General features: G+C 55.3%; 213 protein-coding genes, 2 tRNA genes, 4 rRNA genes, 1 pseudogene and 1 riboswitch (2 of these 221 cut by a window edge). Of the genes and pseudogenes, 80 read left to right on the top strand and 140 right to left on the bottom strand.

Annotation, left to right across the window (positions count from 1 at the left end):
- A protein-coding gene (cybC, locus tag ACMGG1_RS01810; RefSeq protein ID WP_020831899.1) for a cytochrome b562 crosses the window boundary here: on the bottom strand, nt 1-3 show its beginning. Its footprint begins 384 nt before the window's first position; only the first 3 of its 387 coding nucleotides appear in the window; its start codon is at nt 1-3; its stop codon lies beyond the left edge, outside the window.
- A 192-nt stretch (nt 4-195) separates the two neighbouring features.
- Nucleotides 196-1,536: a metalloprotease PmbA gene (gene pmbA / locus ACMGG1_RS01805; RefSeq protein ID WP_414161119.1), complete on the bottom strand. Its 1,341-nt coding sequence runs from the start codon at nt 1,534-1,536 to the stop codon at nt 196-198.
- A 177-nt stretch (nt 1,537-1,713) separates the two neighbouring features.
- Between pmbA and yjgA the strand changes: the two genes are divergently transcribed.
- Nucleotides 1,714-2,262, top strand: coding sequence for a ribosome biogenesis factor YjgA (yjgA, locus tag ACMGG1_RS01800; protein ID WP_020831901.1), 549 nt, complete (start codon nt 1,714-1,716; stop codon nt 2,260-2,262).
- A 30-nt stretch (nt 2,263-2,292) separates the two neighbouring features.
- Here the strand turns inward: yjgA and ACMGG1_RS01795 are convergent, their stop codons facing one another.
- The 5 genes from ACMGG1_RS01795 to aaeX all read right to left on the bottom strand — a co-directional run bounded on the left by ACMGG1_RS01795 (nt 2,293) and on the right by aaeX (nt 6,404).
- On the bottom strand, nt 2,293-2,592 hold the full coding sequence (locus ACMGG1_RS01795; RefSeq protein ID WP_122080306.1) for a barstar family protein: 300 nt from the start codon (nt 2,590-2,592) through the stop codon (nt 2,293-2,295).
- Nucleotides 2,593-2,597: 5 nt separating this feature from the next.
- On the bottom strand, nt 2,598-3,047 hold the full coding sequence (locus tag ACMGG1_RS01790) for a ribonuclease (RefSeq protein ID WP_020831903.1): 450 nt from the start codon (nt 3,045-3,047) through the stop codon (nt 2,598-2,600).
- Between the two features lie 243 nt (nt 3,048-3,290).
- Nucleotides 3,291-5,258, bottom strand: coding sequence for a p-hydroxybenzoic acid efflux pump subunit AaeB (aaeB, locus tag ACMGG1_RS01785; RefSeq protein WP_020831904.1), 1,968 nt, complete (start codon nt 5,256-5,258; stop codon nt 3,291-3,293).
- Nucleotides 5,258-6,193, bottom strand: a complete 936-nt coding sequence (aaeA, locus tag ACMGG1_RS01780; RefSeq protein ID WP_020831905.1) for a p-hydroxybenzoic acid efflux pump subunit AaeA — start codon at nt 6,191-6,193, stop codon at nt 5,258-5,260. Before aaeA ends, aaeB begins: the two co-directional genes overlap by 1 nt.
- Before the next feature lie 7 nt (nt 6,194-6,200).
- Nucleotides 6,201-6,404 (bottom strand): p-hydroxybenzoic acid efflux pump operon protein AaeX, encoded by a 204-nt coding sequence (gene aaeX / locus ACMGG1_RS01775; RefSeq protein WP_004936952.1) that lies wholly within the window; start codon nt 6,402-6,404, stop codon nt 6,201-6,203.
- Between the two features lie 440 nt (nt 6,405-6,844).
- On the opposite strand from aaeX, the gene aaeR reads away from it, so the two are divergent.
- Nucleotides 6,845-7,756 carry an HTH-type transcriptional activator AaeR gene (gene aaeR / locus ACMGG1_RS01770; RefSeq protein ID WP_041415021.1) on the top strand — a complete coding sequence of 304 codons (912 nt, stop codon included), beginning with the start codon at nt 6,845-6,847 and terminating at the stop codon, nt 7,754-7,756.
- Here the strand turns inward: aaeR and ACMGG1_RS01765 are convergent.
- Together ACMGG1_RS01765 and ACMGG1_RS01760 are read right to left on the bottom strand one after the other, a co-directional pair.
- Nucleotides 7,719-8,096, bottom strand: coding sequence for a hypothetical protein (locus ACMGG1_RS01765; RefSeq protein WP_413510503.1), 378 nt, complete (start codon nt 8,094-8,096; stop codon nt 7,719-7,721). The genes aaeR and ACMGG1_RS01765 overlap by 38 nt on opposite strands.
- Nucleotides 8,093-8,374, bottom strand: a complete 282-nt coding sequence (locus tag ACMGG1_RS01760) for a zinc ribbon domain-containing protein (RefSeq protein ID WP_236591391.1) — start codon at nt 8,372-8,374, stop codon at nt 8,093-8,095. Before ACMGG1_RS01760 ends, ACMGG1_RS01765 begins: the two co-directional genes overlap by 4 nt.
- 214 nt (nt 8,375-8,588) lie before the next feature.
- Between ACMGG1_RS01760 and ACMGG1_RS01755 the strand changes: the two genes are divergently transcribed.
- Nucleotides 8,589-9,533: a nucleoside hydrolase gene (locus ACMGG1_RS01755; RefSeq protein WP_116691080.1), complete on the top strand. Its 945-nt coding sequence runs from the start codon at nt 8,589-8,591 to the stop codon at nt 9,531-9,533.
- Between the two features lie 141 nt (nt 9,534-9,674).
- On the opposite strand, the gene ACMGG1_RS01750 is transcribed toward ACMGG1_RS01755, so the two are convergent.
- The 12 genes from ACMGG1_RS01750 to csrD all read right to left on the bottom strand — a co-directional run bounded on the left by ACMGG1_RS01750 (nt 9,675) and on the right by csrD (nt 34,947).
- Nucleotides 9,675-10,070: a DUF6911 family protein gene (locus ACMGG1_RS01750; RefSeq protein ID WP_130017025.1), complete on the bottom strand. Its 396-nt coding sequence runs from the start codon at nt 10,068-10,070 to the stop codon at nt 9,675-9,677.
- Nucleotides 10,067-19,654: a hemagglutinin repeat-containing protein gene (locus ACMGG1_RS01745; RefSeq protein ID WP_414161118.1), complete on the bottom strand. Its 9,588-nt coding sequence runs from the start codon at nt 19,652-19,654 to the stop codon at nt 10,067-10,069. Before ACMGG1_RS01745 ends, ACMGG1_RS01750 begins: the two co-directional genes overlap by 4 nt.
- 26 nt (nt 19,655-19,680) lie before the next feature.
- On the bottom strand, nt 19,681-21,354 hold the full coding sequence (locus ACMGG1_RS01740; RefSeq protein WP_414161117.1) for a ShlB/FhaC/HecB family hemolysin secretion/activation protein: 1,674 nt from the start codon (nt 21,352-21,354) through the stop codon (nt 19,681-19,683).
- Nucleotides 21,355-21,641: 287 nt separating this feature from the next.
- Entirely contained in the window at nt 21,642-23,087 is a 1,446-nt protein-coding gene (gene tldD / locus ACMGG1_RS01735) for a metalloprotease TldD (RefSeq protein ID WP_414161116.1), read from the bottom strand.
- Nucleotides 23,088-23,094: 7 nt separating this feature from the next.
- Nucleotides 23,095-23,955 carry a deaminated glutathione amidase gene (nit1, locus tag ACMGG1_RS01730; RefSeq protein WP_020832065.1) on the bottom strand — a complete coding sequence of 287 codons (861 nt, stop codon included), beginning with the start codon at nt 23,953-23,955 and terminating at the stop codon, nt 23,095-23,097.
- Nucleotides 23,952-27,767 carry an AsmA2 domain-containing protein YhdP gene (yhdP, locus tag ACMGG1_RS01725; RefSeq protein WP_414161115.1) on the bottom strand — a complete coding sequence of 1,272 codons (3,816 nt, stop codon included), beginning with the start codon at nt 27,765-27,767 and terminating at the stop codon, nt 23,952-23,954. Before yhdP ends, nit1 begins: the two co-directional genes overlap by 4 nt.
- A gap of 105 nt (nt 27,768-27,872) precedes the next feature.
- Nucleotides 27,873-29,342 carry a ribonuclease G gene (rng, locus tag ACMGG1_RS01720; RefSeq protein WP_020832068.1) on the bottom strand — a complete coding sequence of 490 codons (1,470 nt, stop codon included), beginning with the start codon at nt 29,340-29,342 and terminating at the stop codon, nt 27,873-27,875.
- 38 nt (nt 29,343-29,380) lie between these two features.
- Nucleotides 29,381-29,965, bottom strand: coding sequence for a Maf family protein (locus ACMGG1_RS01715; protein WP_020832069.1), 585 nt, complete (start codon nt 29,963-29,965; stop codon nt 29,381-29,383).
- A 10-nt stretch (nt 29,966-29,975) separates the two neighbouring features.
- Nucleotides 29,976-30,464, bottom strand: a complete 489-nt coding sequence (gene mreD, locus ACMGG1_RS01710) for a rod shape-determining protein MreD (RefSeq protein WP_012147104.1) — start codon at nt 30,462-30,464, stop codon at nt 29,976-29,978.
- On the bottom strand, nt 30,461-31,462 hold the full coding sequence (gene mreC, locus ACMGG1_RS01705) for a rod shape-determining protein MreC (RefSeq protein ID WP_041415027.1): 1,002 nt from the start codon (nt 31,460-31,462) through the stop codon (nt 30,461-30,463). Before mreC ends, mreD begins: the two co-directional genes overlap by 4 nt.
- A gap of 94 nt (nt 31,463-31,556) precedes the next feature.
- Nucleotides 31,557-32,600: a rod shape-determining protein MreB gene (gene mreB / locus ACMGG1_RS01700; protein ID WP_012147106.1), complete on the bottom strand. Its 1,044-nt coding sequence runs from the start codon at nt 32,598-32,600 to the stop codon at nt 31,557-31,559.
- A 412-nt stretch (nt 32,601-33,012) separates the two neighbouring features.
- Complete coding sequence (gene csrD, locus ACMGG1_RS01695; protein ID WP_128864519.1) at nt 33,013-34,947, bottom strand: RNase E specificity factor CsrD; 1,935 nt, start codon at nt 34,945-34,947, stop codon at nt 33,013-33,015.
- A gap of 296 nt (nt 34,948-35,243) precedes the next feature.
- On the opposite strand from csrD, the gene ACMGG1_RS01690 reads away from it, so the two are divergent.
- From ACMGG1_RS01690 to fis, 11 genes are all read left to right on the top strand, one after another.
- Complete coding sequence (locus ACMGG1_RS01690; protein ID WP_201895968.1) at nt 35,244-36,221, top strand: oxidoreductase; 978 nt, start codon at nt 35,244-35,246, stop codon at nt 36,219-36,221.
- A gap of 251 nt (nt 36,222-36,472) precedes the next feature.
- Complete coding sequence (gene msrP, locus ACMGG1_RS01685) at nt 36,473-37,474, top strand: protein-methionine-sulfoxide reductase catalytic subunit MsrP (protein ID WP_129984027.1); 1,002 nt, start codon at nt 36,473-36,475, stop codon at nt 37,472-37,474.
- On the top strand, nt 37,475-38,074 hold the full coding sequence (gene msrQ, locus ACMGG1_RS01680; protein WP_020832077.1) for a protein-methionine-sulfoxide reductase heme-binding subunit MsrQ: 600 nt from the start codon (nt 37,475-37,477) through the stop codon (nt 38,072-38,074).
- Nucleotides 38,075-38,315: 241 nt separating this feature from the next.
- Entirely contained in the window at nt 38,316-38,768 is a 453-nt protein-coding gene (gene aroQ, locus ACMGG1_RS01675) for a type II 3-dehydroquinate dehydratase (protein ID WP_020832079.1), read from the top strand.
- 31 nt (nt 38,769-38,799) lie between these two features.
- Nucleotides 38,800-39,264 (top strand): acetyl-CoA carboxylase biotin carboxyl carrier protein, encoded by a 465-nt coding sequence (accB, locus tag ACMGG1_RS01670; protein ID WP_020832085.1) that lies wholly within the window; start codon nt 38,800-38,802, stop codon nt 39,262-39,264.
- 10 nt (nt 39,265-39,274) lie between these two features.
- Nucleotides 39,275-40,624 (top strand): acetyl-CoA carboxylase biotin carboxylase subunit, encoded by a 1,350-nt coding sequence (gene accC / locus ACMGG1_RS01665; protein WP_020832086.1) that lies wholly within the window; start codon nt 39,275-39,277, stop codon nt 40,622-40,624.
- Between the two features lie 240 nt (nt 40,625-40,864).
- Nucleotides 40,865-41,107 (top strand): YhdT family protein, encoded by a 243-nt coding sequence (locus ACMGG1_RS01660; protein WP_020832087.1) that lies wholly within the window; start codon nt 40,865-40,867, stop codon nt 41,105-41,107.
- On the top strand, nt 41,097-42,542 hold the full coding sequence (panF, locus tag ACMGG1_RS01655; protein ID WP_122080321.1) for a sodium/pantothenate symporter: 1,446 nt from the start codon (nt 41,097-41,099) through the stop codon (nt 42,540-42,542). The genes ACMGG1_RS01660 and panF overlap by 11 nt, the downstream gene beginning before the upstream one ends.
- An 11-nt stretch (nt 42,543-42,553) precedes the next feature.
- Nucleotides 42,554-43,435, top strand: coding sequence for a 50S ribosomal protein L11 methyltransferase (gene prmA, locus ACMGG1_RS01650; protein ID WP_046372537.1), 882 nt, complete (start codon nt 42,554-42,556; stop codon nt 43,433-43,435).
- A 462-nt stretch (nt 43,436-43,897) separates the two neighbouring features.
- Nucleotides 43,898-44,863 carry a tRNA dihydrouridine synthase DusB gene (gene dusB, locus ACMGG1_RS01645; RefSeq protein WP_046374956.1) on the top strand — a complete coding sequence of 322 codons (966 nt, stop codon included), beginning with the start codon at nt 43,898-43,900 and terminating at the stop codon, nt 44,861-44,863.
- Nucleotides 44,864-44,884: 21 nt separating this feature from the next.
- A complete protein-coding gene (gene fis / locus ACMGG1_RS01640; RefSeq protein ID WP_000462905.1) occupies nt 44,885-45,181 on the top strand; it encodes a DNA-binding transcriptional regulator Fis in 297 nt (98 codons plus the stop codon).
- Nucleotides 45,182-45,314: 133 nt separating this feature from the next.
- On the opposite strand, the gene ACMGG1_RS01635 is transcribed toward fis, so the two are convergent.
- The 4 genes from ACMGG1_RS01635 to ACMGG1_RS01620 all read right to left on the bottom strand — a co-directional run bounded on the left by ACMGG1_RS01635 (nt 45,315) and on the right by ACMGG1_RS01620 (nt 50,482).
- Nucleotides 45,315-46,712 carry an APC family permease gene (locus tag ACMGG1_RS01635; RefSeq protein ID WP_122080322.1) on the bottom strand — a complete coding sequence of 466 codons (1,398 nt, stop codon included), beginning with the start codon at nt 46,710-46,712 and terminating at the stop codon, nt 45,315-45,317.
- A gap of 194 nt (nt 46,713-46,906) precedes the next feature.
- Nucleotides 46,907-48,238, bottom strand: coding sequence for a glutamate decarboxylase (locus ACMGG1_RS01630; protein WP_236591420.1), 1,332 nt, complete (start codon nt 48,236-48,238; stop codon nt 46,907-46,909).
- Nucleotides 48,239-48,420: 182 nt separating this feature from the next.
- Nucleotides 48,421-49,821 (bottom strand): glutamate--tRNA ligase, encoded by a 1,401-nt coding sequence (gltX, locus tag ACMGG1_RS01625; RefSeq protein ID WP_414161114.1) that lies wholly within the window; start codon nt 49,819-49,821, stop codon nt 48,421-48,423.
- A 169-nt stretch (nt 49,822-49,990) separates the two neighbouring features.
- Nucleotides 49,991-50,482, bottom strand: coding sequence for a transcription termination/antitermination NusG family protein (locus ACMGG1_RS01620; RefSeq protein WP_122080325.1), 492 nt, complete (start codon nt 50,480-50,482; stop codon nt 49,991-49,993).
- A 953-nt stretch (nt 50,483-51,435) separates the two neighbouring features.
- Here ACMGG1_RS01620 and lpxP point away from each other — a divergent pair.
- The 3 genes from lpxP to ACMGG1_RS01605 all read left to right on the top strand — a co-directional run bounded on the left by lpxP (nt 51,436) and on the right by ACMGG1_RS01605 (nt 57,982).
- Nucleotides 51,436-52,356: a kdo(2)-lipid IV(A) palmitoleoyltransferase gene (lpxP, locus tag ACMGG1_RS01615; RefSeq protein ID WP_122080326.1), complete on the top strand. Its 921-nt coding sequence runs from the start codon at nt 51,436-51,438 to the stop codon at nt 52,354-52,356.
- A gap of 273 nt (nt 52,357-52,629) precedes the next feature.
- Nucleotides 52,630-53,325, top strand: a complete 696-nt coding sequence (locus ACMGG1_RS01610; protein WP_259218597.1) for a CTP synthase — start codon at nt 52,630-52,632, stop codon at nt 53,323-53,325.
- A 712-nt stretch (nt 53,326-54,037) separates the two neighbouring features.
- Complete coding sequence (locus ACMGG1_RS01605; protein WP_414161113.1) at nt 54,038-57,982, top strand: non-ribosomal peptide synthetase; 3,945 nt, start codon at nt 54,038-54,040, stop codon at nt 57,980-57,982.
- A gap of 33 nt (nt 57,983-58,015) precedes the next feature.
- On the opposite strand, the gene ACMGG1_RS01600 is transcribed toward ACMGG1_RS01605, so the two are convergent.
- A complete protein-coding gene (locus tag ACMGG1_RS01600) occupies nt 58,016-58,705 on the bottom strand; it encodes an LrgB family protein (protein ID WP_020837140.1) in 690 nt (229 codons plus the stop codon).
- Nucleotides 58,698-59,120, bottom strand: coding sequence for a CidA/LrgA family protein (locus ACMGG1_RS01595; protein ID WP_115060649.1), 423 nt, complete (start codon nt 59,118-59,120; stop codon nt 58,698-58,700). Before ACMGG1_RS01595 ends, ACMGG1_RS01600 begins: the two co-directional genes overlap by 8 nt.
- 138 nt (nt 59,121-59,258) lie before the next feature.
- Between ACMGG1_RS01595 and ACMGG1_RS01590 the strand changes: the two genes are divergently transcribed.
- Entirely contained in the window at nt 59,259-60,161 is a 903-nt protein-coding gene (locus ACMGG1_RS01590) for a LysR family transcriptional regulator (RefSeq protein ID WP_020837142.1), read from the top strand.
- Nucleotides 60,162-60,336: 175 nt separating this feature from the next.
- On the opposite strand, the gene ACMGG1_RS01585 is transcribed toward ACMGG1_RS01590, so the two are convergent.
- The 4 genes from ACMGG1_RS01585 to ACMGG1_RS01570 all read right to left on the bottom strand — a co-directional run bounded on the left by ACMGG1_RS01585 (nt 60,337) and on the right by ACMGG1_RS01570 (nt 64,993).
- Entirely contained in the window at nt 60,337-61,986 is a 1,650-nt protein-coding gene (locus tag ACMGG1_RS01585; RefSeq protein ID WP_020837143.1) for a Na+/H+ antiporter, read from the bottom strand.
- Between the two features lie 185 nt (nt 61,987-62,171).
- Nucleotides 62,172-63,533, bottom strand: coding sequence for an NCS2 family permease (locus tag ACMGG1_RS01580; RefSeq protein WP_020837144.1), 1,362 nt, complete (start codon nt 63,531-63,533; stop codon nt 62,172-62,174).
- Nucleotides 63,534-63,869: 336 nt separating this feature from the next.
- On the bottom strand, nt 63,870-64,277 hold the full coding sequence (locus tag ACMGG1_RS01575) for a VOC family protein (protein ID WP_020837145.1): 408 nt from the start codon (nt 64,275-64,277) through the stop codon (nt 63,870-63,872).
- 47 nt (nt 64,278-64,324) lie between these two features.
- Nucleotides 64,325-64,993, bottom strand: a complete 669-nt coding sequence (locus tag ACMGG1_RS01570) for a glutathione S-transferase family protein (protein WP_128864510.1) — start codon at nt 64,991-64,993, stop codon at nt 64,325-64,327.
- A gap of 231 nt (nt 64,994-65,224) precedes the next feature.
- Here ACMGG1_RS01570 and bhsA point away from each other — a divergent pair, with 231 nt between their 5' ends.
- Nucleotides 65,225-65,485: a multiple stress resistance protein BhsA gene (bhsA, locus tag ACMGG1_RS01565; RefSeq protein ID WP_020837147.1), complete on the top strand. Its 261-nt coding sequence runs from the start codon at nt 65,225-65,227 to the stop codon at nt 65,483-65,485.
- A gap of 56 nt (nt 65,486-65,541) precedes the next feature.
- Here the strand turns inward: bhsA and ACMGG1_RS01560 are convergent, their stop codons facing one another.
- Nucleotides 65,542-66,459 carry a LysR family transcriptional regulator gene (locus tag ACMGG1_RS01560; RefSeq protein ID WP_409325640.1) on the bottom strand — a complete coding sequence of 306 codons (918 nt, stop codon included), beginning with the start codon at nt 66,457-66,459 and terminating at the stop codon, nt 65,542-65,544.
- Between the two features lie 128 nt (nt 66,460-66,587).
- Here ACMGG1_RS01560 and ACMGG1_RS01555 point away from each other — a divergent pair.
- Nucleotides 66,588-67,337 (top strand): annotated as a pseudogene (locus ACMGG1_RS01555) (3-oxoacyl-ACP reductase family protein).
- A 67-nt stretch (nt 67,338-67,404) separates the two neighbouring features.
- Here ACMGG1_RS01555 and ssb1 read toward each other — a convergent pair.
- Entirely contained in the window at nt 67,405-67,941 is a 537-nt protein-coding gene (gene ssb1 / locus ACMGG1_RS01550; protein ID WP_020837150.1) for a single-stranded DNA-binding protein SSB1, read from the bottom strand.
- Nucleotides 67,942-68,218: 277 nt separating this feature from the next.
- Between ssb1 and uvrA the strand changes: the two genes are divergently transcribed.
- Nucleotides 68,219-71,050, top strand: coding sequence for an excinuclease ABC subunit UvrA (uvrA, locus tag ACMGG1_RS01545; RefSeq protein ID WP_142816294.1), 2,832 nt, complete (start codon nt 68,219-68,221; stop codon nt 71,048-71,050).
- A gap of 224 nt (nt 71,051-71,274) precedes the next feature.
- Nucleotides 71,275-72,327, top strand: coding sequence for an NAD(P)-dependent alcohol dehydrogenase (locus ACMGG1_RS01540; RefSeq protein WP_020837152.1), 1,053 nt, complete (start codon nt 71,275-71,277; stop codon nt 72,325-72,327).
- 34 nt (nt 72,328-72,361) lie between these two features.
- Here the strand turns inward: ACMGG1_RS01540 and maa are convergent, their stop codons facing one another.
- From maa to ACMGG1_RS01515, 5 genes are all read right to left on the bottom strand, one after another.
- Entirely contained in the window at nt 72,362-72,919 is a 558-nt protein-coding gene (gene maa, locus ACMGG1_RS01535) for a maltose O-acetyltransferase (protein WP_142816292.1), read from the bottom strand.
- Between the two features lie 169 nt (nt 72,920-73,088).
- A complete protein-coding gene (locus ACMGG1_RS01530; protein WP_020837154.1) occupies nt 73,089-73,442 on the bottom strand; it encodes an MmcQ/YjbR family DNA-binding protein in 354 nt (117 codons plus the stop codon).
- 4 nt (nt 73,443-73,446) lie between these two features.
- On the bottom strand, nt 73,447-73,863 hold the full coding sequence (locus ACMGG1_RS01525; RefSeq protein ID WP_017894193.1) for a secondary thiamine-phosphate synthase enzyme YjbQ: 417 nt from the start codon (nt 73,861-73,863) through the stop codon (nt 73,447-73,449).
- Nucleotides 73,864-73,990: 127 nt separating this feature from the next.
- On the bottom strand, nt 73,991-75,184 hold the full coding sequence (locus ACMGG1_RS01520; RefSeq protein ID WP_261287010.1) for an amino acid aminotransferase: 1,194 nt from the start codon (nt 75,182-75,184) through the stop codon (nt 73,991-73,993).
- Between the two features lie 80 nt (nt 75,185-75,264).
- The gene (locus ACMGG1_RS01515) at nt 75,265-75,732 is read right to left on the bottom strand and encodes an Lrp/AsnC family transcriptional regulator (protein ID WP_020837156.1); all 468 of its coding nucleotides are present in this window, start codon (nt 75,730-75,732) and stop codon (nt 75,265-75,267) included.
- A gap of 214 nt (nt 75,733-75,946) precedes the next feature.
- Here ACMGG1_RS01515 and ACMGG1_RS01510 point away from each other — a divergent pair, with 214 nt between their 5' ends.
- A complete protein-coding gene (locus ACMGG1_RS01510; RefSeq protein ID WP_414161112.1) occupies nt 75,947-76,714 on the top strand; it encodes a transporter substrate-binding domain-containing protein in 768 nt (255 codons plus the stop codon).
- Nucleotides 76,715-76,756: 42 nt separating this feature from the next.
- On the opposite strand, the gene alr is transcribed toward ACMGG1_RS01510, so the two are convergent.
- The gene (alr, locus tag ACMGG1_RS01505; protein ID WP_048759934.1) at nt 76,757-77,836 is read right to left on the bottom strand and encodes an alanine racemase; all 1,080 of its coding nucleotides are present in this window, start codon (nt 77,834-77,836) and stop codon (nt 76,757-76,759) included.
- A gap of 17 nt (nt 77,837-77,853) precedes the next feature.
- A complete protein-coding gene (gene dnaB, locus ACMGG1_RS01500; protein ID WP_020837159.1) occupies nt 77,854-79,278 on the bottom strand; it encodes a replicative DNA helicase in 1,425 nt (474 codons plus the stop codon).
- A gap of 180 nt (nt 79,279-79,458) precedes the next feature.
- On the opposite strand from dnaB, the gene ACMGG1_RS01495 reads away from it, so the two are divergent.
- Both ACMGG1_RS01495 and ACMGG1_RS01490 read left to right on the top strand, forming a co-directional pair.
- On the top strand, nt 79,459-80,448 hold the full coding sequence (locus ACMGG1_RS01495) for a quinone oxidoreductase (protein ID WP_020837160.1): 990 nt from the start codon (nt 79,459-79,461) through the stop codon (nt 80,446-80,448).
- Between the two features lie 117 nt (nt 80,449-80,565).
- Nucleotides 80,566-80,997 (top strand): lysozyme inhibitor LprI family protein, encoded by a 432-nt coding sequence (locus ACMGG1_RS01490; RefSeq protein ID WP_262244658.1) that lies wholly within the window; start codon nt 80,566-80,568, stop codon nt 80,995-80,997.
- Between the two features lie 309 nt (nt 80,998-81,306).
- On the opposite strand, the gene pspG is transcribed toward ACMGG1_RS01490, so the two are convergent.
- Complete coding sequence (gene pspG, locus ACMGG1_RS01485; RefSeq protein WP_258090750.1) at nt 81,307-81,525, bottom strand: envelope stress response protein PspG; 219 nt, start codon at nt 81,523-81,525, stop codon at nt 81,307-81,309.
- A gap of 159 nt (nt 81,526-81,684) precedes the next feature.
- Nucleotides 81,685-82,695 (bottom strand): tRNA dihydrouridine(20/20a) synthase DusA, encoded by a 1,011-nt coding sequence (dusA, locus tag ACMGG1_RS01480; RefSeq protein ID WP_261287007.1) that lies wholly within the window; start codon nt 82,693-82,695, stop codon nt 81,685-81,687.
- 204 nt (nt 82,696-82,899) lie between these two features.
- Between dusA and ACMGG1_RS01475 the strand changes: the two genes are divergently transcribed.
- The 4 genes from ACMGG1_RS01475 (at nt 82,900) to zur (ending at nt 85,417) form a co-directional block, all read left to right on the top strand.
- Nucleotides 82,900-83,433, top strand: a complete 534-nt coding sequence (locus ACMGG1_RS01475; RefSeq protein ID WP_115060659.1) for a tetratricopeptide repeat protein — start codon at nt 82,900-82,902, stop codon at nt 83,431-83,433.
- Between the two features lie 42 nt (nt 83,434-83,475).
- Entirely contained in the window at nt 83,476-83,964 is a 489-nt protein-coding gene (locus ACMGG1_RS01470) for an RNA polymerase sigma factor (protein WP_071827058.1), read from the top strand.
- Entirely contained in the window at nt 83,961-84,719 is a 759-nt protein-coding gene (locus tag ACMGG1_RS01465) for an anti-sigma factor family protein (RefSeq protein WP_414161111.1), read from the top strand. Before ACMGG1_RS01470 ends, ACMGG1_RS01465 begins: the two co-directional genes overlap by 4 nt.
- 185 nt (nt 84,720-84,904) lie before the next feature.
- Complete coding sequence (zur, locus tag ACMGG1_RS01460) at nt 84,905-85,417, top strand: zinc uptake transcriptional repressor Zur (RefSeq protein WP_041415728.1); 513 nt, start codon at nt 84,905-84,907, stop codon at nt 85,415-85,417.
- A 105-nt stretch (nt 85,418-85,522) separates the two neighbouring features.
- Here zur and ACMGG1_RS01455 read toward each other — a convergent pair whose 3' ends face one another.
- The 4 genes from ACMGG1_RS01455 to ACMGG1_RS01440 form a co-directional block, all read right to left on the bottom strand.
- A complete protein-coding gene (locus tag ACMGG1_RS01455; protein ID WP_017894203.1) occupies nt 85,523-85,732 on the bottom strand; it encodes a CsbD family protein in 210 nt (69 codons plus the stop codon).
- Between the two features lie 286 nt (nt 85,733-86,018).
- Nucleotides 86,019-87,383, bottom strand: a complete 1,365-nt coding sequence (gene dinF / locus ACMGG1_RS01450; protein WP_414161110.1) for an MATE family efflux transporter DinF — start codon at nt 87,381-87,383, stop codon at nt 86,019-86,021.
- Between the two features lie 101 nt (nt 87,384-87,484).
- Nucleotides 87,485-88,093, bottom strand: a complete 609-nt coding sequence (lexA, locus tag ACMGG1_RS01445) for a transcriptional repressor LexA (protein WP_037416119.1) — start codon at nt 88,091-88,093, stop codon at nt 87,485-87,487.
- 121 nt (nt 88,094-88,214) lie between these two features.
- Nucleotides 88,215-88,583, bottom strand: a complete 369-nt coding sequence (locus tag ACMGG1_RS01440) for a diacylglycerol kinase (RefSeq protein ID WP_128864499.1) — start codon at nt 88,581-88,583, stop codon at nt 88,215-88,217.
- 148 nt (nt 88,584-88,731) lie between these two features.
- Here ACMGG1_RS01440 and plsB point away from each other — a divergent pair, with 148 nt between their 5' ends.
- Nucleotides 88,732-91,197 carry a glycerol-3-phosphate 1-O-acyltransferase PlsB gene (gene plsB / locus ACMGG1_RS01435; protein WP_115060665.1) on the top strand — a complete coding sequence of 822 codons (2,466 nt, stop codon included), beginning with the start codon at nt 88,732-88,734 and terminating at the stop codon, nt 91,195-91,197.
- Nucleotides 91,198-91,257: 60 nt separating this feature from the next.
- Here plsB and ubiA read toward each other — a convergent pair whose 3' ends face one another.
- Together ubiA and ubiC are read right to left on the bottom strand one after the other, a co-directional pair.
- On the bottom strand, nt 91,258-92,151 hold the full coding sequence (ubiA, locus tag ACMGG1_RS01430; protein WP_128864498.1) for a 4-hydroxybenzoate octaprenyltransferase: 894 nt from the start codon (nt 92,149-92,151) through the stop codon (nt 91,258-91,260).
- The gene (ubiC, locus tag ACMGG1_RS01425; protein WP_020837172.1) at nt 92,148-92,672 is read right to left on the bottom strand and encodes a chorismate lyase; all 525 of its coding nucleotides are present in this window, start codon (nt 92,670-92,672) and stop codon (nt 92,148-92,150) included. Before ubiC ends, ubiA begins: the two co-directional genes overlap by 4 nt.
- 391 nt (nt 92,673-93,063) lie before the next feature.
- On the opposite strand from ubiC, the gene ACMGG1_RS01420 reads away from it, so the two are divergent.
- The 3 genes from ACMGG1_RS01420 to ACMGG1_RS01410 are packed head-to-tail and all read left to right on the top strand — an operon-like array spanning nt 93,064 to nt 96,476.
- Nucleotides 93,064-94,446 carry an MFS transporter gene (locus ACMGG1_RS01420; RefSeq protein ID WP_044553806.1) on the top strand — a complete coding sequence of 461 codons (1,383 nt, stop codon included), beginning with the start codon at nt 93,064-93,066 and terminating at the stop codon, nt 94,444-94,446.
- A 22-nt stretch (nt 94,447-94,468) separates the two neighbouring features.
- Entirely contained in the window at nt 94,469-95,470 is a 1,002-nt protein-coding gene (locus ACMGG1_RS01415; RefSeq protein ID WP_122080339.1) for a LacI family DNA-binding transcriptional regulator, read from the top strand.
- A 22-nt stretch (nt 95,471-95,492) separates the two neighbouring features.
- Nucleotides 95,493-96,476, top strand: a complete 984-nt coding sequence (locus tag ACMGG1_RS01410) for a nucleoside hydrolase (RefSeq protein ID WP_122080340.1) — start codon at nt 95,493-95,495, stop codon at nt 96,474-96,476.
- Nucleotides 96,477-96,531: 55 nt separating this feature from the next.
- Here the strand turns inward: ACMGG1_RS01410 and malM are convergent, their stop codons facing one another.
- The 4 genes from malM to ACMGG1_RS01390 all read right to left on the bottom strand — a co-directional run bounded on the left by malM (nt 96,532) and on the right by ACMGG1_RS01390 (nt 100,928).
- A complete protein-coding gene (malM, locus tag ACMGG1_RS01405) occupies nt 96,532-97,434 on the bottom strand; it encodes a maltose operon protein MalM (RefSeq protein ID WP_122080341.1) in 903 nt (300 codons plus the stop codon).
- 95 nt (nt 97,435-97,529) lie between these two features.
- Nucleotides 97,530-98,822 carry a maltoporin gene (locus tag ACMGG1_RS01400; protein WP_046372520.1) on the bottom strand — a complete coding sequence of 431 codons (1,293 nt, stop codon included), beginning with the start codon at nt 98,820-98,822 and terminating at the stop codon, nt 97,530-97,532.
- 32 nt (nt 98,823-98,854) lie between these two features.
- On the bottom strand, nt 98,855-99,964 hold the full coding sequence (malK, locus tag ACMGG1_RS01395; protein ID WP_122080342.1) for a maltose/maltodextrin ABC transporter ATP-binding protein MalK: 1,110 nt from the start codon (nt 99,962-99,964) through the stop codon (nt 98,855-98,857).
- The gene (locus ACMGG1_RS01390) at nt 99,957-100,928 is read right to left on the bottom strand and encodes an alpha-amylase family glycosyl hydrolase (protein ID WP_020837179.1); all 972 of its coding nucleotides are present in this window, start codon (nt 100,926-100,928) and stop codon (nt 99,957-99,959) included. Before ACMGG1_RS01390 ends, malK begins: the two co-directional genes overlap by 8 nt.
- A gap of 358 nt (nt 100,929-101,286) precedes the next feature.
- Here ACMGG1_RS01390 and malE point away from each other — a divergent pair, with 358 nt between their 5' ends.
- The 3 genes from malE to malG all read left to right on the top strand — a co-directional run bounded on the left by malE (nt 101,287) and on the right by malG (nt 105,146).
- Nucleotides 101,287-102,480, top strand: a complete 1,194-nt coding sequence (gene malE, locus ACMGG1_RS01385; protein WP_020837180.1) for a maltose/maltodextrin ABC transporter substrate-binding protein MalE — start codon at nt 101,287-101,289, stop codon at nt 102,478-102,480.
- Nucleotides 102,481-102,666: 186 nt separating this feature from the next.
- Nucleotides 102,667-104,244 carry a maltose ABC transporter permease MalF gene (malF, locus tag ACMGG1_RS01380; protein WP_262244656.1) on the top strand — a complete coding sequence of 526 codons (1,578 nt, stop codon included), beginning with the start codon at nt 102,667-102,669 and terminating at the stop codon, nt 104,242-104,244.
- Nucleotides 104,245-104,255: 11 nt separating this feature from the next.
- Nucleotides 104,256-105,146: a maltose ABC transporter permease MalG gene (gene malG, locus ACMGG1_RS01375; RefSeq protein WP_020837182.1), complete on the top strand. Its 891-nt coding sequence runs from the start codon at nt 104,256-104,258 to the stop codon at nt 105,144-105,146.
- 114 nt (nt 105,147-105,260) lie between these two features.
- On the opposite strand, the gene psiE is transcribed toward malG, so the two are convergent.
- Entirely contained in the window at nt 105,261-105,668 is a 408-nt protein-coding gene (gene psiE / locus ACMGG1_RS01370) for a phosphate-starvation-inducible protein PsiE (RefSeq protein ID WP_020837183.1), read from the bottom strand.
- A gap of 221 nt (nt 105,669-105,889) precedes the next feature.
- On the opposite strand from psiE, the gene ACMGG1_RS01365 reads away from it, so the two are divergent.
- A complete protein-coding gene (locus ACMGG1_RS01365; protein ID WP_400827836.1) occupies nt 105,890-107,326 on the top strand; it encodes a capsule assembly Wzi family protein in 1,437 nt (478 codons plus the stop codon).
- A gap of 62 nt (nt 107,327-107,388) precedes the next feature.
- On the opposite strand, the gene pgi is transcribed toward ACMGG1_RS01365, so the two are convergent.
- The gene (gene pgi, locus ACMGG1_RS01360; protein ID WP_122080346.1) at nt 107,389-109,035 is read right to left on the bottom strand and encodes a glucose-6-phosphate isomerase; all 1,647 of its coding nucleotides are present in this window, start codon (nt 109,033-109,035) and stop codon (nt 107,389-107,391) included.
- Between the two features lie 273 nt (nt 109,036-109,308).
- Between pgi and ACMGG1_RS01355 the strand changes: the two genes are divergently transcribed.
- The 5 genes from ACMGG1_RS01355 (at nt 109,309) to ACMGG1_RS01335 (ending at nt 120,886) form a co-directional block, all read left to right on the top strand.
- Nucleotides 109,309-111,117, top strand: a complete 1,809-nt coding sequence (locus ACMGG1_RS01355; RefSeq protein ID WP_020837186.1) for a cation:proton antiporter — start codon at nt 109,309-109,311, stop codon at nt 111,115-111,117.
- Between the two features lie 52 nt (nt 111,118-111,169).
- Nucleotides 111,170-111,362, top strand: a riboswitch (Lysine riboswitch).
- A 108-nt stretch (nt 111,363-111,470) separates the two neighbouring features.
- Nucleotides 111,471-112,838, top strand: coding sequence for a lysine-sensitive aspartokinase 3 (lysC, locus tag ACMGG1_RS01350; protein WP_020837187.1), 1,368 nt, complete (start codon nt 111,471-111,473; stop codon nt 112,836-112,838).
- Nucleotides 112,839-112,982: 144 nt separating this feature from the next.
- Nucleotides 112,983-113,900, top strand: a complete 918-nt coding sequence (gene panS, locus ACMGG1_RS01345) for a ketopantoate/pantoate/pantothenate transporter PanS (RefSeq protein ID WP_020837188.1) — start codon at nt 112,983-112,985, stop codon at nt 113,898-113,900.
- Between the two features lie 416 nt (nt 113,901-114,316).
- Complete coding sequence (locus ACMGG1_RS01340; protein ID WP_414161109.1) at nt 114,317-115,993, top strand: ShlB/FhaC/HecB family hemolysin secretion/activation protein; 1,677 nt, start codon at nt 114,317-114,319, stop codon at nt 115,991-115,993.
- 45 nt (nt 115,994-116,038) lie between these two features.
- The gene (locus tag ACMGG1_RS01335; RefSeq protein ID WP_414161108.1) at nt 116,039-120,886 is read left to right on the top strand and encodes a hemagglutinin repeat-containing protein; all 4,848 of its coding nucleotides are present in this window, start codon (nt 116,039-116,041) and stop codon (nt 120,884-120,886) included.
- A gap of 36 nt (nt 120,887-120,922) precedes the next feature.
- Here the strand turns inward: ACMGG1_RS01335 and ACMGG1_RS01330 are convergent, their stop codons facing one another.
- The 6 genes from ACMGG1_RS01330 to ACMGG1_RS01305 form a co-directional block, all read right to left on the bottom strand.
- On the bottom strand, nt 120,923-122,572 hold the full coding sequence (locus ACMGG1_RS01330; protein ID WP_041415041.1) for a Na/Pi cotransporter family protein: 1,650 nt from the start codon (nt 122,570-122,572) through the stop codon (nt 120,923-120,925).
- 161 nt (nt 122,573-122,733) lie between these two features.
- A complete protein-coding gene (locus ACMGG1_RS01325) occupies nt 122,734-123,726 on the bottom strand; it encodes an ABC transporter ATP-binding protein (protein ID WP_122080351.1) in 993 nt (330 codons plus the stop codon).
- 4 nt (nt 123,727-123,730) lie between these two features.
- Nucleotides 123,731-124,516: an ABC transporter permease gene (locus ACMGG1_RS01320; RefSeq protein ID WP_020837193.1), complete on the bottom strand. Its 786-nt coding sequence runs from the start codon at nt 124,514-124,516 to the stop codon at nt 123,731-123,733.
- Nucleotides 124,517-124,533: 17 nt separating this feature from the next.
- Nucleotides 124,534-125,373: an ABC transporter permease gene (locus ACMGG1_RS01315; protein WP_020837194.1), complete on the bottom strand. Its 840-nt coding sequence runs from the start codon at nt 125,371-125,373 to the stop codon at nt 124,534-124,536.
- Nucleotides 125,374-125,382: 9 nt separating this feature from the next.
- On the bottom strand, nt 125,383-126,180 hold the full coding sequence (locus ACMGG1_RS01310) for an alkaline phosphatase family protein (protein ID WP_262244652.1): 798 nt from the start codon (nt 126,178-126,180) through the stop codon (nt 125,383-125,385).
- 11 nt (nt 126,181-126,191) lie between these two features.
- On the bottom strand, nt 126,192-127,253 hold the full coding sequence (locus ACMGG1_RS01305) for an ABC transporter substrate-binding protein (protein WP_414161107.1): 1,062 nt from the start codon (nt 127,251-127,253) through the stop codon (nt 126,192-126,194).
- A gap of 193 nt (nt 127,254-127,446) precedes the next feature.
- Between ACMGG1_RS01305 and ACMGG1_RS01300 the strand changes: the two genes are divergently transcribed.
- The gene (locus ACMGG1_RS01300; protein ID WP_020837197.1) at nt 127,447-128,157 is read left to right on the top strand and encodes a UTRA domain-containing protein; all 711 of its coding nucleotides are present in this window, start codon (nt 127,447-127,449) and stop codon (nt 128,155-128,157) included.
- 36 nt (nt 128,158-128,193) lie between these two features.
- On the opposite strand, the gene metH is transcribed toward ACMGG1_RS01300, so the two are convergent.
- Entirely contained in the window at nt 128,194-131,874 is a 3,681-nt protein-coding gene (gene metH, locus ACMGG1_RS01295; RefSeq protein ID WP_414161106.1) for a methionine synthase, read from the bottom strand.
- Between the two features lie 363 nt (nt 131,875-132,237).
- On the opposite strand from metH, the gene iclR reads away from it, so the two are divergent.
- The 14 genes from iclR to ACMGG1_RS01225 all read left to right on the top strand — a co-directional run bounded on the left by iclR (nt 132,238) and on the right by ACMGG1_RS01225 (nt 146,371).
- The gene (iclR, locus tag ACMGG1_RS01290; RefSeq protein WP_020837199.1) at nt 132,238-133,068 is read left to right on the top strand and encodes a glyoxylate bypass operon transcriptional repressor IclR; all 831 of its coding nucleotides are present in this window, start codon (nt 132,238-132,240) and stop codon (nt 133,066-133,068) included.
- A gap of 75 nt (nt 133,069-133,143) precedes the next feature.
- Entirely contained in the window at nt 133,144-134,043 is a 900-nt protein-coding gene (gene yhfZ, locus ACMGG1_RS01285; RefSeq protein ID WP_020837200.1) for a GntR family transcriptional regulator YhfZ, read from the top strand.
- A 160-nt stretch (nt 134,044-134,203) separates the two neighbouring features.
- The gene (locus ACMGG1_RS01280) at nt 134,204-135,088 is read left to right on the top strand and encodes a hypothetical protein (protein WP_128864484.1); all 885 of its coding nucleotides are present in this window, start codon (nt 134,204-134,206) and stop codon (nt 135,086-135,088) included.
- A gap of 144 nt (nt 135,089-135,232) precedes the next feature.
- Nucleotides 135,233-135,583, top strand: a complete 351-nt coding sequence (locus tag ACMGG1_RS01275) for a hypothetical protein (RefSeq protein WP_020837202.1) — start codon at nt 135,233-135,235, stop codon at nt 135,581-135,583.
- A gap of 80 nt (nt 135,584-135,663) precedes the next feature.
- Entirely contained in the window at nt 135,664-136,839 is a 1,176-nt protein-coding gene (locus ACMGG1_RS01270; RefSeq protein ID WP_142816275.1) for a YhfX family PLP-dependent enzyme, read from the top strand.
- The gene (locus tag ACMGG1_RS01265) at nt 136,836-138,065 is read left to right on the top strand and encodes a phosphopentomutase (RefSeq protein WP_409325597.1); all 1,230 of its coding nucleotides are present in this window, start codon (nt 136,836-136,838) and stop codon (nt 138,063-138,065) included. The genes ACMGG1_RS01270 and ACMGG1_RS01265 overlap by 4 nt, the downstream gene beginning before the upstream one ends.
- The gene (locus tag ACMGG1_RS01260) at nt 138,062-138,961 is read left to right on the top strand and encodes a phosphotriesterase-related protein (RefSeq protein ID WP_128864482.1); all 900 of its coding nucleotides are present in this window, start codon (nt 138,062-138,064) and stop codon (nt 138,959-138,961) included. Before ACMGG1_RS01265 ends, ACMGG1_RS01260 begins: the two co-directional genes overlap by 4 nt.
- Nucleotides 138,961-139,314, top strand: a complete 354-nt coding sequence (locus tag ACMGG1_RS01255) for a DUF2620 domain-containing protein (RefSeq protein WP_020837206.1) — start codon at nt 138,961-138,963, stop codon at nt 139,312-139,314. Before ACMGG1_RS01260 ends, ACMGG1_RS01255 begins: the two co-directional genes overlap by 1 nt.
- A 10-nt stretch (nt 139,315-139,324) precedes the next feature.
- Nucleotides 139,325-140,626: a YhfT family protein gene (locus ACMGG1_RS01250; protein ID WP_128864481.1), complete on the top strand. Its 1,302-nt coding sequence runs from the start codon at nt 139,325-139,327 to the stop codon at nt 140,624-140,626.
- A gap of 59 nt (nt 140,627-140,685) precedes the next feature.
- Entirely contained in the window at nt 140,686-141,558 is an 873-nt protein-coding gene (locus ACMGG1_RS01245) for an acid phosphatase (protein ID WP_414161105.1), read from the top strand.
- A 315-nt stretch (nt 141,559-141,873) separates the two neighbouring features.
- Nucleotides 141,874-142,413: a gluconokinase gene (gene gntK, locus ACMGG1_RS01240; RefSeq protein ID WP_020837209.1), complete on the top strand. Its 540-nt coding sequence runs from the start codon at nt 141,874-141,876 to the stop codon at nt 142,411-142,413.
- Nucleotides 142,410-143,747, top strand: a complete 1,338-nt coding sequence (gntU, locus tag ACMGG1_RS01235) for a gluconate transporter (RefSeq protein WP_020837210.1) — start codon at nt 142,410-142,412, stop codon at nt 143,745-143,747. The genes gntK and gntU overlap by 4 nt, the downstream gene beginning before the upstream one ends.
- A gap of 111 nt (nt 143,748-143,858) precedes the next feature.
- Entirely contained in the window at nt 143,859-145,673 is a 1,815-nt protein-coding gene (gene edd / locus ACMGG1_RS01230; RefSeq protein WP_020837211.1) for a phosphogluconate dehydratase, read from the top strand.
- Between the two features lie 56 nt (nt 145,674-145,729).
- Nucleotides 145,730-146,371: a bifunctional 4-hydroxy-2-oxoglutarate aldolase/2-dehydro-3-deoxy-phosphogluconate aldolase gene (locus tag ACMGG1_RS01225; RefSeq protein ID WP_046372506.1), complete on the top strand. Its 642-nt coding sequence runs from the start codon at nt 145,730-145,732 to the stop codon at nt 146,369-146,371.
- Between the two features lie 27 nt (nt 146,372-146,398).
- Here ACMGG1_RS01225 and aceK read toward each other — a convergent pair whose 3' ends face one another.
- From aceK to ACMGG1_RS01175, 10 genes are all read right to left on the bottom strand, one after another.
- A complete protein-coding gene (gene aceK, locus ACMGG1_RS01220; RefSeq protein ID WP_020837213.1) occupies nt 146,399-148,153 on the bottom strand; it encodes a bifunctional isocitrate dehydrogenase kinase/phosphatase in 1,755 nt (584 codons plus the stop codon).
- A gap of 70 nt (nt 148,154-148,223) precedes the next feature.
- The gene (aceA, locus tag ACMGG1_RS01215; protein WP_020837214.1) at nt 148,224-149,531 is read right to left on the bottom strand and encodes an isocitrate lyase; all 1,308 of its coding nucleotides are present in this window, start codon (nt 149,529-149,531) and stop codon (nt 148,224-148,226) included.
- 47 nt (nt 149,532-149,578) lie between these two features.
- A complete protein-coding gene (gene aceB / locus ACMGG1_RS01210; RefSeq protein WP_129941604.1) occupies nt 149,579-151,177 on the bottom strand; it encodes a malate synthase A in 1,599 nt (532 codons plus the stop codon).
- A 387-nt stretch (nt 151,178-151,564) separates the two neighbouring features.
- Complete coding sequence (gene metA, locus ACMGG1_RS01205; RefSeq protein WP_041415044.1) at nt 151,565-152,494, bottom strand: homoserine O-acetyltransferase MetA; 930 nt, start codon at nt 152,492-152,494, stop codon at nt 151,565-151,567.
- A 375-nt stretch (nt 152,495-152,869) separates the two neighbouring features.
- A 5S ribosomal RNA gene (gene rrf, locus ACMGG1_RS01200) occupies nt 152,870-152,985 on the bottom strand.
- A 51-nt stretch (nt 152,986-153,036) separates the two neighbouring features.
- Nucleotides 153,037-153,112: transfer RNA gene (locus ACMGG1_RS01195), tRNA-Thr, on the bottom strand.
- Nucleotides 153,113-153,125: 13 nt separating this feature from the next.
- Nucleotides 153,126-153,241: ribosomal RNA gene (rrf, locus tag ACMGG1_RS01190) — 5S ribosomal RNA — on the bottom strand.
- A gap of 102 nt (nt 153,242-153,343) precedes the next feature.
- Nucleotides 153,344-156,251: ribosomal RNA gene (locus tag ACMGG1_RS01185) — 23S ribosomal RNA — on the bottom strand.
- Nucleotides 156,252-156,483: 232 nt separating this feature from the next.
- Nucleotides 156,484-156,559, bottom strand: a tRNA-Glu gene (locus tag ACMGG1_RS01180).
- Nucleotides 156,560-156,704: 145 nt separating this feature from the next.
- Nucleotides 156,705-158,245: ribosomal RNA gene (locus ACMGG1_RS01175) — 16S ribosomal RNA — on the bottom strand.
- Together the 16S, 23S and 5S rRNA genes with 2 tRNA genes alongside form the textbook arrangement of a ribosomal RNA operon.
- Nucleotides 158,246-158,767: 522 nt before the next feature.
- Here ACMGG1_RS01175 and ACMGG1_RS01170 point away from each other — a divergent pair.
- On the top strand, nt 158,768-159,310 hold the full coding sequence (locus tag ACMGG1_RS01170; RefSeq protein WP_020837217.1) for a gamma carbonic anhydrase family protein: 543 nt from the start codon (nt 158,768-158,770) through the stop codon (nt 159,308-159,310).
- Nucleotides 159,311-159,347: 37 nt separating this feature from the next.
- Here the strand turns inward: ACMGG1_RS01170 and aroE are convergent, their stop codons facing one another.
- The 5 genes from aroE to dprA are packed head-to-tail and all read right to left on the bottom strand — an operon-like array spanning nt 159,348 to nt 162,892.
- A complete protein-coding gene (gene aroE, locus ACMGG1_RS01165; protein ID WP_129983964.1) occupies nt 159,348-160,166 on the bottom strand; it encodes a shikimate dehydrogenase in 819 nt (272 codons plus the stop codon).
- 11 nt (nt 160,167-160,177) lie between these two features.
- Nucleotides 160,178-160,747, bottom strand: a complete 570-nt coding sequence (tsaC, locus tag ACMGG1_RS01160) for an L-threonylcarbamoyladenylate synthase type 1 TsaC (protein WP_128865726.1) — start codon at nt 160,745-160,747, stop codon at nt 160,178-160,180.
- A gap of 7 nt (nt 160,748-160,754) precedes the next feature.
- Nucleotides 160,755-161,300, bottom strand: coding sequence for a type I DNA topoisomerase (locus tag ACMGG1_RS01155; protein ID WP_020837220.1), 546 nt, complete (start codon nt 161,298-161,300; stop codon nt 160,755-160,757).
- Nucleotides 161,301-161,325: 25 nt separating this feature from the next.
- Nucleotides 161,326-161,799, bottom strand: a complete 474-nt coding sequence (gene smg / locus ACMGG1_RS01150; RefSeq protein ID WP_046372501.1) for a DUF494 family protein Smg — start codon at nt 161,797-161,799, stop codon at nt 161,326-161,328.
- The gene (dprA, locus tag ACMGG1_RS01145) at nt 161,771-162,892 is read right to left on the bottom strand and encodes a DNA-protecting protein DprA (RefSeq protein WP_128865724.1); all 1,122 of its coding nucleotides are present in this window, start codon (nt 162,890-162,892) and stop codon (nt 161,771-161,773) included. The genes smg and dprA overlap by 29 nt, the downstream gene beginning before the upstream one ends.
- A gap of 133 nt (nt 162,893-163,025) precedes the next feature.
- Here dprA and def point away from each other — a divergent pair, with 133 nt between their 5' ends.
- The 5 genes from def to mscL all read left to right on the top strand — a co-directional run bounded on the left by def (nt 163,026) and on the right by mscL (nt 167,876).
- Nucleotides 163,026-163,535, top strand: coding sequence for a peptide deformylase (def, locus tag ACMGG1_RS01140; RefSeq protein ID WP_020837223.1), 510 nt, complete (start codon nt 163,026-163,028; stop codon nt 163,533-163,535).
- Nucleotides 163,536-163,552: 17 nt separating this feature from the next.
- The gene (gene fmt / locus ACMGG1_RS01135) at nt 163,553-164,497 is read left to right on the top strand and encodes a methionyl-tRNA formyltransferase (protein WP_048761140.1); all 945 of its coding nucleotides are present in this window, start codon (nt 163,553-163,555) and stop codon (nt 164,495-164,497) included.
- 73 nt (nt 164,498-164,570) lie between these two features.
- Nucleotides 164,571-165,860: a 16S rRNA (cytosine(967)-C(5))-methyltransferase RsmB gene (gene rsmB, locus ACMGG1_RS01130; RefSeq protein WP_414161104.1), complete on the top strand. Its 1,290-nt coding sequence runs from the start codon at nt 164,571-164,573 to the stop codon at nt 165,858-165,860.
- A 77-nt stretch (nt 165,861-165,937) separates the two neighbouring features.
- Nucleotides 165,938-167,314, top strand: coding sequence for a Trk system potassium transporter TrkA (gene trkA, locus ACMGG1_RS01125; RefSeq protein ID WP_020837226.1), 1,377 nt, complete (start codon nt 165,938-165,940; stop codon nt 167,312-167,314).
- A gap of 145 nt (nt 167,315-167,459) precedes the next feature.
- Entirely contained in the window at nt 167,460-167,876 is a 417-nt protein-coding gene (mscL, locus tag ACMGG1_RS01120) for a large-conductance mechanosensitive channel protein MscL (protein ID WP_020837227.1), read from the top strand.
- A gap of 57 nt (nt 167,877-167,933) precedes the next feature.
- Here mscL and ACMGG1_RS01115 read toward each other — a convergent pair whose 3' ends face one another.
- The 42 genes from ACMGG1_RS01115 to fkpA all read right to left on the bottom strand — a co-directional run bounded on the left by ACMGG1_RS01115 (nt 167,934) and on the right by fkpA (nt 191,637).
- Nucleotides 167,934-168,140, bottom strand: a complete 207-nt coding sequence (locus tag ACMGG1_RS01115; RefSeq protein WP_020837228.1) for an alternative ribosome-rescue factor A — start codon at nt 168,138-168,140, stop codon at nt 167,934-167,936.
- A gap of 84 nt (nt 168,141-168,224) precedes the next feature.
- Nucleotides 168,225-168,656 (bottom strand): Zn(2+)-responsive transcriptional regulator, encoded by a 432-nt coding sequence (zntR, locus tag ACMGG1_RS01110; RefSeq protein ID WP_020837229.1) that lies wholly within the window; start codon nt 168,654-168,656, stop codon nt 168,225-168,227.
- Nucleotides 168,656-169,030 (bottom strand): DUF1992 domain-containing protein, encoded by a 375-nt coding sequence (locus tag ACMGG1_RS01105; RefSeq protein WP_041415730.1) that lies wholly within the window; start codon nt 169,028-169,030, stop codon nt 168,656-168,658. The genes zntR and ACMGG1_RS01105 overlap by 1 nt, the downstream gene beginning before the upstream one ends.
- Nucleotides 169,031-169,176: 146 nt before the next feature.
- Nucleotides 169,177-169,566, bottom strand: coding sequence for a 50S ribosomal protein L17 (gene rplQ, locus ACMGG1_RS01100; protein ID WP_004929726.1), 390 nt, complete (start codon nt 169,564-169,566; stop codon nt 169,177-169,179).
- A 40-nt stretch (nt 169,567-169,606) separates the two neighbouring features.
- A complete protein-coding gene (locus ACMGG1_RS01095) occupies nt 169,607-170,596 on the bottom strand; it encodes a DNA-directed RNA polymerase subunit alpha (RefSeq protein WP_002919219.1) in 990 nt (329 codons plus the stop codon).
- A 25-nt stretch (nt 170,597-170,621) separates the two neighbouring features.
- Entirely contained in the window at nt 170,622-171,242 is a 621-nt protein-coding gene (gene rpsD / locus ACMGG1_RS01090; RefSeq protein WP_004951125.1) for a 30S ribosomal protein S4, read from the bottom strand.
- A gap of 30 nt (nt 171,243-171,272) precedes the next feature.
- Entirely contained in the window at nt 171,273-171,662 is a 390-nt protein-coding gene (gene rpsK, locus ACMGG1_RS01085) for a 30S ribosomal protein S11 (protein ID WP_004951128.1), read from the bottom strand.
- Between the two features lie 16 nt (nt 171,663-171,678).
- Nucleotides 171,679-172,035: a 30S ribosomal protein S13 gene (rpsM, locus tag ACMGG1_RS01080; RefSeq protein WP_020837231.1), complete on the bottom strand. Its 357-nt coding sequence runs from the start codon at nt 172,033-172,035 to the stop codon at nt 171,679-171,681.
- Nucleotides 172,036-172,181: 146 nt separating this feature from the next.
- On the bottom strand, nt 172,182-172,298 hold the full coding sequence (rpmJ, locus tag ACMGG1_RS01075) for a 50S ribosomal protein L36 (protein ID WP_002227352.1): 117 nt from the start codon (nt 172,296-172,298) through the stop codon (nt 172,182-172,184).
- A 33-nt stretch (nt 172,299-172,331) separates the two neighbouring features.
- Entirely contained in the window at nt 172,332-173,663 is a 1,332-nt protein-coding gene (secY, locus tag ACMGG1_RS01070) for a preprotein translocase subunit SecY (protein ID WP_004929740.1), read from the bottom strand.
- Between the two features lie 7 nt (nt 173,664-173,670).
- Nucleotides 173,671-174,105, bottom strand: a complete 435-nt coding sequence (gene rplO, locus ACMGG1_RS01065) for a 50S ribosomal protein L15 (RefSeq protein WP_020837232.1) — start codon at nt 174,103-174,105, stop codon at nt 173,671-173,673.
- Nucleotides 174,106-174,108: 3 nt separating this feature from the next.
- On the bottom strand, nt 174,109-174,288 hold the full coding sequence (rpmD, locus tag ACMGG1_RS01060; RefSeq protein ID WP_004956161.1) for a 50S ribosomal protein L30: 180 nt from the start codon (nt 174,286-174,288) through the stop codon (nt 174,109-174,111).
- 6 nt (nt 174,289-174,294) lie between these two features.
- Nucleotides 174,295-174,795 carry a 30S ribosomal protein S5 gene (gene rpsE, locus ACMGG1_RS01055; protein WP_004956164.1) on the bottom strand — a complete coding sequence of 167 codons (501 nt, stop codon included), beginning with the start codon at nt 174,793-174,795 and terminating at the stop codon, nt 174,295-174,297.
- Between the two features lie 14 nt (nt 174,796-174,809).
- The gene (rplR, locus tag ACMGG1_RS01050; RefSeq protein ID WP_020837234.1) at nt 174,810-175,163 is read right to left on the bottom strand and encodes a 50S ribosomal protein L18; all 354 of its coding nucleotides are present in this window, start codon (nt 175,161-175,163) and stop codon (nt 174,810-174,812) included.
- A 9-nt stretch (nt 175,164-175,172) separates the two neighbouring features.
- Nucleotides 175,173-175,706, bottom strand: coding sequence for a 50S ribosomal protein L6 (gene rplF / locus ACMGG1_RS01045; protein ID WP_020837235.1), 534 nt, complete (start codon nt 175,704-175,706; stop codon nt 175,173-175,175).
- A gap of 14 nt (nt 175,707-175,720) precedes the next feature.
- The gene (gene rpsH / locus ACMGG1_RS01040) at nt 175,721-176,113 is read right to left on the bottom strand and encodes a 30S ribosomal protein S8 (protein WP_020837236.1); all 393 of its coding nucleotides are present in this window, start codon (nt 176,111-176,113) and stop codon (nt 175,721-175,723) included.
- A gap of 30 nt (nt 176,114-176,143) precedes the next feature.
- Nucleotides 176,144-176,449, bottom strand: a complete 306-nt coding sequence (rpsN, locus tag ACMGG1_RS01035) for a 30S ribosomal protein S14 (protein ID WP_041415050.1) — start codon at nt 176,447-176,449, stop codon at nt 176,144-176,146.
- 13 nt (nt 176,450-176,462) lie between these two features.
- On the bottom strand, nt 176,463-177,002 hold the full coding sequence (rplE, locus tag ACMGG1_RS01030; RefSeq protein ID WP_020837238.1) for a 50S ribosomal protein L5: 540 nt from the start codon (nt 177,000-177,002) through the stop codon (nt 176,463-176,465).
- Between the two features lie 14 nt (nt 177,003-177,016).
- A complete protein-coding gene (rplX, locus tag ACMGG1_RS01025) occupies nt 177,017-177,331 on the bottom strand; it encodes a 50S ribosomal protein L24 (RefSeq protein WP_020837239.1) in 315 nt (104 codons plus the stop codon).
- Between the two features lie 10 nt (nt 177,332-177,341).
- Nucleotides 177,342-177,713 carry a 50S ribosomal protein L14 gene (gene rplN, locus ACMGG1_RS01020; protein WP_020837240.1) on the bottom strand — a complete coding sequence of 124 codons (372 nt, stop codon included), beginning with the start codon at nt 177,711-177,713 and terminating at the stop codon, nt 177,342-177,344.
- Nucleotides 177,714-177,879: 166 nt separating this feature from the next.
- Nucleotides 177,880-178,134 (bottom strand): 30S ribosomal protein S17, encoded by a 255-nt coding sequence (gene rpsQ / locus ACMGG1_RS01015; RefSeq protein WP_020837241.1) that lies wholly within the window; start codon nt 178,132-178,134, stop codon nt 177,880-177,882.
- Entirely contained in the window at nt 178,135-178,326 is a 192-nt protein-coding gene (gene rpmC, locus ACMGG1_RS01010; protein ID WP_004951169.1) for a 50S ribosomal protein L29, read from the bottom strand. It lies immediately after the preceding gene.
- Nucleotides 178,326-178,736: a 50S ribosomal protein L16 gene (gene rplP, locus ACMGG1_RS01005; RefSeq protein ID WP_004951171.1), complete on the bottom strand. Its 411-nt coding sequence runs from the start codon at nt 178,734-178,736 to the stop codon at nt 178,326-178,328. Before rplP ends, rpmC begins: the two co-directional genes overlap by 1 nt.
- A gap of 12 nt (nt 178,737-178,748) precedes the next feature.
- Complete coding sequence (gene rpsC, locus ACMGG1_RS01000) at nt 178,749-179,447, bottom strand: 30S ribosomal protein S3 (RefSeq protein ID WP_004951172.1); 699 nt, start codon at nt 179,445-179,447, stop codon at nt 178,749-178,751.
- A gap of 17 nt (nt 179,448-179,464) precedes the next feature.
- On the bottom strand, nt 179,465-179,797 hold the full coding sequence (gene rplV / locus ACMGG1_RS00995) for a 50S ribosomal protein L22 (protein ID WP_002223844.1): 333 nt from the start codon (nt 179,795-179,797) through the stop codon (nt 179,465-179,467).
- 14 nt (nt 179,798-179,811) lie between these two features.
- Nucleotides 179,812-180,090 (bottom strand): 30S ribosomal protein S19, encoded by a 279-nt coding sequence (rpsS, locus tag ACMGG1_RS00990; RefSeq protein WP_004929772.1) that lies wholly within the window; start codon nt 180,088-180,090, stop codon nt 179,812-179,814.
- A gap of 14 nt (nt 180,091-180,104) precedes the next feature.
- The gene (gene rplB / locus ACMGG1_RS00985) at nt 180,105-180,929 is read right to left on the bottom strand and encodes a 50S ribosomal protein L2 (protein WP_020837243.1); all 825 of its coding nucleotides are present in this window, start codon (nt 180,927-180,929) and stop codon (nt 180,105-180,107) included.
- 18 nt (nt 180,930-180,947) lie between these two features.
- Nucleotides 180,948-181,250, bottom strand: coding sequence for a 50S ribosomal protein L23 (rplW, locus tag ACMGG1_RS00980; RefSeq protein WP_004951179.1), 303 nt, complete (start codon nt 181,248-181,250; stop codon nt 180,948-180,950).
- Entirely contained in the window at nt 181,247-181,852 is a 606-nt protein-coding gene (gene rplD, locus ACMGG1_RS00975) for a 50S ribosomal protein L4 (RefSeq protein WP_004929779.1), read from the bottom strand. The genes rplW and rplD overlap by 4 nt, the downstream gene beginning before the upstream one ends.
- 10 nt (nt 181,853-181,862) lie before the next feature.
- Nucleotides 181,863-182,492, bottom strand: a complete 630-nt coding sequence (gene rplC / locus ACMGG1_RS00970) for a 50S ribosomal protein L3 (protein WP_020837245.1) — start codon at nt 182,490-182,492, stop codon at nt 181,863-181,865.
- A gap of 32 nt (nt 182,493-182,524) precedes the next feature.
- The gene (gene rpsJ, locus ACMGG1_RS00965) at nt 182,525-182,836 is read right to left on the bottom strand and encodes a 30S ribosomal protein S10 (RefSeq protein ID WP_001181005.1); all 312 of its coding nucleotides are present in this window, start codon (nt 182,834-182,836) and stop codon (nt 182,525-182,527) included.
- Nucleotides 182,837-183,221: 385 nt separating this feature from the next.
- Nucleotides 183,222-183,686 (bottom strand): bacterioferritin, encoded by a 465-nt coding sequence (gene bfr / locus ACMGG1_RS00960; RefSeq protein WP_044554945.1) that lies wholly within the window; start codon nt 183,684-183,686, stop codon nt 183,222-183,224.
- A 74-nt stretch (nt 183,687-183,760) separates the two neighbouring features.
- Nucleotides 183,761-183,955, bottom strand: a complete 195-nt coding sequence (bfd, locus tag ACMGG1_RS00955; RefSeq protein ID WP_013814795.1) for a bacterioferritin-associated ferredoxin — start codon at nt 183,953-183,955, stop codon at nt 183,761-183,763.
- A gap of 130 nt (nt 183,956-184,085) precedes the next feature.
- The gene (gene tuf / locus ACMGG1_RS00950; RefSeq protein ID WP_020828747.1) at nt 184,086-185,270 is read right to left on the bottom strand and encodes an elongation factor Tu; all 1,185 of its coding nucleotides are present in this window, start codon (nt 185,268-185,270) and stop codon (nt 184,086-184,088) included.
- Nucleotides 185,271-185,340: 70 nt separating this feature from the next.
- On the bottom strand, nt 185,341-187,455 hold the full coding sequence (gene fusA / locus ACMGG1_RS00945; RefSeq protein WP_020837250.1) for an elongation factor G: 2,115 nt from the start codon (nt 187,453-187,455) through the stop codon (nt 185,341-185,343).
- A gap of 97 nt (nt 187,456-187,552) precedes the next feature.
- On the bottom strand, nt 187,553-188,023 hold the full coding sequence (gene rpsG, locus ACMGG1_RS00940; RefSeq protein WP_020837252.1) for a 30S ribosomal protein S7: 471 nt from the start codon (nt 188,021-188,023) through the stop codon (nt 187,553-187,555).
- A gap of 96 nt (nt 188,024-188,119) precedes the next feature.
- Nucleotides 188,120-188,494, bottom strand: a complete 375-nt coding sequence (gene rpsL, locus ACMGG1_RS00935; protein WP_004930426.1) for a 30S ribosomal protein S12 — start codon at nt 188,492-188,494, stop codon at nt 188,120-188,122.
- A gap of 131 nt (nt 188,495-188,625) precedes the next feature.
- Nucleotides 188,626-188,913 (bottom strand): sulfurtransferase complex subunit TusB, encoded by a 288-nt coding sequence (gene tusB, locus ACMGG1_RS00930; RefSeq protein ID WP_142816271.1) that lies wholly within the window; start codon nt 188,911-188,913, stop codon nt 188,626-188,628.
- A gap of 9 nt (nt 188,914-188,922) precedes the next feature.
- The gene (tusC, locus tag ACMGG1_RS00925) at nt 188,923-189,282 is read right to left on the bottom strand and encodes a sulfurtransferase complex subunit TusC (protein ID WP_020837255.1); all 360 of its coding nucleotides are present in this window, start codon (nt 189,280-189,282) and stop codon (nt 188,923-188,925) included.
- Nucleotides 189,283-189,290: 8 nt separating this feature from the next.
- Nucleotides 189,291-189,680, bottom strand: coding sequence for a sulfurtransferase complex subunit TusD (tusD, locus tag ACMGG1_RS00920; RefSeq protein ID WP_414161103.1), 390 nt, complete (start codon nt 189,678-189,680; stop codon nt 189,291-189,293).
- Entirely contained in the window at nt 189,674-190,402 is a 729-nt protein-coding gene (locus ACMGG1_RS00915) for a transcriptional regulator (RefSeq protein WP_020837257.1), read from the bottom strand. Before ACMGG1_RS00915 ends, tusD begins: the two co-directional genes overlap by 7 nt.
- 401 nt (nt 190,403-190,803) lie before the next feature.
- Complete coding sequence (fkpA, locus tag ACMGG1_RS00910) at nt 190,804-191,637, bottom strand: FKBP-type peptidyl-prolyl cis-trans isomerase (protein WP_020837258.1); 834 nt, start codon at nt 191,635-191,637, stop codon at nt 190,804-190,806.
- 370 nt (nt 191,638-192,007) lie between these two features.
- Between fkpA and ACMGG1_RS00905 the strand changes: the two genes are divergently transcribed.
- Nucleotides 192,008-192,235: a SlyX family protein gene (locus ACMGG1_RS00905; RefSeq protein ID WP_020837259.1), complete on the top strand. Its 228-nt coding sequence runs from the start codon at nt 192,008-192,010 to the stop codon at nt 192,233-192,235.
- Nucleotides 192,236-192,295: 60 nt separating this feature from the next.
- Here ACMGG1_RS00905 and slyD read toward each other — a convergent pair whose 3' ends face one another.
- From slyD to kefG, 4 genes are all read right to left on the bottom strand, one after another.
- Nucleotides 192,296-192,892, bottom strand: a complete 597-nt coding sequence (gene slyD / locus ACMGG1_RS00900) for a peptidylprolyl isomerase (protein ID WP_020837261.1) — start codon at nt 192,890-192,892, stop codon at nt 192,296-192,298.
- A gap of 121 nt (nt 192,893-193,013) precedes the next feature.
- Nucleotides 193,014-193,217, bottom strand: coding sequence for a YheV family putative zinc ribbon protein (locus tag ACMGG1_RS00895; RefSeq protein ID WP_004951224.1), 204 nt, complete (start codon nt 193,215-193,217; stop codon nt 193,014-193,016).
- A 14-nt stretch (nt 193,218-193,231) separates the two neighbouring features.
- On the bottom strand, nt 193,232-195,040 hold the full coding sequence (gene kefB, locus ACMGG1_RS00890; RefSeq protein WP_048760541.1) for a glutathione-regulated potassium-efflux system protein KefB: 1,809 nt from the start codon (nt 195,038-195,040) through the stop codon (nt 193,232-193,234).
- A gap of 2 nt (nt 195,041-195,042) precedes the next feature.
- Complete coding sequence (gene kefG / locus ACMGG1_RS00885) at nt 195,043-195,594, bottom strand: glutathione-regulated potassium-efflux system ancillary protein KefG (RefSeq protein ID WP_041415731.1); 552 nt, start codon at nt 195,592-195,594, stop codon at nt 195,043-195,045.
- A gap of 133 nt (nt 195,595-195,727) precedes the next feature.
- Between kefG and ACMGG1_RS00880 the strand changes: the two genes are divergently transcribed.
- Entirely contained in the window at nt 195,728-197,641 is a 1,914-nt protein-coding gene (locus ACMGG1_RS00880) for an ABC transporter ATP-binding protein (RefSeq protein ID WP_020837266.1), read from the top strand.
- 31 nt (nt 197,642-197,672) lie between these two features.
- Here ACMGG1_RS00880 and tauD read toward each other — a convergent pair whose 3' ends face one another.
- The 6 genes from tauD to ACMGG1_RS00850 all read right to left on the bottom strand — a co-directional run bounded on the left by tauD (nt 197,673) and on the right by ACMGG1_RS00850 (nt 202,745).
- Entirely contained in the window at nt 197,673-198,521 is an 849-nt protein-coding gene (tauD, locus tag ACMGG1_RS00875) for a taurine dioxygenase (protein WP_260629821.1), read from the bottom strand.
- Nucleotides 198,518-199,354, bottom strand: a complete 837-nt coding sequence (gene tauC, locus ACMGG1_RS00870; protein ID WP_020837272.1) for a taurine ABC transporter permease TauC — start codon at nt 199,352-199,354, stop codon at nt 198,518-198,520. Before tauC ends, tauD begins: the two co-directional genes overlap by 4 nt.
- Complete coding sequence (gene tauB / locus ACMGG1_RS00865) at nt 199,351-200,118, bottom strand: taurine ABC transporter ATP-binding subunit (protein WP_020837273.1); 768 nt, start codon at nt 200,116-200,118, stop codon at nt 199,351-199,353. The genes tauC and tauB overlap by 4 nt, the downstream gene beginning before the upstream one ends.
- A 9-nt stretch (nt 200,119-200,127) precedes the next feature.
- Nucleotides 200,128-201,123, bottom strand: a complete 996-nt coding sequence (gene tauA / locus ACMGG1_RS00860) for a taurine ABC transporter substrate-binding protein (protein WP_020837275.1) — start codon at nt 201,121-201,123, stop codon at nt 200,128-200,130.
- Nucleotides 201,124-201,349: 226 nt separating this feature from the next.
- Nucleotides 201,350-202,132: a PhzF family phenazine biosynthesis protein gene (locus tag ACMGG1_RS00855; protein ID WP_020837277.1), complete on the bottom strand. Its 783-nt coding sequence runs from the start codon at nt 202,130-202,132 to the stop codon at nt 201,350-201,352.
- Between the two features lie 10 nt (nt 202,133-202,142).
- On the bottom strand, nt 202,143-202,745 hold the full coding sequence (locus ACMGG1_RS00850; protein ID WP_414161102.1) for a LysE family translocator: 603 nt from the start codon (nt 202,743-202,745) through the stop codon (nt 202,143-202,145).
- A 119-nt stretch (nt 202,746-202,864) separates the two neighbouring features.
- Here ACMGG1_RS00850 and ACMGG1_RS00845 point away from each other — a divergent pair, with 119 nt between their 5' ends.
- From ACMGG1_RS00845 to ACMGG1_RS00835, 3 genes are all read left to right on the top strand, one after another.
- Complete coding sequence (locus ACMGG1_RS00845; protein ID WP_020837284.1) at nt 202,865-203,845, top strand: hydrolase; 981 nt, start codon at nt 202,865-202,867, stop codon at nt 203,843-203,845.
- Entirely contained in the window at nt 203,842-204,075 is a 234-nt protein-coding gene (locus ACMGG1_RS00840) for a YheU family protein (protein ID WP_020837285.1), read from the top strand. Before ACMGG1_RS00845 ends, ACMGG1_RS00840 begins: the two co-directional genes overlap by 4 nt.
- A 151-nt stretch (nt 204,076-204,226) precedes the next feature.
- Nucleotides 204,227-205,096, top strand: a complete 870-nt coding sequence (locus ACMGG1_RS00835) for a phosphoribulokinase (RefSeq protein ID WP_020837286.1) — start codon at nt 204,227-204,229, stop codon at nt 205,094-205,096.
- Nucleotides 205,097-205,132: 36 nt separating this feature from the next.
- Here the strand turns inward: ACMGG1_RS00835 and ACMGG1_RS00830 are convergent, their stop codons facing one another.
- Entirely contained in the window at nt 205,133-205,540 is a 408-nt protein-coding gene (locus tag ACMGG1_RS00830; RefSeq protein WP_020837287.1) for an OsmC family protein, read from the bottom strand.
- A gap of 379 nt (nt 205,541-205,919) precedes the next feature.
- Between ACMGG1_RS00830 and crp the strand changes: the two genes are divergently transcribed.
- Both crp and ACMGG1_RS00820 read left to right on the top strand, forming a co-directional pair.
- A complete protein-coding gene (crp, locus tag ACMGG1_RS00825) occupies nt 205,920-206,552 on the top strand; it encodes a cAMP-activated global transcriptional regulator CRP (protein ID WP_004718520.1) in 633 nt (210 codons plus the stop codon).
- A gap of 52 nt (nt 206,553-206,604) precedes the next feature.
- Nucleotides 206,605-208,680, top strand: a complete 2,076-nt coding sequence (locus ACMGG1_RS00820) for a YccS/YhfK family putative transporter (RefSeq protein ID WP_041415732.1) — start codon at nt 206,605-206,607, stop codon at nt 208,678-208,680.
- 73 nt (nt 208,681-208,753) lie between these two features.
- On the opposite strand, the gene argD is transcribed toward ACMGG1_RS00820, so the two are convergent.
- The 3 genes from argD to ACMGG1_RS00805 form a co-directional block, all read right to left on the bottom strand.
- Entirely contained in the window at nt 208,754-209,971 is a 1,218-nt protein-coding gene (gene argD, locus ACMGG1_RS00815) for a bifunctional acetylornithine/succinyldiaminopimelate transaminase (protein ID WP_414161101.1), read from the bottom strand.
- Nucleotides 209,972-210,102: 131 nt separating this feature from the next.
- Entirely contained in the window at nt 210,103-210,678 is a 576-nt protein-coding gene (locus tag ACMGG1_RS00810; RefSeq protein WP_142816263.1) for an aminodeoxychorismate synthase component II, read from the bottom strand.
- Nucleotides 210,679-210,788: 110 nt separating this feature from the next.
- Nucleotides 210,789-212,315 carry a DUF853 domain-containing protein gene (locus ACMGG1_RS00805; protein WP_259219725.1) on the bottom strand — a complete coding sequence of 509 codons (1,527 nt, stop codon included), beginning with the start codon at nt 212,313-212,315 and terminating at the stop codon, nt 210,789-210,791.
- Between the two features lie 225 nt (nt 212,316-212,540).
- Between ACMGG1_RS00805 and ACMGG1_RS00800 the strand changes: the two genes are divergently transcribed.
- Both ACMGG1_RS00800 and ACMGG1_RS00795 read left to right on the top strand, forming a co-directional pair.
- Nucleotides 212,541-212,810: a hypothetical protein gene (locus ACMGG1_RS00800; protein ID WP_020837302.1), complete on the top strand. Its 270-nt coding sequence runs from the start codon at nt 212,541-212,543 to the stop codon at nt 212,808-212,810.
- Nucleotides 212,811-212,827: 17 nt separating this feature from the next.
- Nucleotides 212,828-213,106 carry a type II toxin-antitoxin system RelE/ParE family toxin gene (locus ACMGG1_RS00795; protein ID WP_337048008.1) on the top strand — a complete coding sequence of 93 codons (279 nt, stop codon included), beginning with the start codon at nt 212,828-212,830 and terminating at the stop codon, nt 213,104-213,106.
- Here ACMGG1_RS00795 and btsR read toward each other — a convergent pair whose 3' ends face one another.
- The 3 genes from btsR to ppiA form a co-directional block, all read right to left on the bottom strand.
- Complete coding sequence (gene btsR / locus ACMGG1_RS00790) at nt 213,107-213,832, bottom strand: two-component system response regulator BtsR (protein WP_020837306.1); 726 nt, start codon at nt 213,830-213,832, stop codon at nt 213,107-213,109.
- Nucleotides 213,832-215,517, bottom strand: coding sequence for a sensor histidine kinase (locus tag ACMGG1_RS00785; protein WP_046372487.1), 1,686 nt, complete (start codon nt 215,515-215,517; stop codon nt 213,832-213,834). The genes btsR and ACMGG1_RS00785 overlap by 1 nt, the downstream gene beginning before the upstream one ends.
- Nucleotides 215,518-215,677: 160 nt before the next feature.
- On the bottom strand, nt 215,678-216,247 hold the full coding sequence (ppiA, locus tag ACMGG1_RS00780) for a peptidylprolyl isomerase A (protein WP_020837308.1): 570 nt from the start codon (nt 216,245-216,247) through the stop codon (nt 215,678-215,680).
- Between the two features lie 357 nt (nt 216,248-216,604).
- On the opposite strand from ppiA, the gene ACMGG1_RS00775 reads away from it, so the two are divergent.
- From ACMGG1_RS00775 to tsgA, 4 genes are all read left to right on the top strand, one after another.
- Nucleotides 216,605-216,943 carry a PTS lactose/cellobiose transporter subunit IIA gene (locus tag ACMGG1_RS00775; RefSeq protein ID WP_041415733.1) on the top strand — a complete coding sequence of 113 codons (339 nt, stop codon included), beginning with the start codon at nt 216,605-216,607 and terminating at the stop codon, nt 216,941-216,943.
- Nucleotides 216,940-218,247, top strand: a complete 1,308-nt coding sequence (locus ACMGG1_RS00770; protein ID WP_046372486.1) for a 6-phospho-beta-glucosidase — start codon at nt 216,940-216,942, stop codon at nt 218,245-218,247. Before ACMGG1_RS00775 ends, ACMGG1_RS00770 begins: the two co-directional genes overlap by 4 nt.
- A 96-nt stretch (nt 218,248-218,343) precedes the next feature.
- Nucleotides 218,344-219,321 carry a LacI family DNA-binding transcriptional regulator gene (locus tag ACMGG1_RS00765; protein WP_115061143.1) on the top strand — a complete coding sequence of 326 codons (978 nt, stop codon included), beginning with the start codon at nt 218,344-218,346 and terminating at the stop codon, nt 219,319-219,321.
- Between the two features lie 316 nt (nt 219,322-219,637).
- The gene (tsgA, locus tag ACMGG1_RS00760) at nt 219,638-220,822 is read left to right on the top strand and encodes an MFS transporter TsgA (RefSeq protein WP_020837315.1); all 1,185 of its coding nucleotides are present in this window, start codon (nt 219,638-219,640) and stop codon (nt 220,820-220,822) included.
- Nucleotides 220,823-220,882: 60 nt separating this feature from the next.
- Here the strand turns inward: tsgA and ACMGG1_RS00755 are convergent, their stop codons facing one another.
- The gene (locus ACMGG1_RS00755) at nt 220,883-222,151 is read right to left on the bottom strand and encodes a cytosine deaminase (protein ID WP_414161440.1); all 1,269 of its coding nucleotides are present in this window, start codon (nt 222,149-222,151) and stop codon (nt 220,883-220,885) included.
- Between the two features lie 303 nt (nt 222,152-222,454).
- Here ACMGG1_RS00755 and nirB point away from each other — a divergent pair, with 303 nt between their 5' ends.
- From nirB to cysG, 4 genes are read left to right on the top strand one after another with little or no spacing between them, the layout of a single operon-like run.
- Nucleotides 222,455-225,004, top strand: a complete 2,550-nt coding sequence (nirB, locus tag ACMGG1_RS00750) for a nitrite reductase large subunit NirB (protein WP_020837319.1) — start codon at nt 222,455-222,457, stop codon at nt 225,002-225,004.
- A complete protein-coding gene (nirD, locus tag ACMGG1_RS00745; protein WP_020837321.1) occupies nt 225,001-225,327 on the top strand; it encodes a nitrite reductase small subunit NirD in 327 nt (108 codons plus the stop codon). The genes nirB and nirD overlap by 4 nt, the downstream gene beginning before the upstream one ends.
- Nucleotides 225,328-225,357: 30 nt before the next feature.
- Nucleotides 225,358-226,158, top strand: coding sequence for a nitrite transporter NirC (gene nirC, locus ACMGG1_RS00740; RefSeq protein WP_046372484.1), 801 nt, complete (start codon nt 225,358-225,360; stop codon nt 226,156-226,158).
- A gap of 49 nt (nt 226,159-226,207) precedes the next feature.
- The gene (gene cysG, locus ACMGG1_RS00735) at nt 226,208-227,611 is read left to right on the top strand and encodes a siroheme synthase CysG (protein WP_130016884.1); all 1,404 of its coding nucleotides are present in this window, start codon (nt 226,208-226,210) and stop codon (nt 227,609-227,611) included.
- A gap of 50 nt (nt 227,612-227,661) precedes the next feature.
- Here cysG and trpS read toward each other — a convergent pair whose 3' ends face one another.
- The 4 genes in view from trpS to dam are tightly spaced (at most 56 nt apart) and all read right to left on the bottom strand, a layout consistent with a single transcriptional unit that may run on beyond the window.
- On the bottom strand, nt 227,662-228,666 hold the full coding sequence (gene trpS, locus ACMGG1_RS00730; RefSeq protein WP_020837324.1) for a tryptophan--tRNA ligase: 1,005 nt from the start codon (nt 228,664-228,666) through the stop codon (nt 227,662-227,664).
- Between the two features lie 2 nt (nt 228,667-228,668).
- Nucleotides 228,669-229,367 carry a phosphoglycolate phosphatase gene (locus ACMGG1_RS00725; RefSeq protein ID WP_046372482.1) on the bottom strand — a complete coding sequence of 233 codons (699 nt, stop codon included), beginning with the start codon at nt 229,365-229,367 and terminating at the stop codon, nt 228,669-228,671.
- On the bottom strand, nt 229,360-230,037 hold the full coding sequence (gene rpe / locus ACMGG1_RS00720; protein WP_020837326.1) for a ribulose-phosphate 3-epimerase: 678 nt from the start codon (nt 230,035-230,037) through the stop codon (nt 229,360-229,362). The genes ACMGG1_RS00725 and rpe overlap by 8 nt, the downstream gene beginning before the upstream one ends.
- A gap of 56 nt (nt 230,038-230,093) precedes the next feature.
- Nucleotides 230,094-230,686: the 3' portion of an adenine-specific DNA-methyltransferase gene (dam, locus tag ACMGG1_RS00715; RefSeq protein ID WP_128865271.1), read on the bottom strand. The gene runs 220 nt beyond the window's last position; 593 of the gene's 813 nt are visible here — the last part of the coding sequence; its start codon lies beyond the right edge, outside the window — the gene reads right to left on this strand; its stop codon occupies nt 230,094-230,096.

The following is a 230,686-nucleotide window of genomic DNA, read 5'->3' as shown; positions in this document are numbered from 1 at the left end:
CATGCTTGCTCACCTTCCAGTTATTGTTTTAGTGGTCCCCTTTTAGGGCCGTGCGCCGCCATTGACCACGCCATGACGCAGCACAGCCTAAACATAGGCAAGGGAGCAGAAAACCGAAACCGGAGATTTGTAAGCAAGGTTAAAACAGAGGAAGGGGAAACGGCTGGCAACCGGAGCGGCCAGCCGTGGCGAACATTATTGACCGGCGATTTTCATGCCCGGCAGTAAAACGGAGCCGCACTGAATATTGCTGCGGGTTTCGATGTCGCTGCCCACGCTGACAATATTGCGCAGCATATCCTTGAGGTTGCCGGCGATGGTGATCTCGCTGACCGGATACTGGATCTCGCCGTTTTCCACCCAGAAACCGGCGGCGCCACGCGAATAGTCACCGGTAATACCGCTAACGCCCTGGCCCATCAGTTCGGTCACCACCAGGCCCGTGCCCAGTTGCTTCAGCATGCCGGCAAAGTCATTACCCTGCCCGGCAATGCGCCAGTTGTGAATACCGCCTGCGTGTCCGGTGCTGTGCATACCGAGCTTGCGGGCCGCATAGCTGGTCAGCAGCCAGGTTTGCAGTACGCCATCTTTAACGATGTCGCGCCGTTGGGTGCGTACACCTTCGCTGTCGAACGGCGTGGAAGCCAGGCCTTTCAGCAGGTGCGGGTGTTCTTCAATGGTCAGCCAGTCCGGCAAGATCTGCTTGCCCAAAGAATCCAGCAGGAAGGTGGATTTACGGTAAACGCTGCTGCCGCTGATGGCGCCAACCAAATGCCCGAACAGGCCGGTCGCCACTTCGGAAGCGAACAGCACCGGGGCGGTCATGGTAGACAGCTTGCGCGGTGCCAGACGCGACAGCGTGCGGCGGGCACATTCCTGACCCACCCATTCAGGGCTTTCCAGATCGCCCATCGCACGGCCGATGGTATAGGCGTAGTCGCGCTCCATATCGCCATCCTGCTCGGCAATCACGCAGCTCGACAGCGAGTGCCGGCTGGAACAGTAGCTTTGCAGCATGCCATGACTGTTGCCGAACACCTTGATGCCGTAGTGGCTGTTAAAACTGCCGCCTTCGGTATTGGTGATGCGCTTGTCAGCCGCCAGCGAAGCCTGCTCTGCGCGAGCAGCCAATTCGATACCGCGTTCGGCGTCCAATTCTGCCGGGTGGAACAGATCCAAGTCCGGTGCATCAAACGCCAACAGGTCCTTTTCCGCCGGGCCGGCGTTCGGATCTACCGAGGTGTAACGGGCAATATCCAGCGCCGCCTGCACGGTGCGGGCAATGGCATCCGGGCTGAGATCGGTGGAAGAAGCGCTGCCTTTGCGTTGCTGGTGATAGACGGTAATGCCCAACGCGCCATCGCTGTTGAACTCAACGTTCTCCACTTCGCCAAAGCGAGTGCTGACGCTGATACCGGTAGATTTGGTCACGGCAACTTCTGCCGCATCAGAACCGGCGCGCGCCAGTTCCAAAGCCTGTGAAACGGCCTGTTCCAGCGCCTTGCGCTGTTCTGCAACTTGAGTGACTACTTTCATCAATCTGCCATACTTAATCAGAAAATCGTTGAGAAAAGTGCCGTGGTGGCGTGGTTGCGCGCGGAGTCACGCGCAAAAATCATGTGATTTATACTTTTGAGTCTAACAGGAACCGCGTGGAATTTCGCATAAAGCCGGCAACCTGTTAGGATTAGCCTCTTTTTAACGGAGCCTACCATGAACAAACAGCCTGAAGACTGGCTCGACGATGTCCCGGAGAACACGGACGAGGACGATGACGAGATTATCTGGGTCAGTAAAAGTGAAATTAAACGTGATGCCGAAGCCCTGAAAGACCTGGGGACCGAACTGGTCGAACTAGGTAAAAACGCGCTGGAACGCATCCCGCTGGACGAAGATTTGCGCGCCGCAGTTGAGCTGGCGCAGAAGATCAAGAAAGAAGGCCGCCGCCGTCAGCTGCAGCTGATTGGCAAAATGCTGCGCGCCCGCGATGTAGAGCCGATCCAAACCGCACTCGACAAGCTGAAGAACCGCCATAACCAACAGGTTTCGCTGTTCCACAAGCTGGAAGCGCTGCGTGACCGTCTGGTGGAAGAAGGTGATGACGCGATCCCGTCGATTCTGGCGCTGTATCCGGAAGCCGACCGCCAGCAGCTGCGCTCACTGGTGCGTAACGCACAGAAAGAGAAAGCCGCTAACAAGCCGCCGAAAGCTTACCGTCAAATTTTCCAATACCTGCGCGATCTGGCCGAAACCGCCGAATAATCGCCGCCGTCACCACGGGATGAACCCGATTCATCCCCGGTGATGTGCAGGTTCACCGCTGCTTTCACGGATATTGAAACGCAGGCTGCCTTCCAGTTCTTCTTCCGCCTCTTCAAACAACAGGATAATCGCACCAAAGCGACGTTTGCTGCGGGCGTTGAGATGGGTAAACTCAATCTCGACCGGCAGGCCGATATCCGCCGTGACCACGTCCCACAGCGCGTCAAGATTGGCACCAAAAGCCTCATCCAGTGCAAACTTATGCGCAAAAACGCGGTAAAACGCCGGCAGATCGCTAATCTGATTAAAATCGAACTCTACTTTTGCCATCAAGCTCACTCCACCCGAATGAAGTTTTTATAATGGTCACGCGTGACAAAAATCAGGCCATCACTGGAATACAGCAGGCGATCGGCACCACGCCGGCCGCATTGGTAATTGATATCCGCCTCGCGCCATACCCGGCTGCGGGCCGCAGGCAGTTGTCCTTCACGGTTTGAGAAACGGTCGCCACCAATTGCCTTGCCCGGCAGCACCGAACACAGGTTGCCGTTACGTGCATCCCATCCCTGCTCGCGCGCCTGTTTTTTGGTGATGTAATAGTCCGGCAGCCGCTGATGCTGCTGCAGGTAGCTCACCACCCTTTTCTGCTGCGTCAGTTGGTCAATACTCTGGCCTTCGGCCACCGCCGGTACGTTGGTAATCGCCCGATCGTTACCACGCAGTGCGCTAAAACCGGCTATCACAATGGCGATAACTACCGCCACGAGGATCCGCTTATTCATTGCTGTCCCTGAATTATGGCCGACAAGGGTGCACCGGCACCCATGCTAGTTGGATTTATAGATGAAGAGGATGAAGCAGAGATGACTGGTATGTAACGTTTTCACTTCAGGGAAACCACGCCCCACAACCTGCAACACCCATTCAAGCTAATCATGCCATTGTGCAGCGCGTCTGGCACTCAGTGCAACTCTGAAACAGGCCTCTATCAGGCAAGTATAGCCCCGGCAGGGGCGTTTGGCGTATCAGTCGATCAACGCGTGGCGGTAGCGATGCAGCATGCCGGCCAGGCGTTTTACCGGATCGGTAACGCTGAGCGGTGCGTGATAATCCACCAGCTTTTGCTGATAGTCATTCATTTCGTCCAGCAGCCGATCGTAATAGTAAGCGCGCTTCACGTCGTTCTTGGCCGAAACCACATGATCGGCAGTGTTGCGAATCTGCTTGTGGAACGCCGAAAGTTCCTCGCTAACCGGGATCTCCGCCCGCTGCATGCGCTGATGAGCAATGATCAGGTTCAACGCCAGCCGGTATTTGGCAATGTCGTTCGGGAACATCATCAGCAGTTGGTTAAGCTGCTGATACAGCGCCGGCAGATGGTTTTGCCGACGGCGCGACGCCTTGGTGGTCAGTGCCGATACTGCGCTGCTGACAAACTGGTTCAGCAGCGTGCGGCCGGTGCGCTCACGTGAATTATCGCGGATCAGCAACAGCACCATCAACCCCACGCAGCTACCGAGGAACTGGCCAAGCGCACCGTCGAGAAACTGAGTGACGTTGAATTCCATCGGGTTACTCAACACCAAAATGTTGATGGTCCCCGCCAGCAGACCAAGCGAACCCAGCCGCCTTTTCTGCACTTCGATACCGATGAAAAACGCCAGCAGCCCCAGGCTGAGACACAGCAGCAAAATGCTTTGCTGGGTCGCCGGCAGGATCACCATAAAGAACAGCGAACCGACCGGGATTGCCGCCAGCATGCCCAGCACAAAATCCATTGCGACCATACGCGGCGCGGGGGTACGCATCGCCAGCGAGGTGATCACCGCAATGATCACCATAAAACCGCTGCCGGAGGTCCAACCGGTCCACAGCCACAACAGGCTGCCGAAGGTCGTCGCCACAAAGGTACGCAGACCGTTGATCATCGCGTGATGACCTTCCGCCGACGTCGGTTTGATCACCACCTCACTGCTCAGCACACTTTCTTCCACCGCACTGATGCTGCTGTTGGTGTGCACGCCTTTAGCCAATAACAGATAACGCGTGGCCGCCCCGACCCAACTGCTGATGGTCAGCAAGGTTTCGTCGGTGCGGTTGGTGGTCAGCACCTGGCGCAACAGCTTCATGCGCTTGTGAATTTCCTGCGGGGTATCCGCCGGCACCATCAGCAGTTCGCGAATATTCTCTTTCACCGCATCCGGATGATTCAGCAGGATTAAATACGTCTCGCAGGCCTGGGTAATCAGCGTCAGCGACAGCGTATGCAACGCCTGAACACGACGGTTCACCTTTTGCCAGCGTGAAGACTCCATCATCAGGTTGCTGCGCATGCCGTTCAGCGCAGTGGTGCTTTTCACCAGGTTGCTCCAGGCGCGGTCAATGTCTTCTTTCTCGGCATCGCTGATGCACATCTGCATCAAGCGGTACTGATCCACCAACAGTTGATCCACCGCGCGATCGATATCCTGCTTGATCGATCGCGGCGAGAACAACAGATCCGCCAGCACTGCGCTGACGATCCCCAGCACGATCTCGCTGCAGCGCTCAATGGCGAACTGCGGCGCTTCCAGCAGGTGGGATTCGCTGGTGGCGACCGTCACGATAATGATCAGCGCGGTATAACCGGCCAACCCCCAGGCGTAAGAATTCTCGACTTTAATCAGCGAGGACAACCAGGTACAAAAACCGGCCCAGATACAGCACAACAACAGCATCACAACGGGCGCACGCGCCGTAGTGACGATAATCGCCAGACCGACGAAACACCCGATAAAGGTACCGATGATACGCAGCCAGCCGCGGTGGCGGATAGCGCCGGAGAAGGGTTCGCCACCGGCGGCAAAGGCCGGGCCGGCGGCCACGATGGCGGCGGTCATCGCCGACCAACGTGGCGTTTCCAGATTGAGGTGGAAGCCGACAAACAGGGCAAACACAATGGCAAAGCTGAGCTTGAAGGCAAATCTCAGCCTGATAAAGGTTGGGTTATTCATTAACCGAACTCACGCAGCCGATGCATCAAACGCACAAAAGGCGAGCCGCTGTCGGTAGCGCGATCGTTCTTGCCGGTGATCACCACGGTAGCCGTGGTACCTGCCGGGTACGGATGCAATTGGTCTTTGTCATCCAGCAGAATTTTCACCGGCACGCGCTGTGCCAGGCGCACCCACTCCAGGTTGCTGTCGATCGACGCCAGCCCTTTGCTGTTCACGGTGCTGCTGCTGTTATTGACGGCGGCAGCCACGCTGTCGACGGTGCCATGCATGATACGGTTACTGCCCAACGGGGTAATTTCCGCACGATCGCCTTTGTTCAGACCATGCAGCTTGGTTTCTTCCAGATAGGCCAAAATATAGAAACTGTTTTTCTTCACCAGCGCCACAGCGACTGAACCGCGGGTAATGTACTCACCGGCATGCACGTTCAGGTTTGTGATCCAGCCATCGGCCGGTGCGCGCACCGTGGTACGTTCCAGGTCCAGCTTCGCCAGTTCACGCGTCGCTACAGCCTTCGCCAACTGATGTTCTACGGTTTGCAGAACGTTATTCGCCTGGTCTATTTCTTCCTGCGACATCGCCTGCACGCCCAAGCGAACACGACGGCCCGCCTCCCTTCTTTTTTCCGCTGCCAAGGTCTGGTAGTAGGCCACGTCGGCGTTAGCTTCCGCCAGAGCCTGCTGGTAGCGCGGCTGGTCGATCACCAACAGCACCTGCCCTTTCTTGACCAACTGGTTATCCACCAGCGGCACGTCGGTCAGCAGCCCGGTAACGTCCGGCGCTATCGCCACCACGTCGGCAGTAAACTTGGCATCACGCGTCCAGGGGGACTCGGTGTAAAACACCCAGGCTTTGAATACGGCGACGATCCCCAGCAGGACCAGAATCAGAGTGATCGCGATTCGGGTTATTTTTATTGAAAAATTTTTCACAGCGACCTCAAACGAAAAGACATGAAATCAGATAGAACAAACAGCAGTACAGCGCGGTATTGAACAGCGCTGGATGCCAGACAAAATCGTAGATCCCGGTAGGCTGCAGCAGGCGGCGCAGCAAGAAAAACAGCGCCAGCGAGACCAGCAACTCAAAAAATACCGGGGGGAACGACAGTCCGAAAATGACCATAACCGGAAGCAAACTCATCAATTTTTCCTTATTACTCACTGCACCGGGCGTAACCCTTTATACCCGTCATCTTTCAAGTTGCAGCGCTGTTATCTGCACTCGCTCACCCCAGTTACTTACAAAAGTAAGCGCCTGGGGTGAGCGAGCTGGTCGCCTAGCTGCAACTTGAAAGCTATAGGGTATATTTCATTCACATTCTCTTTACATTTTAGCCGACACGCACCACAAATTCCGCCCCAGACAGGTTGTCCAGGCCACGAACCTGAAAAAAAGGTAAACTCTGGAACGTACATCCGCGATAGGGAATGCGAGGATACCGGAGGGATCGGCCACGACGTCGGCGCCGATCGCACTCGCGCGTTGATAAGGTCTTTCCACCCGACCCCGTTATATTAGCGTGCTTACTATCAACTCATCAACAATCTGTGATCTAAATCACTTTTAAGCCAGAGTGAATAATGGAACGATTAAAACGGATGTCGGTATTCGCCAAAGTGGTTGAATGCGGGTCATTTACTGCGGCGGCGCGCCAACTCGATATGAGCGTTTCGTCTATCAGCCAGACCGTCTCCAAACTGGAGAATGAGCTGCAGGTTAAACTGCTTAACCGCAGCACCCGCAGCATTGGCCTGACGGAAGCCGGAAAAATCTATTACCAGGGTTGTCGTCGCATGTTGTTGGAAGTGAGCGAGGTGCACGAACAGCTGTACGCGTTTAACAATACCCCGACCGGCACGCTGCGCATTGGCAGCTCGTCCACCATGGCGCAAAACGTGCTGGCGACCATGACTGCCGATATGTTGAAGGAATATCCTGGCCTGACGGTGAACCTGGTGACCGGTATTCCGGCGCCGGACCTGATTGCTGACGGGCTGGACGTGGTGATCCGTACCGGTGCGCTTCAGGACTCCAGCCTGTTCTCCAAACGTCTGGGATCCATGCCGATGGTGGTCTGCGCCGCCAAAAGCTATCTCAGCCAGCACGGTACGCCGCAGAAGCCCAGCGACATGGTCAACTTTTCCTGGCTGGAATACAGCGTGCGGCCGGATAGCGAATTCGAACTGATCGCCCCCGAAGGCATCAGCACGCGTATTGCGCCGCAGGGACGTTTTATCACCAATGATTCACAGACCATGATCCGCTGGCTGAAAGCCGGGGCCGGCATCGCCTATGCGCCGCTGATGTGGGTGATCGAAGAGATCAAACGTGGTGAGATCGAGATCCTGTTTAAAAGCTATCATGCGGATCCTCGCCCGGTGTACGCGGTGTACACCGAGAAAGATAAGCTGCCGCTCAAGGTGCAGGTGTGCATCAACTACCTGAGCGATTACTTCAAGCGCGTGGCGGAAGTTTATCAGGAGTATCGCTGAGCAAAATACGGCGTGCCAACGCGGCAAGCAACAGCATGGCCAGCATGCCCAGCCCCCAAACCAGCCAGACAAGATACCCAGCCCAGGTGATCAACTGCGGGAAATAACTCGCCAGCCAATCCCCCAGTTGCTGCAACAACGGTAACCAGCTTTCCAACAGCGCCTGCGGCACCAGGCTAAGCAACCCCGCCAACGGGGGCGCCAGCTCCGCAGAACCCCTTTGTGCCAGCCCCGTCAACGACGGCAGCCAAGCCAACACGCCGGAAGCTCCCCAGGCCAGCAGCGTCCATAACGTCATGGCCGCCAACAGGACGACCAGACTCCATCCTGATTTGGTCATGGTTGCCCTCCGCTGACCGCCGTACCACACTGCTGGCAGAAACGGCTCCCCGGCGGCAGCGGCGCCGAACACCCGCGGCAGGACGCTGACTCCGTTTCGAAAGGTTGGCCGCAGCGGTGGCAGTAACGGGCACCGGGCCGGTTAGGCGCCTGACATTGCAGGCACTGCTGGCCCTGATCGCCATGCTGGTTATAACGGTTACCATGGTGTCCGCCCCCGTGCCGCGAACGTGAGTGGCCACCACCAAAGCCACCTTGTCCCAAAAGCTTTTTCAACATGCTCATCGCTCTTCACCTCTCTGCTGTACGCCAGGACTCAATGTAAACCCTGGAGTAAACTCCAGGGTAAAGCGCTGCGAGAAGGATTTACGTTTAATTACATCCTAAGATCAGCAACGCTTTGATGTGGCTAGCAAAAAGCATCATCTGTCATTACCTGGCCTGCTGCCGGTGCGCTATGCTGCGGAGACCTCTCCCTGCATCAGGAATAAAAATGAAAAAAATCATACTGGACTGCGATCCGGGGCATGACGATGCTATCGCCATGCTGCTGGCCTGGGGCAATCCGCAGATCGAGCTGCTGGCCGTCACCACCGTGGTGGGCAACCAAACGCTGGATAAGGTGACCCGCAACGCGCTGGCTGTTGCACGTATCGCCAATATCACCGGCGTGCCCTTCGCCGCCGGCTGCCCACGGCCGCTGGTGCGGCAAATCGAGGTTGCGCCCGATATTCACGGCGAGTCAGGCCTGGACGGCCCGGTTTTACCTGAGCCAACGCTGACGCTGGAAACGCGACACGCGGTAGATTTGATTATCGACACCATCATGGCCCATCCGCCAGGCAGCGTGACGCTGGTCCCCACCGGCGGCCTGACCAATATCGCCATGGCAGTTCGTAAAGAACCACGGATTGCCGAACGGGTGAAGGAAGTGGTGCTGATGGGGGGTGGCTACCACGTGGGTAACTGGAGTGCGGTAGCGGAATTCAATATCAAGATTGATCCGGAAGCCGCGCACATCGTTTTTAATGAGAAATGGCCGCTGACCATGGTCGGGCTGGATCTGACCCATCAGGCGCTCGCCACCCCAGAGGTGTGTGCACGGATTGCCGCCATCCACACCGGACCAGCCAGGTTTGTCGGCGAATTGCTCGAGTTCTTTGGCAAAATGTACCAGCAGGCGCAGGGGTTCAGTGCACCGCCGGTGCACGATCCCTGTGCGGTGGCTTACGTTATTGCCCCCGATGTGATGACGGTGCGAAAAGTCCCGGTAGATATCGAACTCACCGGCACCCTGACACTGGGCATGACGGTAGCCGATTTCCGCACAGCACCACCGCCCGACTGCCATACGCAGGTAGCAGTAACGCTGGATCAGGATAAATTCTGGGGTTTGGTGGTGGATGCTCTAGAGAGGATTGGGGACGTGAAGATTTAATGAACGGTTAACGAGCCGGACATTACCGATGCCGAACAACTGGAGCTCACCGCCGCACCCGGTGTTATTCGATTACGGCGGCGAGAAGATGAGGTTTTTAGGGCTTGATAACACTCCCCCGGCCAAGGCTGGGGGAGTAGATTAGTTCAGAAGATCCGTTGATACATTGCCAGTATCGAAGAACTCCTTAAAGATCCTGACAACAAGATCGAAGTCTTTTGTAAGCTGACGCTCAGGCCAGTGATTACCAAGGATAATGATACTATCTCTTGATGATGACGTATTATCCCAAATGGATCTTACATCACCTCCAGACTCATCATATTCCAGCAAAGTAACTAGATAAAAACCATTCTCTGCCTCAACACTGAGTCTCTCTGGCCCGGTATCTGGAGCATTAATAATCCTGATATTTACGCTACCGCTGCTATTCTTCAGAACATTTAAAAAATCGAGCACATCAGACCACAAAGGGGATTCATTTCTGACATATTCCTCACCAGAACATAAACGAGAAAGCTCATATTTTATTATCATTTTGCAGGCCCCTTATTTTCTATTTTTTTCATACCCTGCTGCCAGAACAGAACGTTACCTGTTGACTCTTCATAAATTGTCAGTGATTTAAGCCCTGCTTTTTCTGCCATGACCTTTACATCACTCAAGCAATAGTTGCAGACTTCTTTCCCTGCTACGCTCATTGCCATTTCGCGCCCTTGAGTCATTCCCTTATCATAAGCCTGCTGGATCACTCCCACTTCCGCATGGGCTGTTCCCATGTTTCCATTAGGGTAATTTTTATCCGGGCGCTTATCTATCTTAGCCTGCACAACATCATTGATGAGAGTCGGTTTATTAAAATCGGCTAACTGTGAAGGCCTTGCTCCCTGGTTAGTATCACTGAACTTATTACCATCAACATTTCCTTTCGCAACGACCTTCACATTCGCATCTACAATCTTGCCAAGTTGTTTCGCCGCTGCCGCGCCAAGTACCGGAGTGACCGAAGCAACAATAATATCGGCTCCTTGCTTCAACTCGGCGTAATCTTTGGCTGTTGCGTAATCAACCCCTTTCGTGGTCATAAAGAAGTTGATCAGTGCGTCTTGGATCTGCTGCTGATTCTGCGCATCAACACTGGTGATATTCAGCAGGTTCACTATCTGGCCGTAAGCATCCGCGTATTGCTGGCTCACCTTCGAGTTATACGGCCCGGTTTCATACTCACCCTTGGCCGCGATAACCTCCAGTCTCGCCGCACCACAGGCCGCACTGGCTGCCGCACCATTTCCGCAGGCCTCGATCACCTTCTTGTCGCTGGCGATATCCTTTTCACGCAGTTCATTAACTTTCTGCTGGGCCTGCTCACGCTCTGCCGGGTCTTTACTGTTCTGGAGCTTCTGCTTCGCCAGCTCGAGCTCTGTCTTTTCAGACACGCTCAGGAAGTTATTCTCGATCGCATTCTTACCGGCCTGCGAAGCCGCTACCGCCCCTGCCGTACTGTCTGAAGCTATCCCCCCTGCCAGTCCTGCGGCCAGTTGGCTCAAAGCACTGACCTCCTGCTTCTCACCTTCTGTCAGGCTGCTTATGTCACGGCCCGGGAACCTTATCTCTACTATCACCCGCGCGGCCAGCTCGCCACCGCCCGCACCCACCGCACCGGCTACCGCAGACTGGTTGTTCAGTTGCGCAGTTATCGCCCCCAATAACGCATGCGCCATTGCGTTCGCTGCCACGTTATTTTCACCGACCCGCGCCTTGATTTCTTTCGCCAGATACGGTGCCGCTCCGCTCGCCAAAGCGCCGGCCAAATTGTTCCCCGCCAACGCCTGCAGCGCGCCCGTTACCGCCTGTGCGGCCCGTTGCATATCGCTGCCGGTGCCGTATTTCTGCATCTCGGCCTGATATTCCGGCGTTTTACGCAACGCTTTCGCATCCAGCCCCGGATGCTTGTCCTTTGCCTTCTGCAATCCATTGATATCACCCTGGGTGCGGACAATATCCATCGTTTGCCCGGCGATTTCGCCGATCAGCTGCGCCTGCTTCAGCCGGTTCTGCTCTTTCTCCTTGTCGAAGATCGCCCCGATACTGCCATTGGCGTTATCCGTATCCCGGCTCAACGCATTCACATCTTGCTGCTGGTTGGCCCGATCGCGAATAACCACGCTACCGCCCGACACCGCAGCCTTGGTCGTGCCTTCTGCATGCCCTCTATTGCCCGCGCCGGAAAGGGCCGCGCCCGCCAGATTGGTCAGCAGATCTGACCCCACCGGGCCGCCGCTGCTGATGCTGCCCCCTTGATGCTCGGCCTTGAAATCCGCCTGATTATGGATATCACTGAAGCCCAGGGTGCCGGTATCAAGACGGTTTTTCTCTGGCGCGGCAGTACTGGCGATGACCGCACCGTCCAACTGCGTATGCTGGTTAACCTTAATATCATAGCCGCCCTTGCCGGCAAATATACCGGTTTGCTCCTGCACGCTGTTATAATTGCTGTGCAATTTGTCATGGCTCATACTCAGACTCCCCGAGCCGCCAGCACCGATGATAGCCACACTGACACCACCACTGACGCTGCTTTGTTTGGCGTCATAGTTGTCGCTATCCTGCTGGCTTTGCATTATCAGGTTACCGCCGGTATCCACCTCCACCCTTTCGCCACTGATTTGTGCCCCTGACAAAAGAGTATTCCGGGTACTGCGCAGTGACAGCACGCCAACGGTGTCTATCTTCGCCTGAGTCCAAAACGTTCCATCACCATGCTCACTGCCCTGGCTTTTGTTGGCATTGGCGAAGACGCTCAATCCCGTCTGTTTTCCCACGCCAATGCTGACGCCGATATTGCCGCCGCTGCTCTTGTTACTTCCTTCGGTCTTCTGAGTATTGGCTGCGCCCAACAGCAAGATGTCACGCTCGGCGACCACGGTGGTGTTGCCCGCCACTTTAAACTGACCGCCGACAACGACAATGTCACCGCTGTCAGCAGTATTGCCCTTGCCGGTTGCAGTCACCTGCATATTATTACCGGCACTGAATGTTGAACCGGCGATGCTCGTTTGTTCCTGATGCTGTTTCGACGACGATTTCTGGCCGCCAAGAGAAATACTGATCCCCACCATGCTGCCTTCTTCAGTATCGGTATCGCCGACTTTTGCCAGTCGACCCGCCTGAGCGGCCTGCACGCCGAATAATGCCGCTTTGACCCCCTGTAAGGCAGCCAGTCGACCATCGGTCTCCTGCTTTGCCTGTTGGGCCGTTGTCACCGCACTATTAATCGCACTGCCCACCGTACCGGACAGCGCCAGACTCAGGCCACTCTGTTTCTGTTCGAAGGCTTCGTCACGACGACGAATATCCTTACCCGGGTCGATATGGACGCTATCCCCCGTCACCGACAGATTCTTATCCGCAATCACATCTGCGCCACTGATATGCACCTTGCCGCGCGCTTCGATATCCACGCTGCCGCCGGTCGAACCTATGGTGCTGACGCTCTGGCTTTGGGTAGTACCATCTTCGTTCAATTGATGACGAGAAGATTTACTGCCGATGGTCACGCCGATGCCGCCACCGCTGAACACGCCGCTGGTTTTTTTCTCGTTCAGCCGGTAAAGGGATTGCTCCTCGGTGGCGGCAAAAATATCGATGGTATTATCGGCCTTTAATGTGACCTGGCCGTCACCCACTATCGTCGAACCCCGTACTGTCAGGTCGTTACCGGCGTTGAGTAAAACGTTGTCGCCACTTAGTACCGCTCCTTTCTCATGGGTCGCGTAGTCCTCCTCCACCGTATGGGTGGTGGTTTTGGACATAAACCCTTTCTTGACCTTAGTCTCTTCGAAGAAGCTGTAGTCACTTTCAGTTACGCTGTCCACCACGATATTACGGTCGGCGTTAACCACCAAATCTCCACTTACCTGTGCCTGAGTACCCTCGAAGATGGCATCCTGGCCAGCATCAACGCGCAAACTGCCGCCGGCGATTTCGGTGACCTGTTGGCGTATGGACTCCTTCACCCGCAGCTGGCCGCCGCCGTGGCTTGCCTGATACTCCCGGTTTTCCACGCTGTTAAGATTTACGTCTCGCTTGCCACTCAGAAGGATGTCGCCGTCACCCACCAACACCGCCGCCTGCGAGTTCAAATCATGCTCGGCATGTAGCGTCATATTCCCACTACTGGTGATGATGCTGCGATCGGCACCGCTGCTGATGCGCTCGCTATTACTGGTTTTATCAATGGATTCCGTGTGATTGACAAGCAGGTTGATATCACCCGTCGCCTGCAGATTCATCGTGCCATCAGAGGCGATCCTCGCGCCGATAACATCGATATTTTTGTCGGCACGCATGATCAACGCATCTTCTGCGCTAATGACAGCAGTATCGCCAACTTCGGTACGCGACAGCGACAACGTCTGGCCGCCCTGAGTCCCTGTGGCATCCCACTGGCGAGCCTGAGTTTTATTGATAATGCTGCCATCCAGACTTTCAATCACGACCCGCTTGCCGCTGATGGTCGAGCCGATATTGCTGATATCGCCAATGGCGCTGAGCTGCAAATTGCCGTCGGCGTCGAACAGCCCCTGGTTAAGGTTGCTGATACCCGTTTTACTATTAACGTTGAGCCGTTCACCACCTTGTAGCGAGCTGCCGTCATTACGAATACTGCCGCCGTTCAGGTTAACGATATTGCCGGTGATCACGCTGCCATTGAGCTGGGCTGCGTCACCTTTGGCCAAATAGAGTTTTGGCGCCAACACCGTCTGGCCGTTAATCGTTACCTTCTCCCACCAGACGATGCTTTTATCCAACTGCGCAACCTGGCCCGGCGTCAGGCTAACGCCAAACTGCAAGTTCAGGCCGCTCTGCACTTGTGCGGCGTTGTCGATCAACTGCTGCATCTGCGCCAAATCGGAGCCGATACCGTTGAGATAGCGCTTGCCGGTCTGGCTGAGCATGGCGTTGCTGATATAGCGGGTATCGAACGCCGCATCCCCCAGGAACCGATAGTCGTAGTCCGGATTAAGTCGCAGTCGATCGAGGAAGTAGGCCGAACCGATAAACTGTTTTTCATCGGTAAAACGGCGGTCGTTTTCACGCGGAGCGGCACCCGGCTGTTGGCCCAGCATGGCGTAGAGATCGTTGAACAGGCTGTTATCCAACTGCCCCAGGCCGTCCAGTTTCGGGTTGGTGGTGATCAGGTATGGGCTATTGGGATCCGCGCTGACGACAAAACGGCCGCTATCCCCGCCCGGCAGTGGGTAGTCCGCCAAGGCTACGGCGTTATTCCCCAGCGAGCCCAGGGCCGCCTGCAGGTTGTCTTTCCACTCCGCTGAACCGAAGGCAACGCTCTGATCCGCCGCCAGATCCTGCTGTTGAACACCGCTGATAGCCTCCGGCTGCTGCAGGCTGTCCAATGTTGGTCTAGCCAGGGTATGGCTCAGGCTGCCGGCGTTCGGTGTCACCATGCTGTTGCTGATATCGTCGGTAAAATGGACGTTAACGGCACCACCGGCCTGGATCACGCTGCGATAAACAGCGGTGTTTTCGTTCTGGTACTCTGGCTGTCCGGTTAAGCGGTACTGAATGGGGGTATTGACGTTATCACGGATGTAATGGCCGCTCTTTTTGAAGTCAGCCAACGAGCGGTGCTTGTCGAAATCATACTGTGCGATTTCGCCGTCATAACGGTAATTCAGGTATTTATTCTGACTTCCTGCCTGGGTGCTCTCATTATTCAGCGAGCCGCCACTCAGCGAAATATCACCATTGGCCAGCATGTCGCTGGCAATATTGTCAAAACGCGTAATGGTGCCGACAATGTCCTTTCCTGCGGCAATTCGCCCAGCGCCCCCGTTCGCAGTGACGGTTACGCTGGATGATTCAACCAGGATCTTTTTATCAATGGCAGGCGCTTTAGGCGCTAAATAATAGTAATCATCAACGGAACCGTTGCCATGCCCCATGCTGCCGCCGGTGCGCACCGTTTTGATGTAATAACCGAGCTCGCTTTCAGCCAAATCCCCCAGTTTCATATTGACCAGCGTCTGGCCGTTCCACAGCGGATCTTTCGCCGTCGTCTGCTTTTCGGTGCTCACCGACCAGCCATCACGCTGATTGAGCAAATGCGCGGTGTTGATCTGAATATTGCCATTTTCGGTCTCGATGGTGCCGGAGGTGTTGACGATCTCACTGCTGGCATTGCCGGCCGCGTCTTTTTGCATCCACAGGTTGTTGCCCGCCAGGACGTCGCCATGCTGGTTAGTGATACGTTCCGCCAACAGTTGCACATCGCCACCGCCGTACAACATGCCGGTGTTGAGCAGATGGTTAGCCGCGCTCAGCAGCAAATTGCCGGCGGTACCGATAAACCCGTTATTGTTGATATCGCCACGGCTCAGCAACTGTACCCAGCCCCCCGACTGCAGACTGGCGGTGCTGTTTTGCGTGATGCCGGCGGCTTCGATCCGCACGTCGCCGCTTCCGCCGCGCAGGGTACCGGCATGGGTCAGTTGGCCAGCGCTACGCACATCGATGCTCTGCCCCTGGAGGGTACCCAGCAGCACAACATCGTCGTCGCTGCTCAGGGTCAGCTTTTTACCTGCCGCCAAGGTGCCATTCTGGGTGAAGGCTTCCTTTAACGTCAGCGTAATATTGCCCAGCGCCACCAGTTGACCGTACTGATTCAGCAGGCTGCTCACCAATGTCGCATCGCCACCGCTGAACAGCTTGCCGTTCTGGTGGTTATCAATCTGCCGCGCGTTAACGCTCATCTGGCTTGTCGCCAATAGCGTGCCGGTATTATCCAGGCTGCCTGTCTGTAGCGTTAAATTGCCGCCCTGCAGGGTTCCCATATTATTCAGAACATCGAGCGTAAACCGGGTATCGCCGATACCGCTCAATGTGCCGCTGTTATCCAACCGGGTGCCCCTGAACGTCAGGCTATTAGCCTGCAGCCAGCCAAGGTTATTCAGCGAAGGCGCTTGAAGATCCAGTGCGCCGCCGACGATCATTTTGCCTGAGTTGATCAACTGGCGATCCAACCGCAATACGCTGCCGCCATCTCCCTGCAGATCCCCAGCGTTGTTTAGCTCTGCCGCCTCTACCCGCAGGGTTTCCAGGCTGCGTACCGTGCCACCAGCCAGGTTATGGAATATGCCACTCAGCTTGGCCTCCAGATTTTTCTGCCCCTGCAGCCTGCCGGTGTTGGTCAGTTCAGCGGCTTTTAACGTCAACTCGCCCGCCTGTACATGACCCTGATTGTTCAAGGTCTGCGCCGTCAGATCCGTTTTCCCACTGGAGAAGATCTTGCTGCTGGTTTCCGTCTTGAGGCTGTCACTGAGATCCAAATGGATCCCTCCCGTGCCCGCCTGCAACACGCCTTTATGATCCAACTGCTGAGCCGCCAGCCTGATGCTGTCGCCCTGCCATACTCCGTCGTTTTCGACTGTCGCCGCCCCTACCGTCAGTTCCCCTTCGCTGAGCAACTTGCCGCTTACTGTGTTGTTCAGATCCTTTTGCAACTGCAACGCCAACTGCCGTAGACCAATCAGATTGCCGCTGTTGTTCACCGTGTTGGCCGTGACGGTGGTCGCCGCACCCTGCGCTTCCCCCTGATTGCTGATGCTGTCGGCCGAAAGCTGTAATGCGCCTTCGCTCAATACCTTGCCGTCGTTTTTCAGCGTGGCAGCCGTCAGTTTCAGTGGCCCCTGGCTCAACACTTGCCCACTGTTGTGCAATGTCTGTTCAACCGTTGCCGTCAGCCCATTTTCCCCCAGGGTACTGCCAGTGTTGGCCCAACCTTGTACGCCGATATCAATGTTCTGTCCCTGTAACTTACCGGCGTTATTCAACCGTTCCCCCTGCAGCGCCAACGCCCCCCCGGCCAGCACTCGCCCTGCCACGCGGTTTTGCAGATCTTTCGCTGTAATCTCCGCCAGCCCCTTGGCCTGTATCAGCCCACTGTTCTCCACGTCTTGCGCCGTGAGCTTCATGCTGTTTGCCGCGAGGGTGCCGGTATTGTTTAACGTTGGAGCCTTTAACGTCAGCGTATTGTCCGCCACCAGCTTGCCCTGGTTGTCCACCTTTTCACTAAAGTTCAGCTCCACCCCGGAGGCGCCGATCTGCCCGCTGTTGATCAGGGTTGTGCCATTCACCGTCAGCCGTTTGCCGGCCAGCAGTTCGCCTTGTTGATCGAGCCGATTTACCTTCAGCGTGAAGCCATTATCGGCCTGCAGATGCCCTCGCTGGCGCAGTGAACCACCGCGCCAGTCAATGTTAAGTGCGTTGATTTGGCCGCTGTTATCGGCAGTCGCAGCGGAAAAGTTCAAATCCCCCAAGGTGTTAAACACGCCCGCCAACTGCGCATCCTGCGTAATTTTTAACGCCATGCCCTGTTTGGCCTGGGTGCGGGCGCCTGCGGTGGTCGACAAATTCTGGCTGTCCATCGTCAGGGCGAGTTCGCTGGAAAGCAGCCCACCCAACCGCACGTCATTAGCCTGAATGACAATATCGCTATCACTCAGCAGCGATGAGCCTGCAACTGTGCTCAGTATGCCGCCGTTGAGGGTGATGCCCTGCTTGCCGCTGGCGCTGCCCACCAGCAAGAATTCCCCGGCCTGTACGGTTAAGAGGCCATCTGCAGACAGGGAACCTGCCACGTTAAGCTTGTCGCGCACGCGCAGCTCAAGCTGCTGCCTGGCCCCGATGGCCCCTTGGTTACCGACGCTTTTAGCCGTAATCCGCTGAACACCGCCCGCTTGCAACTGCCCTCGGTTCTCAAGCCGTTCGCCGATCAGCGTCTGCGTGCCCTGTGCCTGTATCCGCCCGCTGTTGTCCAGGCCCTGTGTCTGAATGTGGCTGTCGCGGTTGGCGGCCAGCTGGCCGCTGCTGCTGAGGTTATTGGCTTGCAGGTGCAGATCGCGCCCGGCGGTCAGAACGCCCTGCCAGTCGCCGTCACCGTTAAGCGTCATATTGATGTCGCCTTCGGCAGTCAGGCTGCTGTCTTTAGCGCTGCTCAGGGTGTCTGCGGTCAACTGCAGTTTGCCGTCAGTACTGGCTTTGCCCGCCTGCAATTTGCCTGCGGCGGTAAGCTGCATATCGCCTTTGGCGTTCAACGCGGCCTTGTCCAGAGCCAGTTCACCCCGGCTGTTCAGGCTCATCGCCTGGCCAGTCTTATGGTTGCCGCTCAGCGTCATTCCTGCCGCCGTAGCATTCAGGCTCCCCTCTGCCAGCGTATTATTCAGCCGCAGTTGCCCATTGGCATCCAATTGAATATCGCCCTCACGCGCGTTGAGGTTGCCGAGGTTGACCCCAACGCCTTTTTCACTGGAGACCAGGTGGATACGGTTGGCGTAAATGCCACCAAGCGCACCAGTATCAATCGCCACCTTGGGCGCGTCGCCGCTGCCTGCAATCGCCGTGGCCTTGCCGGTAGCATCTACCCGGTTGGCCCCGAGCGTGATGCTGAGGTCCTTGGCGTGCAGTTGCGCGTTAATCTCGGTTGCGCGGGCGATCAAGGCAAATTTTTCGCTCTTGCCGGCGTCCAGCCCTTTACCCTGAATGGTGATTGCCCCCTGGGTGACTTCCAGCGCCTGCAGCTTGCCGTCAGCACCCAGCACCGGCTTGCCGGTCGTCAGCGTCGCGTTGGGGGTATTGATAAAGCCGCAGCCGTCGCAGGTGATGCCATAGGGGTTGGCAACCATCACGCTGGCCTGCTTGCCCGCGACCTCCAGGTAACCGCGCAGCTGTGAGGGGTTCGGTGCCACCACCTCATTGATGATGCCCTGCGCTTCCCCGCCGGCCTGCAGGTTGGGGTTGTTCTGGATCAGCCCGCCAAGCTGGCTCTGATTGAGCTGGCCAGTGGCGTTGTTGAGGATCGTCCCCTCTTTGCCAACGTTGAAATCGTTGTATTTGTTATGCGAAATACCGGCCTGGTTCGGCGTGGCAATATTGATCACCGGCACACCATTGGCGGCCTGATCCACTCGGGTATTGCCTTCGGCTACGTTAATGCCCTCGGCCAGTACAGGCAGCAACGGTTGCCCCGCCAGCAATGTGCACAGGGTATAACTCAGCAGGCGCTGCGTGGTATTAAGGTTTTGATTATCATTATGTTTCATCCTTGAAACCTTCCTGTGCGTTAGCGTTAAATTACGATATTGACCCGGTAATAGACCGAAACACGATCCGGCTTCATTCCATCCGGGTAAGCCAGTGGCCAGCCGACGGTCAGTTGACTGCTGAAATAGCGGCTACGGCTCCCCAGGCCCAGGGCGCCGCCCCACAGCGTCCCCGAGGCATTGGCATCCAGCGCGTCACGGTGCAGATAGCCGCCGTCCACCGCCACCAGGGCGTTAATACTGCCGACATACGGCAAGGTCACCAGCGCCCGGTTAACTTCATTACGCCAGTAGCCGCCCTTGTCACCGGAAAGATACTGCTCCTTGAAACCACGTACCGAGCTCTCACCACCGATGGTCAGACGTTCGCTGCCGTATAAGCGGTGATTGCTCCACTGGCTGTACAGGCTGGTGAGATAAGTCCAATCTTGCGCCAGCGGCAGGTAGTAGCTGCCGGAAAGCGAAAGTTTATGAAATTCGGCGCGGGGGGCTTCCTTGATTTTTCCGCTGTCGTTCTCTGCCCCTAGCCACGGCACCCCGCGGCTGTAAGCCGGGTTCAGGGTGGCGAAACCGCCCAACAGCTTTTGGCTGTGGCTAACACCCAGCGTCACGCTGGTCAGTTTGCGGCTGCTGCTTTCCAGCCGGGTGTCATTGAGATAATTGCGATTGATGCGGTGCGTGACCCCCAGCGACAGGCCGGTTTTCATTTCGCCGTCACGGAACAACACCCGCGAAACGCCCAGCCGATGGATCTGGCTGTCACCGCTGGAACGCCAGTCAAAGCCCTGGTTGTTGAGGGTAGCCAGGTAGTCGCTGTAGGAATAGTTGTAATCCAGCGTCCAGTAGCCGTAAGGCAAGCTGAGGCCGGCCTGCACGCTGCGCGCATTGCGATCGTTGGCGAAATCGCTGCTACGGGCACCGGCGACAAACCATTGATCCGCCAGCCCCAGCAGGTTATTGCCGGTCAGCGATCCGTTGATCTGACCGGCACCGGTACTTTTTTGCCCGCTGTTGTCGAACCCTGCTCCCAGCGTCAGAGGAAATTCAGGTTTGGCGCTCAGATTGACCACCGAGTAACCCGGCCGGCTACCCGGCAGAATTTCTATCTGTACCGGCTGCTGACGCAGTCGGTTGATCTGTTCCATGCCCTGTTCGATATCACGCAGATTAAGAATATTGCCCTGCAGGCCCGGGAAGGCCATTTTCAGCATGCGATCGTCTCGTTGCTCCAGCAGAACGTTCTCCAGCTTGCCCTCCAGCACCAGCAACCGCAGCTCGCCGCGCGACAGATCCTGTTCGGTCAGGAATGCGCGGCTGGTGATATAGCCACGGTTGATATACCAATCGGAGATCTGCTGCACCAGCGTCTGGACTTGGCCCAGATTCAGACATTGCTGCAGATAAGGCTGCGTGAGTTTACGTTGTGCACTGGCGGGCAGATGATCCGCGCCTTCCAGCCGGATATGGGTGATGCTAAAACAAGGTCCGCCAGCGTTGGCGTTGGGTGATGCAGGGGGCGGCAAGGCCGGCGTCAGGCTACGTTGCAGCTCCTGCCGCTGCTGCTGGTTTTGCTCAAGCAATTCACGCTGCTGTTGTTGAATGGTGTCACGATCTGCCGGGCTAAGCAGGTTAGCGCCCGCCGCGGAGGAAAAGAAAATGCACAGCAAAGCTGTCGAAAGTCGTTGAGTCACTGAATCCATTCAGAAGATCATCCGTGTGTTTTTTCAGCATTTTAACGACGGAAGGAAGAATGTAACAAGCTGTGAATCATTAGCTGGAGAGGCAATTAGGGCAATCGATACAGAAAGCTCTTAGGGAAAACCGCAGAAAATAGCTTCAAATAGTTAAATCTAATTTATTGATTTACTGAGGCTGGGAAAAACAGTGAATCGCTCTTAATTTAAGCAAAGCCAACTCATTGCCGTTAATGCGATGCAGGCCGCAAAATGGCGTTTGATAGGGGCCGGGATCCGGCCCCAGGAGACGGTTACGCGGTACCGCCAACGGTCAGGGTGTCCAGCTTCAGGGTCGGTTGGCCGACGCCCACCGGCAGGCTTTGCCCCTCTTTGCCACATACACCAACGCCTTTATCCAGCGCCAGATCGTTGCCGACCATTGAAATCTGCTGCATCGCCTCGATACCGGAGCCAATCAGCGTAGCGCCTTTCACCGGTTTGGTGATGCGGCCATTTTCAATCAAATAGGCTTCGGTGGTGGAGAACACGAACTTGCCCGAAGTGATGTCCACCTGACCGCCGCCGAAGTTAGGCGCATACAGGCCGTACTCGACGCTGGCGATGATCTCTTCCGGCGTCGACTTACCCGCCAGCATGTAGGTATTGGTCATGCGCGGCATTGGCAGGTGCGCATAAGACTCGCGGCGGCCGTTACCGGTCGGTGCAACGCCCATCAGGCGCGCATTGAGCTTGTCCTGCATGTAGCCTTTCAGGATGCCGTTCTCAATCAGCACGTTGTACTGACCCGGTACGCCTTCGTCATCGATAGCCAGTGACCCACGACGCCCTTGCAGAGTACCGTCATCCACTACGGTGCAAAGCTCGGAAGCCACCAGTTGGCCCATCTGACCGCTGAACACCGACGTACCGCGACGGTTGAAGTCACCTTCCAGGCCGTGGCCTACCGCCTCATGCAGCAGTACGCCTGGCCAGCCTGCGCCCAACACCACCGGCATATTGCCCGCCGGCGCCGCAACGGCAGACAGGTTGATCAACGCCATGCGCACCGCCTCTTTGGCGTAGGCATCGGCGCGAACGTCACCCTCGACGATTTCCAGGAAATAATCATAGCCAAAACGACCGCCGCCGCCGCTGGAGCCGCGCTCACGCTTGCCGTCTTGTTCCACCAGCACGCTGACGGACAAACGCACCAAGGGGCGCACGTCCGCCGCCAGGGTGCCGTCAGTAGCCGCGACCAGGATCTGCTCATATACGCCGGTGATACTGGCGCTGACTTCCTGTACGCGCTTATCGGTAGCGCGGGCCACCTTATCAACGCGATGCAGCAAGGCGATTTTTTCTTCACGCGGCAGGCTTTGCAGCGGATCAAGCAGCGGGTACAGCGCCTTATGGCTGATTTCGCCCAGGGTATGTACCTGGCCGTTGCCCTTGTCACGTACGATGCTGCGCGCCGCCTGAGCGCTCTGCTGCAAAGCGCTCAGGGTGATCTGATCGGCATAGGCGAAGCCGGTTTTTTCGCCGCTGACGGCGCGTACCCCGACCCCTTGGTCGATATTGTAAGAACCATCCTTGATAATGCCGTCTTCAATCACCCAGGCTTCATGGTAGCTCGACTGGAAATAGAGATCGGCATAATCGAGGCGGCGTTCTGCCAGTTGCCCCAGGACGGAAAACAGGTCTTGGTGGCTCAACTTATTCGCAGCAAGTAACTGCTCACTGACAAACGTCAGGCTCATAATTTTTTCACTCTTTAATGGAGGAGTTTTTTTCAAACGGCGCCGTCAGCGACATCTGGAATCTGTTGTGTTGCAACACCGGCATCTGCTCACGAATCGTTTTGAGGCCGGTAGTGTCAACCCGCACTTTCAACGCCGAGACCGCATCCGCGTTTTCGGCCAGCACCTTGCCCCAACCGTCTACCGCCAGCGAGTGGCCCCAGGTGCGGCGAGTCGGGCCATGGCTGCCGACCTGCGCCGGCGCCAGGATCACACACTGGTTTTCAATCGCCCTTGCGCGCAGCAGTATTTCCCAGTGCGCTTCACCGGTCACACGGGTAAAGGCTGCAGGCACGGAAATCAGTTCAGCGCCCTGCGCTCGCAACGCCTGGAACAGCGCCGGGAAGCGCAAATCGTAGCAGATGGTCATGCCAAGCCGACCGACCGGGGTATCCACTACCGTGAGCTGTTGGCCATGTTGATAGGTGTCCGACTCACGATAATGGCCGTGGGAGTCGTTAATGTCCACGTCGAACATGTGCAGTTTGTCGTAACGCGCTCGGATCTCGCCCTGATCGTCAAACAGCAGGCTGCTGGTAGTGATAAGCGCAGGATTTTCGCGGCTGACCAGCGGCATGGAACCGACCAGCAACCACACGCCATAGCGTCGCGCCATTTCACGCACCGCGTTTTGCAACGGCCCGTCGCCCTGTTGCTCCGCATGCTCACGATAGGCCGCAGAGTTGGCGAACAGCAGCGCATTCTCCGGCGTCATTACCAGTTTTACCCCGGCATTGAGCTGCTTAATCTGCTGTTCAATCTGGGCCAGGTTGTCACGCACCCGATCGCCACTGCACAACTGTAACAACGCAACGTTAGCATTTCTCATGACGCCTTATCCTCCTTTGGCTTACGCAACACCTCATTGATCTTCGGCTGATCCAGGCTGCCGCCGATATGGTAACGAATCAGCGAAATCTTGTTCCACAGCGGCCCCAGCACTTTGGACGCGGCAAACACCGCAGCACCGACAATCGGGTTAATCACGAATGCCGTCGCCACGCCGACGGTGGCTGAAATTTCCGGCGCCACCACCGCTTCCATATCAATCTGCCGACGCGCCAGGTCAATTTGCCCGCTCATGGCGATATCCGCTGCCAGCCCGTCAACCAAAAGGTTATCGGTATGCATTATGCCATCTTTCAACCACGAGGTGCTGCGGATGGAGTCAAAGTAGAAGCCTTTGCCGAAGGTATCGCTGAAATCGAACTGTAGCTTGCGTAACAGGGCATCGAAGCTCACCAGACGCAACAGCTGGCCGGCACGACCGCCGCCCATGCTGTCGATTTCGCCCTTGCCCATATTGATTTTCAGCGCGCCACTCAGGGTATTCAACTGCGGTTTCCACGGCTGGCCGCGCCAGTAGAGATCGAAATCGACGTCATAAGGTGCGCCTTTCAGCGGCGTGGTGATGCCGAAGAAAGCCGCGGTTTCATCAATTTTGGCACCCAGCAGTTTACCTTTCAGCGAGCTGCGCTCTTCCTGGGCATTCTGTTTCCACAAACCGCTGGCGGTCATGCGCCCTTTGCCGGTATCGACTAACCCGTGCGTCAGCAGGAGGGTATCCCCCTGATTGGTCAAATCAGCCTCAACCTTGCCGAGGTTCTGCCCCATCACCCAGCACGACTTACAGCGCAGCATCAGCGACGGCCAGTCGCGGAAGGAAACCTTGTCTGCGGCCACCTGCGCAGCTGCGGTCGCCGTCGGAGTGCTCTTAGCGGCGTCAAACTGCGGGTTGTAATAGAGATAATTGATATCGGCGCGCCACGGCCCCCGGTCCGCCACCCGCAAACTGCCGTCAACCTCATCGCCCTTGGCGCTGACCAGCGTGGCCCCCAGTTGCTTCTCTGCCGACAGCGTCAGCTTATGCCACGCCTGACCGCCTAGCAGCAGCTGTGGCGTTTTTAGTGCGACGGTGGTCGGGAAGTTAAATCCGCCCACCTTGCCCATACCGCCACTTTGTTTCAGCGCCGGTGCCATCAGGCCCAGCCATTTCTCACCGTCCAGCGGCGGCAGGTTAAGCGTCAGCGATTTTCCGTTCGGTAGCGGTGGAGTCCCACTACCAGCGGTCTGCCAGGCCGCCCGTGCCAGCGTGACTTGCTGTTTGGCGAAGGTCCATTCGCTGTTGAATTTATTTTGTTTGCCAGCACTGCCGGTCAGCATGAATCCATTCAGACCGCCTTTCACTTTTACGCTCAGCGGCAATGGCTCACCCGCCGGTTTATCTAATGGCGAAGGTAAGTGACTACTTACTTTCTTAAGGTCCGCATCAACGCCAATGTCATAGCTGGCCGCGCCCTGATGAGGCAATACGATGGCCACCTGACCCTGCCAAGGGGCGCTGCCGCTCAGTGCATCGCTCACTTCCTGCGGGATGCCAGGGAATTTGCCCGGTTGCCAGTCAGCTTTCAGGCCAACGTTGACCTTGTAATCGTTTTTCCCTTCCTGAGTGTTGAAATCCACCGCCACCGGCTGTCCAAACCAATTGGCGGACAGGGTATCGCTGCTCAGGTTGCCGTTATCAAAACGGAACTTGCCGCTGACCTTTTGCAGCTCACTGTCGATAGGCTTCACCAACAGTGAGTTATTGTTCAGTGCAACTTCACCGGTGGCGCGCACCAGCTCGCCGTTCAAGGGAATATCGAGGTGTAAGCGCCCACTGACATTACCACCAATCTGCAGTTCGTCCAGAGCAGAGCCCAATGAATCGTGCAGCGGAGTCTGTTTGAAATAGTCATGGATTTCCCCCCCCTGGCCCGCGACCTCGGCATCCACCAACAAACGCTCTTTCAGGTAGTCCGGAATGACGGCGCTAACATTTTTACCATCGACTTTACCCAATTTGGTTTGCGGAGCGTTCATCCACAGCCCTTCATTGGCGAAGTCGAGATCGATAGCCAGATCGGTCAACGCCGGCCAATCCGGTTGGAACTGGAAGGTGGAATGACGCAGCGGGACAAACACCTCAAACTGACCTTCGTTTTTGCGGTACGGGAAATGCTGCGGGTCACCGTTGTAGATCAGCGTGGCGTTATCCACCTGCCCACCCTGGATGGCGCCGCTGAGGTAATCCACCAGATGCTTGCCCATCAGGGGCTCAGGGAAGTAGCGCCAGGCGTCCGCGCCGTCGTACAGACGGATACCTGCCAGAATATTCAGCCACGGGTCGCCTTTGGCCGGCTGCTGATAGCGGAAGTCACCGTTAACCCACAGCGATTTGGCTTTCACATCCAGGTTTTGGCTCGCCAGTTCCCAGCCCTGATCGTTGTTCTGCCAGGTCAGAACCCCCCGCGCGCTGCTGATTTCCAGAGGTGCCCGGAACATATCGCCATACGGCAAGGTGCTGTTTTTGAGATCAAGCTGCAGACGACCATTTTCCACACCGCCACTCAGTGCGCCGGAGAAGTGATTCACGCCGGGCAACAGTTTCCAGTGCTGCCAGCTGACATCCTGCCAAAGGGCCTGGAAACGCGTTTTTTCCGGTTGTTTCAGCGGGATATCCAACGCCAGCGCGTTGACCTTGCCTTGCGGCTGCAGATCGTTCCAGCGATCCAACACGTCCGGGCTGAGGAAAGAGAAGGTCGGCAGTAGCGCGGCCAGGCGCTCAAGCTGAATGTCAGTGGCGCGCACGCGCAGCTCTTCGGTTTGCCCTGGGCCCAGGAACTCGGTGTTTTCCGGCAACCACAGCGCAGACAGTTTACCCTGTGGCCAGGCCTGACCGTCGGTGGCCAGGTTCAACTGCGGAACGTCCACCTGCCAGCCGGTACCCTGACGGCTGAGCGTCAGCGCCAGATTGTCCACGTCGAGCCGATGAGCTTGAGTCCCCACGTTCCAGTTGGCCGCCCCCTGTTTCAGTAATGCACTGCCGGTGGCGATTTCACCATTTTGGATCTGCAGCCAGGCCGCCAGACTGAAGTCTGCGCTTTCCAGCCCGGTATTGGCGCGCAGCCAACGGGTGAACCAGGGCTTCATATCGATATTGTCGGCCTGCATATAGACAGTGCCGGTATTCAATAGCCCTTGGTTATCACGCAGATCCATGCGCAGTTGCACCACACCATGCTGACCGTTCAGCGTCGACAGGCTGATCTGCCCTTCTGCCCGGTGACGATCGCGGCCGTTCAGCCAGGTCAACTGCGGGATTTCGAATTCGGCACGCGCGCCGGCGGGCGTCAGGAATGAGATGCGGCTGTCGCGCAGGTCGAAATGATCCAGCTGATGCAGCAGCAAATCGGTGATTTTACCCGGTTCGATGGTGCTACCCTGGTGCTCATCGCCGCCCAGCGTGGTGTTAAGATCGAACTGGAGTTGGTAAAAGGTAAGATCGCGGAACTGCCAGCGCAAATGCAGCAGCGATTGCCACACGTCCAGCGCCAAGGTCACGCGTTCAATCTTCAGATTGCTTTTGGGCAGCGTGGCGCGCACGTTGCGCATTTCAAGCTGTGGGCCAAAAGTTTCCCAACTGCCCTGGATGAAATCGACCTGTACGGGCACGCCGGAGAGGCTTTCAACCTTTGCCAGCAATTGAGGGCGATAGTTGTTCAGTTCAGGCAGCGCCAGACGCAGCCCGCTGATCAGCAACGCCACGATGACAATCAGAGTGGCGCCTGTAGCTAACAAAATCCCAGGCAGTCGCCTCACGCAGTTCTCCTTGCTTCCGCTGCCTGGCAACGGGAATATCTATGCACGATGGGGCTCAGTATGCTGAGCCCCACTCATGTCTGACTTTAGCCACCAACGGGCGAACTACATCATGACAACGTCAAATTGTTCCTGGCTGTATAAAGGTTCGATTTGTACCTTCACCTGCTTGCCCACAAAGATTTCCACTTCGGCCAGCGCATGGGACTCTTCGCTTTTCAGCGCCTCACCCACCGCCGCAGAGGCGTAAACCAGGAAACGATCTGAATCATAAGCATGGTGCACGCGCACAATTTCACGCAAAATTTCGTAGCACACGGTTTCCACTGTTTTCACCGTGCCGCGTCCCTGACAGGTAGGACAATCGTTACACAGCACATGTTCAATGCTTTCCCGTGTACGTTTACGCGTCATTTCCACTAAGCCTAGCTGAGAGAAACCATTGATCGTGGTTTTTACCCGATCTTTACTCAGCGCCAGCTCCAGCGAATGCAATACTCGACGGCGATGTTCTTCATTATTCATATCAATGAAGTCAATGATGATAATGCCGCCCAAGTTGCGCAGCCGCAGTTGGCGGGCAATGGCCTGGGTCGCTTCGATATTGGTATTGAAGATGGTTTCGTCGAGATTGCGGTGGCCGACAAAGGCGCCGGTATTGATATCCACGGTCGTCATCGCCTCGGTCTGATCGATGATCAGATAACCGCCGGACTTCAGCTCGACCTTGCGCTCCAGCGCACGCTGTATCTCGTTTTCGACGTCGTACAGATCGAAGATTGGCTGGCTGCCGGTGTACAGCTCCAGCTTGGCGGTGATATCCGGGATGTACTCACCGGTAAACTCCACCAGCAGATCGTGGGTCAGGCGGGAATCCACGCGGATCCGGTCCAGCGCCGCGCCGGCGAAGTCACGCAAAATGCGCTGCGCCAACGCCAACTCACCGTATAATTTGTATTTGGTCTGGTTGCGTTTTTTACGCTCCATCACCTTGGTCCACAGGCGTTTGAGGAAAGCGGCGTCCTGCGCCAACTCTTCTTCGCCAATGCCTTCAGCCGCGGTGCGGATGATAAAGCCGCCCAGCTCATCACAGTAACCGGCCACCGCTTTTTTCAGGCGATCGCGCTCGGCTTCACTTTCTATACGCTGCGAAACGCCAACGTGCGCCGCCCCCGGCATAAACACCAGGTAACGCGAAGGCAAAGTGATGTCGGTGGTCAGGCGTGCGCCCTTGGTACCGAGCGGATCTTTCACCACCTGGACCATCAGATCCTGTCCCTGGCGCACCAGTTCGGCAATGTCACGCACGTGGAAATTTTTCTGCTCATCGCCGGCGACACATTCCGTGTGCGGCATGATATCGGAAGCGTGCAGGAAGGCCGCTTTATCCAGGCCGATATCGACGAATGCCGCCTGCATGCCCGGCAACACGCGGCTTACGCGCCCTTTATAAATATTGCCGACGATGCCGCGCTTGGATTCGCGTTCGATATGGATCTCTTGCAGGATGCCGCCATCAATATAGGCAACCCGCGTTTCAGACGGTGTGATATTAACCAGTAGCTCAGCTGTCATGCCTTCTCCTCAGAGCCGGTCGATAATGGCAGCGCCCATCAACCGGTTCTTACATCACGTAATGCGACAAAATTACTGAGCAGCTCATGTGTTTCGACTAACGGCAGGCCCATCACCGCATGATAACTCCCGGTTATCGTTCTGACGAAACAACCACCCTTTCCTTGAATTCCGTAGGCGCCCGCTTTATCCATCGGCTCGCCCGTAGCAATATAGTCGCAGATATCCTGCTGTGACAGGTTGCGGAATGTCACGTCCGTCACCACCAGTTGGCACAGAACGTCATGGCGATCGGCGATCGCCACCGCAGTCATCACCTGATGCTGTTTACCCGACAGCGCCGCCAGCATTTGCGCCGCGTGCGTCTCGTCCTGAGGTTTTTCCAACACCCGGCCATTGAGCACCACAATGGTATCGGCACCCAGCACCGGCCACGCCTGCGGTGCCAGCGCCACGCCGGCTTTGGCCTTATCCTGCGCCAAACGGCGCACATAGGCTTCCGCGGATTCCCCTTCCTGCCGCTGCTCTTCGGTATCCGTCAGGATAACTTCAAAGGGGACGCCCAACAGGGTCAGTAATTCATGTCGACGGGGAGAGCCGGAGGCCAGATAAAGCGAAGTCATTGTTATACCCTTACTGTACGGCGAACTGACGGCGAATTTTTCGCATCAACAGGAACAACCATGGCCACAGGATGCCGTTTACCACACTACTCCAGAACACCTCTGGGCGGAAAGAAACGTTGATCACTAAAAACTCGGCCCAGAACACCACAACGTCCATCGCCAGTGACAGCAGCACGACGATCAGCGCCTGTTGCCAGAGCGCCATATTGCGGAACAGTTGGAATTTGAACGCCACCAGATAGGCAATAATACCTAACGCCAGTGCGCGTACGCCCAGCGTGGAACCGAGGATCAGATCCATAATCAGCCCCAGCACGAAGCCGGTGCCGACGTTAACCCGATGAGGCAACGCCATCACCCAGTAGATCAGGATCAAAGCCAGCCAGGAGGGACGGAACATGTAGATCTGTTCCGGCCACGGCATGATTTGCAGCACCAGCGCCACCAGGAATGACAGCCAGATTATCCAGCGCCCGTTGCTGCGGTAACGATTCATTGCGTGACTCCCGCGGCAGGAGCAGCGGTTTGTACCGCGGCCCCGGTTGCCGGAGCAGGCAGAGGCAGTTGCGGCCCCACCGCATCAGCTGGCGGCAGAACCTGCGGCATCATCTGCATCAGACGCTCATTGGCGACGCGATGAACTTCATCGGGCGGCAACGGCATGTCGCCGTTACGATCGGCCCCCCACAGTAACAGCAGATAGCGCAAGCGCTGTAGCCCTGCGGTTGGTCGAGCCTGAATCACGGTATAGGCGCGCTGATTATCCACTTTGACCGAGGACACCACCGCCACCGGATAGCCTTCAGGGAAGCGACCACCAAGGCCGGATGTGACCAGCACATCACCCACGCGGATATCGGTATTGTTCGGCAGATGTTCGAGCTGTAAATCGTCGGCACAGCCGCTGCCTGCAGCAATCACCCGGATATCGTTGCGCAGCACCTGAATTGGCAGCGCATGTGAAGCATCGCAGATCAGCAACACGCGGCTGGTGACTTTAGCCACCGCCACCACCTGGCCCACTACGCCTTTATCACTGATGACCGGCTGGCCTTCATAAACGCCGTTATCCGATCCTTTGTCGATCACTACCTGATCGCTGTAAGGATCCGAGCCGGTCGAGATCACCTGAGTGACCATTTTGTGTTCGTCCTGGCGCAGCGGCGAGCCTAACAGCTCACGCAAGCGGGCGTTTTCCTGCTTGAATTGGCCAAGAAGAAGAATATCGCTGTTTTTCAGCAGCAGTTCCTGCCGCAGAGCCCGGTTTTCCAGCTCCAGCTGTTGGCGGGTAGCCAGCGTTTCTGAAACGCTGTCCAAAACTTTACGTGGCCCATTGGCCAAAAAATAGAAAGGGCTGACGGCCGTGTCCATGTAGTTACGTATTTTCACGAACGTACCGAGACGGCTATCGGCAACGATCAGGCCAATGGCCACGATCACCGCCAAAAAAAGTCGTAGTTGCAGGGAAGGCCCCCTGCTAAAAATCGGCTTCATAAATTATGCGTGTTCCTCGACAACAGAAAGAGGAACCGTACCTGATTTTCGCTTTGCGCATTCACCCGATACGATTCCTCCTTCTTGGGGCTGACTATTCTTCGCTGAACAAATCGCCGCCATGCATGTCGATCATTTCCAACGCCTTGCCACCGCCGCGGGCTACGCAGGTCAGCGGATCTTCTGCCACGACCACCGGAATACCGGTTTCTTCCATCAGCAGGCGATCCAGGTTGCGCAGCAATGCGCCACCGCCGGTCAACACCATGCCGCGTTCGGAAATGTCGGAAGCCAGCTCTGGTGGACACTGCTCCAGCGCCACCATCACCGCACTGACGATGCCGGTCAACGGCTCCTGCAGCGCTTCAAGGATTTCATTGGAATTCAGGGTAAAGCCACGTGGCACGCCCTCAGCCAGGTTACGGCCGCGAACTTCGATTTCATGCACTTCATCGCCCGGATAAGCGGAACCGATGCCATGCTTGATACGTTCGGCAGTTGCTTCACCGATCAGTGAGCCGTAGTTACGACGCACGTAATTAATGATAGCTTCGTCGAAACGGTCACCACCGATACGTACAGAAGAAGAGTAGACCACACCGTTCAGTGAGATCACCGCCACTTCAGTGGTACCGCCACCGATATCCACCACCATGGAACCTGTCGCTTCAGAAACCGGCAGGCCGGCACCGATTGCGGCAGCCATAGGTTCTTCAATCAGAAACACCTCACGCGCACCGGCCCCTTGGGCAGATTCGCGGATGGCGCGGCGCTCAACTTGAGTTGCGCCAACCGGCACACACACCAGCACGCGCGGGCTTGGCCGCATGAAGCTGTTGCTGTGAACCTGTTTAATAAAGTGCTGCAGCATTTTTTCGGTCACGAAGAAATCGGCGATCACGCCGTCTTTCATCGGACGAATAGCCGCGATGTTGCCGGGCGTACGCCCCAGCATTTGTTTAGCCTCATGACCCACGGCCGCAACGCTCTTGGGTGAACCGGCACGATCCTGGCGAATGGCAACCACCGACGGTTCGTTCAGTACAATGCCTTGCCCTTTAACATAAATCAGGGTATTGGCGGTACCCAAGTCGATGGACAAGTCATTGGAAAACATGCCACGAAATTTCTTAAACATAACTAAAGGATAATCCTGCAAGCTGGGGGCGGAAAATAAAATCCGCCTACTTTACCAACCACACGAAGCAGCGACAAGGCGCAAAAACGTTCTACTTCGGTGAAAAATAGTCTGTATTGTTTCTGCTCGAATGCACGGAAAATGGATGAGGCCTGAATTCCCTGAACAAAGGCTCAGTTTACCACCCTGTCAGCGCACGAAACGGCGTAACACAGCTCATAAAATCTAACATATTCCCTGATTGCCGCTGGTGGTAAGCACCTACCAACGTTCAACAGAAAAGGACTGACAAGAGCCTATATCAAATAGGCGTCATTGTCGCAGGCAGTTTGGGGGTTATCCCAAAATGACAGAGAAAAAAGCCCAGATGAATTGGCGCTCATTCTACGTTAATTTTTGTTCGGTATTCAGGTTAAACACGATAACGACGCGAATATTTTTTACGCCCGACGTCTATCGGTTCCGGCGACGCGAAAAAGTCGCCCTGTCCACCGAGGATCCCCCGCTCTTTCAGCGTCTGCCACTCATTACGCGTCCGCACGCTGGCGGCGAAAACCTGAGTGCTGGTGCCTTCACAGGCGCCGGTCAGGCTTTGAACGAACAGCTGATTTTCATCACGCTTATCAATACTCCGCACCAGACCCGGATGGAGCTTAACCAATTCCACCGGTAAGGACTTGATATAGGAGGTACTTACCACGGTTAACCCGGCCTGGGACACCGCCAGACGACAGCCCAGCCCTGACAGTAACTTCAGTACCGGACGTAAACGGTCGATATGTTGACACACGTCTGCCTCTGCAAGTTCAATCAGAATTCGCCGACGATGACTTTTTTCACACTGTAACAGGCTATCACGCAGCCAACGCTGGAAACTACGCTGCAACAGTGAGTCTACGCTCAGCGTAAAAGCCAATGTTTCTTCGGGCCACAGCGTCAGTAAAGGAAGAATACGGCTCAGATGTTGACGATCGTAGCTTTCCGCCAGCCCTAACTGCCGTACCAGAGGCATATACTCCGATGGCAGCAGTTCCTGGGTGCCATCGTAGATCCGGCTCATGATCTCACGGTGATGCACTTCCCCTTCTACCGTCACCGCCGGTTTCTGATACAAACGCGGGCCTCCCCGCGCCAGCACCTGCTCCAGCAGGGTGCGCCACTTGACGCTGCCGCGCCCTTTTTCCGGCACCTGGCTGTCATAAACATACCAGCCGTTTTCGCCTTGCAACGTAGCATGGCGCGTTGCCTGCTCCGCGTAATCGATCACCTGCTCGGTGGTTTGTCCGCTGCGGTACGCCACGATGCCAATGTGCAGGAATGCTTCACGATCGATAAGCGCCGTTGAAGGCAAGGCGTCAATCGCGTGGACCAGCTGTGAAGCAATGCCGTCCGCCTCTTTCAGCGTACGGTGCGGCAGCAGGACGGTGAAGTCGCTGTGGAAATAACGCGCCAGCAGCGCCGCCGGATAGCGCATCACGAAGGTCGACAGCAGATTGACCAGCGAGTACATCAGTTCCTGCACCGCGCCGTTGCCGTGAATTTCCCGCAGCGTGTCAAAATCGGGCAGTCGCACCATCATCACAATACCGTGCGAGCCCTCTTCTTCCAGTTGGGTGGTTAGCTGGTTGTCGAAGAACAGTCGGTTATTCAGGCCGGTTTTGGCATCCTGGGCGGCAAAGGCGCGGATCAAGGTATCGACCCGATTGCGTTCCTCGCGCGCTTCCGCCAAATCTGCCAGCAAGCGATCGAGCGCGCCACTGACGTTCGCCGGCCATTCGCGCATATCGCCCTGCATCACGCTCTCTCTTTCGCCGTTGAGAATGCGTCGTGCACGGCGTTCCAGCCGATCCTCTCCGTCGGCCTGATCGCGAAGCCAGCGCAGGCTAAACAGCAAGATCACCACCATCACAACGATCGAAAGCGTCACGGCGGCAGTAGATTGCAACGAGCGTACGTCGCTGGCGAAAGGATCGATATAAGTAATTTGCAGTGCCGCGCCGGGATGCTGCATCAGCGGCAAAGTCACCTGCCTGTAACCGTTGAGCGGATCCCAGGGCTGTTTGTTGAGCGTCGGCAATTTATAGGAAAGGAGGTTACTGTGGCTGGTATCCACGCTGACCGCCACAATACCCAGTGGACGCATCACCAACGGCAACCAGCGTTTCTGTTCCTCTGGGGATTCGCGCAGCATCGCTTGGTCGAGTGAGGTCATCAGCGACTCGAAGCGGCGATCCAGACGCTCCTGAGTGACGTAAAAGAAGCTGTATGAGCAGCCCATCAGCATCAAAAACATCGCCAAAGCAACAAGCAAGGTGATCAATGCAGAGAGTTTGGTGGTGAATCGCATCCCTGTGCCTTGTCCGGTATGGTTACGTGAGTTTTCACCTTTGGAAGTATAAAGGCCCCGAATCCGCTCAAATGAATCCAACACAATATCCTGATTTTTTTAATGAATAGCGGGTACCGCTCCGGCGATACCCGTTGTCGGTTCACGCCACCCAAGCTACCAAGCCTCGACAACGAAGAAAACCTTCAATCACCCTTTTTTGTCTTTTATCAGGACATAAATTTCTTATATGCATATAGTCAATTAAATCTGGTTCAGCCATCCATGGCAAAAATGCAAACAAGAGGAAGAGTGACATGCGTGCACTGTTATTGGAACAACAAGGCGATCAAACTCTGGCTCACATCAAGGATATCAGCAGCGATCTGCTGCCCGACGGCGATGTCCTGGTGGACGTCAACTGGTCCAGCCTTAACTATAAAGATGCGTTGGCGATCACCGGCAAAGGCAAGATCGTGCGTAACTTCCCGATGGTGCCAGGCATCGATTTCGCCGGTACGGTACGCGAAAGCCGCGACGATCGTTTTAAAGAAGGCCAAAGCGTGGTGCTCACCGGTTGGGGCGTGGGTGAAAACCACTGGGGTGGCCTGGCCGAACAGGCACGAGTCTCAGGCGAATGGCTGGTGCCGCTGCCGAACGGGCTGGATGAACGCAAAGCGATGATCCTGGGTACCGCCGGCTTTACCGCCATGCTGTGCGTGATGGCGCTGGAAGAAGGCGGCGTACACCCGGATGACGGCGATATTCTGGTTACCGGTGCCAGCGGCGGCGTGGGCAGCACGGCCATCGCGATTCTGGCGGCATTGGGCTATCACGTCACCGCCATCAGCGGCCGCGAGAGCAATACCGAGTATCTGAAAGCGCTGGGCGCCAAAGAAGTCCTGTCGCGCGACGGCTACCTGGAAGCCCCGCGTCCGCTGGAAAAGCAACTGTGGGCCGGGGCGGTCGATACCGTTGGCGACACGCTGCTGGCGCGAGTCCTGTCACAGATGAATTATAACGGCACGGTCGCCGCCTGTGGCCTGGCCGGTGGCTATCACCTGCCCACCACGGTGATGCCGTTTATCCTGCGCAACGTTCGCCTGCAGGGCGTGGACTCGGTTCATACGCCGCTGCATCGCCGCCAAACCGCCTGGGAACGGCTAGCCGGTATTTTGCCGGACAGTTTCTACCAACAGGCCACCCAGGAAATCACTTTGGAACAGGCACCGGCCACCGCCGCCGCGCTGCTGAATCATCAAGTGACCGGACGCACTCTGGTTAAAATCCGCTAAAGCTTAAATCGCCCCCCGGCAACGGGGGGAACATTCGCCTGCGAAATTTCATATTTTCCCGCGCCCTCTCGCATATAGCCTGATTTCACGCCATGCTTACAACACAGATACCCCAGCATACTGTAGGGGCGTTGCATGCTGCGTCCGCGTTAATCGGGCTCAGAAGGTTACCTCCTACAGTCACTCTGACGGGAGCAGGTTTGAGTACCCGCACCTGAAAGGCGGCGGGGATGAAACGCGGAGAAAACACCATGAGAAAGCCCCCTAAATTGACCGAAGCCGATGTCACGCCCGAGAGCGTGTTCCATCAGCGGCGCAAAGTGCTGCAGGCGTTGGGTATCACCGCCGCGTCGCTGGCCTTGCCGCTTAATGCGCAGGCCGATTTGCTGTCATGGTTCAAAGGCAACGATCGGCCCAAGGCCCCCGCCGGTAAACCGCTGTCATTCAGCAAGCCTGCGGCCTGGCAGGCGCAACTGGCCATGACGCCGGAAGACAAAGTCACCGGTTACAACAACTTCTACGAATTCGGTCTGGATAAAGCCGATCCTGCCGCGAATGCCGGCGGCCTGAAAACCGAAGGCTGGAAAGTGCGTATCGACGGCGAGGTCGCCAAACCGATCACATTGGATATCGATGACTTGATCAAACGCTTCCCGCTGGAACAACGCATCTACCGTATGCGCTGCGTGGAGGCCTGGTCGATGGTCGTGCCCTGGATTGGCTTTGAGCTGGGTAAGCTGATCAAGCTGGCGGAGCCGAACAGCAATGCCCGCTACGTCGCTTTCCAAACGCTGTACGATCCGGAACAGATGCCAGGCCAGAAGGATCGTTTTATCGGCGGCGGGCTGAAATACCCTTATGTTGAAGGGCTGCGTCTCGATGAGGCCATGAACCCATTGGCCCTGCTGACCGTCGGCGTATACGGCAAAACGCTGCCGCCGCAAAACGGTGCGCCGCTGCGGTTGATCACCCCCTGGAAATACGGCTTTAAAGGCATTAAGTCGATAGTCCATATCCGTCTGGTGCGCGATCAGCCGCCCACCACCTGGAATGAATCTGCGCCGAATGAGTACGGCTTCTATGCCAACGTAAACCCGAACGTCGATCATCCACGCTGGTCACAGGCCACCGAACGCTTTATCGGCTCCGGCGGCATCCTGGACGTTAAACGCCAACCCACGCTGCTGTTTAACGGCTATGGCGAACAGGTAGCGTCGCTGTACCGCGGCCTGGATCTAAGGGAGAATTTTTAGGTGCGTTTAACTCCGGCTCATATCAAGTGGATTAAGGTCGCCATTTATCTGGCGGCATTCCTGCCTTTTCTCTGGCTGGTGCTGTCGGTGGACCAGGGTTGGTTCAGCGCCGATCCGGCCAAAGACATTCAACACTTTACCGGCAGAATGACGTTGAAACTGTTGCTGGCGACCTTGATGATTGCGCCACTGGCGCGCTATGCCCGGCAACCGCTGCTGATTCGCTGTCGTCGTCTGGTGGGACTATGGTGTTTTGCCTGGGGCACGCTGCATCTGATAAGCTATTCGACGCTGGAGCTGGGGCTGAGCAATATCGGCCTGCTGGGGCGTGAACTGGTCACCCGCCCTTACCTGACGCTCGGCATTGTCAGTTGGCTGATCCTGCTGGCGCTGGCCGCAACCTCCACGCTGTGGGCGATGCGCAAACTGGGGGCCAAATGGCAGACGTTGCATAATCTGGTCTATCTGGTGGCGATTCTGGCACCGATTCACTACCTGTGGTCGGTAAAAACCTTTTCGCCGCAGCCCTTCATTTATGCTCTGCTGGCCGTCGCGCTACTGGCGCTGCGATACAAGAAATTCCGCAATTGGTGGCGTTAAAAGCCGGAACTTTTCTGTGTTCTACCCCTCATAATGCAATATCGCCCTGGCCAGTTTACTGATTTAGGGTTGAATATCTTCGCTGATAAGACCAGTATTTAGCTGCGAATTGCTACGATATCGTTATAATGCCCGACCTTGTTCCTGTTCTCAGGGTGAATTTTCCCCTTAACAGGTGACAAATCTGTGACGTCGGGTTATTTTCTACGATGATGGTTTTATTGCCGGAGATACCAGCACAATGGCGGATAAGTTTCACATTTTGCTTCTGAACGGCCCCAATCTGAATCTGCTGGGGACGCGTGAGCCGGAGAAGTACGGCAGCACGACGTTAACAGAGATTGTTAACGGATTGGAAAACCAGGCATCCGCACTGGATATTACCCTGAGCCATCTGCAGTCTAACGCCGAACATGCGCTGATCGATCGCATACATCAGGCGCGCGGCAACACAGATTTTATTCTGATTAACCCTGCCGCGTTCACGCATACCAGCGTGGCGCTGCGTGATGCATTGCTGGCGGTGCAGATCCCGTTTATCGAGATCCACCTCTCCAACGTGCATGCCCGAGAGCCTTTCCGCCATCACTCTTACCTTTCCGATATTGCGGTAGGCGTGATTTGCGGCCTCGGCGCGGATGGCTACACATTTGCTTTACAGGCAGCGGTTAACCGTCTGTCGAAAACCCACTAATTGCTACGCAAAAGAGTACGGAATCACACTCATGGATATTCGTAAAATCAAGAAACTGATCGAACTGGTTGAAGAATCAGGTATTTCTGAACTGGAAATTTCTGAAGGCGAAGAGTCAGTTCGCATCAGCCGCGCTGCTCCAGCGCAGGCTTACCCAATGATGCCACAGGCATACGCAATGCCGGCACAGCCGCAGCCAGCACTGGCTACCGCCGTTGCCAGCGCGCCAGCCGAAACGCCTGCAGCACCAGCGGCCATGAGTGGCCACGTCGTTCGTTCCCCAATGGTCGGTACTTTCTACCGCACGCCAAGCCCGGATGCGAAAGCCTTCATCGAAGTCGGCCAGAAAGTGAACGCCGGCGACACTCTGTGCATCGTTGAAGCAATGAAAATGATGAACCAGATCGAAGCGGACAAATCCGGCGTGGTGAAAGCCATCCTGGTAGAGAACGGCCAACCGGTAGAATTTGACGAGCCACTGGTCGTCATCGAATAACGAGGCGAACATGCTTGATAAAATTGTTATCGCCAACCGTGGCGAGATCGCGCTTCGTATCCTGCGTGCTTGTAAAGAGCTGGGCATCAAAACCGTTGCCGTGCACTCGACAGCCGATCGCGATCTGAAACACGTACTGCTGGCTGACGAGACCGTGTGTATCGGTCCTGCGCCATCGGTAAAAAGTTACCTGAATATCCCGGCAATCATCTCTGCGGCTGAAATCACCGGCGCAGTGGCGATCCACCCGGGCTACGGCTTCCTGTCTGAAAACGCCGATTTCGCCGAGCAGATCGAACGCTCCGGCTTTATCTTCATTGGCCCGAGAGCCGAAACTATCCGCCTGATGGGCGACAAGGTTTCTGCCATCAATGCCATGAAGAAAGCTGGCGTGCCTTGCGTACCTGGCTCTGATGGCCCGCTGACCGACGACATGGATAAAAACCGTGCCTTCGCCAAGCGCATCGGCTACCCGGTTATCATCAAGGCATCCGGCGGCGGCGGCGGTCGCGGCATGCGCGTAGTGCGCAGCGACAAAGACCTCGAGCAATCCATTTCCATGACCAAGGCGGAGGCCAAAGCGGCTTTCAACAACGACATGGTTTACATGGAAAAATACCTGGAAAACCCACGCCATATCGAAATTCAGGTGTTGGCGGACGGTCAGGGTAACGCCATCTATCTGGCCGAGCGCGACTGCTCCATGCAGCGCCGCCACCAGAAAGTGGTTGAAGAGGCTCCGGCACCGGGCATCACCAGCGAAATGCGCCGTTATATCGGCGAGCGCTGCTCGAAAGCCTGTGTGGAAATCGGTTACCGCGGCGCAGGCACTTTCGAGTTCCTGTATGAAAACGGCGAGTTCTATTTCATCGAAATGAACACCCGTATTCAGGTTGAGCATCCGGTTACCGAGATGATCACCGGCGTGGATCTGATTAAAGAGCAGCTGCGTATCGCTGCCGGTCAGCCTTTGTCGATCAAACAGGAAGAAGTGAAGGTTCACGGCCACGCGGTGGAATGCCGTATCAACGCCGAAGACCCGAACACCTTCCTGCCTAGCCCAGGCAAGATCACCCGTTTCCATGCGCCAGGCGGTTTCGGCGTGCGTTGGGAATCTCATATTTACGCCGGTTATACCGTACCGCCGTACTATGATTCCATGATCGGCAAACTGATCACCTACGGTGAAAACCGTGACGTGGCGATTGCCCGCATGAAGAACGCCCTGGCTGAGCTGATCATCGATGGCATCAAAACCAACGTTGAACTGCAACAGCGGATCATGAGCGACGAAAACTTCCAGCACGGTGGCACCAACATCCACTATCTGGAGAAAAAGCTCGGTCTGCAGGAAACCTAAGGCAGGCTATTCGCATCGCCTGACAGAAGGCCGGTTAATCACCGGCCTTTTTCTTTACTGCTTTGGGTCACTCAATGGATGATCAAATCCATAATAGTTGTATACCCTAAATAATTGGAGTTGCATCAAGGCGGCAAAGGAGCGCATCCCGATGATGCTTACTGTAGTAAGTGATTCGGGTAAGTGAGCGCAGCCAACACAGAGGCAGCTTCAAGTATGACGGGTATATTGGAGAAACGGATGGACACACGTTTTATTCAAGCTCACCGCGAGGCGCGCTGGGCTCTGGGCCTGACGCTGCTTTATCTGCTGGCCTGGTCGCTGGCAGCCTATCTGCCGGACAGCGCATCCGGTATTACCGGTCTGCCGCATTGGTTCGAAATGGCCTGCCTGTTGGTTCCGCTGCTGTTCATCGGCCTGTGTTGGCTAATGGTACGCGGCATATTCCGTGATATTTCGCTGGAGGACGGCGATGCAAACTGAAGTCATTCTGCCGCTGGTCGCCTATCTGGTGCTGGTGTTCGGGCTGTCGGTTTACGCCTATAGCCGACGCCAGAGCGGCAACTTCCTCAGCGAATATTTTCTGGGCAACCGATCGATGGGCGGCTTCGTACTGGCCATGACCTTGACCGCCACCTATATCAGTGCCAGTTCCTTTATCGGGGGCCCCGGCGCCGCCTATAAATACGGCCTTGGCTGGGTGCTGTTGGCGATGATCCAACTGCCGGCGGTTTGGCTTTCACTCGGCGTGCTGGGCAAGAAGTTTGCCATTCTGGCTCGCCGCTACAACGCCATTACCCTGAACGATATGCTTTACGGCCGCTATCAAAGTCGTCTGTTGGTCTGGCTGGCCAGCCTCAGCCTGCTGGTGGCGTTCCTGGGTGCCATGACGGTGCAGTTTATCGGCGGCGCGCGCCTGCTGGAAACCGCCGCCGGTATTCCTTACGACACCGGTTTGCTGATCTTCGGTATCAGCATCGCGCTGTATACCGCCTTTGGCGGCTTCCGCGCCAGCGTGCTCAATGACGCCATGCAGGGGCTGGTGATGCTGATCGGCACCGTGCTGCTGCTGGTTGCGGTGATTCACGCCGCCGGCGGCCTGCACAGCGCCGTGGATAAGCTGCAACAGATTGACCCCGCGCTGGTATCACCGCAGGGCGGTGAACAGATCCTCAGCCTGCCGTTTATGGCATCGTTCTGGATCCTGGTGTGCTTTGGCGTGATTGGCCTGCCGCACACGGCGGTGCGCTGCATCTCCTACAAGGACAGCAAGGCGGTGCATCGCGGGATCATCCTCGGCACCATGGTGGTCGCGGTGCTGATGTTTGGCATGCATCTGGCTGGCGCGCTGGGCCGTGCGGTATTGCCGGACCTGAAGATCCCCGATCAGGTGATCCCGACGCTGATGATCACCGTGCTGCCGCCTTATGCCGCCGGTATTTTCCTGGCGGCGCCGATGGCGGCAATCATGTCGACCATTAACGCCCAATTGCTGCAATCTTCCGCCACCATCATCAAAGATCTCTACCTTGGCGTACGCCCACAGCACATGCAGAACGAGCGCCTGATCAAACGCTTCTCCAGCCTGACCACGTTGATTTTGGGCTTGCTGGTGCTGTTGGCAGCCTGGCGGCCACCGGAAATGATCATCTGGCTGAACCTGCTGGCATTTGGCGGCCTGGAAGCGGTATTCCTGTGGCCACTGGTGCTGGGCCTGTACTGGGAACGCGCCAATGCGCAGGGAGCACTTAGCTCAATGGTGACGGGTGCGGTATGCTATACGCTATTGGCCAGCTTCAATCTGCAGCTAGCGGGGTTGCACCCTATCGTGCCTTCGCTGCTGCTTAGCCTGCTGGCGTTTTATATCGGTAACGTCATAGGCGAAAAGCGCCGAGTGGCGTCATCATTAGCCTCTTAAAGAGAATTGTTATGCCTTGGATCCAACTAAAACTGAACACCACCGGCAGCCAGGCGGAAGACCTGAGCGACGCGCTGGTTGAAAGCGGCGCCGTATCGGTCACTTTCCAGGACACCCACGACAATCCGGTGTTCGAACCGCTACCGGGCGAGACCCTGCTGTGGGGCGACACTGATGTGATCGGGTTGTACGATGCCGAAACCGACATGGCCGACGTGGTCGCCATGCTGGAACAGCACCCGCTGCTGGGCGCCGGCTTCCGCCATAAAATTGAACAGCTGGAAGACAAGGACTGGGAGCGCGAGTGGATGGACAACTTCCACCCGATGCGCTTCGGCGAACGTCTGTGGATCTGCCCAAGCTGGCGCGACGTGCCCGACCCGAACGCGGTCAACGTCATGCTGGACCCGGGCCTGGCATTTGGTACCGGCACTCACCCAACGACTGCACTGTGCCTTCAATGGCTAGACGGCCTCGATCTGGCCGGTAAAACCATTATCGACTTCGGCTGTGGTTCCGGCATCCTGGCAATTGCCGCGTTGAAGCTCGGTGCAGCGCGCGCTATCGGCATCGATATCGATCCCCAGGCCATTCAGGCCAGCCGCGACAACGCGCAGCGTAACGGCGTTTCAGAGCGTCTGGAGCTGTATCTGCCAAAAGACCAGCCTGCCGATCTGCAGGCCGACGTGGTCGTCGCCAACATCCTGGCGGGCCCATTGCGTGAGCTGGCCCCCTTGATCGGCTGTCTGCCGAAGTCCGGCGGTTATCTGGGCCTGTCCGGCGTGCTGGCAACACAGGCGGCAAGCGTGGCGCAAGCCTATGAAGAGAAATTCACGCTGGATCCGGTCGCAGAGCGTGAAGAGTGGTGCCGCATCACCGGTCAGCGCAAGTAATCCCCTTACTGCCCTGATAAAAACCACTGCCAACGTAGCCCGTGGCGGTGGTTTTTTGTTTTCCTGTCTACGCGACGGCGACACCCCGCTCCTTTGAAACGCCATGCCAAATTCACGTGACCCTGAATATTTTCTGCCTAAGCCTTCACCACGCGATTTCAGCATAATTCAGCCCATTCTCAATGAAAAACCCTGACAAACGACTTAAATCACTGCCGTTCTCGAGCTGAATCGAGACTCATTACAGATAAAATCCTGTTGTATTGGGAATATTTTATAGCGCACTAATTAACCAAAATCAGGCAAGCCATTGTTAAGTATATATAATATTTTTATGAATCCCGACAAACCGCATTTTTAATGGCGAATAGCGGCCAATTGGTCAAAGTTTGGCCTTTCATCTCAGCGCAAAAATGCGTAATATACGCGCCCTTGCGGACACAGTATGGTTACTCTTTGTCTATGCGCATTGGACACCACCAGCTTACAAATTGCCTGATTGCGGCCCCGATGGCCGGCATTACAGATCGCCCATTTAGGACCCTATGTCATGCAATGGGTGCTGGGATGGCTGTATCCGAAATGCTCTCCTCCAATCCGGAGGTGTGGCGGACGGATAAGTCGCGTCTGCGTATGGTCCATAGCGATGAACCAGGGATCCGCTCCGTGCAGATTGCCGGATGCGATCCGGATGATATGGCCGCCGCGGCGCGTATTAACGTGGCCGGCGGTGCACAGATCATCGACATCAATATGGGTTGCCCGGCCAAGAAAGTGAACCGGAAACTTGCAGGGTCTGCATTGCTGCAGTACCCGGATCTGGTTAAACAGATCCTCCACGCGGTGGTTAACGCCGTGGATGTGCCGGTAACGCTTAAGATCCGCACTGGCTGGGCGCCAGAACACCGTAACTGTGTAGAGATTGCCCAACTGGCCGAAGACTGTGGTATACAGGCCCTGACTATTCATGGCCGAACCCGTGCCTGCCTGTTCAACGGCGACGCGGAGTACGACAGCATTCGGGCAGTTAAGCAGAATGTTTCCATTCCGATTATCGCGAATGGTGACATTACTGACCCGCATAAAGCCAGAGCAGTGCTCGACTACACTGGGGCTGATGCCCTGATGATAGGCCGCGCTGCTCAGGGGAGACCCTGGATCTTCCGGGAAATCCAGCATTATCTGGACACTGGGGAACTGCTGCCCCCTCTGCCACTTGGCGAGGTTAAGCGTTTGTTGATAGGGCATATTCGGGAATTGCACGGCTTTTACGGCCAAGGCAAGGGATTCCGGATTGCTCGTAAGCACGTATCCTGGTATCTCCAGGAGCACGCCCCGAATGACCAGTTTCGGCGCACATTCAACGCCATAGAGGATGCCAGCGAACAGCTGGAGGCGTTGGAGGCATATTTCGAAAATCTTGCGTAACAAAAAAGAGCTGACAGAACTATGTTCGAACAACGCGTAAATTCTGACGTACTGACCGTTTCAACCGTGAACTCACAGGATCAAGTGACTCAAAAGCCTCTGCGTGACTCGGTTAAACAAGCACTGAAGAACTATTTTGCTCAACTGAATGGTCAAGACGTTAACGATCTGTATGAGCTGGTATTGGCTGAAGTTGAACAGCCACTGTTGGACATGGTGATGCAATACACCCGTGGCAACCAGACCCGTGCAGCCCTGATGATGGGCATCAACCGCGGTACGCTGCGTAAGAAATTGAAAAAATACGGCATGAACTGATACTAGTCAGTTGGCATGTTGAAAAGGCGCAACCTCGCAAGAGGCGGCGCCTTTTTCTTGTGGGCCGTCCCATTAGAACGCAAAAAAGGCGCTTTTCCCTCAGGATCAGCGCCTTTGTGTTTATTAAGCCTTATTAAACCGCGTGATGATGGCCGTGGTGGTGGCCGTCATCTCCCGACTCATCCATCCGTTTTGCTCGCGGTTGCGCGTACAGGAAGTACACCAGCAGGGAAATCACTATCAACCCAAGCGTAATCAACAGCACGGTTGGCGGGGTGCATGAACCGAGATAGAGGCAAACCAATACGCAAATAGGCACCAGTACCTTGAACCACGGCATGCGGTAAGTCCCTTGCATCTTTTTCTTGCGCACCACAAAGATACCGACAATCACCGCCAGATACTGCAGCAGACGGCAAACCGTTGCGACCTCCACCAGCAGTACAAAGGACTCTTTCGACATCGCATTCGCCAAGACGATAAAGATGATAGTCACCACCAGCATCGCAATGATCGACTTGGCCGGTACGCCGCGTTTGTTATTGGCACCGGCTGACTCTGGCAGGAAGCCATCCACCGCCAGCGGCACCAGATTTCGCGGCCCGGCAAAGCACATGGCCAGACCGATACCAAACAGGGCAACCACCGACCCTAAGGACATGATCGCACGAGCGCCATTGCCCAGAACCATCCCCACGCTGTCCGCCACGGAGTTATCGGAAAACGCCAGATGCTCGCCCCCCATAGACCCGATAATGGAAGCAAACAGCAGGAAATAGAGCGCCGTGACCGATAACAGCACCAGAATGATCGCCCTTGGGATATCGCGAGTAGGGTTTTCCATATCTTGCGAGGCCACGCCAATATTCTCGAAACCCACCATCGCGTAAAACAACAGCAGGAAGCCGCCTGAAAATTCTGCCGAGGTCAAATGGCCAAACGCGGGAACTTCAACCCCGGTCGACTGTGCCACCAACCCTGGCACATCGGTAAAATTAGCCAGGTCGAAATGGCTGAAAGAGACCAGGATGCAGCTGATTAATGCCGCCAATACCAGCCAACTGCTCACGCGGGTAAACACCGACATCACTTTTACCGAGATCAGGTTGATACCGCAAAGCACGCAGGCAAAAGCGATACTGATCATCGCCGAGTTGGCTGGCGCCAAATGGATACCTAACGCGGTCGTAATGATCCCCGGCAATGCGGCCACCTGTACTGCCAATGCTACGCAGGCGGCAAGAAAACGCATAAAGCCAATGTTAAATCCCAGGAAAGGACCAAAAGTGGCGCTTACGTAAACGTACACCCCGCCGGTTTTAGTAAAAATCCCGGCCATTTCGGCAAAAGCCAATGCCATGATCAGCGCCAGAACGGCACAGACCACCAGTACCGGAAACAGGTTCATACCGAGTTCAGAATAAGCTTTGCCGGGGGTGATGAAGATCCCTGCCCCCAGCAGGCAGTTAATGCCGAACAGGACTATCGTCCCGAACTTCATTTTGCCCGAGGTCGTTGTTTGAGTGCTCATTATTCACCTTTGCGAGACAAAGCGCCCAGGCACCAGCATTAGGTGCCCGGACGCTCAGTAAGAAGGTCTGTCAAAGCAAAGACGGGAGTAGCTCAGAACATCGGCAGCAACGGGGCCTGCCGGCACGCTGAGCACTGACGTCAGTGTGTTTGACGTCCCCATTGGGATACGGCGTGAATGCCGTCAGGAAGCGCTCAGCAGAGCACGGACTCATGGGTAGTGGCGTTGGCCTTTAGCTGGTCAACAATGTTGCGAATGTCCTGCGCCAGCAGGTTCATCAATGTGGTGCTGACGCCGTAGCGGATCAGAACGCGCATGATGATGGTGTTTTGACGGTTGCTCGGTAGCGGGTATGCCGCCGTTTGCCAGCCGCGCTGTTTCACCTGGTTTTGCAAATCATACAGGGTGAAGCCTTTTACATCGTCTTTCAGGGTAAAGACCACGCCAGGCAACCCCCCTTCGCTGCTGTACAGCATTTCAAATTCTGGGAAGTCGGCCAATTTATGCGCCAGGAACTTGCCGGTATCCACACAGGTCTGCTGGATCTCGGAATAACCTTCTTTGCCCAGACGCAGCAGTTGGTAGTACTGAGCAATGACGGAACCGCCGGGACGGCTGAAGTTGAGGGCGAAAGTCGCCATGTTGCCGCCGAGATAGTTAACGTAGAACACCAGGTCGTCAGGCAAGTCTTGTTTTTCACGCCATACCACCCAACCCAGACCCAGCGGGGCCAGGCCGTATTTATGGCCGGAAGAGTTGATGGATTTTACGCGCGGCAGACGGAAGTCCCAAACGATGTGGCTTTGCTCTTCGACGAAAGGCGCAATAAAGCTGCCGGATGCCGCATCAACGTGAATCGGAATATCCAGGCCACGCTCTTTCTGTAGCTTGTCCAGCGCATTGGACAGGCCAAGCACGTCTTCGTACACCAGCGTAAAGGTCGTCCCGAAAGTCGGCACCACACCGATGGTATTTTCATCGATGTAATTAACCATGTCGTCGGGGTGAGCGCACAGGGCGCCTTCGCGGATGGGCACCTCGCGGTGCTCGATCTCAAAATAGGTGCAGAATTTTTTCCAGCAAATTTGTACCGGGCCAGTGACCAGGTTTGGCTTGGAAGTGTCCAGCCCTTTTGCCTTGCGTTTTTGCTGCCAGTTGCGTTTCAACGCCAAACCGCCCAACATTGCCGCTTCGCTGGACCCCACGCAGGAAGTACCAATCGAATTATTCACGTCTGGCGCATGCCACAACCCCGCCAGCATTTTTGTACAGCACACTTCAATTTTTGCCGTTTCTGGGTACAACTCTTTATCAATCAGGTTTTTTACCGATCCCAGCTTCATCAGTTCGTCGACTTCGGGCTCTGACCAGGTGGTGCAGAACGTCGCCAAATTCTGTTTTTCATTGCCGTCTAGCATTAAACGATCTTTAATCAAATTCAAAACAGAACTCGGGCAGCTGGATGATTCTGGGATCTTTCCCTCAGATAAAGTGTGTTGAGCCACCTCAGTGGAATAGATAGGCATATATTGATTAGTCATAATAAATCACCTCTTTTTATTTGATGTGTTTTCATGAAAGTTGCCGTGGATACCGCTAATAATTACGCTTCGACTTACCTCCTTCAGGAATTAATATTGGTTGTCATCCCAGCCTAATACATTCCGACCATCGTGATTAATCTTACGATGGCCGGCCCTATTACCTGCTATTTACACGACATATTCTCTATTGCCGCATGTAAGCGATTCAACGTTTTTTCTTTTCCCAATACGGCCAGACAATCATTTAACGATGGTGTATCTTTCGCCCCGAGAATAAATAATCGCAACGGCATATTGATGTCTTTTAACGACGTGCCGAATTCCTTGGAAATATCGCCAATCACTTGGTTAATCTCGGCACTTTGCCAGTCGTTTATCGTGGAGAAGTGCTGATAGATTTCACAGAAAACCGTCGGATGTGCCGAGGCAAGCAACTGCTGGTAAGTTTCCTGGTTGTTACACTGATATTCACCGTAATAACTACGGCAGGCTTCCGCCATTTCCTTCATCGTTCTGGCTCGGGTTTTTAACAGCATGACAACCCGTTCCAGCGGTGGGCCGTCCTCCGTACTGATAGCCAGCCGTTGGAGTTGCCATTGCAAATCGGGTAATAAATTTTCGGTCGTAGCGGCAGCGATATAATGCTTGTTGAGCCACAGTAATTTCTCTGTATTGAACGCGCTCGGTGAGTTGCTGACATTGTTAATATCGAAAAGAGAGATCATCTCATCCAAAGAGAAAATTTCCTTATCCTGATGCCCCCACCCCAAACGCACTAAATAGTTACGCAATGCCTCAGGTAAAAAACCTTCCTCTTGGTATTGCATAACGTTGGCTGCACCGTGGCGCTTGGAGAGTTTTTTACCGTCATCCCCGAGTATTGGCGAAACATGAGCAAACACAGGCGGCTCCAGCCCCAACGCCCGGTAAACATAAATTTGCTTCGGTGTATTATTGATATGTTCTTCGGCGCGGATGATATGCGTCATCTGCATGTCGATATCATCGACCACCACACAAAAATTATACGTTGGCCAACCGTCGGTGCGGCGAATAATAAAGTCATCAAACTCGCTGTTGCTGAATTCAATACGTCCGCGGATCATGTCGTCCCAGGCCACAATACCCTGCTGTGGGCTTTTCAAACGCACCACGTGAGGCAGGCTGGGATCGTGCCCCAGATGATGCAGACAGTGGCGGTCGTAAATGAAGTTCTCTTTGTTCTTTTCCTGCTGAGCCTTGAGTGCATTCAAGCGCTCCTCGCTGCAGTAGCAGCGGTAGGCCTGCCCAGACGCCAACAGTTGATCGACCACCTCGTTGTAACGCTCCAGGCGTTTAGTCTGGTAGAAGGGGCCTTCGTCCCAATACATACCCAACCACTTCATCGAGTCCAGGATGGCGTCGACTGCACCCTCCTTTTCCCGTTCCACGTCGGTATCTTCAATACGCAGAATAAATTTGCCGTGATTATGGCGTGCATAGAGCCAGGAATAGAGAGCTGTTCTTGCCCCGCCTACGTGTAAAAAACCCGTTGGGCTGGGCGCAAACCTTGTTCTTACGCTCATTAGAGAACTCCTTATTATTGAATAAAACCCCAAATAATGAGCATTGCATCAAGGTGATAAACACATTCATCAACCCTGAAGCAACTTCAAGCATTGCGGGGTTAAAACAGCGCCAGAGATAACACCTGCCAATATCAGGTGGCATTTCAAGCCATGCCCATGAGGTTCATTAACCGCTTGCCAATAAAGCCGTTGGATGTTGTATTGAATAAGAGAGATATTGCAATAATGTTTGTGTTCTAACCTCTGGCTTTTCCACCTTTATTATTTTCTCTATCTCTTTCAACATGCCAGGAGAAACATTTTTACATTCTATATAGCTTAATCTTTCATCCTTATTCTCTAATCGAAAAGAAAGACGTCTGATAGCATCAATAATATTTTGAGGGACGGTGCAAATCTCTCTTCCAAGACGAACAAACCCCTGCACGCTACTTTGCTTAGCAATTAAAGTGGTATGAGTGATCTCTGGTGAGAATCGCACAAATAAATAACCGGGGAACAATGGAGTGGTGTGAGTTCTAAACGAATTTTTCCGATCGGCACGTAATGTTAACCTGGTTTTCATTGGCATATAACATTCAACACCAATACGTTCTATTTCATCAATAACCTTCGCATGTAATCTGGAACGATAGCAAATGAGATACCATGAGTACATTTCTGCCCCTTATTCATTTCATTGCTTGTGATGGAAAACCAATTCATTGCTTATCAGGCGAATGGAAATAGCCATCCGCAGCCATTGTTCTTAGGAACAAAGCTGAATCGGCACATTAGTTTTCATTGATCAGATGGCTATTTTCGCCAGGAAATAATCCCCAGGCGTTATCAGGAATTTGGATAGGGTATTTATCGAGATTGGGTCTAGTCAGAGTACGAGTTGGCGTTTTACCAATGCAGTAGCAGTGAGCGATCCCACTGAGTTTTTGAAAATTTCATTTTGACCACCAGCACTACGCCAAAAACAATATTCCCTCTTGAGATAAAAATCCAGTACAAGAATCCACAGACGCAATTTTACTGGCTGAGAATTTTAAATGGGCATTAAAATAAAATGAAATGTATCACCCTGTATCAAAAAGTTTCCCGCTGATTTTATTTTAATAAAAAAAAACAATAAAAACAAAATTTTGAGAAAAGATGACCATTGAAAATCAATAGTACTAACACCTTCTGTTGCAGGGGAAAAAATCCACAAACGCATAATGCATATGAACTGACTTCGCCATGATATAAAACAAAGATCAAACTTTATATCCCACCGTATTTCCGCGCATTTACATGCTTATTTTTTGATCTTCTCTCGCATATTTTGCACAAAAGCAAACCAACGAAAATGCGTCGTTCTCTTCCCATGGGAATCGGAATATTCGGATCCTCCCCCTGATGTTGTGTGGTAAAATGCCCCGTCTTGGACCGCCTTCGCTGGCCTACAGCCCTCCTCCCGAAGCCTGATAGCAGCGCGAGCCGCCCTTCGAGTGTAAAGATTTAGTCAATTATGGAATCTGGCTAAACCATAGTGGTATCTGGGTGTCTGAGTGGTTGTATCGCAATTGAGTGGATCTTTATGCGTTACAGGTTGCTGCCCCCTTAACGCATAAATGAGTTCATATGAAGCGTCCGCAAAAATTCAAATCGGCCCTGCTGCATCCGCGCTACTGGTTTACCTGGTTCGGCCTGGCCTGCTTATTCCTGTTGGTCCAACTCCCCTACCCGGTGCTGCACAAGCTCGGCGTGTGGATGGGCCGCACCTCGATGCGCTTTCTGAAGCGCCGCGTTTCCATCACCCGCCGCAACCTGGAACTGTGCTTCCCGGATATGGACGAGGCTCAGCGCGAGCGTAAAGTGGTCGGCAACTTCGAATCCCTCGGCATGGGCCTGCTGGAAACCGGCATGGCCTGGTTCTGGTCAGATAAGCGCGTCAAACGTTGGTTCAACGTTTCCGGCATCAACCACCTGAAAATGGCGCAGCAGAACCAGCGCGGTGTGTTGGTGATTGGCGTGCACTTTATGTCGCTGGAGTTGGGTGGCCGTGCCATGGGCCTGTGTCAGCCAATGATGGCGATGTACCGCCCACACAACAATAAAGCGATGGAATGGGCGCAGACCAAAGGTCGCATGCGTTCCAACAAGGCGATGCTCGATCGCAAAGATCTGCGCGGCATGGTTCATGCCCTCAAGCGCGGCGAGGCCGTATGGTTCGCCCCGGATCAAGACTACGGCCCACGCGGTAGCGTGTTCGCTCCACTGTTCGCCGTCGATCAGGCTGCCACCACCAGCGGTACCTTTATGCTGGCGCGCATGGCCAAGCCGGCGCTGGTGCCGGTGGTTCTGATCCGCCGTGAAAAAGGTCGGGGTTATGACCTGCTGATCCAACCTGCGCTGGAAAATTATCCTATCGGCGATGAGATTGCCGCGGCGGCTTACATGAATAAAGTGGTGGAAAAAGAAATCATGCGCGCACCTGAGCAATACATGTGGCTGCATCGTCGCTTTAAAACCCGGCCGGTCGGGGCTCCGTCATTGTACTGAGCCCAAAAACCATATTTATCAGCCCGGCCAATGCCGGGCTTAGTTTAGTGGCAAACACCCGAAAAATGGGATTTTCGCATGTTTGGGGGAAACCTAAGGCATAATCCTTTGTTTTTAACCGAATCATCATCATGATTTTAGTCACACAGAATTCCCTCCACAGTCTGAGCCCGGCCAATGCCGGGCTTTTTTGTGCGCCGGATTTAAAAAATTGCGGATGAGCGCCGATCTTTGCTGTAACCTCCTTTTTTACCCGCACAGGAAAAGGAAATGATGAAAGCTCAAGTCCGTATTGCTCTGGTCGGTGACTACCAACCTCAGGCCATTTCTCACCAGGCCATCCCCATTGCTCTCCAGCTCACCGCCTCCCATCTTAACGTCGACATTCAATCCCACTGGCTGCCCACAGAAACCATTACCGACACGTCGGTTCTGCAGGACTACGATGCCATCTGGGTGGTACCCGGCAGCCCGTATAATCATGACGATGGTGCCTTTATGGCTATCCGCCATGCGCGCGAGCAAAACGTTCCCTTCCTGGGCTCTTGCGGTGGTTTCCAATATGCGATCGTAGAGTACGCCCGTAACGTGATGGGCTGGCACGATGCCGGGCATGCGGAAACCGACAGCGGGGGTCGGTTGGTAATAGCTCCCCTGAGCTGTTCGCTGGTTGAAAAAAGCGGGGTCATTATTTTCCAATCCAATACGCTGGCAGCCCGTGTCTACGGCAAGCTGGAAACGCACGAAGGCTACCACTGCAACTTTGGCGTCAACCCGGAGTTTGTCGCCGATCTGCAACGGCACCCGCTGATAATCAGCGGCCACGACAGTGAAGGTGACGTTCGCTCGGTAGAACTACCGGGACACCGTTTTTACGCTGCCACGCTGTTTCAGTCCGAACGTGCGGCATTGCGAAACGAGCTTTCGCCACTGGTGGTGGAACTGATCAGGACCGCGGCAACGGCCTGATAGCCCCTGGGAGGGTCATGGCATAATGGCCCTCCTTGCCTTAATTCCAAACAGGGCCAGGAAAATAAGATAGCGTAAGCTGGTTTGTGATAAAGAAACTTAATTCATTCCAAATTAATTGTTCCGTCATGCGCATGCCATATTTTCACACACCGACCCGACAATAATCTGATAATGCTCTTATTTATTACTAAATAATATATCATTAGAAACCCTGCAGTTTGATGCAAAATTTGTACTCGCGGAGAACCTGGCGATAAATCTGAAGTAGCAAGAATAGCAATAAATTATTGTCATTTTTGATAGGAGATCAGAAGTAAATGAAGCCATCATTACAACGACAACATCCCCTCATAAATTTTTCAGAAAAAAAACGCCGACAACACAATAAAAATAAACCAATTAAGATCAATACATTACACATAAAAAACCCATCGAGACCTCAGAAACCCCCTTGATAACCCCCCTTATTTTTTCTCGTCAAACAATTGAAAATATCTATTTATATCGTTACTAACGATACACAAAGAAATAAATTAAACACAAAACAATTCAATCGCAAACAAATCAAATTTAAATTATTCAAACAAACAATTTAAAATAGTTAATGTGAAATTGGGCGAATTTACCATCACCTCTTATAATGTTCGAGTACTTACCGACTACGCACCTATTTAAGTCGACTCTTTCCTATTTTTATGGAGGTGGTTCCGTGTCCGCTTATTCTCTCACGACGGTACAACAGGCCGTATGGCTCGACCAGACATTAAATCCTGATATTCCTCTCTATAATGTGGGGTGTTTATGGCGAGTGGAGCGGGAGATCTCTTTCCCTCTGTTTAAAGAAGCCATCCAACAGGTTCAGCAACGGCATGATGCATTGCAAACCACCCTGAAGGAAACACCGCAAGGCATCATTCAGCAACCTCTTTCTCAAAGATCCATTGAACTTCACTACACCGACTTTTCGCAGCAAGAAGATGCCGCCAGCCTGGCGCAGAACCATCTGCGTGACATGTTTATCCAACCTTATCAACTCTATGAAGACCTGCTCTGGCGCTGCCATTTAACCAAAATCGATGATTCAACTACGCTATGGTTATTGGCCTCGCACCATCTGATTGCCGATGGCACCTCGATCTCTTTATTAAGCCGTATGATCATGGATCGCTATAAGCAATTAAAAGCTGGGGATAAAAGTGAGGCCAGCAAGTCACACTACGGGGATTTCGTCGTTAGCGATCAGGCTTATCTCCAGTCGTTACGTTATCAACGCGACCGTGACTGGTGGCTGGAACGTTTTGCAACGGCACCAGCTTCTGTGCTGGAGCGGCGACCACATTACACAGAGCAGCAAGCCTATCCCAGCAGTCAAATCATCAAGCGTTTACCGCGTGAACGTTTCCTGCGGTTGGAGCAATATGCAGCTCAGCACGGCGGTTCGGCCATGCATTTTATGGTGGCTCTGTTGGCAAGTTGGTTCGCCCGAATTTGGCAGATGGATAATGTCACCCTGGGCGTCCCGGTGCATAACCGCAGCACTCAGGATCATAAACAAACGCTGGGCATGTTCTCCTCCATGATCCCACTCAATATCGACGTGGATCTGCAGCAGCCCTTTCACCACCTGCTGCGACAAGTGGGCAGCGAGCTGCGCAGATGCTATCGCCACCAGCGCTTTCCCATTGCCGAACTGAACCGTCAGTTGAACCTGCATCAACAGGGAAGACGCCAGCTGTTTGATATCAGCTTTTCGCTTGAGGCCTTCCCAACCGATATCGAGCTGGAGGGAAGCCAGTTCAAGGTAGAAAACATCCATCATGGCTATGAACAGCTGCCATTGGGTATCTATCTGCGCCATTACCACCCGAGTGACGATCCGCTGCTGGAGTTCAACCTCAACCAAGCCTGGTTTAGCGATAAAGACGGTGAACGTATCGCCAGCCGCATCCTGCAAATGCTCGATAGCCTGTTAGAAGGCGATCCTGACCTGCCCCTGGGTCAATTGCCGCTGTTACTGCCCGTTGAACGGCAACAGATTTTTGGCGAATGGAATCATACGCAGCAATCCTGGGCCATGCCGCAGGGCATTCATCAATTTTTAGAGCAACAGGTTCTGCGCACGCCTAACGCCCCGGCACTGTGCTATGAGCAACAACAGGTAAGCTATCTGCAGTTGAATCAGCAGGCGAACCAGTTTGCCGGATTCTTGCGTCAGCAAGGGATACAGCCGGACGATCGCATCGCGGTTTGCGTCAACCGCAGCCCGGAGATGGTGATGGCGCTGTATGCCATTTTAAAATCGGGGGCCGCCTATGTGCCAATCGATCCTGACTACCCGCAGGATCGCTTGCGCCATATGCTGCAGGATTGCGGCGCGAAATTCGTGCTGATTGACGAGGCCGGTGAGCAGGCGCTGCATTCGATCCATGACGTCGTTATTCCGCGTCTGCACCTGCAGCATGATAGTCATCGCTGGCAACAGGGAGCCACGGAAAACCTTGCCCCTTTGGCATCCGATCCGCAACGCAGCCTGGCTTATGTGATTTATACCTCAGGCTCGACAGGAAAACCCAAGGGCGTGATGAATGAACATCGGGGCGTGATCAACCGCCTGCTTTGGACACAGCAAGCCTATCCTCTGACGCATGACGACGTGATACTGCAAAAAACGCCGTTCAGTTTCGACGTTTCAGTTTGGGAATTCTTCTGGCCGCTGATGGTGGGTGCGCAACTGGTCATTGCCAAACCCGGCGGCCATCAGGACCCCGACTATCTGAGCGCCTGCATCGCACAAAACCGCGTCACCACGCTGCATTTTGTCCCTTCGATGCTGCAATTATTCCTGCGGCATGGCGAAATGACACAGTGCGCGTCCCTGCGTCGCATACTCTGCAGCGGCGAAGCCTTGCCCCTGGCGACAGTGCAACGCTGCCTGCAACAGTTGCCTCAGGCGCAATTGTACAACCTCTACGGACCGACGGAGGCCGCAGTGGATGTTTCGAGTTGGCAATGTCTGCCCAATGACGAACGGCCGTTGGTGCCGATCGGCAAACCCATCGCCAATACGCAGCTCCATATTTTGGACCATCAGCTACAGCCGCTGCCGCCCGGCGTCGCCGGCGAACTCCATATCGGCGGTATCCAGGTCGCCCGCGGTTACCTTAACCGCCCGGAATTGAACGCCGAGCGTTTTATTGCCGACCCCTTTAGCCCCGAGTCCGATGCACGTTTGTATAAAACCGGCGATCTCGCCCGCTGGCTGCCGGATGGCAACATTGAGTACCTTGGCAGAAATGATTTCCAGGTCAAGATCCATGGGGTACGTATTGAATTGGGTGAAATCGAACAGCAACTGCGGCAGTGCACAGGTGTGGAAGATGCTGCAATACTGGCAAAGGAAGACGGACAGGGCGGAAAACGGCTGATAGCCTACGTGGTGGCACCGGACGAGAATGTCCATTCGACACAGTGGCGTCAGCAGTTGCAACAGCAGTTACCCGATTTTATGGTGCCCTCCAGCTTTGTCAGGCTGAAAGCATTACCCCTCTCGCCTAATGGGAAGCTGGATCGCAAAGCCCTTCCTGCCCCCGCACCGGTTACGCAAGTTTCACTGCGCTATGAAGCGCCCCAAACTGCGTTGGAAAAACAGCTTGCCGAACTCTGGTCCGAACTGCTGGGCGTTGCGCAAATTGGCCTGGACGATGATTTCTTTGAGCTCGGCGGCCACTCGCTGCATGCCATTCAACTGCTGGTCAAACTGAAACGCCGTGGCTACCCGGTGGTGATAAAAACGCTGTTCGCTCATCCGTCGTTACGCGCCCAGGCGCAAGCACTGGCCAGCGAGAAGGACTCTGACATTGATGCACCGATTACGGCAGCACCGCTACAACAGCTGTTGGCGCGACTGAACCAAACCAGCCTGGCCTTCAAGCAGGTACTGCGGCTTAACCGCACCCAGGCCGCCGACGATATCTGGATGGTTCATCCTGCGGTCACCGGCTGCGATATTTACCACGATCTGGCCAGTTCGCTGGAGGGTGAGTTTAACGCCTTTGGCATTAACAATTACAACCTGTTTATGCCAACGCCCATCACGTCATTACGCGAATTGGCATCATATTATCTCGGCCATATGAAACTGGCTCCCAGCCGCCCCGTGCGCCTTTTGGGGTGGTCGCTAGGGGGGCTGATTGCGCTTGAAATGGCGGCGCAGCTTGAAAGCCGCGGCTTTAGTGACGTGCAGGTCTTCCTGCTGGATACCTTCTACCAAACCGCCTTCCAGCTCCGCAGCGAACCGGGCCTGCTGGCGGCCATGCTGGCGATGCTGGGCATTGATGGCGAGGCCGCCGCCAGAGCGCTACGGGCGGAGCCTACGGAGTTATCTTTGAATAAGGAAAGGCTCAGTGCGCCATTGAGGCACTCACGGATCACGCTATTCAAAGCCACGGAAGACGTGAATTTGAGTATGAGCGACCAAGGGGATGGGCGCGAGCTGCTGGCGATTGCCGACAACGGGCTGTCATCCATCAGCCCGTCTTTGCAGATACAGCCTCTGGCTTGTAACCACCACTCTATTATTTTCAGCCATGAGGAAATCGGTCGTGTTCTGCGCGAGTCTACGCGAGCGCCCGCTGCATCGACCGGTATCCGTTAACGTTCCCCCGCCTGCGGCGCTTGTGCCGCAGGCTCACCACATCAATTGTCCTATCAGTGGGGCGGCAATCACCGTGATAATCCCCGCCAGCATCATCACCAGGCTGGAGACGACGCCTTCTTCCTGCCCCATCTCATAGGCTTTCGCGGTACCGGCGCCGTGCGACGAAGCCCCCAGCCCGGCCCCTTTCGCCAGACTGCTGCGCACTGACAGGCGCAGAAACAGGATGTCCCCCACTGCCATACCGAATACCCCGGTGATCACCACGAACAGCGCCACCAGATCCGGCTGGCCGCCCATCTGTTTGGCGGCCTCCAGCGCAAACGGCGTGGTGATGGATCGCACCGCCAGGCTGCGTTGCACTTCTTCCGGCAAGGTCAGCAGGCGAGCCAGCCACACCGAGCTGTAAACCGCCACCAACACCGCCGTTAGCACCCCGGCGCTGAGCGATAACCAATGGCGACGAATGATATGCAGATTTTCGTAGACCGGCACCGCGAAGGCGATGGTCGCCGGCCCCAATAGCCATAGCAGCCAGTGCGTTTCACCGATGTAGTCCTGGTAGGAAATATGGGTCACCACCAGCAGCAGCACCAGGATCATCGGCGTCAACACCAATGGCATCAACAGCAGGGTACGACGGCGCCGGTAAAGTTTTTTATTGGCGAAGTACAACACCAGGGTTGCCAGAAAGCAGGCGAGGCTAAGGATAAAATCATTCATCGCGTTGTTTACGCCGTTGCAGCCAGACTTCCAGTCTATAGACGCGATCGACCACCAATCCGGTCGCGCCCAGCGTTAGCATGGTGCTGATCGCAATCACCAGGAAAATTTTCCACCCCTCCACCATTAACAGCTGGGCATAGTTCACCACGGCCACCACCGCCGGAACAAAGAACAGCAGCATCTCGGCCAGCAACCAGCGCGAACCGGCCTTGACCCAGTTCAGCGGCAGAATGCGCAACAGGATCAGCGCCAACAACATCAACATGCCAACAATGTTGGCGGGCAGCGGCAGATGGAACTGCTGCACCAATCGGTCGGCAATCAAAAATAACACTGCATATAAAGCAACCTGGATCGGCACCTGCAGCCGGTTCAACAAAGAGGGAGCAGCGTGGCGGAACGCCAATAACATGGGGGAAGGCCTTAAACAAAAAATTCACGGTTTACAGTATACGCAGCCAGGAAACCTCGCCTGAAATGAATTAAAATTATCGACATCATGCCATCAGGGAATAGTTTCCCGACGGTACTTCCCCCAGGAGAATCCAACGTGGATGTCCGCACCCTGCGCTACTTCGTGGAAGTGGTACGCCAGCAAAGCTTTACCCGCGCGGCGGAGAAACTGTTCGTCACCCAACCGACCATCAGCAAGATGCTGCGCCATTTGGAAGAAGAACTGGAATGCACGCTGCTGATCCGCGAAGGCCGCAAACTGCACCTGACCGACAGCGGGCAAGCGGTATACCAGCGCGGGCTGGCGATCATTGATGAGTTCCGCCAATTGGAGGCGGAGCTGGAAGACATCAGTTCGGTTAAAAAAGGCGTGCTGCGGCTGGGTATTCCCCCCATGGTCGGCCGGCAGATTGCCGATCTGATCCGTCAATTCCGCCAAACCTACCCTGGCATCGAACTGAAAATCTCCGAGCTGGGTGGGCTGTCGGTGGAGCAGGCGGTGATGTCCGGCGAGCTGGATCTGGCGATGACCATACTGCCGGTCGATTCGGATCAACCACTGACCTTCCTGCCGTTACTCGTCCACCCCATGTGCGTGGTTGCGCCGCGTACGCCACACTGGCTTAATCGCACCAGCATCAATATCACCGAGTTGGCTAACTGGCCGATCCTGCTTTATAACGAGGACTTCGCGCTGTACAAAATGCTGATGAAAGCGTTCCGTCAGGCCGGGTTTGAGCCACAGATTGCGGTGCGCAGCGGACAGTGGGATTTTTTGGCTTCGATGGTACAGGCCGGGGTCGGCATCGCCACCCTGCCGGAGCCGGTCTGCCAATGGCTGGATAAGGAAAACCTGATCTGGCTGCCACTGGAACCCCGTATGGAATGGAAAGTCGGGTTGATCTGGCGGCAGGGCAGCTACCTGTCGCACAGTGCACAGGCCTGGATAGCCTGCTGCCGCGACTACTGGCCCGCAGCCAGTACCAGTCACCACAAATAACAAGGGCCGCATATGCGGCCCCAGACTGCTGATAATTCCTTTGTACTTAAAAGTCATGGATTGCGTGCTGATAAAAACAAAGGATGATGTCTTCAGTTTTACCCCAAACACCCGAAAACCACGCTTTTCGGGTGTTTGTCATCAAATCAGGGCCGCATATGCGGCCCCGTGAGTATTATCCTTCTCGCTCTATCAACAGCGCTTCCAGCAGGTCGAGATCGTGCAACAGCTTTTGCAGCGTCTCGTTGCTGATTTTTTGCGTAGCGCGCAGGTGATATAGCTCACCGCGCTCAGCGCGTAGCGCCGTCAGGCGGAAACGACGCTCGAGGTTTTCCAGCATCAGCGCATTCTCGATATCGTCTTTGGTGGTGATACGGCGCCGCAGCGTCCCCACCACTCGCGAACTGATCTCTTTCAGCACCTGCGGATCGAGGTTTTCCTCGGTATCAACCGCCAACCGCTCTTCCATTTTGTTGATGCTTTCGATCGCCACTTCAGCCGCCATGGCGATTGCCATCCGCTCTTCGCTTTTGCTGACGCTCTTATCCGCCACCTGAACGCCGCGCAGCAACAGCGGCAGCGCCAGTACGCCGGCAATCAATGAAAGCAGGATCACCCCAGCGGCGATAAACACCAGTTGGTAACGCGCCGGGAAGGCGGTGCCGTCACTCAGCAACAGTGGAATTGATAGCACACCGGCCAGCGTAATCGCCCCGCGTACCCCGGCAAACGACGCTACCCACAGTTCGCGGGTGGTGTAATCGCCGAACTGCAACGGCCGTTTTTTCATAAAGCGACGGCTGGCGTTTTTCATCAGCCACAGCCAGGTAAAACGCAATACCAGCAGCGCCGCGTAGATAATCGCCACGTCGGCAAACAGGTACCAGGTCTGAATGGTCGGATCCAGCTCCGCCTGCAGGATAGAGGTTTCCAGGATCCCCGGCAGTTGCAGGCCCAACATGATGAACACCATGCCGTTGAACACAAACTCCAGCATCGCCCAGACGCTGTTGGCGCGCAGGCGCATCGCCAGCGGCGCGTTGCGGATCACACCGGACTGGCTGATGGTCATCCCTGCTGCCACCGCCGCCAGGATGCCGGATACGCCAATGTGTTCGGCAATCAGGTAAGAAGCAAAAGGTAACAGCAGCAGGAAGACTATCTGCGTCGCCGGGTCATCGCCGCTCCAGCGGCTCATGATCCGCAAAGATTTACTGTAGAGCCAGGTGACCGCTACGCCGGCCAGCAGGCCGCCGATCGCCACCTTGAGGAATTCGAGCGTCGCGCCGCCCACGGTAAACACCATGGTGCCCATCGCCACCGCGATAGCGAATTTGAGTGAGACCAGGCCGGACGCATCGTTCATCAGCGCCTCGCCTTCCAGCACGCCCATGATCGGCTTCGGAATACGCCCTTTACCGACGATGCCGGACAGCGCCACGGCATCCGTTGGCGACAGCACCGCCGCCAGCGCAAACGCCGCCACCAGAGGAATGCCCGGCACCATGGCGTAAATCAGATAACCGACGCCAACCACGGTGATCAGCACCAATACCAGCGCCAGGCCAAGAATTTCACGACCGTGGTGCAAAAACTCCCGCGTCGGGGTTTTCCAGCCATCGGCAAACAGCAGCGGCGGGATAAACAGCACCAGGAACAATTCAGGGTCAAAGTCGACGTGCAACCCGAAATGCGGCCAGGCCAACAGGGCCCCGATACCGATTTGCATTAACGGCAGCGGCACCTGGAACGGCAACATGCGCGTCACCACCCCGGACAGGGAGACCACCAGGATTAAAATGAGGATTGTAAAAAAGATTTCCATGCTTTCCTTAGACTCTTGGGTTCAGACTACATCTCTGATGTATACCCGATAGTAGATCACTTTTTTTACGGCGGTTAAAGCTTGTTGTGCCTTTCAAAATGCAGCATCGGCAGAAGGAGATTTATCTGAATAGGGTATGAGGGCAAACATCCCCCGCCAGAGCGACGGGGGAAACGACATAGCGGTTAGATTGCCCAGCCGCCGGCATAGAATGCCACCAGCGCCACGGCGATCAGCACGGTGCCGATATTCAGCCGACGCCATTCGCCGGAGAAGATGCGGCCAATCACCAATGAGCTGAAGCCCAGCATGATACCGGTGACGATATTGCAGGTCAGCACGATAAACACGGCGCACAGCAGGCCGGACATGGCATCGACAAAATCATTGAAGTCCAGCTTGGTGACGTTGCTCAGCATCAGCAGGCCAACGTACATCAGCGCCGGTGCGGTCGCGTAAACCGGCACCAGATAAGACAACGGCGACAGGAACAGGATCAGCAGGAACAGCAAACCGACTACGGTTGCTGTCAGACCGGTTTTACCGCCCGCAGCCGTGCCCGCTGCGGATTCGATATACACCGCCGCCGGGGCCGCACCGACCAGACCAGAGAAAATGCTGCTCAGGGAGTCCGAAGTCAGCGCCTTGCCGCCGTTGATGATTTGCCCGTCTTTATCCAGCAGGTTGGCCTGACCGGCCACCGCACGGATAGTACCGGTAGCGTCAAATACCGCGGTCATCACCAGCGCCAGCACGCTCGGCAAGACCACCGGCTGCAATGCGCCCATGATATCCAGGCTGAAAATCAACGAATTGCCGTTGGCATCCGCCAGGCTTGGCATCGCGAATAAGCCCTGGTATTTCACCGCCGGGTCAAACACCAACCCCACCACCGAAATAGTGATGATCACCAGCAGGATACCGCCGGGAACGCGCAGTTTTTCCAGCCCGAAAATCACCGCCAGCCCGAGCAGCGTCATCACTACCGGGAACGAAGTGAATGCGCCCAAAGCCACCGGCAGGCCGTCCAGTGGGTTTTTCACCACCAGGCCAACGCCGTTAGCGGCGATCAGCAACAGGAACAGACCAATACCGATGCCGGTACCATGAGCGACGCCCATCGGCAAATTACGCAGGATCCAGGCGCGAATACCGGTTACCGAAATAATGGTAAAAAGCACCCCCATCAGGAATACCGCCCCCAACGCCACCGGAATGCTGATGTGTTGGCCCAGCACCAGACTGAACGCCGTGAAAGCGGTCAGGGAAATCGCACAGCCGATGGCCATCGGCAAATTGGCCCATAACCCCATCAGCAACGAACCGAGCCCCGCCACCAGGCAGGTGGCGACAAACACCGCCGTAGGCGGGAAGCCGGCTTTGCCCAGCATGCTCGGTACCACGATCACCGAGTACACCATCGCCAGGAAGGTGGTTAGCCCCGCCACCACTTCCTGACGCACGGTGCTGCCGCGCGCAGAAATATTAAAATAACCATCAAGCCCGCCTTTTGGTTTAACGGCGTTATTCGCTTGAGAATTCGACATGTTGCTGTCCCCTGTGTTTCATTGCCAGCCCGTTTAAAGAGGCTTGTTATTCCGCCCACGCATGTTCATTAGGGTAACGTTTGCTTTTCTGCCCTTTGCTCACGTCGCCAATGGGCGTCGCATCAAAGGCAAACGTTTAACTCACAGTGAATGGTGCGGGTAATTTATGGTGGTTTATTCAAGGCAAACGATTATCCAGCCTTCCATACCGTCTGATCAACCAAAGATCGCGCCAATTTATGCGGAAAAGCACTGGGATCAATCATTATCGAAAATACGGTATTTGTCTCATAGGTAAATCCGATGGGAAGGCCCCCCTTTCGGAGGGCAAAACGACTACTGAGCCTGGGCCGCCTTTTCATCCATGTACATCAGTTCCCAGATGTGTCCGTCCAGATCCTGAAAACCGTGTCCGTACATAAAGCCATAATCCTGCGGCTGATTATAGGTATTGCCGCCGGCGGCGATCGCTTTGCGCACCAGATCGTCCACCGCTGCCCGGTTAGGCTGCGACAGGCATATCAGCACTTCGGTCGCCTTTCTGGCATCGCTGATCGGGTTCGGGGTGAACATTTTGAATTTGTCGTGGGTCAACAGCATCACATAGATGCTGTCGCTGACCACCATGCAGGCGGCGGTGTCATCGGTGAACTGTGGATTAAAGCTGAAACCAAGACGAGTGAAAAACTCGATGGATACGGGCAAATCGCCCACCGGCAGGTTAACAAAAATTTGCGTAGCCATGGGCTACCTCCGACGAAGAGTGACCTCATCGAGTATAGCCCACCCGCTCATTTCAGCAGATCATAAGGCCCGCCCTGCTCCAGCGCCCGTTGGTAGGCCGGCCGCGCATGGATACGCTGGAGATAGTCGCGTAGCTTTGGACAGCCATCCAATGCGCCACGTGCCGCCATCGCTTCCAGCGGAAAACTCATCTGGATGTCCGCTGCGCTGAATTCATTGCCGACAAACCAGGTGCTTTTTTCCAGGTGCTGTTCAAGATAGTCGCGGTGCGGAGCAATCTGTTTATCGAGATACTCCCGCTGTACGCCTTTGCCAATAGCCCCTGCCACTGGCCGTAACAGCCAGGGAATGGGCGGCTGGCCCAAGCGGCTAAACACCAGCTTCATCACCAACAGCGGCATCAGTGACCCTTCGGCATAATGTAGCCAGTAACGATACTGTTGCCGGGCATGATAGTCGGTGGGGATAAACTGCCCCTGCGCATCGTAGGCTTCCTGCAGATATTCAATAATGGCGCCGGACTCCGCCAGCGTAAGATCGCCATCGACAATCACTGGCGACTTGCCGAGCGGATGGATCTTTTTCAACTCCGCAGGCGCCAGCATGGTTTGCGGATCGCGCTGATAGCGCTGCACCTGGTACGGCACTCCCAATTCTTCCAAAAACCACAGGATGCGCTGCGACCGCGAGTTATTTAGATGGTGCACGATAATCATGGGGCTTCTCCACTCTGTTGCCACACCCGTTATATGTCGAGGCTTCAGGTTAAAGGGTAGTGGTGAATTATCCCACCCGCCAACAAGGTCATCTGTCGCTCAAAAATAAATCAATAAATTTGACAGAGATACTCAAAACTCTCCGATTTTCTCTTTGGGCATGACGGCCTATTATCTAACACATCGAGAGACAACAGCCTCTCACCTAAAAAATACCCTGAGGATTGAATCATGAAAAACATCAAATTTTTTGCTACCGCTCTGCTGCTGACTACCGCTTCTTTCGCCAGCGTTGCCGCTGACCAACCCGCTAACCAGCCTGCGGCCGGTGCCCAGAAAATCGGTGTGGTTTCCGTGAGCGGCGCTTCTAACCTGAGCACGCTGGAAAATGAACTGGCCAGCAAAGCCGCTGCATCCGGTGCCAGCTCTTACCGCATCATCTCCGCCGGTGGCCAGAACAAACTGTATGGCACCGCAGAAATCTTCAACTGATCGTCAGACAGTAAACTGACGGAAGAAAAAAGCCCCGCAAGGGGCTTTTCTCGTTTCTAGCGAGCATCAAACCTCGCCGCCAGCTTCTGCAGCCGAAATTGTTCGATCATGAAATCAACAAACACTCGGGTTTTGGTCGGCAGGAACTTGGTGGTGGGGAAATACAGGTGCACGCTGCCGCGATCGACATACCAACCCGACAATACCCGCACCAGTCGACCGCTTTCCAGATAAGGCAAGGCGTTCGGCATGGCGATCAGCGCGATCCCCAACCCCATTTCCGCCGCCTGCGCTGCGGCATCCGGTTCATTTACCGTCATTTTGATTTCCATCGACGGCGCTCGCTGTTCATTCTCCGCATTACGCAGCGGCAGATTACGGATCCGCCCGGTTTGCGGTGAGCGGATAAAAATGCCCGCATGATTCATCAACTGTTCCGGCTGCCGGATGGCAGTGTTGCGCTGCAGATACGCTGCAGAAGCCACCAGGACGCCGTGGGCTGGAGCCAGTTCACGTGCAATCATGCCCTGCGCCAATTCGATACCGCCCCCCATTGCAGCATCAAAATGCTCACCAATCAGATCCACTTTGCGGTTGTCGAAATGCCAGTCGGGGACAATTGCCGGGTACCGCTCCAGAAAGTCGGGCAGCATCGGCATGACAAAATGCAGGCCGAACGCCGTCCCCATGCTGACCTTCAGCGTACCGGCCGCCACGCCGCCGCTGCTGCTTATCCCCTTTAGTGCGCACTGGATCGACAACAGGCCGCCGCTGACCTCCTGCAAAAAACGTTCGCCCTCTTCGGTCAGGATCAATTTGCGCGTATTGCGCTGGAAAAGCCTTACCCCGACGATCGTCTCCAGCTTGGTCACGTTCTTCCCGACGGCCGCAGAGCTGATGCCCAGCTTGCGCCCGGCAGCGGAAAAACTGCCGTTCTCTGCGCTGCAAACAAAACATTCCAGGTGGCCAAGCATGGTTGCTCCTGTTGATTTCAAACCCACGGTTTAAGCTGATTATAGCTCTTTGTGGCTAGTGGCGACCCGGTGTTTCCCAGATACTGATCCGGTAGATGTTTAACCTCACCCCACTCTGGAGAAGCACCATGACAACAGCACATCCTCTGCAAAACAAAGTCGCATTTATTCAGGGCGGCTCACGCGGCATTGGTGCCGCCATCGTTAAGCGCCTGGCACGTGAAGGCGCCACCGTAGCCTTCACCTACGTCGCCTCCGCCGAAAAAGCAGACGCCCTGGTGGCCGAAATCAGCGCCACCGGCGGTAAAGCGCTCGCCATCAAGGCCGACAGTGCCGATGCCGCGGCCCTGCAACAAGCGGTACGCCAGGCAGTAAACAGCCTGGGTAATCTGGACATTCTGGTGAACAACGCCGGCGTGCTTGCGATGGGCAGTACCGAAGAGCTGCCGCTGGAAGATCTTGATCGCACGCTGGCTGTCAACGTGCGCAGCGTATTTGTCGCCAGCCAGGAAGCGGCGCGCCATATGAATGACGGTGGCCGAATCATCAATATTGGCAGCACCAACGCTGAACGCATGCCCTTTGCCGGCGGCGCAGTTTATGCCATGAGCAAATCCGCGCTGGTTGGTCTGACCAAAGGCATGGCGCGCGATCTGGGCCCACGCGGCATCACCGTCAATAACGTGCAACCCGGCCCGGTCGATACCGACATGAATCCGGCCAGCGGTGATTTCGCCGAATAGTTAAAAGCCATGATGGCCATCAGCCGTTACGGTAAAGATGAGGAGATCGCCAGCTTTGTCACTTACCTCGCCGGTCCGGAGGCGGGCTATATCACCGGCGCCAGCCTGAGCATCGACGGCGGTTTTTCGGCTTAAATGTTCTGATTCTGAAAAGCAAAAAGCCCCTTTCGGGGCTTTTTTTTGGGCTTAGGACAACCTGATATCAGAAAGGAATATCGTCGTCGAAGTCCATTGGCGGTTCATTGCTGCTGGCTGCCGGTGCGTTGTTCTGCGCCGGGCGCGCCTGCTGGCCACCGCTGAACTGGTTGCCGCCTTGTGGCTGCTGAGGTTGACCCCAACCGCCCTGGCCGCCGGAAGCCTGACCACCGCCTGCCGGTGCGCCACCGCCTTGACGGCCGCCCAGCATCTGCATGGTGCCGCCAACGTTAACCACAACTTCGGTGGTGTATTTTTCTACGCCGGCCTGATCGGTCCATTTGCGAGTCTGCAGCGCGCCCTCGATGTACACCTGGGAACCTTTACGCAGATATTCGCCCGCCACTTCAGCCAGCTTGCCGAACAGCACAACGCGGTGCCACTCGGTCTTTTCTTTCTGCTCGCCAGTCGCCTTGTCACGCCAGCTTTCGGAGGTTGCCAGGGTAATGTTGGCCACTGCACCGCCATTCGGCATGTAACGGACTTCCGGGTCTTGGCCCAGATTCCCGACCAGAATTACTTTGTTTACGCCTCTGCTGGCCATGAGAACTCTCCTGATGATTGATTTTTACACAGTATAAACGAGTAAGTTTAACACGCTCAGCCTGAAACGACACCCGTGTTGATTACTGCGTGCTGTATTCCGGAATTGTCCTTTCGATCGACCTGTTTGCATTCGTGTACTGGATATTCATTCAGGTTTTTTTGTGTCATAATTATGCGTTTCGTACTGGCTGTGCCGGTTTTTTGCGCGTTCGATCACATAATCGTGCGTAAATCACCCAGACAGGCGCGGTGTATCATCAAGACGGGAAGTGTAAATGGACAATATCGAAGTTCGTGGTGCTCGAACCCATAATCTCAAAAACATCAACCTGATTATCCCGCGTGACAAGCTGATCGTCGTCACCGGTCTGTCCGGTTCAGGCAAGTCCTCGCTGGCCTTTGATACCCTGTATGCCGAAGGGCAGCGTCGCTACGTCGAATCGCTCTCCGCCTATGCACGCCAGTTCCTTTCGCTGATGGAAAAACCGGACGTCGACCACATTGAAGGTCTGTCACCGGCAATTTCCATCGAGCAGAAATCGACCTCGCATAACCCGCGATCCACGGTCGGCACCATCACCGAGATCCACGATTACCTGCGTCTGCTGTTTGCCCGCGTCGGCGAACCGCGTTGCCCGGATCACCATGTCGAACTGGCGGCGCAGACCGTTAGCCAGATGGTGGATAACGTGCTCAGCCAGCCGGAAGGCAAACGCCTGATGCTGCTGGCCCCGGTGGTAAAAGACCGCAAGGGCGAGCACACCAAAACGCTGGAAAACCTCGCGAGCCAGGGCTATATCCGTGCGCGCATCGACGGCGAAGTGTGCGATCTTTCCGATCCCCCGAAGCTGGAGTTGCAGAAAAAGCACACCATCGAAGTGGTGGTCGATCGCTTTAAAGTGCGTGATGATCTGTCGCAGCGTCTGGCGGAATCCTTCGAGACCGCGCTGGAGCTGTCCGGCGGCACCGCCATTGTGGCTGATATGGACGACGAAAAAGCGGATGAGCTGCTGTTTTCTGCCAACTTCGCCTGCCCTATCTGCGGCTACAGCATGCGCGAACTCGAACCGCGCCTGTTTTCGTTCAACAACCCGGCTGGCGCCTGCCCAACGTGCGACGGTCTGGGCGTACAGCAGTTCTTCGATCCGGAACGCGTAGTGCAAAACCCCGAGCTTTCGCTGGCCGGCGGTGCCATTCGCGGTTGGGATCGTCGCAACTTCTACTACTTCCAGATGCTGCGCTCGCTGGCAGAGCATTACGCGTTTGACGTTGAAGCGCCTTTCAACAGCCTGGACGCCAACGTGCAGAAAGCGGTGCTCAGCGGCTCCGGTAAAGAATCGATCGAATTCAAATACATCAACGATCGCGGTGACACCACCGTGCGCCGCCATCCGTTCGAAGGCGTGCTGCACAACATGGAGCGCCGTTATAAAGAAACCGAATCCAGTGCGGTGCGCGAAGAGCTGGCGAAGTTTATCAGCAACCGCCCTTGTGCCTCGTGCCACGGCACCCGTCTGCGCGAAGAAGCGCGAAACGTGTTCGTTGAAGACACCACGCTGCCGGAAATTTCCGATCTGAGCATCGGCCATGCGATGGCCTTCTTCCAGAACATGAAGCTCAGCGGCCAGCGCGCCAAGATCGCCGAGAAAGTGCTGAAAGAGATTGGCGATCGCCTGAAGTTCCTGGTGAACGTCGGCCTGAACTACCTGTCGCTGTCGCGTTCGGCGGAAACCCTCTCCGGCGGTGAAGCGCAGCGTATCCGTTTGGCCAGCCAGATTGGCGCCGGCCTGGTGGGCGTGATGTACGTGCTCGATGAGCCGTCAATCGGCCTGCATCAGCGCGACAACGAACGCCTGCTGGAAACCCTGATCCATCTGCGTAACCTCGGCAATACGGTGATCGTGGTGGAACATGACGAAGACGCCATCCGCGCCGCCGACCATGTCATCGACATCGGTCCCGGTGCCGGCGTGCACGGCGGTCAGGTAGTGGCGGAAGGCACCGTCGAAGACATCATGGCGCAGCCTGAGTCCTTGACCGGCCAGTTCCTCAGCGGCAAACGCGAGATTGCCATTCCGGAGCAACGCGTACCGGCGGACCCGACCAAGGTGCTGAAACTGAGCGGTGCTCGCGGTAACAACCTGAAGGACGTGACGCTGACGCTGCCGGTGGGGCTATTTACCTGCATTACCGGGGTATCCGGCTCCGGCAAATCCACGCTGATCAACGACACGCTGTTCCCGATCGCCCAGCGCCAGCTCAACGGTGCCACTATCGCCGAACCGGCGCCGTTCCGCGAAGTGACCGGTCTGGAGCACTTCGACAAGGTGATCGACATCGATCAAAGCCCGATCGGGCGCACTCCGCGTTCCAACCCGGCGACCTACACCGGCATCTTCACTCCGGTGCGTGAGCTGTTCGCCGGCGTGCCGGAATCGCGCAGTCGCGGTTACAACCCGGGCCGCTTCAGCTTTAACGTCAAGGGCGGCCGCTGCGAAGCCTGCCAGGGTGACGGTGTGATCAAGGTGGAAATGCACTTCCTGCCGGACATCTATGTGCCGTGCGACCAGTGCAAAGGCAAACGCTATAACCGCGAAACGCTGGAAGTGAAGTACAAAGGCAAAAGCATCCACGAAGTGCTGGAGATGACCATCGAAGAGGCTCGTGATTTCTTCGACGCGGTACCGGCATTGGCGCGTAAGTTGCAAACCTTGATTGAAGTCGGCCTGTCGTACATCCGTCTCGGCCAGTCGGCGACCACGCTGTCCGGCGGGGAAGCGCAGCGCGTCAAGCTGGCTCGTGAGCTGTCAAAACGCGGTACCGGTCAAACGCTGTACATCCTGGATGAGCCGACCACCGGGCTGCACTTCGCCGATATTCAGCAACTGCTGGCGGTGCTGCATCAACTGCGCGATCAGGGCAATACCATCGTGGTGATTGAGCACAACCTGGACGTGATTAAAACCGCGGACTGGATTGTCGACCTGGGGCCGGAAGGTGGCAGCGGCGGCGGTGAGATCCTGGTTGCCGGCACGCCGGAAACCGTGGCTAATTGCGAAACGTCGCACACCGCGCGCTTCCTTAAGCCGTTACTGAAGAAGAAATAATCCCCTGCCAGGCGGGTCGTTACTGTAGCGGCCCGCACGCTTACCCGTTTCGGTCAAATTGAACAGAAACAGGCAAGATTTAGACATTTTCAGGCATTTCCCTCCCTGCTCTCAGCTTTTATCATCAATGTTCCCTCTGTGGCCCTTTGCCGTGCTCAGGCCACGTCCACCGGCACCCTACTGCCGGAAGCCGTTCCCCCCATACACTGATGACTGGAGTTACCATGAACATTACGCACGCCTATGCCGCGCATGACGCCAAATCAGCGTTAGTTCCTTTTGATTACACGCCGCGTACCTTGCGCGACCACGATGTGCAAATCAAGGTTCTGTTCTGTGGCGTCTGCCATTCGGATTTACACCAGGCCCGCAACGAATGGAACAACACCCTTTTTCCGGTGGTTCCCGGCCACGAAATTGTGGGGCGCGTGAGCGCCGTCGGCAACCATGTGTCACGCTATCAGGTCGGCGATTTGGTCGGCGTGGGCTGTATGGTGGACTCCTGCCGCAGCTGTCCGAGCTGTGACGAGGGTCTGGAGCAATATTGTGAAAATGGGTTTACCGGCACCTATAACGGTGAGGATCGACAAACCGGCGCCACCACCTACGGCGGCTACTCCACCGATATGGTAGTAGATCAGGACTTTGTACTTCGCGTACCGGAAAACCTCGATCCTGCCGGTGTCGCCCCCTTGCTGTGCGCCGGTATCACCACCTATTCCCCGCTGCGTCAATGGGGCGCCGGTCCGGGTAAAAAGGTGGGCATCGTCGGTCTCGGCGGGCTGGGGCACATGGGCGTTAAACTGGCCCGGGCGATGGGAGCGCATGTGGTGCTGTTCACGACTTCAGCGTCCAAAGTCGAAGATGCCAAACGCCTCGGCGCTCACGAAGTGGTGATCTCACGCAATCCGGAAGAGATGGCGCAGCACACCAACAGTTTCGATTTTATTCTTAACACGGTGGCGGCCCAGCACGATCTGAACCCGTTCCTCAATCTGCTACGCCGTGACGGCACCCTGACGCTGGTTGGCGCACCGGAGCACGACCATCCGTCACCGCAGGTGTTTAACCTGATCATGAAGCGTCGTCGCATCGCCGGTTCACTGATTGGCGGCATTGCAGAAACCCAGGAGATGCTGGATTTCTGCGGCCAGCACGGCATTACCTCGGATATCGAACTGATCCCGATGCAGCAAATCAATGAAGCCTTCGAGCGGATGCTGAAAAGCGACGTGAAATATCGCTTCGTGGTGGATATCGACTCTTTGCGAGCCTAAGCCTCTCGGGCGCCCACAGCGGCGCCCGATTTTCTTACAGCTGCTTTATCACTCGTGCCGGATTGCCACCGACCACGCAGTTCGCAGGCACGTCCTTGGTCACAACCGCACCGGACGCCACCACCACGTTATCCCCCAGCGTAACGCCAGGATTAATCACCGCACGACCGCCAATCCACACATTATTGCCAATGCGCACCGGCTTGCCGAACTCAGCCCCGCCCACGCGGGTTTCCGCATCCAGCGGATGGGTGGCGGTATAAATATGCACTCCAGGCGCCAGCAGGCAGTTATCACCGATATGCACTTCGCATACGTCGAGGATCACGCAGTCAAAATTGGCGTAGAAATTCTTCCCCAGATAGATGTTGTAGCCGTAATCGCAGCGAAACGTCGGCTCGATAGTGCCCCCCTGATACTGGCCCAGCAGCTCCGCCAATCCCTGTTTACGCAGGTCGCTCTCATCCGGTGACGAATGGTTGTAGCGGTGGATCAATTGGCGTGCGCGCTTGCGCTCGCTGCGCAGCAGTTCGTCGCCGGCGTCGTACAATTCACCGGCAATCATTTTGCGTTTTTCTTCACTCATCGCCATCTCGCGGCATCCTTTGGTATTTCGGCTTATTGATTAAAAAGCCTAGTCTTTCCTCATCCACAATAAAACGGGAACGTTCCCAAAATCGAATCACGATCACAGTTTGGCGGGAAAACAGAAGAAATAAACGAAGGACTCAGGCAGGCGCTACACCTGCCGTTATCTATGGTTAGGCGCGCAATTCCTGGCGCACATGGTCGGGTAACCCTTCCAGCACCAGCTGATAGGAACTGTCGATCAACGTATAGAACTGCGAGTTCGGCAGATTGCCATCAAGAAAGACCGTATTCCAGTGTGCCTTGTTCAGACCGACGCAGGGGACGATCTCCGGGTGATGCTCCCGTAGGCTTTCCGCCAGTTCCGGGCTGGATTTTACCGCCAAAGCAGGTCGCCCCTGTACCTCGCACACCATGGCGAACATAACGTCGCCGACTTTGATCTGGCTGGCCTGCCACTGGTTCTGGTCGCTCTGTTCCGCGCCCGGCTTCGCCATGCAGTATTCCAGCAGTGCTGTGTTATTCATTGGGTTATTCCCCCTGTAACGTGGCCACAACCCGGCGTGAACCGCCGTGGATGCGGTGCTCCCCCAGCCAAATTCCCTGCCATGTGCCCAGCATCAGCCGCCCGTGACCGACAGGCAGCGTCAACGACGTGCCCAACAGAGAGGATTTGATGTGCGCCGGCATGTCGTCCGGCCCTTCGTAGTCATGCTGATAGGGTGCGTTCTCTGGCACCTGACGCAGGAAATGCTGCTCCATGTCGGCTCGCACCGTAGGATCGCAGTTCTCGTTCAGCGTCAGCGAGGCCGAGGTATGCTGCAATAACAGATGCAGCAGGCCAGTTTGCAGGCGGTGTAAGTGGGTTAGCTGGTCAGTAATCTCTTCGGTAACCAGATGAAAACCACGCGCTTTTGCGCTGAGGATTAGCGTTTGCTGATGCCACATAAGTGAGCGCCCCTCAATCAGTATATTCTCTATCCAGTTTGCGGCAACTCTGGCGGCAAACCGACAACAAAAAAGGAGCGATATCGCTATCGCTCCCTGGACTAACGTCAGTTTACCCTAACAGCTTTTACTGCACGGCGGCAAACGCCTCGGCCACCTGATGCACGTTGTGGTGGTTCAGGCCCGCCATGCAAACGCGTCCACTGTGGATCAGGTACACACCGAACTCTTCACGCAGGCGATCAACCTGTGCGGCGCTAAAGCCGGTGTAGCTGAACATGCCGCGCTGTGCCAGCAGATAATCGAAGTTCCGTTGCGGCAGGGCGATTTTCAGCGCTTCCACCAGCGTCTTGCGCATCTCGAGAATACGGGTGCGCATGGTTTCCACTTCGGCCAACCACTGGGCTTTCAGCTGCGCGTCGTTCAGCACCTTAGCCACCACCTGCGCACCGAAGTTCGGCGGGCTGGAGTAGTTGCGACGCACCGTGGCCTTCAGTTGCCCCAACACGCGTCCGGCCGCTTCTTCGCTTTCACACACCACCGACAGGCCGCCGACGCGTTCGCCGTACAGCGAGAAAATTTTCGAGAAGGAATTGCTCACCAGGCATGGCAGACCGGCCGCAGCAATAGTGCGGATAGCGTAGGCATCATCGGCAATGCCGCCGCCGAAGCCCTGATAAGCGATATCGAGGAACGGGATCAGTTCACGCTCGGCGATCACTTTGACCACTTCATCCCACTGAGTGTGGGTCAGGTCGGAACCTGTCGGGTTATGGCAGCACGGGTGCAGCAGTGCGATGCTGTGCTTCGGCAGCTGTTTCAACGCGCTCAGCATGGCGTCAAATTTCACGCCCAGGCTTTCGCTGTCGAAGTACGGATAGGTGTTCACTTTGAACCCAGCGCCGCCAAAGATGGCAACGTGGTTTTCCCAGGTCGGATCGCTGACCCACACCTGCGAATCCGGGAAGTAGCTTTTCAGGAAGTCGGCACCGACTTTCAGCGCGCCGGAACCGCCCACGGTTTGAATGGTGGCGATGCGCCCTTGCTGCAGCATCGGGTGTTCGGCACCGAACAGCAAATGTTGGATCGCCGTGCGGTAAGGCAGCAGACCTTCCATCGGCAGGTACACCGATGCCCCCTGATCCACGCTGTTCAGCTGCGCTTCTGCCGCAGCAACCGCTTTCATCTGCGGGATAATGCCCTGCTCATCATAGTAAAGGCCGATACTCAGGTTAACCTTGTGCGCACGTGAGTCTTTTTTGAATTTTTCCATCAGCGACAGGATCGGGTCACCTGCGTAGGCATCAACATTCTGGAACACGGATTATTCTCCTGGATTATGGTGAGTAGGCACAGCATTACGCTCCTAATATAGACGGAAAAGGCCGTTCAGTTTGAGCTTTATCTCGCAACCGGCAACAAACCATTTTCCTTGATTCGGTTGAGCACCACCGCCGTTTTGATATGCGCCACGCTTTTGTGGCGGGACAGCGTCTGGCTGATCAAATCGTCCAGTGCCGGCAGGTCCGCCACCGCAACCTTCAGCAGATAATCAGCATCGCCGGTGGTTTTGTAAGCGTCAAGAATGGCGTCCACTTCTTCCAGCATTTGGTGGAAACTGTCGATCTGCTCCTGGGCATGGTGGGTCAGACTTACTTCTATCAGGCCAACCAACCCTAGCCCGACGGCCTCCGGTGCCAGTCGCGCGTGGTAACCGCGGATCAGTTGCGCCTGTTCCAGGCTGATACGCCGCCGCGAACACTGGGATGCCGACAGCCCCACCAGATCGCTCAGCTCCTGATTGGTCAGACGGCCATTGGCCTGTAACAGCGTCAGGATTTTCATATCAAAATCGTCAATGTTGTACATAGCCACCTGTAAACTGTGTTAATAAATGTTGACGTTACAGCCTATCAGTTTTTTGACTGTGGATACCCTTCCCGCGCCGAGGTTGTGAAGCGCACAGCAGCAATGCCGGACGTTTCCGCCTGCCAATGGCATAAAAAACGGGTAACTCGCGCAAGTCAGCAACAATGAGCGGTTAAATAGCGCATAAAACCACGAATGTATAATAAGGATGCCGATGAAAAGATTTCTCCCTCTCGCACTGCTGGTTGCCGCCGGAAGCGCCAGCGCACAATCGCATTTGGATAAGGTGATACAACAAGGCACGCTGGAAGTGTGCACCACCGGCGATTACAAACCCCATACCTTCCAAAAAGAAGACGGCAGCTACGAAGGCATTGATATCGCCATGGCGGAATCGCTGGCAAAAAGCCTCGGCGCCAAGGTGAAATGGGTGAAAACCAGTTGGAAAACCCTGACACCGGACTTTGTCGCCGGCAAATGTGATATCGCCATGGGCGGCATCTCAGTCACGCTGCAACGTCAAAAGCAGGTGTTCTTCGCCGACCCGTTGGATACCGACGGCAAGATCCCGTTAGTGCGCTGCACCGACGTGAAGAAATACCGCACCATTGACCAGATCAATAAACCGTCCGTGCGCCTGCTTGAGCCGGCAGGCGGCACCAACGAGGCCTTTGTCCACGCCTATCTGCCCAAGGCCAAACTGACGTTGACCCATGATAATTTGGGGATTTTCCAGCAGTTGGTCGACAAGAAAGCCGATGTGATGATTACCGACGCTTCCGAGGCGCAGTATCAGCAAAAACGCTATCCGAAGCTGTGCGCGGTCAACCCGAAAAAGCCGATGCAGTATGGCGAAAAGGCTTACATGCTGCCGCGTGACGATTTGAGCTGGAAGCTGTATGTGGATCAGTGGCTGCACCTGGCCAAGGCGACCGGCGAGTATCAAAGCATTATCGATCAGTGGTTGGCAGTGAAGAAGTAACTCAATATAACGGGGCCGCTGCCTGGCGGCCCCTCAATGGACTTATTCGCCGATATATTCCATCGCCACGCGCTGCGTCAGTTTGGTAATCAGTTCATAAGCACTGATGCCGGTGCATTCGGCGATGCGTTCGACCGGTAACTCCTGCCCCCACAGCACCACCTCATCCCCGACCTTGTCGGTCGCGTTCGGCCCCAGATCGACCGACATCATGTCCATCGACACCCGGCCCACGATCGGCACTTCACGGCCGTTGAGCCACACCGGCGTACCGGAAGGCGCGCTGCGCGGGTAACCGTCGCCGTAGCCCATCGCCACCACGCCCAAGCGAGTATCACCTTCACTGACCCAGGTGCCGCCGTAGCCTACGGACTCGCCGGCCTTGTGCTCACGCACCGCGATCAGGTTGGACTTGAGCGTCATCGCTGGCTGCAGATCAAACTGGCTGCCGTTGGCGTCCTCCATCGGCGAGACGCCATACAGGATAATGCCTGGGCGAACCCAGTCGTTATGCGCATCTGGCCACAGCAGGGTACCGCCGGAGGCGGCAATAGAACGCTGGCCCGGTTTACCACGGGCAAACTGTTCAAAGCACTGCATTTGTTTGAGCGTGGCATCGGAACCCGGCTCATCGGCACGGCTGAAGTGGCTCATGATATTCACCGGCTGCACCACATTGCGGCAGGCGCTGAGACGCTGATAAAACGCCTCGGCATGCTCAGGGCGGACCCCCAGACGATGCATGCCGGTATCCAGCTTCATCCACACCGGCACCGGACGCGCCAGCGTGGCCTGCTCCAGCGCTTCAAGCTGTTCGATACTGTGTACGGCGGTTTCGATGTTATTGGCCACCAGCACCGGCAGATCCTCGGCCGAGAAGAAGCCCTCGAGCATCAGGATGGGTTTGACGATGCCGCCGGAGCGCAGCTTCAACGCCTCGCCAATGCGGGCCACGCCGTAACAATCGGCATCTTGCAGGGTGTGGGCTGTTTCCAGCAGGCCATGTCCATAAGCGTTTGCTTTCACAACGGCAATCAGGCGACTTTGCGGCGCCTGACGGCGCACCTGTTGCAGATTATGTCGCAGAGCGCGGCGGTCGATTACAGCGGTTGCCGCTTTCATTTCAGTTCCTTAGCTGATTATTCGTCATCATACTGTGGCCCCGCATAGTTATCGAAGCGCGACCACTGGCCGTTAAAGGTAAGGCGTACGGTACCGATTGGGCCGTTACGCTGCTTACCCAGAATAATTTCGGCAATCCCTTTCAGATCGCTGTTCTCGTGATAAACCTCATCACGGTAGATGAACATAATCAGGTCGGCGTCCTGCTCGATGGAGCCGGACTCACGCAGGTCGGAGTTGACCGGGCGCTTGTCGGCGCGCTGCTCCAGGCTTCGGTTCAGCTGCGACAGCGCCACCACCGGTACCTGCAGCTCTTTCGCCAGGGCTTTTAACGAGCGGGAGATCTCGGCGATTTCCAACGTTCGGTTGTCGGAGAGCGACGGAACGCGCATCAACTGCAGGTAGTCGATCATGATCAGGCTGATGCCGTCATGTTCACGGAAAATACGCCGCGCACGGGAGCGCACTTCGGTTGGCGTCAGGCCAGAGGAATCGTCAATGTACATATTGCGCTTCTCCAGCAGGATACCCATGGTGCTGGAAATTCGCGCCCAGTCCTCATCGTCCAACTGGCCGGTACGAATACGGGTCTGATCCACACGTGACAGCGAGGCCAGCATACGCATCATGATCTGGTTGCAGGGCATTTCCAGGCTGAAAATCAGCACGGGCTTGTCCTGCGTCATCGCGGCGTGTTCGCACAGGTTCATGGCGAAGGTGGTTTTACCCATTGCTGGACGGGCGGCGACGATGATCAGATCCGACTTTTGCAAACCGGCGGTTTTCTTATTGAGATCCTGATAGCCGGTATCCACCCCGGTGACGCCATCGTGCGGCTGCTGATACAGCTGCTCAATACGCGCAACGGTATCTTCCAGGATACGCTCGATCCCTTTTGGACCCTCATCTTTGCTGGCACGGTTTTCCGCGATTTGGAATACCCGCGATTCGGCTAAATCGAGCAGATCTTCACTGCTGCGCCCCTGCGGATCGTAGCCGGCGTCAGCGATCTCATTGGCCACCGAGATCATCTCACGCACTACCGCACGTTCACGCACGATATCCGCATAAGCGCCGATGTTGGCAGCGCTTGGGGTGTTTTTCGATAATTCGGCCAGATAGGCGAAGCCGCCGACAGAGTCCAGTTCGCCCCGCTGTTCCAGCGATTCGGACAGGGTGATCAAATCGATAGGCCGACTCATCTCCAGCAGGCGCTGCATCTCGGTAAAGATCAGGCGGTGCGGGCGGCTGAAGAAATCATTGGAGACCACGCGTTCCGCCACGTTATCCCAGCGTTCGTTATCCAGCATCAAACCGCCCAACACTGACTGCTCAGCCTCCAGCGAATGTGGCGGCATCTTCAGCCCTTCCATCTGGCGATCGCGGGGACGTTCTCTGGCTTCGTCTGCGTTTGTTTTGTTGGTTGGTTTTTTTCCTGCCATGAAGCGTATTCTTAATCCGGTTGCGAATGAAGGATCCTGACGCGAGAGTATACGTGATTTTTATCTGTGATTCCTGCGGCATAACCGATGCAAAAAAGGTATCAATCCGCGCGCGGACAAACTGGATCGCCAATACTAAAACGCGTAGGGTGAAATCAGACACCCACACGAGGTACTGATATGGCCAAGCGCATTCAATTCTCCGCCACCGGCGGCCCTGAAGTGTTGCAATACGTTGATTTTACCCCACCAGACCCGGCAGCCGGTGAGGTGCAGATCGAGAACAAGGCGATCGGCATCAACTATATCGACACCTACATACGCAGCGGGTTATACCCGCCCGCCAGCCTGCCAAGTGGGTTGGGCACCGAGGCGGCCGGGGTGGTCACCAAGATCGGCGCAGGAGTCAGCGCGCTGAAGCCGGGTGACCGCGTGGTTTACGCCCAGTCAACGCTCGGTGCTTACAGCGAAGTGCACAACGTCGCGCAGGAAAAAGTGGCCATCCTGCCGCACAATTTGAGTTTCGAGCAAGGGGCAGCCTCATTCCTGAAGGGGCTGACGGTGCATTACCTGCTGCGTCAAACCCATGAGGTGCAGCCGGGTGAAGTGTTCCTGTTCCATGCTGCCGCAGGCGGTGTCGGGTTGATTGCCTGCCAGTGGGCCAAAGCGCTCGGGGCGAGGTTAATCGGCAGCGTCGGTTCCGACGAAAAAGCCGAGCTGGCGAAGCGTGCCGGCGCCTGGGCCACCATCAATTACCATAAGGAAGACATCGCCCAGCGCGTCGCCGAACTGACCCAGGGCGAAAAAGTCGGCGTGGTGTATGACTCTGTGGGCCAAAGTACCTGGCAAGCCTCGCTCAATAGCCTCAAGCGACGTGGGCTGATGGTGAGCTTTGGCAACGCCTCCGGCCCGGTTACCGGAGTCGATCTGGCGTTGCTGAACCAGAAAGGCTCTCTGTATGTCACTCGCCCTTCCCTCAATGGCTACATCACCAGCCGCGCGGAACTGCAATTTGCCAGCAATGAGCTGTTTTCATTGATCGGCAGCGGGGCCATCAAGGTCGACGTGAAGGAAGAGCAGAAGTTTGCGCTGGCTGACGCACAACGTGCGCATCAGGTGCTGGAAAGCCGTAATACCAGCGGCTCAAGCCTGCTGATCCCTGGTCGTTGAGTTGGAAAAAAGATCGGTAAAATTAGGTATAACGTGCGGTGGTACATCGTCTAAAGGCGAAGAGTGGAATATGATCTTCCGGCAATTCACGTTGTTCAATAGGGAAATAGCTCTGAAATGAAAATAAAAATGCTGGTTACAGCGCTGGTTTTCGCCGCAGCTCCAGCGTTGGCCACCGCAGCGCAGGCAGCGACGCCAAACGCAGAAAAAGACGCATTGATGAAATACCCTTACTCTGCCGCCTATACGCAATGTATGAGCAAACCAGATCTCAATACACCAAGTATGGCTGCCTGCATTGAAACAGAGTTCAAGCTCTGGGATGCACGCCTGAACAAGTCCTATAAAGAAGCGCTCAAGTTTAAGGCGGCCCCAAAAGCCTGGCGTGAGGCACAGCGTAACTGGCTGAAGTTCAAAGACAGCCAATGCCAGGCGCTGGTGGCAGCACCGCATGGCTCCGGCGATGCACTGGATGCGGCTTCATGCCAACTGAACATGACCATTGAACGCACGTTGCAGCTTGAAAGCGACGACTGGCCAAGATCTTAATATTCCTGGATTATCAGTAACAAAAAGGGCTCCGTAAGGAGCCCTTTTTGTTACTGCGTTTGTAGGGGTAGAGCAGAGTCCGCCAGAGACAGTGGGTTGCTTGAGCAACGCTCGTATTATTATTGTCTCTTGCGGTGATGAAATCGGTCGCATCGCTGCATCGGCAAACATCCTAACAGCCCCGAGGCGCAAAAAAAATGGCTAATGCGCCGCACCGGCCGTTTAAACGTCAAGCTGTGATCGCTGCCGCATTAAGAACGCCTCTGTTGCTCGATTTTCAGCGTGACCGACTGATTATTCGACAAAAAATTAATAGCGGCGTATTGAAGGCTTCTGCATTGAACGGTAGATCCAAACGCCAACCACCGCCAAAATCAGCCACGGCAACAGCTTAATCACCATCGCAAACAGCCCGCCAATCAGCATGAATGCCGCGGCCACCAGCAACGCCGCGAATACGCCCAGCAACGAAATGCCCGTCACCATCAGCATGACGATAAAGCCGACCAGAAAGAAGAGTTCCAACATGATTTTGCTCCTTCGCAAAACAAAGTATCTGCGAAGGTATTACAAGAAGCGTGCCAAAATGGTGAGAGGACTAAGTTATTGAAATTGAAAAAAAGGCATGCCGCATCACGCAACATGCCTGGTCAAAAACACTAACTGTTAGTCAGAATTTTATCTCTATTACGCCATCTCGGTGCGCGGTAGGCGAACCAAATCCAGCGCCTGCTCAACCACGCGTGCATCGGCCCCTGGCTTATGGGCATTTTCACTCAGGTGACGGCGCCACTGACGGGCACCGGGCACGCCCTGGAACAACCCAAGGATATGGCGGGTGATATGGCCCAAATAGGTGCCCTTCGACAGCTCGCGTTCAATGTACGGATACAGCGATTCGATAATCGCTATGCTGTCCATAATTTCGCTTTGGCAACCAAACAGTTCACTGTCGACCCGCGCCAGAATGCCCGGGTTCTGGTAGGCTTCGCGCCCCATCATCACGCCATCCAGATGCTGCAGATGCTGTTTCGCCTCTTCCAGCGTTTTCACCCCCCCGTTAATCGCCAGAGTGAGCGTCGGGAAATCCTTTTTTAACTGGTACACGCGCGGATAATCCAGCGGCGGCACTTCGCGGTTCTCTTTCGGACTCAGGCCCGACAGCCATGCCTTGCGGGCATGAATGGTAAACATGTCACATTCACCGCGCCCGGCGACGGTGGCGATGAAATCGCACAGAAACTCGTAGCTGTCCTGATCGTCAATACCAATGCGGGTTTTCACCGTCACCGGGATCGACACCACGTCGCGCATCGCCTTGATGCAGTCGGCAACCAGCGTTGCCTGCCCCATCAGGCAGGCACCGAACATGCCGTTCTGTACCCTATCCGACGGGCAACCGACGTTGAGGTTGATCTCGTCGTAGCCGCGCTGCTCAGCCAGTTTGGCGCAGTGCGCCAGCGCAGCCGGATCGCTGCCGCCCAGTTGCAGCGCCACAGGATGTTCTTCTTCGCTGTAGGCCAGATAGTCGCCCTTACCGTGGATAATCGCGCCGGTAGTCACCATCTCGGTATACAGCAAGGTTTCCTTGGTCAACAAGCGGTGGAAGTAACGGCAATGACGATCGGTCCAGTCGAGCATAGGCGCGATGGAAAAACGATTGGCGGCGTATTTTGGGGCGTTATTGTCTGTCGTCATGCTGGGCTACTGGCTACCTGATTCTGTCTGGGGTTCAACGAACGGCATGCTGCCGCAAACGGCTATTATAACGACAATCGACGGCGTTGGGAAAACCGCTGTGTCGCCGATAAAAAAGCACCGGCAAAAGCGAATAAAAAGAGGCTGTCAGGTGTTCTCTCTGTAAGGCCGCAGTTCTGCGTCCTTCATGATGAGGAAATAACCATGAACAGTTTCGTTAAACGCCTGCTGCTGCCAGTCATTGCCGGTTCACTGCTGTTTTCCGGTACCGCTCTGGCGATGGGCGGCGATGGCAGCGGTCAAACCACGCCAACCTGCCCCAAAGGCCAGATATACGATACGAAAACCAAAACCTGCATGGTGGATAAAAGCAGCATGGTCAGCGACAACGATCGCACGAACTATGCCTATGCGCTGGCCAAAAGCGGCCGCTATCAGGAAGCGCTGGATGTGCTGAATACCCTCAAAGATCCCAACACTGCCGTGGCCCTAAATTACCGCGGCTATGCCACCCGCAAGCTCGGCCGCACCGACGAAGGGATCGGCTACTATTTAAAATCAGTGGCGCTCGATCCGAAATACCCCAAAGTCCGCGAATACCTGGGTGAGGCTTATATGATCAAAGGGCGTCAGGACCTGGCGAAGGAGCAGCTTAAGGTTATTCAATCGCTGTGCGGTACCGGTTGTGAAGAGTACCGAGATCTGGCGGCGGCTATCGATCATCACCCTGAATCGTAAAACCCGGAGGCAAACATCAGCAGCGACGCGATCCGCAACGAAATCGGCCAATATCTCTCCCGCCTGTGGCGCTATGGCTTGGTGCTGTCCCACCGGCGGGACGTAGCCGACGACTTGGTTCAGGCCACCTGCGTGCGGGCGTTGGAACGCGCCGCACAGTTTGCCGTGGGAACGCGTATGGACCGCTGGTTATTTTCCATTCTTCACTCCATCTGGTTGAACGAGGTCCGCTCTCAGCACATTCGCCAGGGACAGGGCTTTGTCGACGTTGACGAACTGGCCGGTGCGGAAAACGGCGAGCAGCCGATTTGGGCCAATGAGGTGATGCAACGGGTTAATCAACTGCCGGAGGCGCAGCGCAATACGTTGTTTCTGGTGTACGTGGAGGAACTTTCTTACCGGGAAGCCGCTGAGGTGCTAGGTGTGCCCATTGGCACCATCATGAGCCGTCTGGCGGCGGCACGGCTGCGGTTGGCGAACGACAGCCTGCTGCAAACCCGTACCCCGCAGGTAAAAGGAGAACAATCATGAATTCAGCCTACGCAACGGATGAACTGCTGGTCGCCTATCTGGATAATCAGTTGGACCCACAGCAACGCCATCGGCTGGAACAGCGTCTGGCCGGTGAACCGGCGTTGGCAGAACGCTTGTCGTTGCTGGAGCGCAGCAGCTTGCCCTTTAAGCAAGCCTTTGCGCCTTTGCTTGATGAAGCGCCGGTGCAAAGATTGCAGTCAAAATTGCCACTTATCGTCCCCTCGCCACCGCACGCTATCAGCCGCCGTGGCCTGATTGCCGCCGCCGTCGCTTTTCTGGCACTGGGCATCGCAGGCGATCGCGCCTATCTGCAGCTCAGCCAACCGGATGACAACTGGCGGAGCCTGGTCGCTCAATATATGGCGTTGTACAGCCCGGAAACGCTGATGGGTTTTGAAGGCTCCGCAGCGCAGATTACCAGTCAACTACAGCACACCGGTGATCGGCTGGGCATCGCGCTTCCTCTGCCGCAGCTGACGTTGCAAGGGGCCGAACTGAAAAACGCCCGTGTGCTGGCGTACGACGATCGCCGTATTGCTCAATTAACCTGGTTGGATGCGCGGTACGGTGTTTTGGCACTGTGTATTATCCAGCAACCGGGCAAGTCGCAGCCCGCCGAGAGCGAACAACGCCTGGGAATGAATGTGGTCTATTGGTCCGATAGCAGACACAGCTTCATGCTGATTGGCCATAACCCGGCAGTGGAAATGGTCAGATTGGCCAGTCAATTACAGCGTTCGCTGACCGCCTAAGAGCCTACGCGAAGCCATAGCCTGCGAGAACGGCACGGAACATCGTGAATATCATCACATTTCTGGCTAACAACGGGCGCTAAACCGGACGTTTAATGCGCCATACTGGCAGAAAAGTGGCCGACTCTCGGCGATTTGGCTGAAGCATGGTAAAATCGGCTTTTTTACGTACCGGGAAATTTGCCATGAACTCAAGCACCCAGGAAAAGCTGCTGGCGCAGGCTGAACAACTCTGCCAGCAACGCAATGTGCGGCTGACACCGCAGCGGCTGGAAGTGTTACGCCTGATGGCACAACAGCCCGGTGCCATCAGCGCTTACGACCTGCTGGATTTGCTGCGCGTAGCCGAACCCCAGGCCAAACCCCCCACGGTTTACCGTGCATTGGATTTCCTGTTGGAACAAGGCTTTATTCATCGCGTGGAATCGGCGAACAGCTATGTGTTGTGCCATCATTTCGAACAGCCGATGCATACTTCCGCACTGTTCATTTGCGATCGCTGCGGCCAGGTGACTGAGCGCACAACCGAAGGGATCGAAGAGACGCTGCAAAAGCTGGCTAAAGAGTCAGGATTTGCCCTGCGTCACAGCGTGGTAGAAGCCCATGGTCTGTGTGAGGGTTGCGTTGAGGTAGAAGCCTGCGACAGCAAACATGATTGCGGCGAACACGATCACAGCATCGCTATCAAGAAGAAATAAGAGGGTATCAGGTACCTCCCTGTACCTTCGGCCATAGCGTCAAGGGGATTGAAACGCCTGGCCATCAGCATAGTTTACGGCCGCAATCCGCTGCGGCCTATCGCACTACCAGCGATACTTGTTGTGGTCTTCCCAGGATTTCACTTCTTTCTCGGCCGCCTCTTTCTGGTAGCCGTAGCGTTCCTGAATTTTACCGACAAGCTGTTCGCGTTTCCCTTCAATGACCGTCAAATCATCATCGGTCAGCTTGCCCCATTTTTCCTTCACTTTCCCTTTAAACTGCTTCCAGTTACCGTCGGCTTGATCTTTGTTCATAACCTCTCCGTTACCTGTGATTAGTCAGTTTTAAAAACTTGTCGCTGGGCTTAACTGAGTAATAATCATGGTCAATTGACCTAAAATGAAGGGAATATCATTCCAATTCATTCCGCCAGCCACATGATTAACTATAGCAACAGATATCGATAAATAACAAAAAACCAGAATAAAAATTCAACAAAACAACAAAATTCAGTAAAACACCCGAAATAACAGTCAGTAAGCGGGACTCAATCGACGCGATAATATGTAACTCAATATGAATACAAAACATTAGTTAATTTTATGATAACGTCTCATTGTGAGCCGTTGGATCCGCGGCAAACCAGGTACCGCGCAGCCTGTGGCGGTGCCAAATCCAGCCGAGCGCGATGCCGCGCAGAGAAAGAAAGACCGCCAGCGCCAGCCATAAACCATGATTGCCCAAGGCGGGTACGGTCAGCAGCGTCAAACCATAGCCGGCCGCTGCCACTGCCATGCTGTTGCGCATTTCTGCTCCTCGGGTGGCGCCAATAAACATGCCGTCCAGCAAATAGCACCATACGCCCACCAATGGCAGCACCACCTGCCACGGCAGATAGTGGCCGGCCAGCGCACGCAGTTCCGGTAACGAGGTCAAGGCGGCGATAATATGCTGACCGGCAACGGCATAAACCAGGCCAAAGGCCAACGCGACCAGACAGGCTTGTCGGCAAGCCGCACGCCACACCTTGCGCAGTTGGCTATCGTCACGCGCGCCATAGGCATGGCCAGAATGCGCTTCAACCGCGTAGGCAAAACCGTCGAGCGCATAGGCGGTAAAGGTCAGTAAGTTCATCAGCACCGCATTCACCGCCACCACTTCGCCGCCAAGCCGGGCACCGAAGATGGTCAAAGAAGCGAAACACAGCTGCAGCAGCAGGGAACGCAGCATAATGTCGCGATTCAGCGCCAGTAAACGCCGCAGGTTGCCACGCCAGGCAGTGCGCAGCATCGGCATGGAAATGCCACGTAGGCGCATGACCCGCCAGGACAGCCATAAGCCCAGCAGCAGCGTGGCATACTCAGAAATAGCGGTTGCCGTCGCCGCACCTTGCACGTTCCAGCCCAGCCCCATCACCAGCCAGATATCCAGTACAATATTCAATAAGTTGCCGACAATCAGCAGGATCACCGGCGCACGTACGTATTGCACGCCAAGCAGCCAGCCCAGGATAACCATGTTCGCCAATGCCGCCGGTGCGCTCAGCCAGCGGATCTCGAGGAATAATCGGGCCTGCTCCAGCACCGCCACGTCGCCACCGACGATTTTCAGCGCCAGTTCGATCAGCGGATGGCGCAGCAAGACAATGGCCACACCGGCCAACGCCGCCAGCAGCAGCGGTTGCATAAAGGCGCGCGCCAATCCCTGTGGGTTTTGTGCGCCCAGAGCCTGCGCAGTCAGACCGGTGGTGCTCATACGCAGGAACAACAACAGCATGAACAGGAAGCTGGTCGCCATGGCTCCTACCGCCACACCGCCCAGATAAACAGGGCTGTCGAGGTGACCGATCACTGCGGTATCCACCAGCCCAAGCAACGGCACGGTGATATTGGAGAAAATCATTGGCAGCGCCAGGCGCCACAAGGCTTTATCGGTATCGCTGGTGAAGGCGGAGAGCAGGCGCATAGTGAAATGTTCCCGTGGCAATGCGGTTTTAATCGATCAGAAATGACATCGCCCCAGAGCTGGGGCGATTTAAATCAAAGGGCAGCGTGCAGGCTTATGGGTTAAACCCAGTCGCCGTTGCGGATCACGCCGACCGCCAAGCCTTCAATGGTGAAGTTCTGCTGACGCAGATCAACCACAATCGGCTGGAACTCACTGTTTTCCGGTAGCAACTCAACCACGTTACCGTGCTTTTTCAGCCGCTTGACCGTAACTTCATCTTCGATGCGCGCCACAACCACCTGGCCATTACGCACGTCCTGAGTTTTATGCACCGCCAGCAGATCACCGTCCAGAATACCGATATCACGCATCGACATACCGTTAACCCGCAGTAGGAAATCCGCGCTCGGTTTGAACAAAGAAGGATCCACCTTGTAGTGACCTTCGATATGCTGCTGCGCCAGCAGCGGCTCACCGGCAGCCACGCGGCCAATCAGCGGTAAACCCTCTTCATCTTCCATCAGCAACCGAATGCCGCGCGAAGCGCCGGAGACGATTTCGATGACGCCTTTACGCGCCAGCGCTTTCAGATGTTCTTCTGCGGCATTTGGCGAACGGAACCCCAGACGCATGGCGATCTCGGCACGCGTCGGCGGCATGCCAGTGGACGAAATATGATCGCGAATCAGATCATAGACCTCTTGCTGTCTGGTAGTTAGTGCTTTCATTCCGCCCCCTGTTTGTTTATACAGTCTTGCTGTGAGTATATACAGGTAAGTGCGGCTTGGGAACCGAAGAATGAATAAAAATCAGGGATTAGCGACCCGGATCGCAACGAGCTTGCTCTGCTCAGACAAAGTGCTGCCACAGCACCGCGCCCCAAACAAACAGCGCCAAAATAACCGCCAGCAAAACTGCCGCCGACCCCATATCCTTGGCCCGGCCGGACAGCTCGTGATACTCGGTCCCCACCCGGTCAACAATCGCCTCAATCGCGCTGTTGAGCATCTCGACAATCATCACCAGCACCACCGACCCAATCAGTAAAATGCGCGCTATCGCACCCACGTCCAGCCAAATCGCCAGTATGATAGCCAGGACGGTCACCACCAACTCCTGGCGGAACGCCGCTTCGTGCTGCCAGGCAGCGGAAAAACCTTTATAAGAGTAGCCGGCGGCTTTAATAATACGGGTCAGGCCGGTTGCTTGGTTCGTCATGTTTTTAGTGCCTTTCGCAGAGGTAAGTCATAATTAAACAGTTTAGGCCAGGAAGCGCTCACGGCTCCCGGTTTTCCAACACCACAGATCTGCTACCCGGTTTCTGGTATGCTTGCGGCGCATTGCTAACAAGAGGCTTCACGTTGTTATGTCAGGTTGGCGTAAAATTTATTATAAACTATTGAATTTACCACTCAAATTGTTGGTAAGAAGTAAGGTTATCCCTTCAGATCCGGTCACGGAGTTAGGGTTGGATCCCTCACGGCCGATTTTGTATGTTTTACCTTATAATTCCAAGGCGGATTTACTGACGCTGCGCACCCAGTGCCTGGCGCAGGATTTGCCCGATCCTCTCGAACCGCTGGAAATAGACGGCACCGTGCTGCCCAGCCACGTGTTTATTCACGACGGCCCGCGCGTATTCCGCTACTACACGCCGAAAGAAGAGTCGGTAAAACTGTTCCACGACTATCTGGATCTGCATCGCAGTAACCCGGATCTCGATATTCAGATGCTGCCGGTTTCGGTGATGTTTGGCCGCTCTCCGGGGCGCGAAGGCCACGGCACACCGCATCTGCGCTTGCTAAATGGCGTGCAGAAATTCTTCGCCGTGCTGTGGCTCGGCCGCGATAGCTTTGTGCGCTTCTCCAATACCGTTTCGCTGCGCCGCATGGCGACCGAGCACGGTACGGACAAGATCATCGCGCAAAAGCTGGCTCGCGTAGCCCGGATGCACTTCTCGCGTCAGCGTCTGGCCGCAGTAGGCCCAAGCCTGCCGGCCCGTCAGGACCTGTTCAACAAGCTGTTGGCGTCCAAAGCGATTGAAAAAGCGGTCGAAGACGAAGCGCGCAGTAAAAAAATCTCCCACGAAAAAGCCCAGCAAAATGCCATTGCATTGATGGAAGAGATTGCCGCCGACTTTTCTTACGAGACGGTGCGCCTTTCCGACCGCGTGCTGAGCTGGACCTGGAACCGCTTGTATCAGGGCATCAACGTCACCAACGCCGAACGCGTGCGTCAGCTGGCGCAGGACGGCCACGAGATCGTGTATGTGCCCTGTCACCGCAGCCACATGGACTATCTGCTGTTGTCCTATGTGTTGTACCACCAGGGCCTGGTGCCGCCGCACATTGCTGCCGGTATTAACCTCAACTTCTGGCCGGCCGGGCCGATCTTCCGCCGCCTGGGCGCGTTCTTTATCCGCCGGACCTTCAAAGGCAACAAGCTGTACTCGACGGTGTTCCGTGAATACCTCGGCGAGCTGTTTACCCGCGGTTACTCGGTCGAGTACTTTGTCGAAGGCGGGCGTTCCCGTACCGGGCGTTTGCTGGAGCCGAAGACCGGCACCCTGTCGATGACCATTCAGGCGATGCTGCGCGGCGGGGCCCGCCCTATCACGCTGGTGCCGATCTACATCGGTTACGAGCACGTGATGGAAGTGGGTACCTACGCCAAAGAGCTGCGTGGCGCCACCAAGGAAAAAGAGAGCCTGCTGCAGATGCTGCGCGGCTTGCGCAAACTGCGTAATCTCGGCCAAGGCTACGTGAACTTCGGCGATCCCCTGCCGTTGACCACCTACCTGAACCAGAATGTGCCGCAGTGGCGCGAATCGATTGACCCGATCGAATCCCAGCGCCCAAGCTGGCTGACGCCGACGGTCAACGATCTGGCGGCCAAGATTATGGTGCGCATCAACAATGCCGCAGCGGCCAACGCCATGAACCTATGTTCCACGGCGTTACTGGCTTCTCGCCAGCGCTCGTTAACCCGCGAGCAGTTGCTTGAACAGTTGGAATGCTATCTGCAACTGATGCGCAACGTGCCTTATGCCGATGACGTTACCGTGCCGACTCAAACGCCGGATGAGTTGCTGGATCACGCGCTGAACATGAACAAGTTCGAGGTGGAGAAGGATAACATCGGCGATATCATCATTCTGCCGCGCGAGCAGGCGGTGCTGATGACCTATTACCGCAACAATATCCATCACCTGCTGGTTCTGCCGTCTCTGATTGCCACTATCGTGATGCACCATCGCCGGGTATCTCGCGCTGAACTGCTGCGCCAGATTGGTTTGATTTACCCGATGCTGAAAGCCGAGCTGTTCCTGCACAACGACAAGGAACAACTGCCGGAAGTGCTGCAACCGCTGATCGAGGAAATGATCCGTCAGCAATTGATCTGCGATAAAGGCGACGATCTGGTACTGAATCCAGCACGTATCCGTCCGTTGCAGCTGCTGGCCGCCGGTGTCCGTGAAACCTTGCAGCGCTACGCCATCACCATGTCTATCCTCAGCGCCAACCCGAGCATTAACCGCGGTGCGCTGGAGAAAGAGAGCCGTATCATGGCGCAGCGTTTGTCCGTGCTGCACGGCATCAACGCACCGGAGTTCTTCGACAAGGCGGTATTCTCCACTCTGGTGGCTACGTTGCGTGAAGAAGGCTACATCAATGATATTGGCGATGCGGTGCGTGAGCACACCCTAGAGGTGTACAACATGCTGAGCGACCTGATTACCCCGGAAATCAAACTGACCATTGAAAGCGTCAGCATGCCGGCGGAAACCAACGCTCTGCCGGAAGCGATTGAACCGGAAGAGAAAGACCAGTAATACGTTGATAAAAAAAACAAAAAGGCACCCCAGGGTGCCTTTTTTACTGTCCGAACGTGGTCAACTTTGCCAGTAACTCAGCGCAATACCGATAAACAGTACCAGCCCGACGTAGTTGTTATCCAGGAACGCTTTGAAGCAGGCATCCCGTTCACGACCGGCAATTTGTTTTTGCTGATGGATAAACAGGGCTCCCGCCAGCAACAGCGACCAATAAAACGCGCCGCTCAACTGCGCCAGATAGCCCACCCACAGCATCAGCAGCAAGGTGGCGAACTGCAGCAGGCCGACGATCAGTTTGTCGTAACGGCCGAACAAAATGGCGGTGGATTTCACGCCAATCTTCAGATCATCGTCGCGATCGACCATGGCATACAGCGTATCGTAAGCTACCGTCCAGCAGATGTTGGCCAGCAGCAGCAGCCAGCAGCTCAGCGGCAACGATTCGCTGACGGCGGCGTAGGCCATCGGAATGCCCCAACCAAACGCAGCGCCCAATACGAACTGCGGCAAATGAGTGACCCGCTTCATAAACGGATAGGCCCATGCCAGCGCCAACGCCGCCAGAGACAGCCAGATGGTCATCGCATTCAGCGTCAGCACCAGCGCGAACGAAATCAGCACCAGCACCACAAACAGGATCTTGGCCTCTTTTTCGCTCACCCGGCCGCTGGGCATTGGGCGTCCGGCGGTACGCTTCACATGGCCATCGACGGCGCGATCGGCATAATCATTCACCACACAGCCGGCGGCACGCATCAGGAAAACCCCGACCACAAACACCAGCAGGATAGACAACGACGGCATGCCCTTCCCCGCCAGCCACAGCGCCCACAGCGTCGGCCACAGCAACAGCAAGGTGCCAATAGGTTTATCGATGCGCATCAGATGGCTATAAGCCTGCCATTTACTTTGAATCACGCTTCCCTCCAAGGTATTTCCTCTCCTCATCATTCGGGGTCAGTACTGCCCGCGGCGTACAGCGGCGAAGCCGGTAGAAACAGTTCGGTCAGCAACAGCGGTTTACCCGCCAGCCGCAGGCGGGAACGGCGTGCCCACAGCGCATCTTGCCGACCGATATGGATGTAATCGCGAGTTAACTCGTCGCTGCTAAAAAGATAGCGCCCCAACGGCAATGTGCCCAAATCCACCAGCGCCAAATCCGGGCCGGTCAGAGTTTCCTGCGGGATCACCGTACGCCCCAGCAGCCAGGGCTGGTTGTCGCCCAACAGCACGATTTCACGCAGCCAGTATCGTGGGCTGTCAGGAAGATGGTCGGCTTCTTCGCCCAGTTGATCGCGGGTGATAAAACACTCGCGCTGCGGCTCAACGTGCACGCGCCCGCAGTGACGTTCAAAGCGGCGGGTCATGGATCCTAACTCCATCAGCCAATCACTGACGGCGGCGGGTGGCGGAGATTGTTGCGCGGATAACCACTCCAACGGCGGCAGGATGGAATCCTTATTGCCAGACATTGCTCTACTCCATGCCTGACGCCGCGCCCTGCGGCCGCGCCAGACCAGACAAACTGTTAACAGTTGACCATTGTAACGCAGAAATTCAAAAGCGGCAGGCTGATTCGTGGCGTGGCGCACAGCAAAATAACGCCCAAAAAAGCAACGCAATGTCATCTTTCTGCCATCTGTTTTCTTTACCTTCGTCCACCGGAGCGATGGGGATTCTGTGATCGCCTGCAAACTTTCGCCTCTGCCACATTGTTTTATCTACGCGCGTAGATACTCTTGTGCCGCAGCGTTGAATCGCCATCAGTCCAACACTTTGTCAGCAAACCTTCTTGCCGACACCAGGGAAACCATCTTTAACGGCGCCATTTATGGCGCATGACGAAAAGAGGATATCAATGCCATGAGCGAAACAACGCTTGCACACCAACAGGCCGCCGGCGATACGCTGGCGGCCGACGAACGACTGGCCACCAAAGAAGGGCGCGGCCAATTCTGGCGTGCCACTTTTTCCTGCTGGCTCGGCACCGCGATGGAATATGTCGATTTCGCACTGTATGGCCTGGCGGCCGGTATGGTGTTCGGCGATGTGTTCTTTCCCGAAGCCACACCGATAGTGGCGCTGTTGGCCAGCTTTGCCACTTACTCCGTCGGCTTTGTCGCCCGTCCAATCGGTGCGTTGGTATTCGGCTGGATTGGCGATCGCAAAGGCCGCCGCGTGGTACTGCTCACCACGGTCGCGTTGATGGGCGTTTCTACCACGCTGATCGGGCTGATCCCCTCCTACGCACAAATTGGCGTTTGGGCGCCTGTCTGTCTGGTGATCCTGCGTTTTGCGCAAGGTTTCGGTGCCGGAGCGGAGCTCTCCGGCGGCGCGGTGATGCTGGCAGAATACGCGCCGGCAAAACGACGCGGTCTGGTCGCGTCGATCATCGCCATCGGTTCCAACAGCGGCACCCTGCTGGCGTCGCTGGTGTGGTTGTTAGTGTTGCAGTTGGACAAAGCGGATCTTATCGCCTGGGGATGGCGTATTCCGTTCCTTGCCAGCATCCTGATCGCCGCAGGAGCACTTTACCTGCGCCGCCACGTACGCGAAACGCCGGTGTTTGAACGCGAGCTGCAGCAAAACCACCAGCGGATGCTGGAAAATACCCCCACCGAGCCGGATAACCGCAGTTATTTGCAGCGCACCAAAGCTTTTTGGATCATGCTTGGCCTGCGCATTGGCGAGAATGGCCCCTCCTATCTGTGTCAGGGCTTTATCGTCGGTTACGTCGCCAAGGTGCTGATGGTGGACAAGTCGGTGCCCGCCCTGGCGGTGATGATCGCCTCACTGTGCGGTTTCCTGGTGATCCCCCTGGCCGGTTGGCTTTCCGATCGCTTCGGCCGTCGCATCACTTACCGCTGGTTCTGTCTGTTGCTGGTGTTGTATGCCTTCCCGGCGTTCTGGCTGCTCGACAGCCGCGAACCGGCAACCGTCATTTCAGTGATTGTGGTCGGCATGTGCATTGCGTCACTCGGCATTTTTGGGGTGCAGGCGGCCTATGGCGTGGAACTGTTCGGCGTCAAAAATCGCTATTCAAAAATGGCGTTCGCCAAGGAGCTGGGGTCGATCCTTTCCGGCGGTACCGCTCCGCTGATCGCCACCGCGTTGCTGTCCGGCTTCGGTCACTGGTGGCCTGTCGCCTGCTATTTTGTTGTAATGGCGGCCATTGGCTTAATCACTACCTTCTTTGCACCGGAAACACGCGGCCGCGATCTAAACCTGCCGCAGGACGCGGCGTAATCAGGGCGCACAGGAACCCAACTTGGATAATCAATCTGCGCGACGCATCACCCGTGCCGACGTCGCCCGCGTAGCGGGCACCTCGGTTGCGGTCGTCAGCTACGTGATCAACAACGGACCGCGCCCGGTGGCGGAAGCCACCCGTCTGCGGGTGCTGGAGGCGATCGAAAAAACCGGTTACCGACCAAACGATATCGCCCGGGCACTGGCTTCAGGCAACACCCTGACCTACGGGTTGGTGGTACCCGATATCTCCAACCCGTTTTTTGCCACCCTGGCCCAGGCGTTGCAGCGAGAGGCTTTCAGCCACGGTCGGGTACTGCTGTTGGGTGACGCCGGTGACGACCGCCAGCGCGAGCACGATCTGATTAATCATCTGCTGCGCCGTCAGGTTGACGGGCTGCTGTACACCAGCGTCGATCGCCATCCCTGGTTCGATCTGATCCGCGCATCCGGCACGCCATGCGTAATGATTGACACCATAGACAGCCATGCCGGCGTCTGCGCCATTCGCGTCGACGAGCGTGATGCAGCCTGTCAGGCAACTCGCCATCTGTTGCAGCACGGCTATCAGGACATCGGCATTTTTGTGGGCCCCTTGACCATGCTCAACGCGCAGGACCGCCTTAACGGCTGGCGTGATGCACTGAAGGAAGCGGGCATTGCGCCACGCGAAGAGTGGATATTCGAAGCGCCCTATACCCGTCAGGGGGGCTATCAGGCCAGCCAGAAAATGCTGCAAGCCCCGCGGCCGCGGGCCATATTCACCTCTAACGAACAACAGGCGCTCGGTTGCCTGTCGGCACTGGCAGAACACCGGCTTCGCGTGCCGGACGATCTGGCGATCATTTGTTTTAACGGCACCCAGCAGTCCGAGTTCAGCGTGCCACCGCTCAGTGCGGTCGAACAACCGATTGACGCCATGGCCAAGCGAGCCATCGCCATGCTGGCCGCCGGTGCTGCACAGCCAGAGCTGCACGAATTCGCTTTCCAACTGCATATCCGCCGATCGTGCGGCTGTTAGTTTATTGATTCAGGTAACCGCTATGCGTTTGATTATTGATTGCGATCCCGGCAACGGCATTCCCGGCGCCAACGTTGATGACGGGCTGGCGCTGGCATTGGCACTGGCGGCCCGCCCGCGACTCTCACTGGAGTTGATCAGCATTGTTGCGGGCAATACGCCACGTGACGCTGGCTTTGCCGTGGCACAACATTTGCTGCAACAAACCGGCTATCAGGTGCCGATTGCCGTCGGCGCGGCGCGCGCGCTGAGCGAACCGCCAGAACCCTGGCGCGCCCACCTCGACCGCGCGATTGCCGATCCTGATCTGGCGGCACTGTGGCGCAATACGCCTTACCCACAGGCCGCGACCACGCCAACGCCGAACGCCGCCGTGGCGATCGGCGAGTTGATCTGCAATAACCCCGGCGAGATCACCCTGGCGGCAATCGGCCCCCTGACCAACGTCGCCCATGCTCTGCAGCTGTACCCGCAGATGGCACAGGCGGTGAAGGAAATTGTGATCATGGGCGGAGTCTTCAACCTGGAAGGCTACATCAAGGACACCAATTTTGGTCTGGATCCGGAAGCCGCACGGCAGGTGCTGACCAGCGGTGCCAATATTACGCTCGCCCCACTGGACGTTACTACGCAAACCATGTTGACTCAGGAAAGCCTGGCGCAGATGACCCAACCGGACACGCCGCTGTGTCGCTATCTGCGAACCACCACTCAACCCTGGATCGACTATTCCCGCCATACCCGCCATCTGCCGGGTTGCTGGATCCACGATGCGCTGGTGATTGCCTGGTTGCTTGAGCCACAGTTGGTGACCACGGAGGAATATTATGTAGATGTCGCACTGGAAGGCGCTATGACGCGCGGCAGTTCTCGCCGCTGGCGTCCCGGAAGCCTGCGTCTGACGGTCGGCATGCCGGAACCCGAAGGCAAGCCGTTGCGGGTGATGCAGCAGGTGGATAATGCCCGCCTGCTGGCGTTGATCGGCACCACCCTGGCCCGCGGATGAAAAAAGGTGCGCCGGGGCGCACCAATCATCGAGCCAGCATCGACAGCGTCGGGTACTACCCCTTGCCTTTCACGCTACCAATAAAGGTTTCACGTGCTGTGGTGGAACCCAGTTTTTCAGCCTCATTCATCAGTTTCAGCGCTTTATCGATATCGCCCGCCTTCACCGCCTGTTTGATGCCGTTGTTAAAGTAAGCTTCGGTGTCATTCAACATGGGTTCCGCCGGTTGAGTCGGCGCCGGGGCCGGTGCTGCTGCGACGGCGGCCGTTGATCCCACCACCACTGGCGTCGCCGACGGTGCCGGCTGCAGCATGCCGATCATGATGTTGCCGCTGCCCTGCTCTGCCGTGACCTTCAGTTTGATAGTGCCGCTGGTGCTATGCCGGGCGATCGGATCCGGAATATCCGGCACCGCGTTGCCCACGCCCTGTGCATAAGCCTTGGCCGGGTTGGTCAGTTGCGTGGTTTTCGCCAGATCCTGACGGGTGGTGTACACCAGCAGATAAATTTGTTTCTGACCGAGTGCCGGGGTCAGTTTCAGCGTGCCCTCTAGCCGATCGGATGACATCGCACCCGGTGGTTGATACGGGAAGTAGCTGCTCGGGTAATAGGCCGCAGGGCGCAGGTGCTCATCCAGCACCAACACGCTCGGCGCGTAAAGTGAGTTGTTCTTGCTGATGCTGCTCAGCGTGACTTCCAGCGAACCGCGATCGGCCGGCAGCGTATAAGCGGCAATAGCGCCCTGAATGTCGCCCTGGTTGATTTGCGGGCTGACATTATCCAGTTTGATGTCCTGGCTGACCGGCGGCATCAGCGGTTGCCACGGCAGGCTTTGCAGCGTGCTGGCGCTAATGGCCGGCGCGATGGAAACATTGGCCGGCGTATCGGCATTGACCACCAGCGGTGTGCCAAGGGTCAGAGCCAGTGACAGGCAAAGTGACAGCAGATTCTTTTTCATTGTTATACCCCATGATATCCGGCGCAGCTCAGGCAAGAGAGACGACGCCGGCGAATACAGGCTGGGGAGAGCACCTGGCCCTCCCCGTTATCTCATTACCACCAGATTTCCATCTGGGCACCGAAGGTGACTTCGTCGTCATTGCCGCGGCTGAAGGTATGTAAGCTGGTGTCGTTGTACGCAGTGCCCGAGGTGTAACCGGCGCCGGAGTCGTTATTGGCGTAGCCCCACTTCTCATCCCACTTGGCGTAGGTCGCGAATACGCGGATAGCCGGACGTGACCAGATGCTGTTGCCCGCCTGCCACTGTTGCGCCAGGGTCACTTTGTACTGACCGTTGCGATCGCCGGTGCGCTGGGATTTCACGTTGTCGTAACCGGCTTCCAGCAGGGTGCTCATGATCGGCGTCCATTTGTACATTGGACGTACGCCCACGGTGTACCAGGTGGTGCCGTTATTGTTGTCACGATCGACATCCTGGAACATACCGACGTACATCAGCGCCCATTGATCGTTGAAGTCGATGGCACCGTGGTCCAGCACGCGGATCATCTTGCCGTTGTTGTCGATGGTTGAGCCCTGGTTGCGGCCGTTGTTCTGCGAAGTCATGGAGTCGGTGGCGTACTGCACCACAAACTTGTTGTAGCCGGTCAGGATGCTCTGGGTATGTTCCGCGGTGAACATCCAGCCGTCTTTGCTGGCGCCGTCAGCCAAATGGTATCCGTCCTGAGTATTGGCGCGACCGTAGTCCACACCCAACTCCAGGGTACCGCCCGGGTTTAGCTCCAGGCCGGCCAAACGCACGTCGAAGGTGTCGTTGACGGTAGGACGTTGATCCCACTCGTTATCCAGGTAACCGTAAGAGCCGCCGGATTCTGAGTTACGGGTTACGGCAGCAGACAGTTTGCCGAAGCCCAAATCAATATTTTCCAGACCGGCGCCCGGACCGGAGATATCCCAGTAGTAGAAGTCAATCATGTGAACATCATGACGCTGATAGAAACGCTTACCGGCCCACATGTTGGCACCCGGCAACCATTCAATCAGGTTTTTACCCTGCACATTCACTTCACGGAAGCCTGGCGTCACGTCTTCCCAGTCGGAACGTTGTGAAACGGAGTAAGCCAGGTTGGTATCGAAGTAGAAGCTTTTATCGCCTTCTTTCCACACTTCCTGTCCCAGTTTCAGCTCGGCGTAGGTCTCGCATTCGTTGCCGAGACGGTACTTGCTGCCGGCACCGGTAGCCTGGAAGCACTGTTGCTCGCCACCACTGCCGGTCCAGCCGATGCCGGAACGGGCGTAGCCTTTAAAATCGACGGCCATCGCCTGAGTGGTAAGCACACCAGCGGCGATTGCCAGTGCCAGAGGAAGTTTGCGCAGAGTAGTCATCATTATTCTCCTGTTATACAGACTGTGATGCTTTAAACGCCCGGCTCCTGGTGCAGCCGTTTACATGCCGTACCGTCCTCGCGGAACAGATGGCAACGGTGAGGCGGCAAGCCTATGGCGAATGTTGCACCTTCTTCTACCAGCACCACGTCGTTCTGGCGGTAAACCAGGTTTTGACGAATTGCCGGGATTTGGATGTGGATTTGCGTCTCGTTACCGAGTTGCTCCACCACCTGTACGTCACCCGTAAGCAGTACTTCAGAGGCATCACTGGGCAGCAGATGCTCCGGGCGAATGCCCAGAGACATGTTGGTACCGGGCTGAACGTCGGAGCCTTCCACCGGCAACCACACCAACTGGCGGTTAGGCAGCTCGACCTGGACCTGTTGCGGCTCTGCGGCGGTCACTTTGACCGGCAGGAAGTTCATTTTCGGCGAGCCGATAAAGCCGGCGACAAAGCGGTTGGCCGGATAGTGATACAGCTCCAGCGGCTTGCCGACCTGGGCGACACGCCCGGCGTCCAACACCACGATCTTGTCGGCCAGCGTCATCGCTTCCACCTGATCGTGCGTCACGTAAATCATGGTGCGCTGCAGGCGCTTGTGCAGACGCGAAATCTCAATGCGCATCTGCACCCGCAGCGCGGCGTCGAGGTTCGACAACGGCTCGTCGAGCAAGAACACGTCCGGTTCCGCCACCAGCGTACGGCCGATCGCCACCCGCTGACGCTGCCCGCCGGACAGCGCTTTTGGCCGCCTGTCGAGCAGGTGAGCCAGTTGCAGCACTTCCGACACCTGATTGACCCGCTGGCTGATTTCCGCTTTCTTGGCACCGGCCAGCTTCAGGCCGAACGACATGTTGTCGGCCACCGAAAGGTGCGGATACAGCGCATAGGACTGAAACACCATGCCAATGCCGCGCTCGGAAGGCGGCACCTCATTCATGCGTTTATCGCCGATCATCAGGTCGCCAGAGGTGATGTCCTCCAGCCCGGCAATCATGCGCAGCAGTGTCGATTTGCCGCAGCCCGACGGCCCGACAAACACCACAAACTCACCGTCATCTATCGTCAGATTGACGTCTTTGGAAATCACAGCTTCGCCGAAGGCCTTATAAACGCTGCGCAATGTGACGCTAGCCATGCGTTACTCCCCTGCTTTCGCAGTTAACATTTCGTGTAAAAATGGCGGACGCAAAACCCGCCAAAACCCATTGATGACCCTCTTGCTGCGCACCGTGCTGCCATGCCAATGGCAAGGTCGCCTCAGACGGCGCGGCCGCCTGAGTATAAGGCTGCAGGTTAATCAGCGCTTCAAGGCATTGATCCTGATGGGTAATAAGTAAACGAACCACGCCGTTATGCTGGCTGACCACGCTCAGTTCGCCCTGCTGGATCACCGGCAAGCGGCGCAGCGCCAACAGAGATTGGCAGTAACGCAAAGTGGATTGGTTGTCCTGCTGCTGGCGGCTGATGGCCAGCGCGCGATGTTCGATGGCCACCTGTTGGTACCAGTGGATCTCACCGTTGGTCACCTGTTCCGGCGCTTCATGCCAGGGCATCGGCGTTTGCGCACCCAGCGGATCCTGCAGGCCGGCGGCGTGTGGCAGACCCAATTCTTCGCCCTGATACAGGCAGATGGGCGCAGGCAACATCGCCAGCAGCGTCAAAAAGGCATCAGCCGAACGCAGATTACCCTGGCCCCAATGGCTAACGACTCGCGGCTGATCCGCATCACCGGTGCTCCACAGGCTGTCTGCCAGAGTGGCGCGGCGAGCATTCAACACCTCAATCAATTTCTCTACGCTGAAGGGCACGACCTCCAGCGCCAATGGGCTACGAAGGTACTGCTGCGACGCGGCGGCGCGACGAATGTGATGCGGCCCGTCGCAATACCACAGCGCCAGACCCTGCGCGGCGACCGCCGCCCCCTCTTGCTCCGCCAATGGCTGCGGCAGGACCAGGCCGTCTATCGACAGCTGGTTCAGGTAGGGCAGCGCCGCAATCATGCCGTGAGCATCACCCACGCCATCCCCGTTTCCATCACGGAAACTGACCGGGTGGATCCGGTACAGGGTTGGCTGAGTGACGGTAGGCATTGGCGACATAAATCCGGTTCCCTGCTGCACGTGGCGATAAAATCAATGTGGCCGATAGTGCGGTAAACCCCACAAAGGGTAATCATCCGTAACAGGATTTTTCATGGGGGAGGAGATGGGAGGATGAGAGAACGACCGCGGGGACGAGAAGTTCCACGCTTAAGACAAATCTGTGATCTGCCTGGCAAAAATCGTCCCCCTATTTTGTGTCTGACACCACAGAATAGGGAGCAATGTTAACTGGATCACACTACGCAGGCGTGGGGCGTAGAGGGGGGGAGGATGAGAATGTGTCGCTTTGTGACCCACTATTACCGCGAAACCTCTCTCCTTGACTTACGTGCCCACAAAAAAGAAGGATTGGATTATGACTCGCAGCTTTACCACCGCCCGCACACTGGTGCTTTCGGCTCTGACCACCCTGGTGCTTTCCTCTTCCGCCTTCGCCAAGATCGAGGAAGGGAAACTGGTTATCTGGATCAACGGCGATAAAGGCTATAACGGCCTGGCCGAGGTCGGCAAAAAGTTTGAGAAAGACACCGGCATCAAAGTGACCATCGAACACCCGGACAAGCTGGAAGAGAAGTACCCGCAGGTTGCCGCCACCGGCGACGGCCCGGACATCATCTTCTGGGCCCATGACCGCTTTGGCGGCTACGCGCAGTCCGGCCTGCTGGCGGAAATCCATCCTTCCAAAGCCTTCCAGGACAAGCTGTTCCCGTTCACCTGGGACGCAGTGCGCTACGACGGCAAGCTGATCGGCTACCCGATCGCCGTGGAAGCGCTGTCGCTGATTTACAACAAAGACCTGATCAAACAGGCGCCAAAAACCTGGGAAGAGATCCCGGCGCTGGACAAAGAACTGCGCGCCAAAGGCAAAAGCGCCATCATGTGGAACCTGCAAGAACCCTACTTCACCTGGCCGATTATCGCCGCCGATGGCGGTTATGCCTTCAAGTATGAAAATGGCAAATACAACATCAAGGACGTTGGCGTCGCCAACGCCGGTTCGCAGGCCGGTCTGCAGTTCATCGTCGATCTGGTGAAAAACAAGCAGATCAACGCCGATACCGATTACTCCATTGCCGAAGCCGCCTTCAATAAGGGCCAAACCGCCATGACCATCAACGGTCCATGGGCCTGGTCAAACATCGAGCAAAGCAAAATCAACTACGGCGTAACCCTGCTGCCGACCTTTAAAGGCAAGCCGTCCAAACCTTTCGTTGGCGTACTGACCGCCGGGATCAACGCCGCCAGCCCGAACAAAGAGCTGGCTACAGAATTCCTGGAAAACTATCTGTTGACCAACGAAGGCCTGGCCGACGTCAACAAGGACAAACCGCTCGGTGCGGTGGCCCTGAAGTCCTACCAGGAGCAACTGGCGAAGGATCCGAAAATCGCCGCCACCATGGAAAACTCACAAAACGGCGAAATCATGCCTAATATCCCGCAGATGAGCGCCTTCTGGTACGCCGAACGCAGCGCGGTAATCAACGCCGTCAGCGGCCGCCAGACGGTGAAAGCCGCGTTGGATGATGTGCAGACCCGTATCACCAAGTAACACACAACGTTGTGCGGGATTAGCATCCCCAAAATAATTGGAGTTACACCGCGACGGTAAGTACGCACATCCCTGGGAGCATAGACAGCTATGTGACCGGGGTGAGCGGACGCAGCCAACAAAGGTGTCGCTTCAAGTATGAAGGGGAGAAGCGCCCCGCTGTGGCTTCACAGAAAGGAACGCCCTATGCAATTAGCTCACGCCGGGTTGCCTGCGCGCAAAAAGTCGAAGTGGTGGCAGAGTGACGTACTGAAATGGCTGGTCATCGGCCTGTTCAGCCTGGTTACCTGCTATCTGATTGTGTTGATGTATGCACAGGGTGAATACCTGTTTGCCATTCTGACGCTGATACTGGTCAGCGCCGGGCTTTACGTCTTCGCCAATCGCCGGGCTTACGCCTGGCGCTACGTTTATCCGGGCATCGCCGGCATGGGGCTGTTTGTCCTGTTTCCGCTGATTTGCACCATCGCCATCGCCTTTACCAACTACAGCAGCACCAACCAGCTCACCTTTGAACGCGCTCAGTCGGTGCTGATGCAGCGCCAGTTCCAAACCGGCAAAACCTTCACCTTCGGGCTGTATCCGGCAGAAAATCAACGTTGGCGCCTGCAGTTAACCCACCCTGACAGTGACCAAAAACTGATTTCCGAACCGTTCAGCTTTGACGCCAGTGCGCCGCAAACGCTGAAACTGACGGAGGAAAGCGCAGAACCGGCCGGCGAACGCGCCACGCTGCGAGTGATCACGCAAAATCGTCAGGCGCTGAGCCAACTGGTGGCATTACTTCCGGACGGCGGCGAGCTGCGCATGAGTTCCCTGCGCCAATTTTCCGGCACCACCCCGCTCTACGCGCTGGACAAGGACAGCAATACGCTGACCGACCAACAGACCCATACTCAATACCGCCCAAACCCTGACATTGGCTTCTATCAGGCGGTGAATGCCGAGGGCAACTGGGCCAAAGAGACCCTGAGCCCAGGCTATACCGTCACCATCGGATGGAAAAACTTCCTGCGCGTGCTGCAGGACGAAGGCATCAAGAAGCCGTTCGTGTCGATCTTTATCTGGACCATCGTGTTCTCGGTCATGACCGTGATCCTCACCGTGGCGGTGGGTATGGTGCTGGCCTGCGTGGTGCAGTGGGAAGCGCTGAAAGGCAAAGCGGTTTATCGCGTGATGCTGATACTGCCCTACGCGGTACCGTCGTTTATTTCGATACTGATTTTCAAAGGGTTGTTCAACCAAAGCTTCGGTGAAATCAACATGATGCTTAGCCATCTGTTTGGCATCAAACCGGCCTGGTTCAGCGACCCTATCACCGCCAAAAGCATGATTTTGATCGTCAACACCTGGTTGGGTTATCCCTACATGATGATCCTGTGCATGGGGCTGTTGAAGGCAATACCCGACGATTTGTACGAGGCCTCGGCAATGGACGGCGCCACCCCGATGCAGAACTTCTTCCGCATCACGCTGCCGCTGCTGATCAAACCGCTGACGCCGTTGATGATCGCCAGTTTCGCCTTCAACTTTAATAACTTTGTCCTGATTCAACTGCTGACCAACGGCGGGCCGGACATGATTGGCACCACCACGCCGGCCGGTTATACCGACCTGCTGGTCAGCTATACCTACCGCATCGCCTTCGAGGGCGGCGGCGGGCAGGACTTCGGACTGGCAGCCGCCATTGCCACGCTGATCTTCCTGCTGGTAGGCGCTCTGGCGATCCTGAATCTGAAAGCCAGCAAGATGAACTTCGACTAGGGAGAAAAATAATGGCCATGGTCCAACCCAAGTCCCAGCGCCTGCGCCTGTGGATGACCCATATTCTGATGCTGTGCTTTATCGCCCTGATCATGTTCCCGCTGCTGATGGTGGTGACCATCTCGCTGCGTTCCGGCAACTTCGCCACCGGCAGCCTGATACCGGAACAGATTTCCTGGGACCACTGGCGGTTGGCGCTCGGCATGAGCGTGACCCACGCCGATGGCAGCGTTACCCCGCCGCCGTTCCCGGTGCTGCTGTGGCTGTGGAACTCAATCAAGATCGCGGTGATCACTGCGATCGGCATCGTCACGCTGTCCACCACCTGCGCCTACGCCTTTGCCCGCATGCGTTTTCGCGGCAAGAGCACGCTGCTGAAAAGCATGCTGATTTTCCAGATGTTCCCGGCGGTGCTGTCGCTGGTGGCGTTGTACGCCTTGTTCGATCGTCTGGGCCAATACATTCCGTTTATCGGCCTGAACACCCACGGCGGCGTGATCTTCGCTTACATGGGCGGGATCGCACTGCACGTCTGGACGATCAAAGGCTATTTCGAAACCATCGATAACTCGCTGGAGGAGGCGGCGGCGTTGGACGGTGCCAGCCCTTGGCAGGCGTTCCGCCTGGTGCTGTTGCCGCTGTCGGTACCGATCCTGGCGGTAGTGTTTATTCTGTCGTTTATCGCGGCCATCACCGAAGTGCCGGTCGCCTCGCTGTTGCTGCGTGACGTTAACAGCTACACGTTGGCAGTGGGCATGCAGCAATACCTGAATCCACAAAACTATCTGTGGGGCGACTTTGCCGCTGCGGCGGTGCTGTCGGCAATCCCGATTACCGCCGTATTCTTGCTGGCGCAGCGCTGGCTGGTAGGAGGCCTGACGGCAGGTGGGGTGAAAGGTTAGATTTTCTCGGGCTTCACTCAAGGGTGGAGCCCTACTGCGCTTGATGTACTTCAGTTCTTTCCGATCGATACCTGTGTCTTCGGCGGCCCTATCGGGCCGCCATTTTTATTTCTGCTATTCGCGTTTTAAGCGATCGGTATTGGCCAGGTAGAGCGTCACCACCAGTAACAATATCGCGGCGGAATAAATTAGCGTATCGATTGGGTTTTCATGATCCACAATGATCAAACGGATAATTGCGGTGATGCCGATATAAATAAAGTAGCGCAGCGGAAAGTGATAGCCAGATTCAAAATACTTAACAATCAACGCGATAAACTCAAAGTAGAGAAAGTAAATCACAATCCCTTCAATCAAGAGATAAGACGTGGATTCCTCGTTGTTGACAAATAAAACTTTCGCCAAATGAATGGTTTCTTTCACCAAAAAAACGATCAGGATCGCTGCCAGCAGCAACAGCCCAACGTTCAGCACCCGTTGCAGCCCTTTGGCCACCATCACGGAGCGGGAGGTTTTTGCCATAGTTATTCCCCATAAAACTTATTGAAATTATCCGCGCATCCTAACATAGGCATTATCTTAAAAATTAACATCTGCACAAAACAGAGAAAAAATAAATATTATTCAATTAGTTATATTAAAATGTTTCATGTGGATATATTTGTAGCAAATTGAAATGTCAACTATGATGGGTCATAGATCTTTACATAAAACAAACAACTCGAATTAACAAGGGAATATTTATGCGCGCTAAGCTTAACGGACTGGTCGCCGCAGGCCTGTTTACCTGTGCATTAACCGGCCATGCCAGCGGATTGGTAACCCCTGATAATGACCTGCGCAACGACCTTGCCTGGTTGTCGGATCGCGGCGTCATCAACGTCAGCCTGTCCACCTGGCCACTGAGCCAGGAAGAGATCAGCTCGGTCATTTCTCAGGCCAAACCGGTAACCAATACCGAGAAAAATGTCATCGACCGCGTTCAACGCCGCGTCGGCGAACTGAAAGCCAATATCCGCGTCAGCGGTTACGCCGCCACCGACAAGCCGGGTACTCCTCAGGGATTCGGTCAAAGCCAATATGCTGACCAAAGCCTGACCGTTGGCGCCGGTGCCAACGGCGAATTCTGGGACGTGCGTCTCCAGGGTTCAGTCGAAGGCGATCAACGCGTCAGCGACGGTTCCAAATTCAACCTCAACGGCTCCTACGGTGCAGTGAAAATCTGGAACCAGTGGCTGTCCTTCGGTGAGGTATCCCAGTGGTGGGGCCCTGGTTACGACGGCAGCCTGATCCGTTCCGACGCCGCACGCCCGGTTGCCGGCTTTATGCTGCAGCGCGCCGACCAATCGCCGTTTGAAACCCCTTGGCTATCCTGGATTGGCCGTTGGCAGTACCAACTGACGGCGGGTCAGCTGTCGCAGTACACCGCCGTGCCTGATACCAAACTGATTGGCGGCCGCTTTACCATGATGCCGACCAACTTCCTTGAACTGGGTGCTTCGCGCATCATGCAGTGGGGCGGCAGCGGCCGACCACAGTCCTTTAGCTCCTTCTGGGACGCCTTCACCGGCAAGGACAACGATGACTCAGGACAGGGCAACGATCCCGGCAACCAGCTCGCCGGTTTCGACTTCAAGCTGAAAATGCAGCCGTTGATTGGTCTGCCTGTCAGCCTGTACGGTCAGTTAGTGGGTGAAGATGAAGCGGGCTTCCTGCCATCGCAAAATACCTACCTGCTGGGGCTGGAAGGCCATCCTGAATGGGGCCCAACCACTATCAACTGGTCTATTGAAGGGGCAGATACCCGCTCCGATATGAGCCGTAAAAACTATGTTTACACCCACTACACCTATAAAGGTGGCTACTACCAGCAAGGCTACCCACTGGGCCACGCCATGGGTGGCGACGGGCAAATGCTGTCCGGCCGCGTAGAGATGGTGTTGGACGATGGCCAACGCTGGAGCACCCGCTTGGTATACGCCAAAGTGAACCCGAACAGCCAGTCGATAAACCATGCGTTCCCGAAATCCGATACGCTGAAAGGCATTCAACTGGGCTGGGGTTACAACTTCGACTCTCAGGTCAAGTTTGATACCAGCCTGTGGTACACCGACAACAACGCCAGCACCGCCGATGACGTAGGCGCAGGCATCAGTTTCGAAGTGCCTATCAATCTGTAATCCTTCCGATGTAAAAAAACCCGCCAAGGCGGGTTTTTTATTGGCATTCATTCAGACGTTAATTAACGCCATGCTTTGAAGCGATTGATCAGTGCATTGGTTGAGCTGTCGTGGCTGCTGACCGCTTCATCACCCGCCAGTTCCGGCAGGATACGGTTAGCCAGCTGTTTGCCCAGCTCCACGCCCCACTGGTCGAAGGTGAAGATGTTGAGGATCGCGCCCTGGGTGAAGATCTTGTGTTCATACAGAGCAATCAGGCTGCCCAGGCTGAACGGCGTAATCTCACGCAGCAGGATGGAGTTGGTTGGACGGTTGCCTTCAAATACCTTGAACGGCGCTACGTGCTTAACCTCGTCCGGCGTTTTGCCCTGGGCGGCGAATTCTTCTTCTACCACTTCCAGTGATTTACCGAACGCCAGCGCTTCGGTCTGTGCGAAGAAGTTCGACAGCAGTTTGGCATGGTGGTCGCTCAGCGGATTATGGCTGATGGCCGGCGCGATAAAGTCACAAGGCACCAGCTTGGTCCCCTGGTGGATCAGTTGGTAAAACGCGTGCTGCCCGTTGGTGCCCGGCTCGCCCCAGATGATTGGGCCGGTCTGGTAGTCCACCGGATTGCCGTTGCGATCGACATATTTACCGTTGGATTCCATGTTGCCCTGCTGGAAGTAAGCGGCAAAACGGTGCATGTACTGGTCGTACGGCAGGATAGCTTCGGTTTCTGCACCGAAGAAGTTGTTGTACCAGATACCGATCAACGCCAGCAGCACCGGCAGGTTTTGCTCTGCCGGCGTTTGCGCGAAGTGTTTGTCCATCGCGTGCGCGCCGCTCAGCAACTGTTCAAAATTCTCGTAACCCACTGACAGGGCGATAGACAGGCCAATCGCCGACCACAGGGAATAACGGCCGCCAACCCAGTCCCAAAACTCGAACATGTTAGCGGTGTCGATGCCGAACTCGCCGACGGCCTTGCCGTTGGTGGACAGCGCCGCGAAGTGTTTCGCCACGTGTTTTTGATCACCGGCGGTGCTCAGGAACCAGTCGCGCGCGCTGTGGGCGTTGGTCATGGTTTCCTGGGTGGTGAAGGTTTTGGACGCCACCAGGAACAGAGTGGTTTCCGGGTTCAGCGGTTTGAGCGTTTCGGCGATATGGGTGCCGTCAACGTTGGAGACGAAGTGCATGTTCAGGTGATTTTTGTACGGGCGCAGTGCCTCGGTAGCCATATAAGGGCCGAGATCTGAACCGCCAATACCGATATTTACCACGTCAGTAATCGCTTTGCCGGTGTAGCCTTTCCAGTCACCGCCAATCACGCGGTCACAGAACTGTTTCATTTTGGCCAGCACCGCATTCACTTCCGGCATCACATCTTTGCCATCAACGATGATTGGGCTGTTGCTGCGGTTACGCAGGGCAATATGCAGCACCGCACGGTCTTCAGTACGGTTGATTTTCTCGCCGGCGAACATGGATTTGATCGCGCTTTGCAGATCGGTTTCTTTCGCCAGTGCCTGCAGCTTCTCCAGGGTTTCCGCGGTGATGCGGTTTTTAGAGTAGTCCACCAGCATCTGATCGTTGAAGGTGGCGGAAAACTTGGAGAAACGCTCTTTGTCCTGAGCAAACAGATCGCTGATCTGTACGTCTTTCATCTGTTCAAAATGTTGCTGCAGGGCTTGCCAAGCAGCGGTTTGACTAGGATTGATATTTTTCATAGCAACACTCTTAGGCTTGAGAATAAATGTGACGTGGTTGACCGATTGTAGCCTGTTCGACCGTGATTATGATCTCTTTTCTTGCGATAGGCGCTAACTGTCAATTGCCGCCGCATCGTTTCAGCACTTCCCCTATACTTTTGGATAACAGCCTGTTATCAGGGTTGCTTAACTGTCACTAAACTGTGTCAGGTTATCACCACGTCAATGACGTAATTAGGCTAAGGATGCGCGGCCAGCCAGGCTGCGGTGTGAACGACGAAGGACATGACTATGGAATTATCTGCCCCATTGATGTTGGTGGTTATTGGCTTGAGCTCATTGCTGGCGCAGTGGCTAGCCTGGGTGTTACGCCTGCCGGCCATTCTGCCGTTGCTGGTATTTGGCATCGTGCTGGGGCCTGTGGTGCATTGGGTTCAGCCGGACGCGTTGTTCGGCGATTTGCTGTTCCCGCTGGTGTCGCTGTCGGTCGCCATTATTCTGTTTGAAGGGGCGCTAACGCTACGGGTCGAGGAAATACGCGGCCTCGGCGGCGTGGTACGTAACCTGGTAACCATTGGCATGCTGATGACCTTCCTGGTGATCGGCGTGGCCTGCTGGTGGTTGCTGGACTTTCCACCGGAGTTGGCGGCGCTGATCGGCGCGGTCACGGTGGTCACTGGCCCAACGGTGATCGCCCCGTTGATGCGCGTGGTGCGACCGAATGCCAATATCAACCAGGTACTGCGCTGGGAAGGCATCGTCATCGATCCGGTCGGCGCCATTTTTACCCTGCTGGTGTTCGAATTTATCGTACTGAAACAGCATTCAGAATCTTACACCCATCTGTTCTGGACGCTGGGCATTACCGCCGCCGTCGGCCTGGTGGCTGGCGCGCTGTTCGGCTATTTGCTGGGCCTGGCGCTGCGCCGCGTCTGGCTGCCGCGCTACCTGCAAAACCTGGCGGTACTGGCGATCATGCTCACCGCCTTTGGCGTGTCCAACGCCATTGCCGATGAATCCGGCCTGCTGACCGTTACCGTAATGGGCATTTGGCTGGCCAATATGCGCGATGTGGATACCAGCGACATTCTGGCGTTCAAGGAAGAGCTGTCGGCGATCCTGATTTCAGCACTGTTTATCATTTTGGCGGCGCGGCTCGACATTCAGGCCTTGTGGAACATGGGCTGGCCATTATTGGGCCTGTTGCTGGTGGTGCAGTTCGTCGCCCGCCCGCTGTGTATTGCGGTATCAACCTGGCGCTCTTCCCTGCACTGGCGCGATCGCCTGCTGCTATGCTGGATCGCTCCGCGTGGCATCGTCGCCGCGGCGGTCAGTTCGCTGTTTGCCCTGACGCTGCAGCGCAGCGGTTATCCGGGAGCCGATCGGCTGGTGACCGTGGTGTTCGCCGTGATCATCGGCACCGTGGTACTGCAAAGCCTGACCAGCGGCATGATGGCGCGTTGGCTGCGGGTACAGCAGCAAAAACCGCGTGGGGTGCTGATTGTCGGCGCCAATAGCGTCGCACGTATGCTGGCACAGGCGCTGATGAAGTTGAATATTCCGGTGCTCGTCACCGACAGCAGTTGGGAATATTATCGCCAGGCGCGTATGGACGGCATCCCCGCCTATTATGGCCATGCTTACTCTGAGCATGCCGAAAACTATCTCGATCTCAGCGACACCGCACAAGTACTGGCGCTCTCTCCCAACCGCCACCAAAATGCGTTGGCGGTCTATCACTTCGGCCATATTTTTGGCGAAGGACAGGTGTTCGCCATCCGCTCCGGCGCCCCGCTGAAAGGCCGCGGCAACAGTGCGGAAAGTTCGCGCTTCCGCCGGCATGAGATCCTGTTCAATCAAGAGGCCACCTACGGTCGGCTAAGCAGCCTGATTGCCCAGGGCGCCACCATCAAAGCCACCAAGCTGAACGAGAACTTTGGCTGGTTGGAATATATAGAGAAAAATCATGGTGTTATTCCGCTTTTCAGCCAGCGGGAAGACGGCACGCTGCAGCCGATCGGCGCCGGTTTTGTCCCGGCAATGCCCTGTACGCTGATTGCACTGGTACAAGATGAAAATCCCTCAACTTCCGGACGTTGACAGCGGCACGATATCGGGCTATTCCTAACAGCCTACTTGCGCACCCGGTGTGCAAGCCAGAAGAGGCGCGTCGCCCAGGTAGAGTGTCAGAGGAGCCGTTTTCCAATGACGACGCTTGAGGGGGAGCGACGCCGAGGTAAGGTGATGCGCGGCATTCATCGTATCGACTACAGGGGCTGAATCCCCTGGGTTGTCACCAGAATTGTCCGTAAGGGCAATCAACAAGGTGGGGCGCTTCTGGGTGTATCGTAGCTTTCACTTCTACGTCTGCTCCCGTTTATCGCTCCCCCCTTGTGCCAAGGCTATGAAAAAAGTGCTCTCTGAAGAGGGCCACCCTGACACGAGGTTTTTACATGAACCAAGCAGCACCCCAGAATGCCACCGTTGTCGCCAAATTCGGCGGCACCAGCGTTGCCGACTATGAAGCCATGAACCGCAGCGCCGACGTCGTTCTCGCCAATCCGAACGTACGTCTGGTGGTATTGTCCGCTTCTGCGGGCGTCACCAACCTGCTGGTGGCTCTGGCCGAAGGCAGCGACGCCGACAAGCGTCACTATCAGCTCGACGAAATCCGCCGCATTCAATACGCCATTCTCGATCGCCTCGATAATCCGGCGGTAGTGCGCGACGAAATCGACCGCATGCTGGAAAATATTGCCATGCTGTCCGAAGCAGCCTCCTTGGCCACCTCCACGGCGCTGACCGACGAACTGGTCAGCCACGGCGAACTGATGTCTACCCTGCTGTTCGTTGAGATCCTGCGCAGTCGTGACGTGCAGGCGGAGTGGTTTGACGTACGTAAAGTGATGCACACCGACGATCATTTCGGTCGCGCAACGCCGGACAGCGTAGCGCTGAACCAACTGGCCCAGTCGCTGCTCAAGCCACGCCTGCAGGAAGCCCTGGTGGTTACCCAGGGCTTTATCGGCAGCGAGCCGAAAGGCCGCACCACCACGCTGGGTCGCGGCGGCAGCGATTACACCGCCGCCCTGCTGGGTGAAGCGCTGAGCGTCAGCCGGGTCGATATCTGGACCGACGTGCCGGGCATCTACACCACCGACCCACGCGTGGTTCCGGCGGCAAAACGCATCGATAAAATCGCCTTCGAAGAAGCCGCTGAAATGGCCACCTTTGGCGCAAAAGTCTTGCACCCGGCCACCCTGTTACCGGCCGTTCGCAGCGATATCCCGGTGTTCGTCGGCTCCAGCAAAGATCCGTCCGCCGGTGGTACTCTGGTGTGCAACACCACCGAGAACCCACCGCTATTCCGTGCGCTGGCGCTGCGCCGCAAACAAACCCTGCTGACGCTGCACAGCCTCAACATGCTGCACGCACGCGGTTTCCTGGCCGAGGTGTTCAGCATTTTGGCGCGCCACAATATCTCGGTGGACTTGATCACGACCTCCGAAGTTAGCGTAGCGCTGACCATGGATACCACGGGTTCAACCTCCACCGGCGGCAGCCTGCTGACCACTTCATTGCTGACCGAACTGTCGTCACTGTGCCGGGTAGAAGTGGAAGAAAACCTGGCGTTGGTCGCCTTGATCGGCAACAAGCTTTCCCAGGCCTGCGGCGTGGGCAAAGAAGTGTTCGGCGTGCTCGACCCGTTCAATATCCGCATGATTTGTTACGGCGCCAGCAGCTACAACCTGTGCTTCCTGGTACCGGGCGATGACGCCGAACAAGTCGTTCGCACCCTGCACCACAACCTGTTCGAATAAGCTACCGTCACCTTTGCAGGCGCGGCACGCCGCGCCTCTACCTCTAAAAAAGCAGTCCATAACCGTAGGGGTTCAGTTCACCGAACCCGCAAAAAACACAACACCGCCCCCATCGTTGTTATTTGGCTAAGGAAAACCTCACTCATGCTGGCAAAATTTACCCGATTATTCCCTCTGTGGGCGGTACTGCTCGCCGTCGCCGCCTACAGCACGCCCACCACCTTTACCGGGATCGGCCCCTACGTCAGCCCGCTGCTGATGCTGATCATGTTCGCCATGGGCGTCACGCTGCGGCTCGATGACTTTAAACGCGTACTGTCCCGCCCGGGCCCGGTTGCCGCGGGGATCTTTTTGCATTACCTGATCATGCCGCTGGCGGCCTGGCTGCTGGCAATGCTGTTCCATATGCCCCCGGATCTTTCCGCCGGCATGGTGCTGGTTGGCAGCGTTGCCAGCGGTACCGCGTCCAACGTCATGATCTATCTGGCCAAAGGGGATGTGGCGCTGTCAGTGACCATTTCGGCAGTCTCCACGCTGGTGGGCGTCTTCGCGACGCCGCTGCTGACCCGCCTGTACGTCGATACCGAGATCAGCGTCGACGTCATGGGGATGTTGCTGAGCATTCTGCAGATCGTGGTGATCCCTATTGGTCTGGGTTTGATCGTCCATCACACCTTTACCAAAACCGTCAAACGCATTGAGCCGATCCTGCCGGCGTTGTCGATGATCTGCATTTTGGCGATCATCAGCGCCGTGGTTGCCGGCAGCCAGAGCCATATCGCCTCGGTCGGGCTAGTGGTGATCGTGGCGGTGATCCTGCACAACGGCATCGGGTTGCTGAGTGGTTACTGGGGCGGCAAGCTGTTCGGCTTCGACGAATCGACCTGCCGTACGCTGGCAATTGAAGTCGGCATGCAGAACTCCGGGCTGGCCGCGACGCTGGGTAAAATCTACTTCTCACCGCTGGCCGCGTTGCCGGGTGCCCTGTTCTCAGTGTGGCATAACCTGTCCGGATCCCTGTTGGCGGGTTACTGGTCCGGCCGACCAATCACTAAAAAATAATTTCACCTCGGGGTGCAGTTCACATTTGCGCCCCGGACTCTCCTACGAAATTTCGTATTTCCCACTGGTCGGATTGTCAGAATTATCCCCATCCTCTATTATCCCCGCACAAAATAAAAATTCAGATTTTTCCCAGAGCTGCCGATAACCGCCTATAACGACGAGAGCGGAAAAGTCCAATTAATTTACTTTTTTAATTACCTCATTATGAGTAATTGAAGGGTAATTATTAAAAATATAAACAAGCAGCCTAATTATTATTTAGAAAAATAAAACCCACCTTCTTATTTTCCACTGGCGAATAAGAACCCCGCAATGTGATTGTCGCTCGCGATTCCGGGCCGGCCGTTGGCCGTCCGTTTATTGACCTCATGGATTGAGCAGGCCGCCCCAGCGGCTTCTCATAATGGATTACAATGATCAGAAAAACCGCCGCCCTGGCGCTGCTGTTTAGCACCGCACTCCCCGCCGTCACCCTGCCGGAAATGGGGGGGTTCTCACCGATGAGCGAATCGCGTCGCGCTTTGCAAGACGGTACGCGTGAAGTGAATCAACAAATAGAGCAGCGGCGCTACCAGCAGCTTAAACAGCAACAGTTGCTGGAAGACCCCGAACCCGCTGCACCGGCACTGCCACTTTCGGCTCAATGCCTGCCGATCGGCGGCGTGTATCTGCAGGGGATAACGCTGCTGTCGGCGAAAGATTTGGCAACGCTGAGTGCACTGCCAGAGCACTGCATCAGCAGCAACGACATCAATCGCCTGACGCGTGAATTGACCCGCTTATACCTGGATAAAGGTTATATCACCGCACGCGTGCAATTTATTCGCCCCAATGCCGAGGGTGAATTAGGCCTGCGTGTCACAGAAGGATTTATCGAAAAAATAGAGGGGGGCGATCGTTGGGTTAACAGCCAATTATTATTCCCTGGATTGGAAGGTCAGCCATTAAAATTAACCCAGCTCGATCAGGGATTAGATCAGGCCAATCGTTTGCAATCGAATAAAACCCGATTGGATATATTGCCGGGCAGCAAAGTGGGCGCCTCCATTATTCGGCTGCATAATCAACATACTAAACCCTGGTTGCTGTCCGCCACTGTGGATAATTACGGCCAGAAGAATACCGGCCAGTGGCTGGCACGCAGCACAGCAACGCTGGACAGCCCTTTCGGCCTGTCGGACTTCGCCAGCCTGAACGTTGCCGGCACGCTGGACAACCCGGCGCAACGCTATAATCGCGCCTATACCCTGCTCTATTCCCTGCCCTACGGCGCTTTCACCTTCAGCGGCTTTGCCAGCTACTCGCAATACCTGAACCACCAGCAGTTGGTGTTCAACAGCTACAAACTGCACGGCCAGACCCAACAGTACGGTCTGCGCGGCGACTATGTGTTTTATCGCGATCGCGACCAGATCAATACCCTGAACGGGCAACTGACCCATAAGCGCATCACTAACTATTTCGAAACCGTACGTATTGGCCTCGGCAGCCCAACGCTCAGCTTGTTTGAGCTGGGCGTTAACCACCTGCAGATCCTGCCTACCGGGCTGATCAGCGCCAACCTCAGCGTAGAGCAAGGGTTGCCCTGGTTTGGCGCCGACCGTCAAGGGGGGGCCGGGCTGCCCGATCCCCAATTCACCAAGGGCAAGCTGTTCGCCAACCTCAACCAACGCCTCCAGCTTGCCGGTGCCACTTACCAGTTGAGCAACTTGCTGTACGGGCAATACAGCCGCGATCGCCTGCCTGGCGTGGAATGGCTCAGCTTGACGGACCGCAGCGCGATCCGGGGTTTCAGCCGCAGCACGCTGTCCGGTGATAACGGCTGGTATCTGCAAAACACCCTTTCCCGCAGCTTCACCCTGGGCCAAAGCAGCCTCACTCCACGTATCGGCGGCGACGTCGGCCGGGTGCTGCCTCGCGATAACCGACCTTCCGGTTGGCAAAGCAGCGCGGGGTTAAGCGCCGGTGTCACCCTGCGTTACCAACGCGCCATGTTCGACGTTGAAGCCAGCCGCGGCTGGCTACTGTCCAGCCACTCAATGCCCGACGATCCGATACAGGTACTGGCACGCTTTTCGTACACCTTTTAGTTTGCGTTTTTTTGCACTACCACAGCGATATATGGAGATACATGGATGAAAAATAATAACTTCAGGCTCTCGGGAGCGGGCAAGTTAGCCGCTTCACTGGCGATCATTCTCGCCTCCCTCGGCAGCGCGTACGCCGGCGAGATCGTAGCGGCCAACGGCGCTAACGGGCCCGGTGTTTCAACTGCCGGTAACGGCGCACAGGTGGTCAATATCGTGACGCCTAACGACCACGGGCTGTCACATAACCAGTATCAGGATTTCAACGTCAACCAACCCGGCGCGGTGCTGAATAACTCGCTCGATGCCGGGCGGTCTCAGTTGGCCGGCCAACTGGCTGCCAACCCGAACCTGAACAACCAGGCGGCCAGCGTGATCCTCAATGAAGTGATCAGCCGCAACCCGTCGCTGTTGCACGGACAGCAAGAAATCTTCGGCATGGCGGCCGACTACGTGCTGGCTAACCCGAACGGCATCAGTTGCGACGGCTGCGGCTTTATCAATACCAGCCGCTCGTCGCTGGTGGTGGGTAACCCCCTGGTGGAAAACGGCATGCTGCAGGGCTACAGCACGTTGGGCAATCGCAACACCCTGAGCCTTGATGGCCGGCTGAACGCCAGCGGCGTGCTGGATTTGATCGCGCCGAGAATCAACAGCCGCGGCGAGGTAATCGTCGCACCGCTGTACGATAAAAAAAGCGATAAAATGATCTCGGCGATCAACGCCATCAGCGGCAACAACCGCGTATCGCGCGATGCACAGGTGCTCAGCAGCGAACAACCTGAGCTCACAGTCTGGGACCAGTTATTAGGTACCACGGACAGCTACTATCTTGGCAGCATGCAGGCAGGGCGCATTAATATCATCCATACCGTCACCGGCAGCGGCGTAAAGCTGGCGGGCAAGCTGGATGGCAGCGACGAAATCCGGGTGAAAGCTTACAACATCCGCACCGACAGCCAGGTCAACGACAGCAGCAGCAACCGCAATAGCGGCGAGAATTACCAAAACTACCGCGGCGGGATCTACATCAACGACCGCAGCACCGGTCAGCAACTGGCCCGCACCGAACTGAAAGGCAAAAATATCAGCCTGGTGGCCGATAACAGCAACCACCTGACCGCCACCGACGTTCGTGGCGAAGAGGTCACGCTGCAAGGCGCCAGCCTGACGCTCGACGGTCGGCAACTGAAGCAGACTCAGGGCCACACCGATGAGCAGTGGTTCTACAGTTGGAAATACAACGTCACCCGTGAGAATGAGCAGCTTCAACAGGCCACCAGCAACATTGAGGCCACGAAAAATGCCACGCTGACCGCCACCGAGCAGGATGTGACGCTGCGTGGCGCCAAGGTTTCGGCGGGCAATACATTGAACATCGACGCCAAGCGCGACGTGCAGCTCAGCGGATTGATCGAGCGAGAAAAAACCAGCGAACGCGGTAATCAGCGCAACCATACCTCCAGCCTGCGTACCGGCAGCTGGAGCAACAGCAATGAAACCGAAAGCCTGAAGTCCAGCAGCGTCTTCTCCGGCGGTGATTTGGCGATAAAAGCCGGTAATCGCGTCGTAGGCCAGGGAACCAAAGTGTACGCGTCAGGCGATCTCAAGGTGGATGCCAACGACCAAATCAATATCGGCGTACAAAAAACCGCCAATGAGAAAACCGTTCGCGACAATAAAACCTCATGGGGCGGTATCGGCGGCGGCAACAACCAGGACAACAGCAACCGTCGCGAAGTCAGCAACGCTTCTCAGGTGACGGCCGACGGCACCCTGTGGCTGAACGGCAAACAGGGCGTGACCATTACCGGCAGCACCGTGAAGGGCGCCAAAGGCGGTTTTGTCGCCGCCACCGACGGCGGTCTGCGGATCGATAACGCCCTCAGCACCACGGTTGACAAGGTGGATGCCCGTACCGGTACCGTCTTCAATATCACCAACAGCTCGCAAAAGTCCAATAACAGCCACCAACAGTCCACCGCCAGCGAATTGGTTTCCGATACCAACCTGCAGTTGGTCAGCAAAAAGGATACCGACGTGGTGGGCAGCAAGGTGACCAGCACCGGTAAGCTGGAAGTCAATGCCGGCGGTAATATCAATGTCAGCAGCGGAGAACAGCAGCAGCACATTGATGAGCAAAAAACTGCCCTTGCCATCAACGGCTATGCCAACGAGAAAAGCGACAAGCAATACCGTGCCGGTTTACGTATTGAGCATACCAGCGACAGCGAGAAAACCACCCGCAGCGAACAACAGTCATCAACGCTGAGCGGCGGCAGCGTCGCGCTGAAAGCAGACAAGGACGTGACCTTCAGCGGATCCAAACTGGTGACCACCCAAGGTGACGCCAGCATCAGCGGCGACAACGTGGCCTTCCTGGCAGCCGACAACAAGACCACCAGCGATACCGAAAAAACTAAAATCGGCGGCGGAGTCTACTACACCGGCGGCATAGATAAAGTTGGCTCCGGCATCGAAGGCGGTTACGAGAACAGCAAGACGCACTCACAAAGCAGCAAGGCGGTGACTTCCGGCAGCGATATCGCGGGCAATCTGACGATTAATGCCAAAGACAAACTGACCCAGCAAGGTGCGCAGCACCAGGTTGGCGGCAAATATCAGGAGAATGCCAACAGCGTTGATCACCTGGCCGCCGTCAACAGCGAAAGCAGCAACACCACTAAAACCGACGTCGGCGTAGACATCGGTGCCAACGTCGATTACAGCGCCGTCACCCGCCCGGTAGAGCGTGCGGTAGGGAAAGTCGCCAAGCTGGACGCCAACGGCGTGATTAACGAAATCGGCGGCATCGGCGCACCGAATATCGGGCTGGATATTGGCGCCCATGGCGGCAGCAGCGAAAAGAGCAATAGCAGCTCCCAAGCCGTAGTCAGCAAAATTACCGCCGGATCCATCGACGTAAAAGCCAGCGGAAAATTGCAGGATACAGGTACTCAGTATCAGGCGACTCAAGGGAGCGTAGCGCTGACAGCCGATAGCCACCACAGTGAAGCGGCGAAAAACAGCCAGCAGGAAAGCAGCAGCGAAACCCGCGGCGGCGCCAGCGTGCGCGTTTATACCACCACCGGCAGCGATCTGACCGTCGATGCCAAAGGCGAAGGCGGCAATAAGCACAGCGAAAGCACCGGCAGCCAGGCCGTGACAGGTAGCATCACCGCCGCCAATGGCATCGACATCAAGGTCAAGCAAGACGCGGTGTATCAGGGTACTTCGTTGGAGGCCGGCGACGGCAAGGCGAAGGTAAAAGCGGAAGACGGCAACATCCGTTTCGACCAGGCCACCGATACCAGCCATGAAAGCCACAACGGCTTCAATGTCAAAGTGTCGGCCAAAGGCGGCACCACACCGGAAACCAAAAGCTTCGGCCTTGGGCTGGGTGGCGGCTACAGCAACGGGAAGAGTGACGGCAGCAGCGCGCAAGTCAGCAACATCGGCGGCAAACAGGGCCTAGAACTGGATGCCGGCCGTGGGCTGACGCTGCAAGGCAGTAATGTCACCAGCCAGGGCGACGTTTCGCTGAAAGCGGGAGACAAGGTCGCGCTTCAGGCAGCCCAATCGCAGCAGACCCGCAAGGACGATACGCTCTCCGGCAATATCGATATCGGCGGCAACAGCACCGATAACGACAAAAAGAGCGCGGGCGGCCTTTCTCTCGGCGGCGCGTTTGACATTGCCAAGGTAGATGAGACCTCGACGACCCAGCAAGGTGGCAAAATCACCAGCGGCGGCGCGGTAACCATTACCGCCAAAGGCAACGACGCGCATGCTCTGCATCTGCAGGGAACCAAGGTCAAGGGCAGCAGCGTTGGCCTGAACGCCGAGAACGGCGGCGTGGTGCTGGAGTCGGTGCAAAACCAGGAGCAGAAAAACAACTGGAACCTGGGGCTGAAGGCTAACGCCAAAGGCGGCCAATCCTTCAATAAGGACGCCAACGGCAAGGTGGATACCACCAGCGGCAGCGACACCCATACCCTGGGCGCCGGTGTGAAAGTCGGTGTCGATAACCTGCAAAAAACCACTCAGGGCAACAGCCTGATTAGCGCAGGAGAAGTCACGATCAACAGTGGTAAAGACACCCAGTTGGCCGGCGCCCGAATCGATGCCGACAGCGTGCAAGGCAACATCGGTGGCGATCTGCGCGTCGAAAGTCGCAAAGACAGCGAAAGCAGCGTGAAGGTCGATGTGGATGTCGGTCTGAGCCACACCAACGACCCGGCCAGCAGCATAACCAGCAAACTGTCGAAAGTGGGTACCCCGCACTACGCGGGTAAGGTGAAGGAGAAGCTGGAGGACGGCATCAACAAGGTCGCTGACGCCACCACCGACAAGTACAACAGCGTAGCTCGTCGCCTCGATCCGAAGCAGGACACCACCGGCGCGGTCAGCTTCAGCAAGGCCGAGGGTAAGGTCACCCTGCCGGAAACGCTGGTCGGCGAAAAAGAAAAGGGGCCACTGTGGGATCGCGGCGCTCGCTTCCTGGGCAACAAATCCAAAGAGAGCCTGACCGGTCCTGCCGGGCTGCAAGGCCAGTTCAAGGTCAAGGCCGACGTAGTCAATAACGATGCGGTAGGCGTGCAGTCGGCCATCAATGGGAAAAATGACGTTGCGCTCAACGTTCAGGGCACCACTCGTCTCACTGGCGGCGAGATCCGCAGCCAGCAAGGTGAAGTGACGCTGGGTAACGGTAAACTGGAACAGCAGGACGTGGCGGGCAACCGCTATCAGGGTGGCGGTCATCTCGATGCCGCTGCCTCGGCAGGCGCACTGCTGGGCATCGCCGGTAAAAGCGTGGTGAACCTGGAGACACCGGTCGGCGGTTATATCAATAACCAGGCCGCCGATGCCAAAGCGGGGGTCTTTTCGGGTAAATAACTGAGGTACTGCCCCCGGCCACGCCGGGGGCATGACTTACAGCGTGCTGGGCGTATCCTCCCACTCACGCTCATCATCCTTTTCATCTTGATCCAGCACGTTATATGCCACCGCACAGAACAGTGAGTTCAGGCGTTTCATATCCCCCAACAGCCCCAGGTGCAGAGAGCTGGTTTCAATACTTTGAACGTTCTGCTGATGCAAGCGATCAACGTGCGCATGGGCGTAACGACGATCCAAAATCCGGAACCGATGCTTGGAGCGCCGCAGCCGTTTGGCGCTGGTAAGGTCTCCGGACAAGAACACCGACAGTCCCAGACGCAGATTGCCTATCAGCCGCTCATGCAACGCATCCAGTTCGGCCAGCCCTTCGGTGGAGAATGCTCGCCGCGCCGCGTGTGATTTCGCCCCCACGTCCCCGGCCATGCGCTCGATAATGTCACCCGCCTGTTCCAGATTCAGCGCCATCTCGATGATTTCCGCCCAGCGCCGAGAGTCTTCCTCGCCTAAATCCTCTTTCTGGATCTGCGCCAGATACAGCTTGATGGCGGTATAAAGCACGTCGACGTCATCATCCAGCCGGCGAACCTCTTTATCCTGCCCCTGCTTACCGTGCAGCACTTCGCGCTGCAGAATCATCATGTGCTCCACCACGTCGCCCATACGCAGGGTTTCACGTGCCGCGTTGGCCAATGCCAGCGTCGGGGTATCCAGTGCACTGGCATCAAGGTGCCGCGGTCGCAATCGGGGATCGTCCGCCGCCACGTCGGCAATCAGCGTTTCACACAGGCGCGCCATCGGCCCGGCCAACGGGATCAGCACCAGGCAACGGATCAGGTTGTAGAACACGTGGAAGTAGATAACCAACTCTTCGTTGCCGCCAGGCAACCGAGTCATCACGTCCGCCAGATAAGAGACAAACGGCAGCACCAGCACACAGCCCATCAGCTTGAACAACAGGCTGCCGAGCGCCACCCGACGACCGGCGGCATTCTGGCCGCTGGTATTGATCATCGCCAACAGACCGCTGCCAAGATTGGCACCGATCACCAGGCACAGCGCCACCTTCAGCGAGATCACCCCGGAGGCAGTCAGAGTGGCAGTCAACAGTACGGCCGCCAGGCTGGAATAGCTGACAATGGCGAACAGCGCACCGGTCAGGGCATCCAGCATCACATCACCGGTCAGTGACGAGAACAACACTTTCACACCCGCCGCCTGGGTGATTGGCGTCGCGGCGGCAACAATCAGCTCCAGCGCCAGTACGATCAGCCCGAGGCCGATACACACGCGCCCCATTTGCCCTACACGGGTTTGCTTGCGGCTGAGAAACAGAAAGACGCCGACCAGGATCAGCAGCGGTGACAGCCAGGAGAGGTCAAAGGTCAGTATTCGCGCCATCAGCGCGGTACCGACATCGGCGCCGAGCATAATCACCAGTGCGGGCGTCAGTCCCACCAGCCCTTGCGCGACGAAAGAGGTCACCAGCAACGCCGTGGCGTTACTGCTTTGCACCAGCGCGGTCACGCCGATACCGGAGACGAACGCCAGCGGTTTTTTCTCTACGCTGTCGCTCAATACCCGGCGCAAATTAGCGCCGTAAACCCGCATAATTCCGGTGCGCACGATGTGGGTACCCCACACCAAAAGGGCAACGGAAGAAAGCAGGTGAAGAAGGGTCAACACGGAAGGAACGCTCCCTTCACGCCCGGCAAGACACAGCAGGCTATCCTGCCTGCCAGGCGTGCATAAAGGCAGGACAGCGGCAACAGGCTGCAGACCGCTATTGGAGGGTTAACGCAACGGCAGGAATTACCCTGGAGTTATCATTGAATGCCGCAGCGATGTCATGCAACTTCCCGTAATGTAACAGTTTCTAAGTGTAGTCCAATTTCACTGCCGTCGGGCCGCAAATCTTCGACCGAACGGTTGAGCACGTCGACCAGCAGCTCCACACCGCGGGCCCGTACCCGATAGCGCACCACGTTGCCCAACAGGCTGTGGTTAAGGATCACCGCGGCAATCCCCTGCCCGGCAGGCACCAGGGTAATGGACTCTGGTCGAACAGCTACCTTACCGTGGTAAGGGCTGCCGGTCAAAGTCGTCGCCTGTTCCGCACTCAACAGGTTGTAGTTGCCGATGAACCCGGCGGCGAAGACGTCGGCCGGCTGGGTATACAGAGTTTCCGCGTCACCGCTTTGTACGATTTGTCCTTTGTTCATCAAGACAATGCGATCCGACAGCGTCAGCGCTTCTTCCTGATCGTGGGTAACGAAGATGGCCGTCAGGTTCAGTTCACGCTGGATCCGACGGATCTGTTCGCGCAGGTGCTTACGAATACGCGCGTCGAGTGCCGAAAGGGGCTCGTCGAGCAACAGCAGCCGCGGACGGGTCACCAGCGAACGTGCCAGCGCCACCCGTTGGCACTGTCCACCGGACAACTGATGCGGATAGCGTTTCGCCAGCTCAGTCAGCTCCACCAACGCCAGCACCTCTTGCACCCGCTGCTGGATCTGACCGACCGCCAGCTTTTGCATTTTCAGCCCGAACGCGACGTTGCCCTCAACGGTCATGTTCGGGAATAACGCATAGCTCTGGAACACCATGCCGATACCGCGCTTTTGCGGGGGGAGCGGTACCAGATCCTGGCCCTGCAGCAGGATCTGTCCGCTGTCGACCGGGGTCAGCCCCGCCAGACAGCGCAGCAACGTCGATTTACCGCAGCCGCTCGGCCCGAGCAGCGTGACAAACTCGCCCTCCTCGGCGGTGAAGTCGATATCCTGAAACACCTGGGTCTGGCCATAGTGTTTATTGAGGCGGGTGACATTGAGGTAAGCCATGCGGTTAGCCCTTATTTTTATTCAGCAAATTCGCCAACCAGGTGACAATCAGCACCACGGCGAAATAAGAAATGACCAGTGCGCTGGTGAAATGGCCGCTGCCGTTACGCATGTTGTAGAGGTAAACCTGCAGCGTTTCGTATTGGCTGCCCACCAGCAGGTTGGCGAAGACGAATTCACCAATCAGGAAAGAGAACGACAGCAGTACCGCAATCATCCCGCCCTTACGCAGGTTCGGCAGCACCACCAGCAGCGCCGCCTGCCAGGTACTGGCGCCCAGCAGATGTGCGGCGTCCATCAGATCGCGCAGGTTGATCGCCTGCATGTTGTTGCTGATGGCACGGTAAATAAACGGCAGCGTAATGGAAAAATAGCAGCCGATCAGGATCCACGGCGTGCCCAGCAGCGGCAGCGGATCGGCGGCGAACAGCTGCATCAACCCGACCGCCGACACTACCGGCGGCACGGCAAATGGCAGCAGGATCAGCACGTTCATTACCGCATCCAGTTTGGGAAAATAGTAAGCAATCACAAACATCGTTGGCAAAATCACCACCACCGCCAGCACCAGGGTGCCAAAGCAGATCAGCAGCGAGTGCCACAGCGCCAGCAGGAAGCGGGGATCGCTCCATAAGGCCACCAACCATTTCAGGGTAAAGCCGTCCGGCAGAATAGTCGCGCCCCACTGGGTGGCCAGCGCATAAATCAGCGTCGCCGCCAGCGGCAACAGCAGGATCAGCAACAGCAGACCGCTTACTACGCGGTGATAGCCGGTTTCAAAGCGCGACATGGCCGCCCTCCGCAACATTATGAGCGCGCATTGAGGTAGCTCCTGCGCAACAGCCATTGATGGATCAGAGTAATAAACGCCATCATCACCACCAGCAGCATGGCCAGCGCGCTGGCCAGGTTAGGGTCGAGGGAGATATCCCCCGCGACCAGCGCCGATATGCGGATCGGTATCACGTTGAAATTGCCGGTGGTCAACGCATACACCGTGGCATAAGCCCCCAGTGCGTTGGCCAGCAGGATGACAAAGGTGCCCATCAACGCCGGCGCCAGCACCGGCAAGCCAATATGCCGCCAGTAGCGCCACGGACTGGCGCCAAGCAGCGATGCCGATTCGCGCCAGTCCTCGCGCAGCGCGTCAAACGCCGGGTACAGCAGCAGCACGCCCAGCGGGATCTGGAAGTAGGTATAAAGTACGATCAGTCCGGTTTTGGAATACAGGTTGAAGCTTTCCATCAGGCCATATTTGCGCAGCAGCAGCGTCAGGCAGCCGTTCAATCCCAGCAGAATGACAAAGGCAAACGCCAAGGGGACCCCGGCGAAATTGCTGGTCATGTTGGTAAACGACATCACAAAATCATGAAACCTTGTCTGACCGAGCCGGCGCAGTGAGTAACTGCCCACTAACGCAATCAGCAGCCCATAAACGCTCGACCAAAGAGAGATCTCCAGCGAGAACTGAAACGCCTGCAAATAGAACGGCGAGGTCAGTACGTCAACATAGTTGCCCAGCCCCCAGCCGCTGGTCTGGCTGAAAAAGCTGCTGACGGCAATCCACACCAGCGGCGCAATTTGAAACGCGCCGAACAGCAGGATAAACGGCAGTAGGCACAGCGCGGCAATCCACTTAGCTTTCATGGCTCACCCTTAGGCCAACAGCGCACGGCAACGCGGCTTGTCGTGCGGTATCTGCAGCACTTCGCACAGGGTGCCACACAGGTCGGTTTGCTGCGGATTAGCGTCGCTCTGGCTGAAGGCGTCACCGAAGACAAACAGCGGCACCTGTCGCTCTTCCGGCAACACGCCGCCGTGGCTGCGATCGTCATTCATACCGTGATCGGCGGTGACCATCACCTGATAACCCGCATTCAGCCAGTCGGCCAAATAGCGCGACAGTACGCCGTCGGCGTTGCGCGCCGCATTGCGGTACTGCGGCGATGACAGGCCAAAGCGGTGCCCTGTGTCGTCAATGTTCATCGGGTGGATCAGTAAGAAATCGGGTTGATGACGGCGGCGCAAGCTTTCCGCATCGTCAAACAGGTGAGAATCCGGGTAATGGTCGTCGTAATAAAAATGGCCGTGCTGGATCGGCAGCTCGGCATCGTCGGTATGGCGATCGCGCGCGGGGTCGAACGGGGTACGATTGTACAGCTCACTGAACCAATGATAGGCCGCTGCCGCGGTAGTCAAGCCCGCGGCACGAGCGTAGTGAAACACGCTTTGCTGATGCGAGAGGCGTGACACCTGATTATGCACCACGCCACTCTCCACGGGCGGCACACCGGTGAGGATGCATTCGTACAGCGGTCTGGAGAGCGAGGGCAACTCGCTCTCCAACTGATACAACCGTCCGCGCCCTGCCGCACATTCGGCCTGCAGATAGCCCATGGCGTCGTGTGCCACCTGATAGTTCAGACCGTCCAGCAGCACGAGGATAGTTTTCATGATGGTTTAACTCACTGCTGCATAAACATAATGACGTTTTCCTGCCACTGGCGCGGCAGCGTTTTGGCACTTTGCTCCCAGGCCGCCGGATCGGCGATCGGGTGAGCATTCTTATACTGTTCTGCTGGCAGCAGCTTGGCTTTGACATCGTCTGGCAACGTCAGGTGTTCCGCTCGGATTGGACGCGCATAGCCGCGCGCCAGGTTGATTTGGCCTGCGTCTGAGAAAATGTATTCGCGTGCCAGCTTGGCGGCATTCGGGTGTTTGGCGTATTTGTTGATAATGGTGGTGTAACCGGAAGTGATAGATCCGTCAGAGGGGATCAGCACTTCAAAGCGGGTTTTGTCGATCTGGTCGCGGTAGTTCAAACCGTTAAAGTCCCAAACCACCCCCACCTGCACTTCGCCTTTTTCCAGCGAAGCGATCACCGGGTTGCTCAGGCTCAGGCGCCCGGCCTTGGCCAGCTTGCCGAAGAATTCCAGACCCGGCTTCAGGTTCTTTTCGTTCCCGCCCATCGCGTAGGTTGCCGCCAGCACGCCGCTGGCCGCCTGCGAAGCGGTGCCGACGTCACCAATAGTGACCTGATAAGTGCCCTTCAACAGATCCGCCCAGCTGTGAGGGATCTCTTTCACCTGTTTTTTATTGATAATGAAGGCGATGGTGCCGGTATAGGCCAGTGCCCAGTGGCCGTCCTTGTCTTTGGCCCAGTCAGGTACCTGTTCCCAGGTGGAAGGTTTATACGGCTGGGTCACCCCTTTTTGTACCGCGATAGGGCCGAATGCCGCGCCCACGTCACCAATATCCGCCGTAGCATTGCTCTTTTCCGCATCAAACTTGGCAATTTCCTGCGCCGAGCTCATGTCGGTATCGACATGCTTCAGGCCGTACTTGCTCAGCAGATCCTGCCAGGTATCTTTCCAGTTAGCCCAGCTGTCCGGCATGCCGACGCTGTTGACTTCCCCTTCCTTCTTGGCAGCCTGTCCCAGCGCCGCCAGATCGGAATCGGCTGCCCAGCTCATTTGACTGGTCAGGACAATGGCACTGGTTAACACAGAAGCGCACAAACGTTTCATAACTGATGCTCCGGGTGGTAGTGTGGGAGTGGCTGGACTAGTCCAGCAAGAACCAAGCCAATCTAACGGACGAATGTGATAATTATATGTCAGTCTAAAAAAGCAGCGGTTTTATCGCATTTGGCGTGTTCGACAGCCCTTCGCTGGTCTACCTTTAGCGGGGATAAACGCACTAAAATGGGGCACCTGTTGCATGAGTGAAGTATCGACAACCGTGGCGGCCATCTGCCAGACGCTGAACGCCCGGATCGCCCTGGGGGAGTTCAGCGCCGACGGCAAATTGCCTTCGGAACGTGCTCTGAGCGAACAGTTTTCCACCACCCGTATTACGCTGCAGGAAGCGCTCGGTCAGTTGGAGGCGCAGGGTGTGATCTACCGTCAGGTGAGGCGCGGCTGGTTTATCTCGCCGCCGCGGCTGATTTACAACCCTCTGCAGCGCAGCCACTTCCACGCCATGGCGCAACAGCAAGGGCGTGATGCCCATACCGAAGTGATCGACAGCGCCACCGTGCCGCTGCGCGAAGATCTGAGCCAAAAACTGGCTTTACCGTCCGGTAGCGAGGTCTATCGCATTCGTCGGTTGCGCTACATCGATGGCCGCGCGGTGCTGTATTGTGAGCACTACCTCAACCCGGCCTACTTTGCCGGCATTCTGGAGGCAGATTTAACCCAGTCGCTGACCGGGCTGTATGCCGAACGCTACGGCATTCGCTACGGGCGGGTACGTTTCGATATGCTGCCAACCCTGCTGTCGCAGGAAGCGGCAGCCATGCTGAAGGTCACCTACGGCAGCCCGGCGTTATTTATTACCCGGGTTAACCGCGATCAGCACGATCGGGTGATTGACTGCGATTTGGAATACTGGCGATACGACGCGCTGCACATTGACGTCGAAGCGTTGTAATGACATGGGCGCATTGCTGCGCCCATCAAGAAAGGATCAGTCGGCGTCGTAACCGAGATTAGGCGCTAACCAGCGCTCAACCTCGCCGACGCTCATGCCTTTGCGCGCCGCATAATCTTCAACCTGATCGCGCTGGATCTGCGCCACCGCGAAATATTTGCTTTGCGGGTGGCTGAAGTACCAACCGGATACCGCCGCCCCCGGCCACATGGCGAAGGACTCAGTCAATTCCATGCCGGTATGATGATTAACGTCCAGCAGTCGCCAGATCTCCGCTTTCTCGGTGTGCTCCGGACAGGCCGGATACCCCGGCGCCGGACGAATGCCCTGGTAATTTTCGCGGATCAGCTCTTCGTTACTCAGGTTCTCGTCGCTGGCAAAGCCCCAGTGCACCTTGCGCACCTGTTCATGCAGGTACTCGGCGAAAGCCTCCGCCAAACGGTCGGACAGCGCCTTCACCATGATTTTATTGTAATCATCGTGCTGCGCGTCATAGGCCGCCGCCAGTTCATCCTCTTCCAACCCACCGGTCACTGCGAAAGCCCCGAAGTAGTCGGCCTTGCCGCTGCTTTTCGGCGCGACGAAGTCGGCCAGGCAGTAGTTCGGGAAGTCGGTTTTTTCGGTCTGCTGGCGCAGATGGCGGCTGACCACCAGCACCTCATCGCGATTTTCGTCGCGATAAACTTCGACATCGTCACCGACCCGGTTAGCCGGGAACAGGCCATAAACGCCGCGCGGGTTGAGGCTGCCGTTAGCGGCCAGCATATCCAGCATCTGGTTGGCGTCAGCAAACAGCCGCTTGGCTTCTTCCCCCACCACTTCATCTTCCAGAATGCGCGGGTATTTGCCCGCCAGCGACCAGGTCATAAAGAACGGCGTCCAGTCGATGTAATGCCGCAGCGTCTCGATACTGGCTTCGACCGGGTAAACGCCCAGTTGCTTCGGTACCGGTGGCTGATAATTTTCCCAGTCCAGCACCATGGCATTCGCGCGCGCTTTCTGCAGGTCAACCGGCGGAGTTCGCGGTTTCTTGCGTGCGTGCTGAATGCGGACGGTTTCGTATTCTTTACGGGTTCGCGCCACAAAATCGTCGCGCTGAGCGCTGGAAAGCAATGCCGACACCACGCCCACGGTACGCGAGGCATTTTGTACGTAGGTGGTTGAGCCGCTGTAATTCTGCTCAATCTTCACCGCAGTATGGGCCTTGGAGGTGGTAGCGCCGCCGATCAGCAGCGGCAGGGTAAAGCCCTGACGCTCCATCTCTTTCGCCACGTTGACCATCTCGTCCAACGACGGGGTGATCAGTCCGGACAGGCCGATAATATCCACATTTTGCTCGCGCGCGGTTTTCAGGATTTTCTCCGTCGGCACCATCACGCCCAGATCGACAATTTCATAGTTGTTGCACTGCAGCACCACGCCAACGATATTCTTGCCAATGTCGTGCACGTCGCCCTTCACCGTCGCCAGCAGGATTTTGCCTGCCGTTGAGCCCTTTTGCTTGCTAGCCTCAATGTACGGCTCCAGATAGGCCACCGCCTGTTTCATCACGCGGGCGGATTTCACCACCTGCGGCAGGAACATCTTGCCTTCGCCGAACAGATCGCCGACGACGTTCATGCCCGCCATCAGTGGCCCTTCGATCACTTCGATCGGGCGATCCGCCCTCTGTCGGGCCTCTTCGGTATCGAGCTCGATAAACTCGGTTATGCCTTTTACCAGCGAGTATTCCAGCCGTTTTTCGACCGGCCAGCCGCGCCATTCCGCCTGCTGCACTGCTACTTCATTGTCTTTGCTGCCGCGGTATTTCTCCGCCAGTTCCAGCAGCCGTTCGGTCCCGTCGTCACGACGGTTGAGGATCACGTCTTCCACCGCATCGCGCAGCTCAGCCGTCAGATCGTCGTAGATCGCCAACTGCCCGGCGTTAACGATCCCCATGTCCATGCCGTTGCGGATCGCGTGATACAGGAACACCGCGTGGATCGCTTCGCGTACAGGATCGTTGCCGCGGAATGAAAACGACACGTTGGACACGCCGCCGGAAATCATCGCGTGCGGCAGGTGAGTTTTGATGTCGGCACAGGCTTCGATAAAGTCGACGGCGTAGTTGTTATGCTCTTCAATACCGGTAGCAACGGCGAAAATATTCGGGTCGAAAATAATGTCTTCCGGCGGGAAGCCGACGCGCTCGGTCAGAATTTTATAGGCACGGCGGCAAATCTCGAATTTGCGCTCGCGCGTATCGGCCTGGCCCACTTCGTCAAACGCCATCACCACCACCGCGGCACCGTAACGACGCACCAGCTTGGCATGGTGAATAAAGGCCTCTTCGCCCTCTTTCATCGAGATGGAGTTAACGATGCCTTTGCCCTGAATGCACTTCAGGCCTTTTTCGATCACCGACCATTTGGAGGAGTCGATCATGATCGGCACCCGGGCGATATCCGGCTCACCGGCGATCAGGTTGAGAAAACGCACCATCGCCGCTTCCGCGTCGAGCATCCCCTCATCCATGTTGATGTCGATAATCTGGGCGCCGCTTTCCACCTGCTGGCGAGCAACCGCCAACGCTTCGCTGTATTTCTCTTCTTTGATCAGCCGCTTAAAGCGTGCCGAGCCGGTCACGTTGGTACGCTCACCCACGTTGACGAACAACGTTTTGGCATCGATGTTTAGCGGCTCCAGCCCCGCCAGACGGCAGGCCACCGGGATCTCCGGCAGTTTGCGCGGTGGCACGCCCGCCACGGCCTTGGCCATGGCAGCAATGTGCTCCGGCGTGGTACCGCAGCAGCCACCGATGATATTCAGGAAGCCGGCTTGCGCCCACTCCCCAACCTGCCTCGCCATCTCTTGCGCATCCAGATCGTATTCACCGAACGCATTAGGTAAACCGGCATTGGGGTGTGCAGTGACGTAGCTTTCCGATATACGCGACAGTTCGGCAACGTATTGACGCAGTTCATCCGGCCCCAGCGCACAGTTCAGGCCAAAGCTCAGCGGTTTGACGTGGCGCATCGAGTTATAGAAGGCTTCGGTGGTTTGACCGGACAGGGTTCGGCCGGAAGCATCGGTGATGGTGCCGGAAATCATGATCGGCAGCGAAACGCCCAAGGCTTCGAATTCGGTTTCCACCGCGAAGGCGGCGGCCTTGGCGTTCAGGGTATCGAAGATGGTTTCGATCATGATCAGATCGACACCGCCCTCCACCAGCGCACGCGTCGACTCGCGGTAGGCTTCCACCAGTTCGTCGAAAGAAACGTTACGAAAAGCCGGATCGTTGACGTTCGGCGAAATAGAGGCGGTGCGGTTGGTCGGCCCCAGCACCCCGGCCACATAGCGCGGCTGCTCTGGGGTACGCGCAGTCCATTCGTCTGCGCAGGCACGTGCCAGGCAGGCGGCCTGATAGTTAATCTCGGCGGACAGCGACTCCATATGGTAGTCGGCCATGGCGATGGAGGTGGAGTTGAAGGTATTGGTTTCGAGGATGTCGGCTCCCGCTTCCAGATAGCCGTAGTGAATGGCGGTAATGACCTCGGGCTTGGTCAGCACCAGCAGGTCGTTATTGCCTTTCAGATCGCTTTGCCAGTCGGCAAAACGCTCACCGCGAAAGTCGCTCTCTTCCAGACGGTAGCTTTGGATCATGGTGCCCATGCCGCCGTCCAACACTAAAATTCGCTGCGCTAACTGCCGGCGCAGTTGTTCTACTCGATTCACCACCCCTTATCCCCTTTATCTTTCAAGCCACTGCTATATTGACCCCTATGTAAAATTATCGGGTCACTATGTCACCATCACCCATACCCTAGGGATTTCAAGTTGCGGCTAGGCGCCCAGCCTGTTCATCCTCAGGAGCTTACTAAGGTAAGTGACTGGGGTGAACACGTGCAGGCAACAACGCTGCGGCTTGAAAGACGACGGGTATCGGTCATCCTAGCACAGGTTGTGCCGCTAAAGGGGCGAGCGGTTATTGAGAGTTTTTCAGGTTGTCTGGCAACACATCCGATGAGCTGATTGACGGCTTGCATTTCACACGTAAAAAACGAAAATGAATTCCATCATACGGAAAAAGGAATGTGAATCATGGTCACCCCCGTTCCCGCCAAACGTGGCAAGAAGCCCCGCGCTGCATCTCCAAGCGCCAGTGCGGCAACCGGTCAGGTACAGTCGCTGACCCGTGGCCTGAAATTATTGGAATACATTGCCGAAGCCCAGGGCAACGTGGCGCTGACCGACCTGGCCCAACAGGCGGGGTTACCGAACTCCACCACTCACCGTCTGCTTTCCACCATGCAACAGCAAGGGTTCGTGCGTCAGGTCGGCGATCTGGGTCTGTGGACTATAGGTTCACACGCCTTTGTGGTGGGCAGCAGTTTTCTGCAAAGCCGTAATCTGCTGGCGATGGTGCACCCCACGCTGCGTCGCCTGATGGAAGAATCTGGCGAAACGGTTAACCTGGCTGTACTGGATACCAGCGAGTACCAGGCGATTATTATCGACCAGGTGCAATGCACCGCGCTGATGCGCATGTCTGCGCCCATCGGCGGCAAACTGCCGATGCACGCCTCCGGTGCCGGCAAAGCTTTTCTGTCCACCCTGCCGGACGATCAGGTCACCAAATTGCTGCATAAAAAGGGCATGCAAACCTATACCCAGCATACGCTAACGCCGCACAACCTGAAGGAAGGGCTGGCGCAGATCCGCAAGCAGGGTTTCTCGTTTGACGATGAAGAGCATGCGCTGGGTCTGCGCTGCGTGGCGGCCTGCATTTTTGACGAGCACCGCGAAGCCTTCGCTGCCATTTCGATTTCCGGCCCCGTATCGCGCATCACCGACAACCGCGTGATTGAGCTGGGCGCCTTGGTGATCCATGCCGCAAAAGAGATCAGCCTGGAATACGGTGGCGTACGTTAAAGTGGAGCAATGCCGTTGCATTAAACCTTCAAATAATCGAATATTAGACGTTTTATCGCCCCCAACGAGCCGCCAATGAGAGATAAATTCATTAAGAAAGAAGGTATTGCGCTTATCCAACTCGCCAGATATTTGCTGGATGAGAAGCCGATGAACCGGTTACGCACTATCGATGAACTCTCTGAAAGTTTTGGCCTTTCCGTCGGCATTGTGCAAAACGCACTTAAATCGCTGGAAAGCAGTGGCTGCATTCAGTTGGAACGGCGCGGCCGCAACGGGACGCAATTAAAACAGTTAAACTATCAGGCGCTCCTTACCCAGGCCGATATTGGCAATATTGTTTGTGCGATGCCACTGCCCTACACCAAACTTTATGAGGGCTTAGCCAGCGGTCTGAAAATACAGTTTGGGCAAATACCGCTTTACTACGCGCATATGCGCGGAGCCAGCGTACGTATCGAATGCCTGCTGGATGGTATCTACGATATGGCCGTCGTATCCCATCTGGCCGCCAGACAGGTCTTACAGGAGGGCAAAGCCCGTATTGCGCTGGAGTTAGGCGCGGGATCCTATGTTTCAGGCCACCAGATGGTTTACCGCCGTGGCGAAGAAAACAGCATCCGTCGTGTGGGCTTGGATCCTCGCTCGCCAGATCAACGTCAATTATCCGAACTCTATTTCCAGGGGCAAGAGATCGAATATGTCGATACGCCTTATCACGACTGTTTAAACCAAATAGAAAAAGGCAATATTGATTCAGCTATCTGGAACCTGGTGCAGAACTTTGCCAGTGACACCCTGGACGCGATCCCCTTGCAAGGTCACCCTTCCTATATTCAAGCCTCTGAAGCCGTGCTGCTTATTCGCAGCGATGACGCTCTCATTCAGCGCCTTGTGGCACGTCAGGTTGACAAGAAGCAACTGCTGCAACACCAGAAAAATGTCGTTTCGGGAAAGGAAGAACCTTTTTACTGATTAGGCTTTGTATATAATTAATGCCAGCCGTTATTTACAGCTTTCCGATAATAAAACCCTTCATGCCATATTAATACCTTTAAAGAGGTATAAAATAACCGCGTTAGTTTGTTCCGGAATCATATCCAATGTGTCAGGAATAGAGATAAGGAATGTGAAAATGAAACGCGAAGATAAATATAATCACGGTGACTACACTGATTTTCTAACGGCAATAAGAACCTTTGAATGCTCTATTGATCCTAAAGATGCCGACTATTATGACAAGCATTACGAAGATGACAAAGCAGTAACCTATCAACAAGTTGAGTATCCAGGTCGCGTAATTCGCGATAAAAATGGCGTTCCCCTGCACAGCACCACGTCAATAAAAGGCTATTTCATTAAGCTTGGCGTTGATAAACTCTATACGCGTGGCTCCAGCGATCCTGAGATGTTTCGCCAGATGCAGTATGCTGTGATGAATTATCTGGGTTTTGTCGGTTATCAATTCAGTGAGCATGACCTTTGGGATCTTGGTTATTACTCCCATTATGATAATGAACAGCTCCCCATGTACTATTCAGATGTCGACGTCAGCAATTGGTCCAATGGAGTGCGAGAAAAAATAATGGATCTTCCGGACGGGAAAATCCATGTTACCGACGTGAATACCTGGAAGGGGACATTTACCGGCAAACATGGCATCAATTCTTTCGCCGATGTTATCGATCCGGATAAGCAAGAATTTATTGCCCTCGACCATTTCGACAATAAATACCAAAATATTGTTTTGCAGTTAGCCGACCATGGCAAAACCCTGAATGATTATCTGGGGAGTACGCTACGCTGGAGTGAATGCCAGCCCAAATTAGCCCCACCCGGTGGCCGTCCTGATGAGGTAACCCTCACTTTATCCGGCTTACTGGCCGGCGCTCATTTACGTGGGGCGGAAGGCGTTGTCGCCCTGTTGGTCAAGCATGAAAATCATGCTGATGAGAACAAAACGGCCATATTGCAGTATGTCTATGATTTTGGCGGCTACAGTACGCCTTATGACCAGTAAATCCGGTATGAGATTGGCAGGCGTCGGGTATGGCGCCTCATTATAATTTGTGATCTTGTTCAAGTAATAATCGCTTCCCCGTTGTCGTCCGTTATGCGCTCACTTACCATTTCATTTATATATTCAAAAAAATGAGGATATAAAATGATACACCAGGGCCTGAACACGCTGCGACAAGCCAAAGTGATTGATGAAGACATTTATCAGGGAATGCTGGCCGTCGTCGAACAACTGCAACAGCATTGCCAATGCCCCTTACCCGCAGAGCAAGGCTGGTTGGCGATCGCACACATGGCCAATGCACTAATGCGTTGCCGGCAGCAGCAAACCGTCTCACCGTTGGACAACGAAATATTGGCGGAAATAGCGGAAGCAGGGAAATTGGAAGTGTTGCGCGAGCTCAATAATGCCCTGATGAAAAACTTTACCCTCGAACTCCATCCCGATGAAGAAGGCTACCTGCTGGTCAATTGGTACAGCTTGAGCAAAGCATAATCGCCATGAATAATTTCTCTTAAATATTCAAATAAATGAATATTTTCCACAAGGATGACAAACCAGGAGTAAAGGGAACGATGTTTATTACTGCATTACAACGTCAGAATCCTGCGCTGATCGGCACTGCCGTATCACTGTGGCAACAGAGAATCCTTCGCCCGGATAGCTACGTGATCGATGTTGATACCGTAGAGGAAAACGCCCGACACATATTGCAAATCGCTCAGCAGCATCACCTGACGCCTTATGTCATGAGCAAACAATTTGGCCGTAACCCTTGGTTATGCCAACGCATTATCAATCAGGGTTTTCCGGGCGCCGCCGCTGTCGATTTCAAAGAAGCGCAGCAGCTAATGCAGCATCGCGTTCCCTTGTGCCACGCAGGGCATCTTGTCCAGATCCCTGACGGTGAGATCGCCGCCATTCTGAAGCAGCGGCCAGAAGCGATCACCGTCTTTTCGGTTGAAAAAGCCCGCAGCGTCGCTGAACAGGCAAAAAAAATAGGCATCACGCAATCTTTATTGCTGAAAGTCTATCAGGAAGGCGACCTCCTCTACCCTGGGCAAGAGGGCGGCTTTCTGCTTGATGATGTCGTGGCCGCCGCCAGACAAATAGCACAGCTGGGGCATGTACAGGTGGTCGGCGTCACCCATTTCCCTTGCCTGCTTAGCCACAAGGCCGGCGATACCCCACAGACAACCCCCAACTTTGCCACCCTGATTGAAGCTGTGGCTCGCCTGCGTCAGGCCGGCTTCCAGATATGCCAAATCAATGCCCCCTCCGCCAATAGCTGCTCGTCGTTGCCGATGCTCGCACAGCTTGGCGTGACCCACATTGAGCCGGGGCACGCATTCACAGGAACCTTCCCGGCGAACGTTTTTGGTACTGAGCCAGAACGCCTGGCAATGCTATATCTGACTGAAATATCTCATCATTATAAAGAGCTCAGTTTTTGTTATGGCGGCGGGCACTATCGCCGCAGCCACGTCCAACACGCGCTGGTGTTCACCCCTGATGGTCAGATGAGCCAAACCGAAGTGGTGCCGCCGGAGGACCACAGTATTGATTATTACCTGGGGCTACGCGGGACCTTCCCTATTGGTAGCGTAGTCATCATGTGTTTTCGCACACAAATTTTCGTTACCCGCAGCGACGTCGCCATGGTGTGCGGTATTTCGCGGGGTGCCCCGCAGCTTGCCGGGGTATTCGACAGCCAAGGTAACAGACTCAGCCATTCAGGAGATGCCCGGTGAAAAAATTTGTGGTTATTGTTTTAGATGGCTTCGGTATCGGCGCCATGGACGATGTCGCCCACCAGCGCCCTCTTGATATTGGGGCCAATACCTGCGGCCACATCTTGCAAAAATACGGCCTGCTACGGCTGCCGACATTAGAGAAGCTGGGCCTGATTAACGCTTTGGGATATCAGCCAGACAATGTCATGCACCCCAATCCGGCGGCAAACTACGGCAACGCAAATTTGCAGCATCAGGGGGCCGACTCCTTTATGGGGCATCAGGAAATCATGGGCACTCGCCCTGACATCCCGTTATTGATGCCCTTTTCTCAGGTCAGGGAACAGGTGGCTTCGGCGCTCAATAAGGCCGGGTACCAGGTTGAACGTGTCGCGGTCGAGGATGGTTTATGCTACCTGCGAATTAACGGATGCGTCGCCATCGGCGATAACCTCGAGACCGATCCCGGACAGGTTTATAATGTGACTGCCAATTTGGATGCCATTGATTTCGCCACCGTTCGCACCATTGGTGACATCGTTCGCAGCCAGGTTCACGTCGGCCGGGTGATTGTCTTTGGCGGCAACATTGGCAGTAATACCGCTTTGCACAATGCCGCCGAAACCCGCGCAAAGCGCTATGTCGGGATCAATGCCCCCAAGTCAGGCGTCTATGGCCATGGCTTTACCGTTGTCCATCTCGGTTATGGCGTCGATGCAAGCCAGCAAACCGCCGCCAGTTTGCACTCATCAGGCGTGCCCACGGTGTTAATCGGCAAAGTCGCAGATATCGTCATCAATCCTCACGGAACAAATTATCAGGGCATTTCAGATTCGGAAGAGATCATGCAATTGACCTTGCAGGCGGTCGAACTGCCGGGACAGGCCTTTATCTGCACCAATATCCAGGAAACAGATCTGGCCGGCCATGCCGAAAACAGCGATCGCTACGCTGAGCGATTACAAGTCGTTGACGGTTACCTGGCGCAATTACTGGCTCGACTCGGTCAAGATGACGCCCTGGTGGTGATGGCCGACCATGGAAATGACCCGACGATTGGTCACTCGCGCCATACCCGAGAAAAAGTGCCATTACTCTTCTGGCGCCCCGGCGTTCAAGGCGTCTATTTGGGCGAACGCTCAACCCTGGCTGATGTCGGGGCTACGGTCTGCGACGCATTTGGCGCTCCGGCACCTCAAAACGGCCATTCGTTCTTCCCGCAAATGAATAAGGGACAACCATGAATCCTTCATCGCAATTTGATCGACGTGGCTATACCTATGCGCACGAACATCTGCATATTGATCTGTCGCCGTTCAAACAGAATATTGATTGCCGATTGGATTGTTACGCACTCCTCGTGGATGAAATGAAAACGCTGGTCAATAAAGGCGTATTGAACCTGGTTGAGGTCACGAACCGCTATATGGGGCGTAATCCTCAATTTATGCTGGATTTGATGCAAGAAACCGGCATAAACATCCTGGCATCAACCGGTTACTACCAACAGGATTTCTATCCGCCACATGTTGCTCAGCGCAGCGCGCAGCAGTTGGCGCAAGAAATGATCGACGAGATTGAGCACGGCATTGACGGCACAACGCTTCGCGCCAGCGTAATTGCAGAAATTGGCAGCAGCGAAGGCACCATTACCCCAACGGAAGAGAAAGTATTCCATGCTGCTGCCCTGGCACATTTAGCCACCGGAAAACCCATCTCTACGCATACCAGTTTCAGCACCATGGGATTGGAGCAGTTGCAGCTATTAATGCGCCATGGTGTATCCGCCGAACGTATTGTTATTGGCCACTGCGATTTACGCGATCAGTTGGACACCTTGCTGAGGATTACTGAAACCGGCGCTTTTATTCAATTCGACACTATCGGCAAAAACGATTACTACCCGGACGAAAAGCGCGTGGCGACATTGCTGGCACTTTCTCAACGCGGACTATTGAGCCAGGTAATGCTTTCCATGGATATCACCCGACGTTCCCACCTGGCCGCAAATGGCGGTCTGGGATTCAGTTATCTCATTGATAGATTCGTCCCCATGCTGCTGCAAGCTGGGATATCACAACAAGATATTGACCATATGCTGTGCACCAATCCAAACACTTTCTTCAGAGGACAAGAATAATGAAAAAGATCGGTATTGCAGGTTTACAACGCGAGCAAATTAAACAAGCTATCGAATCAGCCGCCCCCGGTAAATTTGAGTGCTTTATTCAAAATGACATGGAAGCGGCCAGTAAAGTCAAAAGTGGCGAACTGGATTACTTTATTGGCGCCTGTAATACCGGCGCCGGTGCAGCGTTATCCATCGCTATTGCGATTATCGGTTATAACCGCTGCTGCACCATTGCCAAACCGGGAATACAGGCAAAAGAAGAACAAATAATAAAATGGGTCAACGAAGGCAAAGTGGCCTTTGGCCTTTCGGTGGAACATGTTGAACATGCCATCCCGATGCTGATGGGTCATTTGAATTAAGGGGGTATCCATGGAGCAGTATTTGCATATTGTTATTGTCGCTTTGCTAACGGGAATGACCTCGCTGCTTTCTCATCGTTCCGTTGCCGTATTTCACGACGGTATTCGTCCGATTCTGCCGCAATTGGTCGAAGGGAATATGAATCGCCGTGAAGCCGGCAGCATTGCATTTGGTTTGAGCATCGGCTTCGTCGCATCCGTCGGGATCTCCTTTACCCTCTCAACCGGGCTGTTGAACAGTTGGTTGCTGTTTTTACCCACCGACATCATCGGCGTACTGGCCTTTAACAGCTACCTGGCTTTCGCTTTGGGCATGGCCTGGGGAGTATTGGTGCTGACCAGTTTGGTGCCGATCAATACCCTGCTGACCGCGCTTCCCGTGGATATCCTCGGTTCACTGGGCGAGCTTTCCAGCCCGGTGATTTCGGCCTTCGCGCTGTTCCCACTGGTGGCTATTTTCTATCAATTCGGCTGGCGCCATAGCCTGCTGGCCGCCGTCGCCGTACTGATGTCGCGCGTCATTGTCGTGCGCTTTTATCCTTCACTCTTTCCAGAGTCGATTGAGATATTCGTCGGTATGGTGATGCTGCTGGGGATTGCGATATTTCGTGATATCTCACAGCGCAAGCATCATGAAGTAAACCATGGCACCTCTGTTTTCGAGGAGAGAACCTCTCGCATTATCAAGAATCTGCCGCTGCTCGCCATTACCGGTGCGCTAATCTCGACGGTTGCCAGCCTTAAGCTGTTTGGAGGGTCTGAGGTTTCGATCTATACGCTGGCAAAAGCCTGGGCCCCCGGCGTATCTCCGGAAGAATCCGCTGCGTTGGTCAATCAAGCTGCGCTGGCTGAGTTTATGCGTGGTTTGGGCTTTATTCCGCTCATCGCCACCACCGCGCTAGCCACTGGGGTGTACGCCGTCGCCGGTTTTACCTTCGTCTTTACCGTCGGTTATCTGGCCCCCTCGCCCTGGTTAGCGGCCATTTTAGGTGCCCTGACCATCACGTTGGAAGTGCTGTTGTTGCGGACTATCGGCCGTTGGTTAAGCAGCTATCCCTCGGTTCGTAATGCCTCAGACAGTATCCGCAATGCGATGAACATGCTGATGGAATTTGCTTTGCTGATCGGCGCTATTTTCGCCTCTATCAAGATGGCGGGCTATACCGGCTTTAGCATCACAGCTGCCCTGTACTTCCTTAATGAAGCGCTGGGGCGTCCTATATTGAAAATTGCCGCCCCGGTAGTGGCGACCATAATATGCGGTATTTTACTGAACATTTTGTATTTTTTAGGTTTGTTCGTCGTTAATTAACCGAATGTTTTAAACGAAATGTCTGACTAAAGTCGCAATAAAAACACAGGGAAATAATAATGAAAATAGAGAATAATCAAAACACAACCCGCTCAAAGTGCTTTGCAGTATTAGCATTACTGTTGGGTTCTACGGCATTTTTATCGGCGGCCCACGCAAACAACGATACCGCACCCAATAACGATCCTGCTGAAACCTGGCGCACCGATTATAGCGATATCGGTTACCCGAACGTGGGTTTTTCCCCTTATATCAAAGGTTGGATTAATGGTTATCTGACACCGGCAGATTATCCTGACGGCGCAAAAATTCTGCCGCCGCCGCCAAAAGAGCATTCCGCAGCAGCAAAAAGCGATATTGAAACGTTCCATGAATTACGACAGCTGCGCGATACGCCACGCGGCCAGTTGGCGATCGAAGATGCCAAGCTCTCCTTCAATCATATTGGCAGCGCATTTTCACCGGCGCTGGGCATCACTATTTCACGTAAAAATACGCCTCATTTGCACCTGCTCCTCAGCCGTGCTTTTACCGATGCAGGTTACGCCTCCAATGACACCAAAAAAGCGTTTAGCCGGATTCGGCCCTACTCGGCATTACGTATCGACAGTTGCACGCCCAAGGAACATAGCGCGTTAAGTAACGACGGCGGCTCTTATCCCTCCGGTCATGCCGTCACCGGGATGATGTGGGCCATGACGTTAACCGCCATGGAGCCACAGCTGGCAACCCCGTTAATGAAAAAAGGCTATGAGTTTGGTCGTAGTCGCCTGATCTGCGGCGTACATTGGGAAAGTGATGTCAACGCGGGTCGTTTCCTTGCTGCCGGCGCTTTCGCTCGCCTCCAGGCCAGCCCCGAATATCAAAAACAATTCCGCGAAGCCAAGCTGGAAGTCGATCGTCTGTTAGCGCAAAAACAAGGCAGTAAATAAACGTCAGCGCTGATTACCCGGCGCATCAGACGAAAATCATCATCGTAAAAATGCCCAGGTTTGCGCAGAGAGTGTCGCTGCGCAAGCCTTTCTCCATGACGATTATCCCCATCGTGACGCATGCTCACTGCTCAACTTCAACGAGGTTTCATGTCTGGATGACAGCCTGAAATAGTTGAAGCCGATCACAAATAATGACTTTGCCAACGGAAGCCGATTGCAACCGGCGAAACTTCCTTCGACAATGTTACCGATAACATGTTACCGGTAACAAATAATGCAAGGTAACGCCACTTGTCGTTTTGGAGCTAAGCCATGACCAATAATCAAAACCGTATTTACGTCATTATGGGCGTTTCCGGCAGCGGCAAGTCCGCCGTGGCCGCCGCAGCGGCCCGCCAACTGTCTGCCGGGTTCCTTGACGGTGACTTTCTGCACCCGCGCAGCAATATTCTGAAAATGGCCGCCGGTGAACCGCTGAACGATGACGATCGCGCCCCATGGCTGGCCGCACTCAACGATGCTGCCTTTGCGATGCAACGCACCAATACTGTTTCGGTCATTGTCTGTTCGGCGCTGAAAAAGCACTACCGCGATCGCCTGCGCGCCGGTAACGGCAACCTGTCGTTCATCTACCTGCACGGCGATTTTCCGGTGATCGAAGCCCGCCTGGCTGCGCGTAACGGCCACTTCTTCAAGCCACAGATGCTGGTAACGCAGTTCGCGGCGCTGGAGCAACCGGGCGCGGACGAAAGCGACGTTATGTCCGTAGATATCAACCAGCCGCTGGAAGCCGTCATCGCCGATACCGTGCGACATATCCAGAGTTTCCTGCCACAGGACGTGTGCGCGTGAATACTGTAACGCTGGTCGGTACCGCAGTCGGCTCGGTTCTATTACTGCTGTTTCTGGTGATGAAGGCACGCATGCATGCCTTCGTCGCGTTAATGTTGGTGTCTATCGCTGCCGGTATTTTTTCCGGCATGCCGTTGGACCGCATCGCCGATACCATGCAAAAAGGCATGGGCGATACGCTGGGTTTCCTGGCGATCGTCGTGGCGCTGGGCGCCATGTTCGGCAAGATACTGCATGAGGTCGGCGCACTCGATCAAATTGCGGCACATTTGCTGAAACGTTTCGGCCAAAGTAAAGCCCATTACGCGCTCGGTATCGCCGGGTTGATCTGCGCCCTGCCGCTGTTCTTTGACGTGGCGGTGGTACTGCTGATCGGCATCGTGTTTGCCGTCGCACGTCGCACCGACGGCAATATCGTCAAGCTGGCCATTCCCTTGTTCGCCGGCGTCGCCGCTGCGGCTTCCTTCCTGCTGCCGGGGCCGGTCCCAATGCTGCTGGCGGCGCAAATGAAAGCCGACTTCGGCTGGATGATCGCCATCGGCCTGGTCGCCGCCGTCCTCGGCATGCTGATTGCAGGCCCATTGTACGGCAGCTTTATTAGCCGCTTCGTTAACTGGCCAATGCCGGCAGACGAAAACGAACCGACACTCAACAAAGGCAACCTGCCGTCATTTGGCTTTAGCCTGGCGCTGGTACTCTGCCCACTGGTGCTGGTCGGCATGAAAACCATTGGTGCACGTCTGGTCACGCCAGGTTCTCAGCTGCAGCAGTGGCTGGAGTTTATTGGCCATCCGTTCACCGCCATTTTAATCGCCTGTCTAATCGTGATTTATGGGCTGGCAAAACCGCGCGGCATGACCAACGAACAAACGCTGGCCATCTGTTCGGCTGCAGTGCAGCCCGCCGGGATCATCCTGCTGATGACCGGTGCCGGCGGCGTATTCAAACAAATCCTGGTGGATTCCGGCGTAGGTCCGGCACTGGGTGACGCCATGATTGGCACCGGCTTGCCGATCGCCGTAGCCGCCTTTGCATTATCCGCTATGGTACGCGTGATCCAAGGCTCCGCCACCGTTGCCTGCCTGACCACCGTTGGCCTGGTGCTGCCGGTGACCAGCCAGTTGGGGCTCGGCGGTGGGCAGTTGGCCGCGCTGGCTATCTGTATTGCCGGGGGGTCTATCGTGCTCAGCCACGTCAACGATGCCGGTTTCTGGCTGTTCGGCAAGTTTACCGGCGCCAATGAGCTGCAAACGCTAAAAACCTGGACGGTGATGGAAACCATCCTTGGCAGCGTGGGTGGCATCATCGGCATGATCGCTTTCACCCTGTTTTAAATCACGATAACGACATAACACCGCCCCCGGCCTTTGCACATCAGGGCTGCAATATTCCACCGGGGGCACCGCCACAGGCGGCGTCTATAACAATAGCCATGTGAGGAAGGTATGCTTAATCCCACCCTATCCCGTGTCACGCAACGCATCATCGACCGTTCCAAACAGAGCCGCGCCGCCTATCTGGCACGCATTGAAGCGGCGCGTTCCCAAACCGTGCACCGCGCACAGCTGGCCTGCGGCAACCTGGCGCACGGTTTTGCCGCCTGTCAGCCGGACGACAAAACCGCACTGAAAAACATGGTGCGCAGTGATATCGCCATCATCACCGCTTATAACGATATGTTGTCTGCCCACCAGCCCTACGAAAACTATCCCCAACGGCTGAAACAGGCGTTGCATGCCGTGGGCGCGGTCGGTCAGGTAGCCGGAGGCGTACCGGCGATGTGTGACGGCGTGACCCAGGGGCAGGATGGTATGGAGCTGTCGCTGATGAGCCGCGACGTGATCGCCATGTCCTCAGCCATCGGCCTGTCGCACAATATGTTCGACGGCGCGCTGTTCCTCGGCATCTGCGACAAAATCGTTCCGGGTCTGGTGATGTCCGCCCTGTCCTTTGGCCATCTGCCGTCGCTGTTTGTGCCTGCCGGCCCGATGAGCAGCGGCTTACCGAACAAAGAGAAAGTGCGCGTGCGTCAGCTGTACGCCGAAGGCAAGGCCGATCGACTGGCGCTGTTGGAGGCCGAAGCCGCTTCGTATCACGGCATCGGCACCTGCACCTTCTACGGCACCGCCAACACCAACCAGATGGTAATGGAAGTGATGGGGTTGCACCTGCCGGGATCCTCCTTCGTTCACCCGGACACCCCTTTGCGCGATGCGTTGACCGACGCTGCCGCACGCCAGGTCACTCGCCTGACCGAAACCGCCGGCAACTATCTGCCAATCGGCAAACTGGTGGATGAAAAGGTGGTGGTTAACGGCATCGTTGCGCTGCTGGCCACCGGCGGCTCCACCAATCTGACCATGCATATGGTGGCGATGGCGCGCGCCGCCGGCATCATCATCAACTGGGACGACTTCTCCGAACTGTCGGACGCCGTACCGCTGCTGTGCCGTATCTACCCGAACGGCCCGGCGGACATCAATCAGTTCCAGGCATCTGGCGGCGTCGCCCTGGTGGTGCGCGAACTGCTAAAGCACGGCCTGCTGCACGAAGACGTGCACACCGTGGCCGGTTTTGGCCTGACGCGTTATACCCAGGAGCCGTGGCTGGATAACGGTCAGTTGGCCTGGCGCGAGGGCGCGGAAAGCTCGCTCGATACCCAGGTTATCGCCAGCGTGGCGGAGCCTTTCGAACATCACGGCGGCACCAAGGTTTTGGCAGGCAACCTCGGTCGCGCGGTGATGAAAACCTCGGCGGTGCCGGCCGACAATCAGATTATCGAAGCGCCGGCGGTGATATTTGACAGCCAGCATGACATCGTGCCGGCATTTGAAGCCGGCAAGCTGGATCGCGATTGCGTGGTGGTGGTTCGCTTCCAGGGGCCGCAGGCCAATGGCATGCCCGAACTGCACAAGCTGATGCCACCGCTGGGCGTGCTGATGGACCGCGGATTTAAAGTCGCGCTGGTCACCGATGGCCGCCTGTCAGGCGCCTCCGGCAAGGTGCCTTCCGCTATCCACGTGACCCCGGAAGCCTATACCGGCGGCATGCTGGCCAAGGTACAAGACGGCGATGTGATCCGCGTAAACGGCCGCACCGGTGAATTGGCATTACTGGTCGATGCCGACATTCTGGCCCAGCGAGCGCCATACCAACCGGACCTGAGCGCTGAACATATCGGCTGCGGCCGTGAACTGTTCGGCGCATTACGCAGCCAGCTTTCCGGTGCCGAACAGGGCGCCTGCTGCATTAAATTTTAACCGATAGCATGGCCGGGCAGCCCGAAGGCGACGGCCATAACTGGAGAGAACCCTTAATGAACAATTGGAAAACCAGCGCAGAGCAGATCCTGATGGCCGGCCCCGTAGTACCGGTGATCGTCATCAACAAATTGGAACACGCGATCCCGCTGGCGAAAGCCCTGGTGGCTGGTGGCGTCCGGGTATTGGAAGTCACCCTGCGCACCGCCTGCGCCATGGACGCGATCCGCGCTATTGCCAAAGAAGTGCCTGATGCCATCATCGGCGCCGGTACCGTCATCAACCCGCAGCAGCTGCAGGAAGTGACCGATGCCGGGGCGCAATTCGCCATCAGCCCGGGCCTGACTGCCGATCTGCTGCAAGCGGCCACGGCCGGTTCAATCCCGTTAATTCCGGGTATCAGCACCGTGTCTGAACTGATGTTGGGCATGGATCATGGGCTGCGTGAGTTTAAATTCTTCCCGGCGGAAGCCAACGGCGGCGTGAAAGCACTGCAGGCGATCGGCGGCCCGTTCCCGCAGGTACGTTTCTGCCCGACCGGCGGAATTTCACCGAGCAACTACCGTGACTATCTGGCGCTGAAAAGCGTGCTGTGCATCGGCGGCTCCTGGCTGGTGCCGGCGGATGCGCTGGAAAGCGGCGACTACGCACGCATCACCGAATTGGCGCGTGCCGCCGTTGCGGGTGCAAAAGCTTAATGCTATCGGGCGCGGCGTGCCGCGCCCTTACGTCGCTGCCGAGGTAGCAGGCAGTGCCACCCCGCTGCGCTGGCTAAAACGCCGTTTCTTGCGGTAAGCGAAGACATCCTCCACATGCCCGTCGCGAATGCGCTGCTGCAGCCCGCGCCAGTAATCGGCTTCGAAGAGGTCGCTGTGCAACTCTTCAAACACCTGCCGAATGCGCCGATCGCCACACAGAAAATGCCTGAACTCCTCCGGGAATACATCGTTCGCCGACACGCTGTACCACGGCTCGCTGGCCAGTTCATCTTCCGGGTAACGCGGCGGCGGAATATCGCGGAAGTTCACCTCGGTCATATAGCAAATTTCATCGTAATCGTAGAACACCACCCGCCCGTGCCGGGTCACGCCGAAGTTCTTGAATAGCATGTCGCCAGGGAAGATATTAGCGGCGGCCAGTTGTTTGATCGCATTGCCATACTCTTCGATGGCGTCGCGCATCTGCTGCTCATTGGCCTGCTCCAGATACAGGTTCAGCGGCGTCATGCGCCGTTCCATATACAGGTGCTTGATCACGATGCGATCGCCCAGATCCTCCAGCTTGTCCGGCACTTCACGCTGCAATTCAGCCAAAAGCTCCGGGCTGAGGCGCGCCTTGTCGACGACAAAATTCTCGTACTCTTGGGTATCCGCCATGCGCCCCACGCGGTCGTGTTCTTTCACCAACTGGTAACAGGCCATCACCTGCGCCTGCGTCACCTCTTTTTGCGGTGCGAACTCGTCTTTGATCACCTTGAACACCCGATCGAACGACGGCAGGGTAAACACCAGCATCACCATGCCTTTCACCCCCGGCGCGATGATGAACTGCTCCTGCGAGCCGGCCATAAACGTCAGGTATTCACGGTAACATTCCGTTTTACCGTGCTTCTGGCAGCCAATCGCCATATACAGTTCGGCGGTGGTTTTGCCCGGCAGTATTTCTCGCAGCCACTCGACCATCGCTGCCGGAAGCGGTGCGTAAACCATAAAGTAAGAACGTGCGAAACCGAATACGATACTGGCCTCGGCCTTACTGGTCAGGCAGGTATCGATAAACAAGGCGCCGGAATCGCTGTGATGGATCGGCAGCAGGAAAGGATAGACCGTATCCGCCACCCGCAACTTACCTACCAGCCAGGCAGCCTTGTTACGGTAAAAGAGCTCATTGGCAATCTGGAACGTCGCCCCAGCCAGCTGCTGCGCGCTAAAGCTCTGTTGCAACGCCAGCGTGATGTAATCAATATCACGCGACAAGTTTTCCCAAGGTAGCCGCAGAGGTAAATCCGTCAGCAGGTTGTACAGCATCGCCGATACATCACCGCCAGCAGTGAAATTGCGCGACAGCGGACGCGGGATATCGCGAAAGCGTCCCTCAGGTTGGGAGCTGAAAACAAACAGCTTTTCCGGCGTTAGATCCCGGTGTTTGAACAGGCGGCAGTAAACCGAATTAAAGAAGCTTTCGGCGATCTCAAAGCGTGGGTACTCCGGCAACAGGTCGGTGTACACCGCCTTCACCCGGCTGGGGAAATCCGCATCAAAGGACTTTTGCCCCGTGATGCACTTCAGTTGCTCCACCACCAAACCGACGTGATGGTCATACAGGTGAATACGCTTTTTCATCGCCTGTTGCACCGCCGGCCAGTCTGCTCGCTCAAAACGCTGCTGCGCACCGGCAGTCACCTCAAGGAAGCGGCCATATTGCGCATCAAAACCCTGCAGTATCGTCTGTGCGATCAACAGCTCCAGTTTCGCCGCCATCCTTACCTCCCGCCAGAAAATAGAGCCCGCATATGCAGGCTCTGGGTTAGGTTTTTTCAGCGTTGCCGCCTCAGAACTGCTGTTCTTCCGTCGAACCGGTCAGCGCCGTTACCGAAGAAGCACCGCCCTGAATGATGGTAGTAACCTTGTCGAAATAGCCGGTACCCACTTCCTGCTGGTGCGATGCAAAGGTGTAACCGCGTGAAACGGCATCGAATTCCGGTTTCTGTACCTTCTCGACGTAGTGCTTCATGCCCTCGCCCTGTGCATAAGCGTGCGCCAGGTCAAACATGTTGAACCACATGCTGTGGATGCCCGCCAACGTGATGAACTGGTACTTGTATCCCATCGCCGACAGTTCTTCCTGGAAGCGGGCAATCGTCTGATCGTCCAGGTTCTTTTTCCAGTTGAACGACGGTGAACAGTTGTATGCCAGCAGTTTGCCTGGGAATTTGGCGTGAATGGCATCAGCGAAACGCTTGGCTGCCTGCAGATCCGGCGTGGAGGTTTCGCACCACACCAGGTCGGCGTAAGGGCAATACGCCAGGCCACGGCTGATCGCTTGCTCAATGCCGGCATGGGTACGGAAGAAACCTTCCGCTGTACGTTCGCCGGAGACAAACTCGCTGTCGTATGGATCGCAGTCTGACGTCAGCAAATCGGCCGCATCGGCGTCGGTACGTGCGATGACCAGCGTTGGCACACCGAGCACGTCTGCAGCCAAACGGGCGGCTACCAGCTTCTGAATCGCTTCCTGAGTTGGCACCAGCACTTTACCGCCCATATGGCCGCACTTTTTCACCGCCGCCAATTGGTCTTCGAAATGCACCCCGGCAGCGCCGGCCTCAATCATGGCTTTCATCAGCTCAAAGGCATTCAGCACGCCGCCAAAACCGGCTTCGGCATCGGCGACAATTGGCAGGAAGTAGTCGGTGTAACCCTTACTGCCCGGTTCAATTTTATTGGCCCACTGGATCTGATCGGCACGGCGGAAAGTATTGTTGATACGTTTAACCACCGCCGGCACGGAATCAACCGGGTACAGCGACTGGTCCGGATACATGGCAGACGCGGTGTTGGCATCCGCAGCGACCTGCCAGCCAGACAGATAAATCGCCTCAATGCCGGCTTTGGCCTGCTGCAATGCCTGCCCGCCAGTCAGCGCACCCAAGCTGTTGACATAGCCTTTGCGTGATTTACCGTGCAGCAGTTCCCACAGCTTGGCGGCACCGTTTTGTGCCAGCGTGCAGACCGGATTGACCGAGCCGCGCAAATTAATCACGTCTTCAGCGCTGTATGGGCGCGTGATGCCTTCCCAGCGAGCCGATTTCCATTCCTGTTCCAGTTGTTGAATCTGTTGAGCACGAGAGGTAGACATAATTTTTATCCTTTTCAATAATGTAGGGTTAATGGTCAGGAACAGGTTCAGGCCAGAAGCTCATAGCCGGGTAAGGTCAGAAAATCGATTAATTCGTCTTGCGTAGTAATACGTTCCATCAGGCGCGCAGCTTCTTCGAAGCGGCCAGCGTTAAAGCGCGCCTCACCCAACTCTTCACGTACCACCAACATCTCTTCTTTCAGCATCTGGCGGAACAGCGCCTTGGTGACCAACTGGCCATCGCTCAGGCTCTTTTGGTGATGGATCCACTGCCAGATTGAGGTACGGGATATTTCCGCCGTCGCCGCATCTTCCATCAAGCCGTAAATTGGTACGCAGCCATTGCCGGAGATCCAGGCCTCGATGTATTGCACCGCCACGCGAATATTGGCGCGCATGCCGGCTTCGGTCCGTTCGCCATCACAGGGTTCCAGCAGTTGCGCGGCGCTGATCGGCGCATCGTTTTCACGCAGGACTTCCAGCTGATTACGGCGTTCGCCGAGCACTTTGCTGAACACTTCCATGACGGTATCTGCCAACCCCGGATGCGCCACCCAGGTGCCGTCATGGCCGTTATTGGCCTCCAGCTCTTTATCCGCCCGTACCTTGTTCAATACCCAGGCATTTTTCTCGGCGTCTTTGCTAGGGATAAACGCGGCCATGCCCCCCATGGCAAAAGCGCCTCGCTTGTGGCAGGTCTTGATCAGCAACCGGGAGTAAGCACTGAGGAACGACTTGTCCATCGTGACCGACTGGCGATCCGGCAAGACCCGGTCAGCGTGGTTTTTCAGCGTTTTGATATAGCTGAAGATGTAATCCCAACGGCCGCAGTTCAACCCGACGATATGATCGCGCAGGTGGTAAAGGATCTCGTCCATCTGGAATACCGCCGGCAATGTTTCGATCAATACCGTGGCCTTGATGGTGCCGCGCGGCAGGGAGAAACGATCCTCGGCAAAGCTGAATACCTCACTCCACCAGGCGGCTTCCTGCCAGGATTGGGTTTTCGGCAGGTAGAAATAAGGGCCGCTGCCTTTTGCCAGCAATTGACGGTAGTTGTGGAAGAAATACAGTGCGAAATCGAACAGACCGCCAGGGATCGCTTCGCCCTGCCACTGCACGTGTTTCTCCGGCAAATGCAGGCCACGTACGCGCGCTATCAATACCGCTGGATTAGGCTTCAACTGATAAATCTTGCCGGCTTCATTGGTGTAAGAAATGGTGCCATTCACTGCATCATGCAGGTTGATTTGCCCATCGATCACTTTGTCCCAGCTCGGCGCCAGTGAATCTTCGAAATCCGCCATAAACACCTTCACATTGGCATTCAAGGCATTGATCACCATTTTGCGTTCAACCGGCCCGGTGATTTCGACCCGACGGTCGCGCAGATCCTCGGGTATGCCGCGGATCTTCCACTCTCCATTTCGAATGGAATCAGTTTCCGAAATAAAGTCTGGGAGTTCGCCCTGATCGATCTTCTGCTGCCAACAGGCACGCGCAGCCAAAAGCTTATTGCGCTGCGGAGTAAAGTTACTCACCAGATCCGCCAGGAATTCGACCGCGTCATCCGTCAACACCTGCCGTTCAGCAGCGGTAAAACCCTGCGTAAACGTTAACTCCGTGCCTGCTATCTGTTGCGTCATTGTCTTGCTCCTTCGCATCATTGTGCACCGCCGCTGCAAGTCAGGCGGGCACATCTTCATCAGAAATCAGTGCGGATCAGGATGAATAAAATGATCCTCAACTGGTCAGATCTCATCTCGCTGGATCTAAGAATACTCAACTAAAAATAAAAATCAAAAACGATTTCCATTTTATTATTAAATATTTTATTAACCTTTTATTATCAATTGGTTATTAAAAATAACAATACCAGAGGGTAAGGAAACCGGTTCCATTTCCTGTCGATGGTTATATCAAGTGTTTGTTAGATAATGAGTTTTAGTAAGAATGGCAGATAAATAAGGGGAAAAGCGCTGGGAGAGGAGTGCCGGCGGCCTCGATTCAGCCGCCGGTTAAAGCAAAAAATGTTATTCCAGGGTCGGGTTCATATGACGCAGATCGTAAGGTGTGATCTGGTAAACGTAGTAGTTAAGCCAGTTGGCGAACAACAGGTGGCCATGGCTGCGCCAGGTCGCTTTGGGGGTAAGTTCGGGGTTATCGTCGGGGAAGTAATTGAGCGGCACTACCGGGTTGAGACCTGCTTCGTTATCGCGACAGTACTCACCGGCGAGCGTCAGCGCATCATACTCTGGGTGCCCAGTCACGAACGCCAGCCGTTTATCCTTGCTGGCGAACAAATAGGCCCCGGTTTGCTCCGACTCGGCCAGGATATCCAGATCCGTGTACTGCCGAATAATCTCGGTAGGGAAATCCGCATAGCGCGAATGAGGGGCCAGGAAGGTCTCATCAAAACCACGCGTCAGCAAGGCATGCTGCTGCAAGGTTTGGTGCTGGTAAACGCCAGAGAGTTTCACTTCACGCGTCATCTTCGGGATGCCATACAGGATATTCAAAGCGGCCTGCACGGCCCAACAGACAAATAACGTGGAGGTCACGTGATTCTTGGCCCAATCTATTACGCGTTCAATCTGCGGCCAGTAAGCAACGTCGCAGAAATCAACCAACCCTAGCGGGGCCCCCGTCACGATCAGACCATCAAAGTTCTGATCCTGGATGTCTTCAAAATCACAATAAAAGTTGTTCAGATGCTCCGCCGGCGTGTTCTTCGACTCGCGGCTGTCGATACGCAGCAACTGGATATCGATTTGCAAAGACGAGTTAGAAAGCAGACGTAAAAACTGGTTTTCCGTCTCGATCTTCTTTGGCATCAGGTTAAGGATCAGCACTTTCAACGGCCTGATTTCCTGTGTTTTTGCCCGTGAGGATGTCATCACAAAGACATTCTCATTGCGCAAGAAACTTACTGCAGGTAACTCATCAGGAACACGAATCGGCATTGCTTAATCCCCACACATCCGTTTAAACGTTTAGACTTCTAGATGCCCGAAGATAGCGGTTTTTTACCGTAATGTCGAGTGTTCAACGGAAAGGTGAAAATGTTTCATCGCGGCGATGACGGGAGGTTGAACGTATTTTTGGACGCTAAAAAGCAAAAAGGCCATCCTTGCGGATGGCCTCTGGCTTAATTGATGCTTGGCAGTGTCCTACACGATTCGTCTCATCCTGAGACTCACCCCTTCGGGGCCGCCGCAAGCGGCGTTAAAGCCCGTTCCCGACGGGCTTTTCGCATGCCCATGCTCGAGCAGAACGACATACAGCAGATAAAACAAAAAGCCCTACGCTTTCACGTAGGGCTTGTTGCTTTATTTGATGCTTGGCAGTGTCCTACTCTCGCATGGGGAGACCCCACACTACCATCGGCGCTACGGCGTTTCACTTCTGAGTTCGGCATGGGGTCAGGTGGGACCACCGCGCTATTGCCGCCAAGCAAATTCTTTTAATTCTTTTTGCCGAACTTCTAAACCCACTTTAAATAAAGTGGTGCTGATACCCAGAGTCGAACTGGGGACCTCACCCTTACCAAGGGTGCGCTCTACCAACTGAGCCATATCAGCACACTAATTTGATGCCTGGCAGTGTCCTACTCTCGCATGGGGAGACCCCACACTACCATCGGCGCTACGGCGTTTCACTTCTGAGTTCGGCATGGGGTCAGGTGGGACCACCGCGCTATTGCCGCCAGGCAAATTCTGTTTCATTCCAACCGCTACTCCCGTAGCCATTGAAACCAATCTCGGAACTCGCTGAAAATCTCTACAATCTCTCTAAAACACCTTTGGTGTTGTAAGGTTAAGCCTCACGGATCATTAGTACTGGTTAGCTCAATGCATCGCTGCACTTACACACCCAGCCTATCAACGTCTTAGTCTTAAACGTTCCTTCAGGGGCCTTAAAGGCCCAGGGAAGACTCATCTCGAGGCAAGTTTCGCGCTTAGATGCTTTCAGCGCTTATCTTTTCCGCACTTAGCTACCGGGCAGTGCCATTGGCATGACAACCCGAACACCAGTGGTGCGTTCACTCCGGTCCTCTCGTACTAGGAGCAACCCCTCTCAATCTTCCAACGCCCACGGCAGATAGGGACCGAACTGTCTCACGACGTTCTAAACCCAGCTCGCGTACCACTTTAAATGGCGAACAGCCATACCCTTGGGACCTACTTCAGCCCCAGGATGTGATGAGCCGACATCGAGGTGCCAAACACCGCCGTCGATATGAACTCTTGGGCGGTATCAGCCTGTTATCCCCGGAGTACCTTTTATCCGTTGAGCGATGGCCCTTCCATTCAGAACCACCGGATCACTAAGACCTACTTTCGTACCTGCTCGAGCCGTCACTCTCGCAGTCAAGCTAGCTTATGCCTTTGCACTAACCTCACGATGTCCGACCGTGATTAGCTAACCTTCGTGCTCCTCCGTTACTCTTTGGGAGGAGACCGCCCCAGTCAAACTACCCACCAGACACTGTCCTCACCCCAGATTATGGGGCCGAGTTAGAACATCAAACATTAAAGGGTGGTATTTCAAGGTTGGCTCCACGCAGACTGGCGTCCACGCTTCAAAGCCTCCCACCTATCCTACACATCAAGGCTCAATGTTCAGTGTCAAGCTATAGTAAAGGTTCACGGGGTCTTTCCGTCTTGCCGCGGGTACACTGCATCTTCACAGCGAGTTCAATTTCACTGAGTCTCGGGTGGAGACAGCCTGGCCATCATTACGCCATTCGTGCAGGTCGGAACTTACCCGACAAGGAATTTCGCTACCTTAGGACCGTTATAGTTACGGCCGCCGTTTACTGGGGCTTCGATCAAGAGCTTCGCCTTGCGGCTGACCCCATCAATTAACCTTCCAGCACCGGGCAGGCGTCACACCGTATACGTCCACTTTCGTGTTTGCACAGTGCTGTGTTTTTATTAAACAGTTGCAGCCAGCTGGTATCTGCGACTGGCTTCAGCTCCGAGAGCAAGTCTCTTCACCTACGCGCCAGCGTGCCTTCTCCCGAAGTTACGGCACCATTTTGCCTAGTTCCTTCACCCGAGTTCTCTCAAGCGCCTTGGTATTCTCTACCTGACCACCTGTGTCGGTTTGGGGTACGATTCTGTGTTACCTGATGCTTAGAGGCTTTTCCTGGAAGCTTGGCATCAACTACTTCTGCACCGTAGTGCATCGTCATCACGCCTCAGGGTTAACAAGTAACCGGATTTACCAGGTCACTCCCCCTACACGCTTAAACCGGGACAACCGTCGCCCGGCTAGCCTAGCCTTCTCCGTCCCCCCTTCGCAGTAACACCGAGTACAGGAATATTAACCTGTTTCCCATCGACTACGCCTTTCGGCCTCGCCTTAGGGGTCGACTCACCCTGCCCCGATTAACGTTGGACAGGAACCCTTGGTCTTCCGGCGAGCGGGCTTTTCACCCGCTTTATCGTTACTTATGTCAGCATTCGCACTTCTGATACCTCCAGCAACCCTCACAGGTCACCTTCAACGGCTTACAGAACGCTCCCCTACCCAACAACGCCTAAGCGTCGCTGCCGCAGCTTCGGTGCATGGTTTAGCCCCGTTACATCTTCCGCGCAGGCCGACTCGACCAGTGAGCTATTACGCTTTCTTTAAATGATGGCTGCTTCTAAGCCAACATCCTGGCTGTCTATGCCTTCCCACATCGTTTCCCACTTAACCATGACTTTGGGACCTTAGCTGGCGGTCTGGGTTGTTTCCCTCTTCACGACGGACGTTAGCACCCGCCGTGTGTCTCCCGTGATAACATTCTTCGGTATTCGGAGTTTGCATCGGTTTGGTAAGCCGGGATGGCCCCCTAGCCGAAACAGTGCTCTACCCCCGAAGATGAGTTCACGAGGCGCTACCTAAATAGCTTTCGGGGAGAACCAGCTATCTCCCGGTTTGATTGGCCTTTCACCCCCAGCCACAAGTCATCCGCTAATTTTTCAACATTAGTCGGTTCGGTCCTCCAGTTAGTGTTACCCAACCTTCAACCTGCCCATGGCTAGATCACCGGGTTTCGGGTCTATACCTTGCAACTATTCGCCCAGTTAAGACTCGGTTTCCCTACGGCTCCCCTATACGGTTAACCTTGCTACAAAATATAAGTCGCTGACCCATTATACAAAAGGTACGCAGTCACACCACGAAGGTGCTCCCACTGCTTGTACGTACACGGTTTCAGGTTCTATTTCACTCCCCTCGCCGGGGTTCTTTTCGCCTTTCCCTCACGGTACTGGTTCACTATCGGTCAGTCAGGAGTATTTAGCCTTGGAGGATGGTCCCCCCATATTCAGACAGGATGTCACGTGTCCCGCCCTACTCATCGAACTCACAATTAATGCATTTTAGTGTACGGGACTATCACCCTTTACTGTGCGACTTTCCAGACGCTTCCACTAACACAAGAACTGATTCAGGTTCTGGGCTCCTCCCCGTTCGCTCGCCGCTACTGGGGGAATCTCGGTTGATTTCTTTTCCTCGGGGTACTTAGATGTTTCAGTTCCCCCGGTTCGCCTCATACGACTATGTATTCATCGTATGATAGTGCAACGAATTGCACTGGGTTTCCCCATTCGGGTATCGCCGGTTATTACGGTTCATATCACCTTACCGACGCTTATCGCAGATTAGCACGCCCTTCATCGCCTCTGACTGCCTAGGCATCCACCGTGTACGCTTAGTCACTTAACCTCACAACCCGAAGGTGTTTCCACTTTCGTGCTGCTACATTTGAGAGACTCTATGACAGGTTAATCCTTATCCCAATACATCTACGGAGGGATAAGTTTCAGCTGTCATGTTTCAATTTTCAGCTTGTTCCAGATTGTTAAAGAGCAATATCTTAAACACGACTCGCAAGAGTCATCTTTAAGATGTTTTCGGTTTCAAGAACCGGTGATAATGTCTTTCACTCATTATCGGATGGCGTCCCCAAGGGGATTCGAACCCCTGTTACAGCCGTGAAAGGGCAGTGTCCTAGGCCTCTAGACGATGGGGACACGAAAATCCGATTAAACTGACTGTCTTAATCGGTTCGTATCAGCATGAGTCAGTGACTCATTACATCAACAGGTAGCGCTTTTGCTCATTACGTTTCTATCAGACAATCTGTGTGAGCACTTCACGCGAATCAATATCATTAGGTAAGGAGGTGATCCAACCGCAGGTTCCCCTACGGTTACCTTGTTACGACTTCACCCCAGTCATGAATCACAAAGTGGTAAGCGCCCTCCCGAAGGTTAAGCTACCTACTTCTTTTGCAACCCACTCCCATGGTGTGACGGGCGGTGTGTACAAGGCCCGGGAACGTATTCACCGTAGCATTCTGATCTACGATTACTAGCGATTCCGACTTCACGGAGTCGAGTTGCAGACTCCGATCCGGACTACGACGTACTTTATGAGGTCCGCTTGCTCTCGCGAGTTCGCTTCTCTTTGTATACGCCATTGTAGCACGTGTGTAGCCCTACTCGTAAGGGCCATGATGACTTGACGTCATCCCCACCTTCCTCCGGTTTATCACCGGCAGTCTCCTTTGAGTTCCCGCCATTACGCGCTGGCAACAAAGGATAAGGGTTGCGCTCGTTGCGGGACTTAACCCAACATTTCACAACACGAGCTGACGACAGCCATGCAGCACCTGTCTCAGAGTTCCCGAAGGCACTAAGCTATCTCTAGCGAATTCTCTGGATGTCAAGAGTAGGTAAGGTTCTTCGCGTTGCATCGAATTAAACCACATGCTCCACCGCTTGTGCGGGCCCCCGTCAATTCATTTGAGTTTTAACCTTGCGGCCGTACTCCCCAGGCGGTCGACTTAACGCGTTAGCTCCGGAAGCCACGCCTCAAGGGCACAACCTCCAAGTCGACATCGTTTACAGCGTGGACTACCAGGGTATCTAATCCTGTTTGCTCCCCACGCTTTCGCACCTGAGCGTCAGTCTTTGTCCAGGGGGCCGCCTTCGCCACCGGTATTCCTCCAGATCTCTACGCATTTCACCGCTACACCTGGAATTCTACCCCCCTCTACAAGACTCTAGCTTGCCAGTTTCAAATGCAGTTCCCACGTTAAGCGCGGGGATTTCACATCTGACTTAACAAACCGCCTGCGTGCGCTTTACGCCCAGTAATTCCGATTAACGCTTGCACCCTCCGTATTACCGCGGCTGCTGGCACGGAGTTAGCCGGTGCTTCTTCTGCGAGTAACGTCAATGCACAGTGCTATTAACACTGAACCCTTCCTCCTCGCTGAAAGTGCTTTACAACCCGAAGGCCTTCTTCACACACGCGGCATGGCTGCATCAGGCTTGCGCCCATTGTGCAATATTCCCCACTGCTGCCTCCCGTAGGAGTCTGGACCGTGTCTCAGTTCCAGTGTGGCTGGTCATCCTCTCAGACCAGCTAGGGATCGTCGCCTAGGTGAGCCATTACCCCACCTACTAGCTAATCCCATCTGGGCACATCTGATGGCATGAGGCCCGAAGGTCCCCCACTTTGGTCCGTAGACGTTATGCGGTATTAGCTACCGTTTCCAGTAGTTATCCCCCTCCATCAGGCAGTTTCCCAGACATTACTCACCCGTCCGCCGCTCGTCACCCAGGAGCAAGCTCCCTGTGCTACCGCTCGACTTGCATGTGTTAGGCCTGCCGCCAGCGTTCAATCTGAGCCATGATCAAACTCTTCAATTAAAAGCTTGATTTGCTTCAACTCGTGAAGCGATGCTCGAAAATTAACTTTCGTAATAATTCAACTAAATGAATTACTGCTTGGTCACTCTTCAAGACTTGATATTTTTTTGAACCCGAAGGTTCTGGATATCGTCTTGTGGAGTGCCCACACAGATTGTCTGATAAATTGTTAAAGAGCAGTGAGTTAGCCGCCGTAGCTTGCTATCTCGAGGTGGCGTATAATACGCTTTCCTCTTTCAGAGTCAACCCCTAAATTTCAGGATTTTTTCTCTTCGAACCCCGGAGACTCTGTGAAGTTGTTCACATGTTCCGTGTCGATGGAGGCGCATTATAGGGATCCGAGTTTTTTGCACAACCCCTTTTTTGATCTTTTCTTTCCGTTTGCGCACTTTTCAGCCCTTTCGGGCGGATCTTGCGCGATCAGCGCCATTTTCCTTAAGATCCGTAGCTTCAGTTGGTTGTAATTCCACCGCCAACGTCTAGTATTGCCGGTAAATATGATCCCGACGTGAGGCTATTACCATGTCCGATGCAGTGCGTTCTTATCTTCATTACTCTCCAAAACTGGGTCAACGCGTAATGATCGACCCTTCCAGCGTGGTGATCGGCAACGTTGAGCTGGCCGATGACGTCAGTATCTGGCCGCTGGTTGCCATCCGCGGCGATGTCAACGCGGTAAAGATCGGTCCGCGCAGTAATATTCAGGATGGCAGCGTGCTGCACGTGACTCATAAGTCCGAACATAACCCAGAAGGTTACCCGCTGTTGATCGGGGAAGACGTGACCGTAGGCCACAAAGCCATGCTGCACGGTTGCGCCATAGGCAACCGGGTATTGGTAGGGATGGGATCGATCCTGCTGGATGGTGCAGTAATAGAAGATGATGTGATGATTGGTGCCGGCAGCCTGGTGGCTCCGGGTAAACGTCTGGCGAGCGGTTATCTTTATATGGGAAGTCCGGCACGTCAGATTAGGCCATTGACTGCAGCTGAGTTGGAAGGGCTGCTCTACTCTTCTACTAACTATGTACGTTGGAAAGACGAATATTTGTCTGAAGACATCTGACAAACGCCCGTTCCCTGGCAAGAGAACGGGCACAAGGTTATGCCGCCAACTCGTGGCGCAGTTGACGTAGTACTGGTTCTATCTCCGGCATCACGCCGTGCCACAACAGGAACGCATGCGCGGCCTGCCCCACCAGCATCCCTAATCCGTCAGCATATTCTGTAGCACCCTGTTGCTGTGCCCAGGTCAGAAACGGCGTTAAACCCTGCTGATAAAACATGTCATAACAGCGCGTGTTGCCAGTGATAGTGCCAACCGGCAATGCCGGGATCTCGCCGCTGATCCCGGACGCCGTAGCGTTGATCACTAAATCAAATTGTTGTTGATCGAGTTGATCCAGAGGCAAGGCGGTGATTTCACCGAGATGCTGAAAACTTTCTGCCAGCATTTGCGCACGACTGAAAGTGCGGTTGGTGATCGTCATCTCACAACCAAAAGACAACAGCGGCAAGATCACGCCCCGTGCTGCGCCCCCCGCCCCCACCAGCAAAATGCGATCCTTTGGTTTGATCAGCCCTTGGCGTTCCAGATCGGTCAGCAGGCCGATCCCGTCCGTATTGTCACCCAGCAACCCACCGTCCGGCAGCACCTTGAGCGTATTGACCGCTCCGGCCAACGAGGCACGCTCGCTCAATTCAGACGCAGCCTCGTAGGCATGCTCTTTAAAAGGTACTGTGACGTTCGCCCCCTGACCACCAGCGTGAATGAACGCTTGCAGCGCCGTTTCGAAACCGTCCAGCGGTGCCAACACCGTACCATAGGGATGTTCTATGCCAGTTTGAGCGGCAAACAACGCATGAATGCGCGGTGATTTACTGTGGCTGATAGGATTACCGAATACCGCAAACTTCTCCATTCACATTACCTCTAGCCTTGACGGATCTGTTCGCCGCTCAGGGCATCTCTGATTTCTGAAGGATTAAGGCGGCCACCAACGCTGCCGGCTAACACCGGGAAAGCGACGCCAAACTGCTTCTGCACTTCCTCGGCGCTACGGCAAGGCTCTTGCCCGCTGAGGTTGGCGCTGGTCGAGACCAGCGGTTTCCCGAATCCTCGGCAAAGCTGCTGAACCAGTGGATGATCGCTGACACGTACCGCCAGAGAGTTGAAACGGCCGGTCAACAAGCGCGACGTTTCCGGACGAGCAGGTATCACCCAGGTGACCGGACCGGGCCAACTGGCAAAAATGGCAGCCCGCTGCCGCTCGCTGAGTGCACTGTCATCTATATAAGGTGCTAACTGCGCATAATCGGCAGCGATCAGGATCAGTCCCTTTTCCCAAGGCCGCTGTTTGAGGGCCAGCAATGCATTTACCGCTTGTTCACTGTCAGGATCGCACCCTAAGCCAAATACGGCTTCTGTAGGGTAAGCGATAACCTGCTGAAGATGCAGCGCGTCAATAATGGGTGTAAAGAGAGGAGTGGTATCTGAGTTCATGGCGTCATTATTCTGTGGTTGCTACGGGTTTTCCGCAAAGCTTACTGGCACAGCAAAGGACTGGGCCTTTTGCCGAACGCTTTTCCATCAGCAGCGGGTAGTGGCAGTACTCGCACTCACCGGCGACGGGTTTAAAATTGAGGACAAACTGACATTCAGGGTAGCGATCGCAGGCGTGGAAAACCTTACCATAGCGTGATTTACGCTGCAGCAGTTTGCCCTGACCACACTGCGGGCAGCTGATGCTGGTTTCGTCCGGTTTATCGATGACTTCGGTGTGATCGCACTCCGGATAGTTGCTGCAACCGATAAACATACCGTAACGGCCCTGGCGCAATGCCAGCGTCGCCTGGCATTTGGGGCATTCCTGCCCGTCCAACATCTTGACGATGTGCCCATCGGCCTGCGCTTTTAGCGGTCGAATATGTTGGCACTCAGGATAACGGGAACAGCCGAGAAAAGGGCCGTGGCGACCACTGCGGATCACCAATTCGGCCCCACATTCCGGACAGGGTTCATTTTGCCTGGCGGCAAAAATCGCGGCTTTTGTCATAACTTCTTCTATAGATGTTATCGGCTCAGTGCAGATAACCTTCGTTTACTTCAAACAACAGTTCTTCCATTTGCTGATAGGCGCTTTCATACCCAGGGATATTAAACAGCACCATCAGCACTACCCATTTCAGATCTTCGAGATCGAATTCCGTATTATCCAAAGCCATAACACGATCGATAACCATTTCACGGGTTTCGAGGTTCAATACCTGAATCTGCTCCAGGAACAGGAGGAAACCACGGCAACTGGCATCCAAACGCACGCCTTCTTCTTCGGTGTAAATCCGCATGGCCAGCGGATCGGCATCCATAAAATACGGCGCATTTTCGCCTTCCTGCAGGTCAGCGAGTTTTTCGAGCCAATTCAACGCGTTGTAGATATCATCCCGATCAAACCCCGCCTGAGCGAGATCATCAGTCAGTTGATCCTGATCGACGCGCATCTCTGGTTCATTGTGGATATAAGTTTCAAACAAGTACATCAGTACGTCGAACATGGCCTGCCCTCCTTATTCGGACATAGCCGCCGGGTACAGCTGCGATCCACCCTGCTAACTCCAGATCGAGTAATTTGATTACTACCTCTGGCACAGGTTGGCCGGCACGTTCAGCGACGACGTCAACAGGTGTCACCTCATCTCCTACGTTAGCCAACACATCGGCAAATGGCAATTCAACTTCGGCTTCTGACGCACAAATAGTTGTATTTTCGTTCAACGACAGCCAATGCAGGCCGCTTCCCAGCTGTTCCGCGATCTCTTTCGGCCCGGTAACCAGATAAGCACCCTGTTGGATCAGCCAGTGTGTACCCTCACTCATTGGGTTACCCAGCGCACCGGGTAAAGCGAAAACCTCACGTCCCTGATCAAGCGCACAGCGGGCAGTAATCAGCGTCCCGCTGCGCAGAGAGGCTTCAACTACCACCACGCCCAGACTTAACCCACTGATGATGCGGTTACGGCGTGGGAAATGGTCCGGCATCGGCAAATCGGTGACCAAATATTCTGAGAGCAAAGCCCCGCCACTATCAGCGATCTCTTCGGCCAGACGGCGATGTCGGCGCGGATAGATATTGGCCAGGCCACTGCCCAGAACGGCAACCGTATGTCCTTCCGCCGCAAGTGCTGCACGATGGCAGACGCTATCAATGCCAAGAGCCAACCCGCTGGTGATGGTAAACCCACAGTGAACCAGACCGGTGGTAAAGTAATTGCCCCAGTGCTCACCATAGTGGCTAAACTGGCGGCTGCCGACCATAGCGATTTGCGGCTGCTGCACCGCTTGCGGGTTGCCTTTGACCAGCAGCAGCAAGGGGGCATCGTCGATATGAAGCAACCGCTCTGGATAGCCGCACTCACCGTAGATCCACAGAAAATGGTCGGGCTGTTCCAACCAGGCAAGCGTGGCAGCCAGATAACGTGGATCCGCCTGGCGAAACTGCGCCTGCTGTCGGGTATTCAGCCCCAGTTCATGCAGCAAGCGGGAAGGTTCTCCACCGGCCCAGACCAACTGCCGTATTATCTGGCTGGCCTGCGCTGTGCCAAGCCCAGTGACTCCGCGCATCCGTAAGCCGATTTCCTGTGCCTGCATCGCCTGTTCCCTCGCAAAAAATGGTGGTATTACCAATTCGAGCAATTGGTGCGCAATGCTGTCAATCAGGCCGGGAAATGTCTAGAATAGAAGCTAAACCTCGTTTATCACTCGGATACAGATCTCAAGATATATGTCAGTATTGCAGGTATTACATTACCCAGACGACCGGCTGCGCAAAGTTGCGGCCCCGGTAAAAGAAGTCAATGCGAATATCCAGCGCATCGTGGATGATATGTTTGAAACCATGTACGCAGAGGAAGGCATTGGCCTGGCTGCGACACAGGTGGATATCCATCAGCGCATTATCGTCATTGACGTTTCTGAAAACCGCGATCAGCGCCTGGTGCTGATCAACCCGGAGCTGCTGGAAAAAAGCGGCGAAACCGGGATCGAGGAAGGTTGCCTTTCCATTCCTGAGCAGCGTGCTTTAGTTCCGCGCGCCGCTAACGTGAAAATCAGAGCGCTGGATCGCGACGGCAAGCCTTTTGAGCTGGAAGCCGACGATCTGCTGGCCATCTGTATTCAGCACGAGATGGATCACCTGGTTGGCAAACTGTTCGTCGATTACCTGTCGCCACTCAAGCGCCAGCGTATCCGCCAGAAACTGGAAAAACTGGCCAAGTTTAACGCGCGCGCCTAACCGATCAGGAAATCAACGTGTCTGACTCTTTACGGATTATTTTCGCCGGAACTCCAGACTTCGCAGCGCGTCACCTTGACGCGCTGTTGTCATCTGGGCACCAGATTGTCGGGGTTTTCACCCAGCCTGACCGCCCCGCCGGCCGCGGTAACAAGCTGACGCCAAGCCCGGTCAAGGTTTTGGCCGAGCAGCATCAATTACCGGTATTTCAGCCAAAATCACTGCGCCCGGAAGAAAACCAGCACCTGGTGGCCGATCTCAACGCCGATGTGATGGTCGTCGTGGCTTATGGGCTGATCTTGCCGAAAGCGGTGCTGGATATGCCGCGACTTGGCTGCATCAACGTCCACGGTTCCCTGCTGCCACGCTGGCGTGGCGCCGCGCCGATCCAGCGTTCACTCTGGGCCGGCGATAACGAAACTGGCGTCACCATCATGCAAATGGACGTAGGTCTTGACACCGGCGATATGATGTACAAAATCGCCTGCCCGATTGAAGCCGATGACACCAGTGCCAGTCTGTATGACAAACTGGCGCAGCTCGGCCCGCAGGGCATGTTGACCACGCTGCAGCAAATGGCTGAAGGTTCTGCCAAACGTGAAGTGCAGGATGAATCGCTGGTCACCTACGCTGAGAAGCTGAGCAAAGAAGAAGCTCGCCTCGACTGGAGCTTGTCAGCCGTGCAGCTAGAACGCTGCATCCGCGCCTTTAACCCGTGGCCAGTCAGCTATTTCACCATTGACGATCAGCCGGTAAAAGTGTGGCAAGCCACGGTGTTGGAACAAAACGCCAATGCGGAACCCGGCACCATCGTTCATGCCGACAAACACGGCATCCAGGTTGCTACCGCCGAGGGTATCCTTAACCTGACTCAGCTGCAGCCAGCGGGCAAAAAACCCATGTCGGCACAGGATCTGCTGAACTCACGTCGTGAATGGTTTACACCGGGTAACCGGTTATAAGCCGCCCTCACTGCCCGGCCGATAATCGCCGGGCTGTTTCTTTCTTAATGCCGATCGCTACCCGCTTTAGCCTATGAAAAACAACTACAATCTCCGAAGCATCGCAGCCAAAGCCATCGGCCAGGTGCTGGATCAGGGCCAGTCTCTCAGTACTGTCTTGCCGCCACTGCAAAAATCCATTTCTGACAAAGACCGCGCTCTGCTGCAGGAGTTATGCTTCGGCACCCTGCGCGTGCTGCCACAGTTGGAATGGTGTATTCAGCAATTGATGGCCAAGCCAATGACCGGCAAACAGCGCACGCTGCACTATCTGCTGATGGTCGGCCTCTACCAACTGCTGTATACCCGCATCCCAGCTCATGCAGTGCTGGCGGAAACGGTAGAAGGCGCCGTCGCGCTGAAACGGCCGCAGCTTAAAGGGCTAATCAACGGTGTATTGCGCCAGTTCCAACGACAGCAGGAAGAGTTGCTGCAACGCGCCGCCAATAATGACAGCCGCTATCTGCATCCAAGCTGGCTTTTGAAACGTATCCAGCAAGCCTACCCCGCGCAGTGGGAACAAATCGTCGATGCCAATAATCAGAAGCCCCCGATGTGGCTGCGTGTCAGCCGACTTCATCACACCCGTGAAGATTATTTGCAGCTGATGGCGCAGACGGGTATTGCAGCCGAACCCCATACCGAATATCGCGATGCAATACGCCTGCTGGCGCCATGCGCCGTTACCGACCTGCCGGGATTTGCCGACGGCTGGGTTACCGTGCAGGATGCTTCCGCTCAGGGTTGTGTCGATCTGCTGGATCCGCAAGACGGAGAACAGATCCTCGATTTGTGTGCCGCTCCCGGCGGCAAAACCACGCATATTCTGGAAGCTGCGCCCAAAGCTCATGTCATGGCGGTCGATATCGATGAGCAACGCCTGAGTCGAGTCAAAGAAAACCTGCAACGCCTGCGTTTACACGCCGAGGTCAAGCAAGGCGATGGACGTACACCGCAAGACTGGTGTGGTGATAAGCAATTCGATCGCATTTTGCTGGATGCACCGTGCTCTGCCACGGGTGTGATCCGCCGTCATCCGGATATCAAATGGTTGCGTCGCGATAGTGACATCGCTGAACTGGCTGCGCTGCAGGCCGAGATTATCGAAGCTATTTGGCCACATCTCAAAAAGGGCGGTGTGCTGGTATACGCTACCTGCTCAATTTTGCCGGCAGAGAACGCGGAGCAGATTACCGCCTTCCTCCAGCGCCATCCCGAAGCCCGTCTGGTTGAAACCGGCGATGAACAGCAGCCTGGCCGACAGAATCTTCCCCATCCGGAGGATGGAGATGGCTTCTTTTACGCTAAGCTGATTAAAATGTAGCTATTCAGTATTCAGGGCGCGGCTGTTGCGCCCTTTCAGAAAACCTTCAGCGGTTTCAGTGTGAAGCAGAGAAGCGAATGAAAATAATTATTCTTGGTGCCGGTCAGGTTGGTGGAACACTGGCGGAAAACCTGGTGGGCGAAAACAACGACATTACCGTCGTGGATACCGACTCTGGCCGTCTGCGTCAGCTGCAGGATAAGTTCGACCTGCGGGTTGTTCAGGGCTACGGTTCCCATCCACGCGTACTGCGAGAAGCAGGCGCAGAAGATGCCGACATGCTGGTTGCGGTCACTAACTCTGACGAAACCAACATGATTGCCTGTCAGATTGCCTATTCGCTGTTTAATACGCCGAACCGAATCGCCCGTATCCGCGCGCCTGAATATATCCGTGAATCAGAGAAACTGTTTCAACCTGAAGCGGTGCCAATCGACCATTTGATCTCGCCTGAACAGCTGGTTATCGATTATATCTATAAATTAATTGAATACCCTGGAGCATTGCAGGTGGTGAACTTTGCAGAAGGCAAAGTCAGTATCGCTGCAGTAAAAGCCTATTACGGCGGCCCGTTGGTGGGTAATGCCCTGTCTTCTATGCGTGAGCATATGCCGCATATCGATACCCGCGTTGCCGCTATATTCCGTCAGGATCGGCCGATCCGCCCACAGGGCTCTACAATTATCGAAGCCGGAGACGAAGTGTTCTTTGTTGCGGCTTCACAGCATATCCGTGCGGTAATGAGTGAGCTACAACGGCTGGAAAAACCTTATAAACGAATCATGATTGTCGGCGGCGGTAACGTCGGTGCTGGCCTGGCGCAGCGCTTGGAGAAATCCTACAACGTGAAGCTGATCGAACGTAATCAGCAACGCGCCACGGAGCTGGCCGAACAGCTGCATGACACCATCGTGTTCTATGGCGATGCCTCTGACCAGGAGTTATTGGCGGAAGAACATGTTGATCAGGTAGATGTTTTTATCGCTATCACCAATGATGACGAAGCCAACATCATGTCTGCCATGCTCGCCAAACGTATGGGTGCCAAAAAGGTGATGGTGTTAATTCAGCGTCGTGCCTACGTTGACCTGGTGCAGGGCAGCGTCATCGACATTGCCATTTCCCCTCAGCAAGCCACGATCTCAGCGTTGCTGGGCCACGTACGTAAAGCAGATATCGTCAGTGTTTCATCGCTACGGCGCGGCGTGGCAGAGGCCATTGAAGCTATTGCACACGGTGACGAGAGCACCTCAAAAGTAGTTGGGCGTATCGTTGAAGATATTAAATTACCGCCGGGCACGACCATTGGCGCCATTGTCCGCGGTGATGACGTAATTATCGCCAACGGCAGCAGCAAAATCGAACAGGGCGATCACGTCATTATGTTTATTACCGATAAAAAGTTCGTTCCTGACGTTGAACGTTTGTTCCAACCAAGTCCGTTCTTCCTGTAGAACGAATTAATTGTCCCATGGTCTATAATCAGGTTGATATTCGTTGCCGTGGGTAAGAAGAGATAAAAACTTTTCTCTGCTTATTGTGGCAAAGGGAAATTGCTTTGTTAAACTTGAGTTATTAATTCTGCAAGGGGTGCGTTCTATGAGTATGATGAAAGAGTTTCGTGAGTTTGCCATGCGTGGCAACGTGGTTGATTTGGCAGTCGGTGTGATTATCGGTGCAGCATTCGGCAAGATCGTATCGTCTTTCGTTGCAGATATCATCATGCCACCGCTGGGTTTACTGATCGGCGGCGTTGACTTCAAACAGTTCCACCTGGTGTTACGCGAAGCTCAGGGCGCAGTGCCTGCAGTAGTGATGAACTACGGTTCATTCATTCAAACCGTTTTTGATTTTGTTATTGTTGCCTTTGCTATTTTCCTGGCAATTAAGTTAATGAACAAAGTACGTCGCAAACAGGAAGAAGCGCCAGCCGCACCACCTGTGCCAACTGCAGAAGAGAAGCTTCTGACTGAAATTCGCGATTTACTCAGTCATCAGCAGCAACCAAAACTGTAAATCAGTTAATCCTGCGCTAATAAAAAGCCATCTAAATCAGATGGCTTTTTTAATGCCTTAAAACCAGAAGGCCAGTGGTAAATTATCATTTGATAGTTTGCCACTGGCCTCCCAATTACCGCCTTTTGCGTGTTTGTCTTTACGCCGGTAGCTGCCTTTCCCTTTGGTATTTTTCTCTACCCGTTGGCGAAATAGTGGATCATGCAACAGTGCCTCAATGGCATTGTCCTGGATCTTACCTTTAGTATGTCGGTATTGAGTCATGGTAATTCACCTTGTTTGTCTATGGTTATAAAACGAGAAGATAATACTGCCAGCAGTATAAAAATTAAAGGGCCGGCAAGCCTGTCAGGCACCCTTTTTCACTTTTTCATCGCTGGCGCCCTGTTCCAGCGCTTCCAGAATCGAGCAATAATTGCTGGTATGTGCGCTTCCGCAGCAGGCATCACTAAGGCGCTTTAGCGACTCACGCATCCGCGTTAATTCCTTAAGCTTGTTCTCGACTTCGCTCAGACGCGCATCGACGATCGACTTCGATTCCTGGCAGGTATGATGCTCAGGATCGACACGGATCGACAGCAGTTCAGCAATGGTTTCCAACGTAAAACCGAGCTGCTTGGCATAACGGATAAAGCGCAACCGCTGCAGGTCTTGATCGCTGTACAAGCGATAGCCGCCTTCGGTACGAATGTTATGATCCATCATTCCCTGCTTCTCGTAATAACGCACGGTATCCGGCGTCACATCGGCAAGTTTTGCCAGTTGCCCTATCTTAAACATCACTCTTCCTCCGGCGAAAATTTGCTGCTCAATGCTCTCTGATATTCACCGTGTAAAAAATCTGTGCTCATTCCAGCCTGACGAAGACGATGTTCCAACAGGGCCATTCGCTTGCCAAGTTCGGCATAGTCTGGATGTTCGCTATCAATTCCCTGTAGCAAACGGGCAATGTTCAAAGCCTCTTTACGATCTTCGAGCTCAGCAGGTAGATAGCCAGCATTTTTTAGCAGGCGAAAACCTGTTCGCAATTCAGCGGGCACGGCACTGTCATCATCCAACTCTAGAGGCTGCCCCTGGCCGGGCAAGTTATCTAACTCACCTTTCGCCTGCGCATCAAGAATATGGCGCTCCGCCCACTGATCAAGTAGCCACATAACATACTCTCTCAACTGACTAATGAATAGCGTTAGCATAGCGGATAGGGAGGGGGATCTTAAGCCTGGCGGGGAAAGAACGCACGTTTGGCTGATTATGGACGTAAAAAAACCGGGCTTGCCCGGTTTTTTTACGCGTCTACAGATTACTCTGCAGTTGCTACTTCTGCTTGAGACTCAGCACGATCAACCAGCTCGATGTATGCCATCGGCGCGTTGTCGCCTGCGCGGAAGCCACACTTCAGAATGCGAGTGTAACCACCGGCACGGCTCGCGAAACGCGGGCCCAGCTCGTTAAACAGTTTTGCCACGATCTCGTTATCACGAGTACGGGCGAATGCCAGACGACGATTAGCTACGCTGTCGGTCTTGGCAAGAGTAATCAGCGGCTCAACAACGCGACGCAGCTCTTTCGCTTTTGGCAAGGTCGTCTTGATGATCTCATGACGAACCAAAGAGCCGGCCATGTTACGGAACATAGCCTGGCGATGGCTGCTGTTACGGTTCAGTTGACGACCACTCTTACGATGGCGCATGACCTTATCCTTCTCAGTAAAACCTTAACCTGTGATCCGGTTACTCGTCAGCAATGCTTGCCGGTGGCCAATTTTCCAGGCGCATGCCCAGAGAAAGTCCACGGGAGGCCAGCACGTCTTTAATCTCAGTAAGAGATTTTTTACCCAGGTTCGGCGTTTTCAGCAACTCAACCTCGGTACGCTGTACCAGATCACCGATGTAGTGGATAGCTTCTGCCTTAAGGCAGTTAGCAGAGCGGACAGTCAATTCCAGATCGTCAACAGGGCGCAGCAGGATCGGATCGAACTCTGGTTTTTCTTCTTTAACTTCCGGTTGACGTACATCACGCAAGTCAACGAAGGCTTCAAGTTGTTCGGCCAGGATGGTTGCCGCACGGCGGATCGCCTCTTCAGGATCGATCGTGCCATTGGTTTCCATTTCGATTACCAGCTTGTCCAGGTCAGTACGCTGTTCTACACGCGCTGCTTCAACATTGTAGGCAATACGCTCTACAGGGCTATAGCATGCGTCAACCAACAGACGACCGATCGGGCGCTCATCTTCTTCCGAATGAATTCGGGCAGAAGCCGGCACATAACCACGACCACGTTGAACTTTGATACGCATGCTGATAGCAGCGTTTTCATCGGTCAGGTGGCAGATCACGTGCTGAGGCTTGACGATTTCGACATCACCATCATGGGTAATGTCGGCAGCGGTCACAGGGCCAATGCCAGATTTATTCAGGGTAAGAATAACTTCATCTTTGCCTTGAACTCTCACCGCCAGCCCTTTCAGGTTGAGCAGGATCTCCAGGATATCTTCCTGTACGCCTTCTTTGGTGCTGTACTCGTGCAGTACACCATCAATCTCAACCTCGGTCACCGCGCAACCCGGCATAGATGAAAGCAGAATACGGCGCAGTGCGTTGCCAAGAGTATGGCCAAAGCCACGCTCTAAAGGCTCAAGGGTCACCTTGGCGTGCGTCGAACTGACTTGCTCGATATCTACCAGGCGCGGTTTTAGAAACTCTGTCACAGAACCCTGCATTGTGTCCTCTCTTTGGTACTAAGCCTTACTTGGAGTAAAGCTCGACGATCAGGTGTTCGTTAATGTCCGCAGACAGATCGGTACGTTCAGGCATACGCTTGAACACGCCTTCCATCTTAGCAGCATCAACTTCAAGCCAAGTCGGCTTTTCACGCTGCTCAGCCAGCTCCAGAGAAGCTTTAACACGAGATTGCTTTTTAGCTTTCTCGCGGATGCTGACTACGTCATTCGGAGATACCTGATAAGAAGCGATGTTAACAACGCGACCATTTACCATAATTGCTTTGTGGCTAACCAACTGACGTGACTCTGCACGAGTAGCGCCGAAGCCCATACGGTAAACAACGTTGTCCAGACGACCTTCCAGCAGTTGCAACAGGTTTGCACCGGTGTTGCCCTTCAGGCGTGCTGCTTCTTTGTAATAGTTACGGAATTGACGCTCCAGAACACCGTACATACGGCGAACTTTTTGCTTCTCACGTAACTGTACACCATAGTCAGACAGACGCGGTTTACGCGCACCGTGTTGACCAGGCGGTTGCTCAATTTTACACTTGGTATCGATCGCGCGAACGCCAGACTTCAGGAACAAGTCTGTGCCCTCACGGCGGCTAAGCTTGAGCTTAGGACCCAAATATCTTGCCATTTTCTTTCTCCAACTAACCTAAAAGCAGCGTTATACGCGACGCTTTTTCGGCGGACGACAACCGTTGTGAGGGATAGGAGTCACATCAGTAATGTTAGTGATGCGAAAACCTGCGGCGTTCAGTGCACGAATAGTTGATTCGCGACCCGGACCCGGTCCCTTAACCATAACTTCCAGGTTCTTGATACCGTATTCTTTTACTGCGTCAGCACAACGCTCGGCTGCAACCTGAGCTGCAAACGGAGTTGACTTACGAGAACCACGGAAACCAGAACCACCGGCAGTTGCCCAACCCAATGCGTTACCCTGACGATCGGTAATAGTCACAATGGTGTTGTTGAAAGAAGCATGGACATGAGCCACGCCGTCAGAGACTTGCTTTCTTACACGCTTACGTGTACGAACAGGTGCCTTTGCCATTATTCAATCACCCTGATTATTTCTTGATCGGTTTACGCGGACCCTTACGGGTACGTGCGTTGGTCTTCGTACGCTGACCGCGAACTGGCAGACCACGACGATGACGCAAACCACGGTATGTACCAAGATCCATCAGACGCTTGATGCTCAGGGTAACTTCACGACGCAAATCACCTTCTACAGTGAATTTGGCGACTGCTTCACGCAGCTGTTCAATTTGCTCTTCAGACAGCTCACTGATCTTAACATGTTCAGCAATACCCGTAGCTGCACAGATAGACTGTGAGCGGGTTTTACCGATTCCGAAGATCGACGTTAAGGCGATTACGGTATGTTTATGATCAGGAATGTTAATGCCTGCTATACGGGCCACTATGCACTCCTACTATTTTATACGGCAACACCATTCTGAAAAGCCCGTTTTCAGGATACTCAAATAATGTTGCAGCTACATACAAAAGATTGGCTGGCTAATCTAGCCAGCTCAACCCAACTTTGCAAGAAAAATATGCGAGATAATCAGCCTTGACGCTGTTTATGCTTCGGCTCGGCGCTGCAAATCACACGAACGACACCGTTACGCTTAACGATTTTGCAGTTACGACATAATTTCTTGACGGAAGCACGAACTTTCATTTTTACTCTCCGTAACTTCTCAAACGCACCTGATTAGCGGTTATAGCCTTTCAGGTTTGCTTTCTTCAATGCAGACTCGTACTGACTTGACATCATCAGAGTTTGCACTTGAGCCATAAAGTCCATGATGACGACAACCACGATCAGTAGCGAGGTACCACCAAAGTAGAATGGTACTTTCATTGCATCACGCATGAACTCCGGGATCAGGCAGATGAAAGTAATGTACATCGCGCCCACCAGGGTTAAACGCGTCATTACTTTATCGATGTACTTCGCCGTTTGCTCTCCCGGACGAATTCCTGGTACGAAGGCACCGGACTTCTTCAGGTTATCTGCTGTCTCACGCGGGTTGAAAACCAACGCCGTGTAAAAGAAACAGAAGAAGATGATTGCAGACGCATAGAGTAACACATAAAGCGGTTGCCCTGGCTGCAAATACAGCGAAATCGTTGTCAGCCAGTTCCAACCGGTACCGCCCCCAAACCATGATGCAATCGTGGCAGGGAACAGAATAATGCTGGAAGCGAAGATTGCCGGGATTACCCCTGCCATATTCACTTTCAACGGTAAGTGTGTGCTCTGTGCTGCATAAACACGACGACCTTGTTGACGTTTCGCATAGTTAACGACGATACGACGTTGACCACGTTCTATGAAAACAACGAAGAAGGTTACTGCAAACACTAATACTGCAACCAACAGCAACAGGAGGAAGTGCAGGTCGCCTTGCCGGGCTTGCTCAATAGTATGGGCCACTGCCGGCGGAAGTCCCGCTACAATACCTGCAAAGATAATGATCGAAATACCGTTGCCGATACCGCGCTCAGTAATCTGTTCGCCCAGCCACATCAGGAACATTGTCCCGGTAACCAGACTCACTACAGCAGTAAAGTAGAATGCAAAGCCTGGGTTTAACACCAGACCCTGCATACCAGGCATATTCGGCAGACCGGTAGCAATACCGATCGACTGGAATATGGCCAACACCAGCGTACCGTAGCGGGTGTACTGGCTAATCTTGCGACGGCCAGCCTCCCCTTCTTTCTTGATTTCTGCTAACGCTGGATGAACCACCGTTAACAGCTGGATAATGATCGATGCCGAAATATACGGCATGATCCCCAGAGCAAAGATAGAAGCACGGCTGAGGGCACCACCAGAGAACATGTTAAACATTTCAATGATAGTGCCTCTCTGCTGCTCAAGCAATTTGGCAAGCACAGTGGCATCGATACCAGGAATCGGAATAAAAGAGCCGATACGGAAGACAATCAGCGCGCCGATGACAAACAAAAGTCTGCGCTTCAGCTCGCCGAGCCCGCCTTTAGCACTTTGAAAATCTAATCCTGGTTGCTTAGCCATCTGCTACTTATTCCTCAATTTTACCGCCAGCAGCTTCGATAGCAGCACGAGCGCCTTTGGTGACACGCAGACCACGCAGGGTAACCGGACGAGCGATTTCGCCAGAAAGCATAACTTTCGCGAATTCGATCTGGGTACCAACAACGTTAGCGGCTTTCAGCGTGTTCAGGTCGATTACGTCGCCTTCAACAAGAGCCAGTTCAGACAGACGAACTTCTGCCGTGATCATAGCTTTGCGCGAGGTGAAGCCGAATTTCGGCAAACGACGATATAAAGGCATCTGACCACCTTCAAAACCACGACGTACGCCACCGCCAGAACGTGAGTTCTGACCTTTGTGACCACGACCAGCGGTTTTACCCAGGCCAGAACCAATACCACGACCTACACGCTTCGGCGCATGCTTGGCACCTTCAGCCGGAGACAGAGTATTTAAACGCATCTGTTACTCCTCAACTTTAACCATGTAGGAAACCAGGTTGATCATACCGCGTACAGCAGGAGTATCCTCGCGCTCTACGGTGTGACCAATACGACGCAGACCCAGACCGAGCAGTGTAGCTTTATGCTTCGGCAGACGGCCAATGGAGCTGCGAACTTGTGTTACTTTGATAGTCTTAGCCATGGTCAATTACCCCAGAATGTCTGCAACGGATTTACCACGCTTGGCAGCGACCATTTCAGGGGACTTCATATTTGCCAAAGCATCAATAGTTGCACGAACCACGTTGATCGGGTTGGTGGAACCATAAGCTTTAGCCAATACGTTGTGCACCCCAGCGACTTCCAGGACGGCGCGCATTGCACCACCGGCAATAATACCGGTACCTTCGGAAGCCGGCTGCATGAACACACGGGAACCCGTATGAGCACCTTTAACAGGGTGCTGCAGGGTGCCGCTGTTCAGCGCGACATTCATCATGTTGCGACGGGCTTTTTCCATCGCTTTCTGGATCGCTGCCGGAACTTCGCGTGCTTTGCCGTAGCCAAAACCAACGCGACCGTTACCATCACCAACTACTGTCAGTGCGGTAAAGCTGAAAATACGGCCACCTTTTACGGTTTTAGATACGCGGTTTACCGCGATCAGCTTTTCCTGCAGTTCGCCAGCTTGTTTTTCGATGTGAGCCATCTTAAACCTCTTCCTTAGAACTGAAGGCCAGCTTCACGGGCAGCATCTGCCAGTGCCTGGACTCGACCATGATATTGGAAACCGGAACGGTCAAAGGAAACTTTAGAGATCCCTTTTTCCAACGCGCGCTCAGCCAGAGTTTTACCTACGGCAGCTGCTGCGTCTTTGTTACCGGAATACTTCAGTTGCTCAGTGATAGCTTTTTCTAAAGTAGAAGCGGCTACCAGTACTTCAGAACCATTTGGAGCAATTACCTGTGCGTAAATGTGACGCGGGGTACGATGTACCACCAGGCGGGTTGCACCCAGTTCTTTGAGCTTACGGCGTGCGCGGGTCGCACGACGGATACGAGCAGATTTCTTATCCATAGTGTTACCTTACTTCTTCTTAGCCTCTTTGGTACGCACGACTTCGTCGGCGTAACGGACACCCTTGCCTTTGTAAGGCTCAGGACGGCGGTAGGCACGCAGATCTGCAGCAACCTGGCCAATAACTTGTTTATCAGCGCCTTTCAGCACGATTTCAGTTTGGCTTGGGCATTCAGCAGTAATACCTGCTGGCAGCTGGTGATCGACTGGGTGAGAGAAGCCTAAGGCTAAATTCACCACGTTGCCTTTAACAGCAGCACGATAACCAACACCTACCAGTTGAAGCTTCTTGGTGAAGCCTTCGGTAACACCAACTACCATTGCGTTCAGCAGAGCGCGCGTAGTACCCGCTTGGGCCCAGGCGTTAGCAAAACCTTCGCGCGGAGCGAAAGTCAGTGCGTTAGCTTCTTGCTTCACTTCAACGGCGTCGTGGACAGTACGAGTCAGCTCGCCGTTCTTACCCTTAATCGAAATAACCTGACCGTTGAGTTTTACCTCTACGCCGGCAGGAATGACGACGGGTGCTTTTGCAACACGAGACATTCTTTCCTCCCGAATTAAGCTACGTAGCAGATAATCTCGCCACCAAGACCTGCTTGGCGAGCTGCACGATCGGTCATAACACCTTTAGAGGTAGAAACAACAGCGATACCCAAACCGGCCATAACTTTTGGCAGCTCATCTTTTTTCTTATAGATGCGCAGACCTGGACGGCTGATTCGCTGAATGCTTTCTACCACTGCCTTGCCCTGGAAGTACTTCAGTACCAGTTCCAGAACAGGCTTGGCGTCGCCTTCGATTTTGAAATCTTCAATAAAACCTTCTTCCTTCAGCAGGTTGGCAATTGCCACTTTCAGCTTGGAGGAAGGCATGGTGACCGCAACTTTGTTCGCGGCTTGACCGTTACGGATACGGGTCAGCATATCCGCGATCGGATCTTGCATGCTCATCTGTCTTTACTCCCGTGATTCAATTGGTAATTACCAGCTAGCCTTTTTCAAGCCAGGTACTTCACCGCGCATAGCGGCTTCACGTAACTTGATACGGCTCAACCCGAATTTGCCCACATAACCATGTGGACGGCCAGTTTGGCGGCAGCGCTTACGCTGACGAGACGGGCTGGAATCACGCGGCAGAGTTTGCAGCTTGAGAACAGCATCCCAACGTTCTTCGTCGGACGAGTTCACACCAGAAATGATAGCTTTCAGTTCCTCGCGTTTTGCGCGGTACTTTTCAGCCAGTTTCACGCGAACGACTTCGCGTGCTTTCATTGATTGCTTAGCCATCAGTAACCCTGCCTTACTTACGGAACGGGAAGTTAAAAGCAGCCAACAGCGCGCGGCCTTCATCATCAGATTTCGCAGTAGTGGTAATGGTAATATCCAAGCCACGAACGCGATCGACTTTGTCGTAGTCGATTTCTGGGAAGATGATTTGCTCACGCACACCCATGCTGTAGTTACCACGGCCATCGAATGACTTAGCGGACAAGCCACGGAAGTCACGGATACGTGGAACAGCAATGGAAATCAGACGCTCAAAGAACTCCCACATGCGCTCGCCACGCAGAGTTACTTTACAGCCGATCGGATAGCCCTGGCGGATTTTGAAGCCTGCAACAGATTTGCGGGCTTTGGTGATGAACGGTTTTTGACCGGAGATTGCTGCCAGATCAGCTGCTGCGTTATCCAGCAGTTTCTTGTCAGCGATCGCTTCACCAACACCCATATTCAGGGTGATCTTCTCGACCCGAGGGACTTGCATGACAGAAGCGTAGCTAAACTCAGTCATGAGTTTTTTAACTACTTCGTCTTTGTAGTAATCATGCAGTTTCGCCATCGTATTACTCCAAATTACTTGATAGTTTCGCTGTTAGACTTGAAGAAACGGACTTTTTTGCCGTCTTCGAATCTAAAGCCTACACGGTCAGCCTTACCGGTAGCCGTGTTGAAGAGAGCAATGTTAGAAACCTGAATTGCAGCTTCTTTTTCAACAATGCCACCTGGTTGGTTCAGGGCCGGAACCGGCTTCTGATGTTTCTTAACCAGGTTGATACCTTCAACAATGACCTTGCCAGCAGACAGGACATTTTTTACTTTACCGCGTTTACCTTTGTCTTTCCCGGTAAGCACGATAACTTCGTCATCACGACGGATTTTCGCTGCCATGGTTCGCTCCTTAGAGTACTTCTGGTGCCAGAGAGATAATTTTCATGAACTTCTCATTACGCAGTTCACGAGTTACCGGCCCAAAAATACGCGTACCGATAGGTTGCTCGCTGTTATTGTTCAAAATAACGCATGCATTACCATCGAAGCGAATGACAGAACCGTCCGGGCGACGTACACCCTTCTTGGTGCGCACCACTACCGCCTTCAGCACATCGCCTTTCTTCACCTTACCGCGAGGAATTGCTTCCTTGATGGTAATTTTGATGACGTCGCCGATGCCTGCGTAGCGACGGTGCGAGCCACCTAGAACCTTGATACACATTACGCGACGTGCACCGGAGTTGTCGGCCACGTTCAGCATAGTCTGTTCTTGGATCATGTTAGTGCTCCGCTAATGTCAACTACAACTTTAGGACCTATTACTAGGTCGTTGAAAAGCCCCATAACCGAGGGCGCAGCATTATAACACCGCTTCCAGAGTATGGGTAGAAAAAATAAACGGCTCATTTTCTGAGCCGTTTATTAAGTTAGAGCCAGCTACTCTATTACAGAATCGCTTTCTCTACAACGCGAACCAACGTCCAAGACTTAGTCTTAGACAGTGGACGGCATTCGCGGATTTCTACCACGTCACCGATACCACATTCGTTGTTCTCGTCATGTACGTGCAGCTTGGTCGTACGCTTGATGAATTTCCCGTAGATCGGGTGCTTCACCGTGCGCTCGATAGCAACAACCATGGATTTCTCCATTTTGTCACTAACAACACGACCCTGCAGAGTACGGATAATATCAGTCATTTACACACCCGCCTTTTCAGTCAGTAAAGTCTTAACGCGTGCGACATTACGACGCACTTGTTTCAACAGGTGAGTTTGTTGCAGCTGGCCACTTGCCGCCTGCATGCGCAAGTTAAATTGCTCACGCAGCAGGTTGAGCAGCTCAGTGTTCAGCTCTTCAACGCTTTTTTCACGCAGCTCTTGTGCTTTCATTACATCACCGTCTTAGTTACAAAGGTGGTTTTGATCGGCAATTTAGCTGCAGCCAGCTTGAATGCCTCACGGGCGACCTCTTCTGGTACACCGTCCATTTCGTACAGGACTTTCCCAGGTTGGATCAGGGCAACCCAATACTCTACGTTACCCTTACCTTTACCCATACGCACTTCGAGCGGCTTCTCGGTAATTGGTTTGTCCGGGAATACACGGATCCAAATTTTACCTTGACGCTTAACTGCACGAGTCATTGCACGACGAGCTGCTTCGATTTGACGAGCAGTCAGACGGCCACGGCCAACAGCTTTCAGACCGAAAGTGCCGAAGCTAACATCCGTACCCTGCGCCAGACCACGGTTGCGGCCTTTGTGCATCTTACGGAATTTTGTACGCTTTGGTTGTAACATCAGCGACTCTCCTTACTTGCGGCCTTTACGCTGCTGCTTTTTAGGTTGAGCAGCCGGTTCCGGTTGTTCAACTGCAGCCATACCACCCAGGATCTCACCTTTGAAGATCCATACCTTAACGCCGATTACACCATAAGTGGTGTGCGCTTCAGATGTGTTGTAATCGATATCCGCACGCAGTGTGTGCAACGGAACACGACCTTCACGGTACCATTCGGTACGCGCGATTTCAGCACCGCCAAGACGGCCGCTTACTTCAACTTTGATACCTTTAGCGCCAAGACGCATTGCGTTCTGTACAGCACGCTTCATAGCACGACGGAACATAACGCGACGTTCCAGCTGTGAAGTGATGCTGTCAGCAACCAATTTAGCGTCAAGTTCCGGTTTACGGACTTCGGCGATGTTAATTTGCGCAGGAACGCCAGCGATATCCGCTACGACCTTACGCAGTTTTTCGACATCTTCGCCTTTCTTGCCGATAACGATGCCTGGACGAGCAGTGTGAATAGTCACACGGATGCTCTTCGCAGGACGCTCGATAACGATGCGAGAAACGGAAGCTTTCGCCAGTTCCTTAATCAGGAATTGACGAACTTTAAAGTCGCTGTCCAGGTTGTCAGCGAATTCTTTGGTATTCGCATACCAAGTAGAGTTCCAAGGTTTGACAATACCCAGGCGAATACCATTAGGATGTACTTTCTGACCCATTGCTAGTCTCCAGAGTCTCAGCGATCGGACACAACCACAGTAATGTGGCTGGTGCGCTTCAGGATGCGATCTGCACGACCTTTTGCACGCGGCATAATGCGCTTCATGCTTGGGCCTTCGTCTACGAAGATTTTCGTGACTTTCAGATCATCGATGTCAGCGCCATCGTTGTGTTCTGCGTTAGCAATGGCAGACTCCAGCACTTTCTTAACCAGACCAGCAGCTTTCTTGTTGGTGTAGGTCAGAGTTTCCAGAGCTTGCGACACTTTCTTACCGCGGATCAGGTCTGCAACAAGGCGAACCTTCTGAGCAGAAGAACGAGCGTGGCGATGTTTAGCGATAGTTTCCATCTCTTCCTCCTACCTTAGCGCTTTTTAGCTTTTTTATCAGCCGCATGGCCGCGATAAGTACGAGTCGGCGCGAATTCACCCAGTTTGTGACCGACCATTTCATCGGAAACGAACACTGGTACGTGCTGACGACCATTATGGACAGCGATGGTCAAACCGATCATGTTAGGAAAGATCGTTGAACGACGGGACCAAGTGCGCAAAGGCTTCTTGTCACCGCTTTCCACCGCTTTCTCTACCTTCTTCAGCAAGTGCAGGTCAATAAAAGGACCTTTCTTGAGAGAACGTGGCATGGCTTATCCTCTAATTATTTTTTGCTACGGCGACGTACGATGAACTTATCAGTACGCTTGTTGCTACGGGTCTTCTTACCTTTGGTCTGAACGCCCCACGGGGTTACCGGGTGCTTACCAAAGTTACGACCTTCACCACCACCGTGCGGGTGATCTACCGGGTTCATCGCCGTACCGCGAACGGTAGGACGAACACCACGCCAACGTGCAGCACCTGCTTTACCCAGAACGCGAAGCATATGTTCAGCGTTACCGACTTCACCCAGGGTGGCGCGGCAATCAACTGGAACTTTACGCATTTCGCCTGAGCGCAGACGCAGAGTTACGTAGGAACCATCACGTGCAACGATCTGAACGTAGGCACCAGCAGAACGAGCCATCTGGCCGCCTTTACCTGGTTTCATTTCTACGTTGTGAACCGTTGAACCCACTGGGATGTTGCGCATTGGCAGGGTGTTACCTACCTTGATTGCAGCATCAACGCCAGATTGGATCTGGTCACCAGCTTTCAGGCCTTTCGGCGCCAGGATGTAACGGCGTTCGCCGTCTTTGTACAGAACCAGCGCGATGTTCGCGGAACGGTTCGGATCGTACTCCAGACGCTCAACCACTGCAGCCACACCGTCTTTGTTGCGTTTGAAGTCAACCAGACGATAATGTTGCTTGTGGCCACCACCGATATGACGGGTGGTGATACGGCCATTGTTGTTACGACCACCGCTTTTGCTCAGTTTCTCAAGCAGCGGGGCATAAGGTTTACCCTTGTGCAGCTCAGGGTTAACCACTTTAACAACGTGGCGACGACCCGGAGATGTAGGTTTACATTTAACAATTGCCATTGTTCTTACTCCTCCGACTTACTCTGCGCCGCCGATGAAGTCCAGGTTCTGGCCTTCTTTCAGGGTGACGTAAGCTTTTTTCCAGTCGCTACGACGACCAACACGCTGACCGTGACGTTTCACTTTCCCTTTAACTACCAGGGTGTTCACGTCTTCGACTTCGACTTCAAACAGTTTCTGCACTGCAGCTTTGATTTCTGCTTTGGTCGCGTCTTTGGCAACTTTGAGTACGATGGTGTTGCTTTTTTCCATCGCAGCGGATGCTTTTTCAGATACGTGCGGTGCACGCAGCACTTTCAGCAAACGTTCTTCACGGATCATGCCAGCATCTCCTCAACTTGCTTCACAGCATCAGCAGTCATAACCACTTTGTCGAAGGCGATCAGGCTAACCGGGTCGATACCTGCTACATCGCGCACGTCAACCTTGTACAGGTTGCGAGCAGCCAGGAACAGATTCTCATCCAGTTCACCGGTCACGATCAGCACATCTTCCAGAGCCATATCTTTCAGTTTCTGTGCCAGCAGCTTAGTTTTAGGCGCTTCTACAGAGAACTTCTCGACAACGATCAGACGATCTTGACGTACCAGTTCGGACAGGATGCTTTTCAGCGCGCCGCGGTACATCTTTTTGTTTACTTTCTGACTGTGGTCCTGAGGCTTAGCAGCAAAGGTCACGCCACCTGAACGCCAGATCGGGCTCTTTACAGAACCTGAACGCGCACGGCCGGTACCTTTCTGGCGCCACGGTTTTTTACCGGAACCAGTCACTTCAGCGCGGGTCTTCTGAGCACGGGTACCTTGACGGGCACCTGCTGCATAAGCAACAACAACCTGGTGTACCAGCGCTTCGTTGAAATCACGACCGAAGGTAGTTTCGGAAACAGTCAGCGCGCTTTGCGCGTCTTTCAATACTAATTCCATTGCTATCCCCTTACGCCTTCACAGCTGGTTTAACGATCAGGTTGCCACCGGTTGCGCCCGGTACAGCACCCTTAACCAGCAGCAGGTTGCGCTCAGCGTCAACACGTACTACGTCCAGGCTTTGAACGGTTACACGCTCGTCACCCAGGTGGCCAGCCATTTTCTTGCCTTTGAACACTTTGCCCGGAGTCTGGTTCTGACCGATAGAACCCGGAACGCGGTGAGACAAGGAGTTACCGTGGGTAGCGTCTTGGGTACGGAAGTTCCAGCGCTTAACTGTGCCAGCAAAACCTTTACCTTTAGAAGTACCGGTAACATCGACTTTTTTAACTTCAGCGAAGATTTCTACGCTGATGTTTTGACCTGCAGTGAACTCTTCACCTTCTGCAAGGCGGAATTCCCACAGACCACGGCCAGCTTCAACGCCAGCTTTAGCGAAATGGCCCGCTTCCGGTTTGGTCACACGGTTAGCTTTTTTGCTACCAGTGGTAACCTGAACGGCACGGTACCCGTCGTTTTCCAGGTCTTTAACCTGAGTCACGCGGTTCGCTTCAATTTCAATCACGGTTACTGGGATAGAAACGCCATCTTCAGTGAAGATACGAGTCATGCCCACTTTTTTACCGACTAAACCAATCATTGTTTCAACCTCTCAATCGCTCAATGACCTGATTAACCCAGGCTGATCTGCACGTCTACACCGGCAGCCAGATCCAGACGCATCAGAGCATCAACGGTTTTCTCGGTTGGCTCAACGATGTCAACCAGACGCTTGTGAGTGCGAATCTCGTACTGATCACGCGCGTCTTTGTTAACGTGCGGAGAGATCAGAACGGTAAAGCGCTCTTTGCGAGTTGGCAGCGGGATCGGACCACGGACTTGCGCACCAGTGCGCTTTGCAGTCTCGACGATTTCCGCGGTTGATTGATCGATAAGACGATGATCAAACGCTTTCAGGCGGATACGGATTCTTTGGTTCTGCATGAGACCAGAGCTCCAATTATTTATAAACGTAAATAATTACTCCTCACACCCATTTCGATTGATGGGGGAGTGTAATCGTCAACATATAACCCCCATATCGGGAGTATTGTTCGAAGAGCAGAAAGTCCTGCCTATCGACTGATTCGCTAAAATCAGGCTTACCAAGATTAGGTAAGCCCGCGCATTATACGCAAAACAGAGCGAGAAGCAAGGCACAGATGGAAATATGCTCAGGATATCGACATTTTTTACCGGCGGGTAACTAACGGGTGAAAACCGAGGGGGAAATTCGTCGGGATTAGGGCAAGGCTTTGTCGCTGCTCCCCTGCCCTGCCGGAGAAACTCATGCCGGCAGGAGAACATCGTTGTAAAAGGTATTTACTGCCTACAACTGAGCTTGGGCATAGTTCTGGATACCCAGACGCGCGATCAAATCCAGTTCGGTTTCCAGCCAGTCGATATGTTCTTCTTCGTCGGCCAGAATTTCTATCATCAGGTCACGGCTGACATAGTCATGGATAGAATCAGCATAGGCGATGCCTTCACGCAGATTCTTGGCGCCATCCAATTCCAGGGCCAGGTCCGAACGCAACATTTCTTCGATATCTTCGCCAATGTTCAGCTTGCCGAGATCCTGCAAATTCGGAAGGCCTTCCAGAAACAGGATACGCTCGATATAGCGATCGGCATGCTTCATTTCATCGATCGACTCGTGGTATTCCTTTTCATTGAGGCGTGTTAGCCCCCAGTTCTTGAACATTCGGGCATGCAGGAAATATTGATTGATGGCAACCAGCTCGTTACCGAGCAGTTTGTTGAGATGAGCAATGATCTTTTTATCGCCTTTCATAGGTAAATCCTCCTGGCCAGTTCTAAAAGTGTAGAAGCTGTAAGCCAAGAGTCAAAAAATAACCTTACCTTTAGTTAGGCAACTTCATGCATTGGGATAATGGTTCCGCTTTCCTCCACCATAATCTGTCTTGCCTGACGAATGCACTTTCCGCAATCGGTACCAATCGGCACAAGTTCACGCAGTTGTTTCATGGTATGCGGGTTGTGCTGACGCACGGCTTTACGGATCGCTTTGTCAGTCACGGCATTACACAGACATACGTACATAAGAGACTCACTTCTTAACCAATTCTGTAAGTCTAAATAGGAATGCTTTTTATTTCAATTAAGATTTGACCAAATTGCATAAAAAAAGGGCACCGAAGTGCCCTCTTTTGTGTCGAAAAATTATTCGCGATTAAGCGATAACTTTAGCAACAACACCAGCGCCAACAGTACGGCCGCCTTCACGGATTGCGAAACGCAGGCCGTCGTCCATCGCGATTGGGTGGATCAGGGTAACAACCATGTTCACGTTGTCACCTGGCATTACCATTTCAACGCCTTCTGGCAGTTCGATGGTACCGGTCACGTCAGTTGTACGGAAGTAGAACTGTGGACGGTAGCCTTTGAAGAATGGAGTATGACGACCACCTTCTTCTTTGCTCAGGATGTACACTTCTGAGTCGAACTTGGTGTGTGGCTTGATTGAACCTGGTTTAGCCAGTACCTGACCACGTTCGATGTCTTCACGCTTGATACCACGCAGCAGAACACCAACGTTCTCACCAGCACGGCCTTCGTCCAGCAGTTTGCGGAACATTTCAACGCCAGTACAGGTAGACTTAACGGTGTCTTTGATACCAACGATTTCAACTTCTTCGCCAACTTTAACGATACCGCGCTCAACACGACCGGTAACAACGGTACCACGACCGGAGATGGAGAAAACGTCTTCGATTGGCAGCAGGAACGGCTTGTCGATAGCACGCTCTGGTTCTGGGATGTAAGAATCCAGGTAACCGGCCAGCTCGATGATTTTAGCTTCCCACTCAGCTTCGCCTTCCAGTGCTTTCAGCGCTGAACCACGAACAACTGGCAGGTCATCACCAGGGAAGTCGTAAGCAGACAGAAGTTCACGAACTTCCATTTCTACCAGTTCCAGCAGCTCTTCATCATCAACCATGTCGCATTTGTTCATGAATACGATGATGAAAGGAACGCCAACCTGACGACCCAGCAGGATGTGCTCACGGGTCTGAGGCATTGGGCCGTCAGTCGCAGCAACAACCAGGATAGCGCCGTCCATCTGAGCAGCACCGGTGATCATGTTTTTAACGTAGTCGGCGTGCCCTGGGCAGTCAACGTGCGCGTAGTGACGAGTCGGGGTGTCATACTCAACGTGAGAAGTGTTGATGGTGATACCACGAGCTTTTTCTTCTGGCGCGTTATCGATCTGGTCGAAAGCACGTGCAGAACCGCCGTAGGTTTTAGCCAGAACGGTGGTGATTGCTGCAGTCAGGGTAGTTTTACCGTGGTCAACGTGGCCGATAGTACCAACGTTAACGTGCGGTTTGGAACGTTCAAATTTTTCTTTAGACACGGCTATATTCCTTACTCTTATGCTCTCCCCTCATGGAGAGAGCACTGATCAATGTGTTAAACCCGAAAGCTTATTTACCACGGGCTTCAATAACGGCCTGAGCGACGTTGTTCGGCGCATCATCGTACTTCAGGAACTCCATGGAGTAAGAAGCACGGCCTTTGGTCAGAGAACGCAGTTGAGTTGCGTATCCGAACATCTCGGACAACGGAACTTCAGCGTGAATCTGAACGCCAGTAGCGTTGGATTCCTGACCTTTCAGTTGACCACGACGACGGCTAAGGTCACCGATGACGTCACCAGTGTTCTCTTCCGGCGTTTCAACTTCAACCTTCATGATAGGCTCAAGCAAAACAGGTTTTGCTTTCTTAAAGCCATCTTTAAAGGCGATAGAAGCGGCCAGTTTAAACGCCAATTCGGAGGAGTCAACATCGTGGAAAGAACCGAAATGCAGACGCACACCGAGATCAACTACCGGATAACCAGCCAGTGGACCAGACTTAAGCTGCTCCTGGAGGCCTTTATCAATGGCAGGGATGTATTCCGTTGGGATCACACCGCCTTTAATGTCATTGATGAACTCGTAACCTTTCGGATTTGAGCCCGGCTCCAGTGGGTACATGTCGATCACAACGTGACCATACTGACCACGACCACCAGACTGCTTGGCGTGTTTACCTTCGATATCGGTAACTTTCGCGCGAATCGCTTCACGGTAAGCAACCTGAGGTTTACCCACGTTAGCTTCAACGTTGAATTCACGCTTCATGCGGTCAACCAGGATATCCAGGTGAAGTTCACCCATACCTGCGATGATAGTCTGACCTGATTCTTCGTCAGTCCATACGCGGAATGATGGGTCTTCCTTCGCCAGACGGCCCAGAGCCAGACCCATTTTTTCCTGGTCAGCTTTGGTTTTTGGTTCAACTGCAACGGAGATTACCGGCTCAGGGAACTCCATACGCTCCAGAATGATCACGTGGTTTGGATCACACAGAGTGTCACCGGTAGTCACGTCTTTCAGACCGATTGCTGCAGCGATGTCGCCCGCACGAACTTCTTTGATCTCTTCACGCTTGTTAGCGTGCATCTGAACGATACGGCCCAGACGCTCACGAGCAGCCTTCACTGAGTTCAGAACGGTGTCACCGGAGTTAACGATACCGGAGTACACGCGGAAGAAGGTCAGGTTACCCACGAATGGGTCGGTAGCAATTTTAAATGCCAGAGCAGCAAACGGCTCTTCATCGCTAGCGTGACGCTCAGCCGGAGTATCTTTACCGTCGTCCAGGATACCGTTGATTGCAGGGACGTCAATTGGGGATGGCAGGTAATCAATTACCGCATCCAGCATCGCCTGCACGCCTTTGTTTTTAAAGGCAGAACCACAGGTAACCAAGATGATTTCGTTGTTCAGCACGCGCTGACGCAGAGCAGTCTTGATTTCTTCCTCGGTCAGCTCTTCGCCGCCCAGGTACTTGTCCATCAGCTCATCTGAAGCTTCAGCTGCAGATTCAACCAGGTTCTGGCGCCATTCTTCAGCCAGCTCTTGCATGTCAGCAGGGATGTCTTCGTATTCGAAGGTCACGCCAGCATCAGCTTCGTTCCAGTTGATCGCTTTCATTTTCACCAGGTCAACAACACCGGTGAATTTCTCTTCTGCGCCGATAGCCAGCTGCAATGGCACTGGATTCGCGCCCAGACGAGATTTGATCTGACCAACAACTTTCAGGAAGTTAGCACCCATGCGGTCCATTTTGTTAACGAACGCGATGCGTGGAACTTTGTATTTGTTAGCCTGACGCCATACAGTTTCAGACTGAGGCTGAACACCACCTACAGCACAGTAAACCATTACAGCGCCATCAAGAACACGCATGGAACGTTCTACTTCGATGGTGAAGTCAACGTGTCCTGGGGTGTCGATGATGTTTACGCGGTGCGGCTCAAACTGCTTGGCCATACCAGACCAGAAAGCAGTAGTCGCTGCAGAAGTGATGGTAATACCACGCTCCTGCTCCTGTTCCATCCAGTCCATGGTGGCAGCGCCGTCATGAACTTCACCGATTTTGTGGTTTACACCGGTGTAGAACAGAATACGTTCGGTAGTGGTCGTCTTACCGGCGTCGATGTGGGCGCTGATACCGATATTACGGTAGCGCTCAATGGGTGTTGTACGAGCCATTTGATTCCTCTATTGCCTTAGGCGTTCAAGTTCGGTTAACCCAAGCGGGTTGGCTTCTTGAAGCGCCCGCTTGGTTAGCATAACTACTGCGTGGCAATTACCAGCGGTAGTGGGCGAACGCCTTGTTAGCTTCGGCCATACGGTGAACGTCTTCACGCTTCTTAACAGCAGAACCTTTGTTCTCAACTGCATCAGAAAGCTCGTTCGCCAGGCGCAGAGCCATGGATTTATCACCGCGTTTACGAGCAGCATCAACGATCCAACGCATTGCCAGAGCATTACGACGGACCGGGCGAACTTCAACTGGCACCTGATAAGTAGAACCACCAACGCGGCGAGACTTAACTTCTACAGTCGGGCGAACGTTGTCGAGGGCTACTTCGAAAGCTTCCAGGTAATCTTTACCAGAACGCTGAGCCAGGGTCTCCAGCGCGGTATAGACGATTGCTTCTGCAGTAGATTTTTTACCATCTACCATCAGGATGTTTACAAATTTGGCCAACAGTTCGGATCCGAACTTAGGATCTGGCAGGATTTTACGTTGGCCGATTACGCGACGACGTGGCATGGAAATACTCCGTTGTTAATTCAGGATTGTCCAAAACTCTACGAGTTTATTTTGACATTAAAGTGAAAATGTTTGGCCTTACTTAACGGAGAACCATTAAGCCTTTGGCTTCTTCACGCCGTACTTGGAACGAGCTTGCTTACGGTCTTTAACACCGGAGCAGTCAAGTGCACCACGAACGGTGTGGTAACGCACACCTGGCAAGTCTTTTACACGACCGCCACGGATCAGGATCACGGAGTGTTCCTGCAGGTTATGACCTTCACCGCCGATGTAGGAGGTAACTTCAAAACCGTTAGTCAAACGCACACGGCATACTTTACGCAGTGCGGAGTTTGGTTTCTTAGGAGTGGTGGTATATACGCGAGTACATACGCCACGTTTCTGCGGGCAGGCTTCCAGCGCTGGAACGTTGCTTTTAGCAGCCTTCACAGAGCGTGGTTTGCGTACCAGCTGATTAATTGTTGCCATTAAAAAGCTCCTGGTTTTTGCTTCGTAAACACGTGATAAATCCCCTCGTATGCACTACTGGCAAAGTACGAGGACGCAGAATTTTATGGCTGAGTAGTAGAGGTGTCAAGAAATATACAACATCACTCTCATCACCAGGCCATTTGGCTGCGATGTTTTTCGGTTAATTCAACGAAGTGATTATAGCCGATGACAGTGATTTTGTGTGAAAAATGACCAGACACCCCTCTGGCATCCAGGTCGTTCTGCAGCGCATAAAGGGATATGGGGGCATTGAGCAGCAATTCAAGGTGCACGCTACCGGCCAGGCCAGCCAGCACGCCATCCTGCAACAGCAACAGGTCATCACCCGGTGCGATCAAACGCAGCAGCGCGGGCAAATCACATTGAGTGGGGGAACGGCTAAGGGTATACAGCATCAGGATTTCCTAAAATGTCATCACCACGTCATAGCTGGCCAGTTGGCGACTCAGCGCATCCGGTGCCAAAATCTCGGCGTCCAGCACCCAGTCGGTCACCTGGCTCAGGCCGCGTTCCTGTAGCGATGCCTGGCAAAGATAACACTGTTCAACGTCATACAGCGGCAGCACGCCAAAAGTGGCAATGTAATTGCGCGCCAGAATTTTTTCCGGTTGCTGCCCCGGCATAATCTGCAACACGCCGTCACCGATAAAAAACACGCCCAGATCTTCGCTCAGCGCCGAAGTGGCTAACAACGCATCCAGACCTTCCCTGCCGCTGGCGCTGCCGTGTGGACTCTGGGTAAAAACAAAAGCGACTCGTTTCATAAACTCTCTCAGAACTGCACCAGGCGGTCACAGCTCAGCGAAGCCTCCGCCAGCGAGCCCAGCCCGCTAAGGGTAAAACCCGGCTGAAGATTGGCGCTGGGCAATCCTTGCTGTGCGGCTTCCTGCTCATCGGTCACACCGCGCCGCAGCGCCGCAGCCACGCAGACGTTGAGCTCAATGCCATGCTCCTGTGCCAACTGCACCCAACCCCGTACCAAATCGAATTCGTCGCTGGCCGGTGCAGTCAGTTGATTGGCGTTCAACACCCCTTCACGGTAAAAAAACACGCTGGAGAGGTGGTGTCCCTTGACCAGCAAAGCCTGCACGAACTGATAGGCGCTGCTGGCCTGTTGAGTGCCATAAGCCGGACCGGTGACCAAAAGGCAGTAATTCAGCATCCGCGCTCAGTTCCCAACAGATCGCCGCTTTTGAACTGGCGGATGTACAGATACACGGTGTGTTTTGAGATATTCAGACGGTCCGCCACCTGATTAATGGCGTCCTTGATATCAAAAATGCCCTTCTCATAGAGATTCAGCACTACCTGGCGGTTTTTGGCATTGTTGGAGACATTACGATCGGCATTAACTTCCTCAATGGTAAACTCCAGCGTCTGCGCCACCAGATCGTCAACGGAAGACGCAAAGTTGACCGAGGGTGCCACATCCTGAGTTTCCGGCGGCATAAAGGTCTGCATCACCTGGGAGAAAGGCACGTCGAGGTTCATGTTGATACACAACAAACCGATCACCCGCTGCTCGCGATTGCGGATGGCGATAGTCACCGACTTCATCAGGACGCCGCTCTTGGCACGGGTAAAATAGGCCTTGGACACGCTGCTGTCATCGCCGGCCATGTCATGCAACATACGCAGCGCGAGGTCAGTGATCGGCGAACCGATCTGCCGCCCGGTATGCTCACCGTTCGCAATCCGTACCGCCGAACATTTCAAATCTTCCAAAGCATGCAGCACGATTTCACAGTGCCCGCCGATCAACATCGCCAGGCCGTCAACAACCGCTTCGTAAGACTTCAGGATTTCATGATCCGTCTGGGTAAACGGACGTTCATTCAGCAAATCAAGTTCGCTGGCTTCGCTGGATAAAAGCGAATTAGACATCGAAAATACCACCCTCAAAGATCGCCTGTGCCAGGGGGCGCAGCTAAAACTGCTCGTGCGGGTTCCTTTCCACAGGCGGCACACCCTTGAAGTTACGCGGGATGGGCTGGCTGATATCAGTCTGAAACAGCACGACGAGCGTCCGCAGGCCGAGATGACCAGGAACAGTTTTAGGTACACGCCCTAAGGGGCAGGCGCATGACTCATAAGTCCGGATTATTAGTCTAGCAAAACAGCCAGAGTAAAGTCCTTGCGTTTGCGCGTGGTATTGACGTTAAGCCCGATGCCCGGCAGGCGTCAAGCGATCAGTGGGCAGGAAGCGAAAGTTAGCGCTGATTTGGCGGATTAAAATGAACACCGCCGCGAGGGAAGCTCGCGGCGGTGTGGGGACTCAGACAGGCTTATTGCGCTTTGGCGTCTGCCGCTGCGTCAGCCGGCTTCTCAGCCTTGGCATCCGCTTTAGGAGCGGCTTTCACATCCAGCAGTTCAACGTCGAACACCAGTGTGGAGTTGGCCGGGATGCCCGGAACGCCAGTTTTACCGTAGGCCAGCGCCGGTGGGATAACCAGCTTGATTTTGCCGCCTTTCTTGATGTGTTTCAGGCCTTCAGTCCAACCTGGGATCACGCCGTCCAGACGGAATGACAGTGGCTCACCACGGGTGTAGGAGTTATCAAACTCGGTGCCGTCAGTCAGGGTGCCTTTGTAGTTTACTACAACGGTATCGCTGTCTTTAGGCGCAGAACCGGTACCTGGCTTCTCTACCTGATACAGCAGGCCGGACTCGGTTTTCTTCACGCCTTTTTCTTTCGCGAAGGTGTCGCGGTACTTGGTGCCTTTCGCTTCGTTATCTTTCGCGTCCTGCTCCATCTTCGCCTGAGCGGAAGCCTTCACGCGCGCTTCAAAGCTCTGCAGAGTTTTTTCAATATCTGCGTCGTTCAGCTTGCTCTTGTTGGCGAAAGCGTCCTGAACGCCTGAGATCAGCTGGTCTTTGTCCAGTTTGATACCCAGTTTTTCTTGCTCTTTCAGCGAGTTGTCCATGTAACGGCCCAGGGATGCGCCCAGTGCGTAAGCCGCTTGCTCGTCATCGTTCTTGAACTTGCCGGTGCTTGGTGCTGCGTCTGCGGCTTTCGCTGCTTCTGCCGGTTTAGCTGCATCGGCAGCCATGACCTGGGTCGCATTCAAAGCAAAAGCCATGGTGGTTGCCAGAAGCGTGACTTTAAACAAAGATTTCATCCATTTCTCCAGTGTCTGAAGCGGTGCCCCAAACAATCATTAAGTAAGATAACCGGGCTACTATAGCTGTCCGAAACAAAACAAAACAGTCACACAGGTAACCAATCGAGTCAAAGTGTGACTCCAGCTTTAAACAGAAGTTTCGTTTAATGTGCTACCCGTATGATAAGTCAGATTTTTCCTGCGCCCGTGGTATCCACAGTAACAAAAACCGCCACACCGAGCGCTCTATTTTTCAGCACTTTACACAGTGCACCCGCGTTTTCCGTCTGCCCCCGCACACAGCGGGGTGAAATAGCGCAGCGCAAAGCCGTCGGCAGCTGTTACCATAGCGTCAGATTCAGGATTTAACCGCGTCAGAGGTAGCATCATGCACAACGCCGATATCCAAAGCCTGTTACTGCGGCTTGAAGAACTGGAAAGTCGTCAGGCCTTTCAGGAAGTCACTATTGAAGAGCTCAATCAGACCGTGGTGAAACACCAGCTTGAAATGCTGAAATTGCAGGATCACCTGCGCGTGCTGACCGACAAGCTGCGATCGACCCAAACGTCGATGATCGCGTCGCAGTCGGAAGAAACGCCGCCGCCACATTATTGATAAGCCATAAAAAAGGGCAGCCTGAGGGCCGCCCTTTTTTATGCCGTTACTGCGCCGCGATTAGTGGCAGCCGCAACCGCCGTTACCACAACCGCCTTTCTTGGCCTGACCGTGATCATGCGCGTGGTCATGGTCGTGATCGTGGCCATGGCCGCCGCAGCAACCTTCACCGTGTTCGTGGTGATGATCGTGCTCGCCGTGTACGTGGCCGTGCGCCAATTCTTCAGCGGTAGCTTCGCGGATCGCGACAACTTCTACGTTGAAGTTCAGGTTCTGACCAGCCAGCATGTGGTTACCGTCAACCACTACGTGATCGCCGTCCACTTCGGTGATTTCGACCGGCACTGGGCCCTGATCGGTGTCAGCCAGGAAACGCATGCCAACTTCCAACTCGTCAACGCCCATAAAGACGTCTTTCGGCACGCGCTGCACCAGGTTTTCGTCGTAGTTGCCGTACGCATCGTTAGCGCCAACGTTAACGTCAAAACGATCGCCCGCTTCGTGGCCTTCGAGTGCTTTTTCCAGACCTGCGATCAGAGAACCATGCCCGTGCAGATAGTCCAGCGGCGCACTCACCGGAGACTCATCAACCAACACACCGTCTTCTGTACGTACTTGATAAGCCAGGCTGACCACCAAGTCTTTTGCTACTTTCATGATATCTCCTACCGTTGGATACTTGGACGCAGCCGTCATGAGGCCGCGCCTTTACCGGACAGATTGTATCGGAAATCTGCCCCGCTGTACCCTCCAGCATAAAAAAACGCGCTCGATAACGCTATTCCGGATGGAAAATACCGATCACCTGCTCCTGCGGCCGGACGTGCTTTTCCACCTGCTGTTCGGTCTGCCGCTGATGATGGCCGCACTTGACGCATTCCACCACTTCGACCTGGTCTTCACGCCAAACGGCCAGCGTATCCATAGCCTTACAGCTTGGGCAGACCGCCCCGGCGATAAATCTTTTCCGTGTTGCAGACATCTCAGTGCTCCAAATTATTCGTATTCATCCCAGCCGTCGAACTGGCGACTCTCTTTTTGCATTTCCCGGTGGAAAAGTTCTTCCAGCTCGCGCCGCGCTTCCTTCACGCGGGAAATTTGCGCCACATCACCGTGATGCGGCGGCATCAGCTCACGCAACATCCGCATATCCAATCGACGGAAGTGCTGCTGTGCGCGATAGGCCTGATGAGGATGCATGCCCAGTTCCATCAGTGCCTTGCGCCCCAGTTCCAGCGCACTGGAAAAAGTTTCGCGACTGAACTGCTTGACCCCTGCCTGCAACAACTCATGCGCTTCCACACGGCCGCGCGCCCGCGCCAAAATACTCAGCTCGGGAAAATGCTGCTGGCACAGGCGGACAATTTCCATGGTGTCTTCCGGCTCATTACAGGTGATCACAATCGACTTTGCCTTCGCAGCGCCGGCCGCACGCAGCAGTTCCAGCTCGGTGGCGTCACCGTAATACACCTTATAACCATAGCGCCGCAGTACGCCGACGGCGCTGACATCGCGCTCCAGGACGGTAATGCGCATCTTGTTGGCCATCAGCAGGCGGCCGATCACCTGACCAAAACGTCCGAAGCCCACGATGATCACCTGCGGATCGTCGTCTTCCACATACGGGGTCTCTTCGTCCTCATCCCGGGCGTTATAACGGCGCACCAGGATGCGATCGATAATCTGCATCAGCAGCGGCGTAGTCATCATCGACAGGGTCACCACCACCAGCAACAGCGCAAGCTGATCGGGCTGCAACACCTTCTGCGCCCCCGCCGCCGAAAACAGCACGAAGGCAAACTCTCCGCCCTGGCTGAGCACGCCGGCAAACTGCAAGCGCACTGAGCTGCGCAGGCCGAAAATGCGCGACAGCGAGTACAGCACCCCTGACTTAATCGCCACCAACAGCACCACGCCCAGCAGCACTTCGGCCAGATGGGTATAGAGTACGCCGATATTCAGCGCCATGCCCACCGAGATAAAAAACAGCCCCAGCAGCAGCCCTTTGAAAGGCTCGATGGAGATTTCCAGCTCGTGGCGATATTCGCTTTCGGCCAGCAGCACGCCGGCGATAAAGGTCCCTAGCGCCATAGAAAGACCAAGGGCATCCATAAACATCGCCGCCCCCAGCACCACCAGCAGGGCGGCAGCGGTGAAGATTTCGCGAACTCCGGAAGAGGCGATATAGCGAAACAGCGGACGCAGCAAGAACCGTCCGCCGATCAGCATGCCGCCGAATGCTGCCACCTTGAGTGCAATTTGTGCCCAATCATCGCTGCTGCCGCCGGCTCCGGCCAGGATCGGGATCAGCGCCAACGCCGGGATCACCGCCATATCCTGGAACAGCAGCACCGAGAACCCCAACTGGCCGCCTTCGTTGCGGTTCATGCCCTTCTCGCGCATCAGTTGCAGCGCCATCGCGGTTGAGGACATCGCCAACCCGATACCGCCAATCACGGCGGCCTGCCAGGCAAAATGCGTCAGATAAAGCAGCGCGCCCAGCACGGCGGCGGTGATCAGCACTTGCCCGGCACCGACGCCAAAGATTGAGCGCCTGAGTTCCCACAGCTTGCTCGGGTTCAGTTCCAGCCCGATGATAAACATCAGGAATACCACGCCCAATTCGGAAAAGTGCAGGATCTCGTCGACGTCGCGAATGAAACCCAATCCCCAGGGGCCAATGGCAATACCGGCAATCAGGTAACCCAGCACCGCGCCAATCCCCAGGCGTCGGGCAATCGGCACCGTGACCACGGCGGCGAACAGAAACAGTAAAATTGCGGTCAGTAACGTTGAGCCTTCCATGTTTACCTTCCTCCGTGCGGCAACGGGTTACGCAGCCAGTCGCCATACGCCGTGGCATGGTTTTCCAACACTTCCGGCTTTTGACGGCGCGCCCAATACACCAGCATCGGCGTCAGCCAGTGCATATGACACATGGCGGCGGTCAACTCAAACGGCCGCAGAATATCTTCCATCGGGTAGCGGTTATAACCGCCGGTACGATAGGCCCCCTCCGGTTCCCCGGTGGTGATCACCGAACGCCAATACTTTCCCGCCAGCGCATTGCCGCCCATGCCGCTGGCAAAACCACGCGACAGCACGCGGTCCAGCCACTCTTTCAACAGGGCCGGACAACTGTAGGTATAGAGAGGATGTTGAAAAACAATGACCTGATGTTCACGCAGCAGTTGTTGTTCGTGGTGAATATCGATAAAAAAATCAGGATAGTGCGCGTATAAATCGTGCACGGTGACATGTTCCAACTGCTGTGCCGGTCGAAGCAAAACCCGATTCGCGACCGAGTCCTGGGATTCCGGATGGGCATACAGCAGCAAGACCTTGGGCGGCTGCGACATCATTCCCCTCCAAAGCGTCGTCAGGGTAGCGGTTTTCCGTTACCATGCTCCGCAAAGACTAATAATAGGACAGTCTGTGTCCTGTTAACTTAGAATCCATTCAATTTAACATACTCTGAACATACGGCGCTTTATGATTGTATTCTCCTCGCTACAAATCCGACGCGGCACCCGCGTCCTGCTGGACAACGCCACGGCGACGGTTAATCCAGGTCAGAAGGTCGGCCTGGTGGGTAAAAACGGCTGTGGCAAATCTACGCTGCTGGCCTTGCTAAAGGGTGAGATGGCCGCAGACGGCGGCAGCTACACCTTTCCAAGCAACTGGGCCCTGGCCTGGGTAAACCAGGAAACGCCGGCGCTCGACGTGCCGGCACTTGAGTATGTTATCGACGGCGACCGCGAATTCCGCCAGCTTGAAGCCGACCTGCAGCTGGCAAACGACAAAAACGACGGCCACGCCATCGCCACGCTGCACGGCAAGCTGGATGCCATCGACGCCTGGACCATACGCTCCCGCGCCGCCAGCCTGCTGCACGGCCTGGGGTTCTCCAACGAACAGCTGCTAAATCCAGTCAGAGCCTTCTCGGGCGGCTGGCGTATGCGCCTGAACCTGGCGCAGGCGCTGGTGTGCCGTTCTGATCTGCTGCTGCTCGACGAACCGACCAACCACCTGGATTTGGACGCGGTGATCTGGCTCGAGCGCTGGTTGAAAGGCTACCCTGGCACGCTGGTGCTGATTTCGCATGACCGCGACTTCCTGGATCCGATCGTCGATAAAATTCTGCATATCGAACAAGAGACCATCAACGAATACACCGGCAACTACTCCTCGTTCGAACGTCAGCGTTCGACCAAGCTGGCCCAGCAGCAGTCGCTGTACCTGAACCAGCAAGAGAAAGTGGCGCATCTGCAAAGCTATATTGACCGCTTCCGCGCGCAGGCCACCAAGGCCAAGCAGGCGCAGAGCCGTATCAAGATGCTCGAACGCATGGAACTGATCGCCCCGGCCCACGTGGATAACCCGTTCAGCTTCAGCTTCCGCCAGCCGGAAAGCTTGCCAAACCCGCTGCTGCGTATGGAGAAGGTCAGTGCCGGCTACGGCGACAAGGTGATCCTGAACTCGATCAAGCTGAATCTGGTGCCCGGCTCACGCATTGGCTTACTGGGCCGTAACGGCGCCGGCAAATCGACCCTGATCAAAATGCTGGCCGGTTCGCTTGAACCGTTGAGCGGTGAAATTGGCCTGGCAAAGGGCATTAAACTGGGTTACTTCGCCCAGCATCAGTTGGAATTCCTGCGGGCCGATGAATCGCCTCTGCAGCACCTGAGCCGCATCGCCCCACGTGTGCTGGAACAACAGCTGCGCGATTACCTTGGCGGCTTTGGTTTCCAGGGCGATAAGGTCACTGAAGCCACCGAGCGGTTCTCTGGCGGCGAGAAAGCGCGGCTGGTATTGGCGCTGATCGTCTGGCAGCGCCCCAACCTGCTGCTGCTCGATGAACCGACCAACCACCTGGATCTGGACATGCGTCAGGCGCTGACCGAAGCGCTGATCGATTTCGAGGGTGCGTTGGTGGTGGTCTCGCACGACCGTCACCTGTTGCGCTCTACCACGGACGATCTCTATCTGGTGCATGATGGCCAGGTGGAAGTGTTCGAAGGCGATCTGGACGACTATCAGCAATGGCTGAGCGACCTGCAACGTCAGGAAAACCAGCAGGACGCCCCGGAGAAAGAGAACAACGGCAACAGTGCGCAGGCACGTAAAGACCAGAAGCGTCGCGAAGCCGAGTTCCGCAGCCAGACTCAGCCACTGCGCAAGCAAATTGCCAAGCTGGAACAACAGATGGAAAAACTGGGCGCCGAACTGGCGGCGGTAGAAGAGAAGCTGGCGGACTCCGCGCTGTACGACATCAGCCGCAAGGCCGATCTGACTCTCTGCCTACAGCAACAAAGTCAGGCCAAGTCCGCCTTGGAAGAAACGGAAATGACCTGGCTGGATGCGCAGGAGCAGTTGGAACGCTTTACGCAAGAGTTCGAATCCTAAGGGCTACGGGGCGGCCTGCCGCCCCTGCATGTCACCCCTTGTAAAAGGGTTTATCCCCCAAGATGGTCGCACGGTGCATAATGCGCCGCTGTGGCAGATAATCCGCGTTGGCGTAATGTTGCGTCACGCGGTTATCCCAAATGGCGATGTCATTTTCCTGCCAGCGCCAGCGCACCTGGAACTCCGGCTTGGTAATGTGAGCAAACAGGAAGTTCAGCAGCGCGTCACTTTCCTTCGGTGCCAAATCAACAATTCTGGTCGTGAAACCTTCGTTGACGAACAGCGCCTGCCGGCCGCTGACCGGGTGGGTACGTACCACCGGGTGCAACAGCGGTGGGTTTTTCTGTACCGCCAACTGCCAGCGCTGATGTTCCTCTTCGCTGCCGCGGTGTTTGTATTCCGGGAATGATTTGGTGAAGTCATGCTCCGCCTGCAGGCCCGTCAACAACTGCTTAAAAGGGGCGGACAAGGCTTCATAAGCCGCGATACCGCTGGCCCACAGCGTATCACCGCCGGTGGTAGGCAGTGTTTTCGCGGCCAAAATCGCCCCCAGCGGTGGGTTTTCGATAAAGGTCACGTCGGTATGCCAGTTATCGTTGTCCGGCGGATTATTGTCATGGGTATCCAGCACGATAATCTCTTTCACATCGGCGGCTTGCGGGTAAACCGGATGGATGTGCAGATCGCCAAAGCGGCCGGCCAAATTACGCTGTTGCAACGGCGTGATCGGCTGATTGCGCAAGAACAGCACCTGATGTTTGAGCAACGCGTGGTAGAGCTGCTCGAATTGACCGTCGCCCAGCGGGCGCGCCAAATCAACATTCTCCACCAGCGCACCGATATAAGGCCCCAACGGGGTGATACTCAAACGTTCGTTCATTGCTGTACTCCATGCCACGGGGTCAATCGGCGCTGCAAGGCACGCAGCCCCAGTTCCAGCCCAAATGCAATAATCGCAATCACACCGATACCGGCCAGCACCACATCGGTGGCCAAAAACTCTCCGGCGGATTGCACCATAAATCCCAGACCGCGCGTGGCGGCAATCAGTTCTGCTGCGACCAGCGTCGACCAGCCGACCCCCAGCCCAATACGGATACCGGTTAAAATCTCCGGCAAGGCGCTCGGCAGCACCACAAAACGCAGCACCTGCCAGCGGTTGGCGCCCAGCGCGCGCGCCGCGCGCACCCGAACCTGAGCCACGCTACGCACTCCCGCCACGGCGGACAGCGTCACCGGGGCGAAAATCGCCAGATAAATCAGCAGGATCTTCGAAGTTTCACCGATGCCGAACCAAATCACCATCAGCGGTAAATAGGCCAGCGGCGGCACCGGGCGATAAATTTCAATCAGCGGATCGAGAATGCCGCGTACCGTATCGTTCAGCCCCATGGCAATACCCACCGGCACCCCGATAATCACCGCGGCCAGCAACGCAACCAGGATGCGCCCCAGGCTGGCGGCCAGATGCTGCCATAGCGTGGCATCCATAAAACCCTGCGGGCTGGCTATGGTGATCAACTGATGCAGCACCTGCTGCGGCGCCGGCAAGAACAACGGGCTGATCAGGTTCAACGCGGTCACGCCCCACCAAATAGCCAGCACCACCAACAGGGTGGTGCTGCTCAACCAGACGTTGCGTGGCACGCTAAAGCGTCGCGGTGCCGCAGCCTTCGGCTGGGCAACCTCTTTAAGGGCAGAATGCAGGCTCATAACAAGGCCTCACGCTGTTGGAAGACTTTACCCAGCACGTATTCGCGCTGGGCGATAAATTCAGGATCAGACTTGATCGAACGGCAAGGCTCACCGTCGGCATAGCGTTGGCCGAAATTCAGCGCCAGACGCTCCACCACCTGCCCCGGCCCCGGCGACAGCAGCAGCAGCTCACTGGCAAGGAACACCGCCTCTTCAATATCGTGGGTAATCAACAACACCTGCTTGCCGGTATCCCGCCAGATGGTCAGCAGCAGTTCCTGCATTTGTTCACGGGTGAAAGCATCCAATGCACCGAACGGCTCATCCAGCAACAGCAAACGCGGATTGGCCGCCAGTGCGCGAGCTATGCCCACGCGCTGGCGCATGCCACCGGAAAGCTGCCAGATGAAGTGCTGATCATAACCGGCCAAACCGACGCGCTGTAACATCTGCAGCGCCACTTCACGACGCTGCGGCTTGCCGACTCCGGCCAGCTGCAAGCCAAATTCGACGTTATCCACCACGTTACGCCACGGCAGTAAACCTTCATGCTGGAACACCACGCCCCGCTCGGCTCCGGGGCCTTTTACGGGAACTTCGTCAAGCGTGATGCTGCCAGCTGAAGGCTCGATAAACCCGGCGATCAAATTCAGCAGCGTGGTTTTGCCACAGCCCGAAGGGCCAAGCACCACCACCAGTTGTCCAGCGTCAATCTGGAACGAGACGTCGCGCAGCGCAGGACGCCCCTGGTACTCTGCTGAAAGATGGTTAACGTTTAGCATTCTGCTCCCTTACGACTGCGGCGCAGCCTGCACCTGTTTCACAAAGCGATCGGTGACATAGGCACTGTAATCGCTGTCGACCTGGGGAATTTTGCCCTGCTGTTTGAGGAACTCGGCGGTGTCATGAATGGCTTTGTCCACCGGCTGACCAAGCTGGGTGATCTGTTCGGCGACCGGCAGGTAAGTATTGCCCTGCACCAGCACCGGTATCTGCTCTTCCGGCACGCCGCTCAACCGGGACAGCGTGCTGAGGTTGCCCTTGTCCTTCAGCCACTGTTCCGGCTGCGCCAAATAGGCTTTTTGGGCGTTCAGTGCGCTGGCGGCAAAGGCCGTCACCACTTCAGGATGCTTCTCGGCAAAGTCCTTGCGCACTACCCAAACGTCGAGCGTCGGGGCGCCCCATTGTCCGACCTGGGCGGAATCCGTCAGCACCTTGCCCTGTTTAGCCAACTCATTGACCACCGGGGCCCAAACATAGGCGCCATCGATATCACCGCGCTGCCAGGCCGCGGCGATGGCCGGCGGTTGCAGATTGAGGATTTTGACCTGCTCTGGCTTGATACCCCAGTGCTTCAGAGAAGCCAACAGGCTGTAGTGCGTGGTTGAGATAAAGGGTACGGCGATGCGCTTACCGATCAGATCCTGCGGGCTTTTAATCTCTTTTTTCACCACCAGCGCTTCGGAACTGCCGAGCTGGGAGGCGATCAAAAACACTTCGATAGGCAGTTTTTGGCTGGCGGCCACCGCCAATGGGCTGGAACCGATGTTGCCAATCTGGACATCCCCGGAAGCCAATGCGCGCAGCACGCTGGAGCCACTGTCGAATTTGCGCCAGTCAACGGTAGCGCCGGACTGTTTGGCGAAGCTGTTTTCCGCCTGCGCCACCTTGGCGGGTTCCGCCGAAGTCTGGTAGGCCACGGTCACGTCCACCGCATAGGCGCTGGCTGTGCCGAGTGACAACGCCAGTAGTACCGCGCTGCGTAATGCAAAGAGTTTGCTCGCCATGATCGCTCCGTTGATAAAAGTCTGTTCAGTTGCTGACAGTTTTATCCGAGCGTTGGCGAGCTATAAAAGAATAAAAAACTCTGCGTTATTACTTATGGGAATATTTAATCAAATCATCCCGATGTGGCGGAATCCCTCCAGGGAATCTTTTAGGGGCCCGCGTCAGTGTTCTCACATTAAGATAAAAAGTCACGGGCGGTGGCTGGTTGAAACGAACCCCATCTGCTTACAGGCTCAGTTCGCCACGCAAAAAAATCTGCGCATAGCCGCCTATCAGGGTACGGTCGCCTTTCAGTTCGCAGAACAGCTCACCGCCGCGCGCCGAAATCTGCCGCGCGTGTAATTGATGGCGGCCGAGACGGGCGCTCCAGTAAGGCATCAACGTGCAGTGTGCAGAGCCGGTAACCGGATCCTCACCGCCGTCCAGCGTGAAATAGCGCGAAACGAAATCCACCGTTTCGCCCGGTGCGCTGGCGATCACCGCGCGCCCGGCCAAAGTAATCAACGCCGGGATATCCGGCTGCAACGCTCGCACCTGCGCTTCGTTTTCCAGCACCACCAGCAGCGCATTGGCTTGCCACACTTCCTGCGGTTCAACGCCCAATAGCGCGCTCAGCCCGGCAGGCGTCGCGATTTTTTGCGGCGGTCGGGACGGAAAATCCAGGATCAAGCGTTCGCCATCTTCGGCGTCGCGCTTAACGTACAAATCACCGCTTGCCGAACGGAAACGGATATCCTGCAACGCCGGATTGACCGCGCTGAACATCACGTGCGCCGCCGCCAGCGTGCCGTGGCCGCACAGATCCACCTCACGATGGGGAGTAAACCAGCGAATGGCCGACATATCGCCATCGTCCCAGACGAAGCTGGTTTCAGGCAGGCTCAGCTCATTGGCGATCGCTTGCATCTCGGCGGTCGACAACGGCTGTTTCAGCAGGCATACGCCGGCCGGATTGCCGCGAAGCCCTTCGCCGGTGAAGGCCACTACGTGGAAGTAATTTTCTGCCATCCGCAACTCCTTAATGCCAGATGAGAAACACACAGGCCGCCGTCAGCAGCCCCATAGACAGATTAAAGATGATCCAGGCCTTTTTGCTGCGTAACAGGCGGCCAATCACCGTGCCGAAGCCGAGCCAAATCACCCCGGCAACGATATTCACCACCAAAATGCCCAGCGAGATCGCCACAATCGACGTGTTGTACCTGTCGCCTGCCAGGCTAAAACTGGCCACCGCCCCCAGCGCCATCAGCCAGGCCTTGGGATTAAGGAACTGCAACAGCCAGCCCTGATACAAGCGTATCGGTTTGGGCGGCGCCACGTCGGTCTCCAGCTTTTCATAGGCGGCAGTGGCCACTTTCCACGCCAGCCATAACAGGTACAGGCTGCCGAGGATTTTCAGCACCAGGTGCAGCGCAGGATAAACCAGGATCAGGCTGCCGACCCCGAACGCCACCAGCAGCAAAATACTTTGCATCCCCAGCATGATGCCTATCATCAACAGCAGCGAGCGCATAAAACCAAAATTGGCGCCGGAGGTGGTCAGCAACATATTATTAGGGCCTGGCGTGATTGCGGCGACCCACAGGAAGCCTAACATCGAAAGAAATAAACTCGGTTCCATGAGGTGGGTGCTCCTCACCCAGGGTGATTTTTTGCAGTATTATTGTCAGTTCAGGATAGTGAAGCTAACAGCGCACTATTAATCCCACAATAGCCGCCAATAAGATTTTTACTCAGGTTATGCATGAATCCTTTCGCCCTTTGACCGGGGCCAGTAATCCGCATCTGCAGACGCTGCTGCCAAGGCTGGTGCGCCGCCGCGTGCAGCTAAAACCACATTGGCAACGGCTGGAATTGCCCGACGGCGACTTTGTCGATCTCGCCTGGAGCGAAGATCCGGCTCAGGCTGCCGGCAAGCCGCGCGTGGTACTGTTCCACGGACTGGAAGGCAATTTCTACAGCCCCTACGCTCACGGTCAGCTCAGCGCCTGGCGTGAAAAAGGCTGGCTTGGCGTGGTGATGCATTTTCGCGGCTGCAGCGGCGTACCGAACCGCAAGCAGCGCATCTATCACTCCGGAGAAACGGAAGATGCGCGTTTCTTTCTGAGGTGGCTGCGCGCAACCTACGGCGAAGCCCCCACCGCCGCGGTCGGGGTCTCGCTCGGCGGCAACATGCTGGCCTGCTACCTGGCACAGCAGGGGGCGGACAGTCTGCTGCAGGCGGCTGTCGTGGTTTCAGCACCGCTGATGCTGGAGCCCTGTTCGTGGCGTATGGAACAAGGCTTTTCGCGCGTTTATCAGCGCTATCTGCTTGGGCAACTCAAACAAAATGCCACCCGCAAGCTGCTGCACTACCCTGACACGTTGCCGCTCAAGCTGCCGCAGCTCAAAGCGTTGCGCCGGATCCGCGACTTTGATGACGCCATTACCTCGCGTATTCACGGCTTCAGCGACGCCAGTGATTATTATCGCCGTTGCAGCGCCCTGCCGCTGTTGCCGGCGATCCAGACGCCGTTATTGATCATCCATGCCAAAGACGATCCCTTTATGACCGACGAAGTGATCCCCGAGGTCACCACGCTGCCGCACAACATTGAGTATCAGTTGACCGAGTTTGGCGGCCACGTCGGTTTTGTCGGCGGCACCTTGAAACACCCCCAAATGTGGCTGGAATACCGTATTCCATCCTGGCTTTCCCCTTATCTGGACACAACCACGTGATTATCCCCTGGAAAGAACTGGAAACTGAGACCCTAAACAGCCTGATCGAGTCCTTTGTGTTACGCGAAGGCACCGACTACGGCGAGCACGAACGCTCGCTGGAACAGAAAGTGGAAGACGTGCGCCGCCAGTTGAAAAACGGCGAGGTGCTGCTGGTTTGGTCAGAACTGCATGAGACCGTCAACATCATGCCACGCGGCCAGTTCCGCGCCGGGCAGGAAGAAATTTAGTGGCGATCGGTTCTATGACTGACGGAAAAAATCAGGTAACAATGGGTTATTGCAAACCAACGCGCGGAATTTTGCCCTTGGCGAAAGGGCGTCAAACAGACCAATAATCATATCTGACGCCTGCGCATTTAACACGGAGTGACCTACCACCATGTCCGCCAAACATCCCGTTATCGCAGTGACCGGCTCCAGCGGGGCCGGTACCACCACCACCAGCGTGGCGTTCCGTAAAATCTTTCAGCAGTTGAACATCCGCGCCGCCGAGCTGGAAGGCGACAGTTTCCACCGCTACACCCGGCCGGAAATGGACGCGGCGATCCGCAAAGCGCGCGATCTCGGCCGCCATATCAGCTATTTCGGCCCCGAAGCCAATGACTTCGGCCTGCTGCAACAAAGCTTTCTCGACTACGGCAAAAACGGCACCGGTCGCTCACGTAAGTATCTTCATACCTACGATGAAGCGGTACCCTATAATCAGGTTCCCGGCACTTTCACCCCATGGGAAGCTTTGCCGGCACCGACCGACGTGCTGTTCTACGAAGGGCTCCACGGTGGCGTCGTGACCGAACACATCGACGTGGCCAAACACGTCGATCTGCTGGTCGGCGTAGTACCCATCGTGAATCTGGAATGGATCCAGAAGCTGATCCGCGATACCGGTGAACGCGGCCACTCCCGCGAAGCGGTAATGGATTCGGTGGTTCGTTCGATGGAAGACTACATCAACTACATCACGCCGCAGTTCTCACGTACCCATATCAACTTCCAACGGGTGCCGACGGTAGACACCTCCAACCCGTTCGCCGCCAAGGCTATCCCTTCGCTGGACGAGAGCTTTGTGGTGATCCACTTCCGCGGGCTGGACCAGATCGACTTCCCTTATCTGCTGGCAATGCTGCAGGGATCTTTTATCTCGCATATCAATACGCTGGTGGTGCCGGGTGGCAAAATGGGGCTGGCGATGGAACTGATCATGGCGCCGCTGGTACAGCGACTGCTGGAAGGAAAAAAAATCGAGTAATCTACGGGGCGCGGTACAACCGCGCCCCTTTATCCGTTACGCCAGGTCGCGGATTTCAAAACTGTGGGTCACGCTGGCGGCTTTGCTCAGCATCAGTGAAACTGAGCAGTATTTCTCGGCTGACAGGTTGACCGCACGTTCCACGATCTTGTCGCTCAAATCTTTGCCGGTCACGATAAAATGCAGGTTGATGTGGGTAAACAACCGTGGCGCTTCTTCGCGGCGTTCAGAGGTCAGTTTCACCTCGCAATCACGCACGTCGTTGCGTCCTTTTTGCAGGATCGACACCACGTCGATAGCACTGCAGCCCCCTACTGACATCAGCACCATTTCCATCGGACTGGGCGCTTTATCGCCAGCGTTGCCGTCCATCAATACCTGATGGCCAGACGCGGATTCACCCAGAAACGTCAGCCCTTCCACCCACTTAACTCTTGCCTGCATGCTGGTCACTCCGGTTAATTTCTTAAAATCAGAGTACGCTTTCGCATAGAAACTGGCAACGGAACCTGATGCTAATCATGCTGAAGCGAGACAACACGAGACACCCGCCTCACTCTGTGCTACAAACAGAGCCGCAATAAATCTTTCCGGGACACTGATTTCAGGGAAACTCCCAGGGAAAGGCTCCTTTACCGGTATGTTAACAGAATGTAGCTTGCAGCTCTCCCGGCAAGTTAATATGCTAGAGCGACAGCGTATATTTATGACACGCCTCAAAACCTGCTGATAGCCACCATTAAAACAACGGCGACAGCACGTTTTACAGGGAACTCTGACCCCTGTGACACAAGGCAGCGATAACAACAGAGGATAACAGCGAATGGTTCTCGGCAAACCGCAAACAGACCCTACTCTCGAATGGTTCCTGTCTCATTGCCATATCCACAAATATCCATCCAAAAGTACGCTGATTCACCAAGGTGAAAAAGCCGAAACGCTTTACTACATCGTCAAAGGCTCCGTCGCGGTGCTGATTAAGGATGAAGAAGGTAAAGAGATGATCCTGTCCTACCTTAACCAGGGGGATTTCATCGGCGAGCTTGGATTGTTTGAAGAAGGTCAGGAGCGTAGCGCCTGGGTTAGGGCGAAGACCGCCTGTGAAGTGGCTGAAATTTCCTACAAGAAATTCCGCCAGCTGATTCAGGTAAACCCGGACATCCTGATGCGCCTGTCTGCCCAGATGGCAAACCGCCTGCAGATAACCTCTGAGAAAGTGGGTAACCTCGCCTTCCTGGACGTTACGGGCCGCATCGCGCAAACCCTGCTGAACCTGGCGAAACAGCCTGATGCCATGACCCATCCGGATGGCATGCAGATTAAAATCACCCGTCAGGAAATTGGCCAGATCGTCGGTTGCTCTCGTGAAACCGTGGGTCGTATTCTGAAAATGCTGGAAGATCAAAACCTGATCTCCGCTCACGGCAAAACTATTGTCGTTTACGGCACCCGTTAATCACTGAAAAAACGGCGCGATAATTCGCGCCGTTTTTATGCCCCGATTTATCATGTGGCGCCGACTGATTTATCATCCGGAAGTCAACTATGCACTGCGACAAACGCTGGTGCTGTGCCTGCCGGTTCTGCTCGGGCTGCTGATCGGCCAACTGCAATACGGCCTGCTATTTTCCCTGGTTCCCGCCTGCTGCAACATCGCCGGGTTGGACACGCCCCACAAACGCTTCTTTAAACGCCTGATCGTCGGCGGCTCGCTCTTTGCGCTTAGCAGCCTGCTGCTGCAACAGGCACTGCTGTGGCAAGTACCGCTGCCCGCATTGATGCTCGGTCTGGCACTGTTGCTTGGCGTCAGCGGCGAAATCAGCCCACTGCACGCCCGCCTGCTGCCCGCCGCGCTGGTTGCCGCCATCTTCTCCCTCAGCATGGCCGGTACGGTGCCGCTTTGGCACGCGCCGGTGTTATATATCGTGGGTACCGCCTGGTACGGCCTGTTTACCTGGTTCTGGTTCAAGCTGTGGAAAGAGCAACCGATGCGCGAGTCGCTCAATCAGCTCTATCTGGAGCTGGCGGACTACTTCGAAGCCAAATATTCGCTGTTGACCCAGCACACCGATCCGCAGACCGCCTTACCACCGCTGCTGGTGCGCCAGCAAAAGGTCATGGACCTGATCACCTTGCTGTATCAGCAGCTTAATTTTCTGCCCCATGCCAGCAATCTCGAACAAAAGCGCCTGCAACGCACCTTTCAGGTCGCGCTGGATTTGCAGGAACATATCACCGTCAGCCTACACCTGCCGGAAGAGGTCCAAAAGCTGGTAGAGCAGAGCCAGGCCGAAGCCATTATCCGCCGCAATGCACAGGTGATTGCCAATCGGCTGCGCACGGTAGCGCACGATATCCTCTATCATCAGCATTCTCAGCGTTTCAACATGGATCATGAGCTGGCAGCCCTGGAAAAAGTGGCGGCGCAACACCCGGACAACCCGGTCGGCCAATTCTGTTATTACCACTTCAGCCGCATCGCCCGCCTGCTGCGCACCCAGCACCCACTCTACCGACGCGATCTGATGGCCAATCAAAACCGTCTGCCATTCTGGCCCGCGCTGGTCAGTTACCTGTCGTTCAAATCCAACGCCCTGCGTAATGCGGCTCGGCTGGGAGTCACCCTGGCGGCGGGCAGCAGCCTGGGGATGATATTCAATCTGCCAAAACCTTACTGGATCTTGCTGACCATCATGCTGGTGAGCCAAAACGGCTACAACGCCACCCGGGTGCGCATCCAGCACCGTGCGCTCGGCACCCTGGTTGGGTTGGTGATTGCCGCCGGGTTACTGCAGCTGCAGCTGCCCGAGGCTGAGACGCTGGGCGTGATGCTGGTGATCACGCTGCTGGCCTATCTGGTTTCACGTAAAAATTACGGGCTGGCGGTAATTGGCTTTACGGTGACGGCGGTTTACACCCTGCAACTGTTGGCACTGAACGGCACCCACTTCCTGGTGCCGCGCCTGATCGACACGCTGATCGGCTGCGTGCTGGTGTTCGGCAGCACCATCTGGCTGTGGCCACAGTGGCAAAGCGGTCTGCTACGCAAGAACGCCCATCAGGCGTTGGAAAACGATCAACAGGCGCTGCGCCTGTTGCTGGAAGAGCAAGAACCCGATCCCAGCGCGCTGGCTTATGCCCGCATGCAGGTCAATCAGGCGCACAACGCGCTGTTCACCTCACTCAATCAGGCGATGCAGGAGCCGGGATTTGAATCGAGCTACCTGGCAGATATGCGCCTGTGGGTTACGCACAGCCAGTTTATTGTCGAACACCTGAATGCGATGACCATTCTGGCGCGCGAGCACTATATGCTGACGCCAAAGCTGGCGGAGGAGTATTTGCAGTCTTGTGAAATCGCGCTGCAAAGCTGTCAGCAGCGGCTTGAATACGACGGGCCGAGCAGTGGCAACGGCATTATGCAGCCACCGGATTTGCAGCCGGATATGCCGGTGACTGAAATGGAACGCCATCTGCGGCGGATTTTGTCCCACCTGAGCGTCATGCACACCATCTCGTCACTGGCCTGGCGCCAGCGTCCGCACCATGGTATCTGGCTGAAGCGCAAACTGCGCGATCAATAAGGGCACCCTCGGTGCCCTCAGACTGCTGACAAAGCTTGTTATTAGGGAGACCGCCCCTCGGTGCCCTTATGCATTAAGCGCCAATCACGTCCTGCACGACCAGTTCAAACAGCGCCATCCCTTCGTCAATATCCTCGGTTGCTACCACCAGCGAAGGCGCAAAACGGATCACGTTTGGCCCTGCATTGAGGATCATCAACCCGCGTGCAGCGGCGGCAGTCAGGAAATCACGCGCCTTGCCGTGGTAATTTTTCGTCAATTCGGCACCAATCAGCAGGCCCATGCCGCGAATGTCGCTGAAAACACCATATTTCTCGCCAATCTGTTTTAACGCCTGCACGTACAGTCCATGACGCAGTTCAATGCCACTGAGCACTTCCGGCGTATTGATCACGTCCAGCGCCGCCTCCGCCACCGCGCAGGCCAACGGGTTGCCGCCGTAGGTGGTGCCATGGGTACCCACCTGCATCACCGAGGCAATCTCTTCGGTGGTCAGCATCGCGCTAACCGGGAAGCCACCGCCAAGCGCCTTGGCCGTGGTCAGGATGTCTGGCGTCACGCCATAGTGCATATAGGCGAACAGTTTGCCACTGCGCCCCATGCCACTTTGCACTTCGTCGAATACCAGTAGCGCCTGATGCTGGTCGCACAGTTCGCGTACGCCCTTGAGGAAGTCGGCGTCTACCGGGGTAATCCCCCCCTCACCTTGGATCGGCTCCATTACCACCGCGCAGGTATGGTCGTCCATCACCGCTTTCACCGCGGCCAAATCGTTGAACGGCACGTGTACGATATCAGCCGGTTTGGGCCCAAAGCCGTCGGAATATTTGGCCTGTCCGCCGACGGAGACGGTAAACAGCGTGCGGCCGTGAAACGCGTTATAGAACGCGATGATTTTGGTTTTGTACGGACTGTGGCGGGTAATCGCATAATGACGCGCCAGTTTGAAGGCAGCTTCGTTAGCCTCTGCGCCGGAATTGGCGAAAAACACCCGATCGGCAAAGGTGGCGTTAATTAGCTTGGTCGCCAGGCGCAGCGCCGGTTCGTTGGTGAACACGTTGCTGGTATGCCACAGGGTTTCGCCCTGCTGTTTCAGCGCCTCAACCAACGCCGGGTGGCAGTGCCCCAACGCCGTCACCGCAATGCCGCCGGAGAAATCGATGTACTCTTTCCCTTGCTGGTCCCATACGCGGCTGCCTTTGCCCCTGACCGGGACAAACTGAGCAGGTGCATAAACAGGCAGGATAACCTGATCAAAGGTGCTGCGGGTTACTGCAGATTTTTCGGTCATTATGGGGTCCACCCTGAAAGTAACTCAGTTTTTTAATGGCAATTGAATGAAAATATAATCACAAAATATGCATAAAAAACCATTAAAGGGCAAACGCAAATCACCTTGGCGACTAAAAAAAATCTAAATAATTAACTTTTAAGGAAATTATCCAACAGCTGATGCCCCTGTTCGCTGAGAATGCTTTCTGGGTGGAACTGTACCCCTTCCAGCGCCAACTGCCGGTGGCGGATGCCCATGATCTCATCACGTACGCCGTCGCGTTCGCTCCAGGCGGTAACTTCAAAACAGTCCGGCAAAGTAGCAGCTTCAAGCACCAACGAATGGTAACGGGTAACGGTCAGCGGGTTGTTCAACCCGCGAAAAACACCGCTGTCGAGATGGCGGATCGCCGAGGTCTTGCCGTGCATCACCTCGCGGGCGCACACCACCTTGGCACCGAATGCCTGCCCCAGCGCCTGGTGCCCCAGACAAACGCCGAGGATCGGCAGCTTGCCGGCAAAATGTTGGATGGCGGCTAATGAGATACCGGCTTCATTCGGGGTACAGGGCCCAGGAGAGATCACCAGACGCTGCGGCGCCAGCCTTTCGATATCGGCCAGTTGCAGCTCGTCGTTACGCTTCACCAGCACCTCCGCGCCTAATTCGCAAAAGTACTGGTAAAGGTTATAGGTAAAAGAGTCGTAGTTATCGATCAACAGCAGCATAGTGTTTCCAACAGACATCATCGCAATCGCAGGGGCGAATATGCCGCCCCGATTTACACGGGCGCAGTATACAACGCCCTCACGATACTGCCGCTACCGATAATTTCAGCTTACTTCTTGCGACCGCCCATGATCGAGCCCAGCACGCCGCGCAGGATCTGTCGACCGAGATCGCGTGCCATGCTCTTGGCGGCGGTTTGAACTATGCCGTCGCGCTTGCCGCCGCGTGGGCCGGTAGAGCCGAACAGAATATCGTTCAGGCCGCCCATCAGGCCGCCACCCGCCTGCTGCTGCGCCTGGGGTTGCTGCGCCGGTTGGCCCGCTTGCGGTGCACCGACGGTGGCGAAACCTTCCGCAGACAGCTTCTCGTAGGCGGACTCGCGGTCCACCATATCCTCATAACGACCGTACAGCGGCGATTTATTGATCGCACTGTTCAGCCCTTCCGCCCCCAGCATGCCCATCTTGGATTCCGGCGCGATCACCATCGCCCGTTCCACCACGTTTGGCCGCCCTTTTTCGTCGAGGAAAGAAACCAGCGCCTCGCCGACACCTAGCTCGGTGATCGCCGTTTCCGCATCGAAGACCGGATTGGCGCGCATGGTTTGCGCCGCGGCTTTCACCGCTTTCTGATCGCGAGGGGTAAAGGCGCGCAGCGCGTGCTGCACGCGGTTGCCTAACTGACCGAGCACGCTGTCCGGAATGTCGAGCGGGTTTTGGGTAACAAAGTAGATGCCGACACCTTTGGAACGGATCAGGCGTACCACCTGTTCGATTTTCGTCAGCAGCGCCGCCGGTGCGTCGTTGAACAGCAGGTGAGCTTCGTCGAAGAAGAACACCAGCTTCGGCTGCTCCGGATCGCCCACTTCCGGCAGGTGTTCGAACAGCTCGGCCAGCAGCCACAGCAGGAACACCGAATAGAGTTTCGGCTGATTAATCAGCTTGTCCGCTGCCAGCAGGTTGATGATGCCGTGGCCGTTGGCGTCGGTTTTCATCAGGTCATTGATGTCCAGCATCGGCTCGCCGAAGAACTGGTTTGCCCCCTGCTCTTCCAGCGTCAGCAATCCGCGCTGGATAGCGCCGACCGAAGCCGAAGAGATATTGCCATATTGGGTTTGGAACTGTTTGGCGTTGTCCCCAACGTACTGCACCATGGCGCGCAGATCTTTCATATCCAACAGCAGCAGCGCATTGTCGTCGGCTATTTTGAACACCAGTTGCAGCACGCCGCTTTGAACTTCGTTCAAATCCAGCAAGCGGGCCAGCAGCAACGGCCCCAGATCGGAAACGGTGGCGCGGATCGGGTGGCCCTTCTCGCCATAAATGTCCCACGGAATAATCGTGCAGGCCTGCGGCTGCCAGTCAGTGACGCCAATTGCCGCCAAACGCGCCTGCAGCTTCTCGGAAGGCACGGCTTCGGTACCAATACCCGACAGGTCTCCCTTTACGTCAGACAAAAAGACCGGCACACCAATGCGCGAAAACTGCTCGGCCATTTTTTGCAGCGTCACGGTTTTACCTGTCCCGGTCGCTCCGGTGATCAGACCATGGCGGTTCGCCAATGCCGGCAGGATAACCAAATCCTGTACCGGTTTCCCGTCTTTCATCGCTTTGGCGATAATCCGTGCTTCACTCATTTTCTTTTCCTTGGACGCGACGCAAAAAGCGCCTGTTGATGTCAATAAAGCTATAAGGGGGACTTAACCCCGTCAAGGACAAACAAAAATCGGCCCCTTAACCCGCCAACTGGACAGGTAAATTTAGGATTCCGCTTAGCCCATTGCAGCCATGCGATAACCCACTTGAACAATAAAACACCGGTGATATAGTAAGCAGTACGCTGTATATACGAGGTATTTACCATGTCTGAATCTACCGTGGTTATCCGCGTGGATGACGAGTTAAAAATAGCTTTTGCCAGTGCGGCCAAAGCAGCGGATCGAACGGCATCTCAGCTTTTACGCGATTTCATGCGAGATTTTGTCAGTCGACAATCGCAGCAAAAAGAGTATGAACAGTGGTTGCAGGAGAAGGTCGATTTAAGCCGAAAAGCGCTCCAGGAAGGAAGAGTGGTTGATAATGAGGACGTTGAGGCTTATTTCGCCGAGCGCAGGGCAAAATCAATGCGGTAAAACGATAAGGAAATATCGTGAAGCTAAAGTGGACGGATCCCGCAATTGCTGACCGTATGGCAATTTATGACTATCTTGCGTCAAAGGACCCGATAGCTGCCGCAGAGATTGATGCTTTGATTTCTGCGGCGGCAAGCCAACTATCCCGAAACCCATCAAGTGGCAAAGTGGGCCGGGTTTCAGGTACACGTGAATGGGTCATTCATCATTTTTACCTACTGATTTATGAAGTAAAAAATGACCTTCTTATTATTTTGGCAGTCGTACATTCCCGCCGGCAATGGCCAAAGGATTAATCACCCCCGCAGCCCCAGCTCCTCTTTCAAGGCTTTCAGATAGCGGCGGCTGACCGGGACTGGCTCCCCAACCGGCATGATCATTTCCGCAGCGCCGCCCTCATCGAAGCGAATTTCACGCACCTGCTCCAGATTGACCAAATACTGACGGTGGCAACGTACCAGCGGTGTCCGCAGCTCCAGCGTTCGCAGCGTCAGCTCGGTAAAACATTCCATGCCGTCATTACGCACCACAAATACGCCACTCAGTCGCGAACGTATCGCTACTACCTCGTCAAAGCGCAGCAAATAGATGCGACTGTGGCCGGTACAAGGGATGTATTTCAGGTAGCCGGCGCTTTCGTCCAGCGCGGCGATGTTTTGCTGCCCGCGCTGTTGCTGCAGGCGCTGCAGCGTTTTGCTCAGCCGCTTCGGCTCCGCCGGTTTCAACAGGTAATCAAACGCATGCTCTTCAAAGGCCTGCACCGCGTATTCGTCATAGGCGGTCAGGAACACGATATGCGGCATGCGATTAGGGTCGAGCATGCCTACCATCTCCAACCCGGTAATGCGCGGCATCTGAATATCCAGAAACACCACGTCCGGCTGCAGGCGATGGATCCCGCTGATGGCTTCTATCGCATTGGCGCATTCGCCGACAATGCTGATGCCCTCTTCCGCTTCCAGCAAATGTCGCAGGTTATCGCGTGCAGACGGTTCATCATCGACAATCAGTACGTTTAACATCAGGCAGCCCTCGCCAAGGGTACATTGAGCGTAATGCGGGTGAAGGTTTGTGGCTCACAGGCCACCCGTACGCCATAGCCGTCGCCGTAGCGTACGCGAATACGTTTATCTACCAGGTTCATTCCCAACCCGCTGTTGTTCGGCAAAGGTTGGTACAGACCCGCATTGTCGGTCACCTGCAATAACAGACAGCCGTCTTCGAGCCGAGCGCCAATATCTATACGCCCGATGCCCAGCAACTGCGAAGTGCCGTGCTTGATGGCATTCTCAACGATTGGTTGCAGTGAAAAGGCCGGCAGACGTACCGCCAACAGCTCTTCCGGCAGCGATACCGCAATCTCCAGCCGATCGGCAAAACGCGCCTGTTCGATCTGCAGGTAGGCGTTAACGTGCTCAAGTTCGTCTGCCAGGCTGACTTCGTCGTCCGAACGCTTAAGGTTTTTGCGGAAAAAGGTCGAAAGGTACTGCACCAGCTCACAGGCCCGGTCCCCGTCACGACGGATCACCGCCACCAGCGTATTCAGGGCGTTGAACAGGAAATGCGGATTGACCTGCGCATGCAGCAATTTGATTTCCGACTGCGCCAGCAACTGCGTGTGGCGCTCATACTGGCCGGCCATGATCTGTGCGGATAACAGGTTGGCGATACCTTCACCCAGCGTGCGGTTGATGGTGCTGAACAAACGGCTCTTCGGCTCGTAGAGCTTGATGGTGCCAATCACCCGCTGGTTCTCACCACGCAACGGGATCACCAGCGTCGAACCCAGTTTGCAGTTGGCGTTGATCGAGCAGCTGTAGGAAAGCTCATTGCCGTCGGCGTAAACCACTTCGTTGTTGTCGATCGCGCGGTGCGAATGCTTTGATGAGATCGGCGTGCCCGGCAGGTGGTGATCGTCGCCGATGCCGATAAACGCCAGCAGCTTCTCACGGTCGGTTATCGCGACGGCACCAATCCCCAACTCCTGATAGAGCACCCGCGCCACCCGCATGCTGTTTTCCTGATCGAACCCCTGGCGCAAGATGCCTTCGGTACGTTCGGCAATTTTCAGTGCCTTGGCGGAGAACGCGCCGGTGTATTTCTCGAACATCGCCCGCCTGTCCAACAGGATCTGCATAAACATCGCCGCCCCCAGCGTGTTAGCAATCAGCATTGGCAAAGCAATGTGCTCCACCAGCCGCAGCGCCTCGTCAAACGGCCGTGCAATCGCCAGGATAATCGCCATTTGCAGCACTTCGGTCACCAATGCCACCCCGGCAACAAACAAGGGGTTAAACAGCAGGTCGATACGCCGCCGGCGCATGGCGATGCTGTGCACCAGCCCGCCCACCAACCCTTCCGCCACGGTAGAGACCGCACAGGCGATGTCGGTCATACCGCCCAGCGTGTAGCGATGCAAGCCCCCGGTCAAACCCACCAGGAACCCTACCGAAGGTCCCCCCAACAGGCCGCCCAGCACGGCGCCGATCGCGCGAGTGTTGGCAATCGATCCTTCGACATGCAGCCCGAAATAGGTGCCCATGATGCAAAACACCGAGAAAATGACGTAGCACAATAGCTTGTGCGGCAGGCGGATAGTCACCTGTGTCAGCGGAATGAATAACGGGGTTTTACTCAGTAAATAAGCAATGACAAGGTAGACGCACATCTGCTGTAACAGCAGCAGAACCTGGCTAAATTCAAACATGGCAGCAGCTCATCCCTTAACAAAACAGATGCAGAACGCCGGGTTTCCGGTCTGATTATAAGCTGGCGATTAAAGCATGCGACGGGGAAAAAAACAGTGATGCAGGCAAGGCTTCCGGGGAAAGCAATGCAGCCGGCCCACCGGGGCCGGCGCAAAATCATTATGGCAGCACTTTCGCTGACAGAATGACGATAGGTTTACTTGGAACGTTTTGGTATGGCCCCACGTTGCCGGTCGGCGCCTGGGAAATTTTATCTACCACGTCCATGCCTTTAACCACCTTGCCAAACACCGCGTAACCGAAATCGCGCTGGCCGTGATCCAGGAAGGCGTTATCCGCCACGTTCAGGAAGAACTGGCTGGTAGCACTGTCTTTATCGGCGGTACGCGCCATCGAAATAGTGCCACGCAGGTTACGCAGGCCATTATCCGCTTCGTTCTTGATCGGTGCCTGGGTGGATTTTTGCTGCATATCGGCAGTAAAGCCGCCGCCCTGAACCATAAAGCCCGGGATCACGCGGTGGAAAATAGTGTTGTTGTAGTAGCCGCTGTTCACGTAGTCGATGAAGTTCTTGGTGGAAACCGGAGCCTTCTGACTGTCGAGCGCCAATTCGATATTCCCTGCTGAGGTGGTCAGCATGACATGAGTTTCACCGGCAGCGAGCGCAGCGGGTGCCATTGCTGTCAGGGAACACAGCGCAACGAGGGTCACTAAAGTACGTTTGAACATTAACGGGTCCTTTCTCTAAGAGACAAACAACGGAAAAGCGCTTTGATTCTAAAGAGCTGAACCTGCGAGTGCCAGCCATTTACCTATATTTACGCAATTGTGGGACTTATCTCAGCCAGCCCCGAATTTTACTGCCAAAAGTATGATCGCCTTAGACCTTTTTGCCAACTGCATCACGCATTTTTTGCCCTTTTTACGCCTTGCTCGCTTTTTGCGACACAACTCCCGGTTTCATTTCCTGTTCCGGTTAATCTAAAGAAATGAGAGCGCTCTCATTTTAAGAATGACAGCGAAAGTAACGAATATCCGCCGGCACTGCCGCCGCGCAATAACAGGAGAAATAATGTGAGTGAATTGATGACTGAAATCAGCCCCGATTTTGAAAGCACCATCATGGAGCTGCTGGTGTTCTCCGGTGGTGCCCGCAGCAGTGCGTTGATGGCCTTGCAGCAGGCACGTGCCGGTGACTTTACCGCCTCAGCCAAGCACATGGCCGAGTCCAAACAGTCGGTGAAAAAGGCGCATCTTATCCAGACCCAACTGATCGGCATGGATGAAGGCTGCGGCAAACTGGCCATCAACCTGATTACCGTTCATGCCCAGGATCATCTGATGAACGCCATGGTGATCCAGGATCTGGCGGATGACATGATTGAACTCTACCGCCGCCAGGCCCAGATGGAGGTTCGCGCATGAGCGCCTTGAAAATCGCCGTGATCGGCGGCGGCAGCAGTTACACGCCAGAATTGGTTGATGGGCTGATCCAACGTATCGAAGAACTGCCGGTGACCGAACTGGCGCTGGTAGATGTTGAACCCGGCCGCGAAAAGGTAGAGATCATTGCTGCGCTGACCGAACGCATGCTGGCACGCCATGGCCTGGAGCAGGTCAAAGTCAGCGTGCATTTCGAACTGGATGAGGCTATTCGGGACGCGAACTTCGTCCTGACCCAGTTCCGCGTCGGCCAGCTGCCGGCACGCGCCGCCGACGAGCGCTTGGGGCTGAAATACGATCTGATAGGCCAGGAAACCACCGGCGTCGGCGGCTTTGCCAAGGCGCTGCGCACCATACCGGTGATGCTGGATATCGCCCGCAGAGTGGAAAAACTGGCGCCGGATGCCTGGATCATCAACTTCACCAACCCGGCCGGCATCGTTACCGAAGCGGTCTCACGTTACACCAAAGCGAAAATCATCGGGCTGTGTAACGTACCGATCAGCATGCACCATATGATTGCCAACATGCTGAAAAGCCCTTCTCAAGAAATACAGCTGCAATTTGCCGGGCTGAACCATATGGTCTGGGTTCATCAGGTGCTGCAAAAGGGGCAAGACGTCACCGGTAAGGTGATCGACATGCTGTGCGATGGTGCCGCGTTGACCATGAACAACATCAAGGAAGAGCCTTGGCAGCCGGACTTCCTGCGCGCCGTAGGGGCAATCCCTTGCCCGTACCACCGCTATTTCTACCAAACCAAAGAGATGCTGGCCGAAGAAATTGCCGCGGCGGCCGAGCGCGGCACCCGTGCCGAGCAGGTGATGAAAGTAGAGAAAGAGCTGTTTGAGCTGTATGCCGATCCACACCTCGACAGCAAACCGGAACAATTAAGTTTCCGCGGCGGATCATATTATTCGGAAGTCGCGCTGGAGCTAATTCGTGCGATCCATAATAATCTCGGCACGCAATTAGTCGTCAATACTGCAAACCGTGGTGCCATTCGCGGTTTACCGGACGATGCTGTGATAGAAACCAACTGTATTGTCGATGCTCAGGGTGCCCATCCGCTGACCTTCGGCACGCTGCCGGATTCCATGCATGCGCTGACTCAACAGGTGAAAGCCTACGAGCGTCTGACTATCGAAGCCGCAGTGCATGGCGATCGCCGTAGTGGTCTGCTGGCGTTGGTGACCAATCCGCTGGTCGGTAATGCCAATGTGGCCCAGCCGCTGCTGGATGAAGTGTTGGCGGTGAATGCGCCTTATCTGCCACAGTTTAAATAACCACCGGGCCAGCCGCGGTTGCTGATACATTGCTATAACTAATCTGTAGGGGGTCGATACGTCGACCCCATTTTTGTCGTAATCAGGAGTCGGATGATGGTGACACTGGAAGATGTCGCAGCCTTGGCGGGCGTGTCCCGCGCCACCGTGTCCCGCGTAGTGAATGGCGACACCAACGTTAAAGGGCAGACCCGCGAGAAAGTGGAACGCGCGGTGGCCCAGCTCGGTTACACCCCCAACCCTGCAGCACGCGCACTGGCCTCCAGCCACAGCAATACCCTCGGGCTGGTCACGACCTCATATCGCGGCGGCTTCTTCGGCGCGCTGATGGACTTCGTGCAAACCGAAGCAGAATCCCATGGCAAACAGTTACTGGTGACCCAGGGCCGCAACAGCGCCGAAAACGAATGGCAGGCGATTCAACGGCTGTTCAGTCTGCGTTGCGACGGTGTGATCCTCCATGTCCGCTTCCTCAGCGACGACCAACTGCGTCAGTTGGCAACAGAGCAACGCCCTTTTATCCTGCTCGATCGTCTGGTGCCCGGTCTGGAAGACCGCTGCGTCACTTTCGATCATCCGCGCGCCAGCCGCATGGCGACCCAACAGTTGATTGATGCCGGCCACCGACACATCGCCTGCATCAGCGGCCCCCGCGATCGCCCCTCCAGCCACTTGCGACTGCAGGGATTTGAACAGGCAATGCAGGCAGCACACATCAAACCGGTTGCCTGCGTCGAAGGGCTTTACGATTTGGAAAGCGGCTATCGCTGCGCCGATCTGCTGTTGCAAATGAAAACCACGCCTACCGCTATCTATTGCTGCAACGAAGAAATGGCCATCGGCGCGCTGCTGGCAATCAACGAACATCGCCTACGGGTTCCGCAAGATATCTCGCTGATCTGTTACGACAGCGGCGAACGTGCACCTTTCGTTCGACCGGCGCTGACCAGCGTACATTTCCCGATTACCGAAATGGCGCAATACGCGGCAAGGCGGCTGATTGATCCGACCACGCCTGAGGTCAGCTTCTCACCGATCGTCATCAGTCGAGATTCCATCGTGACGGTGAGCTAACAGATCACAAAAATATTTCACCACCGCTCATTCATTGCATCAAAAAATCGACAGCCATCACAAAAACTCCCGTTGTCTGTGCTAGGATCCGCTCCCTGGTGGCCTGATCGGGACTTTTTTCTGCTTTTGCCAGGAAAAGCCAGCGGCCTTAATCCAGCGTTATACCCTATGAATTTCAAATTGCAGCTAGACGCCCAACTTACTCATCCCCTGGAGCTTACTTAGGTAAGTGACTGGGGGGAGTTAGTACAGGTAACAACGCTGCGGTTTGAAAGGCGACGGGAATAATCCTAACAGACATAATCAGGCCTATATAATGAATGACAGCAACCGTCTACGGCTTACCTGGATCAGCTATTTTTCTTACGCGCTGACCGGTGCTTTAGTTATCGTCACAGGGATGGTGATGGGGAACATTGCAGAGTACTTTAATCTGCCGGTTTCCAGCATGAGCAATACCTTTACCTTTCTTAACGCCGGTATTTTGATTTCGATCTTCCTCAATGCCTGGCTGATGGAAATCATCCCGCTGAAACGTCAATTGATGTTCGGCTTTGTGCTGATGGTGCTGGCTGTCGCCGGGTTGATGGTCGGCAAAAGCCTGACCATGTTCTCGTTGTGCATGTTCGTCCTTGGCGTGGTCAGCGGTATCACCATGTCGATAGGCACCTTCTTGATCACCCATATGTACGCCGGCCGCCAACGCGGTTCGCGCCTGCTGTTCACTGACTCCTTCTTCAGCATGGCCGGGATGATCTTCCCGATTGTTGCCGCAATGCTGTTGGCTCGTCAGATCGGCTGGTACTGGGTGTACGCCTGCATCGGCCTGCTGTATGTAGGTATCTTTGTGCTGACCCTGTTCTCCGAGTTCCCGGTGCTGGGCAACAAAGGCGCCGACGCCGGCCAGCCGGTAGCGAAAGAAAAATGGGGTATCGGCGTGCTGTTCCTGTCGATCGCCGCACTGTGCTACATCCTCGGCCAGCTTGGTTTCATCCAGTGGGTGCCGGAATACGCCACCAAGTCATTCGGTATGGATATCAGCCAGGCCGGTAAACTGGTGAGCGATTTCTGGACCTCATACATGGTGGGCATGTGGGTGTTCAGCTTTATTCTGCGCTTCTTCGATTTGCAGCGCATCGTCACCATTCTGGCCGCTTTGGCGACCGGTGCGATGTACATGTTCGTCAGCACCGACAATCCGGAACACCTGGGCTACTACATTATGGCTCTGGGCTTCGTCTCCAGCGCGATCTACACCACGTTGATCACTCTGGGCTCGCTGCAGACCAAGGTTTCTTCACCGAAACTGGTTAACTTCATCCTGACCTGCGGCACCATCGGCACCATGCTGACCTTCGTGGTCACCGGCCCGATCGTAGCGAAAGGCGGCGCGCATGCAGCGCTGACTACCGCTAACGGCCTGTACCTGGCGGTATTCGTCATGTGTCTGCTGCTCGGTTTCGTGACCAAGCACCGCAGCCACGGTCACGTGACGCACTAACCTGCCGACGTGATGTAAAAAGGGCGCCTTGGCGCCCTTTTTTATGCTGCAACCGGTGCCTTAACGCCGGAAATCCACCTTCTCATCCTGTGCCAGATACAGCGTGGTTTCGGCTGGCTGAGTCTCGGCAATCACCGCCCCCTGCCGTATCGAATAGCGCACCGGCGTCTGTCGACGCACCGCGTCAAAACCGCTTTCCGCCGGCAGAATCACCAGGTTGGCACTGTTCCCTGCCGCCAGGCCGTAATCGGTCAGGTTCAACGTCCGGGCACTGTGGCTGGTGATCAGTTTCAGCCCGTCGTCGATCTGGCCGTATCCCATCAGTTGGCACACATGCAGCCCCATATGCAGCACCTGCAGCATGTTGGCGGTCCCCAGCAGGTACCAGGGGTCGAACACATCGTCATGACCAAAGCAGACGTTGATATTCGCCTCCAGCATCTCTTTCACCCGGGTGATGCCGCGCCGCTTCGGGTAGCTGTCGAAGCGCCCCTGCAGGTGGATATTCACCAGCGGGTTAGCAACAAAGTTGATGCCTGACATTTTCAGCAGGCGGAACAGCCGTGAAGCATAAGCGCCATTGTAAGAGTGCATCGCCGTGGTATGGCTGGCGGTCACCCTGGCACCCATGTCCAGCTTCAGCGCCAGCGCCGCTACGGTCTCGACAAATCGCGACTGTTCGTCGTCAATCTCATCGCAGTGGACATCCACCAGCCGATCGTATTTCTGCGCCAGAGCAAACGCCTTGTGCAGCGACTCCACGCCGTATTCCCGGGTGAATTCAAAGTGCGGAATGGCCCCTACCACATCGGCACCCAACCGCAGCGCCTCTTCCAACAGGGCTTCGCCGTTGGGATAAGACATGATGCCCTCCTGCGGGAAGGCGACGATTTGCAGCGTAACCCAGGGGGCCACTTCCTGCTTCACTTCCAGCATCGCACGTAGCGCCGTCAGGGTCGGGTCCGAGACGTCAACATGGGTACGCACGTACTGCACGCCGTTGGCGATCTGCCATTTCAGCGTCTGCCAGGCGCGTTGCTTGACGTCCTCATGGGTCAGCAGTGCCTTGCGTTCCGCCCAGCGTTCAATGCCTTCAAACAGGGTACCTGACTGGTTCCAGGCCGGTTGCCCGGCGGTTTGGGTGGTATCCAGATGGATATGCGGCTCGACAAATGCCGGCTGCGCCAGCCCGCCCTGCGCATCCAGCACGTCGTTGCGCCACTCCTGCCCTTCCGGCTGCGGCACGATATGAGCGATGCGCCCCTGTTCAATGGCCAGTTGCCACAGCCCTTCATGCCCGCTTAAACGCAGGTTATCGATAAACTTCAATGGACTCTTGGCCACGCTTCACCTCTGCTGTTCCAGCCTGTTTTATTCATCATACTGGCAGCGGATCAGACTGACAAAGCGCCCTTGCGGTTATTACCCCACCCCTTACTCCCAAATAAGTAGAATTCGCATTAACTGGCTCGTTTCAGCTAAAGGTGAATAAAAACCGCAACTTATCAAATATCGATAAAAATCATCCATATACCACATAAGAGGTATATGGAGGGGCGATTGATTTGCATCAATAAATTGCCCGTAGGGAGGAATAAGGTAACGCTAGGAAATCAGAATTTTGAGGCAATAATGAGCAGAGTCAAACTTGCTGTCATCGGTAACGGCATGGTCGGCCACCGGTTTATCGAAGATCTGTTGGAAAAAGCAGACAAAGACCAGTTCGACATCACCGTATTTTGTGAAGAACCGCGCATCGCCTACGACCGCGTGCACCTGTCTTCTTATTTCTCCCACCACACCGCCGAAGAGCTCTCGCTGGTTCGCGAAGGCTTTTACGAAAAACAGGGCGTAAAAGTGCTGGTCGGCGAGCGGGCCATCACCATCAACCGCAGTGAAAAAGTTATTCACTCCAACACCGGCCGCACGGTGTACTACGACAAGCTGATCATGGCCACCGGCTCTTACCCGTGGATCCCACCGATCAAGGGTTCAGACAGCCAGGACTGTTTCGTCTACCGCACCATTGAAGATCTCAACGCCATCGAAGCCTGCGCACGCCGCAGCAAACGCGGTGCCGTAGTCGGTGGCGGCCTGCTCGGTCTGGAGGCCGCAGGCGCGCTGAAAAGCCTGGGCGTAGAAACCCACGTCATTGAGTTTGCGCCGGTACTGATGGCAGAACAGCTGGATCCGATGGGCGGCGATCAGCTACGTCGTAAAATCGAACGCATGGGCGTCAAAGTCCATACCGGCAAAAATACCCAGGAAATCGTCAACGGCGGGGAGCAGGCGCGCAAGACCATGCAGTTCGCCGACGGCACCGCACTGGAAGTCGACTTTATCGTCTTCTCCACCGGTATCCGTGCCCAGGACAAACTGGCCCATCAGTGTGGGCTAGCCACCGCACGCCGGGGCGGTATCGTGATTAACGACAGTTGCCAAACTTCAGATCCGGACGTTTACGCCATCGGCGAATGCGCCTCATGGCGCGATCGCACCTTCGGCCTGGTTGCACCGGGCTATAAAATGGCACAGGTAACGGCTGACCATCTGCTGGGGCGCGAAAACACCTTCCTGGGCGCAGACATGAGCGCCAAGCTGAAATTGCTGGGTGTAGACGTCGGCGGCATCGGTGATGCCCATGGCCGCACCGAAGGGGCGCGCAGCTACGTTTATCTGGATGAAAGCAAAGAAATTTATAAACGTATCGTCGTCAGCGCAGACAACAAGACCCTGCTCGGCGCAGTGCTGGTGGGCGACACCAGTGACTACGGCAACCTGCTGCAGCTGGCGTTAAACGCCATCGAACTGCCGGAAAACCCGGACGGTCTGATCCTGCCGTCGCACGCAGGCAGCAAGCCGGCGATTGGCGTCGAGTCGCTGCCGGAAACCGCGCAAATCTGCTCCTGCTTCGACGTCAGCAAAGGCGATATCATCAAGGCGGTCAGCATGGGTTGCCACACCGTCGCCGCCATCAAGTCTGAAACCAAGGCCGGTACCGGCTGCGGTGGCTGTATTCCTCTGATCACCCAGGTACTGAATGCCGAACTGACCAAACAGGGCATCGAAGTCAACCATCACCTGTGCGAGCACTTTGCTTATTCACGCCAGGAGCTCTACCACCTGATCCGCGTCGAAGGCATCAAATCCTTCGACGAACTGCTGGCCAAATACGGCAAGGGTTACGGCTGTGAAGTGTGTAAACCTACCGTTGGCTCACTGCTGGCCTCCTGCTGGAATGAGTACGTGCTCAAACCGCAACATACGCCGCTGCAGGACACTAACGACAACTTCCTCGGCAATATCCAGAAAGACGGCACTTATTCGGTGATCCCACGCTCCGCCGGCGGTGAAATCACGCCGGACGGTTTGATGGCGGTCGGCCAGATCGCCAAGGAATACAATCTGTACACCAAGATGACCGGCTCTCAGCGCATCGGCATGTTCGGCGCGCAAAAAGACGACCTGCCGGCCATTTGGAGCAAACTGATTGCCGCCGGTTTTGAAACCGGCCACGCCTACGCCAAGGCGCTGCGCATGTCGAAAACCTGCGTTGGCAGCACCTGGTGCCGCTATGGCGTCGGCGACAGCGTCGGGTTTGGCGTCAAGCTGGAACACCGCTACAAAGGCATTCGCACCCCGCACAAAATGAAGTTTGGCGTTTCCGGTTGCACCCGTGAATGCGCCGAGGCGCAGGGCAAGGACGTCGGTATTATCGCTACCGAAAACGGCTGGAACCTGTACGTCTGCGGCAACGGCGGCATGAAACCGCGCCATGCCGATCTGCTGGCGGCTGACCTCGACAGCGTGACGCTGGAGCACTACCTCGATCGCTTTATGATGTTCTATATCCGCACCGCCGATAAGCTGCAGCGTACCTCGGTATGGCTGGAAAGCCTGGAAGGCGGCATCGATTACCTGCGCAAAGTGATCATTGACGACAAACTGGGCATTAACGCTCAACTGGAAGCCGAAATCGCCCGCCTGCGCGATGCGGTGATCTGCGAGTGGAAAGAAACCGTTGAGCACCCCGAATCTCAGGTCCGCTTCGCCCACTTTATCAACAGTAGCCAGCGCGATCCGAACGTCCAGGTGGTCGCCGAACGCGAGCAGCACCGCCCGGCCCGTCCGGATGAACGCATTCCCGTCACCCTGTTGGAAACCGAGGAGAACAACGCATGAGCCAGTGGACAACCCTTTGCCCTATCAGCGATATCCTGCCAGGTACCGGCGTGTGTGCCCTGATTGGCGACCAACAGGTGGCCATCTTCCGCCCCTACGCCGACGATCAGGTCTTTGCCATCAGCAATATTGATCCCTTCGCCCAGGCCAGCGTGTTATCACGCGGGCTGATCGCCGAACATCAGGGTGAGCTGTGGGTCGCCAGCCCGTTAAAAAAACAACATTTCCGCCTGCACGACGGTTACTGTCTGGAAGATGACAGCCGCTCCGTCGCGCATTTCGCCAGCCGGGTTTTGGACGGCATGGTGCAGGTCGCGGCCTGATATTTCTACTTTAACCTCAGGGGAAGCAGCATGTTCACCGATACCATCAACAAATGCGCCGCCAATGCGGCGCGCATCGTCCGGCTGGCAAAACACAGCCCGCTGGGCTTTTGGATCAGCTCGGCAATGGCCGGGGCCTACGTCGGCCTCGGCATCATTTTGATCTTCACCCTCGGCAATCTGGTCGATCCCTCCTTGCGTCCGCTGGTGATGGGGGCCACCTTCGGCATCGCGCTGACGCTGGTGATCATCGCCGGTTCCGAACTGTTCACCGGCCACACCATGTTCCTGACGCTCGGCGTCAAGGCCGGCACCATCACGCAGGGCCAAATGTGGGCGGTCTTGCCGCAGACCTGGTTAGGCAACCTGTTGGGCTCGGTGCTGGTGGCGCTGATGTACTATTACGGCGGCGGCAGCCTGTTGCCGGTAGACACCAGTCTGGTACACACCGCGGCGTTGGCAAAAACCACCGCACCGGCGGAAGTGCTGTTCTTCAAGGGCGTGCTGTGTAACTGGCTGGTCTGCCTGGCGATTTGGATGGCGATCCGCGTGGAAGGTGCCGCCAAGTTCATCGCCATCTGGTGGTGTCTGCTGGCCTTTATCGCTTCCGGCTATGAACACTCGGTTGCCAATATGACGCTGTTCGCCCTGTCCTGGTTCGGCCATCACAGCGAAGCCTATACCCTGAGTGGCATCGGCCATAACCTGCTGTGGGTGACGCTGGGTAATATCCTGTCCGGCTCGGTGCTGATGGGCCTGGGCTACTGGTATGCCACACCACGTGCCGAACGGCCGCAGGCTGAAAAAGCCGTAACGCGTCAAGCCGCATAATATTCCGGGGCGCTTTGCGCCCCACTGCTGATTGCCCCGAGGATTGCCGATGGATTACCTGCCGATTTTCTGCCAACTGCAACACAAAGCCTGCCTGCTGGTCGGTGGCGGCGAGATTGCCGAACGCAAAGCCCGTTTGCTGCTGGATGCCGGCGCGGCGTTGACCGTCAACGCCTGCAGCTTCAGCCCGCAATTTCACGAATGGGCCGCGCTTGGCCGGGTCACGCTGGCAGAAGGCGAGTTCAGCGCGGCATTGCTGGCGGAAAAGTGGCTGGTGATCGCCGCCACCGATCGAGTGGAAGTCAACGCGTTGGTGTATCAATGCGCCAACCAGCAACGGGTGTTCTGCAACGTCGTGGATGATCCCAAGCGCGCCAGCTTTATCATGCCATCGATTATCGATCGCTCGCCGATTATGGTCGCGGTGTCTTCCGGCGGTAAAGCGCCGGTGCTGGCGCGGCTGTTGCGAGAAAAACTGGAGGCCATGCTGCCTCAGCATCTTGGCAAGCTGGCGCAACTGGGCGGCTCATTGCGCCAACGGGTAAAAAAGCACTTCTCTGACATCGGCGCACGCCGTCGTTTTTGGGAAAAACTGTTTGCCCACGACCGCCTGGCGCAGTCTTTGGCCAATGATGACCAACCGCTGGCGGATCGGCAGATCGAAGAGCTGTTTAGCCATCAACAGCAACAATGCGGTGAAGTGGTACTGGTGGGTGCCGGACCGGGTGACGCTGGCCTGTTGACCCTGAAAGGCCTGCAGCAGATCCAGCAGGCTGACGTGGTGGTTTATGACCGCCTGGTCTCCGATGAGGTCATGACGCTGGTGCGTCGCGATGCCGAGCGCATTTTCGTCGGCAAACGTGCCGGCAACCATTGCGTGCCACAAGATCAGATTAACCAAATCCTGCTCGAGCAGGCGCAACAAGGTAAGCGCGTGGTACGACTGAAAGGCGGTGACCCATTCATCTTTGGCCGCGGCGGTGAAGAGCTGGAAACGTTGGCCGACGCCAATATTCCGTTCTCGGTGGTGCCGGGCATTACCGCGGCTTCCGGTTGCTCAGCCTACAGCGGTATTCCCCTCACCCATCGCGACCATGCGCAAAGCGTACGCCTGGTGACGGGGCACGCCAAGCGCGATGGCGGGTTAAACTGGTCAACGCTGGCCGCCGGGCAGCAAACGTTGGTGTTTTACATGGGCCTGACGCAGGCGGCAGAGATCCAACGCCAACTGATCGCGCACGGTATGCCGGCCTCCACCCCGGTGGCGCTGGTAGAAAACGGCACCTCTTGTCGTCAAAGGGTGATCGAAGGGGAACTGAACCAGCTGGGAACCCTGGCCATGCGAGCTGCCAGCCCAAGTTTGATCATCGTCGGCAGCGTGGTGAACCTGCGCAGCAAGCTGAACTGGTTCTCCAGCCAGGAATCACCACAGCCACTGGCGCAAATGGCTTGATTCAGACGTAAAAAAAGCGGCCAATGGCCGCTTTTCTTTTATGGCGAGGATCACTGTGGCGACACGAAGCCAACCGCCTGGTAAACCTTGGCCAACGTTTCCTGTGCGCGCGCACGAGCCTTGGCCGCACCGTCACGCATCACCTGCTGCAGCAAGGCCTCGTCATTGCGGAAACGGTGGTAACGCTCCTGCAGCTCACCCAGCATGCCTGATACCGCTTCGGCTACCGCACCTTTCAGGTGGCCGTACATCTGGCCTTCAAACTCGGCTTCCAACTGAGCGATGCTCTTGCCGGTCACACCGGCGAGAATATCCAGCAGGTTTGATACCCCTGCCTTGTTCGCCACGTCGTAACGCACTACCGGCGGCTCTTCAGAGTCGGTCATCGCACGTTTGATTTTCTTGCTCACCGCTTTCGGATCTTCCAGCAGGCCAATCACGTTGTTGCGGTTATCGTCCGACTTGGACATTTTCTTGGTCGGCTCTTGCAGCGACATCACGCGAGCGCCGGACTTGGGAATAAACGGCTCAGGGACTTTGAACACGTCACCGTACAGCGCATTGAAACGCTGACCAATGTCACGGCTCAGTTCCAGATGTTGCTTCTGGTCTTCACCGACCGGAACCTGGTTGGTCTGGTACAGCAGGATATCCGCCGCCATCAGCACCGGGTAGCTGAACAGGCCGGCGTTGATGTTTTCCGCATAGCGTGCGGATTTGTCTTTGAACTGGGTCATGCGGCTCAGTTCGCCGAAATAGGTATAGCAGTTCAACACCCAGCTCAGTTGCGTATGCTCCGGCACGTGAGACTGTACGAAGATGGTGCTCTTTTGCGGATCGATGCCGCAGGCCAGATACAGCGCCAGCGTGTCCAGCGTAGCTTTGCGCAGTTTTTCTGCGTCCTGACGTACGGTGATCGCATGCAAATCAACGATGCAGTAGATGCAGTCATAATCGTCCTGCATTTTCTCCCACTGACGCAGGGCACCCATGTAGTTGCCAATGGTCAGTTCACCGGACGGTTGTGCGCCGCTAAATACGATGGGCTTACTCATGTTTAAATTTCCTGATTCTCTAAAGATGACAGCCCAAGAGCGGGCAACAAATCGGCAAAGCGCTCCAACACGCGGTCGGGATGGCTCAGGGCAATCGCCTCGCCGTAGTTATAACCGTAGGTCAGCGCGGCGCTAGGGCAGCCAGCCGCCTGCGCCGCCTGAATATCGTTGCGGGAATCGCCCACAAACAGCAACTCGTTGGTGCGCAGACCCAACTTGCCGAGGACCAGATACAGCGGTGCCGGGTGCGGTTTCTTTTCCACCACGTCATCGCCGCCGATAATCAGCGAAAAGTCATCGAGAATGCCCAATGCGGCCAACAGTGGTGCGACAAACGGCGTCGGTTTGTTGGTCACCAGCGCCATGGGATACCCTTGCGCAGCTAATTGGGCCAGCGTTTCCTTCACCTGCGGAAACAGACGGCTGCCGCTGTCCACGGTTTGCGCATAGAAGTGATCAAAACGTTCGCGCAGTTGTTGGCAGTGTTCCGGGGTGGCTTCCACCTCAGCCCAGCGCAGCGCGCGTTGTACCAGCACGTCTGCGCCATTGCCAATCCAGGTGCTGACCCGGTCTTCGCCGGCCTGCGGCAGACCCATTTCCGCCAGCGCCATATCAATAGCGGCCGCCAATCCCGGCGCGCTGTCTACCAGCGTGCCATCGAGATCAAAGGCCAGAGCGCGGATGGCACTGAAATCAGCCATGCGTCACCTTCGCCAGTTCGCTGCGCATATCATCAATCACCCGGCGATAGTCCGGCTTGCCGAAGATGGCTGAACCGGCGACAAACATGTCTGCACCGGCTGCGGCGATTTCGGCGATGTTGTCGACTTTCACGCCGCCATCCACTTCCAAACGGATATCGCGACCGCTTTCGTCGATCAGCTTGCGCACCTGGCGCAGTTTATCCAAAGTGCCGTGGATAAACGACTGGCCGCCAAAGCCAGGGTTGACCGACATCAGCAGGATCACGTCGATTTTGTCCATCACGTAATCGAGATAGCTCAGCGGCGTCGCCGGGTTGAATACCAAGCCGGCTTTACAGCCGTGCTCTTTAATCAATTGAATGGTGCGATCGACGTGTTCGGAGGCTTCCGGATGGAAAGAGATGTAACTGGCACCCGCTGCGGCGAAGTCCGGCACTATGCGGTCTACCGGCTTCACCATCAGATGCACGTCAATCGGTGCGGTGATGCCGTAGTTACGCAGCGCCTGACAAACCATCGGCCCGATGGTCAGATTGGGAACGTAGTGGTTATCCATCACGTCGAAGTGCACTACGTCGGCACCTGCGGCCAGCACGTTGGCTGTGTCTTCACCCAGGCGAGCAAAATCTGCCGACAAAATGGACGGGGCAATCAAAAATTTTTTCATCCGCTATCTCCAAACGTAGGGTTCGAATTTGTTATACGCCGGGGCGTAACCCCGGTTTAACGATAAAGCGCCAAAAGTTCATTCACTTTGCTGCGGCCGAGAATATTGCGGCTGATGGTGCGACGCGCTTTCACAACAAACAGCGAGGCGTGCTGATACCAGTCACGCGTCAGTTCGGTATCGTGGTTGGAAATCAATACCGGCACCTGGCTTTCAACCGAAAGCTGATGTGCCATCAACGCCAGGCTTTGTTGATCGGCCATGCTGAAGCTGTTGGTGTGGTAGGCGGTAAAATTCGCCGTCGCCGATAATGGCGCATACGGCGGATCGCAATACACCACGGTACCACGCTCGGCTTTTGCCATGGTATCCCGGTAATGCTCGCAGACAAAAGTGGCGTTGCGGGATTTTTCGGCGAACCAGTACAGCTCTTCCTCGGGGAAGTACGGTTTCTTGTAACGTCCAAAGGGAACGTTGAACTCGCCACGCAGGTTATATCGGCACAGGCCGTTATAACAGTGGCGGTTCAGATAAAGAAACAGCAGCGCGCGGCGATAAGGATCGGCACTAGTATTGAACTGTTCGCGCAGCAGGTAAAACTGATCCGACTTATTGAATTCATCGGTGAAAAGAAGGCGGGCATCACGCA

The sequence above is a fragment of the Serratia sp. BNK-12 genome (assembly GCF_047456085.1).
GTDB lineage: Bacteria > Pseudomonadota > Gammaproteobacteria > Enterobacterales > Enterobacteriaceae > Serratia > Serratia liquefaciens.
The sequence above is the reverse complement of the archived record's forward strand: the minus strand, read 5'-3'. Positions and strand labels throughout refer to the sequence as shown.

Bases quoted from the DNA above. Each gene is read 5' to 3' on its own strand.
- pmbA (WP_414161119.1), bottom strand. From the start codon at position 1,536: ATGAAAGTAGTCACTCAAGTTGCAGAACAGCGCAAGGCGCTGGAACAG.
- yjgA (WP_020831901.1), top strand. From the start codon at position 1,714: ATGAACAAACAGCCTGAAGACTGGCTCGACGATGTCCCGGAGAACACG.
- ACMGG1_RS01795 (WP_122080306.1), bottom strand. From the start codon at position 2,592: ATGGCAAAAGTAGAGTTCGATTTTAATCAGATTAGCGATCTGCCGGCG.
- ACMGG1_RS01790 (WP_020831903.1), bottom strand. From the start codon at position 3,047: ATGAATAAGCGGATCCTCGTGGCGGTAGTTATCGCCATTGTGATAGCC.
- aaeB (WP_020831904.1), bottom strand. From the start codon at position 5,258: ATGAATAACCCAACCTTTATCAGGCTGAGATTTGCCTTCAAGCTCAGC.
- aaeX (WP_004936952.1), bottom strand. From the start codon at position 6,404: ATGAGTTTGCTTCCGGTTATGGTCATTTTCGGACTGTCGTTCCCCCCG.
- aaeR (WP_041415021.1), top strand. From the start codon at position 6,845: ATGGAACGATTAAAACGGATGTCGGTATTCGCCAAAGTGGTTGAATGC.
- ACMGG1_RS01765 (WP_413510503.1), bottom strand. From the start codon at position 8,096: ATGACCAAATCAGGATGGAGTCTGGTCGTCCTGTTGGCGGCCATGACG.
- ACMGG1_RS01760 (WP_236591391.1), bottom strand. From the start codon at position 8,374: ATGTTGAAAAAGCTTTTGGGACAAGGTGGCTTTGGTGGTGGCCACTCA.
- ACMGG1_RS01755 (WP_116691080.1), top strand. From the start codon at position 8,589: ATGAAAAAAATCATACTGGACTGCGATCCGGGGCATGACGATGCTATC.
- ACMGG1_RS01750 (WP_130017025.1), bottom strand. From the start codon at position 10,070: ATGATAATAAAATATGAGCTTTCTCGTTTATGTTCTGGTGAGGAATAT.
- ACMGG1_RS01745 (WP_414161118.1), bottom strand. From the start codon at position 19,654: ATGAAACATAATGATAATCAAAACCTTAATACCACGCAGCGCCTGCTG.
- ACMGG1_RS01740 (WP_414161117.1), bottom strand. From the start codon at position 21,354: ATGGATTCAGTGACTCAACGACTTTCGACAGCTTTGCTGTGCATTTTC.
- tldD (WP_414161116.1), bottom strand. From the start codon at position 23,087: ATGAGCCTGACGTTTGTCAGTGAGCAGTTACTTGCTGCGAATAAGTTG.
- nit1 (WP_020832065.1), bottom strand. From the start codon at position 23,955: ATGAGAAATGCTAACGTTGCGTTGTTACAGTTGTGCAGTGGCGATCGG.
- rng (WP_020832068.1), bottom strand. From the start codon at position 29,342: ATGACAGCTGAGCTACTGGTTAATATCACACCGTCTGAAACGCGGGTT.
- ACMGG1_RS01715 (WP_020832069.1), bottom strand. From the start codon at position 29,965: ATGACTTCGCTTTATCTGGCCTCCGGCTCTCCCCGTCGACATGAATTA.
- mreD (WP_012147104.1), bottom strand. From the start codon at position 30,464: ATGAATCGTTACCGCAGCAACGGGCGCTGGATAATCTGGCTGTCATTC.
- mreC (WP_041415027.1), bottom strand. From the start codon at position 31,462: ATGAAGCCGATTTTTAGCAGGGGGCCTTCCCTGCAACTACGACTTTTT.
- mreB (WP_012147106.1), bottom strand. From the start codon at position 32,600: ATGTTTAAGAAATTTCGTGGCATGTTTTCCAATGACTTGTCCATCGAC.
- csrD (WP_128864519.1), bottom strand. From the start codon at position 34,947: ATGCGATTCACCACCAAACTCTCTGCATTGATCACCTTGCTTGTTGCT.
- ACMGG1_RS01690 (WP_201895968.1), top strand. From the start codon at position 35,244: ATGCGTGCACTGTTATTGGAACAACAAGGCGATCAAACTCTGGCTCAC.
- msrP (WP_129984027.1), top strand. From the start codon at position 36,473: ATGAGAAAGCCCCCTAAATTGACCGAAGCCGATGTCACGCCCGAGAGC.
- aroQ (WP_020832079.1), top strand. From the start codon at position 38,316: ATGGCGGATAAGTTTCACATTTTGCTTCTGAACGGCCCCAATCTGAAT.
- accB (WP_020832085.1), top strand. From the start codon at position 38,800: ATGGATATTCGTAAAATCAAGAAACTGATCGAACTGGTTGAAGAATCA.
- accC (WP_020832086.1), top strand. From the start codon at position 39,275: ATGCTTGATAAAATTGTTATCGCCAACCGTGGCGAGATCGCGCTTCGT.
- ACMGG1_RS01660 (WP_020832087.1), top strand. From the start codon at position 40,865: ATGGACACACGTTTTATTCAAGCTCACCGCGAGGCGCGCTGGGCTCTG.
- panF (WP_122080321.1), top strand. From the start codon at position 41,097: ATGCAAACTGAAGTCATTCTGCCGCTGGTCGCCTATCTGGTGCTGGTG.
- prmA (WP_046372537.1), top strand. From the start codon at position 42,554: ATGCCTTGGATCCAACTAAAACTGAACACCACCGGCAGCCAGGCGGAA.
- dusB (WP_046374956.1), top strand. From the start codon at position 43,898: ATGCGCATTGGACACCACCAGCTTACAAATTGCCTGATTGCGGCCCCG.
- fis (WP_000462905.1), top strand. From the start codon at position 44,885: ATGTTCGAACAACGCGTAAATTCTGACGTACTGACCGTTTCAACCGTG.
- ACMGG1_RS01635 (WP_122080322.1), bottom strand. From the start codon at position 46,712: ATGAGCACTCAAACAACGACCTCGGGCAAAATGAAGTTCGGGACGATA.
- ACMGG1_RS01630 (WP_236591420.1), bottom strand. From the start codon at position 48,238: ATGCCTATCTATTCCACTGAGGTGGCTCAACACACTTTATCTGAGGGA.
- gltX (WP_414161114.1), bottom strand. From the start codon at position 49,821: ATGAGCGTAAGAACAAGGTTTGCGCCCAGCCCAACGGGTTTTTTACAC.
- ACMGG1_RS01620 (WP_122080325.1), bottom strand. From the start codon at position 50,482: ATGTACTCATGGTATCTCATTTGCTATCGTTCCAGATTACATGCGAAG.
- lpxP (WP_122080326.1), top strand. From the start codon at position 51,436: ATGAAGCGTCCGCAAAAATTCAAATCGGCCCTGCTGCATCCGCGCTAC.
- ACMGG1_RS01610 (WP_259218597.1), top strand. From the start codon at position 52,630: ATGAAAGCTCAAGTCCGTATTGCTCTGGTCGGTGACTACCAACCTCAG.
- ACMGG1_RS01600 (WP_020837140.1), bottom strand. From the start codon at position 58,705: ATGAATGATTTTATCCTTAGCCTCGCCTGCTTTCTGGCAACCCTGGTG.
- ACMGG1_RS01595 (WP_115060649.1), bottom strand. From the start codon at position 59,120: ATGTTATTGGCGTTCCGCCACGCTGCTCCCTCTTTGTTGAACCGGCTG.
- ACMGG1_RS01585 (WP_020837143.1), bottom strand. From the start codon at position 61,986: ATGGAAATCTTTTTTACAATCCTCATTTTAATCCTGGTGGTCTCCCTG.
- ACMGG1_RS01580 (WP_020837144.1), bottom strand. From the start codon at position 63,533: ATGTCGAATTCTCAAGCGAATAACGCCGTTAAACCAAAAGGCGGGCTT.
- ACMGG1_RS01575 (WP_020837145.1), bottom strand. From the start codon at position 64,277: ATGGCTACGCAAATTTTTGTTAACCTGCCGGTGGGCGATTTGCCCGTA.
- ACMGG1_RS01570 (WP_128864510.1), bottom strand. From the start codon at position 64,993: ATGATTATCGTGCACCATCTAAATAACTCGCGGTCGCAGCGCATCCTG.
- bhsA (WP_020837147.1), top strand. From the start codon at position 65,225: ATGAAAAACATCAAATTTTTTGCTACCGCTCTGCTGCTGACTACCGCT.
- ACMGG1_RS01560 (WP_409325640.1), bottom strand. From the start codon at position 66,459: ATGCTTGGCCACCTGGAATGTTTTGTTTGCAGCGCAGAGAACGGCAGT.
- ssb1 (WP_020837150.1), bottom strand. From the start codon at position 67,941: ATGGCCAGCAGAGGCGTAAACAAAGTAATTCTGGTCGGGAATCTGGGC.
- uvrA (WP_142816294.1), top strand. From the start codon at position 68,219: ATGGACAATATCGAAGTTCGTGGTGCTCGAACCCATAATCTCAAAAAC.
- ACMGG1_RS01540 (WP_020837152.1), top strand. From the start codon at position 71,275: ATGAACATTACGCACGCCTATGCCGCGCATGACGCCAAATCAGCGTTA.
- maa (WP_142816292.1), bottom strand. From the start codon at position 72,919: ATGGCGATGAGTGAAGAAAAACGCAAAATGATTGCCGGTGAATTGTAC.
- ACMGG1_RS01530 (WP_020837154.1), bottom strand. From the start codon at position 73,442: ATGAATAACACAGCACTGCTGGAATACTGCATGGCGAAGCCGGGCGCG.
- ACMGG1_RS01525 (WP_017894193.1), bottom strand. From the start codon at position 73,863: ATGTGGCATCAGCAAACGCTAATCCTCAGCGCAAAAGCGCGTGGTTTT.
- ACMGG1_RS01515 (WP_020837156.1), bottom strand. From the start codon at position 75,732: ATGTACAACATTGACGATTTTGATATGAAAATCCTGACGCTGTTACAG.
- ACMGG1_RS01510 (WP_414161112.1), top strand. From the start codon at position 75,947: ATGAAAAGATTTCTCCCTCTCGCACTGCTGGTTGCCGCCGGAAGCGCC.
- alr (WP_048759934.1), bottom strand. From the start codon at position 77,836: ATGAAAGCGGCAACCGCTGTAATCGACCGCCGCGCTCTGCGACATAAT.
- dnaB (WP_020837159.1), bottom strand. From the start codon at position 79,278: ATGGCAGGAAAAAAACCAACCAACAAAACAAACGCAGACGAAGCCAGA.
- ACMGG1_RS01495 (WP_020837160.1), top strand. From the start codon at position 79,459: ATGGCCAAGCGCATTCAATTCTCCGCCACCGGCGGCCCTGAAGTGTTG.
- ACMGG1_RS01490 (WP_262244658.1), top strand. From the start codon at position 80,566: ATGAAAATAAAAATGCTGGTTACAGCGCTGGTTTTCGCCGCAGCTCCA.
- pspG (WP_258090750.1), bottom strand. From the start codon at position 81,525: ATGTTGGAACTCTTCTTTCTGGTCGGCTTTATCGTCATGCTGATGGTG.
- dusA (WP_261287007.1), bottom strand. From the start codon at position 82,695: ATGACGACAGACAATAACGCCCCAAAATACGCCGCCAATCGTTTTTCC.
- ACMGG1_RS01475 (WP_115060659.1), top strand. From the start codon at position 82,900: ATGAACAGTTTCGTTAAACGCCTGCTGCTGCCAGTCATTGCCGGTTCA.
- ACMGG1_RS01465 (WP_414161111.1), top strand. From the start codon at position 83,961: ATGAATTCAGCCTACGCAACGGATGAACTGCTGGTCGCCTATCTGGAT.
- zur (WP_041415728.1), top strand. From the start codon at position 84,905: ATGAACTCAAGCACCCAGGAAAAGCTGCTGGCGCAGGCTGAACAACTC.
- ACMGG1_RS01455 (WP_017894203.1), bottom strand. From the start codon at position 85,732: ATGAACAAAGATCAAGCCGACGGTAACTGGAAGCAGTTTAAAGGGAAA.
- dinF (WP_414161110.1), bottom strand. From the start codon at position 87,383: ATGCGCCTGCTCTCCGCCTTCACCAGCGATACCGATAAAGCCTTGTGG.
- lexA (WP_037416119.1), bottom strand. From the start codon at position 88,093: ATGAAAGCACTAACTACCAGACAGCAAGAGGTCTATGATCTGATTCGC.
- ACMGG1_RS01440 (WP_128864499.1), bottom strand. From the start codon at position 88,583: ATGACGAACCAAGCAACCGGCCTGACCCGTATTATTAAAGCCGCCGGC.
- plsB (WP_115060665.1), top strand. From the start codon at position 88,732: ATGTCAGGTTGGCGTAAAATTTATTATAAACTATTGAATTTACCACTC.
- ubiA (WP_128864498.1), bottom strand. From the start codon at position 92,151: ATGATGAGGAGAGGAAATACCTTGGAGGGAAGCGTGATTCAAAGTAAA.
- ubiC (WP_020837172.1), bottom strand. From the start codon at position 92,672: ATGTCTGGCAATAAGGATTCCATCCTGCCGCCGTTGGAGTGGTTATCC.
- ACMGG1_RS01420 (WP_044553806.1), top strand. From the start codon at position 93,064: ATGAGCGAAACAACGCTTGCACACCAACAGGCCGCCGGCGATACGCTG.
- ACMGG1_RS01410 (WP_122080340.1), top strand. From the start codon at position 95,493: ATGCGTTTGATTATTGATTGCGATCCCGGCAACGGCATTCCCGGCGCC.
- malM (WP_122080341.1), bottom strand. From the start codon at position 97,434: ATGAAAAAGAATCTGCTGTCACTTTGCCTGTCACTGGCTCTGACCCTT.
- ACMGG1_RS01400 (WP_046372520.1), bottom strand. From the start codon at position 98,822: ATGACTACTCTGCGCAAACTTCCTCTGGCACTGGCAATCGCCGCTGGT.
- malK (WP_122080342.1), bottom strand. From the start codon at position 99,964: ATGGCTAGCGTCACATTGCGCAGCGTTTATAAGGCCTTCGGCGAAGCT.
- ACMGG1_RS01390 (WP_020837179.1), bottom strand. From the start codon at position 100,928: ATGTCGCCAATGCCTACCGTCACTCAGCCAACCCTGTACCGGATCCAC.
- malE (WP_020837180.1), top strand. From the start codon at position 101,287: ATGACTCGCAGCTTTACCACCGCCCGCACACTGGTGCTTTCGGCTCTG.
- malF (WP_262244656.1), top strand. From the start codon at position 102,667: ATGCAATTAGCTCACGCCGGGTTGCCTGCGCGCAAAAAGTCGAAGTGG.
- malG (WP_020837182.1), top strand. From the start codon at position 104,256: ATGGCCATGGTCCAACCCAAGTCCCAGCGCCTGCGCCTGTGGATGACC.
- psiE (WP_020837183.1), bottom strand. From the start codon at position 105,668: ATGGCAAAAACCTCCCGCTCCGTGATGGTGGCCAAAGGGCTGCAACGG.
- ACMGG1_RS01365 (WP_400827836.1), top strand. From the start codon at position 105,890: ATGCGCGCTAAGCTTAACGGACTGGTCGCCGCAGGCCTGTTTACCTGT.
- pgi (WP_122080346.1), bottom strand. From the start codon at position 109,035: ATGAAAAATATCAATCCTAGTCAAACCGCTGCTTGGCAAGCCCTGCAG.
- ACMGG1_RS01355 (WP_020837186.1), top strand. From the start codon at position 109,309: ATGGAATTATCTGCCCCATTGATGTTGGTGGTTATTGGCTTGAGCTCA.
- lysC (WP_020837187.1), top strand. From the start codon at position 111,471: ATGAACCAAGCAGCACCCCAGAATGCCACCGTTGTCGCCAAATTCGGC.
- panS (WP_020837188.1), top strand. From the start codon at position 112,983: ATGCTGGCAAAATTTACCCGATTATTCCCTCTGTGGGCGGTACTGCTC.
- ACMGG1_RS01340 (WP_414161109.1), top strand. From the start codon at position 114,317: ATGATCAGAAAAACCGCCGCCCTGGCGCTGCTGTTTAGCACCGCACTC.
- ACMGG1_RS01335 (WP_414161108.1), top strand. From the start codon at position 116,039: ATGAAAAATAATAACTTCAGGCTCTCGGGAGCGGGCAAGTTAGCCGCT.
- ACMGG1_RS01325 (WP_122080351.1), bottom strand. From the start codon at position 123,726: ATGGCTTACCTCAATGTCACCCGCCTCAATAAACACTATGGCCAGACC.
- ACMGG1_RS01320 (WP_020837193.1), bottom strand. From the start codon at position 124,516: ATGTCGCGCTTTGAAACCGGCTATCACCGCGTAGTAAGCGGTCTGCTG.
- ACMGG1_RS01315 (WP_020837194.1), bottom strand. From the start codon at position 125,373: ATGAAAGCTAAGTGGATTGCCGCGCTGTGCCTACTGCCGTTTATCCTG.
- ACMGG1_RS01310 (WP_262244652.1), bottom strand. From the start codon at position 126,180: ATGAAAACTATCCTCGTGCTGCTGGACGGTCTGAACTATCAGGTGGCA.
- ACMGG1_RS01305 (WP_414161107.1), bottom strand. From the start codon at position 127,253: ATGAAACGTTTGTGCGCTTCTGTGTTAACCAGTGCCATTGTCCTGACC.
- ACMGG1_RS01300 (WP_020837197.1), top strand. From the start codon at position 127,447: ATGAGTGAAGTATCGACAACCGTGGCGGCCATCTGCCAGACGCTGAAC.
- iclR (WP_020837199.1), top strand. From the start codon at position 132,238: ATGGTCACCCCCGTTCCCGCCAAACGTGGCAAGAAGCCCCGCGCTGCA.
- yhfZ (WP_020837200.1), top strand. From the start codon at position 133,144: ATGAGAGATAAATTCATTAAGAAAGAAGGTATTGCGCTTATCCAACTC.
- ACMGG1_RS01280 (WP_128864484.1), top strand. From the start codon at position 134,204: ATGAAACGCGAAGATAAATATAATCACGGTGACTACACTGATTTTCTA.
- ACMGG1_RS01275 (WP_020837202.1), top strand. From the start codon at position 135,233: ATGATACACCAGGGCCTGAACACGCTGCGACAAGCCAAAGTGATTGAT.
- ACMGG1_RS01270 (WP_142816275.1), top strand. From the start codon at position 135,664: ATGTTTATTACTGCATTACAACGTCAGAATCCTGCGCTGATCGGCACT.
- ACMGG1_RS01260 (WP_128864482.1), top strand. From the start codon at position 138,062: ATGAATCCTTCATCGCAATTTGATCGACGTGGCTATACCTATGCGCAC.
- ACMGG1_RS01255 (WP_020837206.1), top strand. From the start codon at position 138,961: ATGAAAAAGATCGGTATTGCAGGTTTACAACGCGAGCAAATTAAACAA.
- ACMGG1_RS01250 (WP_128864481.1), top strand. From the start codon at position 139,325: ATGGAGCAGTATTTGCATATTGTTATTGTCGCTTTGCTAACGGGAATG.
- ACMGG1_RS01245 (WP_414161105.1), top strand. From the start codon at position 140,686: ATGAAAATAGAGAATAATCAAAACACAACCCGCTCAAAGTGCTTTGCA.
- gntK (WP_020837209.1), top strand. From the start codon at position 141,874: ATGACCAATAATCAAAACCGTATTTACGTCATTATGGGCGTTTCCGGC.
- edd (WP_020837211.1), top strand. From the start codon at position 143,859: ATGCTTAATCCCACCCTATCCCGTGTCACGCAACGCATCATCGACCGT.
- ACMGG1_RS01225 (WP_046372506.1), top strand. From the start codon at position 145,730: ATGAACAATTGGAAAACCAGCGCAGAGCAGATCCTGATGGCCGGCCCC.
- aceK (WP_020837213.1), bottom strand. From the start codon at position 148,153: ATGGCGGCGAAACTGGAGCTGTTGATCGCACAGACGATACTGCAGGGT.
- aceA (WP_020837214.1), bottom strand. From the start codon at position 149,531: ATGTCTACCTCTCGTGCTCAACAGATTCAACAACTGGAACAGGAATGG.
- aceB (WP_129941604.1), bottom strand. From the start codon at position 151,177: ATGACGCAACAGATAGCAGGCACGGAGTTAACGTTTACGCAGGGTTTT.
- metA (WP_041415044.1), bottom strand. From the start codon at position 152,494: ATGCCGATTCGTGTTCCTGATGAGTTACCTGCAGTAAGTTTCTTGCGC.
- ACMGG1_RS01170 (WP_020837217.1), top strand. From the start codon at position 158,768: ATGTCCGATGCAGTGCGTTCTTATCTTCATTACTCTCCAAAACTGGGT.
- aroE (WP_129983964.1), bottom strand. From the start codon at position 160,166: ATGGAGAAGTTTGCGGTATTCGGTAATCCTATCAGCCACAGTAAATCA.
- tsaC (WP_128865726.1), bottom strand. From the start codon at position 160,747: ATGAACTCAGATACCACTCCTCTCTTTACACCCATTATTGACGCGCTG.
- ACMGG1_RS01155 (WP_020837220.1), bottom strand. From the start codon at position 161,300: ATGACAAAAGCCGCGATTTTTGCCGCCAGGCAAAATGAACCCTGTCCG.
- smg (WP_046372501.1), bottom strand. From the start codon at position 161,799: ATGTTCGACGTACTGATGTACTTGTTTGAAACTTATATCCACAATGAA.
- dprA (WP_128865724.1), bottom strand. From the start codon at position 162,892: ATGCAGGCACAGGAAATCGGCTTACGGATGCGCGGAGTCACTGGGCTT.
- def (WP_020837223.1), top strand. From the start codon at position 163,026: ATGTCAGTATTGCAGGTATTACATTACCCAGACGACCGGCTGCGCAAA.
- rsmB (WP_414161104.1), top strand. From the start codon at position 164,571: ATGAAAAACAACTACAATCTCCGAAGCATCGCAGCCAAAGCCATCGGC.
- trkA (WP_020837226.1), top strand. From the start codon at position 165,938: ATGAAAATAATTATTCTTGGTGCCGGTCAGGTTGGTGGAACACTGGCG.
- mscL (WP_020837227.1), top strand. From the start codon at position 167,460: ATGAGTATGATGAAAGAGTTTCGTGAGTTTGCCATGCGTGGCAACGTG.
- ACMGG1_RS01115 (WP_020837228.1), bottom strand. From the start codon at position 168,140: ATGACTCAATACCGACATACTAAAGGTAAGATCCAGGACAATGCCATT.
- zntR (WP_020837229.1), bottom strand. From the start codon at position 168,656: ATGTTTAAGATAGGGCAACTGGCAAAACTTGCCGATGTGACGCCGGAT.
- ACMGG1_RS01105 (WP_041415730.1), bottom strand. From the start codon at position 169,030: ATGTGGCTACTTGATCAGTGGGCGGAGCGCCATATTCTTGATGCGCAG.
- rplQ (WP_004929726.1), bottom strand. From the start codon at position 169,566: ATGCGCCATCGTAAGAGTGGTCGTCAACTGAACCGTAACAGCAGCCAT.
- ACMGG1_RS01095 (WP_002919219.1), bottom strand. From the start codon at position 170,596: ATGCAGGGTTCTGTGACAGAGTTTCTAAAACCGCGCCTGGTAGATATC.
- rpsD (WP_004951125.1), bottom strand. From the start codon at position 171,242: ATGGCAAGATATTTGGGTCCTAAGCTCAAGCTTAGCCGCCGTGAGGGC.
- rpsK (WP_004951128.1), bottom strand. From the start codon at position 171,662: ATGGCAAAGGCACCTGTTCGTACACGTAAGCGTGTAAGAAAGCAAGTC.
- rpmJ (WP_002227352.1), bottom strand. From the start codon at position 172,298: ATGAAAGTTCGTGCTTCCGTCAAGAAATTATGTCGTAACTGCAAAATC.
- secY (WP_004929740.1), bottom strand. From the start codon at position 173,663: ATGGCTAAGCAACCAGGATTAGATTTTCAAAGTGCTAAAGGCGGGCTC.
- rplO (WP_020837232.1), bottom strand. From the start codon at position 174,105: ATGCGTTTAAATACTCTGTCTCCGGCTGAAGGTGCCAAGCATGCGCCG.
- rpmD (WP_004956161.1), bottom strand. From the start codon at position 174,288: ATGGCTAAGACTATCAAAGTAACACAAGTTCGCAGCTCCATTGGCCGT.
- rpsE (WP_004956164.1), bottom strand. From the start codon at position 174,795: ATGGCTCACATCGAAAAACAAGCTGGCGAACTGCAGGAAAAGCTGATC.
- rplR (WP_020837234.1), bottom strand. From the start codon at position 175,163: ATGGATAAGAAATCTGCTCGTATCCGTCGTGCGACCCGCGCACGCCGT.
- rplF (WP_020837235.1), bottom strand. From the start codon at position 175,706: ATGTCTCGTGTTGCAAAAGCACCCGTCGTCATTCCTGCCGGCGTAGAG.
- rpsH (WP_020837236.1), bottom strand. From the start codon at position 176,113: ATGAGCATGCAAGATCCGATCGCGGATATGCTGACCCGTATCCGTAAC.
- rpsN (WP_041415050.1), bottom strand. From the start codon at position 176,449: ATGGCTAAGCAATCAATGAAAGCACGCGAAGTCGTTCGCGTGAAACTG.
- rplE (WP_020837238.1), bottom strand. From the start codon at position 177,002: ATGGCGAAACTGCATGATTACTACAAAGACGAAGTAGTTAAAAAACTC.
- rplX (WP_020837239.1), bottom strand. From the start codon at position 177,331: ATGGCAGCGAAAATCCGTCGTGATGACGAAGTTATCGTGCTTACCGGG.
- rplN (WP_020837240.1), bottom strand. From the start codon at position 177,713: ATGATCCAAGAACAGACTATGCTGAACGTGGCCGACAACTCCGGTGCA.
- rpsQ (WP_020837241.1), bottom strand. From the start codon at position 178,134: ATGACTGATATTATCCGTACTCTGCAGGGTCGTGTTGTTAGTGACAAA.
- rpmC (WP_004951169.1), bottom strand. From the start codon at position 178,326: ATGAAAGCACAAGAGCTGCGTGAAAAAAGCGTTGAAGAGCTGAACACT.
- rplP (WP_004951171.1), bottom strand. From the start codon at position 178,736: ATGTTACAACCAAAGCGTACAAAATTCCGTAAGATGCACAAAGGCCGC.
- rpsC (WP_004951172.1), bottom strand. From the start codon at position 179,447: ATGGGTCAGAAAGTACATCCTAATGGTATTCGCCTGGGTATTGTCAAA.
- rplV (WP_002223844.1), bottom strand. From the start codon at position 179,797: ATGGAAACTATCGCTAAACATCGCCACGCTCGTTCTTCTGCTCAGAAG.
- rpsS (WP_004929772.1), bottom strand. From the start codon at position 180,090: ATGCCACGTTCTCTCAAGAAAGGTCCTTTTATTGACCTGCACTTGCTG.
- rplB (WP_020837243.1), bottom strand. From the start codon at position 180,929: ATGGCAATTGTTAAATGTAAACCTACATCTCCGGGTCGTCGCCACGTT.
- rplW (WP_004951179.1), bottom strand. From the start codon at position 181,250: ATGATCCGTGAAGAACGTTTGCTGAAAGTGCTGCGTGCACCGCACGTA.
- rplD (WP_004929779.1), bottom strand. From the start codon at position 181,852: ATGGAATTAGTATTGAAAGACGCGCAAAGCGCGCTGACTGTTTCCGAA.
- rplC (WP_020837245.1), bottom strand. From the start codon at position 182,492: ATGATTGGTTTAGTCGGTAAAAAAGTGGGCATGACTCGTATCTTCACT.
- rpsJ (WP_001181005.1), bottom strand. From the start codon at position 182,836: ATGCAGAACCAAAGAATCCGTATCCGCCTGAAAGCGTTTGATCATCGT.
- bfr (WP_044554945.1), bottom strand. From the start codon at position 183,686: ATGAAAGGCGATAAAAAGATCATTGCTCATCTCAACAAACTGCTCGGT.
- bfd (WP_013814795.1), bottom strand. From the start codon at position 183,955: ATGTACGTATGTCTGTGTAATGCCGTGACTGACAAAGCGATCCGTAAA.
- fusA (WP_020837250.1), bottom strand. From the start codon at position 187,455: ATGGCTCGTACAACACCCATTGAGCGCTACCGTAATATCGGTATCAGC.
- rpsG (WP_020837252.1), bottom strand. From the start codon at position 188,023: ATGCCACGTCGTCGCGTAATCGGCCAACGTAAAATCCTGCCAGATCCT.
- rpsL (WP_004930426.1), bottom strand. From the start codon at position 188,494: ATGGCAACAATTAATCAGCTGGTACGCAAACCACGCTCTGTGAAGGCT.
- tusB (WP_142816271.1), bottom strand. From the start codon at position 188,913: ATGCTGTATACCCTTAGCCGTTCCCCCACTCAATGTGATTTGCCCGCG.
- tusC (WP_020837255.1), bottom strand. From the start codon at position 189,282: ATGAAACGAGTCGCTTTTGTTTTTACCCAGAGTCCACACGGCAGCGCC.
- tusD (WP_414161103.1), bottom strand. From the start codon at position 189,680: ATGCTGAATTACTGCCTTTTGGTCACCGGTCCGGCTTATGGCACTCAA.
- ACMGG1_RS00915 (WP_020837257.1), bottom strand. From the start codon at position 190,402: ATGTCTAATTCGCTTTTATCCAGCGAAGCCAGCGAACTTGATTTGCTG.
- fkpA (WP_020837258.1), bottom strand. From the start codon at position 191,637: ATGAAATCTTTGTTTAAAGTCACGCTTCTGGCAACCACCATGGCTTTT.
- ACMGG1_RS00905 (WP_020837259.1), top strand. From the start codon at position 192,008: ATGCACAACGCCGATATCCAAAGCCTGTTACTGCGGCTTGAAGAACTG.
- slyD (WP_020837261.1), bottom strand. From the start codon at position 192,892: ATGAAAGTAGCAAAAGACTTGGTGGTCAGCCTGGCTTATCAAGTACGT.
- ACMGG1_RS00895 (WP_004951224.1), bottom strand. From the start codon at position 193,217: ATGTCTGCAACACGGAAAAGATTTATCGCCGGGGCGGTCTGCCCAAGC.
- kefB (WP_048760541.1), bottom strand. From the start codon at position 195,040: ATGGAAGGCTCAACGTTACTGACCGCAATTTTACTGTTTCTGTTCGCC.
- kefG (WP_041415731.1), bottom strand. From the start codon at position 195,594: ATGTCGCAGCCGCCCAAGGTCTTGCTGCTGTATGCCCATCCGGAATCC.
- ACMGG1_RS00880 (WP_020837266.1), top strand. From the start codon at position 195,728: ATGATTGTATTCTCCTCGCTACAAATCCGACGCGGCACCCGCGTCCTG.
- tauD (WP_260629821.1), bottom strand. From the start codon at position 198,521: ATGAACGAACGTTTGAGTATCACCCCGTTGGGGCCTTATATCGGTGCG.
- tauC (WP_020837272.1), bottom strand. From the start codon at position 199,354: ATGAGCCTGCATTCTGCCCTTAAAGAGGTTGCCCAGCCGAAGGCTGCG.
- tauB (WP_020837273.1), bottom strand. From the start codon at position 200,118: ATGCTAAACGTTAACCATCTTTCAGCAGAGTACCAGGGGCGTCCTGCG.
- tauA (WP_020837275.1), bottom strand. From the start codon at position 201,123: ATGGCGAGCAAACTCTTTGCATTACGCAGCGCGGTACTACTGGCGTTG.
- ACMGG1_RS00855 (WP_020837277.1), bottom strand. From the start codon at position 202,132: ATGGCAGAAAATTACTTCCACGTAGTGGCCTTCACCGGCGAAGGGCTT.
- ACMGG1_RS00850 (WP_414161102.1), bottom strand. From the start codon at position 202,745: ATGGAACCGAGTTTATTTCTTTCGATGTTAGGCTTCCTGTGGGTCGCC.
- ACMGG1_RS00845 (WP_020837284.1), top strand. From the start codon at position 202,865: ATGCATGAATCCTTTCGCCCTTTGACCGGGGCCAGTAATCCGCATCTG.
- ACMGG1_RS00835 (WP_020837286.1), top strand. From the start codon at position 204,227: ATGTCCGCCAAACATCCCGTTATCGCAGTGACCGGCTCCAGCGGGGCC.
- ACMGG1_RS00830 (WP_020837287.1), bottom strand. From the start codon at position 205,540: ATGCAGGCAAGAGTTAAGTGGGTGGAAGGGCTGACGTTTCTGGGTGAA.
- crp (WP_004718520.1), top strand. From the start codon at position 205,920: ATGGTTCTCGGCAAACCGCAAACAGACCCTACTCTCGAATGGTTCCTG.
- ACMGG1_RS00820 (WP_041415732.1), top strand. From the start codon at position 206,605: ATGTGGCGCCGACTGATTTATCATCCGGAAGTCAACTATGCACTGCGA.
- argD (WP_414161101.1), bottom strand. From the start codon at position 209,971: ATGACCGAAAAATCTGCAGTAACCCGCAGCACCTTTGATCAGGTTATC.
- ACMGG1_RS00810 (WP_142816263.1), bottom strand. From the start codon at position 210,678: ATGCTGCTGTTGATCGATAACTACGACTCTTTTACCTATAACCTTTAC.
- ACMGG1_RS00805 (WP_259219725.1), bottom strand. From the start codon at position 212,315: ATGAGTGAAGCACGGATTATCGCCAAAGCGATGAAAGACGGGAAACCG.
- ACMGG1_RS00800 (WP_020837302.1), top strand. From the start codon at position 212,541: ATGTCTGAATCTACCGTGGTTATCCGCGTGGATGACGAGTTAAAAATA.
- btsR (WP_020837306.1), bottom strand. From the start codon at position 213,832: ATGTTAAACGTACTGATTGTCGATGATGAACCGTCTGCACGCGATAAC.
- ACMGG1_RS00785 (WP_046372487.1), bottom strand. From the start codon at position 215,517: ATGTTTGAATTTAGCCAGGTTCTGCTGCTGTTACAGCAGATGTGCGTC.
- ppiA (WP_020837308.1), bottom strand. From the start codon at position 216,247: ATGTTCAAACGTACTTTAGTGACCCTCGTTGCGCTGTGTTCCCTGACA.
- ACMGG1_RS00775 (WP_041415733.1), top strand. From the start codon at position 216,605: ATGACTGAAATCAGCCCCGATTTTGAAAGCACCATCATGGAGCTGCTG.
- ACMGG1_RS00770 (WP_046372486.1), top strand. From the start codon at position 216,940: ATGAGCGCCTTGAAAATCGCCGTGATCGGCGGCGGCAGCAGTTACACG.
- ACMGG1_RS00765 (WP_115061143.1), top strand. From the start codon at position 218,344: ATGGTGACACTGGAAGATGTCGCAGCCTTGGCGGGCGTGTCCCGCGCC.
- tsgA (WP_020837315.1), top strand. From the start codon at position 219,638: ATGAATGACAGCAACCGTCTACGGCTTACCTGGATCAGCTATTTTTCT.
- nirB (WP_020837319.1), top strand. From the start codon at position 222,455: ATGAGCAGAGTCAAACTTGCTGTCATCGGTAACGGCATGGTCGGCCAC.
- nirD (WP_020837321.1), top strand. From the start codon at position 225,001: ATGAGCCAGTGGACAACCCTTTGCCCTATCAGCGATATCCTGCCAGGT.
- nirC (WP_046372484.1), top strand. From the start codon at position 225,358: ATGTTCACCGATACCATCAACAAATGCGCCGCCAATGCGGCGCGCATC.
- cysG (WP_130016884.1), top strand. From the start codon at position 226,208: ATGGATTACCTGCCGATTTTCTGCCAACTGCAACACAAAGCCTGCCTG.
- trpS (WP_020837324.1), bottom strand. From the start codon at position 228,666: ATGAGTAAGCCCATCGTATTTAGCGGCGCACAACCGTCCGGTGAACTG.
- ACMGG1_RS00725 (WP_046372482.1), bottom strand. From the start codon at position 229,367: ATGGCTGATTTCAGTGCCATCCGCGCTCTGGCCTTTGATCTCGATGGC.
- rpe (WP_020837326.1), bottom strand. From the start codon at position 230,037: ATGAAAAAATTTTTGATTGCCCCGTCCATTTTGTCGGCAGATTTTGCT.